The 230686-nt window shown below is 43.1% G+C and carries 221 protein-coding genes and 2 riboswitches (2 of these 223 only partly in view); of the genes, 185 read left to right on the forward strand and 36 right to left on the reverse strand.

The window, feature by feature from the left end; all coding sequences use genetic code 11:
- The 22 genes from BK120_RS02205 to BK120_RS02310 all read left to right on the forward strand — a co-directional run.
- Positions 1 to 360, forward strand: the final stretch of a protein-coding gene (locus tag BK120_RS02205) for a DEAD/DEAH box helicase (RefSeq protein ID WP_076266114.1). Its footprint begins 1887 nt before the window's first position; only the last 360 of its 2247 coding nucleotides appear in the window; its start codon lies beyond the left edge, outside the window; it ends in the stop codon at positions 358 to 360.
- Between the two features lie 2 nt (positions 361 to 362).
- Complete coding sequence (locus tag BK120_RS35840; RefSeq protein ID WP_256710760.1) at positions 363 to 488, forward strand: hypothetical protein; 126 nt, start codon at positions 363 to 365, stop codon at positions 486 to 488.
- Positions 485 to 1786, forward strand: a complete 1302-nt coding sequence (locus BK120_RS02210) for a ribonuclease H-like domain-containing protein (RefSeq protein WP_076265821.1) — start codon at positions 485 to 487, stop codon at positions 1784 to 1786. The genes BK120_RS35840 and BK120_RS02210 overlap by 4 nt, the downstream gene beginning before the upstream one ends.
- Positions 1787 to 1918: 132 nt before the next feature.
- Positions 1919 to 2734, forward strand: coding sequence for a TIGR01457 family HAD-type hydrolase (locus tag BK120_RS02215; protein ID WP_083681513.1), 816 nt, complete (start codon positions 1919 to 1921; stop codon positions 2732 to 2734).
- Between the two features lie 38 nt (positions 2735 to 2772).
- Positions 2773 to 3603 carry an Fpg/Nei family DNA glycosylase gene (locus BK120_RS02220; protein WP_076265822.1) on the forward strand — a complete coding sequence of 277 codons (831 nt, stop codon included), beginning with the start codon at positions 2773 to 2775 and terminating at the stop codon, positions 3601 to 3603.
- A gap of 28 nt (positions 3604 to 3631) precedes the next feature.
- Positions 3632 to 3964, forward strand: coding sequence for a cyclic-phosphate processing receiver domain-containing protein (locus BK120_RS02225; RefSeq protein WP_076265823.1), 333 nt, complete (start codon positions 3632 to 3634; stop codon positions 3962 to 3964).
- Between the two features lie 1849 nt (positions 3965 to 5813).
- Entirely contained in the window at positions 5814 to 6830 is a 1017-nt protein-coding gene (locus BK120_RS02235; protein ID WP_076265825.1) for an SAM-dependent methyltransferase, read from the forward strand.
- A 138-nt stretch (positions 6831 to 6968) separates the two neighbouring features.
- Positions 6969 to 8723, forward strand: a complete 1755-nt coding sequence (locus tag BK120_RS02240) for a sensor histidine kinase (protein WP_076265826.1) — start codon at positions 6969 to 6971, stop codon at positions 8721 to 8723.
- Entirely contained in the window at positions 8716 to 10272 is a 1557-nt protein-coding gene (locus BK120_RS02245; protein ID WP_076265827.1) for a response regulator transcription factor, read from the forward strand. Before BK120_RS02240 ends, BK120_RS02245 begins: the two co-directional genes overlap by 8 nt.
- Positions 10273 to 10388: 116 nt before the next feature.
- A complete protein-coding gene (locus BK120_RS02250) occupies positions 10389 to 11726 on the forward strand; it encodes an ABC transporter substrate-binding protein (protein ID WP_076265828.1) in 1338 nt (445 codons plus the stop codon).
- Positions 11727 to 11828: 102 nt separating this feature from the next.
- The gene (locus BK120_RS02255; protein WP_076265829.1) at positions 11829 to 12728 is read left to right on the forward strand and encodes a carbohydrate ABC transporter permease; all 900 of its coding nucleotides are present in this window, start codon (positions 11829 to 11831) and stop codon (positions 12726 to 12728) included.
- Positions 12729 to 12730: 2 nt separating this feature from the next.
- Positions 12731 to 13567, forward strand: coding sequence for a carbohydrate ABC transporter permease (locus BK120_RS02260; protein WP_076265830.1), 837 nt, complete (start codon positions 12731 to 12733; stop codon positions 13565 to 13567).
- A 35-nt stretch (positions 13568 to 13602) separates the two neighbouring features.
- Complete coding sequence (locus tag BK120_RS02265; RefSeq protein WP_076266116.1) at positions 13603 to 14634, forward strand: glycoside hydrolase family 88/105 protein; 1032 nt, start codon at positions 13603 to 13605, stop codon at positions 14632 to 14634.
- A gap of 147 nt (positions 14635 to 14781) precedes the next feature.
- Entirely contained in the window at positions 14782 to 16401 is a 1620-nt protein-coding gene (locus tag BK120_RS02270) for a serine/threonine protein kinase (protein ID WP_076265831.1), read from the forward strand.
- An 86-nt stretch (positions 16402 to 16487) separates the two neighbouring features.
- Positions 16488 to 18038 carry an ABC-F family ATP-binding cassette domain-containing protein gene (locus tag BK120_RS02275; protein WP_076265832.1) on the forward strand — a complete coding sequence of 517 codons (1551 nt, stop codon included), beginning with the start codon at positions 16488 to 16490 and terminating at the stop codon, positions 18036 to 18038.
- 203 nt (positions 18039 to 18241) lie between these two features.
- Complete coding sequence (locus BK120_RS02280) at positions 18242 to 18940, forward strand: response regulator transcription factor (RefSeq protein WP_076265833.1); 699 nt, start codon at positions 18242 to 18244, stop codon at positions 18938 to 18940.
- Positions 18937 to 20295 carry a HAMP domain-containing sensor histidine kinase gene (locus BK120_RS02285; RefSeq protein ID WP_076265834.1) on the forward strand — a complete coding sequence of 453 codons (1359 nt, stop codon included), beginning with the start codon at positions 18937 to 18939 and terminating at the stop codon, positions 20293 to 20295. Before BK120_RS02280 ends, BK120_RS02285 begins: the two co-directional genes overlap by 4 nt.
- A 23-nt stretch (positions 20296 to 20318) precedes the next feature.
- Positions 20319 to 21179, forward strand: coding sequence for a carbon-nitrogen hydrolase family protein (locus BK120_RS02290; protein WP_076265835.1), 861 nt, complete (start codon positions 20319 to 20321; stop codon positions 21177 to 21179).
- 37 nt (positions 21180 to 21216) lie between these two features.
- A complete protein-coding gene (locus BK120_RS02295; protein WP_076265836.1) occupies positions 21217 to 21876 on the forward strand; it encodes a GNAT family N-acetyltransferase in 660 nt (219 codons plus the stop codon).
- A gap of 14 nt (positions 21877 to 21890) precedes the next feature.
- A complete protein-coding gene (locus BK120_RS02300) occupies positions 21891 to 22565 on the forward strand; it encodes a GNAT family acetyltransferase (RefSeq protein WP_076265837.1) in 675 nt (224 codons plus the stop codon).
- Complete coding sequence (locus BK120_RS02305) at positions 22562 to 23338, forward strand: MBL fold metallo-hydrolase (RefSeq protein ID WP_076265838.1); 777 nt, start codon at positions 22562 to 22564, stop codon at positions 23336 to 23338. The genes BK120_RS02300 and BK120_RS02305 overlap by 4 nt, the downstream gene beginning before the upstream one ends.
- Before the next feature lie 447 nt (positions 23339 to 23785).
- A complete protein-coding gene (locus BK120_RS02310) occupies positions 23786 to 25759 on the forward strand; it encodes an endonuclease MutS2 (protein ID WP_076265839.1) in 1974 nt (657 codons plus the stop codon).
- A gap of 72 nt (positions 25760 to 25831) precedes the next feature.
- Here the strand turns inward: BK120_RS02310 and BK120_RS02315 are convergent, their stop codons facing one another.
- Positions 25832 to 26470, reverse strand: a complete 639-nt coding sequence (locus BK120_RS02315) for a thiamine diphosphokinase (protein WP_076265840.1) — start codon at positions 26468 to 26470, stop codon at positions 25832 to 25834.
- 223 nt (positions 26471 to 26693) lie between these two features.
- Between BK120_RS02315 and BK120_RS02320 the strand changes: the two genes are divergently transcribed.
- Together BK120_RS02320 and BK120_RS02325 are read left to right on the forward strand one after the other, a co-directional pair.
- Positions 26694 to 27335: a trimeric intracellular cation channel family protein gene (locus BK120_RS02320; protein ID WP_076265841.1), complete on the forward strand. Its 642-nt coding sequence runs from the start codon at positions 26694 to 26696 to the stop codon at positions 27333 to 27335.
- Positions 27332 to 27829 carry a low molecular weight protein-tyrosine-phosphatase gene (locus BK120_RS02325; RefSeq protein ID WP_076265842.1) on the forward strand — a complete coding sequence of 166 codons (498 nt, stop codon included), beginning with the start codon at positions 27332 to 27334 and terminating at the stop codon, positions 27827 to 27829. Before BK120_RS02320 ends, BK120_RS02325 begins: the two co-directional genes overlap by 4 nt.
- 62 nt (positions 27830 to 27891) lie before the next feature.
- Here the strand turns inward: BK120_RS02325 and BK120_RS02330 are convergent, their stop codons facing one another.
- A complete protein-coding gene (locus BK120_RS02330; RefSeq protein WP_076265843.1) occupies positions 27892 to 28629 on the reverse strand; it encodes an alpha/beta hydrolase in 738 nt (245 codons plus the stop codon).
- A 290-nt stretch (positions 28630 to 28919) separates the two neighbouring features.
- Here BK120_RS02330 and pdhA point away from each other — a divergent pair, with 290 nt between their 5' ends.
- The 10 genes from pdhA to BK120_RS02380 all read left to right on the forward strand — a co-directional run bounded on the left by pdhA (position 28920) and on the right by BK120_RS02380 (position 41508).
- Positions 28920 to 29987, forward strand: coding sequence for a pyruvate dehydrogenase (acetyl-transferring) E1 component subunit alpha (gene pdhA, locus BK120_RS02335; protein ID WP_076265844.1), 1068 nt, complete (start codon positions 28920 to 28922; stop codon positions 29985 to 29987).
- Between the two features lie 20 nt (positions 29988 to 30007).
- Positions 30008 to 30985 carry an alpha-ketoacid dehydrogenase subunit beta gene (locus tag BK120_RS02340; protein WP_076265845.1) on the forward strand — a complete coding sequence of 326 codons (978 nt, stop codon included), beginning with the start codon at positions 30008 to 30010 and terminating at the stop codon, positions 30983 to 30985.
- Positions 30986 to 30999: 14 nt separating this feature from the next.
- Positions 31000 to 32334 (forward strand): dihydrolipoamide acetyltransferase family protein, encoded by a 1335-nt coding sequence (locus BK120_RS02345; RefSeq protein WP_076265846.1) that lies wholly within the window; start codon positions 31000 to 31002, stop codon positions 32332 to 32334.
- A gap of 3 nt (positions 32335 to 32337) precedes the next feature.
- Positions 32338 to 33753: a dihydrolipoyl dehydrogenase gene (lpdA, locus tag BK120_RS02350; RefSeq protein WP_076265847.1), complete on the forward strand. Its 1416-nt coding sequence runs from the start codon at positions 32338 to 32340 to the stop codon at positions 33751 to 33753.
- A 112-nt stretch (positions 33754 to 33865) separates the two neighbouring features.
- Positions 33866 to 34351: an acyl-CoA thioesterase gene (locus BK120_RS02355; protein ID WP_076265848.1), complete on the forward strand. Its 486-nt coding sequence runs from the start codon at positions 33866 to 33868 to the stop codon at positions 34349 to 34351.
- 55 nt (positions 34352 to 34406) lie between these two features.
- Complete coding sequence (locus tag BK120_RS02360) at positions 34407 to 35363, forward strand: thymidylate synthase (protein ID WP_076265849.1); 957 nt, start codon at positions 34407 to 34409, stop codon at positions 35361 to 35363.
- 42 nt (positions 35364 to 35405) lie between these two features.
- Positions 35406 to 35897 (forward strand): dihydrofolate reductase, encoded by a 492-nt coding sequence (locus tag BK120_RS02365; RefSeq protein ID WP_076265850.1) that lies wholly within the window; start codon positions 35406 to 35408, stop codon positions 35895 to 35897.
- Between the two features lie 245 nt (positions 35898 to 36142).
- Positions 36143 to 37630, forward strand: coding sequence for a glutamate synthase subunit beta (locus tag BK120_RS02370; protein ID WP_076265851.1), 1488 nt, complete (start codon positions 36143 to 36145; stop codon positions 37628 to 37630).
- A gap of 256 nt (positions 37631 to 37886) precedes the next feature.
- A complete protein-coding gene (locus tag BK120_RS02375) occupies positions 37887 to 39047 on the forward strand; it encodes a glucosaminidase domain-containing protein (RefSeq protein WP_076265852.1) in 1161 nt (386 codons plus the stop codon).
- A gap of 202 nt (positions 39048 to 39249) precedes the next feature.
- Entirely contained in the window at positions 39250 to 41508 is a 2259-nt protein-coding gene (locus BK120_RS02380) for a type IA DNA topoisomerase (protein WP_076265853.1), read from the forward strand.
- A gap of 85 nt (positions 41509 to 41593) precedes the next feature.
- Here BK120_RS02380 and BK120_RS02385 read toward each other — a convergent pair whose 3' ends face one another.
- The gene (locus tag BK120_RS02385) at positions 41594 to 42328 is read right to left on the reverse strand and encodes an HAD family hydrolase (RefSeq protein ID WP_076265854.1); all 735 of its coding nucleotides are present in this window, start codon (positions 42326 to 42328) and stop codon (positions 41594 to 41596) included.
- Positions 42329 to 42473: 145 nt separating this feature from the next.
- Between BK120_RS02385 and BK120_RS35125 the strand changes: the two genes are divergently transcribed.
- Positions 42474 to 42611, forward strand: a complete 138-nt coding sequence (locus tag BK120_RS35125) for a hypothetical protein (protein WP_179089726.1) — start codon at positions 42474 to 42476, stop codon at positions 42609 to 42611.
- A 65-nt stretch (positions 42612 to 42676) separates the two neighbouring features.
- On the opposite strand, the gene BK120_RS02390 is transcribed toward BK120_RS35125, so the two are convergent.
- Positions 42677 to 42901 (reverse strand): hypothetical protein, encoded by a 225-nt coding sequence (locus tag BK120_RS02390; RefSeq protein ID WP_076265855.1) that lies wholly within the window; start codon positions 42899 to 42901, stop codon positions 42677 to 42679.
- A gap of 158 nt (positions 42902 to 43059) precedes the next feature.
- Between BK120_RS02390 and BK120_RS02395 the strand changes: the two genes are divergently transcribed.
- The 11 genes from BK120_RS02395 to BK120_RS02445 all read left to right on the forward strand — a co-directional run bounded on the left by BK120_RS02395 (position 43060) and on the right by BK120_RS02445 (position 53650).
- Complete coding sequence (locus BK120_RS02395) at positions 43060 to 43785, forward strand: phosphonate ABC transporter ATP-binding protein (protein WP_076265856.1); 726 nt, start codon at positions 43060 to 43062, stop codon at positions 43783 to 43785.
- Entirely contained in the window at positions 43782 to 44294 is a 513-nt protein-coding gene (locus BK120_RS02400) for a GNAT family N-acetyltransferase (protein ID WP_076265857.1), read from the forward strand. Before BK120_RS02395 ends, BK120_RS02400 begins: the two co-directional genes overlap by 4 nt.
- 15 nt (positions 44295 to 44309) lie before the next feature.
- Entirely contained in the window at positions 44310 to 44921 is a 612-nt protein-coding gene (locus tag BK120_RS02405) for a DUF3298 and DUF4163 domain-containing protein (protein WP_076265858.1), read from the forward strand.
- A 62-nt stretch (positions 44922 to 44983) separates the two neighbouring features.
- Positions 44984 to 45589, forward strand: a complete 606-nt coding sequence (locus BK120_RS35845) for a response regulator (protein ID WP_083681515.1) — start codon at positions 44984 to 44986, stop codon at positions 45587 to 45589.
- Positions 45590 to 45712: 123 nt separating this feature from the next.
- Entirely contained in the window at positions 45713 to 47326 is a 1614-nt protein-coding gene (locus BK120_RS02415; RefSeq protein ID WP_076265859.1) for an amino acid permease, read from the forward strand.
- Positions 47327 to 47594: 268 nt separating this feature from the next.
- Positions 47595 to 48266 carry an MOSC domain-containing protein gene (locus BK120_RS02420; RefSeq protein ID WP_076265860.1) on the forward strand — a complete coding sequence of 224 codons (672 nt, stop codon included), beginning with the start codon at positions 47595 to 47597 and terminating at the stop codon, positions 48264 to 48266.
- 15 nt (positions 48267 to 48281) lie between these two features.
- Positions 48282 to 49316, forward strand: coding sequence for a phosphotransferase (locus BK120_RS02425; RefSeq protein WP_076265861.1), 1035 nt, complete (start codon positions 48282 to 48284; stop codon positions 49314 to 49316).
- Positions 49261 to 50184: a polysaccharide deacetylase family protein gene (locus tag BK120_RS02430; RefSeq protein ID WP_076265862.1), complete on the forward strand. Its 924-nt coding sequence runs from the start codon at positions 49261 to 49263 to the stop codon at positions 50182 to 50184. Before BK120_RS02425 ends, BK120_RS02430 begins: the two co-directional genes overlap by 56 nt.
- Before the next feature lie 15 nt (positions 50185 to 50199).
- Entirely contained in the window at positions 50200 to 51159 is a 960-nt protein-coding gene (locus BK120_RS02435) for an AAA family ATPase (RefSeq protein WP_076265863.1), read from the forward strand.
- Between the two features lie 8 nt (positions 51160 to 51167).
- Entirely contained in the window at positions 51168 to 52310 is a 1143-nt protein-coding gene (locus tag BK120_RS02440; protein ID WP_076265864.1) for a DUF58 domain-containing protein, read from the forward strand.
- Positions 52307 to 53650 carry a DUF4129 domain-containing protein gene (locus tag BK120_RS02445; RefSeq protein WP_076265865.1) on the forward strand — a complete coding sequence of 448 codons (1344 nt, stop codon included), beginning with the start codon at positions 52307 to 52309 and terminating at the stop codon, positions 53648 to 53650. Before BK120_RS02440 ends, BK120_RS02445 begins: the two co-directional genes overlap by 4 nt.
- Positions 53651 to 53699: 49 nt before the next feature.
- On the opposite strand, the gene BK120_RS02450 is transcribed toward BK120_RS02445, so the two are convergent.
- Positions 53700 to 54674: a YpdA family putative bacillithiol disulfide reductase gene (locus BK120_RS02450; protein WP_076265866.1), complete on the reverse strand. Its 975-nt coding sequence runs from the start codon at positions 54672 to 54674 to the stop codon at positions 53700 to 53702.
- 207 nt (positions 54675 to 54881) lie between these two features.
- On the opposite strand from BK120_RS02450, the gene BK120_RS02455 reads away from it, so the two are divergent.
- The 3 genes from BK120_RS02455 to BK120_RS02465 all read left to right on the forward strand — a co-directional run bounded on the left by BK120_RS02455 (position 54882) and on the right by BK120_RS02465 (position 59306).
- Positions 54882 to 55424, forward strand: coding sequence for an ADP-heptose synthase (locus BK120_RS02455; protein ID WP_076265867.1), 543 nt, complete (start codon positions 54882 to 54884; stop codon positions 55422 to 55424).
- Between the two features lie 312 nt (positions 55425 to 55736).
- Positions 55737 to 57482 carry an ABC transporter ATP-binding protein gene (locus tag BK120_RS02460; protein ID WP_076265868.1) on the forward strand — a complete coding sequence of 582 codons (1746 nt, stop codon included), beginning with the start codon at positions 55737 to 55739 and terminating at the stop codon, positions 57480 to 57482.
- A gap of 15 nt (positions 57483 to 57497) precedes the next feature.
- Positions 57498 to 59306 carry an ABC transporter ATP-binding protein gene (locus BK120_RS02465; RefSeq protein WP_076265869.1) on the forward strand — a complete coding sequence of 603 codons (1809 nt, stop codon included), beginning with the start codon at positions 57498 to 57500 and terminating at the stop codon, positions 59304 to 59306.
- Positions 59307 to 59355: 49 nt separating this feature from the next.
- On the opposite strand, the gene xerS is transcribed toward BK120_RS02465, so the two are convergent.
- The gene (gene xerS / locus BK120_RS02470) at positions 59356 to 60450 is read right to left on the reverse strand and encodes a tyrosine recombinase XerS (protein WP_076265870.1); all 1095 of its coding nucleotides are present in this window, start codon (positions 60448 to 60450) and stop codon (positions 59356 to 59358) included.
- A 529-nt stretch (positions 60451 to 60979) separates the two neighbouring features.
- Here xerS and BK120_RS02475 point away from each other — a divergent pair.
- The 13 genes from BK120_RS02475 to BK120_RS02535 all read left to right on the forward strand — a co-directional run bounded on the left by BK120_RS02475 (position 60980) and on the right by BK120_RS02535 (position 71638).
- Positions 60980 to 61777, forward strand: a complete 798-nt coding sequence (locus tag BK120_RS02475) for a TerC family protein (RefSeq protein WP_076265871.1) — start codon at positions 60980 to 60982, stop codon at positions 61775 to 61777.
- Positions 61778 to 62085: 308 nt separating this feature from the next.
- Entirely contained in the window at positions 62086 to 62742 is a 657-nt protein-coding gene (sleB, locus tag BK120_RS02480) for a spore cortex-lytic enzyme (protein WP_076266118.1), read from the forward strand.
- Positions 62743 to 62894: 152 nt separating this feature from the next.
- Positions 62895 to 63614: a DsbA family oxidoreductase gene (locus BK120_RS02485; protein ID WP_076265872.1), complete on the forward strand. Its 720-nt coding sequence runs from the start codon at positions 62895 to 62897 to the stop codon at positions 63612 to 63614.
- Between the two features lie 24 nt (positions 63615 to 63638).
- On the forward strand, positions 63639 to 63836 hold the full coding sequence (locus tag BK120_RS02490; protein WP_076265873.1) for a hypothetical protein: 198 nt from the start codon (positions 63639 to 63641) through the stop codon (positions 63834 to 63836).
- A gap of 108 nt (positions 63837 to 63944) precedes the next feature.
- Positions 63945 to 65033, forward strand: a complete 1089-nt coding sequence (locus BK120_RS02495) for a lactonase family protein (protein ID WP_076265874.1) — start codon at positions 63945 to 63947, stop codon at positions 65031 to 65033.
- Positions 65034 to 65078: 45 nt separating this feature from the next.
- Positions 65079 to 65294, forward strand: coding sequence for a cold-inducible protein YdjO-related protein (locus BK120_RS02500; protein WP_076265875.1), 216 nt, complete (start codon positions 65079 to 65081; stop codon positions 65292 to 65294).
- A 129-nt stretch (positions 65295 to 65423) separates the two neighbouring features.
- On the forward strand, positions 65424 to 66740 hold the full coding sequence (locus BK120_RS02505; RefSeq protein ID WP_076265876.1) for a sensor histidine kinase: 1317 nt from the start codon (positions 65424 to 65426) through the stop codon (positions 66738 to 66740).
- Positions 66741 to 66761: 21 nt separating this feature from the next.
- A complete protein-coding gene (locus BK120_RS02510) occupies positions 66762 to 67400 on the forward strand; it encodes a response regulator transcription factor (RefSeq protein ID WP_076265877.1) in 639 nt (212 codons plus the stop codon).
- Between the two features lie 135 nt (positions 67401 to 67535).
- Positions 67536 to 67976: a thiol-disulfide oxidoreductase DCC family protein gene (locus tag BK120_RS02515; RefSeq protein ID WP_076265878.1), complete on the forward strand. Its 441-nt coding sequence runs from the start codon at positions 67536 to 67538 to the stop codon at positions 67974 to 67976.
- Complete coding sequence (locus BK120_RS02520) at positions 67977 to 68882, forward strand: DoxX-like family protein (RefSeq protein WP_076265879.1); 906 nt, start codon at positions 67977 to 67979, stop codon at positions 68880 to 68882.
- A gap of 27 nt (positions 68883 to 68909) precedes the next feature.
- Complete coding sequence (locus BK120_RS02525) at positions 68910 to 69587, forward strand: DUF4166 domain-containing protein (protein WP_076265880.1); 678 nt, start codon at positions 68910 to 68912, stop codon at positions 69585 to 69587.
- Between the two features lie 131 nt (positions 69588 to 69718).
- Positions 69719 to 70594, forward strand: coding sequence for a radical SAM/SPASM domain-containing protein (locus BK120_RS02530; protein ID WP_076265881.1), 876 nt, complete (start codon positions 69719 to 69721; stop codon positions 70592 to 70594).
- Between the two features lie 201 nt (positions 70595 to 70795).
- Positions 70796 to 71638 (forward strand): undecaprenyl-diphosphate phosphatase, encoded by an 843-nt coding sequence (locus tag BK120_RS02535; protein ID WP_076265882.1) that lies wholly within the window; start codon positions 70796 to 70798, stop codon positions 71636 to 71638.
- A 53-nt stretch (positions 71639 to 71691) separates the two neighbouring features.
- Here BK120_RS02535 and BK120_RS02540 read toward each other — a convergent pair whose 3' ends face one another.
- Both BK120_RS02540 and BK120_RS02545 read right to left on the reverse strand, forming a co-directional pair.
- Entirely contained in the window at positions 71692 to 72915 is a 1224-nt protein-coding gene (locus tag BK120_RS02540; protein WP_256710761.1) for a voltage-gated chloride channel family protein, read from the reverse strand.
- Between the two features lie 95 nt (positions 72916 to 73010).
- On the reverse strand, positions 73011 to 73364 hold the full coding sequence (locus tag BK120_RS02545; protein ID WP_076265883.1) for a DUF5658 family protein: 354 nt from the start codon (positions 73362 to 73364) through the stop codon (positions 73011 to 73013).
- A gap of 107 nt (positions 73365 to 73471) precedes the next feature.
- Here BK120_RS02545 and BK120_RS02550 point away from each other — a divergent pair, with 107 nt between their 5' ends.
- From BK120_RS02550 to BK120_RS02575, 6 genes are all read left to right on the forward strand, one after another.
- The gene (locus BK120_RS02550; RefSeq protein ID WP_076265884.1) at positions 73472 to 75040 is read left to right on the forward strand and encodes a glycosyltransferase; all 1569 of its coding nucleotides are present in this window, start codon (positions 73472 to 73474) and stop codon (positions 75038 to 75040) included.
- A gap of 139 nt (positions 75041 to 75179) precedes the next feature.
- Positions 75180 to 77123, forward strand: a complete 1944-nt coding sequence (locus tag BK120_RS02555) for an ATP-dependent DNA helicase (protein ID WP_076265885.1) — start codon at positions 75180 to 75182, stop codon at positions 77121 to 77123.
- Positions 77124 to 77380: 257 nt separating this feature from the next.
- Positions 77381 to 78850 carry a spore germination protein gene (locus BK120_RS02560; RefSeq protein ID WP_372238951.1) on the forward strand — a complete coding sequence of 490 codons (1470 nt, stop codon included), beginning with the start codon at positions 77381 to 77383 and terminating at the stop codon, positions 78848 to 78850.
- A gap of 19 nt (positions 78851 to 78869) precedes the next feature.
- Complete coding sequence (locus BK120_RS02565) at positions 78870 to 79964, forward strand: spore germination protein (protein WP_076265887.1); 1095 nt, start codon at positions 78870 to 78872, stop codon at positions 79962 to 79964.
- Positions 79961 to 81178: a Ger(x)C family spore germination protein gene (locus BK120_RS02570; RefSeq protein WP_144376665.1), complete on the forward strand. Its 1218-nt coding sequence runs from the start codon at positions 79961 to 79963 to the stop codon at positions 81176 to 81178. The genes BK120_RS02565 and BK120_RS02570 overlap by 4 nt, the downstream gene beginning before the upstream one ends.
- Before the next feature lie 165 nt (positions 81179 to 81343).
- Positions 81344 to 82279 carry a tyrosine-type recombinase/integrase gene (locus BK120_RS02575; protein WP_076265888.1) on the forward strand — a complete coding sequence of 312 codons (936 nt, stop codon included), beginning with the start codon at positions 81344 to 81346 and terminating at the stop codon, positions 82277 to 82279.
- A gap of 94 nt (positions 82280 to 82373) precedes the next feature.
- Here BK120_RS02575 and BK120_RS02580 read toward each other — a convergent pair whose 3' ends face one another.
- Both BK120_RS02580 and BK120_RS02585 read right to left on the reverse strand, forming a co-directional pair.
- Positions 82374 to 83174: a (2Fe-2S)-binding protein gene (locus tag BK120_RS02580; RefSeq protein WP_076265889.1), complete on the reverse strand. Its 801-nt coding sequence runs from the start codon at positions 83172 to 83174 to the stop codon at positions 82374 to 82376.
- 97 nt (positions 83175 to 83271) lie between these two features.
- Positions 83272 to 84114: a sugar phosphate isomerase/epimerase family protein gene (locus BK120_RS02585; protein ID WP_256710762.1), complete on the reverse strand. Its 843-nt coding sequence runs from the start codon at positions 84112 to 84114 to the stop codon at positions 83272 to 83274.
- A gap of 224 nt (positions 84115 to 84338) precedes the next feature.
- On the opposite strand from BK120_RS02585, the gene BK120_RS02590 reads away from it, so the two are divergent.
- The 4 genes from BK120_RS02590 to BK120_RS02605 all read left to right on the forward strand — a co-directional run bounded on the left by BK120_RS02590 (position 84339) and on the right by BK120_RS02605 (position 87223).
- Positions 84339 to 84908 (forward strand): class I SAM-dependent methyltransferase, encoded by a 570-nt coding sequence (locus tag BK120_RS02590; protein ID WP_076265890.1) that lies wholly within the window; start codon positions 84339 to 84341, stop codon positions 84906 to 84908.
- Between the two features lie 50 nt (positions 84909 to 84958).
- A complete protein-coding gene (locus tag BK120_RS02595) occupies positions 84959 to 85645 on the forward strand; it encodes a response regulator transcription factor (protein WP_076266122.1) in 687 nt (228 codons plus the stop codon).
- Complete coding sequence (locus BK120_RS02600; protein ID WP_083681523.1) at positions 85635 to 86711, forward strand: HAMP domain-containing sensor histidine kinase; 1077 nt, start codon at positions 85635 to 85637, stop codon at positions 86709 to 86711. The genes BK120_RS02595 and BK120_RS02600 overlap by 11 nt, the downstream gene beginning before the upstream one ends.
- An 83-nt stretch (positions 86712 to 86794) precedes the next feature.
- Positions 86795 to 87223, forward strand: a complete 429-nt coding sequence (locus BK120_RS02605) for a GNAT family N-acetyltransferase (RefSeq protein ID WP_076266124.1) — start codon at positions 86795 to 86797, stop codon at positions 87221 to 87223.
- A gap of 52 nt (positions 87224 to 87275) precedes the next feature.
- Here the strand turns inward: BK120_RS02605 and BK120_RS02610 are convergent, their stop codons facing one another.
- Complete coding sequence (locus BK120_RS02610) at positions 87276 to 88076, reverse strand: AraC family transcriptional regulator (RefSeq protein ID WP_076265891.1); 801 nt, start codon at positions 88074 to 88076, stop codon at positions 87276 to 87278.
- A gap of 184 nt (positions 88077 to 88260) precedes the next feature.
- On the opposite strand from BK120_RS02610, the gene BK120_RS02615 reads away from it, so the two are divergent.
- From BK120_RS02615 to BK120_RS02670, 12 genes are all read left to right on the forward strand, one after another.
- Positions 88261 to 89265: an aldo/keto reductase gene (locus tag BK120_RS02615; protein WP_076265892.1), complete on the forward strand. Its 1005-nt coding sequence runs from the start codon at positions 88261 to 88263 to the stop codon at positions 89263 to 89265.
- 130 nt (positions 89266 to 89395) lie between these two features.
- Complete coding sequence (locus tag BK120_RS02620; protein ID WP_076265893.1) at positions 89396 to 90835, forward strand: SWIM zinc finger family protein; 1440 nt, start codon at positions 89396 to 89398, stop codon at positions 90833 to 90835.
- Between the two features lie 21 nt (positions 90836 to 90856).
- Positions 90857 to 92665 (forward strand): hypothetical protein, encoded by a 1809-nt coding sequence (locus BK120_RS02625; RefSeq protein ID WP_076265894.1) that lies wholly within the window; start codon positions 90857 to 90859, stop codon positions 92663 to 92665.
- Entirely contained in the window at positions 92641 to 93732 is a 1092-nt protein-coding gene (locus tag BK120_RS02630) for an AAA family ATPase (protein ID WP_076265895.1), read from the forward strand. The genes BK120_RS02625 and BK120_RS02630 overlap by 25 nt, the downstream gene beginning before the upstream one ends.
- Positions 93729 to 96056, forward strand: coding sequence for a DUF5682 family protein (locus BK120_RS02635; protein WP_076265896.1), 2328 nt, complete (start codon positions 93729 to 93731; stop codon positions 96054 to 96056). The genes BK120_RS02630 and BK120_RS02635 overlap by 4 nt, the downstream gene beginning before the upstream one ends.
- A gap of 1 nt (position 96057) precedes the next feature.
- Positions 96058 to 97266, forward strand: coding sequence for a VWA domain-containing protein (locus tag BK120_RS02640; protein WP_076265897.1), 1209 nt, complete (start codon positions 96058 to 96060; stop codon positions 97264 to 97266).
- Positions 97267 to 97383: 117 nt separating this feature from the next.
- A complete protein-coding gene (locus BK120_RS02645; RefSeq protein ID WP_076265898.1) occupies positions 97384 to 98460 on the forward strand; it encodes a D-alanine--D-alanine ligase family protein in 1077 nt (358 codons plus the stop codon).
- A 5-nt stretch (positions 98461 to 98465) separates the two neighbouring features.
- Positions 98466 to 99638 (forward strand): alanine racemase, encoded by a 1173-nt coding sequence (gene alr / locus BK120_RS02650; RefSeq protein WP_076265899.1) that lies wholly within the window; start codon positions 98466 to 98468, stop codon positions 99636 to 99638.
- Positions 99590 to 100441: a D-alanyl-D-alanine carboxypeptidase family protein gene (locus tag BK120_RS02655; protein WP_256710763.1), complete on the forward strand. Its 852-nt coding sequence runs from the start codon at positions 99590 to 99592 to the stop codon at positions 100439 to 100441. The genes alr and BK120_RS02655 overlap by 49 nt, the downstream gene beginning before the upstream one ends.
- A complete protein-coding gene (locus BK120_RS02660; protein WP_076265900.1) occupies positions 100431 to 101456 on the forward strand; it encodes an acyltransferase family protein in 1026 nt (341 codons plus the stop codon). The genes BK120_RS02655 and BK120_RS02660 overlap by 11 nt, the downstream gene beginning before the upstream one ends.
- Positions 101457 to 101792: 336 nt before the next feature.
- The gene (locus BK120_RS34500; protein WP_083681527.1) at positions 101793 to 102146 is read left to right on the forward strand and encodes a zinc ribbon domain-containing protein; all 354 of its coding nucleotides are present in this window, start codon (positions 101793 to 101795) and stop codon (positions 102144 to 102146) included.
- A 90-nt stretch (positions 102147 to 102236) separates the two neighbouring features.
- A complete protein-coding gene (locus BK120_RS02670; protein ID WP_076265901.1) occupies positions 102237 to 102920 on the forward strand; it encodes a YjjG family noncanonical pyrimidine nucleotidase in 684 nt (227 codons plus the stop codon).
- Between the two features lie 34 nt (positions 102921 to 102954).
- Here BK120_RS02670 and BK120_RS02675 read toward each other — a convergent pair whose 3' ends face one another.
- On the reverse strand, positions 102955 to 103368 hold the full coding sequence (locus BK120_RS02675) for a hypothetical protein (protein WP_076265902.1): 414 nt from the start codon (positions 103366 to 103368) through the stop codon (positions 102955 to 102957).
- A 101-nt stretch (positions 103369 to 103469) separates the two neighbouring features.
- A complete protein-coding gene (locus BK120_RS02680; RefSeq protein ID WP_076265903.1) occupies positions 103470 to 104657 on the reverse strand; it encodes an ROK family protein in 1188 nt (395 codons plus the stop codon).
- Positions 104658 to 104939: 282 nt separating this feature from the next.
- Here BK120_RS02680 and BK120_RS02685 point away from each other — a divergent pair, with 282 nt between their 5' ends.
- Together BK120_RS02685 and BK120_RS02690 are read left to right on the forward strand one after the other, a co-directional pair.
- Positions 104940 to 105587: a GntR family transcriptional regulator gene (locus tag BK120_RS02685; RefSeq protein WP_076265904.1), complete on the forward strand. Its 648-nt coding sequence runs from the start codon at positions 104940 to 104942 to the stop codon at positions 105585 to 105587.
- 46 nt (positions 105588 to 105633) lie between these two features.
- Complete coding sequence (locus BK120_RS02690) at positions 105634 to 106803, forward strand: helix-turn-helix domain-containing protein (protein ID WP_076265905.1); 1170 nt, start codon at positions 105634 to 105636, stop codon at positions 106801 to 106803.
- Between the two features lie 96 nt (positions 106804 to 106899).
- Here BK120_RS02690 and BK120_RS02695 read toward each other — a convergent pair whose 3' ends face one another.
- Entirely contained in the window at positions 106900 to 107805 is a 906-nt protein-coding gene (locus tag BK120_RS02695) for an RraA family protein (protein WP_076265906.1), read from the reverse strand.
- Positions 107806 to 108036: 231 nt separating this feature from the next.
- On the opposite strand from BK120_RS02695, the gene BK120_RS02700 reads away from it, so the two are divergent.
- Genes BK120_RS02700 through BK120_RS02715 form a run of 4 tightly spaced genes read left to right on the forward strand, consistent with a single transcriptional unit; the run spans position 108037 to position 112230 of the window.
- Positions 108037 to 108990 carry a carbohydrate ABC transporter permease gene (locus BK120_RS02700; RefSeq protein ID WP_076265907.1) on the forward strand — a complete coding sequence of 318 codons (954 nt, stop codon included), beginning with the start codon at positions 108037 to 108039 and terminating at the stop codon, positions 108988 to 108990.
- The gene (locus BK120_RS02705) at positions 108987 to 109817 is read left to right on the forward strand and encodes a carbohydrate ABC transporter permease (RefSeq protein ID WP_076265908.1); all 831 of its coding nucleotides are present in this window, start codon (positions 108987 to 108989) and stop codon (positions 109815 to 109817) included. The genes BK120_RS02700 and BK120_RS02705 overlap by 4 nt, the downstream gene beginning before the upstream one ends.
- Positions 109818 to 109855: 38 nt before the next feature.
- Positions 109856 to 111202 carry an ABC transporter substrate-binding protein gene (locus BK120_RS02710; RefSeq protein WP_076265909.1) on the forward strand — a complete coding sequence of 449 codons (1347 nt, stop codon included), beginning with the start codon at positions 109856 to 109858 and terminating at the stop codon, positions 111200 to 111202.
- A 23-nt stretch (positions 111203 to 111225) separates the two neighbouring features.
- Positions 111226 to 112230 (forward strand): mannonate dehydratase, encoded by a 1005-nt coding sequence (locus BK120_RS02715; RefSeq protein ID WP_076265910.1) that lies wholly within the window; start codon positions 111226 to 111228, stop codon positions 112228 to 112230.
- Positions 112231 to 112406: 176 nt separating this feature from the next.
- Here the strand turns inward: BK120_RS02715 and BK120_RS02720 are convergent, their stop codons facing one another.
- From BK120_RS02720 to BK120_RS02730, 3 genes are all read right to left on the reverse strand, one after another.
- Positions 112407 to 113795 (reverse strand): mandelate racemase/muconate lactonizing enzyme family protein, encoded by a 1389-nt coding sequence (locus tag BK120_RS02720; RefSeq protein ID WP_076265911.1) that lies wholly within the window; start codon positions 113793 to 113795, stop codon positions 112407 to 112409.
- A gap of 63 nt (positions 113796 to 113858) precedes the next feature.
- Positions 113859 to 114644: an SDR family NAD(P)-dependent oxidoreductase gene (locus BK120_RS02725; protein ID WP_076265912.1), complete on the reverse strand. Its 786-nt coding sequence runs from the start codon at positions 114642 to 114644 to the stop codon at positions 113859 to 113861.
- Positions 114645 to 114665: 21 nt separating this feature from the next.
- Positions 114666 to 115445 (reverse strand): SDR family NAD(P)-dependent oxidoreductase, encoded by a 780-nt coding sequence (locus tag BK120_RS02730; RefSeq protein ID WP_076265913.1) that lies wholly within the window; start codon positions 115443 to 115445, stop codon positions 114666 to 114668.
- A gap of 188 nt (positions 115446 to 115633) precedes the next feature.
- Here BK120_RS02730 and BK120_RS02735 point away from each other — a divergent pair, with 188 nt between their 5' ends.
- Positions 115634 to 116143 (forward strand): hypothetical protein, encoded by a 510-nt coding sequence (locus tag BK120_RS02735; protein ID WP_076265914.1) that lies wholly within the window; start codon positions 115634 to 115636, stop codon positions 116141 to 116143.
- Positions 116144 to 116241: 98 nt separating this feature from the next.
- On the opposite strand, the gene BK120_RS02740 is transcribed toward BK120_RS02735, so the two are convergent.
- Positions 116242 to 116724 (reverse strand): PCYCGC motif-containing (lipo)protein, encoded by a 483-nt coding sequence (locus BK120_RS02740; protein WP_076266127.1) that lies wholly within the window; start codon positions 116722 to 116724, stop codon positions 116242 to 116244.
- Positions 116725 to 116937: 213 nt separating this feature from the next.
- On the opposite strand from BK120_RS02740, the gene BK120_RS02745 reads away from it, so the two are divergent.
- The 3 genes from BK120_RS02745 to BK120_RS02755 all read left to right on the forward strand — a co-directional run bounded on the left by BK120_RS02745 (position 116938) and on the right by BK120_RS02755 (position 119956).
- Entirely contained in the window at positions 116938 to 117945 is a 1008-nt protein-coding gene (locus BK120_RS02745) for an SDR family oxidoreductase (RefSeq protein WP_076265915.1), read from the forward strand.
- 319 nt (positions 117946 to 118264) lie between these two features.
- Positions 118265 to 119350: a glucosaminidase domain-containing protein gene (locus tag BK120_RS02750; protein WP_076265916.1), complete on the forward strand. Its 1086-nt coding sequence runs from the start codon at positions 118265 to 118267 to the stop codon at positions 119348 to 119350.
- 78 nt (positions 119351 to 119428) lie between these two features.
- Entirely contained in the window at positions 119429 to 119956 is a 528-nt protein-coding gene (locus BK120_RS02755) for a hypothetical protein (protein ID WP_076265917.1), read from the forward strand.
- 82 nt (positions 119957 to 120038) lie between these two features.
- Here BK120_RS02755 and BK120_RS35130 read toward each other — a convergent pair whose 3' ends face one another.
- Both BK120_RS35130 and trhO read right to left on the reverse strand, forming a co-directional pair.
- Positions 120039 to 120185, reverse strand: coding sequence for a hypothetical protein (locus BK120_RS35130; protein ID WP_179089728.1), 147 nt, complete (start codon positions 120183 to 120185; stop codon positions 120039 to 120041).
- Between the two features lie 99 nt (positions 120186 to 120284).
- Entirely contained in the window at positions 120285 to 121181 is an 897-nt protein-coding gene (gene trhO, locus BK120_RS02760) for an oxygen-dependent tRNA uridine(34) hydroxylase TrhO (RefSeq protein ID WP_076265918.1), read from the reverse strand.
- Positions 121182 to 121323: 142 nt separating this feature from the next.
- Between trhO and BK120_RS02765 the strand changes: the two genes are divergently transcribed.
- The 6 genes from BK120_RS02765 to BK120_RS34505 all read left to right on the forward strand — a co-directional run bounded on the left by BK120_RS02765 (position 121324) and on the right by BK120_RS34505 (position 129583).
- The gene (locus BK120_RS02765) at positions 121324 to 121845 is read left to right on the forward strand and encodes a fimbrial protein (protein WP_076265919.1); all 522 of its coding nucleotides are present in this window, start codon (positions 121324 to 121326) and stop codon (positions 121843 to 121845) included.
- Positions 121846 to 121895: 50 nt separating this feature from the next.
- Positions 121896 to 122474 carry a sigma-70 family RNA polymerase sigma factor gene (locus tag BK120_RS02770; RefSeq protein ID WP_076265920.1) on the forward strand — a complete coding sequence of 193 codons (579 nt, stop codon included), beginning with the start codon at positions 121896 to 121898 and terminating at the stop codon, positions 122472 to 122474.
- Positions 122464 to 123441 carry a hypothetical protein gene (locus tag BK120_RS02775; RefSeq protein ID WP_076265921.1) on the forward strand — a complete coding sequence of 326 codons (978 nt, stop codon included), beginning with the start codon at positions 122464 to 122466 and terminating at the stop codon, positions 123439 to 123441. The genes BK120_RS02770 and BK120_RS02775 overlap by 11 nt, the downstream gene beginning before the upstream one ends.
- 19 nt (positions 123442 to 123460) lie before the next feature.
- On the forward strand, positions 123461 to 124501 hold the full coding sequence (locus BK120_RS02780) for a hypothetical protein (RefSeq protein WP_076265922.1): 1041 nt from the start codon (positions 123461 to 123463) through the stop codon (positions 124499 to 124501).
- Positions 124498 to 125376, forward strand: coding sequence for a hypothetical protein (locus tag BK120_RS02785; protein WP_076265923.1), 879 nt, complete (start codon positions 124498 to 124500; stop codon positions 125374 to 125376). The genes BK120_RS02780 and BK120_RS02785 overlap by 4 nt, the downstream gene beginning before the upstream one ends.
- A gap of 232 nt (positions 125377 to 125608) precedes the next feature.
- A complete protein-coding gene (locus BK120_RS34505) occupies positions 125609 to 129583 on the forward strand; it encodes an S-layer homology domain-containing protein (protein ID WP_083681533.1) in 3975 nt (1324 codons plus the stop codon).
- A 69-nt stretch (positions 129584 to 129652) separates the two neighbouring features.
- Here the strand turns inward: BK120_RS34505 and BK120_RS02815 are convergent, their stop codons facing one another.
- On the reverse strand, positions 129653 to 129991 hold the full coding sequence (locus tag BK120_RS02815) for a winged helix-turn-helix transcriptional regulator (protein WP_076265924.1): 339 nt from the start codon (positions 129989 to 129991) through the stop codon (positions 129653 to 129655).
- A 162-nt stretch (positions 129992 to 130153) separates the two neighbouring features.
- Between BK120_RS02815 and BK120_RS02820 the strand changes: the two genes are divergently transcribed.
- Positions 130154 to 131179 (forward strand): NADH:flavin oxidoreductase/NADH oxidase, encoded by a 1026-nt coding sequence (locus tag BK120_RS02820; RefSeq protein WP_076265925.1) that lies wholly within the window; start codon positions 130154 to 130156, stop codon positions 131177 to 131179.
- A gap of 55 nt (positions 131180 to 131234) precedes the next feature.
- On the opposite strand, the gene BK120_RS02825 is transcribed toward BK120_RS02820, so the two are convergent.
- On the reverse strand, positions 131235 to 132113 hold the full coding sequence (locus BK120_RS02825; RefSeq protein ID WP_076265926.1) for a LysR family transcriptional regulator: 879 nt from the start codon (positions 132111 to 132113) through the stop codon (positions 131235 to 131237).
- 116 nt (positions 132114 to 132229) lie between these two features.
- Between BK120_RS02825 and aroC the strand changes: the two genes are divergently transcribed.
- The 3 genes from aroC to BK120_RS02840 are packed head-to-tail and all read left to right on the forward strand — an operon-like array spanning position 132230 to position 134949.
- The gene (aroC, locus tag BK120_RS02830) at positions 132230 to 133285 is read left to right on the forward strand and encodes a chorismate synthase (RefSeq protein WP_076265927.1); all 1056 of its coding nucleotides are present in this window, start codon (positions 132230 to 132232) and stop codon (positions 133283 to 133285) included.
- A 45-nt stretch (positions 133286 to 133330) separates the two neighbouring features.
- A complete protein-coding gene (locus tag BK120_RS02835) occupies positions 133331 to 134299 on the forward strand; it encodes a 2-hydroxyacid dehydrogenase (protein ID WP_076265928.1) in 969 nt (322 codons plus the stop codon).
- Between the two features lie 35 nt (positions 134300 to 134334).
- Positions 134335 to 134949, forward strand: a complete 615-nt coding sequence (locus BK120_RS02840) for an NAD(P)-dependent oxidoreductase (RefSeq protein WP_076265929.1) — start codon at positions 134335 to 134337, stop codon at positions 134947 to 134949.
- 71 nt (positions 134950 to 135020) lie between these two features.
- Here BK120_RS02840 and BK120_RS02845 read toward each other — a convergent pair whose 3' ends face one another.
- Positions 135021 to 137075, reverse strand: coding sequence for a molybdopterin-containing oxidoreductase family protein (locus BK120_RS02845; RefSeq protein ID WP_076265930.1), 2055 nt, complete (start codon positions 137073 to 137075; stop codon positions 135021 to 135023).
- A 177-nt stretch (positions 137076 to 137252) separates the two neighbouring features.
- A riboswitch (purine riboswitch) is annotated at positions 137253 to 137362 on the forward strand.
- 73 nt (positions 137363 to 137435) lie between these two features.
- Here BK120_RS02845 and BK120_RS02850 point away from each other — a divergent pair.
- Entirely contained in the window at positions 137436 to 138377 is a 942-nt protein-coding gene (locus BK120_RS02850; protein WP_076265931.1) for an EamA family transporter, read from the forward strand.
- 173 nt (positions 138378 to 138550) lie between these two features.
- A complete protein-coding gene (locus tag BK120_RS02855; RefSeq protein ID WP_076265932.1) occupies positions 138551 to 139447 on the forward strand; it encodes an NAD(P)/FAD-dependent oxidoreductase in 897 nt (298 codons plus the stop codon).
- Here the strand turns inward: BK120_RS02855 and BK120_RS02860 are convergent.
- Positions 139440 to 140024 (reverse strand): ATP-dependent Clp protease proteolytic subunit, encoded by a 585-nt coding sequence (locus BK120_RS02860; protein WP_076265933.1) that lies wholly within the window; start codon positions 140022 to 140024, stop codon positions 139440 to 139442. The genes BK120_RS02855 and BK120_RS02860 overlap by 8 nt on opposite strands.
- A 182-nt stretch (positions 140025 to 140206) precedes the next feature.
- On the opposite strand from BK120_RS02860, the gene BK120_RS02865 reads away from it, so the two are divergent.
- Positions 140207 to 140938: an RNA polymerase sigma factor gene (locus BK120_RS02865; RefSeq protein WP_076265934.1), complete on the forward strand. Its 732-nt coding sequence runs from the start codon at positions 140207 to 140209 to the stop codon at positions 140936 to 140938.
- A 123-nt stretch (positions 140939 to 141061) separates the two neighbouring features.
- A complete protein-coding gene (locus tag BK120_RS02870; protein WP_076266128.1) occupies positions 141062 to 141841 on the forward strand; it encodes a Cof-type HAD-IIB family hydrolase in 780 nt (259 codons plus the stop codon).
- Positions 141842 to 141920: 79 nt separating this feature from the next.
- On the opposite strand, the gene BK120_RS02875 is transcribed toward BK120_RS02870, so the two are convergent.
- Positions 141921 to 142430, reverse strand: coding sequence for a C40 family peptidase (locus BK120_RS02875; protein ID WP_076265935.1), 510 nt, complete (start codon positions 142428 to 142430; stop codon positions 141921 to 141923).
- A 612-nt stretch (positions 142431 to 143042) separates the two neighbouring features.
- Between BK120_RS02875 and BK120_RS02880 the strand changes: the two genes are divergently transcribed.
- From BK120_RS02880 to BK120_RS02895, 4 genes are all read left to right on the forward strand, one after another.
- Positions 143043 to 143309: a CD3324 family protein gene (locus BK120_RS02880; protein WP_054024760.1), complete on the forward strand. Its 267-nt coding sequence runs from the start codon at positions 143043 to 143045 to the stop codon at positions 143307 to 143309.
- Between the two features lie 200 nt (positions 143310 to 143509).
- Positions 143510 to 143875: a response regulator transcription factor gene (locus tag BK120_RS02885; protein ID WP_076265936.1), complete on the forward strand. Its 366-nt coding sequence runs from the start codon at positions 143510 to 143512 to the stop codon at positions 143873 to 143875.
- Positions 143868 to 146708: an ATP-binding protein gene (locus BK120_RS02890; protein ID WP_083681535.1), complete on the forward strand. Its 2841-nt coding sequence runs from the start codon at positions 143868 to 143870 to the stop codon at positions 146706 to 146708. The genes BK120_RS02885 and BK120_RS02890 overlap by 8 nt, the downstream gene beginning before the upstream one ends.
- 18 nt (positions 146709 to 146726) lie before the next feature.
- Positions 146727 to 148367, forward strand: a complete 1641-nt coding sequence (locus tag BK120_RS02895) for a GGDEF domain-containing response regulator (RefSeq protein WP_076265937.1) — start codon at positions 146727 to 146729, stop codon at positions 148365 to 148367.
- A 123-nt stretch (positions 148368 to 148490) separates the two neighbouring features.
- Here BK120_RS02895 and BK120_RS02900 read toward each other — a convergent pair whose 3' ends face one another.
- Entirely contained in the window at positions 148491 to 148781 is a 291-nt protein-coding gene (locus BK120_RS02900; RefSeq protein WP_076265938.1) for a hypothetical protein, read from the reverse strand.
- A gap of 198 nt (positions 148782 to 148979) precedes the next feature.
- Here BK120_RS02900 and rpiA point away from each other — a divergent pair, with 198 nt between their 5' ends.
- The 10 genes from rpiA (at position 148980) to BK120_RS02950 (ending at position 160024) form a co-directional block, all read left to right on the forward strand.
- Complete coding sequence (rpiA, locus tag BK120_RS02905; RefSeq protein ID WP_076265939.1) at positions 148980 to 149642, forward strand: ribose-5-phosphate isomerase RpiA; 663 nt, start codon at positions 148980 to 148982, stop codon at positions 149640 to 149642.
- An 82-nt stretch (positions 149643 to 149724) separates the two neighbouring features.
- Positions 149725 to 151296, forward strand: a complete 1572-nt coding sequence (locus BK120_RS02910; RefSeq protein ID WP_076265940.1) for an ABC-F family ATP-binding cassette domain-containing protein — start codon at positions 149725 to 149727, stop codon at positions 151294 to 151296.
- A gap of 203 nt (positions 151297 to 151499) precedes the next feature.
- Positions 151500 to 152639: an acyl-CoA dehydrogenase family protein gene (locus BK120_RS02915; protein WP_076265941.1), complete on the forward strand. Its 1140-nt coding sequence runs from the start codon at positions 151500 to 151502 to the stop codon at positions 152637 to 152639.
- Positions 152640 to 152652: 13 nt separating this feature from the next.
- Entirely contained in the window at positions 152653 to 153825 is a 1173-nt protein-coding gene (locus tag BK120_RS02920; protein WP_076265942.1) for an acetyl-CoA C-acetyltransferase, read from the forward strand.
- Positions 153826 to 153841: 16 nt separating this feature from the next.
- Entirely contained in the window at positions 153842 to 154705 is an 864-nt protein-coding gene (locus BK120_RS02925; protein ID WP_076266130.1) for a 3-hydroxybutyryl-CoA dehydrogenase, read from the forward strand.
- 23 nt (positions 154706 to 154728) lie between these two features.
- Positions 154729 to 155877 (forward strand): acyl-CoA dehydrogenase family protein, encoded by a 1149-nt coding sequence (locus tag BK120_RS02930; RefSeq protein WP_076265943.1) that lies wholly within the window; start codon positions 154729 to 154731, stop codon positions 155875 to 155877.
- Positions 155878 to 155899: 22 nt separating this feature from the next.
- Positions 155900 to 156799, forward strand: coding sequence for a methylisocitrate lyase (gene prpB / locus BK120_RS02935; RefSeq protein ID WP_076265944.1), 900 nt, complete (start codon positions 155900 to 155902; stop codon positions 156797 to 156799).
- Positions 156789 to 157907 (forward strand): bifunctional 2-methylcitrate synthase/citrate synthase, encoded by a 1119-nt coding sequence (gene prpC, locus BK120_RS02940; RefSeq protein ID WP_256710765.1) that lies wholly within the window; start codon positions 156789 to 156791, stop codon positions 157905 to 157907. Before prpB ends, prpC begins: the two co-directional genes overlap by 11 nt.
- A gap of 19 nt (positions 157908 to 157926) precedes the next feature.
- Positions 157927 to 159369, forward strand: a complete 1443-nt coding sequence (locus BK120_RS02945; RefSeq protein WP_076265946.1) for a bifunctional 2-methylcitrate dehydratase/aconitate hydratase — start codon at positions 157927 to 157929, stop codon at positions 159367 to 159369.
- 145 nt (positions 159370 to 159514) lie between these two features.
- Complete coding sequence (locus tag BK120_RS02950; RefSeq protein WP_076265947.1) at positions 159515 to 160024, forward strand: hypothetical protein; 510 nt, start codon at positions 159515 to 159517, stop codon at positions 160022 to 160024.
- A 124-nt stretch (positions 160025 to 160148) separates the two neighbouring features.
- On the opposite strand, the gene BK120_RS02955 is transcribed toward BK120_RS02950, so the two are convergent.
- Positions 160149 to 160973 carry an alpha/beta fold hydrolase gene (locus tag BK120_RS02955; RefSeq protein WP_076265948.1) on the reverse strand — a complete coding sequence of 275 codons (825 nt, stop codon included), beginning with the start codon at positions 160971 to 160973 and terminating at the stop codon, positions 160149 to 160151.
- Positions 160974 to 161072: 99 nt separating this feature from the next.
- Positions 161073 to 161975, reverse strand: a complete 903-nt coding sequence (locus BK120_RS02960) for a YihY/virulence factor BrkB family protein (protein WP_076265949.1) — start codon at positions 161973 to 161975, stop codon at positions 161073 to 161075.
- Positions 161976 to 162127: 152 nt separating this feature from the next.
- On the opposite strand from BK120_RS02960, the gene BK120_RS02965 reads away from it, so the two are divergent.
- On the forward strand, positions 162128 to 162535 hold the full coding sequence (locus BK120_RS02965; RefSeq protein WP_076265950.1) for a tellurite resistance TerB family protein: 408 nt from the start codon (positions 162128 to 162130) through the stop codon (positions 162533 to 162535).
- A gap of 86 nt (positions 162536 to 162621) precedes the next feature.
- Here the strand turns inward: BK120_RS02965 and modA are convergent, their stop codons facing one another.
- Positions 162622 to 163464, reverse strand: coding sequence for a molybdate ABC transporter substrate-binding protein (gene modA, locus BK120_RS02970; protein WP_076265951.1), 843 nt, complete (start codon positions 163462 to 163464; stop codon positions 162622 to 162624).
- Positions 163465 to 163622: 158 nt separating this feature from the next.
- Between modA and BK120_RS02975 the strand changes: the two genes are divergently transcribed.
- The 3 genes from BK120_RS02975 (at position 163623) to BK120_RS02985 (ending at position 166154) form a co-directional block, all read left to right on the forward strand.
- Positions 163623 to 164573, forward strand: a complete 951-nt coding sequence (locus tag BK120_RS02975) for a helix-turn-helix transcriptional regulator (RefSeq protein ID WP_076266131.1) — start codon at positions 163623 to 163625, stop codon at positions 164571 to 164573.
- A 54-nt stretch (positions 164574 to 164627) separates the two neighbouring features.
- Positions 164628 to 165440 (forward strand): GNAT family N-acetyltransferase, encoded by an 813-nt coding sequence (locus BK120_RS02980; RefSeq protein ID WP_083681537.1) that lies wholly within the window; start codon positions 164628 to 164630, stop codon positions 165438 to 165440.
- A gap of 72 nt (positions 165441 to 165512) precedes the next feature.
- A complete protein-coding gene (locus BK120_RS02985; protein ID WP_076265953.1) occupies positions 165513 to 166154 on the forward strand; it encodes a Bax inhibitor-1/YccA family protein in 642 nt (213 codons plus the stop codon).
- A 32-nt stretch (positions 166155 to 166186) separates the two neighbouring features.
- On the opposite strand, the gene BK120_RS02990 is transcribed toward BK120_RS02985, so the two are convergent.
- Positions 166187 to 166372 carry a hypothetical protein gene (locus tag BK120_RS02990; protein WP_076265954.1) on the reverse strand — a complete coding sequence of 62 codons (186 nt, stop codon included), beginning with the start codon at positions 166370 to 166372 and terminating at the stop codon, positions 166187 to 166189.
- A 147-nt stretch (positions 166373 to 166519) separates the two neighbouring features.
- On the opposite strand from BK120_RS02990, the gene BK120_RS35135 reads away from it, so the two are divergent.
- From BK120_RS35135 to BK120_RS03060, 15 genes are all read left to right on the forward strand, one after another.
- The gene (locus BK120_RS35135) at positions 166520 to 166678 is read left to right on the forward strand and encodes a hypothetical protein (RefSeq protein WP_179089729.1); all 159 of its coding nucleotides are present in this window, start codon (positions 166520 to 166522) and stop codon (positions 166676 to 166678) included.
- Between the two features lie 192 nt (positions 166679 to 166870).
- Positions 166871 to 167449 carry a sulfurtransferase TusA family protein gene (locus tag BK120_RS02995; RefSeq protein ID WP_076266132.1) on the forward strand — a complete coding sequence of 193 codons (579 nt, stop codon included), beginning with the start codon at positions 166871 to 166873 and terminating at the stop codon, positions 167447 to 167449.
- Positions 167450 to 167510: 61 nt separating this feature from the next.
- Complete coding sequence (locus tag BK120_RS03000) at positions 167511 to 168635, forward strand: MBL fold metallo-hydrolase (RefSeq protein WP_076266133.1); 1125 nt, start codon at positions 167511 to 167513, stop codon at positions 168633 to 168635.
- Between the two features lie 15 nt (positions 168636 to 168650).
- Complete coding sequence (locus BK120_RS03005) at positions 168651 to 168878, forward strand: sulfurtransferase TusA family protein (protein ID WP_076265955.1); 228 nt, start codon at positions 168651 to 168653, stop codon at positions 168876 to 168878.
- Positions 168879 to 168908: 30 nt separating this feature from the next.
- Positions 168909 to 169391 carry a DsrE/DsrF/DrsH-like family protein gene (locus tag BK120_RS03010; RefSeq protein ID WP_076265956.1) on the forward strand — a complete coding sequence of 161 codons (483 nt, stop codon included), beginning with the start codon at positions 168909 to 168911 and terminating at the stop codon, positions 169389 to 169391.
- 75 nt (positions 169392 to 169466) lie between these two features.
- Positions 169467 to 169733, forward strand: coding sequence for a metal-sensitive transcriptional regulator (locus BK120_RS03015; RefSeq protein ID WP_076265957.1), 267 nt, complete (start codon positions 169467 to 169469; stop codon positions 169731 to 169733).
- Between the two features lie 71 nt (positions 169734 to 169804).
- Positions 169805 to 170368, forward strand: coding sequence for a manganese efflux pump MntP (locus BK120_RS03020; protein WP_076265958.1), 564 nt, complete (start codon positions 169805 to 169807; stop codon positions 170366 to 170368).
- Between the two features lie 296 nt (positions 170369 to 170664).
- Complete coding sequence (locus tag BK120_RS03025; protein WP_076265959.1) at positions 170665 to 171456, forward strand: sulfite exporter TauE/SafE family protein; 792 nt, start codon at positions 170665 to 170667, stop codon at positions 171454 to 171456.
- Between the two features lie 41 nt (positions 171457 to 171497).
- Positions 171498 to 171857 carry a rhodanese-like domain-containing protein gene (locus BK120_RS03030; protein ID WP_076265960.1) on the forward strand — a complete coding sequence of 120 codons (360 nt, stop codon included), beginning with the start codon at positions 171498 to 171500 and terminating at the stop codon, positions 171855 to 171857.
- A gap of 143 nt (positions 171858 to 172000) precedes the next feature.
- Positions 172001 to 172531, forward strand: a complete 531-nt coding sequence (locus BK120_RS03035) for a DUF6886 family protein (RefSeq protein WP_076265961.1) — start codon at positions 172001 to 172003, stop codon at positions 172529 to 172531.
- Positions 172531 to 173079, forward strand: coding sequence for a GrpB family protein (locus tag BK120_RS03040; RefSeq protein ID WP_076266134.1), 549 nt, complete (start codon positions 172531 to 172533; stop codon positions 173077 to 173079). Before BK120_RS03035 ends, BK120_RS03040 begins: the two co-directional genes overlap by 1 nt.
- Positions 173080 to 173235: 156 nt before the next feature.
- Positions 173236 to 174378, forward strand: a complete 1143-nt coding sequence (locus BK120_RS03045; RefSeq protein WP_076265962.1) for a serine hydrolase domain-containing protein — start codon at positions 173236 to 173238, stop codon at positions 174376 to 174378.
- Between the two features lie 214 nt (positions 174379 to 174592).
- Positions 174593 to 175225, forward strand: coding sequence for a nitrite/sulfite reductase domain-containing protein (locus BK120_RS03050; RefSeq protein WP_076265963.1), 633 nt, complete (start codon positions 174593 to 174595; stop codon positions 175223 to 175225).
- Positions 175222 to 175914: a response regulator transcription factor gene (locus BK120_RS03055; protein ID WP_076265964.1), complete on the forward strand. Its 693-nt coding sequence runs from the start codon at positions 175222 to 175224 to the stop codon at positions 175912 to 175914. Before BK120_RS03050 ends, BK120_RS03055 begins: the two co-directional genes overlap by 4 nt.
- Entirely contained in the window at positions 175911 to 177029 is a 1119-nt protein-coding gene (locus tag BK120_RS03060; RefSeq protein ID WP_076265965.1) for a sensor histidine kinase, read from the forward strand. The genes BK120_RS03055 and BK120_RS03060 overlap by 4 nt, the downstream gene beginning before the upstream one ends.
- Positions 177030 to 177259: 230 nt before the next feature.
- Here BK120_RS03060 and BK120_RS03065 read toward each other — a convergent pair whose 3' ends face one another.
- Positions 177260 to 177451 (reverse strand): hypothetical protein, encoded by a 192-nt coding sequence (locus tag BK120_RS03065; protein WP_076265966.1) that lies wholly within the window; start codon positions 177449 to 177451, stop codon positions 177260 to 177262.
- Between the two features lie 190 nt (positions 177452 to 177641).
- Here BK120_RS03065 and BK120_RS03070 point away from each other — a divergent pair, with 190 nt between their 5' ends.
- From BK120_RS03070 to cdaS, 6 genes are all read left to right on the forward strand, one after another.
- The gene (locus BK120_RS03070; protein ID WP_076265967.1) at positions 177642 to 178418 is read left to right on the forward strand and encodes an IclR family transcriptional regulator; all 777 of its coding nucleotides are present in this window, start codon (positions 177642 to 177644) and stop codon (positions 178416 to 178418) included.
- Between the two features lie 160 nt (positions 178419 to 178578).
- Positions 178579 to 179004, forward strand: coding sequence for a DMT family transporter (locus BK120_RS03075; RefSeq protein ID WP_076265968.1), 426 nt, complete (start codon positions 178579 to 178581; stop codon positions 179002 to 179004).
- A 54-nt stretch (positions 179005 to 179058) separates the two neighbouring features.
- Positions 179059 to 179757 (forward strand): Crp/Fnr family transcriptional regulator, encoded by a 699-nt coding sequence (locus tag BK120_RS03080; protein WP_076265969.1) that lies wholly within the window; start codon positions 179059 to 179061, stop codon positions 179755 to 179757.
- A gap of 52 nt (positions 179758 to 179809) precedes the next feature.
- Positions 179810 to 180265, forward strand: coding sequence for a DMT family transporter (locus BK120_RS03085; RefSeq protein WP_076265970.1), 456 nt, complete (start codon positions 179810 to 179812; stop codon positions 180263 to 180265).
- Positions 180266 to 180359: 94 nt separating this feature from the next.
- Positions 180360 to 181493, forward strand: coding sequence for a WD40/YVTN/BNR-like repeat-containing protein (locus BK120_RS03090; protein ID WP_076265971.1), 1134 nt, complete (start codon positions 180360 to 180362; stop codon positions 181491 to 181493).
- 166 nt (positions 181494 to 181659) lie between these two features.
- On the forward strand, positions 181660 to 182289 hold the full coding sequence (gene cdaS, locus BK120_RS03095; protein ID WP_076265972.1) for a sporulation-specific diadenylate cyclase CdaS: 630 nt from the start codon (positions 181660 to 181662) through the stop codon (positions 182287 to 182289).
- 54 nt (positions 182290 to 182343) lie between these two features.
- Here cdaS and BK120_RS03100 read toward each other — a convergent pair whose 3' ends face one another.
- A complete protein-coding gene (locus BK120_RS03100) occupies positions 182344 to 182883 on the reverse strand; it encodes an NADPH-dependent FMN reductase (RefSeq protein ID WP_076265973.1) in 540 nt (179 codons plus the stop codon).
- A gap of 380 nt (positions 182884 to 183263) precedes the next feature.
- Here BK120_RS03100 and BK120_RS03105 point away from each other — a divergent pair, with 380 nt between their 5' ends.
- The 18 genes from BK120_RS03105 to BK120_RS03190 all read left to right on the forward strand — a co-directional run bounded on the left by BK120_RS03105 (position 183264) and on the right by BK120_RS03190 (position 202047).
- Positions 183264 to 183707: a MarR family winged helix-turn-helix transcriptional regulator gene (locus BK120_RS03105; protein WP_076265974.1), complete on the forward strand. Its 444-nt coding sequence runs from the start codon at positions 183264 to 183266 to the stop codon at positions 183705 to 183707.
- 51 nt (positions 183708 to 183758) lie between these two features.
- Complete coding sequence (locus BK120_RS03110; RefSeq protein ID WP_076265975.1) at positions 183759 to 184700, forward strand: ring-cleaving dioxygenase; 942 nt, start codon at positions 183759 to 183761, stop codon at positions 184698 to 184700.
- Positions 184701 to 184722: 22 nt separating this feature from the next.
- Positions 184723 to 185781 carry an LLM class flavin-dependent oxidoreductase gene (locus tag BK120_RS03115; protein WP_076265976.1) on the forward strand — a complete coding sequence of 353 codons (1059 nt, stop codon included), beginning with the start codon at positions 184723 to 184725 and terminating at the stop codon, positions 185779 to 185781.
- A 345-nt stretch (positions 185782 to 186126) separates the two neighbouring features.
- Entirely contained in the window at positions 186127 to 187092 is a 966-nt protein-coding gene (locus BK120_RS03120; RefSeq protein ID WP_076265977.1) for an ABC transporter ATP-binding protein, read from the forward strand.
- Positions 187089 to 188060: an ABC transporter ATP-binding protein gene (locus tag BK120_RS03125; RefSeq protein WP_076265978.1), complete on the forward strand. Its 972-nt coding sequence runs from the start codon at positions 187089 to 187091 to the stop codon at positions 188058 to 188060. The genes BK120_RS03120 and BK120_RS03125 overlap by 4 nt, the downstream gene beginning before the upstream one ends.
- A 29-nt stretch (positions 188061 to 188089) precedes the next feature.
- Positions 188090 to 189040, forward strand: a complete 951-nt coding sequence (locus BK120_RS03130) for an ABC transporter permease (protein WP_076265979.1) — start codon at positions 188090 to 188092, stop codon at positions 189038 to 189040.
- 16 nt (positions 189041 to 189056) lie between these two features.
- On the forward strand, positions 189057 to 189980 hold the full coding sequence (opp4C, locus tag BK120_RS03135; protein ID WP_076265980.1) for an oligopeptide ABC transporter permease: 924 nt from the start codon (positions 189057 to 189059) through the stop codon (positions 189978 to 189980).
- Between the two features lie 64 nt (positions 189981 to 190044).
- The gene (locus BK120_RS03140) at positions 190045 to 191709 is read left to right on the forward strand and encodes an ABC transporter substrate-binding protein (protein ID WP_076265981.1); all 1665 of its coding nucleotides are present in this window, start codon (positions 190045 to 190047) and stop codon (positions 191707 to 191709) included.
- 106 nt (positions 191710 to 191815) lie between these two features.
- The gene (locus tag BK120_RS03145) at positions 191816 to 191989 is read left to right on the forward strand and encodes a lysine biosynthesis protein LysW (protein ID WP_076265982.1); all 174 of its coding nucleotides are present in this window, start codon (positions 191816 to 191818) and stop codon (positions 191987 to 191989) included.
- 9 nt (positions 191990 to 191998) lie between these two features.
- The gene (locus BK120_RS03150; RefSeq protein ID WP_076265983.1) at positions 191999 to 192895 is read left to right on the forward strand and encodes a RimK family alpha-L-glutamate ligase; all 897 of its coding nucleotides are present in this window, start codon (positions 191999 to 192001) and stop codon (positions 192893 to 192895) included.
- 20 nt (positions 192896 to 192915) lie between these two features.
- Positions 192916 to 193578, forward strand: a complete 663-nt coding sequence (locus BK120_RS03155) for a degT/DnrJ/EryC1/StrS aminotransferase (protein WP_076265984.1) — start codon at positions 192916 to 192918, stop codon at positions 193576 to 193578.
- Positions 193575 to 194897: a DegT/DnrJ/EryC1/StrS aminotransferase family protein gene (locus tag BK120_RS03160; RefSeq protein ID WP_076265985.1), complete on the forward strand. Its 1323-nt coding sequence runs from the start codon at positions 193575 to 193577 to the stop codon at positions 194895 to 194897. Before BK120_RS03155 ends, BK120_RS03160 begins: the two co-directional genes overlap by 4 nt.
- Positions 194894 to 195946 (forward strand): N-acetyl-gamma-glutamyl-phosphate reductase, encoded by a 1053-nt coding sequence (gene argC / locus BK120_RS03165; RefSeq protein ID WP_076265986.1) that lies wholly within the window; start codon positions 194894 to 194896, stop codon positions 195944 to 195946. Before BK120_RS03160 ends, argC begins: the two co-directional genes overlap by 4 nt.
- Positions 195946 to 197793, forward strand: coding sequence for a M20/M25/M40 family metallo-hydrolase (locus BK120_RS03170; protein WP_076265987.1), 1848 nt, complete (start codon positions 195946 to 195948; stop codon positions 197791 to 197793). Before argC ends, BK120_RS03170 begins: the two co-directional genes overlap by 1 nt.
- The gene (locus BK120_RS03175) at positions 197794 to 198594 is read left to right on the forward strand and encodes a 1-deoxy-D-xylulose-5-phosphate synthase N-terminal domain-containing protein (RefSeq protein ID WP_076265988.1); all 801 of its coding nucleotides are present in this window, start codon (positions 197794 to 197796) and stop codon (positions 198592 to 198594) included.
- Complete coding sequence (locus BK120_RS03180; protein WP_076265989.1) at positions 198591 to 199529, forward strand: transketolase family protein; 939 nt, start codon at positions 198591 to 198593, stop codon at positions 199527 to 199529. Before BK120_RS03175 ends, BK120_RS03180 begins: the two co-directional genes overlap by 4 nt.
- The gene (locus BK120_RS03185; protein WP_076265990.1) at positions 199519 to 200733 is read left to right on the forward strand and encodes an MFS transporter; all 1215 of its coding nucleotides are present in this window, start codon (positions 199519 to 199521) and stop codon (positions 200731 to 200733) included. The genes BK120_RS03180 and BK120_RS03185 overlap by 11 nt, the downstream gene beginning before the upstream one ends.
- Before the next feature lie 51 nt (positions 200734 to 200784).
- Positions 200785 to 202047 (forward strand): ATP-grasp domain-containing protein, encoded by a 1263-nt coding sequence (locus BK120_RS03190; RefSeq protein WP_076265991.1) that lies wholly within the window; start codon positions 200785 to 200787, stop codon positions 202045 to 202047.
- A gap of 115 nt (positions 202048 to 202162) precedes the next feature.
- Here BK120_RS03190 and BK120_RS03195 read toward each other — a convergent pair whose 3' ends face one another.
- Together BK120_RS03195 and BK120_RS03200 are read right to left on the reverse strand one after the other, a co-directional pair.
- Complete coding sequence (locus BK120_RS03195; protein ID WP_076265992.1) at positions 202163 to 202477, reverse strand: DMT family transporter; 315 nt, start codon at positions 202475 to 202477, stop codon at positions 202163 to 202165.
- On the reverse strand, positions 202477 to 202818 hold the full coding sequence (locus BK120_RS03200; RefSeq protein WP_076265993.1) for a DMT family transporter: 342 nt from the start codon (positions 202816 to 202818) through the stop codon (positions 202477 to 202479). The genes BK120_RS03195 and BK120_RS03200 overlap by 1 nt, the downstream gene beginning before the upstream one ends.
- A 72-nt stretch (positions 202819 to 202890) precedes the next feature.
- Positions 202891 to 202988: riboswitch (guanidine-I (ykkC/yxkD leader) on the reverse strand.
- A gap of 166 nt (positions 202989 to 203154) precedes the next feature.
- On the opposite strand from BK120_RS03200, the gene BK120_RS03205 reads away from it, so the two are divergent.
- The 15 genes from BK120_RS03205 (at position 203155) to BK120_RS03275 (ending at position 223625) form a co-directional block, all read left to right on the forward strand.
- Positions 203155 to 204792, forward strand: a complete 1638-nt coding sequence (locus BK120_RS03205) for an ABC-three component system protein (protein WP_076265994.1) — start codon at positions 203155 to 203157, stop codon at positions 204790 to 204792.
- Between the two features lie 2 nt (positions 204793 to 204794).
- The gene (locus tag BK120_RS03210; RefSeq protein WP_076265995.1) at positions 204795 to 205373 is read left to right on the forward strand and encodes an ABC-three component system middle component 1; all 579 of its coding nucleotides are present in this window, start codon (positions 204795 to 204797) and stop codon (positions 205371 to 205373) included.
- Complete coding sequence (locus tag BK120_RS03215; RefSeq protein WP_076265996.1) at positions 205363 to 208209, forward strand: AAA family ATPase; 2847 nt, start codon at positions 205363 to 205365, stop codon at positions 208207 to 208209. The genes BK120_RS03210 and BK120_RS03215 overlap by 11 nt, the downstream gene beginning before the upstream one ends.
- A gap of 160 nt (positions 208210 to 208369) precedes the next feature.
- A complete protein-coding gene (locus BK120_RS03220) occupies positions 208370 to 208933 on the forward strand; it encodes a sigma-70 family RNA polymerase sigma factor (RefSeq protein WP_076265997.1) in 564 nt (187 codons plus the stop codon).
- On the forward strand, positions 208933 to 210048 hold the full coding sequence (locus BK120_RS03225; protein ID WP_076266135.1) for a DUF4179 domain-containing protein: 1116 nt from the start codon (positions 208933 to 208935) through the stop codon (positions 210046 to 210048). The genes BK120_RS03220 and BK120_RS03225 overlap by 1 nt, the downstream gene beginning before the upstream one ends.
- A 293-nt stretch (positions 210049 to 210341) precedes the next feature.
- Entirely contained in the window at positions 210342 to 211265 is a 924-nt protein-coding gene (gene murB / locus BK120_RS03230) for a UDP-N-acetylmuramate dehydrogenase (RefSeq protein ID WP_076266136.1), read from the forward strand.
- Positions 211266 to 211494: 229 nt separating this feature from the next.
- On the forward strand, positions 211495 to 212304 hold the full coding sequence (locus tag BK120_RS03235) for a transporter substrate-binding domain-containing protein (RefSeq protein ID WP_076265998.1): 810 nt from the start codon (positions 211495 to 211497) through the stop codon (positions 212302 to 212304).
- Positions 212305 to 212341: 37 nt separating this feature from the next.
- Positions 212342 to 212878 (forward strand): flavodoxin family protein, encoded by a 537-nt coding sequence (locus tag BK120_RS03240; RefSeq protein ID WP_076265999.1) that lies wholly within the window; start codon positions 212342 to 212344, stop codon positions 212876 to 212878.
- Between the two features lie 257 nt (positions 212879 to 213135).
- Positions 213136 to 213801 (forward strand): FusB/FusC family EF-G-binding protein, encoded by a 666-nt coding sequence (locus BK120_RS03245; RefSeq protein WP_076266000.1) that lies wholly within the window; start codon positions 213136 to 213138, stop codon positions 213799 to 213801.
- Positions 213802 to 214046: 245 nt separating this feature from the next.
- Positions 214047 to 214598, forward strand: coding sequence for a YdhK family protein (locus tag BK120_RS03250; protein ID WP_076266001.1), 552 nt, complete (start codon positions 214047 to 214049; stop codon positions 214596 to 214598).
- Between the two features lie 131 nt (positions 214599 to 214729).
- Positions 214730 to 216118, forward strand: coding sequence for a stalk domain-containing protein (locus BK120_RS03255; RefSeq protein WP_076266002.1), 1389 nt, complete (start codon positions 214730 to 214732; stop codon positions 216116 to 216118).
- Between the two features lie 357 nt (positions 216119 to 216475).
- Positions 216476 to 220348, forward strand: coding sequence for a discoidin domain-containing protein (locus BK120_RS03260; RefSeq protein WP_076266003.1), 3873 nt, complete (start codon positions 216476 to 216478; stop codon positions 220346 to 220348).
- Positions 220349 to 220695: 347 nt separating this feature from the next.
- Positions 220696 to 221502, forward strand: coding sequence for a phytanoyl-CoA dioxygenase family protein (locus BK120_RS03265; RefSeq protein ID WP_076266004.1), 807 nt, complete (start codon positions 220696 to 220698; stop codon positions 221500 to 221502).
- A 46-nt stretch (positions 221503 to 221548) separates the two neighbouring features.
- Positions 221549 to 222547 carry a Gfo/Idh/MocA family protein gene (locus BK120_RS03270; protein WP_076266005.1) on the forward strand — a complete coding sequence of 333 codons (999 nt, stop codon included), beginning with the start codon at positions 221549 to 221551 and terminating at the stop codon, positions 222545 to 222547.
- Positions 222548 to 222551: 4 nt separating this feature from the next.
- Positions 222552 to 223625 (forward strand): Gfo/Idh/MocA family protein, encoded by a 1074-nt coding sequence (locus BK120_RS03275; RefSeq protein WP_076266006.1) that lies wholly within the window; start codon positions 222552 to 222554, stop codon positions 223623 to 223625.
- Positions 223626 to 223741: 116 nt separating this feature from the next.
- On the opposite strand, the gene BK120_RS03280 is transcribed toward BK120_RS03275, so the two are convergent.
- A complete protein-coding gene (locus BK120_RS03280; RefSeq protein ID WP_076266137.1) occupies positions 223742 to 224179 on the reverse strand; it encodes a MarR family transcriptional regulator in 438 nt (145 codons plus the stop codon).
- 270 nt (positions 224180 to 224449) lie between these two features.
- Here BK120_RS03280 and uvrA point away from each other — a divergent pair, with 270 nt between their 5' ends.
- Both uvrA and BK120_RS03290 read left to right on the forward strand, forming a co-directional pair.
- Positions 224450 to 226945 carry an excinuclease ABC subunit UvrA gene (uvrA, locus tag BK120_RS03285; RefSeq protein WP_076266007.1) on the forward strand — a complete coding sequence of 832 codons (2496 nt, stop codon included), beginning with the start codon at positions 224450 to 224452 and terminating at the stop codon, positions 226943 to 226945.
- A 221-nt stretch (positions 226946 to 227166) separates the two neighbouring features.
- Positions 227167 to 227811 (forward strand): formylglycine-generating enzyme family protein, encoded by a 645-nt coding sequence (locus tag BK120_RS03290; protein ID WP_076266008.1) that lies wholly within the window; start codon positions 227167 to 227169, stop codon positions 227809 to 227811.
- Positions 227812 to 227870: 59 nt separating this feature from the next.
- On the opposite strand, the gene pdxR is transcribed toward BK120_RS03290, so the two are convergent.
- Complete coding sequence (pdxR, locus tag BK120_RS03295; protein WP_076266009.1) at positions 227871 to 229313, reverse strand: MocR-like pyridoxine biosynthesis transcription factor PdxR; 1443 nt, start codon at positions 229311 to 229313, stop codon at positions 227871 to 227873.
- Positions 229314 to 229571: 258 nt separating this feature from the next.
- Here pdxR and BK120_RS35850 point away from each other — a divergent pair, with 258 nt between their 5' ends.
- The 3 genes from BK120_RS35850 to BK120_RS03305 all read left to right on the forward strand — a co-directional run.
- On the forward strand, positions 229572 to 229706 hold the full coding sequence (locus BK120_RS35850; protein ID WP_256710766.1) for a hypothetical protein: 135 nt from the start codon (positions 229572 to 229574) through the stop codon (positions 229704 to 229706).
- A 191-nt stretch (positions 229707 to 229897) separates the two neighbouring features.
- Positions 229898 to 230344, forward strand: coding sequence for a MarR family winged helix-turn-helix transcriptional regulator (locus BK120_RS03300; RefSeq protein WP_076266010.1), 447 nt, complete (start codon positions 229898 to 229900; stop codon positions 230342 to 230344).
- Between the two features lie 63 nt (positions 230345 to 230407).
- Positions 230408 to 230686: the 5' end (the start) of an NAD(P)-binding domain-containing protein gene (locus tag BK120_RS03305; protein ID WP_083681541.1), read on the forward strand. Its footprint extends 1065 nt past the window's final position; the window shows 279 of its 1344 coding nt (coding positions 1-279); its start codon is at positions 230408 to 230410; its stop codon lies beyond the right edge, outside the window.

Genomic DNA, 230686 nt, shown 5'->3' on the forward strand with positions numbered 1-230686 from the left:
TTGAAAGAGGTAGACCCAGCGATTGAAACAAAAACACTAGAACAACTGCTTCTTGGAATAGCGAATGTGCTTAGGCATATTGTACCTATTCATGTGATGTGTGACCGAAATGATATTCATGTCGTTTCTCAAATCAGGGCCGAGCATACGCAGCTTCCTACGATTTTCATATATGATCATTACCCCGGGGGCATTGGACTAGCAGAGGACGTTTATAAACGGTTTGATGAAGTAAAAGAAGCGGCAATAAAATTAATCCGAAAATGTCCATGCGAAGATGGTTGTCCGTCTTGTATTGGCACTGAAATATATGGGATTCATGCAAAACAAACAAGCTTAGATCTGTTGAGGTCATTATGATTATGAAGGATTATATTAGCAATTACGAAATACAGCTCGCTCATCGCGCTCCGCTTGGACCGATTCATGAGATTGGTGTACGAAAGCAAACATGTTATCTTCTTAATGAAGCGGAGGGCAAACGATGAGCTTATTACGCGATAAAATGAATCGTTTGCGGGGAAACATTCGTGAGGAAGAGAACCAGCCAGCGGCGGTGGTTCCTGCCACTGAAGAGAAGATGGTACAACAGCCGGAAGATGATGAAGAATGGCTTTCACCCGTGTGGGAGACCTTCGATGTCAAGCTGGTTACGAATGAAATTGGAAGCTTTTTGCTCCGAAAAATCATTTATCCGTCAGATTATCGCCATGGTCATCATGCATTAGTAGAGCTGCAAGAGGCTGCACCTGCCTTATCAGCATTTCATCCTGATTCATTAACATCTGCGGAACAAATCATGTTTCTCGATTTGGAAACGACAGGTTTAGGCGTTGGAGCAGGGAACGTTCCTTTCATGGTTGGCATAGGCTATTTGTCAAAGGACCAATTTGTCATCGAGCAAGCGTTGATCAGGCATCCTGCTGAAGAGCGGGCAATGCTACATTATTTGATGGGGAAGCTGAACGATTATACTTTTTTGTCCACCTACAACGGAAAAACCTTCGATTGGCCGCTCGTTCAAAATCGTTTTATTATGAATGGACTTGGCCAAAAAATGTGGGAGCCTCAGCATCTTGATTTCTTGCATCCTGCAAGATCGATATGGCGTAATACGCTCGTTTCGTGTAAATTGAGCCATGTTGAAGAAGAGCGGCTCGGTATTCACCGGGAGGATGACGTTCCAGGATCACTCGCTCCTCAGCTTTATTTTCAATTTCTGGCGAATGGAGATCCAGCACCGCTTGAGGGCGTTTTTCGTCATAACGAAATAGATATGTTATCCCTAGCTTGTCTAGCGATTCGATTTGGTCATTTGTTAAACGGAACGATTAAGTTATATATTCCGTTGCCCGATGAGCCTGAGGAGATGGTGCGCACAGGTCTTTGGCTAGAGCGTATGGGTAAAATGGAGCTTCCTGATCATTTATTCGATTTATCCATGAAGGAAGAGAACTCAAAACCTTCTACACTAGTCATGCTTGCCGCGCGGGACAAGAAGGCTGGAAATTGGAATCGTGCTGTGTTATTGTGGCAGAAGGCTATTATTCATTCTTCTAATCATTTTGGATCTGCTGCCCATGAAGCAAGCATTGAGCTTGCCATGTATTATGAGCATAAGATCAAAGATTTTGAGTCAGCTTTAGGATATGCGAATGCAGCTTTTGAACGTGCACTGCATCAATCGCAGATCATTCGGCCTGATGCCAAAAAAAGAGCGGAGCTTGATGCTTTGCGTAATCGAATAGCTAGGCTGCGCCGCAAATCAACCAAACATGTTTATTAAGAAGCTACTTTTTAAAATAGGATAAAAGCGTAAACAGACAGCTGCAGCTCAACTATATAGCTTATCTTTCAACGGAAAACGTAAGCTTGACCACTATAGTGGCGACTGCCGTTTACCTTTGGGAGGAAAACAATGATGACAACTGGACTGCCTGCCATGCGCGGCTTATTAATTGATCTTGACGGAACGTTATATCATGGTACTCATCAAATTGCTGGTGCAGCTGAACTCATCACTTATTTGAGAGAGATTAAGCTTCCATATCGCTTTGTTACAAACAACTCCTCTTCTACACCCGATGAGGTAGCTGAAAGGCTAATGAAAATGGGTATTCCAGCTGCTGCTGAAGAGGTATGCACATCCGCGCAAGCGGCTTCTGAGCATATCGCTTCAATTAAGCCAGGTGCGTCTGTATTTGTCGTTGGTGAGGCTGGACTAAAACAGGCTGTGCAAGAAGCAGGCTTAATTCTTACAGAGGAACAACCGGATTTTGTTTTGCAAGGAATTGACCGTTCGTTTACTTACGAGCGATTAACGAGGGCCGTTCGGTATATTCACAGTGGGGCTGAATTTGTTATGACAAATCCTGATTTGCTGCTGCCATCCAGTGATGGACTCATTCCGGGAGCAGGCTCTATAGGAGCTATGTTGAAGGCAGCAGGCGGCAAAGAGCCTATACTCATAGGCAAACCATCATCCATTCTTATGAGCTATTCATTAAGATCGATTGGCTTAAGCGCTGATGAAACATGGGTAGTAGGCGACAATTTGGCAACAGACATCGCTTTTGGAGCAGCTGCTGGCTGCGGTACGATTCTAGTACTGACCGGGCTTACAACAGCGCAAAATATCGAGTATTATATGGAGCAGGCAGGGTGCAAACCCACTGTCATTTGCAATCATTTAGAAGAGCTTCGTTCTAATATATCTGATCATAGAGATTGTTAAGACTTATAACGAAGAAAATAGGAAGGAAGCGAGTTTTCATGCATGAATTGCCGGAACTGGAAAATTATCGGGCTTTATTGGCGGAGCAATTCGCTGGCGCCCAAATTACCGGTATCGAGATAACAAATGGTAAAGTTTTTCAAGCAAGTGAAGAACAAATTGAGCGTGACGTTGTTGGTAAAGTTGTATGGTTTGTTGAAAGAAGAGGTTTGCATTTAGTATTACACTTGGATAATGGAAAACGTCTATTGCTTCATTTGGGGCAAGGGGCTTATTTGTATAGAGGGAGCGAGACTGACAAACCTGATCGCAACGTTCAGATGAAACTGCATTTCGGTGAAGTCGTATTGTATGGAGTCGGTTTGCGTGCGGATGATTTGCAGCTGTTGACTGTGAAGGAAGTCGAAGGGAAACTTGGACGCCTAGGACCAGATGCATTGGACAAAAGAGTGACATTGGATCGTTTCATTGCACTATTTGCCAAAAAACGTGTTGCGATCAGAACCGCTCTTAGCGACCAAAACGTGATTTCTGGAATTGGTGCTGCGTATGCGGATGAGATTTGTTTTGCAGCAGCAATTCGCCCTGACACTAAAGTTCCGGTATTAGAAAACGAAGCATGGGAACGCCTATACGCAGCGATGCATAATGTACTGAAGGAAGCGATTTCACAAGGTGGAACGGGAGAGCATCCGTACTTTGAGGGAGATAGCTTAACTGGAAAACATCGGAATCACTTTCAAGTCTTCGAGCGTGAGGGTCAACCGTGTTCACGCTGTGGTGCTGAGATCGAGAAAATCGATGTATCTGGCCGCAAAGCGTATGCTTGTCCTGCTTGTCAACAAGATGAGGAATTAAGCGCGCTTTGAGTCTATCGGTTGAACGGGGGATTCATTTATGATTCATGTATATTTAGACGATTATCGCACTTGTCCAAAAGGTTTTGTATTGGCAAGCAACGCAGAAGAGTGCAAGCAGCTGATTGACCTTGAGGAAGTTGATATTTTATCGCTTGATTACGATCTAGGCTGGTCACAGCCGACTGGCTACGAAGTCGTGCGCCACATTGTTGAAACGGGTCGTTATCCAAGCCAAATATACTTACACACCTCAAGTGCCGCTGGTCGCATGCAAATGTACCATATGCTTTCAACGAATGCGCCGGCAGAGACCAAGCTGTTCAATGGTCCGATGCCGGAGGCTCTCATTAATAATATAGCTGGGCAATAATATGCACCCGGGCCCTTTAAGGGTTTTTACACCCAAACCCTCAAGGGCTTACTAGACCCAGACCCTTTAAGGGCTTCTTAAACCCAGACCCTTTAAGGGCTTCTTAAACCCAGACCCTTTAAGGGCTATTACACTCAAACCCTTAAGGTTTTTTTAAACCCAGACCCTTTAAGGGCTACTATACCCAAACCCTTAAAGTTTTTTTAAAGTGAAATCTTTGAGGATTTTTAAAACTCCCGACCCTAAAGGCTTTTCGAACCCACCCAAACCCTCCCTTCCAAGGGAGGGCCCCAAGGGTTGCACCCTCTGGACACCCGCAACTGGACTAACGTGGGAGCTTGACCGGCGCTTATGAGTTAGGGTAGAGCATCGAACGCTTTCGTCCCTCTGGGACACACTTTCACTAATGATGGGGAACCCGAAGGGGGCTCTGAGTACACCTTAACCCTACATTTTTAAGGAAGGGCTTCGACAGTTACGCTCTCTGGACACCTGAAAATGGATTAACGTGCGAGGTTGACCGGCGCTTATAAGTTAGGGTAGAACATCGAACGCTTTCGTCCCTTTGGGACTTGCTTTCACTAATGAGAGGTTACTCCAATTGTATTTCGTACACACCCTAACCCTCCCTTCCAAGGGAGGGCCCCAAGGGTTGCTCCCGATGAACACCTGCAATTGGACTAACGTAGGAGCTTGACCGACGCTCGCGAGTTTGGTTAGAGCATCGAACGCTTTTGTCCCTTTGGGACACGCTTTCACTAATGATGGGGAATCCCAAGGGTAGATGCGAACCCACCCAAACCCTACCATCCCAAGAAGGATCAAAGTTTGCACCCTCTGGATAGCAGCTGGACTAAAGTGGAAGTTTGACCAGAGCTGATTAGTTAGGTTAGAGTTTAGAACGCTTTTGTCCTTTTGGGACATGCTTTCACTGAGAGGCTTTCACCTTTTCTTATTTGATAGTCTCATTAGGTTGAATTATCAATTAGGATCTTGTGTGAGATAACCAGTTTTTATTTATTGATATAGATTTATAAATAATATCAACTACATATTGTTTAGCCAGTTACACATAAGACTAATTTTTAGACCTATTTGGAGTAATTCGATTGATTTGATGATAATAAGTATAGATTTTAGTTCTATTCTTGCTCAATTTTACAATAAGCAGTAATAAAATTTATTTTTGTCTGATTTAAGACTATATTCTAGTTTTATTTAGTCTTATTGAGCTCATTTAGTTGAAATAGGTCTAGTTTTTATATCTATTTCACTAACATTGTCCGTTAATCATTATTTATGGGCTAAAACAATGGTTCATATGGCTATACTCGAATAATAACTAGCAAAAATAATATTTGAGTTAATTACTCGAATAATTTCACGAAATGTGACATATTCGGTTATAATACAAACAAAGACTAAAAATATAAATTGAAGTAAAATGCTGTCGAATTAATTTCTAGGCATTTCTATGTTTTTTTATTATCTCTGATCTATGTAATTGTTTGTATTTACGAAGGCTTGAAGCTTTCACACATCAAGACACAATTAACATTCACACAAAACAAACAAACTTCCAGCGTGTCCCGTAGGGACGAAAGCGCTCCACAGTAAGCCAAGCATATCTGCATAGATTATCGCCAACGTTAGTCGAGTTGCGGGTGTCCAGAGGGTGCAACCCTTGGGGCCCTCCCTTGGAAGGGAGGGTTTGGGTGGGTTCGAAAAGCTTGTAGGGTTAGTGTAGTATTTGTTTAGGGCTCGGCGAAGCAAATTCCCTTTAAAGGGCTCAGGGTAGTAATCCCTCTAGGGATCTAGGGTAATATAACACGAAAGAGGTTTAACATACGTGAGTCAATGGATCGGAACAGCTAATCAAACTTATGCACCATATGCGATGGAGGAGCTTCGGAGGCTGATTGAGGGCGTTGCCTTCACACAGCTGGCAGCAGGCGAAGTATTTTTAATGACGAGCCCGCTAACAAGGGAAGAAACGCTGCAAGCTATTCATCAGCAGGAGCCGATCTTTTTGCGCCATGTGCAGCCGGTGGATCGGACGATTGAAATTACTGGAAATGCGAATGATTTAGAACAATTGTCTAGCATGGTTCGAAATGCTGTATTAACGTTGGAAAATAAACGGGTAGCCGTTCATATTAGACGTACGTCGAAATCGGAGTTTGTATATTCGGCTGCGGATACAAAAGCGGTGATAGATGCGGTACTTGAAGAGATTGACGCGGAACCAGTTGTACAGCAGCCAGACGTTATTATTGCGATCTATGCGGCGATCAATCAGCTTTATGTCGGTTTTGGTTCACCATCGGAGATGCTCTCGGATTGGCCGGGCGGCGCCGTTCGTTTCCAACGTGAAGAAGGACAAGTCTCGCGTGCCAAATTTAAGCTGCTTGAAGCAGAACGTGAATTCAACCTAAATTACGCACAGTTTCAAAATGCTCTTGATGTTGGCGCAGCGCCAGGCGGCTGGACATCCCTTTTACTTGAGCGCGGCCTGCGGGTTACAGCCATCGATCCTGCTGAATTGCATCCATCGCTAATGGCGTATCCTACGTTAACTTACTTAAAGCGCAATGCATCCGAAGTGAAATTTAATCCCGATTCATTCCAGCTTCTAGTCTGTGATATGAGCTGGAGTCCGATGATGATGTGCAAGCTCGTTCTCGATCTTGAGCCTGCACTAACGAAGGGTGCAACTGCCATCATTACAGTTAAGCTGATGCACCGGAAACCGCTTCAAACGATTCGAGATGTGATTTCAAGACTTTCGACAGAATTTAAGCTTCAAAAAGCTAAGCAGCTGTTCCATAATAGAGAAGAAATCACACTTTATTTGATCAAAAAATAACAGGAGTCGCCCCCCTTAATGAAAAGGAGGGCGCTCTTTTTTCAAATCCAGCAAACAATCCTAGCAAAGAAATGAGTATGTCTTCTAACCACTCAAAAACCGATAATAGCTGTAAATCTCTTGAAGGAGACTTGGCCGATGCAGAGCTTGAAAGCGCTTTATATGAATTTGCGTATCAAACACAAAATGTTTGTGTTGATATCAGTCATCATGCTGGTTGTTGCTATGCTTGCTATCATCATTCAGCAATACGCTTTTGATTTTTATGATCAGGAAATTTATAAGCAATCTTCCAAAGCGCTCAGTTTGTCGTCCCTCAGTATCGAGAATGAACTGAAAAAGATGGAGAAGCTTACCTTTATGCTTTCAACGGATTCTACGATCCAGCATTATTTGAGATCCATCAAGAGCGGACTGTCCGATTATGATAACTATGTTGTGCAATTAACGGTGAAGGAGCGAATGGTCAATATCGGCGGGCTTGATAAATACGTGCTTTCCGCCCAGCTGTATGACGTAAATGATAATGAATATGCGGTTGGTGCAAACTCAATAACGATTTACCAGGACCGTCTGGATGCGTTCAAAAATGCAACAGCAGTGAAAAAGGGAGGGAATACGTGGATTGCCCCCTACAGCAACGACAAGTCCTTAATTGCTGCGCGTGAAGTGCGTTCGTTTGAGCAGCTGAGCTTAGACTATCTTGGCACTTTAGCGCTTCGCATCGATATGAACAAACTGTTTAGAGATCTCGCTAAAGGCATGAACAGCAACGACGCGAAGCTGGTCATTATGAAAAACAATGAAGCGGTGTATCCTGAAGCATCCGCTTTTTCCATGGAGTCCTTATCTGCGCTGCCTGGCAATGAGGGCTACAAAGTTATACGTTATGAGGGGAAGCAATATTTTGTTACTTATATAGCGTCAACCTACACCGATTGGACTTATTATACGCTGATCCCATTTGATGACATCTTTGACCGTGTAGTAAAGGTCAAAAATACGATTATTATTATTTTTGCTATATTATTTATCGTCATTCTCCTCATTGCAGTTGGCTTCGCAAATGGTATTACTGAGCCTATTGAACGCTTGAATGCTAAAATGAAAAGGGTGCAGCTCGGCAATTTTGAATATATCGAAGAGCCGAATGAGAGAGCGCTTGCAATGGATGAAGCTGGTCAAATGCATCGAAACTTTCGAATAATGATTGAACGAATCAATGAGCTCATTCATGAAAATTACGTGAAGCAGCTTACGATTCGCGATACGGAATTTAAGGCGCTGCAAGCTCAAATTAATCCGCATTTTTTGTACAACACATTAGAGTCGATCAACTGGTCCGCCAAGCTAAGCAACCAAACACATATTTCTCAGATGGTTGAAGCGCTCGGCTCCTTGCTCAGAACGTCAATCAATTTGAAGGAGCCGCTCATCCCGCTTAGCAAGGAACTGGACATCATTAATCACTATGTCACGATTCAGAAATACCGTTTTGAAGAACGGCTTGATTTCCATATTGACGTCCCGGACAAGCTGCTTAACTGCAGTATTCCGAAGCTATCGCTTCAACCGCTCGTTGAGAATGCAATCAATTACGGCCTTGAACAAATGATTGACACCTGTAAAATACAAATACATGCCTATGTGGAAAATGAGCTGTGGTTTATTTCAGTGGAGGATAATGGGCCGGGAATGGAAGAAGAGTTTGTCACGAAGCTATTAAGCGGACAAGTGCAGACGAAAGGCTCCGGCTTAGGCTTAAAAAATATCGAAGATCGCATAAAGCTTCTGTATGGCGAAGCATATGGATTAATGGTAGAGAGCAAGCCAAACGGCGGTACCAAAGTGAAGCTCATGCTTCCTTATGAAATGAGGGATTCCCATGTATAAGGTTTTGTTGGTTGATGATGAACGAATCATCGTAGAAGGCATATCGCGTACCGTAAACTGGAATGCATATGAGGCAGAACTGGCAGGAACGGCGCGAAATGGACTTGAAGCTTTGGCCTTTATTGAGAGCCACATGCCGGATATCGTCATCTCAGATATCAAAATGCCGGGTATGAATGGACTGCAGCTGGTGGAAAAAGTGTACGAAAACTACCCGCATATCGTTTTTATTCTTCTTTCCGGCTTTAGTGAGTTTGATTATGCTCGCACGGCGATGCAATTTGGAGTAAAACACTATTTGCTTAAGCCTTGCAATGAAAATACGATTACGGATGCACTAACCGAGGTGATAACAGAGCTGAGGAAACAGCAAACGCAAGAGAGCTTCATGCTTCATATCCAAAAAGAGCTTTCAAAGGTGCTTCCTCACGCGAAGGAGCAATTTCTTAAGGAACTTGTTACGAATAAGACATATGGCCAGCGTGATTGGGATGACTATGGCAACCTGTTTCATATTACAGTAGACAATGAGAAGGTTCAGTTGATTTTGTTTCAAATAGAGGGTGTGTTTGAATTTGAGCATCTGTTTGCGGTCAAAAACATCGCTCAGGATGTTCTCGGAAAACCTACGGTACTCCTCAGTACGACGATAGGTAAACATGTTCTGCTGCTCATTAAAGAGATTAACGAAACAGACATTTTATTTGCACAATTGAATGAAATTAAGCAAACGTTTTCATCCTATTACAAATTGGACGCTACGGTGGCCGTCAGCAATCCAGGTCAAATTATCGATGCTCGTAAAATGTATCGCGATACGCTGGAATGCTTAAATTATCAATTTTATTTAGGCGAAGGTAGCATCATAACGCAGAAGGATGTCGAAAGAGGAGATGATAATGCGCTTAAGCCTTTCATCTATGATGAAGAGCCTCTTTGCATGCATGTCAAATCAGGAGACTGGGCGTTTGTTCAGCATGAGCTGCAAAACTATTTCGAAATGCTTGCCGACAGCCGGATGGACATGCATCTCTCGAAATCTTATGTCATACCGCTTTACATATCTGTCGTTAGACAAGGCAAACCTGAAGAAATCAATGAATATTTAACTAAGATTGCCGGATTTGATCAATTTACAACACTAAAAACGACGCAGCAATTCGTCACCGAATGCGCGAAGCAAATCTGCTTGAACAACTTTCATACCCACACCAATAAGCATTCCGCCATTATTCAGAAGATGATTCAAGTAATTGAAGCACATATTTCCAATCCTGATCTATCGCTCAACTGGGTAGCGAGTGAGATCTTATACATGAACGCAGATTATGTAGGCAAACTGTTTAAGAAGGAAATGGGAGAAAAATTCTCAAATTATGTTGTTCGGTTAAGGATGGAGCGAGCGATGGAAGAGATCGAGAAAACTGGTGATGTGAAGGTTTTTGAACTCGCTGAGAAATTTGGTTTTGGCGATAACCCGCAATATTTTAGTCAAGTTTTTAAAAAACATACAGGGTTCACGCCTTCCGAATACAAAAGGTCGCCATAATGGCGACCTCTGTTTTTTTAACAAAGAAAGCGGTTTTTTTAATTCCGACGATTCGACATTCACCCTATAATAAAGCTTGTAAACAACATTAAAGAGTCTGGAAGGGGCGTAACACAATGAAAGCACCAAAGAAAATGCTTTTGATGCTCATGGCTTTTGCACTAGTTCTCGTAAGCGCTTGCGGCGGAAACGCAAACAATGAAAAACCAACAAATGCGACCAACGCACCAAAATCAACAAACGAAGTGAAAGAAGAGCCAGCAGAAGCAAAGCCGGTCACTCTTCGTATCGCATGGTGGGGCGGCCAGCCGCGTCATGATTACACAATGAAAGTGATTGAGATGTACAAAGCGAAAAACCCGCATGTAACGATAGAAATGGAATATGCAAACTATGATGACTACTGGAAAAAGCTTGCTCCTCAAGCAGCTGCAAACGAGCTTCCTGATATCATCCAAATCGATACGCAAAACTATTCGCAATACGCTGGCAGAAAACAATTGGCTGATTTGACTCCATTTATCGGCAATCAAATTGACGTAAGTGACATTAGCCAAAACGCAATTGATGGCGGTAAATTAGGCGATGGACTATTCGGTATGAACCTTGGTGTAAATGCTCTTGGATTTAACTACGATCCAGCACTACTTAAAAAAGCAGGCATTGATTCCATTCCTGAAAACTACACTTGGGATGATTACGTAGCAATGGCTGCAAAAGCAAAAGCAGCAGGAATTTTCTTCGACAACGGTATGCGTCCAGAAGTGTTCTTCGGCTACTACCTACGTACACTTGATAAAACGTTGTTTAACGCAGAAGGCAACGGCCTAGGCTACGAGGATGATCAACTATTCACCGATTTCTTCGGAATGCTAGCTAAACTTGTTATCGATGGCGCAGTACCGTCACCAGACGTTCTAGCTCAAATCAAAGGCGCAGAAGACAGCCACCTTGTATTGAACCAAGGCATTGGCGTATGGCAATGGTCGAATCAATATGTTGGATTGCAGCAAGTGGCTAATCGTCCGCTAGCGATTGCTCCAATGGCTGGTCCAAATATGACTAAAGGGTTATTCCTTAAGCCAAGTATGTTCTTCTCCGTATCGGAAAATTCGAAAGTGAAAGAAGAAGCAGCTAAATTTATCAACTTCTTCGTAAATGATATCGAAGCTAACAAATTGATTTTAGGCGATCGCGGCGTACCAGTTTCCTCTAAAGTGAAAGAAGCGTTAAAAGCAGTTTCTACTGAAGCACAAATCCAAGTATACGATTATGTTGCTTGGGCAGAAGCGAACAGCTCACCAATGGATCCAGCTGATCCAATCGGTTCTGCAGAAGTATTCAAATCGCTCACAAGCCTTGCAGAGCAAATGAACTACAACAAAATTAAACCAGAAGACGCAGCTAAGAAGTTTAGAGACGAAGCAACCGCTATTCTTAAGAAAAACAAGTAATATTGTTTGAGTAGAAGCGATGGTTGGTCGTTAGATCGACCATCGTTTTTTCATAAATAAAGATGCTTTGGCACGTTAGACTTCGTATAGGAGTTGGATAAGATGAAATCGCTATCACTTAAAAACAACTTGGTTGGCTACACCTTTATTGGTCCATTCGTTATCGGATTTTTATTGTTCACCTTAGTACCCGCTGTCGCATCGTTATATTTCTCGGTTACCGATTATGATCTCTTATCGACACCATCCTTTATCGGATTAGAGAATTACCAGACGATGTTTTTTGATGACTCGAAGTTTTGGGCATCTCTGAAGGTTACTTTTTTATACGTTTTTATCGGTGTACCGCTTAGATTGGCCTTTGCTTTATTTATTGCAATGATATTGAATACAGCCTCGAAAGCAATCGGGTTATATCGGACCGTTTATTATCTTCCTTCGATTATTGGCGGTAGCGTTGCCGTGTCGATTATGTGGCGCAACCTTTACGGCGACGAAGGGGTTATAAACATTTTTCTGAATGCACTCGGTTTAGATAGCGTGAGATGGTTTGCTGAACCTGCAGCTGCGCTGTGGATGCTCATTACATTGTCCGTTTGGCAATTTGGATCGTCGATGCTTATTTTTCTAGCAGGTCTCAAAAATATACCGCCAGAATTGTACGAGGCTTCCAATGTGGATGGAGCGGGGCCAGTCGTTCGCTTCTTCAAAATTACTTTGCCAATGCTTAGCCCGATCATTTTGTTTAATACGATCATGCAAACGATCGGAGCATTTATGACTTTCGTTCCAGCTTACATTATTTCAAAAGGCGAGGGCGGTCCGTTAGACGGTACACTTCTATATTCCCTTTATTTGTTCCGTCAAGCATTCGTTTATTTCGATATGGGATTTGCTTCAGCGATGGCGTGGGTGATGCTCATTATTATCGCTATCCTAACAGGGATTTTGTTCTATACCTCTAAAAAATGGGTTCATTACGAGTCGAAAGGTGGCCATTAAACATGACATTCAAAAAGCTGAAGTGGCCGATCTACCACATATTTGTCGCAGCGCTCGCGCTAGTAATGGTTTACCCGGTGTTATGGCTGTTAATGAGTTCATTCAAACAAAGCAATCTCATCTTCGCAACGGCTGATTCACTTATACCACAGCCTTGGATTTGGGAAAATTATAAAATAGGCTGGGTCGGCATAGCAGGTCAGTCATTCGGCAATTTTATTATGAATTCTCTAGAAATCGTTGTTATTTCTACCATCGGAGCTGTATTATCATCTGCATTTATCGCTTTTGGATTTGCGAGACTTAATTTTGTGGGGAAAACGTTTTGGTTTGGAATCATGATGGTTACGCTCATGCTTCCTCATGATGTTGTACTCGTTCCGCAATATATTTTGTTTGCGAAGCTTCATTGGTTAAACTCAATTAAACCTATTGTTATCCCGCAATATTTCGGCATTCCGTTTTTTATCTTTTTACTCATTCAGTTCATAAGGACCATTCCGAATGAGCTTGACGAAGCGGCAACGATCGATGGCTGCGGGAAGTTCCGCTTGTTTTTCCGAATTATTTTGCCGCTTGTCGTTCCAGCTCTGGCTACCGCTTCAATTTTCTCGTTTTACTGGCGCTGGGAAGACTTGCTCGGACCGGTTTTATACTTGAATCGTCCAAGTTTGTATCCTGTGTCGATGGGTCTGAAAATGTTTCTGGACAGCGATACCGTCTCCAACTGGGGCGCAATGTTCGCGATGTCAATCGTCAGCCTCATACCGGTGCTTGCCATTTTCTTCGCATTCCAGAAGTATATTGTTGAAGGTATCAGCACCAGCGGTTTGAAATAGACATTCAAAATGAAATAGGGGAGAGGAAGATGGAAATGCCACAGCTTCAATTTGACGAAAATCATATTATGGAAGTTATAGATCGTGTTGTAGATCGCACATTCAGAATGGATTTTAGCTGGGATTGGCCAGGCGGTGTTGCTTTCTATGGGGTGGCTGAAGCGTACGAGGCAACAGGGAATGAACGCTATATTCAGCTTTTGCAGGAATGGATTGATGAGAAGCTGGAAGACGGCTTGCCGAAGCTATCAGTCAACGGAGTATCCATTGGTCATGCTCTAATCTCGCTGTACAAAGCAACTGACGAGCAAAAATATTTGGATGTCGCCATTCAAATGGCCGAATACTTAAAAAATGATGCGGTACGATTCGCAGATGGCATTTTCCAGCACACGGTCAATTCAGAAACATATAATTTTCCTGAGCAAGCGTGGGTGGATACGATGATGATGGCGGGTTATTTCCTCGTACGTATGGGACATTTGCTCGAACGAAACGACTATTTGGAAGATGGCCTGAAGCAATATCACGGTCATGAGCATTTTTTACAAGATCCCGTTACGAACCTCTACTATCATGGCTGGGACAATATCGCACAAAATCATATGTCCTCGATCTTCTGGGCACGCGGAAACTCTTGGGCTGCTCTAACAATGGCAAAGGCATTGCCGCATATCGCCGTTCAGCATCCTTCATTTATGATTATTGAAGGCTCAATGCGTGATCAGCTTAGTACATTAGTACGTATGCAGTCCGAAAATGGGCTATGGCACACGGTTCTAAACGATGATTGCTCCTATCATGAAACGTCGGGTTCAGCAGGAATTGCGACGGGATTATTCGCATTTGGTTCCTTATACAACAAATACATTCAGCGTTCGATAGAAGGCATTTTGAGCCAAATTACGGAGGACGGCGCAGTGCTTAATGTATCAGCCGGCACAGCAGTTATGAATGATTTGCAGGGCTATCGTGAAGTGGCTCACAAACGGGTGCAAGGCTGGGGGCAAGGACTTGTGCTTGCGTTTTTGGCGGAGCTGTTGAATTCCAAGAAACGTGTATTTTAATGAAATGCTGCTTGTTTCAAGTTTAATAACTATGTTAAAGTAGCACTAATAGATAGGAAATCAGGAAGGCATCTTGATGCGGTTTGTAACTTACAAACGGCGTCGGGATGCCTTTTTTTGTTCGTATTTTATGCTGGAGGGATCGATATGGAAGGTTCGGATGAGTTGTTTTCACCTTATGCAATAGGATCTGTGGTGGGTGATCGATACCGAATTGTTGGCATTCTTGGGCGAGGCGGCATGGGAGTTGTCTACGCCGCTGATGATATGAAGCTCGCAAATAAACGAAGAGCAATGAAAGTCATCGCACCGCTGCCAGGGGGCCTGAAATATGCGGAAGAAGCACAAATGATGATGAGGCTGGAGCATCCGCAGCTTCCATTAATGATCGACTACTTCCCTCCGCATGAGCTGCAATTCGAAGCACTGGTAATGGAATTAATTGAAGGTTGCACGATTGCAGATTTAATTCGTTCAAACGGAGCACAGCTAACCTTTACAAGCATAATCGATATCGGATTACAGCTATGCTCTGCGATTCGTTACTTGCATGAACATACGCCTCCAATTATTCATCGTGATTTGAAGCCCTCAAACGTGATGATTGACAAAAAAGGAAATGTAAAACTAATTGATTTTGGTATTTCACGCCAATATATTATCGGCAAGGATAAAGATACTACTCAGCTTGGAACGTATGGCTTCGCAGCGCCGGAGCAAGCAGGAGCAGGGCAAAGCGATGAGCGAACGGACATTTATGGACTCGGTGCGCTGCTGTATTTTATGGCTAGTGAGGGAAGTATTTATCATCAAAAAACGGGCTTGACAGCGGAGTCGGCTTTATTTGCTTCTTTGCAGCCAGACGTTCCGAAAGCCTTTAAGCTTGTGCTAAAACGTTTGCTTCAACCCGATCCCCAATATCGATATGCAACTATCGCTGAAGCGGAGAAAGCGCTGGAGGTTTTTGTAGAGCCTGATAGTGACAATAAGGTGTTCTGGAATCAACAAAGAAGCAAACCCCATACACGTTTAAATCAGAAGCTGATCGTCTTATTATCTTTATCCTCAGGCGCAGGGTCTACTTTTTTGACGTATGCACTTGCAGTCCTGCTCGGGAGGCAAGGCGCTTCTATAGCAGCAGTCGAATACGACGATACAAGACCTGAATGGCATGCATGGTTATCTGGACATAAAAGCATCAGTAATTATGAACAGTCCGGTCAGCTTATACAGGATAAACGTTATACCCACTATAAACATAATGATTTAGCAGTAAATTGGTTTTCATTTCATTCTGAACTTAGCTCAGATGATGCTAAATATGATGCTCTGTCTTTTGCACAAATGCTTCGGACTTCACCAACTATGTACCAGCTATTCGATTTCTCTGGCAGATGGAAGGAGTCTAATGCTTTATCCATGCTGAAGCAGTCGCATTTCGTATTTGTGATTGGTGATCCTGCTGTGGTTAAGTGGCAAGCGAGCGAATTAAAGTTGCTAATGGACTTGAAGCAAAAAATGAAAGCCACAGGCGGAAAATTATTTTATATCGCCAACAAGGATCTGAACTACCATGGTCGGAATGAGTGGCTTTCCTTATTTCCTGACAAGCCGTTAGCCATCGTGCCGCGACTTCCTGAAGAGACGCTGCTTTCTTTGCAATGGAAAGGGCTCTGGGCAACGGATGAATCGCGCTTAAATAAACGATTAAATCATGCGCTTTCGCCCATTTTACAGCTCCTTTATAAGGAAATGAACACAAAATGACCATTTTTGTGGTACAATGATACGGGCAAAACGACACATTTCACAAGCTATAACTATGGTTCATATATGAATGGAGATAAAGACAAATGAGTTTGTTAACAGTTGAGCAATTATCACATACGTTCGGAGATCGTGTGCTTTTTAAAAATGTAGCCTTCCGATTGTTGGATGGAGAGCATGTTGGCCTAGTCGGTGCGAATGGTACAGGCAAGTCAACACTGATGAATATTTTAACAGGCAAACTGTTGAAGGATGAAGGAAAGGTCGAATGGACACCGCGTGTTCGTTACGGCTACTTGGATCAACATACGAAGCTTGAAGCAGGTAAAACGATCCGTGATGTACTGAAGGATGCTTTTTTACCTTTGCTGCTATTGGAAGAAGAGCTAAATAACATTGCAGCTCAAATGGGCGATGCAGATTCAGATAAATTAGATGAGCTGCTTACACGTATGGGTGAGATTCAGGAAGAGCTGGAGATCGGCGATTTCTATTTAATTGATGTAAAAGTTGATGAGATGGCGAATGGACTAGGTCTGAATGCGATTGGACTTGATCGTGATGTTACTGCACTTAGCGGCGGTCAGCGAACAAAGGTACTGCTAGCGAAGCTGCTTCTTGAAAAACCAGGTGTTCTACTGCTCGATGAGCCTACGAACTATTTGGATGAAGAGCACATCAATTGGCTGACTAACTATTTGAAAAACTACCCGCATGCGTTTGTTCTTATTTCACATGAAACGAGCTTTATGAATCAAGTGGTCAACGTGATTTACCATCTTGAATTTACGAAGCTGACGCGCTATTCGGCCAATTATGATAAATTTCTTGAAATGGCTGACCTGAACAAGGCGCAGCACATCGATGCATACGAGAAACAAAAGGATTTTATTAAGAAGCAAGAGGATTTTATCCAGAAAAACAAAGCACGCGCTTCGACATCAGGACGTGCTAAAAGCCGCGAGAAGCAGCTTGATCGTATTGATCGAATTGATAAACCGGAAGAAGCGGCAAAACCAACGTTTATCTTTAAAGAGTCGAGAACGAGCGGCAAGACTGTATTTGAAGCAGAAGGCATGGTCATCGGCTACAATAAACCATTGCTGCCAAAAATGGACATGGTCATTGAACGTGGTGATAAGATTGCTATCGTAGGATGTAACGGCGTTGGTAAATCTACATTACTCAAAACCATTTTAGGCGTAATTCCAGCGCTTGACGGCAAAACCTATTTGGGCGATTATTTAAATCCTGCTTACTTTGAGCAAGAAGCAAAAGCTCCGACCATGACGCCGCTTGAGGATGTATGGGATGAGTTCTCCTTCATGACCCAATCAGAGGTTCGTGGTGCCCTTGCACGCTGTGGCTTGAAAAATGAACATATTACACGTTCGCTTAATCAGCTCAGCGGTGGCGAGCAAGCGAAGGTTCGTCTTTGCAAGCTTATGATGCGCGAGAGCAACTGGATTCTGTTCGATGAGCCGACGAACCATTTGGACGTTGTGGCTAAAGCGGAATTGAAGCGTGCTCTTAAGGCTTATAAAGGAACTGTTGTGCTTGTATCTCATGAACCGGAATTTTACGAGGATATGGCTACCAAAACATGGGATGTGGAAGCCTGGTCGATGCAAAACTAGGAGTGGTTTTTGCTTAATATCCTTTATCTTCGTGAAGATAAACACCCTCCGTGGCAATTGCCGGTCTACTCTTCTTGTAGATCGGCTTGCTTGCATTTGTGATAGGTCTTCATTATGATAAATTTAACCGTATTTATAGAAGAAGATATGGTTGATTAACGGCATTAATATTATTTACAACTGGAAGCAGGTGAACCTCTAGAATGAAAGAACGTATTCTAGTCGTCGAAGATGAAGCGGGTATTTCCCGAATTTTACAACTTGAGCTTGAGCATGAGGGTTATACCGTAGGAACTGCCGCTGATGGCAGAACCGGATATGAAATGGCTTCGACAGGTGAATGGGAGCTTGTATTGCTCGATGTCATGCTGCCTGAGATGAGCGGAATTGAAGTGCTGCGATTACTGCGACAAGCAGGAAATCCTGTACCTATTATATTGTTGACTGCACGCGACACCGTACCGGATAAAGTAAGCGGATTCGAGCATGGAGCAAATGATTATATTACTAAGCCGTTCGCAATGGAGGAGCTGCTGGCGCGAGTTCGCAATATTTTGCGCATATTCCAGCAGTATCCGAAAGAAGCGGAAGGATCCGACATGATCAAGGTTGGCGACTTAACGATTGAGCTGCGCACGCGTAAGGTTTATCGCAAAGATATTTTGATCGAGTTAACGCCGCGTGAGTTTGAGCTGCTTGTATACCTTGTGGAAAACAAAAATGATGAGAAATCGCGTGAAGATATTTTATCCGAAGTTTGGGGATATGATTTTATCGGTGAAACAAATTTAGTAGATGTTTATATCCGTTATTTGCGTCAGAAGTTGGACAAGGGTTATCGTCATAAGCTTATTCATACGGTTCGAGGAGTAGGTTATATGATAAAGGAGCCCGATGCATGACACTCCGCAAACGGTTTACGCTTTTCACCATTTTTTGGCTTATTTTTATTTTGATTCTATTTAATATTTTTGTGTATTTCTATGTGATCAAAATAACGACTGAAAGTGAAGAAGAGGTCATTGCGAATAAAGTGAATCTCATGCTTGAGAATCCCCGAATTCAGAGCGGCCGAGGATTAAACTATCCGGAGCTGCTCAATGAGTATTACAACGTAAACGAAATGATTCGCATCATTGCGCCTAATAACAGGGTTGTAAATATAACAGGAACGGATGAGCTGCTGCAGCAGCTGCCAGCGACCTTTGAGGTGCATCACCATACCGGGATGATCACGAAGGGCGGAGAACGAATTTTGTTCATGCGAGTTCCGCTATATGACGGCAATCGTGTCATTGCAATGCTTGAGATTAATCGAATACTAGATGAGTTGGACAATTATTTGCAGGTGCTGGTCGCAGCGTTAAGCGTCACGAGCGGCGGTGCCATTCTATTTGCCATATTCGGAACGTATTGGTTTACTTCAAGACTAACGGCGCCCATACAGCAAATGGTTAATACGATGCGAGAAATTGACCGAAGCGGGAAGCTTAGACAAATTGAGCTTAGCAACCGCGAGGAATCTGCTGAGCTCCTGCAGCTCGTTCGTGCATTTAATCAAATGATTGAACGACTTGACCGCACATTTGCTAAGCAGAAGCAATTCGTAGCAGATGCTTCTCATGAGCTCAAAACCCCTCTAACTGTTATCAGCAGCTATGCTGGTATGTTGAAGCGTTGGGGACGTGATGACGAGAGCTTGCGAAATGAAGCGATTGAAGCAATCGATAAAGAAGCAAATCGTCTACAAAACTTAACAAAATCCATGCTTATGCTCGCTGAGGCAGAGCAGGAGGATTGGCTGAAGCAGGAGCTGTTTGACGTTGTTCAAGTGGTTGATGAGCTAGCAACGATGCTGCAAACGACGTTCGGCAGACCGATTCGAGTGAAAGCGATGTCCAAGGCTGTTCGTATGGTTGGAGATAAAGACAAAATCAGGCAGCTTCTCGTCATTTTGCTCGATAACGCGATTAAATACTCGAAGGACCCGATCGATATTACGATTACACTCGTTAGACATATCGTGAAAATCGAGGTTAAGGATAAAGGAATGGGCATTCCAGAAAACGAAATTCCGCATCTATTCGAGCGCTTCTACCGTGTGGATGGAGCCAGAAGCCGCACAACAGGCGGAGTAGGTCTTGGCTTGTCCATCGCCAAACGAATCATTGATTTGCATGAAGGAAAGGTAGATGTGTTTAGTCTGCCGGATTTAGGCACGACGATTACTTTGCAGTTTAAACAGCGCAAACAATAACGATACGATTGGAGGATTAACGAATGAAGTTTCGTACGGCAGCCGTTCAGTATAAGCTTGCTGATATTAACTCGTTTGAGCAATTCGCAGAGCAAGTAACACATTATGTACGCAATGCCTCGGAATACGGGGCACAATTTATTTTGTTTCCTGAGTTTCTGACAACCCAATTGATGTCCATTGGAGATGAGCAGGGCGTTGCGCTTTCTATTGATCGACTTCCTGAATTCACGGAGGATTATCTTGCTCTCTTTCGCTCACTAGCTGCTGAATATGAGGTTTACATTGTTGGAGGCACCCACGTGATCAAACAAGCGGATGGAAGTTTGCGCAATGCTGCGCATCTCTTTCATCCCGATGGGAAAATTGACGTTCAGCATAAAATCCACATTACGCCACCAGAAGTAGAAGGCTGGAATATGTCAGCAGGTGAAGGTCTTGAGGTATTCGAGACCGCTTATGGTACCATCGCGATGCTTACTTGCTACGATATTGAATTTCCTGAAATCGTTCGAATGGCTCGCGCTAAAGGTGCAGATGTCATTTTCTGTCCATCGTGCACAGATGATCGTCATGGATTCTATCGCGTAAGATATTGCTGCCATGCTAGAGCAGTTGAGAATCAGGTATACATTGTAACGACGGGTACAGTAGGCTCTCTTCGTAAAGTTGATCTGATGCGTGCGAATTTTGGTCAAGCTGCTATTATTGCTCCAAACGATATTCCGTTCCCGCCAGCCGGTATATTAAGCGAAGGCATCATCAATGATGATATGCTCGTCGTGGCTGATCTTGACTTATCTTTGCTTGAGGAAGTCAGGCTGAAGGGTTCTGTTACGACGTGGCGTGACCGTCGCACCGATTTGTATACTGATTGGACTTGATTTTTATCTTGTTTAGCGAAGAAAGGGGGAGACAGTGATGCGTAAGGAGCTGTACTTGTTCATCGATGGAAAGCCGCAAAAAGCAATTATTCGCAATTATAAACCAGCAGATTTTGATGGATTGATTGAAGTTCAGCGGCTAAGCTTTCCCCCGCCTTACCCACAGGAGCTTTGGTGGAACAAAGAACAATTAACTGAACATGTGAACCGATTCCCTGAAGGTGCCTTATGCGCAGAGGTTGATGGAATGATTATTGGCTCCATGACCGGAGTAACCATCGATATGAATGATTATGGCCATGCACATAATTGGGAAACGATTTCTGACAGTGGTTATATTCGCAATCATGATATAAACGGAGACACTTTGTATGTAATAGACCTTTGTGTCATACCGGAGTTCCGAAAATCTGGCATTGGCAAATGGCTCATGCAATCGATGTATGAAACGGTTGTTCAGCTGGGTCTTATGAGATTGCTTGGGGGCGGGCGCATGCCCGGTTATGGGGCGCTAATACAAGAGATGACGCCAGAAGCTTATTTGGAAAAAGTGCTAACTGGAGAATACAAAGACCCTGTCATTACTTTTTTGCTTAGATGCGGACGGATGCCGATTGGGGTTGCTCATGACTACTTGGATGATGAGCAATCGGGTAACTGCGCTGCAATCATGGAGTGGCGTAATCCATTTAAATAAGGAGATGTACATATATGCTAACTTATCATCGAATCGTAAGCATTGAGGACAAATATTTTGAACCATTACATAAGCTTCTTCAATCGATTTTTCCGCCTGAGGAAGTTCTTGCTTATGAACTTTGGCGCGAGCCTCTTGAAGACCCAAGCATTCATGTATATGTTGCATTGCATGAGGGGGAAGTCGTTGGTTCAACTGAATATCGTTATTATCCAGAGCTGCGCGTTGCTATGACTGATTTTACGATTATCGGAAAACCATCACTTGGCATCGGTCGTTTTCTACTCCGCAATCGAGAACAAGATTTGCAGAAGCTAGCTGATCAGTCCGGTACTGTCTCGCTTGGCATGTTTGCTGAGGTATACGACCCTTATCGCGCAGGTGAGCATGCATTTGGCGGAGTTTCACCTATGAATCCGTTTGTGCGTCGCGAAGTGCTGTCACATATCGGCTATAAGCGAATCGCTTTTCCTTATGTGCATCCTTCTTGGGACCATGAAGGCCAAGCTGTTGCTGAACTGGACTTATGTTTCCTTCCGAAAAATGAAGAGCAAACAACGATTAATGCAGCTCTTATCGCCTCATTCTTAGAAGGCTATTATGCCGCGTTGCCAAACAAGCCGGAACAATGGCTTCAAATGATGGAACAAATCCGTGCATCGGAGTCGTTTGAGCTGCTGCCGCTATGACGAAGCTGATTTTTAGGGGAACTGGAGATTCCATGAGTGTGCCTCGCATTTATTGCGAATGCGAGGTTTGTGAGGAAGCACGGGAAACACAGGAAAACCGCCGTTATAGATCGTCGCTGCAGATGGAGGACCAAGAAGCTGGAACGGTGTGGATTGACTGTGGGTCGGACTTCGCAAAACAATTAGAGATGGCCTCACTGCGTGAGATCGACACACTGCTCATTACACATGCTCATTTTGACCATATCGGTGGATTGGTGGAGTGGGCAGACGCTTGTCGCTGGACGAAAAAAAGAGGTCAAGCTTACGCGCCCACTGAAGTCATTAAAGAAATATTAGATCGTTTTCCTTGGCTAAATCGGCAGATTGAGTTCCATTCATTTGACACTCCTATTATGCTCGGCAAATGGCGAGCGTATAGCTGGCGAGTCAATCACGGGAAAAACGGCTATGCCTACGCATTTCGCTTTGAACATTCAGAAACAAACTGCAAATGGGTTTATTGCTCTGATTCCATCGGCCTGACGGATGAGCAGCAGCAACATTTGGCTGATCTTGATTTGCTTGTGCTAGGAACAAGCTTTTACGAAGAGCCTTTCGCTTATGAAACTCGTTCTGTCTATGATGTGGTTGAAGCTATCGAGCTTATTCAGAAGTGGAAGCCTAAACAAACCTTTCTCACACATATGTCGCATGATATTGATCTTCGGAGAGATTATAAGCTGCCCGTTCACCTTCAATTTGCACGAACAGGCATGTCCATTTCTTTATAGCCATAAACAGTAAATTAAGACTTGCTTGACAAGCTGCTTGTCTTTTATGTACATTTATTAAGAATCCTATTTTGGATTATAACTTTTAACATGATGCTTAAAGGGGAAATTTTAATGTTTGCTGGTGTCCATAACTCATAAATTGGATAGAGTCAGATGAACGTTGGTCTTGCGACGATTCCCAGTGTGAAATCACTGAGATGCAAGGCTCTATTTCGTGATCTGACGCCAAGAGTTCTGGACATGAGGATTTCCGCCTGAAGCAATTCGACAGCGGCCCAATCACCGTGCTCTCGCAGCGCGGTTTTTTTATATCCATTTTCATGTTAACGATTTTGTTAGCGGTGGAAATGGTATTGGAGCATTTGTCGATCAAAGACAGGAATGGAACGCGCCCGCGTTCTGTTTCTGTCTTTTTTTTTACTCAAAATAGAGGAGGCCACACAGATGAATGAAGCATCTTGGCGAAGATTAGAATTTGATAAGGTAAAAGCAGGCGTAGTGAGCTACACGATATCACCCGCAGGACGATTGTTGGCTGAAAGGCTTGTACCAAGCACGAAGCAGCGGCAAGTTGAAGCATGGCTGCAGGAAACGTACGAGGCTGCTGAACTTCTCGGAAGCGGAGCAAGCATTCCATTATCCGCAATGGACGGAATTGATTCGTTTCTGTCGCTGCTCGGCAAAGGTAGAATTTATAATGAGCAGGAACTTGAGCAGTTGTCGGTATGGTTAACCTCTGTTGTGCAAATGAAAAAGTACATGTTCAGCAAACGTGAGATTGCGCCAACGATTTCCGCTTATGCGGAGTCTATGTACGATTGCCCCGTACTTAGGGACGAACTAAAACGTTGTATTCGTTACGGCCAGCTGACCGATCAAGCTAGCCCTGATCTTGCCTACATCCGCAGGCATATCTATGCAGCGGAGGACAAGATCCAGAAAAAAATGGAGAATGCGCTTCATAAATATCGTACTGCTCTACAAGAGCCGGTTATCAGCAAGCGACATGATCGATTTGTTATTGCAGTAAAGCGTGAGCATCGCAAGCAGGTGCCAGGGACAGTATGGGATGAATCCGCTAGTGGTCAGACCTTGTTCGTTGAGCCATTAGACGCATCAGAGCTTCAGGTGGAGCTGCAGCAATGGAAGGCGGATGAAGAGCGGGAGCGTACCGTTATATTATCCCGTTTGTCTGAATATACCGAGTCGTTCTCCTTTGAGCTATTTCGCAATGTAGAAGCCATGGCTTCATTTGACTTCATTACGGCAAGAGCGAAGCTCTCTAGGTCGTATAACGGCAAAAAAATCGAGTTATCCGATCAGCCAGTCGTTAGACTCGTCGGTGCACGCCATCCACTGCTAGGACAACATAGCGTACCGCTGCATGTGGAGCTCGGATACAAATGGAAACAGTTAATTATTACTGGACCGAATACAGGTGGCAAAACGGTAACCTTGAAAACCATTGGATTATTCGTATTGATGGTTCAATCTGGCCTGCTGGTCCCAGCTGAGCAGGGGAGTGAAATCGGCGTATTCCAGCACGTTATTGCCGATGTTGGAGATGGACAAAGTTTGGAGCAATCACTGAGTACATTTTCATCTCATATCACTGTTCTTAAGGATATGCTTCAAGCGGCTGGGCCTAGAGCACTGCTTCTGCTTGATGAATTGGCAGCGGGTACCGATCCATCAGAAGGAATAGCGCTCTCTATCGCACTATTAGAACAACTTTTGAAAAAAGGAGCATTAGCAGGGGCAACGACTCATTTTAATGAAATTAAAGCTTTTGCTGCACGCACCCCTGGATGTCAAAATGGGAAAATGGCATTCGATGCGGAAACGTTAAAGCCGCTTTATCGCTTAGAGATGGGGGAAGCAGGCGAGAGTCACGCATTCGCGATAGCAAGGCGCTTTGGTCTGCCGGAAGAAGTGATGCGGCGTGCAGAACATTTGCTCGTGCGGAAAGAAAATCAATTTCATGAAACACACACAAGTGAGCAATCAAGAAATGAAAAGGAAACTCAGAAAACGTCATCTTCAGCAGCATCAGATTTTATTAACAAAAATTTAAAAAAGGCTGATGAAACGAAAGCACAGAACCCGAAAGAAGCAAAAAAACCTTTTGAGAAAGGTGATGCAGTATGGATCTATCCTCTAAATAAAATGGGTGTAGTATATCGGCCTGCAGATGAAAGAGGAAATGTGATTGTCCAAATTCAAGGGCAAAAGCTTACATTCAATCATAAACGGTTGAAGCTGTATATCGCCAAAACGAAGCTTTACCCGGGTCAAAATGAGGAGTATGATCTCGATATTGTATTTGAATCAAAGGAGAATAGAAAAGCCCGCAAGCTGATGAATCGCAAGCATGTAGACGGCTTGGAAATTGTTACAAATGAGGATGAGCTTCTCTAAAGGATTAATCGCGCAAACATAAGACCCAACCGAAGGATTATTTACCTCGGTTGGGTCTTTTGTTGAAAATCATTAGTCACGACTTTGGATGACCAACAATAAGCCTTTTCTTATGGAGATGGTTCCATTAGATGATACAAGGACATTGCTAATCCCGAGTGACTGACCAATCGTTAGCTCGGCGTCAGTCAGCGGATATTGAAAACCATCAAGCGTTATTCCTTCTACTTTTAACGACAACGGAAGCAAAGAAACGTTAGGATATCCTTGCTGCTCGATGTTTAATTGATCGCTAATCAAAGAAATTTTATTATGGTCATCGATGATCGTCATTTTCACCTGTTGCTGGGAAGAAAGCGCGAGCAGGTGGACATTAGCAAGTGAATGATCAAATCTAGTGCCCAGCGCTCCGAGTAAAATGATTTCAGTAGGCTGCAAATCCAAGGCGAGACGTATGGCCATTTCCGTATCGGTGTAGTTTTTGTCGATGGGGTCACAAGCTATCGTTTGACCGCTATTTTCTCGAATTTCTAACAAATCTTCTTCTGATACGGAATCAAAGTCTCCGATCGAAATATCCGGACGTCGTCCGTTCTTAATGAGGAAGCGAGCACCACTGTCTGCTCCAATAAGCAGATCATCGGGCTTTATATGTGCAAGTGCCCAGGCGCCAAGCTGGCCGCCCGTGCATATGACGATGCGAGGATGCATGATGAATTTTCCTTTCTTTTTGGCGAAATCTAATGTAATTCACTCCAGTATAATGCCTTTTGTTCTATAAAAACTAGAGGAGTGGAATAACTGTATGGATAAACGAATGAATTTCACGAAATTTGTCGTTGCGTATCCACATCCTCCCAGCTAAAATGATGAATGAAAGTCAAGGTGCATTGATCGGTTCATGTACGGGAAGCGAGGAGCATTTGCTGTGAGTATGGACATTTTTGGTATTTTTAGCATTATCGGAACAATTGCCTTTGCAGTCAGCGGAGCGATTGTCGCTATGGAGGAAGAATACGATATACTAGGTGTGTTCGTGCTTGGACTTGTCACAGCATTTGGCGGCGGTGTCGTGCGTAATCTGTTGATAGGTATGCCAGTTACATCGCTTTGGAATCAAGGATACCTACTCAAAATAGCTATCATTGCCATGACGATTGCTTTTCTATTGCCTGTTGACTGGATTCAGCGCTGGCGACGGAGCGAGGCGTTTTTTGACGCGATTGGATTATCAGCCTTTGCTATTCAAGGAGCGCTGTATGCAACGCAAATGAAGCATCCGCTCAGTGCGGTTCTTGTTGCGGCCATGCTGACAGGGATTGGCGGCGGTATCATTCGCGATGTGCTAGCAGGCCGCAAGCCGCTTGTGCTAAAAGATGAAATTTATGCCGTATGGGCCATGCTTGCAGGTCTCGCGATTGGACTAGGTTGGATAAAATCAACCTTGGAGCTCTTGGTTTTATTCGTTATTATTATTAGCTTTCGCATGCTATCTGTCTATTTCAAGTGGAAGCTGCCAAGACGCACGTTACATATTCATACTTCTAATGAACAGCAGAAAAGAGGAATATCATGAAAGCTCGTATTTTATTTGTTTGTCTCGGAAACATATGCAGGTCCCCAATGGCTGAAGCTGTTATGCGCCATCAGGTAGAGCAAGCAAAATTGACAGATCAAATTATGGTTGATTCCGCAGGAACCGGTGACTGGCATTTGGGTCATCCGCCGCATGAGGGCACGAGGGATCAGCTGGATCAGCATCAAATTTCACATCAAGGTATGAAAGCTCGATTAGTTACGCCTGATGACTACAACACGTTTGATTATATCGTATGTATGGACACAAACAACTTACGAGATGTTCGCAAGCTGTTTTTTGGAGAAGGTAAAGCTACAGCAGAGGAATCCAAGCGATTGTTTACTTTTATGGAGCTGCTGCCTGCGAAAGGAATAGCCGATGTGCCTGATCCTTATTATGAAAACAATTTTCCGTTTGTTTATGAGTTAGTCGACAGCGGATGTAAGGAGCTTCTCAAACGGGTAAAAGCAGATTTGAAATTAAATGAATAAATTCATTAAAAAAAGCTGTCCAACAGTTCCGTAAGGAGCTTGCTGGACAGCTTTGCTTTTGATTATTCAACCTCAATAAAATAGGCGAGAGCTTTATCAAGCTCTTTTTGCCAGAAACCCCATTGATGCTTGCCGTCTTTTTCTTCATAGAAGACAGTAGCTTGATTGAGTTCGAGCAGCGCCTTGGCGTTGCGATTCAAAGCTACAAAATCAAATACGCCACGGTCCGTTTCATAAGCATCCTCTTGCAGGCCAACAATCATATAAATATTGAGCCAGCTAAGGTCTCCTGCTGCGGAAATAATATTTTGGGATACGCCATAAAAAGCACCTGATAAGGACATGACACGTGTAAAAAGCTGCGGGTAGGAGAGAGCTAGATGCAAGGAAACGGAACCGCCGAGCGAATCGCCTGCTAATAATCGATGCTCTGGGTCTTGTCTTACCGCATAACGCTCCTCAACAAACGGAATGAGCTCTTCCGCGAAAAATCGAATGTATGCCTCGTGTCGGTTGCCATCTGGTGTGTATTCCTCCGTGCGCTGCTTTTTGTCGACATCAACACCTACAATAATGAAGGGTTCAAGTCCCTCATCCAAAATCAATCGCGTCGCTGTTGTAGCAATTCGCCCAAAGTTGAAAAAATCTTCGCCATCCTGGCAATAGACGACCGGGTAGCTAAGCACCTCGTTATAACCTGGCGGCAAAAAGATACGTAAATTGCGGCTTTGTTCAGCCAAATATCGGCTTGGCACGGTTTCCTTTACTATTGTTCTCTTCAAATATCGCTCATCTGTCATTTCTTTCTCTCCTATCGGCTTAATTTATTGAATGGAAAACATCTGTTGTGGGTAAACAATAGAAAGACAATCAAAGGAATCACATCTATTTCTGTCTTGTTGTATTATGCTGTTATACTAATAAATAAAGTCTGTAGCATATACAATTTCTTAAAAGAATGATGAGAATCAGCGAAAAAACAACGGTTTTTGTGTTTTTTGCTTTGACCATTTTCATTAAACAGGTTTATAATAATTCTATAACAGAGGTAAACGATTTTCAAATATTTCGATTGAGGTGAGCGATAAAAATGAGCAAATTGCCATACGAAGTTCAAACGGAACCGGTAACTCCGCTATCTGTCTTGTCACTCGACGGGGAAGTTGTTAACCCGGACTTATTGCCGGCTTTGTCTGATGATCAATTAAAAGAAGTTATGTACCGCATGGTATTTACTCGTACATGGGATGAGCGTGCTGTTAATTTAGGTCGTCAAGGAAGACTTGGCTTTTACGCTCCAGTATCAGGTCAAGAAGCATCAATGATTGGCAGCGAATATGCGCTAAACAAAGATGATTTCATTTGCCCAGGATACCGTGATATGCCACAGCTTGTATGGCATGGTTTGCCATTATACCAAGCTTTCCTATATTCTCGCGGACACCAACAAGGTGGTCAAATTCCTGAGGATGTACATGTTCTAATGCCGCAAATCATAATTGGCGCACAAGTATTGCACGCAACTGGCGTAGCAATGGCATTTAAGAAAAAAAATGAAAAACGTGTAGCTATCACTTATACAGGCGACGGCGGTTCGTCAGAAGGCGACTTCTACGAAGGCATGAACTTCGCAGGCGCTTATAAGCTGCCTGTCATTTATGTTGTACAAAACAACGGCTATGCTATTACTACACCTTACTCCAAGCAAACAGGCGCTTTGTCTGTTGCACATAAAGCTGTTGCTGCCGGTATCAAAGGTGTTCAAGTGGATGGTATGGACGTACTTGCTGTTATCAAAGCTGTTCAAGAAGCAGCAGAGCGCGGCCGCAATGGCGAAGGTGCTACTTTGATTGAGCTTCTAACTTACCGTTTCCGTCCGCATTCCTTGGCGGATGATACGACTAAATACCGTACAAAAGATGAAGAAGCAGAATGGGCTTTAAAAGATCCGCTTGTTCGTTTCGGTAAATATCTAGAGAAAAAAGGCTTGTGGACTGAAGAAGACACAAACCGTGTGAAAGATGAAGCAAAAGCAACTGTAACTGAGCACATCAAAAAAGCTGAAGCAGTTGAAAAAATGACTGTAGCAGGCTTGATCGATAGCATGTTCGAAACAACACCGCAATACTTGGAAGAGCAAAAGGACGATTTTCAATAGAAGAGGAGGATCAGACGATCATGGCTCAAATGAATATGTTGGAAGCAATTCGCGATGCGATGCGCGTAGAACTTAAACGTGATTCGAACGTTGTCATCTTTGGTGAGGACGTAGGTAAAGTCGGCGGAGTATTCCGTGTGACAGAAGGTTTGCAGGATGAGTTTGGTGAAGAACGCGTATTTGATACGCCTCTTGCTGAGTCAGCTCTTGCAGGTATGGCAGTTGGTATGGGCTTGCAAGGCTTCCGTCCAATCGCTGAAATTCAATTCGTAGGTTTTATTTATGAAGCGCTTGACCAAATGTTTGTCCAAGCTGCTCGTATGCGTTACCGCTCTGGCGGTCGCTACAACTCACCAATCGTATTCCGTACACCTTTTGGCGGCGGCGTTAAAGCGGCTGAGCTGCATACGGATTCCCTAGAAGGTCTTGCTATTCAAACACCGGGTATAAAGGTAGTTATTCCTTCAAACCCTTATGATGCAAAAGGCTTGATGATTTCTGCAATCCGTGATAATGACCCTGTATTTTTCATGGAGCACTTGAACTTGTACCGTGCGTTCAAGGCTGAAGTTCCTGAAGGTGAATATACAGTTGAGATCGGCAAAGCAAATGTTGTTCGCGAAGGCAGCGACGTAACGATCATTTCTTATGGTCTTATGGTTCACACAGCTGTCAAAGCAGCAGAAGAACTAGAAAAAACAGGCGTGAGTGTAGAAGTTATCGATCTTCGCACACTGCTTCCGATTGATATCGATACAATCGTTGCATCAATTAAGAAAACAAACCGTGCTATTGTCGTTCAAGAAGCACAAAAAACTTCTGGGGCAGCAGCAGAAATCATTGCTCAAATCAATGAAAAAGCAATTCTGCACTTAGAAGCTCCAGTACTGCGTGTTGCTGGTCCGGATACTGTATATCCGTTTGCTCTAGTTGAGGATGCGTGGCTTCCTACGGTAGCTCGTATTTCTGCAGCGGTTAACAAAGTACTGAACTTTTAAAGGAGGTTAAAGCGGTGGCTAAATTCGAATATCGTTTCCCAGAGCTCGGCGAAGGTTTGCACGAAGGCGAAATCATTAAAGTGCATATCAAAGTCGGAGACACAGTTACAGATGATGACATTATTATGGAAGTTCAAAACGATAAAGCGATCGTCGAAGTGCCTTGCCCAGTAAATGGTAAAGTACTCGAAGTACTCGTAAAAGACGGACAAGTTTGCCACATTGGCGAGGTTGTTGCAATTATTGATGCAGAAGGCGAATTGCCAGAGCAAGCTGAACCAGCAGCAGCTGAAGCACCTAAAGCAGAAGCTCCTGCAGCGGCGGCAGCACCAGCAGTTGAGGCGCCTAAAGCTGAAGCTCCAGCAGCACAAGCAGCAGCTGCTCCTAAAGCAACTGGCGGTCTTGTACTAGCAACACCTAGCGTTCGTAAATTTGCACGCGAGCAAGGCGTAGACCTGACACAAGTAGGCGGAACTGGCAAAAACGGACGTATCACTCGTGATGATGTAACTGGTTTTGGCGGCGCTCCTGCTGCTGCGGCTACAGATGCATCTGCTCCTGCAGTTGAACAATCAAGCAACGCAGAAGTTGCAGCTAAAGGTGCTGGCGAAGCTAAACCTGCTGCAGTCTCGGCTGGAACACCGTACCGTCCGGAAGAGCGCGTACCATTCAAAGGTATTCGCAAAATCATTGCTAACGCAATGTCGAAATCGGTTTATACAGCTCCACACGTTACAATCATGGATGAAGTTGATGTAACGGAGCTCGTAGCACTTCGTGCTAAATATAAGCCTTATGCTGAGAAAAAAGGCTCCAAGCTTACGTACTTGCCTTTCATCGTGAAAGCTCTTGTGGCAGCATGCCGTGAGTTCCCGATCTTGAACGCAACGCTTGATGAAGCTAATCAAGAAATCGTTCTTCGCAAATTCTACAATATCGGTATCGCTACAGATACAGATAACGGCCTAATCGTGCCGGTTATTGAAGATGCAGATCGTAAAAACCTATTCAAAATTGCTGACTCGATCCGTGATCTAGCTGCTCGCGGCCGTGACGGCAAACTTGCTGCCAACGAGCTTAAAGGCAGCACAATCTCGATTTCCAACATTGGTTCCGCTGGCGGTATGTTCTTCACTCCAGTTATCAACTTCCCTGAAGTTGCAATTCTTGGAACAGGCAGAATTACTGAAAAAGCGATTGTTCGGGGTGGTGAAATCGTAGCTGCTCCTGTAATGGCTCTTTCACTTAGCTTCGATCACCGTCTTATCGACGGCGCTACAGCTCAAAACTTTATGAATTACATCAAAACACTTCTGGGTCAACCAGAACTGTTCATAATGGAGGTATAAGACATGGTTGTTGGTGATGCTTCCCTAGATATTGACACTCTAATTATTGGTGCGGGCCCAGGCGGTTATGTAGCAGCGATCCGTGCTGCTCAACTAGGTCAAAACGTACTCATCGTGGATAAAGAACATGTAGGCGGCGTATGCTTGAATGTGGGCTGTATTCCATCGAAAGCACTTATTTCCGCTTCACATCAATATGAATCAATCAGTCATGCTTCCGCATTCGGTATCGAAGTTGGAGAAGCTAAGGTTGACTTTACTAAAGTGCAAGAGTTCAAAAACGGCATCGTGAAAAAATTGACAGGCGGCGTTGCTTCTCTTCTGAAAGCAAACAAAGTCCAATATTTCCAAGGCGAAGTTATGTTTATTAACGAAAACGAAGCGCGTGTATTCAACGATCAAGAAGCGCCTCGCTACCGTTTCAAAAACTGCATTATCGCTACAGGATCACGTCCAATTGAACTAAAAGCTTTCCCTTTCACTGGCCGTATCGTATCTTCAACAGGCGCATTGTCCTTGCCAGAAATTCCGAAGAGCCTTGTCGTTATCGGCGGCGGTTATATCGGTATCGAGCTTGGTCAAATGTACTCCAAATTCGGCACAAAAGTTACAGTAATTGAAGGCTCCGACGCGATTTTGCCGGGCTTTGACAAAGATATGTCCAATATCGTTGCGAAGAAACTAAAAAGCACGAATGTGGATATCATTACTGGCGCACAAGCAAAAGGTGCTGAGCAAACAGATAAAGATGTTACTGTAACGTATACAGTTGGCGATAAAGAAGAGAAAGTAACTGCGGATTACCTGCTCGTAACGGTTGGACGTCGTCCAAATACGGATGGTGAGCTAGGTCTTGACCTTATTAACGTGAAGCTGTCCGATCGTGGACTAGTTGAAGTTGATGAGCAATGCCGCACTAACATTCCTCATATTTATGCGATTGGCGATATCATTGCTGGACCTGCGCTTGCGCACAAAGCAATGTACGAAGGCCGTATCGCAGCTGAAGCCATTTCGGGTCAATCCAGTGTTATTGACTACAAATGTGTACCAGCAGTTTGCTTCTCTGATCCAGAATGCGCAAGCGTTGGCTTCAGCGAGAAGGAAGCAAAAGACAAAGGCCATAATGTAAAAGTTGGCAAATTCCCGTTCGCAATCAATGGACGCGCGATGTCGCTTAATGCAAATGAAGGCTTTGTTAAACTCGTATCCGATGCAGACTCCGGTCTTGTACTTGGTGCGCAAATCATCGGTATTGAGGCTTCGAATATGATTGCTGAGCTTGCTTTGGCTATCGAAATGGGCGCAACGCTTGAGGATATCGCACTTACAATTCACGCGCATCCTACACTTGGTGAAATCGTGCTTGATGCAGCTGAAGTTGCACTTGGCCACCCGATCCACACTTTCATTAAATAAATCGCAATAATGCTATCGTTTTGCGACAACAGAGGTCACGCGGCTAACCAGCCGGCGGGGCCTCTTTGCGCTTCAAGAGCTTTAATCCAACAAATAGGAGGCGTACACGAGCATGGAACAATTAACGAAACCGGCTAGAGAATCACGAACAATTATGACGCAGCTGATCTTTCCTTTGGACACGAATCATTTTGATACGATGTTTGGCGGAAAGCTGATGGAGTATATGGATAAGGTTGCTGCGATCTCAGCCATGAGACATGCACGGATGCAAGCTGTAACCGCATCAACGGACAGTCTTGATTTTTTGGCGCCGATTCGGGTCGGAGAAGTTATTGAGGTTGAAGCCTTTGTTTCATGGACACATCGCAGCTCGATGGAAGTGTTCGTGTCCGTTCGTTCCGAAAATTTGTTCAGTGGTGAGCGCAAAACAACAGTTACTGCTTTTTTCACTTTTGTTGCTATTGATGATCATGGCAAACCTGCTATTGTTCCAACGGTCGTCCCAGAGACAGAAGAGGAGATAAAGCTGCATCTTTCCGCTCCTGAGAGGCATGCGCTGCGAAAGAAACGAAAACAGGACAGAAACCCTAGTTGATGATATAATTATTGTTATTTTTCTGATTTTTTTCATGATAGGGAGCAATGTCTAAATGAGCAAAAGCGAACAAACCTACCTGCAGTTGTTAAAATATGTTTTAGAGCATGGAACAAAAAAAGAGGATCGAACAGGTACAGGAACGATCTCTACTTTTGGCTATCAAATGCGTTTTGATCTTAGCGAAGGTTTTCCGATGCTTACAACTAAACGTGTGCCATTCAAATTAATTGCCAGTGAGTTGATTTGGTTTATTCAAGGAGATACGAACATTCGTTATCTGCTGCAGCATAATAATAATATTTGGAATGAATGGGCGTTCAAAAGATGGGTGGAGAGCGCATCCTACACGGGCCCTGACATGACGAATTTTGGTCTTCGGTCGCAAACGGATGCTGAATTCTCTAAAGTATATGACGAGCAAATGGACCTCTTTAAGCAGAACATCTTAACGGATGACCAGTTTGCCGCTGAATTCGGTGAGCTCGGCAACGTGTATGGCAAGCAGTGGAGAGAGTGGAAGACGACGCAAGGGGATGCGATTGATCAGCTTAAGGATGTCATTGCGACGATTAAGAAAAACCCGGATTCGAGAAGACTGATCGTCTCCGCTTGGAATCCAGAAGACGTTCCTAGCATGGCACTGCCTCCTTGCCACACCATGTTCCAATTCTATGTAACAAACGGCAAGCTTTCATGCCAGCTTTATCAGCGAAGCGCTGACATTTTCCTAGGCATACCATTTAACATCGCAAGTTATGCCTTATTGACCCACATGATTGCACACGAATGCGGACTTGAAGTGGGAGACTTCATTCATACGCTTGGAGATGCCCACATTTACACGAATCATTTGGAGCAAATCGAGCTTCAGCTCAGCAGAGAGTCAAGACCGCTCCCTCAGTTAAAATTAAACACAGACAAAAAATCAATCTTCGACTTTGCAGTTGAGGATTTATCGATTGAGGATTATAACCCGCATCCAACGATTAAAGCGCCGGTTGCTGTGTAAATTCATATTCTTTTTTAAAAATGAAGAAAGGAGTTAACCATTATGAATATTACTTTGATTGCCGCTATGGATCGCAATAGAACTATAGGAATAGGAAACAAGCTGCCATGGCGTTTGCCAGCAGAAATGGCTTTTTTCAAGAAGATGACGATTGGTAAAACAGTACTCATGGGCCGTAAGACGTTTGAATCCCTGCCTAAGCCATTGGTTGATCGTAAAAATGTCGTATTGACACGTCAAACGGATTTCCACCCTGAGGGCTGTGAAATCGTACATTCGATTAAAGAAGCGCTAGAATTATATACAGCTGAAGAGCTTGTTGTGATAGGCGGTGCTGATATTTACGAGCAGTTCTTGCCCTTCGCTAATAAAATTTTGCTTACAAAAGTGGAAGCAGATATTGAAGGCGGAGATGCATTTTTTCCTGCATTCTCTGATTCGCAGTGGAAGCTTGTGGAAAGCGAGAGCAGAGATAGTGATGAAAAAAACAAGTATGCTTTCACGTTTCAAACGTTTATTCGGTCGGAAGTATAGCTTTTTAAGGTAAAACCGAACGTTTGACGAACGATATGTCAGAAAGTGCAAATGATTGTACGCATAATCCATTACCTTCATAAGTACTTGAATGCTAGGATGTTGTAAAATAGTAAACGAGTGCTTTAGACAAAATATTCGTTTTCGCAGAAAGTTCGTTATTGAATATTTTAAGAATTCCCGATATAGTTTTAAAGAGAATCTAAGCAGTGTTAACGGGAAATATGGATGGAGGAAATGCGATCATGTCTACACCTACTGGTTTTATGGAATTTCAGCGCGAATTGCCGGCCGATCGCGACCCGCTAGAGCGTATCAAAGACTGGCAAGAGTTTCATAAGCATTTTTCGGATGAGCAGTTAAAAACACAAGGCGCTCGCTGCATGGACTGTGGTACACCATATTGCCACACTGGCATTGAACTGGCAGGTTCGGTTTCAGGCTGCCCAGTAAACAATCTCATTCCAGAATGGAATAATTTGATTTATCGCGGGTTATGGCGTGAAGCGCTAGACCGTCTGCATAAAACGAATAATTTCCCTGAATTCACAGGCCGCGTTTGTCCAGCACCGTGTGAGGGATCTTGTACGGTTGGTTTAATAGGTGATGCTGTAACGATCAAAACGATCGAACAAGCAATCATTGATCGCGGGTTTGAAGAGGGCTGGGTTGTTCCACAACCGCCAAAAGTCCGCACAGGCAAACGAATTGCCGTAGTAGGCTCTGGCCCTGCTGGAATGGCAACTGCTGCACAACTGAATAAAGCAGGACATACCGTAACCGTGTATGAGCGCGCAGATCGCATCGGCGGCTTGCTAACCTATGGTATTCCTACAATGAAGCTTGAGAAACATGTGGTTCAGCGCCGTGTTGATATTATGGCAGCAGAAGGCGTTGAGTTTGTAACGAATACAGAGATCGGCAAAGATATTACAGCTTCTGAGCTCGTTAATAACTTTGACGCAGTCGTTCTATGCGGAGGCTCGACAAGAGCTCGCGACGTTGAAATGGAAGGCCGCGATTTGAACGGTGTTCACATGGCAATGGATTACTTGAATGGCACAATTAAGAGCTATTTGGATTCGAATCTTGAAGATGGAAACTATATTTCCGCGAAAGACAAGGACGTTATCGTTATTGGCGGTGGAGATACTGGATCGGACTGCGTGGCTACTGCACTGCGTCACGGTTGTAAGTCGGTTACGCAATTCGGCACACATGCGAAAGCGCCGCTAGTGCGAGACAACGATAAAAATCCATGGCCGCAATTCCCGAATGTGTACACGCTGGATTATGCACATGAGGAAGCAAAAGCACTATTTGGCGAAGATCCTCGAGCGTTTTCTGTACTAACGAAGAAATTTGTTGGCGATGGCAATGGAAACCTTAAAGAGCTTCATACCGTTCAAATTGAACGTACGGTTGATGAGACTGGACGTAAAATATATAGTGAAATTCCAGGAACAGAAAAAGTATGGCCTGCAGATCTTGTATTTATTGCAGTAGGTTTTGAAGGCCCAGAAACAACGCTGATTGAGCAGCTTGGACTTGCACAAGACCGTCGTACAAACGTAAAAGCGACTTATGGCAAATACAACACAAATGTGGATAAAGTATTTGCTGCAGGCGACATGCGCCGTGGTCAAAGCTTAGTGGTTTGGGCGATTAATGAAGGTCGCGAGGCCGCTCGTGAAGTGGATAAATATTTGATGGGATCATCGATGCTTCCTTAAATATTGGACGTATGATAATAATTATGATGGATGAGAAGCGCCTTAGGGCGCTTTTCTTGCTGTGTATAGGGTCATTACTATCCCGAAAGATGAAGGCTGTTATTGTAAAATATCAATTTACGGTTAGCGAGAAGGAACAAATCACAGCTTTTATACTGCCGCCGCACATTCAAGAAGAAATTCAAAAACTAAGCTCACTGTCCTAAGGAAACTTGTGGTAAAATCGGATTGAGATGACGCGAAGGGGCGATTCGTCATGGCAGCCGATGAAGCATATGTTTTGTCACCAACAGACGTTCGAAATATTCGAAGTTATGTACAACACAAATACGCTGCGCTGCCTGGGGAAAAACGAGCAGAAATTGTAGCGGATGCGGTCAAACGCATAATACATAAGCAATTACCGAATTTCGAGACCAGCATTAAACGCTCCGTCACAGAAATGCTCATTAGAACAGCTGTTTTGGAGCGGCAAAGACCGGTTAGAGCGGAAGATATTTTTCAAGCCTGCTTAGAGCTAGATCGAACTTCGGCAGAAATATATGATCCGTTCCATGATTGGCTGGAGGAGCAGCTGCTCATAAGCTGCAAGAAGCCTCTCATGCAGCGTGTAATGGACGAACTTGTATTAAACGGGGAGCAATCGGGTGTAGCTTCAAATGAGGCTGATAATGGCCTTCTGACGCAGCTGAGAGGATTGCTTATTACTGAAGGTGCTGAATCGCGTAATATGACGCAAGCTTCAACTCAAGCAGAGGTCATTTCATTACCTGCAACGATATGGAGCAATACGTTAGCACGTAGGATTAGTACGAGAACTTATATATACAGCACATTAAGTCTTCTATTAATTGCAGCTACTTTATTGTATGGCTGGTCTTTAAATTTTCCGTCTGACAACAAGCTGCAGCCACCCGTTGTTATGAACCAAGTTCAACCTATTGTTGTTCCTGTAGACGGGCTGCCTATCGAGCTTCGTTATCAAGAAATTGATCAAGCTCGGTTGATCTCATTTTTAAAGACGAAATCATCCATACTAGCTGAGGAGCCTTATTTTGGAGCAATTATAACGGCAGCGCAAGCCTTCGATATTCATCCGGCCGTCTTATTCGCTATAACTGGACAAGAGCAAGGGTTTGTACCAAAAACGAATAAGCAGCATAAAGAGATTGCCAATAATCCTTTTAATGTTTTTCATAGCTGGCAGGATTTTAACACCAATATTAAGCAATCGGCAGAAATTGCGGCGCGAACCGTATTTAACTTAAGCAAGGATAGACCGGCAGAAGTAGATCCGTTTACATGGATTAATCGAAAGTATGCGGAAGACCCGAAGTGGTCGGACGGTGTTCGTTCGATTTTCGCCAAAATCATTGCCTATATGGAGAAGCCGGCTATTAACACCGACCTTCCGTGAACCCAATTGGGACAACTCTCCCACTTGGGTTTGCTTTTTTTTATGGAGAAATTTCAAACTTGATATGGGGAAAAACATTTCTTTTTTTCTCGGAAATCTGTAAAATGTTCTAGTGGCTGTACAGTGCGAAACGTTTATTGCTAATTGTGGAGAGCGATAGGCGTTAGACTTTCGAAAAGCTTAATGAAGGAGCGATAATCTTTTGAAGACACTAATCATTGCGGAAAAACCTGATATGGGACGAAATATAGCAGCCGCAATCGATCCTAAAGCAAAAAATCACCGTTCCTACATAGAAGGCGAGCATTATATTATTACGTGGGCGATCGGTCATTTAATCGGTCTTGCAGAGCCTGATGCCTATGATGATCGTTACAAAAAGTGGAATATTAATGATCTTCCCATCATACCGACACAGTTCAAGCTCGTACCGAACAAAAAAACAATCGATCAGCTTAAGGTTATCGGTGATCTGGCAAAACGCAGTAATTTACTTGTCAACTCTTGTGATGCCGGGCGAGAAGGGCAATATATTTTTTCCCTTATCCAGCGTCATCTTAAGTTAAACCAACCCGTTAAGCGGCTCTGGATTTCAGACCTTACACCAGAGACGATTCGAAAAGGGTTCGAGGAATTGAAAGAGGGCGCCGAATATGAGAATTTGACCCGCGCGGCAACAGCAAGAAGCGAGGCGGATTGGCTGATCGGCATGAACGGTTCACGTGCTTTTACAACGAAGCATAATGTGCTGCTATCGGTTGGCAGAGTTCAGACGCCAGTGCTTGCCCTTATATATGATCGGCAGAAGCAAATTGAAGCGTTCTCCTCTTTGAAATTTTTTGAACTGGAAGGACACTTCACACAGGATGAAATGACGTACCGCGGCATGTGGCAGGCCGAGAGAATGACAGATCAAGCAAAAGTTGAGGCCGTTGCGGCAAAGGTTAAAGGCAAGGCGGGACGAATTGCGTCTTATGAAGTTAAGGATACGAAGGAGTATCCGTTTAAGCTATACGATCTTACTCTTTTGCAGAGGGAAGCCAATGGCAAATATGCTTTTTCTGCGAAAAAAACGTTGGATACAGCACAGGCTTTGTACGAGAAGCATAAAGTTATTTCTTATCCGAGAACAAACTCAAATTACGTGACTGAGCAGAACATTCCTGAAATGCACAAAACGTTGAATGCACTTCAAGGTACCGCCTATGATGATCTCGTCAAAGGGGCTAATCGGAGCCTTGTACATAAGGGAAATAAATTTATTTGCAACCCAACTAAGGTTGAGGATCACCATGCCATTTTGCCAACGAATCGTAAAGCAAATGGACTTAGCCCTGATGAGCAAAAGCTGTATGATTTGATCGTGCGAAGGTTTTTGTCGCAATTTTATCCAGCTGCTGAATATAAGGTACACACCGTCTTGACTGAGGTAGAAAACGAAATGTTCAAAACGACGGTTAAGGAGCTTCTTAGCTTAGGATGGAAGGTCATCTATGCTGACCAGAAGAAGGAGAAGGCAAAACCTTCAGCCAAAAGCAAGGATAAGGAAGAAGCAGAGGACGAAGAAATTGAAGTAAATGAACCGTTCTCCATATCAGCAGATGCAGGGATTATCTGTTCGGATGCCATTGTGAAAGAGAAGGACACACAGCCTCCCAAGCATTACACGGAGGGTACACTGCTTAAAGCAATGGAGAGCGCAGGCAAACAAATTGAGGACGAGGATGTCCGAGATGCAATGAAAGATTCAGGATTAGGTACACCAGCTACGCGCGCAGCTACGATTGAGCGGCTGAAAAACGTTGGTTATGTGGAAATGCAGGGCAAAAAAATACAAGTTACACAAAAAGGACGAACGGCAATTGAGCTGATTCGTGGTGCTGGTATTGATTTGCTTACCTCTCCTGAGATGACGGGGTTGTGGGAGCGACGATTGAACGAGATATCCAGAGGAACAGCTTCGGATGGACAATTCATGGAAAATGTAAAAAAATTCGCGACGATGATCGTGGACAAGGTTCGCGTTCAATCACGAGCCGCCAAAACATCATTTGAGAGTGAAGCTCCTGCTTCCGGCAAGGGCTCTGGCGGGAAGTCAGGTACAGCGACTCGCACCCGTACAGCCTCAACTAAAACGGCTGGAGCGGCAAAAAAAGCGGCATCAGCTGCTTCTACTGTATCAGGCAGCCCGACTGTTATTGCCACTTGTCCAAGGCCAGGCTGCGGCGGTTCCATCTTTATGGGGCGCAAAGGCTATGGCTGTTCTCACTATAAGGAAGGTTGTAAATTCGTTATATGGAAAGAAAGCTTTGGCAGGAATTTGACGGATACCCAGGTGAAAGCTTTAGTCGAGAAGGGGAAGACGACTAAGCTGAAGCTTGAGCTTCCGGATGGTACGCCTGGAGAAGGAAAAATAGTGCTTAGAAATGTGGATACCGGAGAACTGGCAATCGAACAGTAGAGGCCATTTTTCTCACATAGAAAATACCCGAATTCGTCAGAAGCATCAAGGGACGAATTCGGGTTTATTTGTTTTTGTTATTCCATTATCGATTAACGTACCCATGAATTGCGCCTGGGACATCCTTTAGATGATCCAAGGTTAAAAAAGCACCTTTTGGTTCCACTTCAATCTGAATGATGTTATATTCCCATTCGGTTATCGCACGCATATGAATAGCGTGAATACCTGCTGTTAATGCAGGAACAACATCGGTTCGAATGGAATTGCCAACCATCCACGTACTGTTGCGATCGAAGACACCATTGGACAAAATGGTTTCTAATGCGTCGCTATTTTTGACACGGCGAATGTAGATGCGGGAATCGAAATAACGCTCCAAGTTTAATTTCTCAATCTTGCGTCGTTGAATAGGCATCTCGCCCCCCGTATAGAGATGAAGCTCATGGCCGGCCTCCGCTAGTGAGAACAAGGTTTGTTCCATATTTGGATACGGCTCGGTATCGTGCTCATATACGCTTAAGCCAAGCTTCCATAGAAAGTTTTCTTCGTTTGTTGATCTCTTGCGACCAGTCAAATGAGAGAAGTGAATGTAAGTATCAACAAACGATTGTGGGAAATGCTCGCTTTTAAATCCGAATACGGCTACGCCAGCAATATCGATCTCCATTTGCTTGTCTCGGATGGCTTGTATTGAAACGAGGGGAGAGCTGCCGAACCAAGTGGTCATTGCATCAATAAATTGATCAATGACCAAGTAAAAGTATTTATTGCAGTGAATTAATGTATCGTCGAGGTCAAACATAATTTGTTGCTTCATGTATACGATCTCCTTTGCAAAACTTGAAACTGTATGATCAATCTACCGCAAGTGGCAGGGTCGAGTCAATGTAGGGTGTAAGAGAGGAACTGCTTTTACATACATATTCAATCATATCGGCATAATGATAGTGGAGGTGATTGCAATGGCTATCAACAAAAACGGCAATGGAGAATCTCGTCAAAATCATTCTACCTTGCGTGGACAGTCAGGCAAGCTTAAAACCGATAAATTCGCGAAGCGGCCTGCGAGCTTAAACGGTATTAACAAACAGCTCCCTTAATGAAGCAAGTTTTTAAAAACACAGAAGGAGAGCTTGAATTGCTTCAGCTCTCCTTCTAATCCATGTTATGCATATTTAAGCTGTGAAGCTTTTAATTGATTCTTAATGAAAGCGATACGCCTGCGAACGTAGAAGTCCTTGCTGGCGCCCTTTAAATCTTTGGGAGTGATCACCTCCTCTGCAACATTATCGATGATAATAAGCCGTCCATCGGCGTAAAACTTAAAAGTTAAGTCGCGTCCAGGACGTTCATTCTCTACATATCGGAAATTTTCGCAGATGTTATTCATGGTGATCAGGCCTCCTTCAAAATGTTGAATTCGTCGATCATTAGAACGTTTGTTCTTGTTTTTATTATACCAAACATTTGTTCGTATGGAAACTGTTTTTTGTTTAACGTAAACTAGATTCATAGAAGCAGTTGCTGCAAACAGAAGGAGAGCGGAAAATGATCAAAGTAAAGAACTTATCCAGACGTATTCCAGGCGGGCCTAAGGTGCTCGATGATATTAGCTTTGAGGCTTATCCTGGTGACTTTATCGCCATTAAAGGTGATAGCGGAAGCGGGAAGTCCACACTTCTTCGGTGCCTAGCTTTGCAAGAAAAGTGGAGTGAAGGCTCCTATCAATTTGATGGCAAAGATATTTTCAAAGAAGGATTCAAAGGCAAGCTTAAAGTTCGCAGAGAGGTTGCTTATGTGGAAGAAAAACCTTTTCTATTCCCGAACAAGACGGGATTAAAAAATGTTATTATCGGTTCAATTTCACAAACGCCTGCTTGGCGGAGATGGACCGGGATGGTACGTAATGATGATTATATGGGTGCAATGGATATGATCGAAAAACGCGGCCTGCTTGATAAAGCACATCAGAAGGCGAGCACTCTAAGCGGGGGCGAACGGCAGCGTATGGCTATTGCAAGAGCACTCGTTCATGGCGCTAAAGTCATTGCAGCCGACGAGCCGGTTTCGGGTCTTGATCCCCATACAGCAGATCAAGTCCTAACTGATTTGAAAGCGCTATGCAAGGAGCAAGGCGTTATTGTGATCGCTGTTATGCATCAGGGGGACTGGGCGGAGCGATTTGCTGATCAAATTCTCGGCTTGAAAGACGGTAAACTTGTTCTTAACGTAAGCGGCAGAAGATTGACTGAACGCGAGAAGGCACTCCTGTGAATGAGATCGTACTACGTCTCATAACAGAAGATGAGCTTGACGCTGCTATTAAGCTAGAACAAAAATGCTATTCTCCTGAAGCTGCTGCTACCATGGCAGGGTTTCAATTTCGCTATAAGCATTATCGTTCATTTTTTTGGTCAGCTTGGCTCGGCGACCAATTAGTTGGAATAACAAACGGCATCCGTACTTCACAGACTGATTGCGGTGATGAGATGAAGGGGAATCAAGCTGATTTTTTTGAGGGGAACAACTTTTGTATCCTTACTATCGCAGTTGATGCGCATTATCGCGGGCATGGAATCGGCACGATGTTGCTGAGGAAGCTGATTGAACAATGTAGATCATCACGCATTGAAACCATAATACTGATGTGCGAGGAGCATCTGATTCCGTTCTACGAATCGGAGCAATTTGAGCGTAGAGGGGTATCCGCTTCTACGCATGGCGGAATCGTTTGGCATGAGATGAGACGTGTATTGCATACAATGGAGCATCTTACCGAATAGGAAGGTGTCTTTCATATGTCATTTCAACCGCCAGTCGTTATCCAAACGGCAAAAGCTGATTTTCCGAAAGCCGAGCTGTCATTGCCTTATGTGAGCGGAGGCAGAACCGAAGCTGCAGATAAAAAGATCAACCATACGATTCATCATACCGTGCAGCAGATGGTTCATAATCAAGGCTCGCTTGATGATCCGAGAGCGCAGATGCTAGGTTATTTTGAACAGAAAAATAATCAAAAGGATTATCTTAGTCTTTCCTTGTTCAATTATGCCTTTACTGGTGGAGCTCATGGCTTGACGCTTCAGCAATCGCTTACTTTTAAGCAATCGACAGGACAAACCTATACGCTGGCCCAGCTGTTTAAGCCTGGGTCGGATTATGTGGGACGGATAAGCGCTATCGTGAGCGCACAAATCTTGGCAAGAAAGATTGATACGCTGGAGCCTTTCAAATCCATAAGACCTGACCAGGACTATTACGTAGCGGACCGTTCACTTGTCGTCTATTTCCAGCTATATGAGCTGGCGGCTTATGTGTTTGGATTTCTGTATTTTCCAATATCCGTCTACGAACTGCAAGATATCATTAATGAAGATGGTCCACTTGGTCCGATGCTGGTTAATGACTAATTCTGAATGAAACCATTTTCTCTTAGCAGTTATTCAGCCTAAGAACATAAGGAGACGACGCATTGATATATTTTCTCATATTATTCGCAGCAGCATTAATTGTCGCGGTGTCGTTTGTCTTCTTTCACCAACGAAAAATGGAAAAGGAGCAGCAACGCTCCATCGAAAGGACGCCTGTTTTACCATCCGCGACAGTTACGTCAATATCTACGAATCGAATAGCAGATCAACCCCTTGCTGAGGCCGCTGCGAAAGCAACTATAAGCTCGATGCCTTATTCAGCAGATATGCTCTATAAGATTTTAGTTGTAGATGATCAACCCGCTATTCGAATGATGCTTGTTGAATTGTTTGCTGCGCAGGGAATCGATGTTTATGAAGCTGAAAGCGGCAGTATCGCCTTGGACATTTACGAGAAGCAGAAGCCGAATTGTGTACTGCTTGATTTGAAAATGCCCGAAATGGATGGGATAGAAATTTTGCGCGGGATAAGAATGCTGTCGCCAGAGGTGCCTGTCATTCTCATAACGGCATATGCAGATCCAGACATAATGGAAGAGGCGCTTGCGCTTGGCATTACACATTGTTTTACGAAGCCCTTTGATATCATAGAGCTCAAATCACTCGTTTATGGAATACTGGAGCAAAGTTCTAATCAAGCTAATTGAAAAAAATAGAAATCAATCGACTCGCATCTTGATGGATGCGGGTTTTTGTTATGCGCTTTAATCATTCTTCCTTTTGCATGTGACATCCAAACCACTCATACAGTTACGTAGGAGGGTGATTGGATGATTTTAATGCTAGCGGGATTATTATTATTTGCGATTGTCATTGCCGTGATTATTGCCATTGCGTTTAAAGCGCAACAGTCCATTTCATTATCTAAGCATCAGAATCTAATTGGTTATGGCTTGCAGGCGCAGTTGCTGCAGGACAAACATGATTTGCATCGTTATGGTTTAGCGCAGCAGCTTAGACGGCGGTTCGGCGGGTTATCGTCATTTGGTTTATCATTTAATGTGCTCGCTCTGATTGGAAGCTCAGCTTTTTTGTTTGGGCCAGCGATCGGAGAGGGGGGACCGTCGGTTATTGGATTTGGTTTGCCTATAATCGCTTTATTTGCACTTATTTTAAGTGCATCTCTCGCAGAACTCTCATCTGTGACACCGACTGCAGGCGGGATTTATCATACGGCATCCTCATTAGGCGGGCGCTCATGGGGAGTGCGAGCAGGCTGGCTTCAAGCAGCTGGACATTTAGCTATGCTTACGCTGCTAAACTGCGCATGTGCAGCTTTACTGGACGGTTTGATGTCCGCTCGAATTGGTTATCAAACCTCGGATTTCACTTTTTGGTGTGTCGTTGCAGTGCTGACTGCTTCCCAAGGTGCTGTGAACCACTTTGGAAACCGGATGTTAAGCAAGCTGCAAGCAGGCGGCGTTATACTGCAAGTATTTATTGCTTTATTCATTATTGCTGGGCTTGCTTGGCTTGCATGGCCAGGCAGCTATTCTCCTGTATTGATGTATCAATTTCAAAATGCAGAGTGGAATGGTACCGTGCAAGCGGGATCATTCGTCAGCGGTACGCTCCTTTTGTTAAAGCTATTTATTGGCATGGAGGGCTCAAGCCAAGGCTCGGAAGAAACAATTGATCCTCGTGTACGAGCACCTTGGTCGATTTTTTTATCTACTGCTTACACATTTGTTATTGGTTTTGTACTTATGAGCTTTATGCTTATATCCATTCCATTGTCTAACGGACCAAGCTGGTTGGGAACGTATCTACATACGGCAGCTGCTGGCTGGGGCGGCACCAGTATAATCATTATTTTTGTCATTCAATCATTATGGAGCAGCGGACTGCAGACGATGACAGTATGCTCGCGGATTGTATACAGCTTAGCGCGTGATGGCGCCATGCCGCTGAGCCAACGGTGGTCTAACGTGTCGGAGCGGCATCAGACGCCCATTCCTGCCGTCTGGTTGTGTGCGGTCATTTCACTAACTATTCTTCTCATTGCTTTTTTCAGCTATAGAGAAGATACAATCATTTTTCTTCTAACTGCAGCGATAATATGTTTAAATCTATCTTATGCCATACCGATTGCCTGGAAAATAAAACAGGGGAAGAACCATACACGGTTGCATGCATCACCGTGGCATTTGGGCAGCTGGAGTATTCCAATCCATGTGGTTTCTATAGCTTGGCTGCTCATAACAACGATATTGGCTGCTATATTCATCGATTATCGAGGCTCAATTGCAGCTTTTATCATCCTTACTTTAATCTTTTTCATGGAGCTAAGGTATCGGCAAAAACATGAGATGAGCCTGCAGAGCAGAGTTAATCGTTCGCGCAAGGAGCTTTATTTTATGGAAAGAAAGTTTCCTTTAAATTAATCTGTTGATCGATGCTGCGGGAAATAATGATATGCTCATTCAGGAAATAGTCGGACTATTTAAAAAACATTTCCCGGGGAAACGCAATAAGTAACAGAAAAGAGAGGTTTTCGACAGCCAGTGGCTAACGCAAGTAGAATGTGTCGAAAGCGTTGCGGGTAAAGGGAAAATCACAAAAATTATTGATATAGTCATCTCTCTTTGCCAACATCTCCCTAAGAAGATTATAATAGTCAAATGAGAGATCATTATAGGAGGAACGAAGAGAATGACACATCATATAGAAACAGCTAAACTTGTGTCACTAAATATAGGAATGCCGAAATCAATAACACATGGCAGCAAAGAAGTATTAACAGGAATCTATAAGCAGCCTTCACTAGCAACCCATGCTTTGAGCACTATAGGACTTGAGGGCGATGGACAAGGCGATACGATTCATCATGGTGGACCGGACAAAGCGGTATGCGTCTATTTCGAGCAACGATACGCCTATTGGCGTGAGAAATACGAGGAGCCATTTGATTACGGAGCCTTTGGTGAAAACTTTACCCTCTCGAGCTGGACAGAAGGAGATTTGTGCATCGGCGATATAATCCAGGCAGGTGATGTGATCCTCCAAGTAAGTCAGCCAAGACAGCCGTGCTATAAGCTGGGGCTGCGGCATAAGCTGCCGGAATTGCCGGGACATGTTCAGCGTGAAGGCTACACAGGTCTTTATTTCCGCGTACTCCAAGAGGGCCATATACAGGCAGGGATGACGTTTGAAATTAAATATAAACATCCGGCCCGTAAAACGGTTATGGAAGCTAACCGTGTCATGTACCGAGATAAAGATGACATAAAGGGAATAAGAGAGCTGCTTGATGTGAAAGAATTGGCTGCGAGCTGGCAAGAACAGCTGGGAGCTCGCTTGACAAGGTTGCAGCTTGATCAATAAGGAGGCTTGTCTGCTTTGACCGACACCATAGATTTTACAACGTATTTAGATGCATATGCGTTCGCCGAGCCTTGTCATATTGAGAGCCGGGAGAGCGGAATGAATAATACGACTCGAATCATTTCGTCGGGAAATAAAAAATTTGTCCTGCGCATTTACAATAACCATAAGGATATGGATATTGTAAGGCTTGAACATGAGGTACTGAACGACTTGAATAAACAGAAGCTAACCTTTAAGGTGCCGATTCCCGTTCAGAATAAACAAGGCGAAACGATTAGCGTTGCAACAGACGGCACCTTATCGTCATTATTTCAGTTTATTGATGGTGACCGACCGACGGTTTCAAACCCAGCGCATGTTTATGCGCTAGGCGTTACAGCTGCGAGGCTTTCTAGCGCTATGAGCGGAATAAACCCAAAAGGCTTACCGCTTTATAGCCCTTATTTTATGCTGGAGAATACATATGCCTTGATGGATGAGGACGCCTTTTTTGCAATGGCGGAGCTTTCCGTAGATCTTAAAGGTAGAAAATCAAGCTTCATGGCCTTGCATGAGGAGCGCCTGAAGCTAAAAGAGGATTGTAATCAACTGGTCGGGCTGCCGGAACAATGGATCCATGGTGATTTGGTATTTAATAATACGGTATGTCAAGGTGATGAAATCGTAGGCGTGCTGGATTTTGAATTCACGACTGTCGATGTTAGAGCGATGGAGCTTGCTGTCATTATTGTCGATATCATAAAACCAGATGACCTAAATATAAAAGAGAAGGTGAAGCTTTTATTGCAGGGATATCAGGATACGAATCCGTTAACTCTTCATGAAATTAAGATATTGCCGATATTAATGAAATTAAGATTGCTTGATGTAGCATTGCATTTTGCCATACGCTTAAGAGATAATTTAGATGATGAGGAAATACTTTGCGGCATTATCGATCAGTCAGCATTTGGCTGCCGCTGGATTAATGAACATTGGGAGGATGATTTTCATGAGTTTAGCCAAAGCACTCGGATACGGCGAGAACGAAAAACTGCTCATTATTAACGCAGATGACTATGGAGTATGCCATTCGGTAAATGTCGGCATTCAGCAGCTGCTGCTAGAACAAACGGTGAGCTCGGCGACGATTATGATGCCTTGCGGCTGGGCGAGGGAAGCAGCACTATGGAGTGCAAGGCATCCGCAAATCGATGTGGGTGTCCATTTCACATTTACTAGCGAATGGGATATGTACCGCTGGGGTCCAGTCAACCGCAAAGGAAGCACAAGTTCGCTTGTCACCCATGAAAATTATTTCCCGAAGGACAGTAAAACCTTTGAGCTGCAAGCTGATCCAGAGCAAGTAAAAGAAGAACTTATCGCACAAATTGAAATGGCTTTAGCTATGGGGATGAAACCATCGCATGCGGACAATCACATGGGAAGCTTGTATGGGTTAGCAACCGGCAGAAATTTCTTATCTATCGTTCTGGATGTATGCGCTTCCTATGGCCTGCCTTTCCGTTTGCCGCGTAATTTAAGGCAAAATATTGGTCAAGTGGCTTCTCCTGAGCTGGAAGAGCAAGCCAAACAGCTCGGAATGCTGGCGGATTCGAAGGGTGTTGTTATCCTTGATTATTTAATCGGCTTGCCGTTCCACTTGGAGGAGGGTGAAACATTTGATTCTCTAAAGGCAAGCATGCAGCAGGTACTTGAGGGTCTGCAACCAGGCGTTTCTGAAATTATTATACATCCGTCTCTTGTAACCGATGAGCTGAATGCTTTTCACATGCAGCCTCTAAAGCGGGGAATGGAGTTCGAATTATTCCGTGATGCTGAGATCAAGAATACGTTGCAAAAAGAAAACATCCGAATGATTCGCTGGAGTGAACTGCAAAAACTGCAGCGTGCTCGAACAGGCTTTACAACCTAACGAAGGAGTTGACTTATGTCTATTGAAGCGATAAAACAACTAGCCGAACAATTGAAATCTAATATTGGACGCGTCATCGTAGGCAAAGAGGAAGTTGTAGAACTAATGCTCATCGGGCTCCTTACATCAGGGCATGTGCTGCTTGAGGATGTGCCAGGAACAGGAAAGACCTTGCTCGCTAAATCTATGGCCAAATCATTGGCTTTATCTTTCCGGCGAATTCAATTTACACCCGATTTGCTTCCATCGGATCTAAGCGGCATTCATTTCTATAATCAAAAAATAAGCGAGTTTGAATTCAGAGCTGGTCCATTGTTTACTCATTTACTGTTAGCAGATGAGATTAATCGTGCGACGCCTCGTACCCAGTCGAGTTTGCTCGAATGTATGGAAGAGCGTCAAATCAGCATCGACGGTGAAACCAAATATTTGGAACGTCCATTTATGGTTATTGCTACACAAAATCCAGTGGAGCATCAAGGAACGTTTCCACTTCCGGAAGCCCAGCTCGATCGTTTTTTATTCAAAATTAAGATGGGTTATCCGACGACTGAAGAAGGTTTGCAGCTATTAAAACGGTTTAAAGATCATGATCCGCTTGCGGAGCTTGAGCCAGTTGCAGGAATAGATGTCATTCAGAAGGCACAGCAAGCCTATTCAGCGGTGAAAGTGAACGATGACATCCTCCAGTATTTGTTGCAAATCGTGGAGAATACACGAAGGCGTGAGGAGGTTTCTGTTGGTGTCAGTCCGCGAGGCAGTCAAGCGCTGCTCCGCGCTTCCCAGGTACATGCCATTTTGCGAGGACGTGATTTCGTTACGCCTGATGATATAAAGGCAATGGCGAAGCCGGTCTTGTCCCACCGACTAGCCATTCGCGGCATGCATCGTACGGCAAATCAGGCGGAATCCATTATTGATGACATTATTCGTTTGACGGCCGTGCCTGCTGAAGCAGGCGTAACGGCTCGTTAGGCAGCCTGATGATTTTATTTTGGTTTATATTAGCTGCAATCGTCATTTTGTCACTACAGGGCAAAATATTTCAAAAGCTCGTATTGCGCCGTATCCAATATGAACGGCGTTTTACGAGCAAAACATGCTATAGCGGCGAGCAGGTTGAGATGATAGAAGAGATGGCCAACGCCAAATGGCTGCCGGTGCCTTGGCTGCGCGTGGAATCACAGCTCTCCACTCATCTTCATTTTCAACAGCTTGATAATTTTTCTGTGAGCAGCGGGCAGCTTTATCAGAACCATAAGAGCTTCTTCAGTCTATCGCCGTATACAAAAATTACGCGCACACACCGCATCACTTGTGCAAAGCGAGGCTGGTACAAGCTTCAAACGGTCACGTTAACGGGCGGTGATCCGCTTGGTTTAACCCATTCGTCCGCTCAAATTGCACTTCAAGGGGAACTGCTTGTTTATCCAAAGCCTGCCGAGGTGCCCATTCATGAGCTGCCTTATCACAGCTGGCAGGGTGATCAATCGATTCGTCGCTGGATCATCAACGATCCATTCATTATTGCAGGCGTTCGTGATTATCAAGCTGGCGATACGTATAAGCAAATCAATTGGAAAGCTACTGCAAAAACAGGAAGCCTTCAAGTCCATCAGTATGATTTTACCGCGGACCGCAGACTGATGATTTATTTGAATGTGGACGATGTAGAGGGCATGTGGCGAAGCGTAACTGATTTATCGTTAATCGAGCTAGGCATTGAATGGGCAGCAGGGGCGGCTGAAGCTGTCATTCAGCAGGGCATGGAAGTTGGTTTTGCATCCAATATGCCTTTGACCGGCATGATGGAAAGCGTTCACATTGAACCTAGAGGCGGGCATGAGCATTTAATCGTTATTTTAGAGGAAATGGCGAAGCTCGATATTGAACGCACAGAGCTGTTTCATCATTTGTTGGAACGCGAAGCAAGAAGCGGCTTCAGTGAACGAGATGTGCTAATGATTACGGCTTATTGGAACGAAGAACTGGAAAAACAAGCTGAACAGCTTCGCTACAACGGCAATGCAGTCGCAGTTTGGATGCTGACAGATAAAGCTAAGCCCACGATTAGTGATGATGGACAAGCGATATCAGGTCGCGGCAGAGAAGAGGTGACCGCGTGAATGAGCCACAGAAGCGATCTTTTCCTTTAAACCCCTTAGGTCAAGGTTTTATTGAACTGCTCTTTTATTTGCCCGTATTTATAGCGATAGCTGTTTACTTGCTGCCTGCTAGAGCCTTGTGGCCATGGATAGCAACGATTCCTCTCTGTTACTGGGCGGCATCGCTAATCCTCGGAAAATATCCAAGATTACGATACGGCGTGAAGCTTCTTCTAGCTATCGCTATTGGGGCGTTGCATAGTGGTTTGTTCATTATCGCATGGGTAGGCAATGTGGATATCGTTCCTATGGTTGTATGCGGACTTGCTGCAGCTATAGCAGCGATGAAGGGCATGTCAGCGCAATTGCGCGGATGGTTCAACTCATTTCCCAACACACAGATGCTGATTGGTGTTCTCCTTTATGTAGCTGTGCAGCCGTTAAAAATAATTGCGTTAAAAAAACTGATGGAATACAACGGTGTTTTAAGCGTTTGCGGAATTGCTGCTGTCATTTTATTTTTCTTTTTTGCAAATGAGCGGCATTTGAACAGTGAAACCGTAGATTCAGGGAAAACGTCAGCTACTCTTGCTTTCAAACGCCAAAATCGTCTATTAATTATTGTAATCGTCAGCATCATTAGCATTCTTGCTCTTTTCCGCCAAATTCAGAAGATGATTGAGAGCTTCTTTCATTCGATCATTGAGCGAATAATGAATTGGCTAAACCGGTCAAGGGAGCAAACAACGGTCGAAGAACCGCCTATTGATTCTTCAACACCTGAGATGCCTTTGGAGGAAACGAAGCCGCCTTCTGATTGGATGCTGCTACTCGAGCAAATTGCGAAAATTATCGGCATCGTGTTAGTCATCATCATTATCTGTATTCTGTTCTATTTTATTGCTAGAAAGGTAATGCAATGGGTGAAGCTGCTTGCTGCTAAATTGCAGGAAAGAGGAGCAGATAGCCGCAATAACGGGGTTGGTTTTACAGACGAAGTTGAAAGCTTAATGACATTAACTAAATGGCGAGAGCAAATGGGCAATAAACTGAAGCAGCTGCTGCCAAAGAAGCGCTCCTTTGCTCAGGAATGGAATGAGCTGCGAACAAATACAGAAAAAATCAGGTTTTTATATGCTCGCTTATTGAGAAGCAGCGCCGAACAGGGGTATACGGTCAAAGAACATATGACTCCGCGCGAAACGTCAGAAGACCTGAATACATGGCAGGCTGGCAAGCTCGACAATATGCCTCGATTTATTGAGTTGTACGAAGAAGCAAGGTATGGCGATAAACAGCCAGATGACCAACAAATCAACGCTCTTAAAAACCAGTTCGAAAAAAAAGGGAATCAAGCTTAACAAGCTGATTCCCTTTTTTTGGTGTATGATTCAAAACATAACCATATAATCATTTGAGGCTTAAAATATGTTCGGCAATTTTATGGCCATGATACCGTCCTGATTCGATGAAAATTTCATTTGCTTCATGTCTGGAGGCTACGACACCTGCGAGATAAATGCCTGGAACATTCGTTTCCATCGTATCTTCGTTGAAGGTTGGATACCCTTCTTCCTCAATCGTAACGCCGCTTGTGTTAAGGAAGTTTCGATCGGGATGGAAGCCGGTCAATGCTAATACAAAATCATTTTCCAAACGGATCTCGCCTTCAGGTCCTAGGACAGTGATGTCATTGTTTTCGATAGAGGTTACAGTTGACTGAAACAGCATGCGAATAGAGCCTTTCGTTACTTTGCTCTGGAAGCCTGGCTTAACCCAAGGCTTAATGCTGGTGGAATAATCATTTCCGCGATAGACGACCGTTACCTCTGCACCGACCCGCTCTAGCTCTAATGCCGCATCGATTGCGGAGTTGCTGCCGCCAATAATCGCAACTTTCATGCCAACGTAGGGATGCGATTCCCGGAAGAAATGACTAACCTTATCGAGCAGCTCACCGGGAATGCCCAGCTCATTCGGATGATCAAAATAACCTGTAGCGATGATGACATACTTGCTTTGGTATGTGCGCTTCTCGCCAAAACGATCTTCTCCATGCAAAATAAACTGTCCATTCTCAGGCGTAATCTTATTTATCATTTCATAGGCTTGCACACGAACGTTTTTGCGCTGAGCGGCTGTTCTATAATAATTAAGTGCTTCCAGTCTAGAAGGCTTATCGTTAGCCGTTGTGAATGGTATATCGCCGATTTCAAGATTTTCTGGACTGCTGAAAAATTGCATATAAGTGGGATATTGCGAGATTGAATGTACAATGTTGCGTTTCTCTATCACAAGTGGCTGGAGACCAATCCGTTCGAGTTCAATCGCTGCTGCCAAGCCGCACGGACCGCCTCCAATGATGATGGCTTTTTCTTTTTGCATTCGTATTTCCCTCCTATACTATAACGAAGCTATATAAATTCTAATATAACGATCATTTTACTGCGAGGCGTACATATTGTGCAAATCTGGATTTATGGCTCTCGTGTACATGCAGTATATTATTGTATAATAATGTGTAACCATTCTTATTTGTATACCGATTCTATGAAACTAGCTTTATTTCACAAAATGATAGGAGGAGATCACATGCGGCGACGTTTTGTAATAGAGGCAGTACTGGTGGCAACGTATGGACATCTTCTTGTACCGAGTCGTCCAATTGATTTTGTCGTTCCTTATTCATCCATAGCTGAGCTGTATGAAATGAGAGACGGTGTTGAACCTGTCATGGATGATCCAGATGATGATGGGCATGTAAAAACCAAAATAAATGAACTTATTGCTTTTTTTGAGGATGCTCTTAATCGCAAAAAAATTGAAAAGGCCATGCAAGTGCCTTGGCGAGAAAGCTCTCCGCTCATTCTAAATGATACGATTCATTTTACGGTCGTGCATGCTGTCGATAATGCCCATTATGGCGAGATGTTCGATCCGATTGAAACGGAATTGCTGTTAACAGGGCTGAAGCTGCAAGTCCCATTGCTGTCGGATCAGTTTGAGTTCCAAGATAAGCTGATAGAAGCAGAGGTCCCTGTACAAATTTACGATATTGAGGATTTTGAGTTTGCGGTAGAGGAAGGCATCTCCTCAAGCGACTTTGATTTGCCGAATGAGTCGGACAGGTTTTAAATCTTTTTTTTGTAAAAACCTCTTGCGCAAAGGCAGAAACAGGTGTTAATATTTGGATGGGTTAGGAAAATATGATCAAATGGATACGAAAAGGGGGGCTCACGAATGTTTTTCAATCAGATTGGAATGAATGTCGAAGGCGCGCAGTTTAGCATGAATTTCCATCTTGTTGTTCAAACATGCCGATCGGGCTGCCTTCGTTCATTGGTGTCAACGCAGCTTTTTTGACCGTTGCACGCTATTATACGAAGATCTCAAGCCGATGATGGCTTGAGGTCTTTTTTTGTTTCCTATAGGGGAAGGGGCAATCCAATGAAAACGCTGTTACGTTTGATGATTTATGTAAGACCGAGTGCCAAATGGGTATTTACAGCGGTTATCATTATGATTTTTGCGACGATATTCGATTTGGTAGCTCCTTGGGTATTAGCCAAAATATTTGACGAAGGAATCGGAAAAAGCAATATGTCCGTCGTGATCGGATTAACACTTGCTTTAGCAGGCATTCAAGCTTTAAAGAGCTTAGGCATGTTTATACAAGGTTATTCCCAAGAGCTAGTCGGTCAAAATGTCGTATTTAAACTCCGGAAAGAGCTTTATGAGCATTTGCAGCGTTTATCATTTTCTTATTATGACCGTGCGCAGACGGGTCAGCTCATGTCCAGAATGACTGGGGATATTGATGCGGTAAAAAACTTTGTCGGGTTTGGAGCGATGAATCTATTTACTGGCATGCTGACATTTATCGGAACGACGATTTTCATGATGACGATGCAATGGAAAGTAACTTTAATCAGCTTAATTACAATTCCTTTTATTTTGCTCGTGTTATTTCGCTTTAACCACAAAGTAGGACCAGCTTGGTCCAATATTCGCGAACAAATGGGGCGTTTAACGACTACGCTTCAAGAAAATATTTCAGGCATTCGAGTTGTCAAATCATTTGCAACCGAGAATGTAGAACAACGAAAATTCGCTGAGCGAAATGAGCAAAATTTCGATACAAATATGGACCGGGCAAGGCTTGAGGCAAAAGCATTTCCGCTCATGGGCTTTTACGGAGGACTCACGTTTGTTTTGATGATCTGGATCGGTGCTATTTTTGTTGCTCGGGAAGAGATGTCGATTGGTACCTTCATGGCGTTTCAATGGTACACATGGGGCATTATTTGGCCGCTGAATATGCTAGGCTGGCAAATTAATATTTTCCAGCAAGCGATTAAAGCAGCTCCACGGGTATTTGAAGTACTGGACACACCGGTTGATATTCAAACCCCTGAACAAGCGATAAATACGGACGGAATGCACGGTAATGTCGTTTTTGATCGCGTAACATTCTTCTTCTCCGATCAGGATTTAGCGAAGGATAAGCCGATATTGGATGAGGTTTCTTTCCAAGTGAAGCAAGGTGAGGTGATCGGTGTACTCGGTGCCACGGGTTCAGGAAAAAGCAGTCTAATTGGCTTGCTTTCTCGTTATTATGATGTGTCCGGTGGCAGTGTACTCATTGATGGTGTAGATGTGCGGGAATATGAGCTTGATGGACTGCGGCGAAGCATAGGAATTGTACCGCAAGAGACCTTCTTGTTCTCAGCATCGATTAGAGATAATATCGCCTACGGTCATCCGGATGCAACGCAGGAGCAAATTGAGGAGGCAGCACGCAAATCGCAAATCCATTCCTTCATCGAAAGCATGCCGAATGGCTACGATACACGAATCGGTGAGCGGGGTGTCGGGCTCTCTGGCGGACAAAGACAACGCGTGGCGCTTGCTCGTGCGATTTTAATGGATCCGCCAATTCTAGTATTGGATGAAGCGACAGCGAGTGTAGATACAGCAACAGAATCAGCTATTCATGAAGCTTTATTAGAAGTCATGAAAGGTCGTACGACATTTATAATCGCGCAGCGGCTTTCCTCGATTCAGCATGCGGACCGTATTATTGTACTTGAAAATGGCCATGTGGCTGAAGAAGGCACACATAAAGAACTAAACGAAGGCAGTGGCTTTTTCCGTCAATTGTTCGATAGACAGAAGCAAATTGCACATCAATAGAAGAGAGGTGAAAACATGAGTCAAGTGGAGTGGGATATGGATTCTGATGTAGAAGAGAAGCCATTTAATGGGAAATACATGCGGCGTATGCTTCAATATCTTATCCCGTATCGCAAATTAATGACGTGGGTCATTATTATAGTGCTTATTAATATGTTATTAAGCTTATCCGAGCCAATTATTCTTGCATATATCATCGATAAAGGGATAAACCAAAAAGATTATTCGGTTATCCATGTATTAGGCGCTATTCTTCTGGGCGTTAAGCTAATAGGCTGGTTGTTTAGCTATATGCATACCAGATGGATTAATTTTACAGGTCAACGTATTTTGTTTGATCTTCGTCAGCAATTATTTAATCATTTGCAAACCTTGTCCTTTCGTTTTTTTGATGGACGTCCCGCTGGTAAAATTATGTCCAGAATTACGAATGATACAAATGCAATTGGCGAGCTAATCAACGGCGGTTTGATAACGATGGTGATGGAGGTTACGCATTTACTTGGCATCGTCATTATTTTGATCTGGATGGATTGGCAGCTTGCTTTGCTCTCATTTATTATGATGCCGCTGCTCTATTTCATCGTTGCAAAGCTCCGTCCAAAAATTGAAGGCTCATGGTCGCGTTCACGCTCAACGATGTCATCGATTAACGGTAATGTGAACGAAACGATACAGGGTATTCGTGTCATTCAAGCCTTCTCACGCCAGCGGACAAATAATGAGCGATTTGAAGGCATAAATACCCGCAACAAAGGCGCATTTATGCGAGCAATTACATTGGAATCGACTGTATATCCACTGGTTGAAATGATCGGAATGCTGGGCACCTGTATCGTAGTTTGGTTCGGAGCGACGAAGGTCATTGAAGGCGCGCTTACGCTTGGCTTCATTATGGCGTTCATTAATTATTTATGGCGCTTCTGGGGGCCGCTGAGCGCCTTATCCAAGGTGTATAGCCAGCTGTTGTCAGCTATGGCTTCTGCCGAGCGTATTTTTGAAGTGCTGGATACCGATCCAGAGGTAAAAAATAGCAAGCATGCTTTAGAACTGCCGCAGGTTCGCGGTGAGGTTGAGTTTGATAATGTTTCGTTTCGATATGAGGAAAATAAACCTGATGTGCTTCATAACGTTTCATTTCTCGTTAAGCCCGGGCAAAGAGTAGCTTTAGTCGGGCCAACCGGCGCTGGAAAAAGCACGATCGTTAATCTCTTGATGCGCTTCTACGATGCTACTGACGGTACCGTGCGAATCGACGGGATGGACATCAAGCAGGCAACGCTCGAATCTCTACGCAAGCAAATGGGAATCGTGCTTCAGGATTCATTTATTTTTGCGGGTACGGTAGAAGAGAACTTGCGTTATGGCAACGACCATGCAACAGAGGAAGAGCTGCTTAGAGCAGCCGAGAGCGTAAGGCTAGACCGCGTTGTAAGCAAATTGTCAGATGGGTATCAAACGCAGCTGGAGGAGCGAGGCTCAAAACTCTCGGTAGGCCAAAGGCAATTGCTCGCTTTCGGCCGTGTATTGCTATCAGATCCCGGCATACTCATATTAGACGAGGCTACTTCCAGCGTTGACATGGAAACAGAGCAGCATATTCAAGAGGCTTTGCACACGCTGCTAGCAGGAAGAACGGCGTTTATTATCGCGCACAGACTATCCACTATTAAGGATGCTGATCTTATTCTCGTCATCGAGAACGGAAGAGTAGCCGAGCAGGGGTCGCATTCGGAGCTGATGAAGAAAGGCGGCATCTACTCCAATCTTGTTCTAACACAGCTGTCTATGCAGGAATCTGTTATTTTGCAAACCAGTTCTTAATGGCATTAAATAAAAGAAGAGGGCAAGTCAGGCTAACGCAAAAAATGCGCTAGCTTGACTCGTCCTCTTTTTTTGTACGATCGATTGCTTGTGCCATCGTTTTATCCGTTAAATGCGCATAAATTTGCGTCGTTTCCGGCGAAGCATGCCCAAGCTGCTCTTGGGTTTTGTAGATGTCGTTTCGCAGATAGTAGTCCGTGGCGAAGCTATGTCTGAGCTTATGTACAGATAAGTACGGTTTTCCAAAGCGCTTGGCATATTTCAGGACCATTTCTTGAATGGCTCGCTTCGTCATGCGCGAACCCTCGTTTTTTCCATTAGCAACAGCCAGAAATAAAGCTTTTTCTCTTTTTGGCGCCTTGTAACGGAGTTCCCTGAGAGTCAAATAAGCTTGCAAATCCTCAACCGCCTCTTGGCGAAAATATACAGGAGTTTTAAACGTATCGTCATTTTTACCTTTGCGATATACATAGGAAAGCTTCTTCTTGAGATCGATATCATCGACGTTCAAATTGACGAGTTCAGATACACGCAAGCCTGAATGTAGAATAAAGCTAATGATACATGCATCTCTTATCATATTAAGCTCGTATGCGTAAAGTGCCTGCTTGTTTTTGGCAACATCCGTCCCATAATGCTGTTTAATATAAGCCATAAATTCGGAAATTTCCTCTTCTTGAAGGAGCTTTCCCTCAAGCTTTGCGGCTGTATCCTTCGGCTTATGAGTACGTTTAATCGTAACCTTTGCCATAACATTCCGTTTGAGCAGAGGATAAAACTCCTCATCCTCTGCAATTTGACTTAAATAATGAAATAACGAGCGGAGGGAGGAAAGCTTGCGAGAGATCGTCGTTTTACTGTTTCGCTCCACTTTATGAGTCGATAAATACATACGGAAGCCATCTATACTGTCCATATGCAGCTTTTCCAGTTCAAGCAAAGCTACGTCTCTAATAGTTGCAGCTTCAGAAAGACCTTCTGCCATTAACCAGTTAAGAAAGGTTTCATAGTCTCTCATATATTCGACAAGCGATGAAGGAGATAAATCCGGAAGTTTGTAATTAATAAATTTCTCAATATACCATGGCATCGTAGGAAGTTTTTTGTCGAGCTCTTCACGATCTTTTTGTTTAATAATATTGATGGCGAGTCACTCCTAAAATTAATGGTGCGAATAGTTAACGGCGTTTAATAAACATAATAATAATTATGTTAACAAAATGTAATAATAACCAGATGAATAGTTATATTGTAACAATTAGAGTAAGGGGGGACAACGTCATATAAGGGTAATAGGAAAAAAAAAGAATACTCTACTCAGAGACTTCTTCTCATTATGACCCTCATACGTTGATTATGGTGTTTGGATGTATAAGAATTTATATAATGGTCACTCTAAAAAAAACAAAATAATATCTCAATTATTTTATTTTTTATTTTTGAAACCCATTAATAAACAGCCCGTATACCTTTTTATAACTTCATCGTGCTTCATTCCAAAGGGGAGTAGCTGCTACAGTAAAGTCGTCATTACGAGAATCTAACGATCTCCGGCTTTATTGGCAACTTAACGTTGTTAGCGAGACCTTTGCCACTAGTCGGCAAAGGTCTATTTTTTGGGTGTAAGCACAAGTTAAATTTACTTATGCAGAGTCGAAAGGGAGGAATCTTGTATGGATTTTGGTTTGTTAATGGAATATGGATGGGTTCTGCTCATCCTCATTGCAATTGAAGGTTTGCTCGCAGCAGACAATGCACTTGTGCTGGCTATCATGGTCAAACATCTGCCGGAGAAAGAACGGAAGAAAGCATTGTTTTATGGCTTAGCAGGGGCATTTGTTTTCAGATTTGCTTCGTTATTCGCTATTTCCTTTCTGGTTGGAGTATGGCAAGTACAGGCAATTGGCGCGTTGTACTTATTATTCATTGCGCTAAACCATATTTTCCGAAAAGTCATTTTCAAGAAGCATGTCGATAATGCAACTGAAGACAAAAAAGAAACCAAAAAAGCGAGTGGCTTTTGGTTTACCGTATTGAAGGTAGAAGTTGCGGATATCGCATTTGCAGTAGATTCTATCTTGGCAGCTGTTGCGCTTGCAATGGCGCTGCCAACGACCAATTTGCCGAAAATAGGCGGAATGGATGGCGGTCACTTTGCAGTCATCTTTATCGGTGGTTTCATTGGTCTAATCATTATGCGTTTCGCTGCTTCAGCTTTCGTAAAGCTGCTAGAGCGCAAGCCTGGTCTTGAAGTTGCTGCATTCGTTATCGTAGGTTGGGTAGGCGTCAAGCTGGCTGTTGTCACATTGTCTCACCCTAAACTGGGGATCATTCCAGAATCATTCTCCCATTCAGCAGCTTGGAAAATTACCTTCTATGTTGTCCTTGTCCTGATCGCGGTTATAGGTTGGTTCCTATCGAGCGACAAAGAGGAATCCAATGACGGTAAGGTTGCAACAAATAACAACTAATCTATTTTCATTATAAATTAGAAAAAAACTGTTGAGGAAACTCAACAGTTTTTTTCTTTTTATTAGTTTTTAAATATTCCGAATTCCTCTATATCACGTCACAGTAAACCGTTAAGATTGCTTCATTATTTGATTCAGATTTTTGCGATGTTGTAAATTAGTAAATATATGCAATTCTGCAAATTCGGTTACAATTCCATTTTAACTGTGCTAAACTCAAACGAGTCTGTAGAAGAGTTGCCAATCTTCTTCCAAATTGCGGACAATTTGTATGTACGCTATAGAAAAAGGAGGTTCATTCTTAAATGATGAACACTAAATTCATACAACATAGTATGGCGCTTATTATTATATTTATGCTGGCATTTTCGGTTCCGCTCGAAGCTGCTCATGCTGCTCCGCCTGCTACATTAAAGGTAGGAAGCTCAGGACCTGATGTTCCAGATTTGCAATATCGGTTAAAAACGCTAGGTTATTTTAATAAAGACGTAACTGCTTATTTTGGCACAACAACATTAGAGTCACTCAAACGTTTTCAGAAGGATTTTGGTGTGGCTTCAGACGGCGTCGCAGGCGCACAGACCTGGAAAACACTTAAGAGTGTATCCGTGAATCAAGGTGAGCTTGATTTGCTGGCAAGAATTATTTATGCAGAAGCACGTGGCGAATCCTATAAAGGACAGGTTGCAGTTGGAGCTGTCGTTATGAATCGATTGGCATCGTCCAGTTTCCCAGATACAGTTAGAGGCGTTATTGAACAGCCGCGAGCATTTACTGCAGTTGATGATGGGCAATATAATCTTACTCCAAACAAACTTGCCTATCAAGCAGCACAGGAAGCTGTCAAAGGTTATGATCCAACAGGTGGAGCTCTTTATTATTTTAATCCAGAGACAGCTACATCAGAATGGATTTGGTCACGCAAGCAAACCGGAAAAATTGGACGTCATATATTTGCAGTATAAACAAAAGATTCTTATCGACAAGGTAACTTGCGATAAGAATCTTTTTGTATCTGTCAAATTGACCAGCGAGATGTTTTCAAAAAGTTATGCAAACATGTTACAATAAGAAAGATAGTATCATACTTTTTTTAAACATTCTGGAGGTGCCAACATTGAAAGTTGAAATTTGGTCGGATTATGTATGTCCGTTTTGTTATATAGGAAAAAGGAAGTTCGAGCTCGCACTTGCAAAATTTGCGCATAAAGACAAGATCGAAATCGTATTCCGCAGTTTTGAGCTAGATCCAAGTGCTGATCCTAATTCAAATATAAGCACATACAGCATGCTTGCAACGAAGTATGGAATGAGCGTAGAGAAAGCAAAGGAAACAACAGCTAACGTAGCAGAACAAGCTGCAGCTGTAGGGATCACATTCCATTTTGAAGGAACGGTTTCTACAAATACGTTTGACTCACATCGTCTCGTTCACTTTGCTGCTGAGCAGGGCAAGGAAAAGGAACTTTCCGAGAGATTGTTTAAAGCTTACTTTACAGATGCCGTAAATATCGGGAATCGCGAGCGACTTGTAGAAATCGCTGCTGAAGTTGGCCTTGACACTGCCGCAGCAGCTGCAATGCTTGAGTCTAACCAATTCGCTGACAATGTCCGTGGAGAAGAAGAGGAAGGCAGCAAGCTCGGCATACGAGGTGTTCCTTTTTATGTAGTTGATCGTAAATATGCTGTTTCCGGCGCACAATCGCCTGAGGTGTTTTTGGACACATTAAATAAAGCGTGGGAAGAAAAACATCCAACCTTTATTCAAGTGAATGAAGGGGACGCTGATGTTACATGTTCGGATGGTTATTGCGTTCCTGATTCATCAAAGTCTTAATAGCTTACGAAGGACGGACATTTCATGGAGGATGCAACTCTCGGAAGCAACTGTCAAATTGAGCGCATTGGTAAAATCATCGAGTTGTCTATCATGTCTGCTTTTATTTTGATAAATGAAAAACGTATCGAAGTGCCATTAACGAAAGTCGCTGAGGGTGTTAGCCTCGGCGACTTTGTTGTCTGGACAGGCAGCAGCTGGAATCGTAAAATGATTGTATAAAAAAACGTATTTGTCGGATTAGCTTTCACAACTTATAATAGATAACGGTATAAAAGTCAGAAGCTCGTTAAGAAGCGACGACATGCAAATACTTAGGGGGTTTTAAACGTGACAAATGAACAACAACGTCTGCTTGTGTTCGCAGGCTCTTATGCAGAAGCAGAGGAGAATGGCGTGTACGTGTATGCATTCGATGAGCAATCGGGTACATTAACGTTGACGGACGCGGTTGCTGATTTTAAAAATCCGACGTTTCTCAATGTAGATGCAGACCGCAAGCTATTGTATACGATCTCCGAAACCGTAAATCAATCAGGTATTAAGGTTGGAGAGGCTGCGGCATTTGCCATTGATACCAAGGAGGGCTCATTACGGCTCATAAACCGTAAAGAGACGGTCGCTTCGACGACCTGTCATATTCAGCGCGATGCGAATAGCCGATATTTGACGGTTACTAGCTATCATGGCGGCATGATTGGACTTTTCGGCATTACAGAAGAGGGCGCTATCGGTCAAGAGCTTGATGTGAAACAACATGTTGGAAGCAGTCAGCATCCAGAACGCCAGGATCGTCCGCATCCACATTCCTCATTCTACAGTCCTGACGGTCGATACCTGTTCGTTTCTGATTTGGGACTGGATCGAATCGTCACTTATCGCTTGGATGAAGCTGATCATAAGCTTATTCACCATGCCGAAATTTCTTTGCATCCAGGAGCAGGGCCGCGTCATCTGTCGTTCCATCCGAATGGTAAGTTCGTCTATGTTATTAATGAGGTGGATTCAACAATTACATCGTTTACATACGATCAAGAAACCGGCCAGTTAACGACATTAGCAACCGTTAGCACACTTCCTGCGGATTTTAAAGATGAAAACTCTTGTGCTGAAATTACAGTATCTTCAGACGGCAAATATGTATATGGCTCCAATCGTGGTCATGACAGCATTGTTGTTTTCGCAATCGATGAACGAACGGGTGCTTTGTCGCTTGTTCAGCACATCTCGGTTGAAGGCGGACATCCACGTCATTTTGCACTGACGCCAAACGGCAATTATTTACTTGCTGCAAACCGAGACACAAACAATATCGTTACATTCAAAGTTAATAAATCAAGTGGACAATTGGCCTTCACTGGGAATAGCGTATCGTTATCTAAGCCAGTTTGTGTAATCCCTGTTTATTTAACGATGTAAATAATTAATGACGTAAGCATAGAGAGAAAAGGGGAATACAGAAGCGTGGCTACTAGCGAAGAAGAAAAACCGAAATTAAAGGCGACCAAAATTTTCAAATGTAAAAATCCGGACTGCAAAGCATGGGTTAGAGATGAGTTTGCTGCGACAGAGCAAACTTGTCCGATCTGCAAAGGGCCAATGCTCAGAAGCATGAGGCATTTGCCAGCCGTTCAGAATAAGCCGAAACCTCAGCCACGTAAGCCGAAATCGGACTATTAAAATGTTTATTCAAAAAAATCCCAATCCTCTCATTAGAGCTGGATCGGGATTTTTTTATTGTTCAGCGGAATCGTTCGACTAAAAATATGGTAGGATAGACATACAAACAATGACAGGATGGTACCCTATATGCTGTTTTATTTTGTCGCATTATTTACGGCAGCCGTAATTGTCATCTTAAATAATCGCAGGAGCGAATCGAATCGCTGGGCTGCTTTATTTTTGTTCAGTGCTTCAATTGGCGGACTCTCAGAAGTCTTAATAGACATCGGGTTATTCATAATAACTGATCTCTTGCAATTTTTTAATTATACATTCACGCCTTATGCTGTTTTTGTATTCTGCCTACTCTATGCGTCTGTTCTAGACCATAACCGAATGAGAAAAAAACTGAAATTTTATCTTTCTATTCCGATTTTTTTGATGGCTTTGTTTGTTATGATTTCTTCTGATGTGCAATGGTTTTTTAATCTTTTGCTGCTATGGAGCGCGCCTTATTATTTAATTTCCTGTTATTTATTAGTCGCATCCTTTTGGAAAGAGCGTGATCCAAAGATAAAGCGAAGCCGCTTTATCACCACAATCATAATGGTTCCAACACTGCTTGCTGTTCTAATCTTCATATATGTGGCAAAGGTGATTACGCCAGACTTTGAATTTTTTAATTATATTTCAGTCTTTATGATTTATTCGTTGTCGGTCGCGCTGTTATGTACCTTCATGTATGGTGTTCTTGGTGTTAAACTCCGCTTTGAGCATGATCCAATGGAAAGTACGATGCGAGCAGTTAGCACTGGAACTACGATGCTTAATCATACGATAAAAAACGAAATAGGGAAAATAGCCATCAGTACGGAAAATTTAAGAAACCTGCTGCCTGAATCGAATGAGCAATCTATGCAGCAAATGCAGATCATAACGAATGCATCCAATCATATGCTTGAGATGATCAGCCGTATTCATAGTCAAATAAAGGACATTACACTTAAGGAGCAGCCGGTTCAACTCGATCAGCTCATCGAAAAAGTTCTTTTTCAGCATGAGGGTCTGATGCAAAATAAAGGTATTTCGTTAACCGCGAAGTATGAGCTGCGTCCTGTCATCCAATGTGATCCCATTCATATTAGCGAGGCATTTGGTAACCTGCTCATGAATGCAAGTGATGCAATGCCAAATGGAGGAGCAATTGAAGTAAGGCTTGCAGCGTATAAGAAGGGTGCGGAGCTTTCTGTGCAGGATAGTGGCATGGGCATCTCGGAGGAGAAGTTAAGCCAAGTGTTTGATCCCTTCTATAGCAGTGGGAAGAGTGGACGGAATTTCGGACTTGGCTTATCTTATGTTTATAATGTTATGCAAAAGAGCGGTGCAAAGGTCATTCTGACCAGCCAAGAAGGTGTAGGAACACGTGCAGCCTTAATATGGCCGCGAAAAAAGATTTTAAAATGAGTAGAGAAGGAGGGAGCAACCTTGAGTCATATCAAAGTGTTTATTGTTGAGGATGACACAGATTGGATTAAAGCGCTCACTACTTTTTTGAATAAAGAGTCTGATTTGCTTGTTGTAGGTACGGCAACTAATTCTACCGATGCGATAAATCTTGCACAAACGCTTACGTTTGATGTTGTACTAATGGATATTCAGCTGGAAGGCAGCAGACTTGACGGCATTCATACAGCTATTCTTATGCATGAGCATTCTCCCGCCAAGATTATCATGTTAACGTCATTAAATGATGAGCAGACGATGACTCAGGCCTTTACAGCCGGTGCTGTACAGTATTTGGAGAAGACACGCTTCCAGGAGCTGCCGCAAACGATTCGTAATGCCTATCATCATTCTGCTCCCATGGAGGCATTACTTAACGAACTGACTCGGCTAAAGCGCGAGGAGCAGCTTAAGGAATTAACTGGCGCAGAACGTGAAGTATTCGAGCTTATTGAAGCCGGATACACGCAATCGCAAATTGAGAAGAAGCTCTACAAGGCAGAGAGCACACTCAAAAATCAGGTCAATAAAATGCTCAAGAAGCTTGGCGTGCGCAGCAGCAAAGAAGCTGTGGAAAAAGTGAAGCGAAGAGGAATTTTCCAGCGGGATGAGAAGGAATAACCTATTTTACATAACTAGAAGGCAAAGGGGTACTACATAACGTAGTACCCCTTTGTTTGTCGTTCTATGAAAGATGGAACTGCCGTTACTATACAGCTTGCGTTTAAAATAAAAGGAGAGAGGGAGCGATTTAACATGGAAGCAATAACCTCACACAACGACGAAGCTGCTGTGCTGCTCATTGATGGAAAATGCATGTTATGTAATAAAATTACTCACTTTGTCGTGAAGAGAGATAAAAAGAAATATTTTCGATTTGCTGCGCTTCAGTCGCCTGTGGGTCAGCAGTTACTTAAGAATGGGAATTTACCAATAGATGATCTTGATACGTTTGTAATGGTGCAGTCAAACCAGTACTATACCAAATCCGAAGCGGCGCTTCGAGTATTTCGCAAGCTTGACGGCTGGTTGAGGTTGTTGTATTGGTTTCGCTTCGTACCGCTTGCTTGGAGAAACTATGTTTATCATATTATTGCGCGAAATCGCTATCGATGGTTTGAGAAACATGAAATGTGCATCATCCCGACACCAGAGTTATTAGAGAGATTTTTGGACGATGGAATAGGAGGAGCATGAATGAATAGAAAACCGATCTACGTCGAGCTCGAAATTCGTGCAACACAGGATGAGCTTTGGGCGCATACTCAAATCCCACAGCTGCATGAGCAATGGGATCTCCGATTCTCGAAAATTCAATATTTACCAAAAAATAGTGAATCCGACATCCAGAAATTCCAGTATGAAACGAGAATTGGTTTTGGTCTAAACATAAGAGGCACAGGAGAAACGAGCAGCACAATTTTCAAAGATGGAAATGAAAGAGTATCAACGCTAACTTTTGCTTCAGAGCAGCGAATGTCGCTTATACGAATCGGAGGCGGCTATTGGAAATACAAGGATCTTGGAGACAAACAGTCCTTTATAACATTATTTAATTATCAGACTCGTTTCGGTATTGCAGGACGAATTTTGGATCGCTTTTTATTCCGCCCCCTATTTGGCTGGGCTACCGCTTGGAGCTTCGATCGATTGCGAATATGGCTTGAGGAGCGCATTCCTCCTTCTGTTGTTGCAGAGAGAGCTTTGCTTCATTATTTGAGCGTCTGCTTCATCGTTCTGCTCTGGTGTTATGAAGGCTTTGTGCCTAAGCTATTGTTCCCAGAAACGGGAGAGTTGACGATGATGAGGCAGGTTGGTTGGTTTAAAGGAATGGAGCTGCAAATGGTTCAACTGATTGGTATTGGTGAAATGGGACTTGGTGTGCTAATCGCTTGTTTCCATAGGAGAAAATGGATTTATATCATTCACGTATTGGCACTTATTTCACTCACAATGCCAGCGCTTCTATTTTATTCAGAATTGCTGAAGTCGCCTTTTAATCCAATTACGCTTACGTTGCCAATGATTGGTTTAGGCTTAACAGCCTATTTAAGCAGACGTCACTTGCCGCAAGCGAGCCGCTGTAAAAGACAATTTAAATAATCAGATTAGAAAAAGGGGGAAATTACGATGCGTTCTATATATGAACAAGCGTTAGGAGCTGATTTTCAGAAGCTTCATCCTCGCATTCAGAAGCGTTTTGGCTTTTGCAGTCAAGATCGTACCGCGTCCATCGGTCATGGAGTCATGCAGCTTATATGGTACAACAAACTTGCTGCACTGCCATTGTTTATTGGTACGCTCCGCCACATCATGTTCCCCCAAGGCGGCGTAAACATCCCGTTTTCAATAGAAAACTATGCATATGTAGATGCATTCGGACGTGAAACAGTCACGTGGATTCGCAAATTCAAGTTTCCAAGGACGATCCGCCATTTTGACGCAACGATGGTGTATAGCGGAGAAAGAGAAGTTATCGTTGATTATTTAGGCAATAAGCAGCATTTAGCAGTCGATTTGGATGTTGCAGTTTCCACAAAGGGCGGAATTCGAATCATTTCGGGTGAGCAGCGTTTCTATGAAGGGTGGCTTCAATTTCGGTTTCCTCGTTTGTTTACTGGCAGAGCAGAAGTGAATGAGTGGTATGACGATGAGGAGCGCTGCTACAAAATATCAGTGGATGTTCGGAACCCTATCCTTGGCCAAATTTTCCGTTATGAAGGCTCTTTCCAAGCTTCATTCGTGAATAGCGGTCATGAGGCGATTCCGATTGGAATTCGGCCATTGCGTGAAGAGAAGAGGGAATAAACGGCTGCTGCTGTTTATTCCTTTTTGTCACTTTCGTGTTTGGCGTTGTATAATAGAAGCTAACACGATAAGCAGGTCCAAGCTAACGAGATTAATGCAGCTGGATCCATGGGAAACGGAGTACTAGACTAATGAAAAAATTTAAAAAGTTTTATATAGAGACGACAAGTATTTGCAACTTATCCTGCAGCTTCTGTCCGCCCACATTGCGAGCGAAAGGTTTCATTAAAGTGGAGGATTTCAAAAAAACACTAGATCAGATCAAGCCGCATACGGATTATATTTATTTTCATGTAAAAGGCGAGCCAATGCTGCATCCTAAGATGGACGAGCTGCTTGATATTAGTCATGAGAAGGGCTTCAAAGTAAATATTACTTCTAATGGTACGCTTATTACTAAAAACAAGGAGAAGCTTCTGAACAAGCCCGCCTTGCGTCAAATCAACTTCTCGCTGCACAGCTTTGACGGCCATGCCGGTTCTACAAATAAAGAAGGCTATCTTGCTGAAATCTTATCCTTCGTAAAGGAAGCAGTTGCAAGCAGCAATATTATTATTTCGTTTCGGCTATGGAACTTAGATATGGACAATGAAACGAATCAGCAGAAAAACAAAAACCGAGAACTCCTGGGCATGATTGAGAAGGCATTTAATCTCGATTATAAAATTGAAGAAAAATTCATACCCGGCTCAGGCGTCAAAATAGCGGAGCGCATTTACCTAAACCAAGATCCTGAGTTCAAATGGCCGGATTTAAAAGAGCCGGAGTATAACGGAAAAGGCTTCTGCCATGCCTTAAGGAATCAGGCAGGCATTCTCATCGACGGAACAGTCATTCCTTGCTGTTTGGACGGAGAGGGCGTCATTAATTTAGGAAACATTCATGATACTCATTTCTCGGAAATTATTGAGAATGAGCGATCAACTAATCTATATGATGGATTCTCAAGACGGGAAGCTGTCGAGGAGCTGTGTAGGAAATGCGGCTATCGCCAACGTTTTGGGTGATTACTAGGATTATGCTAGTAGGTCAACAAGGCGGTTTGTAATGACAAAATAACAATAGTACCGATTATTAATGATATAAGTTATGTGAATTATAGGTATTGCGTTGGAATTGTTGAGTGGGGTCGTTTTGTGTTATGATTTATTCCGTGCTGTTCTTTGTCGTCTTTCTATCAATCAGAGAGTTAGGAGATTCAACTACACATGGATTTTATTACGATTTTAAAAGCGATTATTTTAGGTATTGTTGAAGGATTAACGGAATTTGCACCTGTATCCTCGACAGGACATATGGTCATTGTTGACGATATGTGGCTTCAAACGGAACAGTACTTGACGAAGTACGTTGCGAACACATTCAAAATTGTTATTCAGCTCGGCTCCATTTTAGCAGTAGTCATTATTTTCCGAAATCGTTTTATTGACTTGCTGGGCTTGAACAGAGGCAGCAAGGACGCGGCACAAGCTTCTTCTCAACCGAAGAAAAAGCTAAAGCTAACACATGTTATCGTTGGTCTCATCCCAGCTGGTGTACTTGGTCTATTGTTTGACGATTACATTGATGAGCATTTATTCTCGATACGTACAGTGCTAATTGGTCTAGTTATCGGAGCTATACTTATGATTGTTGCCGATCGTTTTGGGCCAAAGAAACCTAAGATCGAGTCAGTTGACCAGATCACTTATAAGCAAGCCTTCTCCGTTGGGCTTATCCAATGTTTATCCCTCTGGCCAGGCTTCTCCCGTTCCGGTTCCACTATTTCCGGAGGGGTGCTGCTAGGCATGAGTCACCGCGCGGCTGCTGATTTCACTTTCATCATGGCTGTGCCGATCATGGCTGGTGCGAGCTTGTTGTCCTTGGCGAAAAACTGGGAATACTTCACGTTAGAGTCATTGCCGTTTTTTATCGCAGGTTTCATAAGCGCATTTGTTTTTGCACTTCTTTCGATTCGTTTCTTCTTGAAGCTTATTAACAAAATCAAGCTTGTACCTTTTGCGATATACCGCATCGTGCTTGCTGCTGTAATCTATATCGTTTATTTTTAACCAATAGAAAAAGCCTGTTTCCTTATGATAAGGAGCAGGCTTTTTTTTTCGATTTATGGGCGTAACTCCATTGGTTTTTGAGATTCATAGATGCCGATTCGACCTGAACATATAAATGCGATTAAGCAGCCGATAAACATATAAATAGCACCTTCAGCTCCAAATAATTCAATGCCCATGATGAAGCAAGCAATTGGCGTCTTGGCAGCACCGCTGAATACGGATATAAAACCAATGGCAGCGAGCAGGGGGACGGAGACATGGAGCAAACCTGCAAGTGCGCTTCCTAGCGTTGCACCGATGACAAAGAGTGGAGTCACCTCACCGCCTTGAAAGCCTGTCCCAAGCGTTATAGCAGTAAATAGTGTTTTCAATAAAAAAACAAACGGTGAAACCGCCTCTTGAAAGGACTGCTCTAGGAGCGGGAGGCCTAGTCCCAAATAATCACGTGTTCCGATCGCATAGACGAGAGCAATTATGAATAGTCCGCCCAAAAAGCTTTTGAGAACAGGACTTTTAAACCAGTTACTAAATAAACGTTTGAATCCTCGTATCAGCTGAGTGAATAATAATGCGGCTAGACCAAAAAGCACAGATGCAATGACAACTTTGACAATGAGCAGCCAGTCGAGCGGAGGGACATCGCCCATTGAATAGGAGATATGTTGAATTCCCCACGAAGTTGCAACCAAATGGCCAACATAACTCGAGATGAAGCAGGGGAGCAGCGCTTCATAACTGATGACGCCGATTGCAAGTACTTCTAGTCCAAAAATTGTCCCGGCCAGAGGTGTGCCAAAGACAGCCCCAAAGCCGCTGCTAATGCCGCACATCAAAATGATTTTGCGATCAAGAGAGCTTTGTTTAATAAGCTTACCAAACCATTCCGCTAAGCTGCCGCCCATTTGCACTGCAGTACCTTCACGACCAGCAGATCCGCCAAATAAATGGGTGATTAAAGTTCCAATCAGAACAAGTGGTGCCATTCTTAATGGGATGGAGCCATTACCGGTATGTATTTGCTCTATGATTAGGTTATTTCCTCTTCCTGCTTCTTTCCCAAACTTGAGATAAAGATAACTTACGAAGGTACCGCCGAGTGGCAGAAGCCACAATAACCACAAATGTTGTACACGCGTTTCGGTTACGAATTCAAGACTGGCTAGAAATAATGCGGATGCAGAACCAGAGAGGATGCCGATCACTCCAGCTATGAACAGCCATTTCAACATATATTTGGCAAGTGTGAGCGGTGCGAAATGCCTTACATCGATCATTCGTGTGAACTCCTTCATTGGCTCCCTGAGAGAAGGAATATGTTGTATTGTTTCTATTAGCTATTATACAACACTCCTAGAAGAGGTAAAGAAATTCATATCAGCGAATCAAGTGAAAACCAGCCGTCATGGACACCGTATGAAATCCAAACCAGGTGATAAATATTGACGAGAAAGTAGATCAATACCGTAATCAGAATACAAGGGTTGATCCAATACCGATTTTTCATTCGATAATAAATGAGAATAAGCAGCAGCGGGAGCACTAGCTTCATCCCGTAGTAGCTAACGATATTCCAGTCATAAAGTTTTTGTACGAGCGGGTTGAGCTCCTCGATTAATGATAGGCGCAAGCCTATATCTGTAAATAAAGCGTCGGCAAAACATAGAAACAGCAATCCGAACAGCAGCGGTTTTAAGTCCCATTCTTTGAGAGCAGTAATGGCCACTAAGCCTCCATTCTGAAAAAATGATCTGGGTTTTGCATAATAGATGCATATGCCTCATATGGATTATCATTCCTAAGGAATTTCTGTGGAATAAAGGAGGCCTAACGTTGAAGCGAATATTGATTGGAAGTCCCATTCGCCAAAGACCGACCATATTGCGTCACTTTTTAGCCTCGCTTGCGCGAATCGAAGCAAGCTCTTTTAAAGTAGATTATTTTTTTATTGACGACAATGATAACGAGCAGTCCTCGCAATTGCTGAGCGATTTTATATCGAAGCAAAAAGAGAACAATGAAAGTGAAACCATCTTAATAAGAGGCGATTCGATAACGCCATATACCAGGGATGAGTTTACTCATTACTGGAGCAATGATTTAATTGATAAAATCGCAAGCTGGAAGGATCATATGATCCAAACAGCGAGAGAGCAGCAATATGATGGACTATTCCTCATTGATTCGGATTTGCTGATTCACCCGGAAGCAATTGAATCTTTGATTTCTTCCGAGAAAGAGATCATTTCCACTATTTTTTGGACACAGTGGCAGCCTAATACGATGGAAATGCCGCAGGTTTGGCTGAAGGATACGTATTGGCCGTTTCAGTCAGATGGAACAGTAAAAGCCGGTGACGGTGCTGAAGCGGCTGTCATGTTTCTAATGAAGCTTAGAGTACCAGGAGTTTATCAGGTTGGCGGCCTTGGTGCATGCACGTATATCACTCGCTCAGCACTGGCGAAGCCGATATCATTTCGGACGATCTCGAATGTATCATTTTGGGGCGAAGATCGTCATTTCTGCATTCGAGCAGTTGCCCTTGGCATCGATTTGTACGTGGACACCAGATACCCAGCCTTTCATATCTACCGAGAATCAGATATTGAGCGCGCTATATTGTTTATGGAATCCACGCAGGACAAAGCATATACAAATTCGAATATGTTGCCAGCACAAGGACCTACAATCATTGTGCCCACAGCAGGTCCTAAGCTTACGTTATCTATGATCGTAAAAAATGAGGGAGATCGCTTTTTAAAGGAAGTGCTTGAGCATCATAGGGAATATATAGATCATGCGGTCATTATTGACGATGGAAGCACGGATCATACCGGGGAAATCGTTCATGAATGCCTTGCCGGCATTCCGTTGACCTATATTAAAAACGAAAGCTCGCAATTTCATAATGAAGTAAAGCTAAGAACGCAGCAATGGGAGGAAACGATCCGCATTCGGCCGCAGTGGATTCTGAATATGGATGCGGATGAATATTTTGAACAAAAATTTAAGGAAGTGCTGCCAGTGCTGCTAAACGATTCGGAAACCTTCACTTATTTGTTTCGATTATTTGATTTTTGGTCGGAAGATCATTATCGCGAAGATGCATACTGGAATGCCCATAGCGTGTACCGCCCATTTCTATTGAAATATGTAGAGGGATTTTCATATGTGTGGAAGCAAACTCCTCAGCACTGCGGGAGATTTCCTGAAAACATTTATTCACTTGCAAATAAGACGTCAAACCTGCGAGTAAAACATTTCGGCTGGGCGCGGGAGCAGGATCGTTTGCATAAATACGACCGGTACAAGAAGCTTGATCCTGATGCGATTTATGGCTGGAAGGAGCAATATGAATCCATTTTGGATGAGAAGCCGAATCTGGTGAAATGGATAGAGTAATAAAGCAAATAAATCATAACCTTTGACTAAGCATACACTCTAGTGATATATTTGAGTGTACGATTAGTGCAGGAGATTTCACAACCGGCTGTGTGTCCGCATACAGCCGGTTGTGCCTACTATATGGAGGCAAGCAACCTTGAATAAATATCCATTTGAGTTTGACCCGAAACAACCTTTTATACAGCAGGCTAGCGATTGGATCGCTGATGTTTTTTATGAGAAGCTGCCTGAAGCTGGTTTTGAAATTAGAGATGAACAAATTTATATGGCTTTTCAATTGGAACGTGCTTTTGCAGATAAACAAACGATATTTGCTGAAGCTGGAGTAGGAACGGGCAAAACACTCGTTTACTTGTTGTATGCGATTACGTATGCTCGGTACACAAGAAAACCAGCCATTATTGCTTGTGCCGATGAATCCTTAATTGAGCAGCTTGTAAAGCCTGAAGGCGATATTGCAAAGCTCGGAAAATATTTGGATCTAACGATTGATGCTAGGTTAGGCAAATCAGCAGATCAATATATTTGCTTGAAAAAGCTGGATAATGCGAGAGCTGGACAAGATGACGCGGAGCTCTATGACAATATATATCGTGAACTTCCAAGCTTCGTCCATAAGCAGGATTCTATGCAAAGCTTCCATCCATATGGAAATCGCAAGGACTATCCTAGCTTAAATGATGAGCAGTGGAACGAGCTGGGCTGGGATGTATTTCAGGACTGCTTAGTGTGTGACGTTAGACATCGTTGTGGTCAAACACTCTCACGCGACCATTATCGCAAATCTGCAGATGTCATTATTTGCTCGCATGATTTCTATATGGAGCATATATGGACATATGACGCAAGAAAACGTGAAGGCCAGCTTCCATTGCTGCCAGAGTACAGCTCTGTAGTATTTGATGAGGGCCATCTGCTTGAAACAGCCGCACAGCAAGCGCTGACTTACAAGCTGAATCATGCTGTTTTTGAAGGAATCGTCATAAGACTGCTGCAAGAAGAGATTCGTGAAACTCTTGCTGTAGCTGTTGAGGATGCGATTGCCCAAAGTGAATTTTTATTTAAAATGTTGAATAAGCACAGCCAGAAGGTTCCTGCTTCGGATCGCAAGGAAATCATATGGAGTGCGGAGCTTATTCGTGAAATTAATCGTTTGCAGGATACGCTATCGGTTATAGAAGAAGAGCTCGTATTCGAAAGCGGCTTATACACGATCGATACGTATCAGCTAAAAATCGTTGAAGAGCATTTGGAAATGATTCAATTTGCGCTTTCCTTATTCAAGCAAGCGGACAAACCAATTAGCTGGGTTTCGCAGGATAAAGAAGGAACGTCACTTGTCATCATGCCAAAAGTGGTGAAGGAAGTGTTGAAGGAGCAAGTTTTCTCTCGTAAAATGCCAATCGTATTTTCCTCAGCAACGCTTTCGGTTAACGGCTCATTTGATTATATGATGGACATATTGGGTATGGATAGCTCATTATCTTTCTCGGTTCCATCACCATATGACTATGAGCAGCAAATGACTGTGGAGATTCCAAAAGCTGAACAGTTTACGGCGCTTAACGATAAAGTAAATGAAACGTATCGCTTGCTTAAGCAGTCAGGCGGAAGATCGCTTATTTTGTTCCCATCGATGGAGCAGCTAGAGCAATTCAAGTCAGAATCGGACAAGCATGCGGATAGTGCGGCTTATACTTTCTTTTATGAGGGCACAAGCGAAATCAGCTATTTGATCGAACAATTTCAACAGGATGAAGCCAGCATTTTATGTGCGGTGACACTATGGGAAGGTTTAGATATTCCTGGTCCATCCCTTTCCCAGGTTATTGTGTGGGAACTTCCGTTTCCTCCAAATGATCCATTATTCGCAGCGAGACGGAATGACTCGGAATCACCGTTTGAACAAGTGGATATGCCGTATATGCTGCTTCGATTACGTCAGGGCATTGGACGTTTGATTAGAACACGTGAAGACAGCGGGAAAATCGTTATTTTTGGCCAAAAAATGAATGATAGCTATGTGCGTGAACAAGTGGAAGGTGTGCTTCCGAAAGGTGTAGCTTTAAGTTATTCCTAAAAAGAGAATAAGGTTCAAATAAGGAGAAGGGGAAACCCTTCTCTTTTTTTTATTCCTGCACTTTGAACGAACAGAAGTTTATAACCTACCCATTACGGCAAAAATAGGAATAATTCGACAAAAAACAACAAGGAGTGTATGTGCTATGGCTTTACACGATCAGATAAACATTCCTAATTGGACGGTATGCGTACAAGCTGTTGTCAGCCTCGTGATTCCTCTTCTTATCTCATCTATTTTTAAACGGTCTAGCCAAGCTGATGATGAGTAATTCGATGAGCGGAAATATTCAAGTGCGGCTGAAAGCCATTCATGAACAAATGGAGTTTCATTCCGATGTTTTGGTGCGTGAGTGCTCTATTGGGGATACGGGGATAAGCGCAGCTATCGTTTTTGTAAATGGATTAGCAGATTGCGATTTGATTGATCAGCATATTTTGAGAGCGTTAATGTCTGTTCAAGGAGAAGGCAAAACCGTCACAAAATCGTTTTTGACCAATCAAATATTAACCGTTAGTCAATTAAGTGAAGTCCATTCTTTAGAAGAAATGCTGCCAAAAGTGTTAATGGGAGCTACTGCCGTGCTCGTTGATGGCATTGATGAAATTATTATCATTGGCACTGCAAGGAGCAAATCCCGAAATATTGAGGAACCAATCTCTGAGGCATTAGTTAGAGGGCCTAGAGCAGGCTTTAATGAGAACTTATCCGACAATACTGCGATTCTAAGAAGACATGGTGAAAATGCCAGCCTATCATTCATGAGCATGCATGTTGGCACACGTGCAAAGAAGCAGCTCATCATTGCTTATATTAAAGATATTGCTGATCCTGAATTAGTTGAAAAGGTCAGGCGCAGGGTAAGCAAGATCGATATTGATAATTTACCCGAATCAGGGTATGTTGAGCAGCTGATTGAGGATAATTTTTTGAGTCCATTCCCACAGGTGCAGAGTACGGAAAGGCCCGATCGGGTCATTGGCGCATTAATGGAAGGCAGGGTTGCTATTTTACTTGACGGTACACCTTTTGCGCTGATTGCACCTGTTACATTTAGCATGCTTCTGCAATCACCGGAGGATTATTATGAGCGTTGGATGGTTGGCACATTGCTCCGAATGCTGCGTTTTCTTGCCGCTTTAATCGCATTATTGACACCAGCGATGTACATTTCTTTCATTTCGTTTCATCCAGGCCTAATACCAACTAAATTGGCTATTTCTATCGTTGGGGCTAGGGAAGGTGTGCCTTTCTCATCTCTTGTTGAAGCGCTCATTATGGAGGTAGCGATTGAAATATTGCGAGAGGCGGGGCTTCGACTGCCTAAACCAATTGGACCGGCCATGGGAATCGTAGGAGGTTTGATTATTGGTGAAGCGGCTGTTCGAGCTGGTATCGTGAGTCCGATTTTGGTTATTGTCGTTGCAGTTACTGCGATATCGTCGTTTGCAATACCACAATACAATGCTGGGATAGCGCTTAGAATGCTGCGTTTTGCTGCTATGTTCTGCGCTGCTGCATTTGGTATGTATGGCGTAATTTTATTTTCCTTACTGTTATGTGCACATATCGTCAAACTTAAGAGCTTTGGCGTGCCCTATGCGAGCCCTGCAGTTCCTTACCGAGTTAAAGATTGGAAAGACTTTATTGTTCGCATGCCGATATTTATGATGAAAAAACGACCTGAAATGCTGAAGCCGAAAGACAATACACGCACGAAGAATTGAATTTGGAAGAAGGCATTATATGAAACAGATGTCCAATGATCGTATAACAACCGTTCAAACTGCTGTGATCATTTCAAACTTTATGCTGGGTTCAGGAATTCTTACTTTGCCTAGAGCTTCTGTTGAAAAAGTAGGGACACCAGATGTATGGATATCTGTTCTGATCGGGGGAACGGTTGCCTTATTAGTAGGTGTGTTTATGGCTGCATTGGCAAAATTACATATCAATCAAACGGTGTACCAGTTTACTCAGAAGCTTCTCGGAAAATGGGTAGGAGGCATAATTGGCATAGCGTTTGTTATTTATTTTTTTATGACAGCTGCTTATCAGGTGCGTGTATTATCTGAAGTTACGGAATTTTTTCTGCTGGAAGGAACGCCTCCATGGGTCATTGTCATGGTTTTTATTTGGGTTAGCTTCTATTTGATGACCAGCGGCATTAATCCCATTGCGAGGTTATTTGAGGTCATTTTGCCGATAACTATCGTTATTTACGTATTAGTCATGTTAATGTCTTTACGGATATTCGAAATCGATCATTTGCGGCCTGTATTAGGGCAAGGCATAATGCCTCCTCTCAGGGGAGTCCAAACAACCTCACTGTCCTTTTTAGGCGTAGAAATTATATTGATTTTAACTGCATTTATGGATAATCCGAAAAAATCGGTAAAAGCCGTCGTCTATGGAACAGCGATTCCGTTCTTTATTTATTTGCTGACCGTAATTATTGTAGTAGGCGGGCTATCGATAGATGTAGTCATTACACGGACGTGGCCAACACTCGATCTTGTACGCAGCTTTGAGCTTTCTGGACTAATATTTGAAAGGTTTGAATCGTTTTTTCTTGTCATTTGGATTATGCAAATCTATTCTTCTTTTGTCATTACGTATTATGCTGCAGCCCTGGGATTGTCACAAGTATTCAAAGCAAAAATGATGAAATGCTTATATATATTGCTGCCCATTGTGTTTCTTGTTTCCACGCTTCCCAAAAATACGAGCGCTCTGTTTGTATATGGCAGCTTGCTAGGCAATACCGCTCTTTATTTGTTTGTCTCTATGACCATTATATTGTTTGGTTTGACGAAGTGGAAAAAAGGGAGTGTAAAATGATGATGATCCACAGCAACAGTCGGGGACGATTTTTACTAGCATGCCTATGTACGCTAACGCTGCTTGTCCAAACGGGTTGTTGGAGCAAGGATGAGATTGAGGATCTTGGGCTATATGTCGGTATAGCGCTTGATGTTGCCAGCAAAACGGAAATTGAGAAAAAAATGGATAAGCTGAGTACCTCTAATCGGAAAAAGGATCTGATCACCTATACGCTGCAAATTATAGATAAACAATCAGAGGGCAAAGACGGTGAATCTTCAGGTGTTGTAACAGCAAAACCTTATATAAATGTTTCGGAGACAGGAGATTCACTTTTTGAAATGGTCAGAGGATTTTCAGCTCGAATGGAGCGTCCTGTCATCGGTCATCATCTGAAGGTGATCGTAATAAATGAGATGTTGTCTCGAAAATACAGCATGAATAATCTCCTTAGCTTTATGTTGAGGGACAATAATATTCGGCCGAATAGCTTAATTGTCATGAGCAGCGGCATGGCTAGAGATGTATTTGAATCAAAGGGCAGTAACATTATACCTTCGTTCCGTGTAATTGAGATGATTGGTAATCGTTATCGTACATTGAAGATCATACCTCCGATGTCGCTTATTGCAGTAGAGGGGAAGATGCATGCAAAGTCCAGCTATTTACTTCAAAATATCGTAGCTGCTGATGGCGAGATTGAATTTTCAGGTGCAGCCGTTATTAAGGGGAAAACCCAAAAATTCAAAGGACTGTTATCGGAGGAAGAATTGTTAGGCATAATGTGGTTGACTGGCGAAGGCAAAGGCGGTTTAGTAAAAAGCTATGATCCTGAAACGAAGCAGGTTATTGCCTATGAGATCAAAACGCTTAAAAGTAAAATTATTTCGCAGGTCAAGAATGGAAAAATTAGTTTTCACGTAAATATACAATCGGATGGTCGACTTATTGAAGAGTGGTTAATTGACAACGAGCCTCTGGATCACAAATTTGTGACCAAGGCTGTACATTCATCAGAGAAGGAAGTAAGCCGACTCGTGAATAGAGCCCTGCATAAAATTCAAAAGGAATATAAGACAGACGTTATGGGGTTCGGTACTAAACTAAGCATATCGCATCCAAAAGTATGGCAAAAGGTTAAAGAGGATTGGGATGAAGAATTCAGTCGCATTCCGATTACGTATAGCATTAAACTGGCAATTACAGATACGGGAGCAAAACGTAAGCATTGATCGCTAATTTTATCGAAAAAACCATCATTTCTTCGTTTAAAAAACTGCGTGAAATACATATTTCACGCAGTTTGCTTTTATATCAACTTTTAAGCTATCATAATAGAGTAATGGTCACTTAAATAGAGCGTGAAAATAGGTTTTTTATGGAGGATTTGCTTGCGAATGGGACAACATGAGGTGACGGATAGCTACGGCTTGGAAATGGACTTATTTTCGATTTGGATGAAAAATAAAGGAATGACCAAGTCCACACATCAAGCCTACATAAATGATGTTCGTTTTTTTCTACAGACGATACATCCAACCGAAACAAAAAATATTACGAAAATGGATATTATGCGCTACATGGCCGTTTGCCGTGAGAAGGGGGCAGGGGATGAGGCGCGCAATCGCAAGCTTTCTTCTTTGCGTTCATTTTTTAAAGCGTTGATCGAGATGGAGCATTTGGAAGGCAATCCTGCTGCACTTATCGCAAAGTCCAAGCAGGAGAAAAATCGCATTCCGGTTTACTTGGAAGAAAATGAACTCGAAGCGCTTCTGCAAGCCATACAAGGGAAATATTATATTCGCAATGTCGCAATTGTATTATTAATGTCCTATGCTGGTCTTCGCGTCGGTGAGGTACACCGGATGAATGTACAGGATTTTAGGCTGGATGGATCGATTCATATTCTCGGGAAAGGGCGTAAATGGCGAGTTATCCCATTGCCTGATGCGCTTCAGCATGTATTGAATGAAGCGCTTGCTGAGCGCAAGGAATCCAGGCAGAGTAAGGAGCAGCCGTTTTTTGTATCGCAGTTTGGACGAAGATTATCTATACGAATGATACAGACCGTCGCTGATGAAACGATCAAGCTGCTAAAGGAGACGATGCCTGCGCTTGCGGATAAAAGGCTATCGAGCCATAAGCTGCGACATTCTTTTGCAACGATGCAAATTCGCAGCGGTACAGACATACGAACCTTGCAAGAGCTGCTTGGGCACGCGAGTATTGAAACAACACAAATTTATACGCATATTGATAATAAACAGCTTCGAAATGCGATGAACAACATTTCAAGCAAAATCCCAATGAAATTTCAGAATAAGGTTACATAAGAATAATTATGTAAACAAATATTGCAATTATAAAATAATGCAGCAAAAAAAGCTGATGTCAGGTACATGTAGGATCTGACATCAGCTTTTTATATTAGTGGACGCCAGCTGCAACCAGCTTGCGTCTTTCTTCACGTTCTTCTGGCAGCATACGAGGGCAGGTATAACATTTCACACCATCAACACGACAATCGTACATACAGCATGAAGAGCGAAGTACGATTTGTGGACCTCCAGGTGACCACGGATCATCGATATACCGAGGCTTGTGAACAAAAGGGTTACGTTTCCGATTAAATACCTCAGCAGGCAGACCGAGAATGACCTCAAGATCGCGCTGAACAACTGTCAACAGTGACTGATCATTCATATTATTTTTCAGAAAATCAATCACACCCTGCAGTTGTCCACCGACCTGGTTCCAGATCATGGCGGATTTCACATCAGCGCTTATGGCTACAGCTTCGACGATATCGTTAATCTCATCCTTAAAGCTAGTTCGGAAGGCATTCTCTAAAAACTGCTTTCTTTCTTGTTCTTCGGTTGGCACATCTGTCCAGCGAAGCTCATTAATTTTGAAGCCCAGATGAGCATGATCATCGTGTTTCTCAAGCTGATAAGTTAAATTATGTAGTGATAAATCCAAATAACGGTTGTATTGGGCAGCAAAAAATAGATTCGTTATGCACAGATTAAAGAAGGACATGCCTACAAAGGAAGCAGCTAGTTGCATTCCCGTTGCTTGCACCATTTCTCCGGCTTTTATAAGTGTTGCATGAGCAGTTTCTTTGTCGTAAAAGCTGGTCGCTGGCAGCTCTAGCAAGGGATGAGCTGCACCTTTCGGAGAAATGTGAAAATATGTTTCTACAAGTGTAAAGTCCATGTCATGTGCCATTTATTTGTGCCCCATTTCGGTTTCTCAAAATATACTTATAGAGTAGGTTTACTCGATAATGATTATCATTATTCCACTCTCTAAGTATAGGAGGGGGCTAGCGGACTGTCAATATTAATGGCTCTACAATTGCTTTAACTCGGTTAAGCCCTTCCCACATATCACCTGGACCATCGTATATAAGAACATAAGCACCCTTAAACCCAACCCGCTCAACCTCAGTAAGATAGGAGACTAGCTCGTCCTTATCAGGGACACCGGCATCATCATAGGTAGGCTTAACATGAACAGAGACGCTTAGCGGTGCCGTATCGCCGATTTCACTGATTTTGTCCGCGCTATGATAGTTACCGAAGTCGGTTATAAAGCCTACCGCTTTACCCGCATGCGCAAGCAGCTTAAGACTGCTTTCCGATGTCGACGTAAGCGCTTTGAAATTTTCAGTTATAACATGAACTTTTCTAGAAGCAGCATATTCAGCTAGCTCGGACAAGGAGGAAGCGGACAATTCAATGGCAGCAGCATCACTAGGTGAAGCTTCACCAGCAATGACACGAATTTGTTTCGCCCCGCATTGTGAAGCGACATCGATCCAATTCCGTATGAAACTAAGATCTGCTGTTCTTTTAGCCGCATCAACTGTTGTTATGTCACCATAGTCGAGCAGCAAGGTATCGAACTTAATCGCAGCATTTTCGAAAGAGAGGCGAAGCTGCTCAAGAAAAGCCGATTCTGTTGAAGGGAAATGAAAATGGCAAACTTCAAGCGCTTCATAACCTCTAGCAGCTGCTTCAGCTGGAAGGTCTAGCAAAGCCGTTAGCTGCGGTTGTTCTTGTACACGCGTTTGATGAGTATTCGTTTCGGTATCCCATACCGTCCAGTGAAGAGGTCCAAGATTGCGATGTAAGCTCCATGTGCTAATTGATAGATATGACACCATATATCCCGCCTTTACTATATTATTTAATCCTTAGGCTAGCATAGCACGCAGCAAGCCGAAAAAAAGCTTCACTTTTGGCATATTACTCCTCTAGTTGGTCATTTATGTGGGATATTGAAGTTAAGGAATGATTGCTCTTCAGAATAAATTCATAATTATCCTCGCTTTATCCGCACAATTTCTTGTTAGCATGAGGAAAAGAAGCGAGGGAGTGACCAACAATCATGGGAATAAAACAATCGTTAAAGGAAAAATGTTTGTTTCTGTATAAGTTTTTATATAAGCCTAGGGAAATCGGCAGTGTCATGCCGAGCTCCAAGTATTTGGCCCAAAAGATGGTCGAGAGTGTCCCATGGCATAAGGTACTAGCGGCAGCGGAGCTTGGTGCTGGCACGGGTGCGATAACAAAGCATATTCAGGAAGCAGCTCATCAACAAACGAAAGTTTTGCTTTTTGAGACAGATCCGTATATGTTAAAAACATTGGAAGAAAATTACCCAAATTATGCATGTTATGAGAACACGACAAACTTGCAAACAGCCTTACAGCAAGAAGGAATTGAGCAATTGGACTGTATCATTAGCGGCTTGCCTTTTTTCAATTTCCATCAGACACTGAGAGATATACTGATCACGCAAATAGTAAACTCCTTAAAGGATGATGGATGGTTTGTTGCCTTTCAGTATTCACAGCAAATGAAGAAGCAATTAAGTTTACATTTTCATATTGAAAAGATTATTTTTGTACCTATCAATGTTCCGCCTGCTTTCGTCTACGTTTGTAGAAAAAAATAGCCTTTATAAGCATGTCGCAATACTTCATTAAAGGAGGCAAACAAGTGAGCATGACGATTTTGGTTGTTGACGATGATCCGGAAATTCGTGATATACTTCACATTTATTTAAGGAATGAAGGATATCGTGTAGTGGAGGCGGTCGATGGACAGCATGCAGTAGAGGTTATCAACCGCGAACCCGTCCATTTGATTATTCTGGACGTTATGATGCCCAAATGGGATGGGATTAAAGCTTGCCTCAAAATTAGAGAGGAACACGATGTCCCCATTATTATGCTTTCTGCAAAGGGCGAAGATATCGATAAAATTACAGGCCTATCCACAGGGGCTGATGATTATGTTACAAAACCTTTTAATCCATTGGAGTTGCTGGCGCGAGTCAAAGCACAGCTGCGAAGGCAAAGCTTGACGGTTCAAGCGGCGAGTGCTTCAAACGAAATTACGATAGATGCGCTTATCATCAATAAGGATCAGCATTTGGTTACAGTAAAAGGCCAAGAAATAGCGCTAACACCTATCGAATTTGCAATATTGCTGCTGCTCGCATCGCACAGGGGACAGGTCTTCAATATTGATAAAATTTATCAGAACGTGTGGAAGGATCAATCCGCCTTTTATTCTGAAAATACGGTCATGGTTCATATCCGCAATATTCGAGAAAAAATAGAAGATAACCCAAGAGAACCGAGATATATAAAAACGGTATGGGGAGTGGGCTATAAGATTGAAAAATAATGTGAGCAGTATGCTAATGGGACTGCGCAGTATTCGTGGACTAATGCTGTGGGTGCCAGTCCTTAGCTTTTTCATCGCCGTGCTCTTTATTGTAGGAATGGATCATTTTACTCGAACACAGTTTGGGTTTATACTCAATAATTTCATATCGTTGCCTTTATTTTTCGGTATATTTATTTTTTTCTTCTTTGTTTTTACGCGTGGTGTGGTCAGTTATTTCAAAGAAATAACGTATGGGCTAATCAAAATAGCTGGTGGGGATTTGGAATACCGCGTTCCGTTAACAAGGCAGGATCAACTGGGTATCGTTGCTCAAAATATTAACCATATGGCTCAGCAGCTGCAAACGCAGCTAGAGCGAGAACGAATGCTCGAACAGTCGAAGATGGAGCTAATCACACATGTTTCGCATGATTTGCGGACTCCGCTTACGAGCATTATCGGATATTTAGATTTATTGAAATCACATGCCTTTCAAGATCCAAGTGAGCAAGAGCGATTTATAGACAATGCTTTCCACAAGACGCAGCAGCTTAAGAAATTGATCGATGATTTGTTTGAATATACACGACTGACTGGCGGAGATCACAACTTCATTAAGCAATCCGTAGATATCAACAAACTAGTAGAGCAGCTTATTATTGAATTTGAGCCTGTTGCTGCCGAGCAGGGAATCATTGTGGTGAAAAGCTTTTGTGCAAGACCGATATGTGTAGAGAGTGATACGCAGAAAATAGTCAGAGCTATTGACAATCTTTTAATCAATGCGCTCAAATATTCGATCAAACCGAGTGTGATGACGGTAAAAGCAACTGCCACGAACGATATATTTCGGTTAACCATTGAAAATGAAGGAGTACCGATTAATTCTCATGAGGAAGCGCAATTGTTTGATCGTTTTTTCAAGCGGGAGTCGAATGATATTCGCAGCTCTATGCCAGCTGGTACAGGTCTTGGACTTACCATTGCCAAACAAATAGTAGAGATGCATGGAGGAGAGATCGGCGTTGTTCATGACAACGGCCATTATATTTTTTGGATTGAAATGCCGATAAGTTTTGGCTAATTAGCAAATTAGCATTATAATAAAACATAGAGGCTGAATAGTCGCAGTTTTATAGAGATTTCTTTATGGAAGGAAAGAGAAAGATGGAAACAAAACGTGTAACGACAGATGAGCAAATGGAAGAAGCGTACCTGATTCGAAAAACAGTCTTCGTCAAAGAGCAAGGCGTTGCGGAGGAAGTAGAGCTTGATGAATACGATGCAATCGCTGATCATGTTCTTGTATATTACGAGAATGTACCTGTTGGAACAGGCAGAGTGCGGATCGTGGATGATATGGCAAAAATAGAGCGGATTTGCGTATTAGCTTCACACCGCATGCATAAACTCGGCAAAGCAATCATGGATGAGCTTGAGTTGATCGCGCGTGAAAAAGGGCTTAAGAAAGCGAAGCTGCATGGACAAGTTCAAGCAGCAGCTTTTTATGAGAAGCAAGGTTATGAGGTAGCATCCACCGTCTTTATGGAAGAGAATATTCCACATGTTAAGATGGTTAAAGATTTATCACATTAAATAATAATGATGAAGAGAGTCTGCTTATGCAGGCTCTCTTTTTTTAGAGAAATTAGACAATTTCTTTGCGATAATGACTGGGAGATATCCCTTTCACTTTTTTGAACATTTTCGAGAAGAGAAGAGGGTCGCTGTAGCCGACGGAGTGGGAAATATCAGATACCGAAAGCTGTTGATTGTTCATGAGATCACAAGCTTTATCCATTCGATAATGCAATAAGTAGGTTTGCGGCGATTGATTTACAACTTCCTTAAATAAGGCGGATAAGTATATGCGGTCTATACCAATGAGTCTGGCCAGCTCAGTAATGCTTACTTTGGTGTAGTAATTCATTTTGATATAATCGATCGCTTTGCGAACATAAACATCCTTTGCTTTAGGCAAATAACCGATTTGATTAGGGGCAGTTAGCATATCGATCCAATCCGAAATAAGGCGATAGAGCAGGCTATGAACGACAAGACCGCTGTTTTTCTCAAGTTCCCCTGCATCATTAAACTGTTCTAACCAAGGCTCAAACCAATTTGCTGGAGCATACGAGAATGAAGGTGCCGTTTTGCTTAAGTGGACCTGTTCAAGTAATCCGTCAACACATGTTCCTTGAAAAGCAATCCACGAATAGACCCACGGATCTTGAAGATCCGCCTTCATATGGCATATCGTATTTGGAAATACCATAAAGCCTTGTCCTTTTTTTAAGTCATATGTTTTTCCGTTAATCTGATAGGTGCCTTTGCCTTCATGAATAAATAAAATTTTGTAATGATCCTTAACGCCGGGTCCCCAGCTATATCCAGCTTCGCAGAACTGCTTCCCGTGATAATAATAGACCAGATCATAATGCTCGCACATTCGTTGTCACTTCCTTGATTGTAGGTCACTAACATATTACATTATGACATATATGACTTGCATGTGGACATTCCTTATTGCAGCAGCATTAAGCTATACTTTAAAAGCAATGACGTTAGCAAGTAATCATTATAGCATGTTTCAACCAAAGAAATCATTCTAAAAACAAAGGGGAATATGATAAATGCCTTATGCTGCTGATTCATCACGTTATTCCGATATGTTGTATAAACGCGCTGGCAAAAGTGGAATTAAGCTGCCTGCGATATCCCTTGGTCTATGGCAAAATTTTGGCGGCAATCAACCGCTTGAAAATTCACGTGCGATGTTGTTAAAAGCGTTCGATCTTGGCATTAATCATTTTGACCTTGCGAACAACTATGGACCGCCAGCCGGCTCTGCCGAAGAAACGTTCGGAGCTGTATATAAGAAGGATTTGGCTCCCTATCGCGATGAGCTTCTAATTTCTACAAAAGCGGGCTATTACATGTGGGAAGGTCCATACGGCGAATGGGGCTCACGCAAAAATTTGCTTTCCAGCTTGGATCGCAGCTTAACGAGAATGGGACTTGATTATGTCGATATATTTTATTCCCATCGTCCTGATCCAGAAACGCCGCTTGAGGAAACAATGGGCGCGTTAGATCATGCGGTAAGACAGGGCAAAGCCTTGTATGTTGGTTTATCCAACTACAGTGCGGAGCAGACAAGCGCTGCTGTGAAAATTTTGAAGCAGCTAGGGACGCCTTGCTTGATTCATCAGCCGAATTACTCCATGCTGAACCGTTGGATTGAAGATGGTTTGCAGGATGTACTTTCTGAGAATGGCATAGGCTCGATCGCTTATTGCCCGCTTGGAAGAGGACAGCTGACGAATAAATATGTCGATAAAATCGAAGCGGAATCGAGTGCAGCTTCCAGCACGATGAAACCAGAAGCGATCACGGCAGAGCGGGTTCAAAAATTCCGCAGCCTAGAGCAGCTAGCGGCAAGAAGAGGACAAACCTTATCCCAATTGGCACTGACTTGGGCACTGCGCGAAGGTGGAGTCACATCTGCTTTGATCGGTGTCAGCCGCGTAAGCCAGATTGAAGAGAATGTAAAGGCACTAGAGAGTGCTCCACTGACAGCTGAGGAACTAGTTGAAATCGATGCTATTATGCACAATATTGGAGATATTCCATGGTAATACCCAGCCCAGGCGCATACGCCTGGGTTTTTCTTTGTTTTAAACACTGTAAATGACCCCAAAAGCAGGAAATGATACGTGTTTTGTGGAAATAAACGAATGAAATCAAACCTAACGAGTGAGGGAAACTATGACCCATCTTACTGAAGCTTTCATCGATGCAATGGCGCCCAATGCGGGAGCAATCAAAAACGGCAACGATCTCGTACGCAAAAACAGCTTCCAGAAGTTATGCCGTACGGAAGACGGATTGTTGTTATTTGGGGAATGTAAGGGCAGCGGCAAAGAGCCCTACAGCTGCTCCGTTGACTTCGTAAAAGCCGAACAACCTGTATTTCGCTGCTCCTGTCCAAGCCGTCAATTTCCATGCAAACATATATTAGGACTTCTGTATGCATATGCTGGAGGAAAGGCTTTTTCAACGGAAGAGATACCTGCGGATATTGTAGATAAGCGCGAGAAAGCGGACAAGCGTGAAGAGAAAAAGAAGGAAGCTGCCGCGATTCCAGCGGGTACAGAGACTAAACGCAAGGTTAACAAAAACGCTCTCATCAAGAAACTCGCTTCACAGCTTGAGGGGGTCGAGCTCGTTCACAAGCTTGTGCAGCAAATCGTGCAAAGCGGTTTAGCTTCGTTGGATAAACGCTCTCTTCACATGTATGAGGAGCAAGCAAAACAGCTTGGCAATCACTACGTACCAGGGCTCCAAGCTGCATTTCGAGAGATATTGGTTTTAGTAGGCTCAAGTGATAATCCGGAGACGATTTACTCCGAGGTTTGTGAACAGCTTGCTGCTATGCATGCTTTAATAAAGCGCAGCAGGGATTATTTGACGGCGCGAATGGAAGATTCGAGCATTCCAATGGATATTTCAAGCCCTCTTGAAGAAAAAATTGGCCATGCATGGCAGTTATCTGAGCTGCGTGAGCATGGACTTCTCCGTGAAGCAGCTGAGCTTGTACAGCTTTCTTTCCGCTCCTATTCCGACGAAGCACGCGGTGAACATGTAGATGAAGGATTTTGGATGCAGCTTGAAGATGGAGAAATCGTTGTCACACGCAGCTATCGGCCTTTCCGAGCAGCCAAACATATGAAGGAAGAGGATAGCTGCTTTATGGTCGTCCAAACGAAGGAGTTATTCGCTTATCCAGGCGATTTGAATAAAAGGGTTCGCTGGGAAGAGATGACCATGCGTGAATCGATTCCAAGTGATCGTGTTGTTATTCGTTCTTATGCAGAGCGATCCTATTCAGCGGTAGTAAAAACGGTGAAAAACCAGCTCAAAAATCCATTAGCAGACCGCAACCCGGTCATGCTGCTTCATGCTGCTCAGGTGGCAAATTCGGAAGGCGGATATGTTCTAGTTGATGAGCAAGGAGCTAGGCTTCCACTTGATGCAATCTCCAAGCTAAATCATCCTACATTGCCATTACTCCGTAATTTAGATAAAGAGCTGCTTGCAAATGTGGCGGTACTCGTCATGTTCGAGGATCGTCTCGCAGAAGGAAGGTTGCTGGCACAGCCTTTGGCTCTAATTACCGAACAAGAAATGATCCGCTTATTCTATTAATGGTTGACGAAGGAGCAAAATATGAGTATTCCATTATTGCGAGATTTGTATGAAGATGTTCGCCGTTTAGTTATAGCAGGTGCGGGCATGGCGGCAGATGATGCGCGTTTGAAACGATCGCTCCCACAGCTGCAGCAATTTGGTGAAAAGGCACCCATTTTCAAACGAATTGCAGAAGAAGTGGATAGCGTTACGAGGGCTGAGCCAGAGAATGCGGCTGACAAGCTGCTGGATTTAACGGTATTGCTGCAAGCGGTCCTGCATACACAAAGCTCTATTGAAGCGCCTGGTGAGCTGCTACCCGTTGGAATAGAAGCAGCAAATAACCAAACAGTCACGACGGTCCCTTATCGAAAACTTAAGCCGCTCATTGATTCGCTGACGCTTCGCGGCCCCAACCGGCTCGAAGCCATTAAACAAGGGGTTGAGGCAGGACTGTTCCACGATGTAAGAACATTCGCACCAGCCGTCAACGCTTTGAGAGACAGCTATTCTGAAATTGCTGAATATGTCGCAGATCATGTCATCCCGCTTCTTGGCTCAGCTGCCTTGCCAATTCTGCATTCGGAATTCAATATGCAGGGAGGCAGCGGCGACGCGAGAATGCTCGTATGCCTTTATAAGCTGGCGAATGACGAGAAGGAACTATGGCCAACTCTGCTGGCAGCGCAGAAGGATGGAGGATTGCCGGTACGTATAGCTGCAATTTCACTTACGGCTGGTTTGCCTAGCTTCGAGGAACATTTGCTTGATCTGTCGCATGATCGAAAAAAAGAGATTCGCAGCGCAGCTTTAATGGCATTGTCCCGCTTCGATTCTACACAAGTCGTTGACCGTTTCATGGAATCACTAAAGAAAAAAGATACAGACATCGCCATTGCTCCCATTCAAGCGTGTGAGCTTCCTGCATTAACCGAGCAATTACTGGTTTATGGTTTAGAGCTGGCTCAACATGTCGTTTCAGCTAAACAAGATACAGGCTTCCAAGAAAAGTTCAGCAGCGTCATCTCTTGCTTTCAATCCAAAGCAGATGTTCAAACCGTTAGAGAATTTCTGATGCAAATGCTAGATAATGATCTCCTTTCTTTCAAAGAAATGGAACCGATGATGAGTCAAGCAGCTCAAATATTATTAGATTCCAAAAATGATGAGGCATTAGTGTTTCTTCATGAGCTTCGCAATCGCCGCTCCTATTTGATCGCGTATTCTTTCAAAGCCGCACGACAAGTATTAAGCGCTGCAGATGTTTTTGACAGGTATGAAGGCTATGTAGAAGAGAAAAAGAGTAAAGCTGCACGCGAGCTAATACTTGTCATTTATGAACTTACTCCTCATACGGTTGTGCAAGCCGCATTTACACAACATCAAAATCAATGGAGCTGGGATGCGAGATGGGCAGATCGCTTTATCACATTAAATGAGGAAGAGCTTGTATGCCGATTAGTGGAACGCCCTAATGAGAGGGCAATCCATTATTTAGTCGACAAAGCGAAAGTAGCGCCGCAACTGATGAAGCATCGATCAATTCATATTTTGTACACGTTATTCCGGCTCGGACATACTGATACGCCAGAGATGCTAATGTCATCACTGGAGCTTTCTACGCAAAAATCTTTTTATTATATGGACCGAGATTTGCAGCTATTAATTGCTATGCTTCCGGGGGAATTTGCGGATAGGCTTCAGCAAATCGCGGATAAGATGTCAAGCGAGTACTCTCGCGACCAATTAAAGCAGCTAGCCGAACACATTGCCGCTAAGCCAGTGGAGCTTGAATCGAAACCAGAAGGAGCGGGATTTCTAGCATGGATCAAAAACAAACTATCTTAAGGTTGCCTGCAGAGCAGTTATATGCACATGAACTCGAAGCACTGAAGAAACATGACACTGGGGAGAAACCGGCAGGCTGGCAGCTGTCACCGCGGGCTGTATTAACTTTTATTACAGGTGGCCGTGCTGGCAAGGTAGATATTACGCCAAAATACATTGGTCACACAAGACTTGTTGAAATTGCGATTGCGACACTGCTTACCGATCGAGCCTTATTGCTAATAGGTGAGCCGGGAACAGCAAAGTCATGGCTCTCGGAAAATTTAACGGCGGCCATTCATGGCGATTCATCTAAGGTCATTCAGGGAACGGCTGGTACCAGCGAAGAACAGGTACGATACTCATGGAATTATGCGATGCTTCTTGCTAATGGTCCGTCCGAGGAAGCTCTTGTCAAAAGCCCGATCTATCGTGCGATGGAGGCAGGTGGCATTTCACGATTTGAAGAAATATCACGCTGTGCTTCAGAGGTACAGGATGCTTTGATTTCCATTTTATCGGAGAAGACGATTTCTGTTCCTGAGCTAGGCAGAGACATTCCCGCTGCAAGAGGTTTCTCCATTATTGCAACCGCAAATACGCGTGACCGCGGGGTCAACGATATGTCCGCCGCTTTGAAGCGTCGTTTCAATATCGTTGTGCTGCCGGCACCGTCAGATTTGGATACGGAAATAGCCATTGTACGTAAACGGGTAAGCGAGATTGCTTCCAACTATCGGCTCGGTGAGGCTGTTCCTGAAGAGGAAGCTGTACGCAAGGTTGTAACCATTTTCCGCGAGCTGCGCAGCGGGATGACACTAGACGGCAAAGAGAAACTGAAGCAGCCAAGTGGTGCAATCTCAACTGCGGAAGCGATATCCTTGCTAATTAATAGTATGGCGCTGGCAAGCAGCTTCGGGGATGGGCAGGTTGCAGAGGAGGATCTCGCAGCCGGTCTGCTTGGAGCTGTCGTTAAGGATGAAGCAAAAGATGATGCGGTGTGGAAGGAATATTTGGAAAATGTGATGAAAAAACGGGGAGCCGAGTGGCGAGGGCTATATCGTGCTTGCCGTGAGCTGAGTTCGTGAGTACGGCTGCCGTATCCAATTACGGCGTTCATTTGTTCGGCGTACGGCATCTCTCACCGACCGGGGCATTTCATTTAAAAACTTTTCTCCAAGAAGTAAAGCCGCAGCTGGTACTCGTAGAAGGGCCATCAGATGCAACGGAGCTCATTAGTCAAATCACATTAAAGGGTGTAAAGCCGCCCATTGCCATATTAGCCTATACCGATCAATTGCCAATCCGTACGCTTGTTTTTCCGTTAGCAGAGTATTCCCCTGAGTATCAAGCATTCGTATGGGCAGCTAGAAATGGCGTTGAAGCCAGATTCATTGATTTGCCGTCTGAAGTATCGGTTAGCCTTCACTTGAAATTAAGTGCTGCTAGTGAAAAAGAAGATTATGCCGAAGGTGCCCGCTCGCATCGTGAACAAATCAATGACCGTTATGAGCAAGTGGCTATATCAGCAGGAGAATCCGATTACGAAACCTATTGGGAACGTTCGTTTGAACATAGCAGCGAGCCTAATACCTACCGCCATGCTATACATGCTTTTTCACGTGAGATGAGGCAGCTATCTGAGACGGATGAACGGATATATACACCGCTAGAGGCTGCACACAATGAAATTCGTGAAGCATACATGCGTGCACGAATTGCTGAGGCGTTAGAAGGAGGCATTCCAGCTGAGCGAATTGTAGTTGTTACCGGAGCGTATCATGTTTCAGCACTCAAAGCGGAATTGGATGGTATGACTGAGCAAGAAGCAGCAGCGTTGCCTAAGATTCAGACCAAGCTGACGCTTATGCCCTATTCGTATTATAAGTTATCCAGTCATTCAGGCTATGGAGCGGGTAACGCGGCTCCGTCCTATTTTGAGCTTGCTTGGCAATGCTTAGTCAGTGGTGACCTTGGAAAGTTGTCTTCCGCTTATCTAGCAACGATTGCAGGTTATATGCGGCAGAGCGGGAATTTCCGTTCCGCAGCTTCCGTTATCGAAGCAGTAAGACTTGCTGAATCACTGGCATCCCTGCACGGAGGAAGATTGCCGACGCTGCGTGATCTTCAAGATGCCGCCATTACTTGTCTTGGATATGGCGAGCTTTCGATTGTAGCAGACGCGCTTGCAAGAACGAATATTGGTACTGCTATTGGTGCTTTACCCGACGGAATTAGCCAAACTCCTATTCAAGAGGATCTGAATCGAAACTTGAAATCGTTGAAGCTGGAAAAATATAAAACGACGGTAGCAACTGACCTTGAGCTGGATCTTCGAGAGAACAGAATAGTGAAATCCGAGGATGCTGCTTTTCTTGATTTAAGAAGATCTTTTTTTCTTGAGCGTCTTCAGCTCCTAGCGATTAGCTTTGCTAAGAAACGCGCAGTCAGGCAGGACAGCGCAACATGGGCAGAACACTGGGTGCTCTGCTGGACGCCAGAAGCCGAGATTGAGATCGTTGAGTCCATTATGAAAGGGGAGACGATCGAACTTGCAACTGCTTTCTCCATTAAGGAGTCTTTAGCGCAGAGCACTAACCTATTAGACGCTGCATCGCTCGTTAAGGCGGCATGGCAATGCGGACTACCCGCATCTATGGAAGATGCGCGTCGCACACTGCAAGAGCTGGCTGTAGAAGCTGGTGACTATACTCAAATCGCAGGGACACTTCGTGAATTGTCTATTCTTGTACAATTTGGCGATGTTAGAAAAATGAATACGGATGTGTTAATACCTCTTCTTCAACAGCTTTTTTTAAGAGGTACGCTGCTCCTTGTTGATTCGTCGATTTGCAGTGACGATGCCGCGGCAAATATGGCTTCAGCGATCGTCGATATGCATGCTGTATCACAGCAGCACTTTGAGGTGGTGGATGACGAGCGATGGGTACAGCAACTAGAGGAGCTTGCTTATCGCGATGATCGGAATGCTAAACTGTCAGGTCTAGCATTCGCTTTGCTGCTTGAGCGCAACCTAATCGATTATGAACGGTTAGCACGAGAGGTGTCGAGACGATTATCCCCGGGGATACCTGCTGATATCGGAGCTGGCTGGTTTGAAGGCATGTCACTCCGCAATCGATATGTGCTGCTGTCTCGGAGGCAATTATGGGAACAGCTCGACCTTTATACAAGATCGCTTGATGATGATCAGTTCAGACGATCGCTTGTTTTTCTTAGAAGAGCTTTTTCATCCTTCGAAGCTAGAGAAAAAAACGCGATTGCGCAATTATTAGGTGATGTATGGGGGTTTGGATCCTTAGAGGCGGCCGATGTATTGCAGCGCCCACTGAGCAGTGAGGAGCAACAAAAAATAGATGAGCTCAATGAGTTCGACTTTGGAGACTTATAACATGAGCGATAATGAGCATTTCGAACAATTAAAGCGTTGGCGCCTCATTTTGGGGCATTCTGCAAACGACAAGCTGTCTGACATGGCGAATGGTCAGGAATTGCTCGATAGTGAACAGAGCTTGATGGACCAAGCACTTGCAGCCATTTATGATGAAACAACTGAGATTATGACGGACAAACCCAAAAACAGCGGTGGTCGATCAGCTAGTCTTGGCTCATCATCGCCCAAATTAACCAAATGGCTAGGTGACGTTCGCAGCTTCTTTCCATCTGATATTGTGTCGGTCATCCAAGCGGATGCCATTGAGCGGAAGGGCTTGACACAGCTGTTGTTCGAGCCGGAGACGCTTAGTCAGGTGAAGCCTGATATTCGAATGGTTGCGACACTCATTGCATTAAAAGGCCGTATCCCCGAGAAAACAAAAGAAACAGCAAGATTACTCGTTCGCGAGGTTGTCGATGAAATTTTAGCCCGCTTGGAGCATGAAATTCGGCGAGCCGTTACAGGCGCTTTGAACCGAAGAAAACATTCACCGCTGCCTTCGATGACAGGGCTGGATTGGAAAACGACAATCCGCAGAAATTTGAAGCATTATGATTTGGATAGCCAAAAGCTTATTCCAGAACGGTTTTATTTTTTTGAACGTGCTCGGCGCAGTAAGGAATGGACCGTTATTCTCGATATCGATCAGAGCGGTTCGATGGCGGATTCGGTCATTTATGCTTCTATTATTGGTTCTATTTTTGCGAGCTTGCCTGCCTTGGATACACATGTTGTCGCCTTCGATACTGAAGTTGCCGATTTAAGCGAGCAATGTGCCAATGATCCAGTCGATATGTTGTTTGGCATTCAACTCGGCGGCGGCACAGACATTAACAAATCTGTTCAATATTGCGAGCAGTTTATTAGCGACCCCAAGAAAACATTGTTTATTCTAATTTCAGATCTCTATGAAGGCGGCAACCAAGCATCACTTATCAGGCGGATGGAAAATATGCGGCAATCCGGCGTTAGCGTAATTTGCTTGTTGGCCTTGTCGGATAGCGGAGTTCCTTCTTATGACGCTGCGCTTGCTAAGAAGCTGTCCACATTTGGCATTCCATGCTTCGGCTGTACGCCGGACCGGCTTCCAGAGCTGATCGCAGGTGCGTTGCAAGGGCGAGATTTGCAGGAGCTTGCTAGCGCAATTGAGCCAGCGGGCAAATAAACCTTATAAACAGTTTATGGAATCTTAAGCTTTAATTAAACTTTACTTACAAGCCTCTTAACGATTGATTGTTATCTTTAGTAATAGATAACAAGTCGATTTTGGGAGGTTTTTTTTATGCAAACAAAACTTTATGTCCTATACGGCGGCAAATCCGTCGAGCATGAGGTTTCATTAAAAACAGCATACACTGTTATTCAATCCATAGATGATTCTAAATTTGAGGTATTCCCCATTTATATTACGCGAGAAGGACTATGGTGTACGCCTGACAAGTTAAATCAAGAAGGACTGCAAATATCCGATCTTATAGCTTTGCCCAAGCATAGGAGTGAAGCCGAGTCCATTGGACAAGTTTTAATGAATCAATTGGCATTGCCAGGAAAAAAAGTTGTCTTGCCGCTGCTGCATGGCTCATATGGAGAGGATGGAACCGTACAAGGGCTGCTGGAATTGCTTAATGTTCCTTATGTTGGGAATGGTGTATTATCCTCAGCGCTTACACTGGACAAAGCCATCTCAAAGCAGCTATTAGCGCAAGCTGGCATTCATCAGGTCGACTATCGTGTTTATCGATATGATCAATGGCTGGAAGATCATTCGAAGGTACTTCAAATGGCAGAGGAGACCATTGGTTATCCATGTTATGTGAAGCCTGCCTCACTTGGATCAAGCATTGGCATCAGCAGATGCCACGACAAACAAGAGCTGGTTGCTGGCATTACCGAAGCATTTAAGTATGACAACAAAATTGTGCTTGAGCGTGAAGTAATAGGCAGAGAGATTCAAGTGGCTGTTATGGGTAATGAGAAGCCGCTTGCCTCACTGCCAGGCGAATTCATCCATGATCATGTCTTCTTCGATTTCGAGTCCAAATACATGGATAAGCAGCTAAAAATGTCGATTCCAGCACATCTATCCGAAGAAATCACGTCGCAAATTAGGCAGCTAGCCATCAAATCTTACCATACTCATAACTGCTCGGGTCTTGCAAGGGTAGACTTTTTCTTAGATGGCAAGGGACAGTTGTATTTGAATGAAATCAATGCTCTGCCCGGCTTTACGAATTACAGCATGTATCCGGTCATGTGGGAGCGGACGAATGGAACTCGATATTCGGAGCTTGTCGAGAAATTAATTGATTATGCTATCATGCGTCATGCTGAAAAACAATCGATTCAGTACACGAGGTGATCGATATGCTTAGAGATACTTGGACTGACATTCATTTGAATCATATTCAAGACAATCTTATACAGATTCGCGAAACGCTGCCAAACCATGTCAAGCTGATGGCTGTTGTGAAAGCAAATGGCTACGGACATGGCGATCTTGAAGCTGCGTATATGGCTGAACAAGCAGGCGCTGATGTTCTAGCTGTTGCTTATTTAGAAGAGGCGCTTCGCCTTAGATCCTTTGGCATAAAGCTGCCAATCCTTATTTTGACACCAATCGACGCTGAATATGTACACTTAGCCATCGAGAATGATTTGATGTTAACCGTTACAAATGCCACATGGTTTAAGGAAATGAGGAAATACAAACCGTCTACATCTTCCAAGAAGCTTCTTATCCATGTGAAAGTGGATACGGGGCTCGGGAGAATTGGTATTCAATCAATAGAAGAGTGGGACAAGCTTGTGCCATGGCTAAAAGCGCCAGATATCGAAGTGGATGGATTTTACACTCATTTTGCGACCGCGGGCAAAGCAGATACGACATTTCTTGAGCTGCAAACGAGCCGCTTTATGGAGATGATGGAATGGAGCAAAAAGTCAGGTCTCCTTATTCGCCATTATCATTGTGCTGGAAGTGCAGCTGCGCTCCGATTTCCTAATCTTGCAATGGATATGGTACGCATAGGGGCGGCGATGTACGGCTTTTATCCAGAAAAGCTTGTGCAATCTGTGAGGCTCAAGCCTGTTATGAGCTTGCACAGCAAGCTCATACAAGTAAAGAAGCTGCACAAAGATGAGTACCTAGGATACGACAATTCCTATCAAGCAGAAGAAGAGCAATGGATTGGCACAGTTCCGATTGGGTATGCAGATGGCTGGTCACAAAGCATGCAAAATTCCGAGGTGCTGGTCAATGGACAACGGGCAAAAGTCGTCGGCAAAATATGTATGGATCAGCTCATGGTAAAGCTGCCAGGACCTTGTGCGGAAGGAACACAGGTGACTTTAATCGGACGACAGGGAGCAGAAGAGATCACATTTGCAGAGCTAGCCGCCCATATTGGGAGCGTAGCACAGGAAATATCAACGTCGCTAACAGCTAGAGTAACAAGGAAATACAAGGACGTAGAGGAGGCTTGGACGAATTGGGGCAACAAAACCAAATTGAAACCATTCAAGAAAGCGGTTATGTAAAGCATACAGCTGTTCAAGTTAGTCGTGCAGAAATGTATGAAGGTCATCTGGTACTAGTTAATCAAGCCAATCCTATAAAACAATCCATTTCACTCGACAAGCTGATCCCGCTTCATACTAATCCTGACATAAGATTGCTGGAGGAAGGTTTGTTACTAGAGAAAACATGCTTGCAGCATTTCAATATACTTCTAAATGAATCTCAAGCCATGAATGATATTATTGCAGTTAGCGCTTATCGCTCAAGAGAGGAGCAGGAGCAAATTTATGAAACCTCTCTAGCGGAAAATGGTGACGAGTATACCGCTTGTTATGTGGCTTTGCCAGGTCATAGCGAGCACCAAACGGGACTTGCCATCGATGTTGGGAAAATAGATGAGCATGTCGACTTTATTGCGCCATCTTTTCCAGATAGCGGCATCTACATGGCATTCAAGCAGCTTGCTGCAAAAAATGGCTTTATTCAGCGGTACAAAGCAGGAAAAGAGGCTATTACAAACATCTCTTGTGAGCCATGGCATTTTCGTTATGTCGGTTATCCTCATGCCGAAATTATGGAGCAGCATGATTTTTGCTTGGAGGAGTACATCGATTTTGTCCGAAAATTTACTTATGGCGGGAATTATCTCACCGTAGAAACGGATAGCATGCTCGTGCAGATTTATTATGTGCCGGCAGAGGATGGACCTTCCACGACTGTTCCCATCCTAAATGGTGATCTATATCGAATATCAGGAAATAATAGGGATGGTTTTATCGTTACGGCTTTTACTGGAAAAGGGCAAAGATCACATGGTCTCTAAACCCAATTATAGCGGGCTCGACTGGCTTAAATTTATAGCGGCCCTATTCGTTATTGCCAATCACACCAGTCCATTGCTCTCGTATAACGAATATTTTGACTTTCTATTCAGCGGAATCATCTCGCGATTAGCGGTGCCTATATTTTTTATGTCAACGGGCTTCTTTTTCTTCCGAAAGCTGACAGGAGATAAAGTTAAAGATCAGAAGGCGCTGTTCATGTATTTAAAGAAAATCGGAATCTTATATTTGATTGCTATCTTGCTGTACATTCCTTTGAATATGTACAAAGGTGATTTTTCTACTCATTTTACCTTTGGTTCCTGTATAAGAGACATTGTTTTTGACGGTACGTTTTATCATCTATGGTATCTGCCAGCACTAATCATTGGACTTGTTCTTACGTATTATTTGCATCAGAAAATGTCGCTTTCCATGCTGCTCGTTGTTGGTTTGTTGCTCTATATAGTAGGACTCTTCGGAGATAGTTATTATGGAATTACGGAAAACATTGCCGTTCTAAAACATTTCTATGAATGGCTGTTTCAATTTTTTGATTACACACGCAATGGTATATTCTATGCACCGATTTATCTCATATTAGGCATATGGGCAGCAAAACGTCCACAGCCTGCTAGAACGCCAATAAACTACGCGTGTTTGTTTCTGATTTCGTTAGCACTAATGATAGCCGAAGCTTCCTTTCTGAAAGCTCTACAATTTCCGCGGCACGACAGTATGTACGTATTTGCTTGGCCAGCAACCTACTTCTTGTTCCACTGGGCGTTATCCTGGAAAGGCCGGTCTGGAAAAGCATTTAGGGAGTGGAGAGTATGGATTTATATATTGCATCCTATTGCTATCGTTCTCGTTCGAGGAGCAGCTGAGTTCGTGAAGCTGGAAGCTTTATTCATCACAAATAGCCTTATTCATTTTGTCGCTGTATGTCTTGCATCTATCGTTATGGCAGCACTCGCCGTACAAATATCCGTCATAAAATTTAAGTTTCGACCATAGATATGGTAATGGGAGATGTTCGTTAAGCAAATGAACGAGAGGAGAAGCCGCAGCGAAGGAGCATTACATGCAGCTGGGAGGGATTGCAATGAGTAACGAACTGCTCATTCAACTACTCGTGCTTATCGTAATGATCATCGATATGGCTAACCGATCCAAAGATTCGTAACGTTAGAAGGCAAAACATCGAAAGTGGTGTTTTGTCTTTTTTTTGTGTTTGTATGAAAGGAGAGGAAAAGACAGCGCAGCAACGAATATGTTTACATGTTGAGAAAATAAGGATCGTTCCCTTAAGCTTACTTTTTGAGAAGGTAATAGATAGGAAGGAGCATCGCCATGATTGAATGTCCTTGGTGCGGCAGCAGCGTTATACTCGAGCATAATTGTTGTCCGGAATGTAAACAAGAGGTTCTTGACGAGCATTTAGATCCCTTTGTTGATGATCAAGAGAATGAGCTTGAAGAATCAGATCTCGAACTGAATGAGTATGATATAAACAACAGCATTGCGAATTCATTCACATGCACAAAATGTAATCATAATGAGTGCGATATTAATGAATTGGCTATGACAGGTGCGGGATTAAGCAAGCTTCTAAACATTCAATATCAACATTATTTATTTGTTTCTTGCATGCAATGCGGATTCGTTGAAATATATGACCCTACGATTTTAAGACGACGCAATTGATGCAATTTCAAATTCAGCTTTAATGGAAACATACAAAGAATTTAGGTTATGATCCATTCATGCTTAAAAGGTTAACAGGAGGATTTTCTAGTGAAATACGAAGTTATTTTGTTTGATGCGGACGATACCTTATTTGATTATTCTTTAGCAGAGGCACACGCCCTTAAAAGTGTTTTCTTGGAGTTTCAAGTTGACCTTTTACAATCACATATTGAACTTTATCGCTCAGTTAATCAGCAGCTGTGGAATGATTTTGAAAAGGGTGAGATTACTCTTGATTTTTTGCGGCATGAGCGATTTAGAAAACTGTTTGCAGAAGTTAAAGTCGAGCTAGATGCTGTGCATTTTAGCGAGCGCTACGTTCATTACTTGGGAGAGGGTTCCTTCTTAATCGAGGGCTCGGATGTTCTTATTCAGCAGGTTCTTCATAATGGGCATCGCATTGCAATCATCACAAATGGGATCAAACAGACACAGCATAGTCGAATTGGCAGGTCTGCTTTAGCTCATTCGTTCGAGCACATTATCGTTTCTGAGGACACTGGTTTTTCAAAGCCGCAAACCGGAATTTTTGATTTTGCATTCGAGAAGCTGAATCTGATCAATAAGTCAAATGTGCTTATGGTCGGTGATTCATTAACATCTGATATCCAGGGCGGCATCAATTATGGCATCGATACATGCTGGTATAATCCAAAGCGAAAGCCAAATCGTACAAGCATTAATCCAACGTATGAAATTCATCATTTAAACGAGCTGCTGCAACTACTTTAAAAAAGCTGTTATCATATAATGTTGGATCAATCATTCATTCGTAATGTTTCCCTGCATCGGGAAACTTTCCTTCTGGCGGCATCCAAGAGCTTTGGAAAATGTTTTTTTCATTAACTACTGAATAGGTATATGTCCAACCCTTTTCGTTTATAAAATTAACGTTTAAGTGATAAGGGTTATATTGTCTACCTACTTGTCGACTAATTTCCCATTCTTGATTAGGGTACCGTTCCTCCAAATATAGATTTAGCTGTTTTGTTTTATTTGAAACTTGATAATCAATCCAGTAGGGACGAATAACAAAAAGTAATAGCAAAAGTACAGTTAATGAACAAGACATACATAAACTCAGTTTTCTAACCTTCTTGGGTAAAAGTAATGCAATAACAAACATAATCATGACAAACCCAATCGAAGCTGCAATTTCAAATATGGTTATTGGATGCAAATAAATCCCCACCTCAAATTTTCATTTGTACGATGTTAGTTCTCCCGCCATAGCCTAAAAACAAGAACGATGCAGGCCAAAGCCAGCATCGTTTTTTGTTTCTAATTAAGCTCCCAATCCTGCAGCAGCATAATGGCTGCCCCTGCGGTAACGGCATCCTCAGTCAGCTGTCCTTGCGAAAATTTCGGTTCATATTGCGGTGAATAATAAATGTTGCTCCGCGCTACTTGAATGACCGTTTCATAAATCGTTTTATCGACATTGACGAGCGGGCCGCCTAAAATGACAGCCTCGGGATGCAAAATATTAATGAGATTGGCGATACCAATGCCGAGATAGGTAGCCGTTTGTAGAAATTGCTCCGTAATGAATGCATCTTTTTGCAAATACGCTTTCCGCAACGCGTCAAATTGAACTTCCTCTGGCGGAATACCCATTAACGTGCTTGATCGGCCAAGCTTCAGTTGAGAGCGTATTTTCTTCTCCAACGCGGGAATGGAAACAAGCGCTTCAAGCGCGCCATAATTTCCTTCGTCGCCAAGCCTTGGACCGTCAGTCTGAATGATCATTTGACCGAACGAGCCTTCCATATCTACTGCGCCTCTAACGATTTGTCCACCTGACATCATCGAGGTACGCAGACCAACTCCCGCATGAACATAAAGCATGTGTTCAACCTCTTCATTGCGCAGCGCCCAATGTTCGCCAATAATAGCTGTGTTCGCTCCATTATCGAGCAGGGCAGGCATACCAAGCCGTTGTTCTAACCAATCACAAATGGGAACATCAATCCAGCCTCGCGCAGGAAAATAACGGGGTTTTAGCATGACGCCATCTTCACGGCTCAAAGGGCCAACAGCGCCAATCCCAATCCCAATCACTTTGTTGCGATCAATGTGAAAGTCACTCATCATACGCTCAGCAATTTGAGTGATTTTGCCCACAAGCGTTTCTGGCGTCATTCTTTCATCCATCTTCCATCGTTCAAACGCTAGCGGTTTTAAATTCAAATCATATAAACCGATAGAGGAGGAGAAGCGGGAAATTTCTAGCCCAAACACAGCACGATGATCTGGATTGACGCGATACAATATAGGCTTTCGCCCGCCTGTAGAACGTCCCAGCTCTGAAGCAAGAATTAGACCATCCGTTAGCAGTTCCTCCAGCAATCGCGACAAGCTGGTGGATGTTATCGTTAGTCGCGCCATTAAAGCAGCTTTGGATACGAGTCCATCGCGAATGATGAGATCAAAAACTTGTTTTTTTATTGTAGGTACTTTTACATTCATATTTGAATCTCCATTTGTCCAAGTAATTATATCGGATATTAATCAATCTCTATTATATGCTCTAGGAATTTGCATGACTAGATAAAGTCTTAAAATATTTTATAAGTCATTTTAATCTTATGTACCATTCGTTTTGATCAGGTGCTTATTCACAACCAAGCCGCAGTATATTTGTCAGTTTTCGACAAAATAATCGGTTGTCATAGACGGGAATAAGTTCTATAATCTTGTTACAAAGCAGATTATCGATAATCGATAATCGGAAACGGAGAAGTGAATGTTATGTTTGAGAACATGTCAATTCCTTCGGTTAGCTCCATTAGCGATCAGGTTTACACAGCATTAAAGAAGGAAATCCTAGCAGGCGAGCTGCAGCCGGGAGCCAGGCTGTTAGTTCTTGAGATTGCAAAGAAATTCAATATCAGCCAAGCACCGGTTCGTGAAGCGCTGGAACGACTGAAATCAGCAGGGTTTAGTACAAGCATCCCCAACAAAGGCTCAATTGTTTCATACATAACCGACAAGGAAATAAAAGATATTTTCGAGCTGAGAGAGATCATAGAAGGTTTTGCGGTACGGCAATCTATGAAGCAGCTAAACGAAAATGATTTTAACTATTTAGAAGATCTGATTCGTCAAATGGATCTTGCTCATGAGCAAAACGATATTTTGAACATATTAGAGCTTGATATGGAGTTTCACGGCTTTTTTTATAGGCGCTGCGATAACCATATGATTCTCGATCTTTGGAATCGGATGCGAATCAAAGTGATGCGGTTCATGGCTATTTCCAATCGTCATTACTCCACAGAAGAGCTGGCGGATTGGCATCTTCGGCTCGTAGACGTTCTGCGCACTGGCGACGCTGCACTAGCAGAAGAAGCCTTTACTTTGCATATGCACTCTTACAAAATGATTCATCTCAATTAAAGTCATTCATTTCACAAGTCGACCTTACAAGAGGGGGAAATGGAGAATGTTAAGCGAGGGGTTATTATTTAAAGAAGATGTCATTCTTACGTGGATGAGGGAGCGTTTCTTGCGGAACCTGGTGTCTAATGCCCGTGCAATGAAGTCGGATTTAAAAGAAAGCTTATCCAGGCTTCAGCTTAATCCCTATTACACTTTTCCTGTTATGGCTTTGGTAGAACCGACGATCCCATTTGAAGATGAGCATGAAAAAATCATTTATTTGGAGCAAATTCGGGATTATATGCAAAAAAAAATGACCGAGGGCAGCGTCGTTTTTGTGGATGAGGAGGGCAGAATTGGCATGCTCTTCTCATGGGTATCGAAGGAATCTATCGAGAAGATGCAGACTATGCTTAAAGAGCAATTTCTTCATTCCTTTAATGTCGGGGTGGGCAAACCATGCAGTCAATTATATGATATTGTTCATTCCTATCGGCAGGCTGCGCGAGCGCTGCAGTATAAGTTTTATAGTGGCACGGGCAAAATCAATTATTTCAGCGAGCTGGGACGCTCGGAATCGCTGCAGACATACCCATCTGATAAGGAGAAGCAGCTTTTTGATGTTTACAAAGCGGCAGAGACGACAGCAGAGATTCAAGAAAGTGTACACTTTTTTTATACCGAGCTGCTTCATCATGGACCGATTGATACACAGAGCGTATATGATGTGACCGTTAGGCTTCTCGTCGGAATAGAAAAACGTGTATTATCAGAGACAGAGCATGTTAGCATGTATGAGCGGTTTGACGTAATGTCTATCGTGAAGCTTGCGACTTTGGATGAAATTAAACAGTATGTCATTCATTTTTTAATTGGACTGAAAGAGGTGTTCTCGTACAACCAGAAGGAGAGCCACCGCAGCATTATCAAAAAAACGATTCATCATATGGAGCAGGAATGCCAATATGTATCCTTGCAAAGTGTGGCACAGAAAGTGTATATGACGCCAACCTACTTAAGCCTGCTATTCAAAATGAATACAGGAAAAACGTTCATCGAGCATTTGACGGACATTCGGATGGATAAAGCGAAGGATATGCTAAAGAGCACCCATTACAAAAATTATGAGGTAGCAGAGAAGGTCGGCTACCAAGACCCGCGGTATTTCAGTCAAATCTTTAAGAAAAAGGTCGGGCTCTCGCCTAGTGAATACCGGGAAACGATTGGTAAATAAAAGCGTCTCATAGAAAAAGGACTCTAGCGGCGGCGCGACCCTGCTAGAGTCCTTTTTCTCATATTTAAACCACAATTGCTAGTTCGAACGAATTGCCTAGAGCCGAACATCGCTTTGCGGTCCGTTTCGATCCCTCATTTGTGCTTCCTCAAGCTCAGCATCCCAGTTTAGATGACGATATTCCTCGGCTGCGGCATCATTTTCGAACCAATTCAAGAAATCTGTCCAAAGCGCAACGTCCCATCCGGCATCAATTTGTGCTGTCGAATATACGCTGTCACGCAGTCTAACGAAACCAAACACATCACGTACTTGGGATTTTTCCGCTTGTACGACCGTCAGCTCAGCTAAGTGAGGCGGAATGAAAATAACGCCAGAAGGAGTGCCGAGTACTACATCACCAGGCATACATATAGCTTTGCCAATGCGTGTTGGAACGTTCATGCCTACCATTGTAACGTCCGCAATCGCAGTAGGATCGCTGCCGCGATAGTAGACATTGATATTATCGATTTCTACGATTTGCTGATTATCGCGAATGCCGCCCCAAATGACAGCACCGCCGCGCTTCGTGCGTGTGGAAATAGCTGTAGATAAATTCCCGCCTACATAAGTGCCAAGATGAACTTTATCAAACATATCCACTACCGCGACATCATCTTCCACTAGCGAATCAATAACCCATTGGTTGAAAAAGCCTTTTCGATTTTCTTGCTCATGTCCATAGTTAAGCAGCGTTTCATGCAGATCAGGTCGTTTAGGCACCATTACAGCTGTAACAGCGCGTCCAACCATTATTTTATTCGGGTGGACAATTTTGAAATCACCTTCGAACTGAAAGGCATAACCTCTGTTCCAGAGAGGGCCCCAAGCCTCCTCCAAAGTGATTTTGCGCATGCGCCTTAGAACATCTTCGGATACTTTAGGACGTCCATTCGGAAAGCGTTCACCCTCCCAAAACGGCGTAAGCTGGATCATATCTTCCGGATTGTCAAATTTCATCTGAGCACCTCTTTCGCAATAGTGTGTTTGAAGGCTGCTGTTATTTGCTTTCTAAGTCTATTGTTAGGGACATTCACATATTTGTCGATGCGACTTTCTTAAGGTATTTATGAGGCAATCTATGAATTTTTCACACTATATAAAATCAAACGATTTCATAATTTCTTCACCTTCATTCATGTAACCGCTTTCGTATAAAGTAAAGGAACATTATCTAGGAAAGGGGACGAGATGATTAGAGTGAAGACAGAAACTGTTTTACCCAAACAAAAGCAGATAAAAACAAAACGCAAACAACAAGGAGCTGCTCATTTAGCCGGATACATATTTATATCCCCTTGGCTAATCGGTTTTTTGCTGTTGACGCTTTGGCCCATTGCACAATCGTTTTATTTGTCCTTTACCGAATATTCTTTGCTGGAGGACCCAATATGGACCGGCACGGACAACTACACCAAAATATTTACTGGTGATTCCACTTTCACGAAATCGCTAAGCGTGACGTTTATGTTTGTATTATTCTCCGTACCATTAAAGCTGTTTTTCTCCCTTATGGTCGCATTGGCACTCAATAAAAACATTCGAGGCATGAATATTTATCGGACGGCAATTTATTTTCCATCCTTAATTGGAGGAAGCATTGCGGTAGCAGCGCTTTGGCGCAATATGTTCGGGATAGACGGTTATATCAATCAGGTGCTCGCTTGGTTTGGGATTGAGGGGGTAGGCTGGATATCCAATCCGGATACCTCGCTTGGCACATTGATTTTACTCAATACGTGGCAATTCGGATCAACCATGGTTATTTTTCTAGCTGGGCTTAAGCAAGTGCCGCAAGAACTTTATGAATCAGCCTCTGTAGACGGAGCCGGCAAGGTAAGGAAGTTTATAAGCATTACGCTGCCGATGCTCTCGCCGGTTATGTTCTTTAATCTCGTGCTGGGCATTATCGGATCGTTTCAAACGTTTACCTCAGCGTTCATTATCACAAAGGGCGGCCCTATTAATTCAACCTATATGTACGCCATGTTCCTGTACGAGAAAGCGTTCAAGCATTATCAGATGGGCTATGCGTCTGCACTTGCTTGGATATTGCTCACTATTGTAGCGCTTCTCACGCTAATTAACTTCGCAGCCTCGAAATATTGGGTGTTCTACGAATCAGATGGGGGGAAAACCAAATGAATTCGCTGCGTTCGAAGCTGACGAGCCATTTGTACCTATCCCTGTTCTCTATTCTGATGCTGTATCCCGTCATCTGGTGGGCAGGAGCCTCTTTAAAAAAGACAGAGGAGCTAAGCTTGCCGACGATCTGGCCGAAGACACCCATGTGGAGCAATTATTGGGATGGCTGGCACTTCTCATCGGAATATACATTTGCTCATTTTTTTGGCAATACACTGCTTATGGAGCTGGGCAATGTCATTGGCGGCGTTGCCACGGCTGCGATTGTAGCTTATGGCTTCGGAAGGCTAAACTTCAAGCTGCGCGGCTTCTGGTTTTCCATCTTACTGCTGACCATGATGCTTCCAGGGCAGGTAACTGTTGTCCCGCAGTACATTTTGTTCAATAAGCTAGGATTTGTGGACAGCTACGTACCGCTCGTGCTTCCGCATTTTTTCGGAGGCGGCGCATTTTTCATTTTCTTGCTTGTACAATTTATTCGCGGTATTCCGAAAGATTTGGATGAAGCCGCAACGATTGACGGAGCAAGCGTTTACGGAATCTTTTGGAGAGTGATCCTGCCACTGCTGAAGCCCGCACTTGTTACCGTAGCTATCTTCACCTTTATATGGAGCTGGGACGACTTTTTTGCACAAGTGCTTTATTTAAGCTCCGTTGATAAATTTACTGTTGGGCTGGCACTGCGCATGTTCATCGATCAATTCGACATTCAGTGGGGGCAATTGCTAGCCATGTCCTTGCTGTCGATCTTTCCTTCGGTTATCATCTTTTTCTTTGCACAAAAGCATTTTGTCGAAGGAATAGCTACTACAGGATTAAAAGGGTAAGTCATTTCATTTCACAAAGGAAAAGGGGATGTAAGACGATGAACAAAAACGGGTCAAGAAGCTTGGGGCTGTTGATGCTGGCATTACTGCTCGTATTGACTGCTTGCAGCGGAGGCGGAAGCAGCAATGGAGGGAAGCAAAACAATGAAGGAACGAAGAGCACAGCAAAGCCGGATGATGCTGGCGGCAAAGAAGCTGGTGCTAAAACAACACTCAGCATTATGTGGTGGGGGCCGGATGCCCGGCACGAGGCAACAAAAAAAGCGTTAGACATTTACTCCCAGCAAAACACGAACGTATCTTTTAAGCCGGAATTTATGGCATGGGATGCATTCTGGCAAAAGCTTCCGACACTTGCTGCTTCGAAGTCCATAACAGATGTACTGCAAATGGATGCTGCCTACATTCAAGAATATGTATCGCGCGGTCAGCTAGTGGATCTCTCTGATATTGACCTAAGCGGCATTGTTGATCCATCCGTTATTTCTAATTTGCAAATAGATGGAAAATTGTACGGTATTCCACTCAGTCAGAATGCGCAAGGCTTAGCCTACAACAAAGCGGAGCTGGAGCAATACGGGATCACGCTTCCGCATAAGGATTGGACCTATGATGAATTTTTCCAGTGGGCAAGAGACGCTCGGGCGAAGCTGCCTGATGGGAAATATCCGATAGGTGATACAACCACTTGGGATAGCTTCAACTATTACCAGACGTCGATGGGCAAACCGCCCGTTATGTCCGATGGCGGGAAAACATTTACGCTTGATAAGGATTTGTTTATGACCTTCTACCAAACGTATGAAGAGTTCCGCAAAGCGAAAATCGTACCTCCTGCAGAAAAAGCCGCTTCATTTCTGGAAAATGACCCGCAAGCAGATCCAATGGCATCTGGCGTCGTAATGACAAGAGGTGCAACAACCGGCTCTGTCAGCGCTTTAGAGCAGCTTATGCCAGGAAAGGTAGGCGTAGTCAATCTACCTGTTGGTCCTGCGGGTGGCGGCTGGGCGCAATCAACCATCTTCTTAAGCGTAAGCGCGAATTCCAAAAATAAAGATGAAGCGAAAAAATTTCTGAGATGGTTCGTTACCGATAAGGACGCAGGCAATGCGCTTGGTCTCACACGCGGCATTCCGATCAACCCTGACATTTATAAAGAGCTGGAGCCAACTCTTGAGACTAAAGATAAGCTCGGCAAAGAAATATATGACCTTTCACTAGACAAGGCTTTGCCGTTCTATCCGCCGGCAGCAGGCTTCTCCGAATGGGTTGATACGTATAAGAAGGAGATGGAGGCTGTAACCTTCGGCCAGCAATCGATTGAAGATGCCTACAAGAAAATAGACAAAATGGGCAAGGAATTGGCAGCAAAAGTGGCTGGTTAATAAACTATGGAGGTGGTATCTGGATGCAGCTAGCAGAGTTTTTCTCATCGCAGCCAGCAAGATTATGGCTTTTGGCAAAGCAGCTTGGCATTGAATACGCAGTTGGAGGGCTTCCATGGGAAGAAAAGCAGGAGAAACCATGGGATTTGATGCCGCTTATTCGCATGAAACAGAGGTATGCTGATGCTGGACTTACGCTTAACGTGATCGAATCCATGCCTCCAAGCAATGAGATTAAGCTTGGAACGGCAGGAAGAGACGCCGAGATCGAAGTGTTCCAGCAATTTATTACGAATATGGGGGCAGCCGGAATTCCTGTTCTTTGCTACAATTTTATGGCTCAGTTCAATTGGTTTCGAACATCGACCACCACACGGACGCGGGGCGGAGCACTAGTGTCCAGCTACGATCACAACCTCATAAAGGACGCGCCGCTTACCGAGGCTGGCCTTATTAGTGAAGATCAGCTTTGGGAAAATCTTCAATACTTCATGGAGCGAATCGTCCCTGTTGCAGAGAAAGCAAAAGTGAAGCTCGCGCTGCATCCCGATGATCCTCCGATCACGCCTATTAGAGGGATATCTCGTATTTTGACAAGTGCAGCAGCCCTGCAGCAAGCGATTGATTTAGTTCCAAGCGCCTATAATGGCATTACCTTATGCCAAGGAACACTCGCAACGGCTGGAGAACATATTCCGAGCGTCATCCGTCATTTTGCAAAGCAGGATAAAATGTTTTTCGTCCATTTCCGTGATGTGAAAGGAACGCCGGAAAAGTTTGAGGAAACGTTCCACGATGACGGGCAAACCAATATGCTCGAGGCCATGCATACGTATTATGAAGTAGGCTTTAACGGGCCAGCAAGGCCAGATCATGTGCCAACGATGGAAGGCGAGGATAATGCGAATCCCGGATATGAGCTGTTGGGACGCTTATACGGTATCGGTTATATCCGAGGTTTAATGGAGGCAGCTGCTGCTGCTCGATTAACAAATGAAGCTAAGACGAGTGTTAACATTTCGGGATAATCTCCATACGTTCATAAAGCAAGCACCTTCAACTCCACATATCGTGTGGAACTGGAGGTGCTTTTTATAATGCTCATATTTGCTCAAAGCGCGATCGTTACTTCAAAACATGAAAAACGGAACGCAATTATGCGTCCCGTATTTATCCTATCCGTCATAATGACTGTCGCAACGAATCAGCTCCAAAGCCGATCATTGGAATGGTAATGATTCCAATTGTCCGTATGCTCCCACAGCCCTGGGATTTTTGGATGCAGATGCTGTGCGAGTACCTCATCGTTCAAATCGTCAATGCCCAGACCAGGCGCATCTGTCATATGAATGAAGCCATTCTGAACGAGCTTGTTCGGAAGCTTGCTTCTAATGATAATATCATCCCACCATGGCACCTCACAGGAATGATACTCTAGCGCCATAAAGTTCTCTGTCGCTGCTGCTACATGTGCTGCTGCGAGACAGGCGATAGGGCTCTCAGCCATATGGATCGCCATGGCCACACCGTATTCCTGTGCCATATCACCAATTTTTTTCGTTTCCAAAATGCCGCCAGTCGTCAGAACGTCTGGATGAATGACCGACACTCCGCCAGCTTGAAGCAGCGGCCTGAAGTTTTCTTTCAAATAAATATCCTCACCTGTACATATCGGCGTTGCAACAGCTCGGGCGAGCTTCGCATACTGCTCGGTATACTGCCATGGAAGCATATCCTCCATCCAAGCCAAATTGAATTTATCGACGCGGCGTCCAAGCTTAATGCAATCTTCAAGACCAATATGTCCAAAGTGATCTACGGCAAGCGGAACCTCATAACCAATTACAGCGCGTACATCCGCCACATATTGCTCCAGCATATCAAGCCCTTTATCCGTTACATGAATCGCCGTGAAAGGATGGGGGATGTTGTGAATATCATAATGTTGATTTCGGATATCACGAATTTCTTCTTCGGTTAAGGTGTCTTGGTTAGCGCTGTAACGGTTTTTGGAAGCATTTCGCATTTCATCAATGAAGCCTATCGGAGCACTTAACGTACCAGGCTCATTAATAATTTGACCGATGCCAAGATCCATCTTTAGGAAAGTGAAGCCTTCCTCCATACGCTTCTGAAGCGCGAGCCCCATGGCGGTGCCGGTATCCTTGCCGACGACCTCGGTATCGCAGTACATTCGAATTTTGTCACGGAACTTGCCGCCGAGCATTTGATAGATCGGTACGCCATATGCTTTGCCAGCCAAATCCCATAAAGCGATTTCAAGCCCGCTCACACCACCGCCTTGACGAGCATGACCGCCAAACTGCTTAATTCGGCGAAACAGCTTATCGATATTGCATGGATTTTCGCCTAACAACCGGCCTTTCAGCATTTGCGCATAAACCTTATCAGCTCCGTCACGCACTTCACCAAATCCAATTAGGCCTTGATTCGTATACACTTTAATCAAGCTGCTATGAAACGGACCGCCTACAATATCGGTGAAGCGAATATCCGTAATCCGCAGTGCGGAAGGGCTTGCATGCTTGCTCACATGGGCTAACGTTTCTTCATAAGAAGGATTGTTGGACACGAAGGTCACTCCTTGTTTATAAGTTAGGTATTGAAAGGGGTTGCACACATTCATCTAGCTAAGCTAGAGCAGCATGCTGCCGCCATCGAGTCGAATGGCTGAACCGGTCATGAATTCACTTTCATCGGACGCAATGAAGCATACGAGCTGAGCTACGTCGAGTGGACGGCCAACACGGCCAAGCGGGAATTTATCATGTAATGAGCGAGTCGTTTTTTTATGCTTCGCGACATCCTCGGCGGACATGATTGGCTTCGATTCTCGGGCACTTTGCTTGCCGACATCAACGGCTCCTGGCTCAATCGTATTAACGGTAATTCCATACCTTGCAAGCTCAATTGCGCTTTCTCTGCCTAACATGCGAATACCGCCCTTGGTCATGGAATATACGGCATCGAAGTCGGTGGGGCGCTTGCTATGAACAGAAGACATATTAATGATGCGTCCAAAGTGCTTTTCCTTCATATAGGGAACGACGGCTTGTATGCATTGCCAGTAGCCTTTTAAATTAATGTTCATCATGCGATCGAAAGAAGATTCATCATGCTCAAAAAATCCATAATTCAGCTGCAAGGCCGCATTATTAACCAAAATGTCAATGCCGCCATAATGCCCTGCAGTGTTGGAGACCATCCGTTCAATTTCATCTTTTTGCGAAATATTCGCTTGCACAATCATCGAGCTGCCACCGAAATCATCAATCATCTGTTTGGTATGAAGCGCACCGACATCGCTCTGATTATAATGAATGGCAACCATAACCCCGCGCCGTGCAAGCTCGATTGCAACGCCTTTGCCAATTCCTGTTCCTGCGCCGGTAACTAAAGCGATTTTGCCAACGATACTCATTATTCACCTCCAGACCGGCGATTACGGTTTTTTCATTTTGAAATTCATATAATGAAGCAAAAAACCGCCATCCAGCCTTATATCTGCACCATTAATGAGTTTCGCCTCATCGGAAGAGAGAAAATTCACAAGCTCGGCGATATCTTCATTGCTGCACAAAACAGCATTAGGCACCTTATATTCGTAATCGTTGTACAAGGTGGATAGCTGACTGTGAAACAACTCATCATCGCCAGCAACAGAACCCACTTCAATGGTATTGACACTGATCCCATATCGTCCTAATACAAGTGCTGCTTCTTTGGACAGCATTTTGACCGCACCTTTTGCAATGCTGTAGGTAAACGCTGAACCAGTCGGCTTCTCGGCATGGATGGATGAAACATAAATGATTTTCCCAGCTTGCTTCATCATCATTTGATTGCCGACAGCCTGCGTACAAATAAATGCCGATTTGGCGTTTACTGCGATGCTTTGCTGAAAAAGCGCTTCATCACCATCTTCAATTGTGCTTGAAGAAATCTCATTGTTGTTGTGAACGAGAATATCAACCGTACCAAGCTGCTGCTTAGTGAATAGAAGCATATCCGTTACTTCAGCCGTTTTACAAAGGTCAATGGTGACTACCACCGCCTGCAAGCCTGCCTCCTGTACTAGCTTTAATTCTGACCCAATCGCAGATCCTCCTGAATGACTATTCAAAATAAAATGAGCTCCGCTTTCCTTTAAACGTCGAATGATCGCTTTCCCGCTGTCACTGTCTGAATCCGTAATAAATACAACCTTATTTGGCAATCGCATAGATCCCCTCCAAGGAACAGACATAAAATGATGTATATAGCCTTATTTTAGTTACTTTGGTTCAAGCATAGCGATGCTGTAAATTTATGATTTTGTTTGATTTCTTGCATAATCCGCCAATACTGCAACAACGCTATGATTGCATTCGTTATTAAGAGCGAATAGGAATCCAAATGGAAGGGAAAGCCATGCGCAAAATAAAAAAATTCATTTTCATCACGCTTCTAATGATTATTTTTGTTCCGTTTATTTTGAGCTACTCGAACTATCGAATGACTAGAGTCAATAACGATTATGAAGCCTTATTCACCGAGCAGCTTAAAGCAGCTGTACATAAGGGAACCACATTTGATATGAAGGAAGTCGCGCCATTTGATTGGGATAAAATGTTTGTTTTTGAAGCTTATCGCTCAAGAGAAGAGATGGAAAGAACAGTCGGACGAGAGTGGACCAATGAAGCCTCCTACGCCGGATATTGGATAGATAGAAAGATAAGCGGACAATATCCTTTGCTGGATGAGTCGGTACATAAACTGGTTTTTGTGAAAAAGGATAAAGTGGTGTTTGATACTACTCTGGACAGAGCAATAGCTGACTTCTCGGTTAGCAGCAGTATGATTGATCGCGAGAATTCCCGATATACCGTTACGAAAACAGATCAATCATTTGCTACGGTTTATAATGTTTTAGAAGAGTAGGTAGATTGATAGACTTGGGAGCTTCCGAAAAAAAATGACAGTCTAGAACGATTACTCCTGTTCTGGACTGTCATTTGTTTAAATCATTGATGAACAAACTAGGAAGCAGGGGGAAGCTTAGTCTTCGTTGGCTTGGCATAACCCTCTTTATACGTTTCGTCGATAATTTGGCGAATCCGATCTACTTCGATCCCTGAAGACTTCATCGCTGCGGTTGTTACAGCAATTTCAATGCATACGCCGCAGCGAGTGCCATGATCGTCCCAAACTACTGAGCCGTCTTCCTTTATTTCGGCGATAAAGCAATTGAGATTGCTTTGGTGTCCCGCGCTTTCGCCACACCCGCAGTAACAAGGGATATAGGGCAATACATCCGTAACCGTTGCAGCGGTTTGATAGGCGATACGCAGGTTGTCAGAGGCGCCATCTAGAAAAGCTGGTAAAATATCAAGCGATGCTGTCGTCTCTTGCAAATCGCCAGATGCTGTTTGATGATCACCATGATTTCCGCCATTTGCTTCATGTGCGTTCGTTGCTGATCCAGCTGAATTTGTTTGGCTGCTGCATGCGCTGAGCAGCATCGAAGAGAGCAGAACCGAATAGAGTGTGGTTTGGGCTAATCGTTTCAAATATAGCAGCTCCTTGTTTCTATTAATTGGTTTTATTATAGCATTTTCAAATATTAAAAGAGTAACGTATATGGTACTATTAATTGACGATTTAGATCGTTTAAGCCGTAAGCTCTCCCGTTTAATCGTAACAAATGCCAAGATACAAAAAAGGAGCGATTGTCGATGAAGGTATTGTTTATTGGTGGAACAGGATTAATAAGTGAAGCTGTTTCTAAGCTCGCGTTAGAACGCGGAGTTGAACTCTATCTTTTTAACAGAGGGAAACGAGACGAGTTTGTACCAGAAGGGGCAAAGGTCATCAAGGGTGATATACGCGACCCTGAGCAGGCTGCTGCTGCACTTGAAGGCTATCAGTTTGATGTGGTAGTCGATTGGATTGCCTTCACGCCGGAGCATGTCAGCACGGACATTGCGTTGTTCCGTGGACGCACGAATCAATACATATTTATAAGTTCAGCCTCTGCTTATCAGAAACCGCCTAAACACTATATCATCACAGAGGATGCGACACCGCTCGAAAATCAGTACTGGCAATACTCGCGTGACAAGATTGCATGTGAGCAGCTGCTGCTTGATGAACAGGCGTCATCAGGTTTTCCAGTTACTATCGTAAGACCCTCATTTACCTATGGCGATACGATGATACCCGCAGCCTTAAACAGCTGGCAGCATCCATGGTCTCTGATCGCAAGAATACGTGCGGGACAGCCAGTTATCGTGCATGGTGATGGCTCCTCTTTGTGGACGATGACACATAATACCGATTTTGCCAAAGGTTTTGTCGGCTTGCTTGGACGTGCTGAGGCGATCGGAGAGGCGTATCATATTACTTCAGACGAAGTCCTTACCTGGAATCAAATCTATGAAGCGATAGGTTCAGCCGCAGGCGTAGTGCCGAATCTTGTCCATATTTCTTCCGAGTTTCTTATTTCGCATGACCCTGATCTCGAGGGCGGCTTGCTTGGCGATAAATCTGTCACGAGCGTATTTGATAACCGCAAAATCAAAAGCTTAGTTCCCGATTTTTCAGCAGAACTTTCTTTTGAAGAAGGGATTAAACGGACGGTTGCTTGGTTTGAGGCTCACCCTGAGCGATGCACCGAAGATGATGCTTGGAACGAGCAAATGGATACGATTATCGCTGCTCATGCAGCCGGATTTAAAAAATAAAGCGTAAGCAAATGACGAAAATATAGATTTTAAGCTGTACATTTAGAGAAATAAAAAAAATTTTTTAGCGATTTTTATAAGTGCAAAAAAAGTGCTTATCCTCTAGGGATGAAGCGCTTTTTTTGTGTTTTAAACCTCGATCCCTAGATGCTAAAAAATTTCTCATAATTTACAAGAAGCATAAAAACTCGTCTTTTGATGGAATGAGCGACATATAATCTTCACAGACCGTCCACTTTTTCTTGATGCCTGCTTATTCTCGCCATCTAACTTATATCGTAACAGGTATACTTCATTAACTTAAGGGAGAGGTATAATCATGCGAAAAAAGTTGAATCAGCATTTATTTGTTTACTTGCTCATTTTATCGTTAGTCATTACTTTAGGCATGTACGTCCAACCTTTAAATAACGAACAGGATTCACAAGCTTTAGAAACGTCTGCAGCAGAACCATTTTCTTTAACTGACCTAACGCCGCTTGTTGTTGATAGCTTAGAGAACAATGAAAAAGTCATCGCTTCACCCACTCCAGCACCTATACCTGTAACATTCAACGAGATTAGTGCGGCTACAGTTAACGCATCTGATCAACCTCCAACCATCCCGCTTGAAACGACTCTTGAAGTTGAACAACCGCCAGCCATCGCTGAAAAACTAACGAATACATATGAGGTTACCGCGTATTACCTTAACATTCGAACAAAACCGAGCGCCGCTTCGGATATTATAAAGGTTGTAGAAAAGGGATCAAAGCTTGAAATTACAGAAGAAACAGACAATGGTTGGCTTAAGCTGCAAAATGGTGGATACGTACATGGCGGATATGCCAAAAAGGTGAAAAGTGAAGTTTCCGTGTTATCCCTTGCTGCTGATATTAATCGTCAGTCTGCCATTGCACTTAAAGCAAAAAGCCAGGAGCAACGCATAGATAAGATAGAAATTTTAGAAGAAGCAGTAGAGGAAGAACTTATGAAGCCAACATCTGCTGTAGAGTCTGATTCGGGCCTTACCATCGAGCATATTGAGAAAATATTCGAAGGAACAGCACTATCCGGGCATGATTTGGAACAAGCTATCCTTGAAGTGGAGGATGAATACGGCATAAATGCTTATTTTACAATAGCCGTGATGAAGCTGGAGAGTGGTAATGGCAAAAGCCGGCTAGCTAAGAGCAAAAATAACTTATTTGGCCTCAATGCGATAGACGGCGATAAATACAATAAAGCGTTCAGCTTTGAAACCAAAGGGGACAGCGTACGAAAGTTTGGACAGCTCTTATCCAAAAACTATGTGGGCAAGGGACTGACTACCATTGAGAAGGTTGCCCGAAAATATTGTCCTGCCAACTCCAAATGGTCAAGTTTAGTGAAAAATATAATGAAAAGTGATTACAGGAAGCTCTGACATGGCAATTTCCCACCAAGTATGTTATTTTAGGCTCCTAAGCATTTGACGACTTGGATAATAGGAGGCTGCAAATAAATGGTGGATAACGTGCAGAAAATGCCATTCGGCTATGAGCCGCCTGTAGATGAGCTGAAAGGAACGATTGTATACTATGATACATTTGAGCATACAACGGAACGAGAGCTTGATCTAGCCGCAGATTGGGTGAAGGCACGTTCCTTTCGCAAGCTTGTTCTCTATCCACTGCATGAGCTGAGCATCAAGAGGATGTCGAAAGAGAACGTCAGCCCATTCTATAAGCGGGAAGATCGTCTGCATGAATGGAAGCGGGATCGAGCGGAGACGAATATCGTTGTTGAACGTTTTGAAATCAAACGCAAGAAGTATACGCCAATCGATTTTGCTTTAAGACATTTGGCCGAAACCTATCCGAAACCGCTATTTGTACTCATGACGGCTGAAATGGCGAATATGTTCGCTTCGTTCTCATCATTCGAGGAATGGATCGTGAAAATCAGGCTTTTGTTGACGGAAGAGCCTGCACAGCTGCATCCACGGCTCTTACAATATCAGCATCGCTGGGAAGCAATTGTCACCAAATAAACCTTGGAATACATAAGAAAAGAGCTGTCCGCGAGTAAAACTCATGGGCAGCTCTTTTTTCTGTTGCAAAACGATTATTCGTCTAGCCGGTTGATGGGCTATTCGGAACATGGCCTTTTTGATTGATATTCTCTGCTCTGGCCGAAGCTGAATTATTTTCCGCTTCCTTGGAGCTGTCTTCAAACGCTTGATTTTTGCTTGGAATCGATTTGTTTTTGTTGTGAGCCATCCACAATAACCTCCACTAGCGTGATTGCCTAAAACTCCGAGGCTAGCTTAGGTTAACCATGTTCCAGCAAAATAACCAAAATCTATAGCTGCTTGCTCATTATTTTACGCTAACAACATGCTCTTCGCATGCTGTAGAGCAGAAGCCGTGCTTCGTTTCTTCACATTCCTTGCATACGATATGCTGCAAATGACAGGAGTCATCTGCACAATTGATATAGGTATCAGCAGGCTGCTCGCAGTGGTGGCATTTGCCTACAACAACCGCTTCATCTGTTTGATTAATGACAACGGATGTTCTCTCATCGAATACATAACATTTGCCGTCAAACAGTTTGCCTTGTACTTCCTCGTCCTTGCCGTAGGTTACAATACCGCCTTCAAGCTGATAGACGTCGTTAAAGCCTTCGCTTAGCATAACGCCTGTAAGCTTCTCGCAGCGAATGCCGCCTGTGCAATAGGTAATGATCGGCTTGTCTTTGAATTCCGCCATATTCTCGCGAAGCCATTCAGGAAACTCCTTGAATGTTTCAAGATCGGGTCTGATCGCGTTGCGGAAATGACCAAGATCGTATTCATAATCGCTTCTGCCATCTAGTACGATAACATCTTCTCTTTGCAAATACTCATGAAATTCTTTAGGTGATAGACGAGTGCCGCTTAATGTATTCGGATCTAAAGGCTTATCATAACGTAGCGTCACTAGCTCTTTCTTGTAACGTACAAAAATCTTCTTGAAAGCATGTTTATCGGTTTCGTCGATTTTGAAAACCATATCCGAAAATAAAGGATTCGCACGCATATGCGCCATATATTGTTCAGTTTGCTCGATGGTTCCTGAGAGCGTTCCGTTAATTCCTTCATCAGCAATTAAGATACGGCCTTTTACGTTTAATTCCTTGCAATATGCAAGATGTTCAGCAGCAAACTGCTCAGCATCCGGTACAGCTACAAATTTATAATACAATAAAACTCGAAAATGATTAGCTTCACTCATCGTAGTCTTTCCTTTCCGGTAAACAAATAAAAGCATTCTATATTATAGTTGACATTTTAAATAATTTCAACTTAAAACCTTTTTTGAACCTTTTTCATATACGAAACCAATGTATAGCGAAAGCAAATAGAGGAGGGGCTATATGAAAAAAGGGATAATAGTCATATTGATATGTTTGGTACTAGCTGCTTGTTCCACCGAACAGCCAAGCGTGCCACAGGATTTTCTAACTAATATCGAAAGTACGGATTTAAGCAAGGAGCATACTGGCGGGATATCGCCTGGGGATTCGGTTCAATTACTTACGGATAAACGTGGTCAGCCAAAAGGGAAATACGATATTAAAATGAAAAAAGCAGATGATTATGATGTGCCTGTTCAGTCATGGGAGTATTTTAACGCTACATATACGGTATCTGAAAGCAAGGTCGCGAGCTATAATCTGCTTTCAGATGAAGCTACCCATAAAGGGGCTAAACTGGGAAATTCTATACAATCTGTTAAGGACATGTATGGGGATGCCTATTATAATAGAGAACACGATGATTTAAAACTACTAGGTTATATCGATAAAGAGAAGGAATGGGTACTCGAGTTTATGGTAGATCAAGAAAAGGTAACCGGCATCATGATGAGTGAATTATCCCTTTTTGAAACGAAATAATAATTGGAATTGGCACATGAGTACTCGTGTGGCGTGAGGAGGTTTCCGTATTGAAGGATTCGGACATACAACCCTTGTTAGCTTTGCTTCTGGATGAAGATCCGGAAGCTTTCCGCTTGGTGTATGAGAAAACGGCAGATCATATCTATCGTACCGTCTATTATTTGGTCACGAACAAAAACGAAGTCAATGATATCGTTAGTGAGATTTACATCGCTATGCTCTCCGCTTTGCCTGCCTACGACTACAATAGACCATTTCGAGCCTGGCTTAACGGCTTAATCATTAATCAGGTTAATCATCACAATCGAAAAGGCTGGCGATTTTTACGTTTAATTAATCGCAATAAGCAATTGTATGGCGTACAGCCATGGAAGAGGCCAGATGAATTAGCGGTCGAAGAGGAAGAAAAACACCAAGTACTTCAGCTCGTAAACAGCTTGTCTGCCAAACATAAACAAATAATCGTACTTCGCTATTATCAGGATTGCTCCTTTGAGGAGATTGCCAGCACGCTCCAAATCCCACTAGGCACAGCCAAATCCAGACATCATGAGGCTTTGAAAAAACTGCGAAATCGAACCTCACATTCTCAATTTTTCAAGGAGGTGTTTAATCATGTCGATTGAACAAGAGCTAACACAAGCCTACAAACAATCCGCAACGAGAATCAAACGCCCTGAGGAGCTTGATGCTCGAATCGAACAGCTGTACCGAAAGCAGAGCTTCCAAAAGCAGACCAAGCTGCACGCCGTAAAAAAATCATGGACGCTCAGAATCATCGTAGCGGGACTGCTCCTTACTTCCATGGGTTTCTCTACACCCTATATTTTTCATTTTAAAGACGAGATTATTGATTACATGCTGCATAATGGTCAATTAGGAACGTATGATGCGATGTTGGCTCAGCAAATGCGCGAATCGCTCAAAGAGGTTAAACAAACACTTCCTACCGAGGGGAAGGCGATATTTTATTCGCAAAAATTAAAAAGTCTTCTGCCGAAAACAAGTTCTATACCTATCGCAATCATCACCAATCCATACGTGTGGAAGGTAGAAAAAGAATGGGAGATGCAATTGACGGAAGCAAATCCAGATCTTCAAATGCCTGATTCTTTAACAGAAACATTGACGTTTATTGGAGGTCAGAAGGATCAGCCGTTTGGCGGTTCATTATCCGCTGCAGACATGGAGTCGCTTCATGAGCTTGAGAAACGTGTGAAGAAAGAGAAACCGGAGGAGACCTGGCTGCCACTGCCCAGACCTGAAATAGAGAGCGTGGATCATCCTGTCTATACGACGACTTATGAGAACGAATCCACTGACATTATTCATATCACCATGGAGGTATTCACGGATAAGAGCAATGTGCAATTACGTTCAAATCTAAAGGCGCAAGAGCAAATCGTTATTGGTCAACAATCTGCTATTTATGCTCTAGCACAGCCGTTTCTGTACAGTGATACGGATCAGTATCAATCCGTCTTTTGGATGGATTCACTAGAGGATGAAACGATACTATACACGATTGGCAGTTCAGATCTAGACATGACCAAAGCAGAATTAACCAGCATAGCCGAGCAGTTTATTCATTGATAACTGGGGAGAGTGTTTCATGCAACCATACGCTATTTCTACGAAAAGCCACTTCGTAACGATGCTGCTTGGCACATGGCTAGTGCTCGGTATATTCATAGACGGTTATGCCCATAACCATGATGTAGTCGAAACGTTTTTCACCCCTTGGCATGCGATTTTGTATAGTGGGTTTCTTGCATGCGCAGCATGGATACTTGGAATGATTGTATATGTAAAAAAAAGAATGGGCTGCTCGTGGAAGCAAGCCATTCCTAATGGATATGAGCTTGGCTTGCTTGGCGTCATCATCTTTCTTGCAGGCGGCTTAGCTGATATGGCTTGGCATATTATTTTTGGAATTGAAGTGAATCTTGAAGCGCTGCTTAGTCCTTCTCATTTAGCCTTAATGCTCGGTGCCATTCTCATCTTATCAAGTCCGCTTCGAGCAGGCTGGAGGGAGCACAGTGGCGATCAGATAGGTTGGAGAAGCTTTTTCCCATACTTATTATCCTTAGCGTTATCAGCAGGTACTGTCAGTTTCTTTCTCATGTATGTGTGGATGTTTCGGTATAATTTGCCTGCGCCAAAAGTAGTTGCTTGGTATATGAACAATTCCAGCACTTTATTTGCGCACCGGATGGTAGATGATGCCGAGGTACGAGGATTAACGTTTATCTTACTAAATACGATCGTATTTATGTTTCCCATTTTATTTATGCTAAAGCGCTGGCAGCCTCCTTTTGGTGCGATTACTTTTGTATTCTTACTCATTAGCGCACTAATGGGTGTAATCGATGGTTTTACCCAAATACATAGTTTGATCGTCTCGTTTGCTGCAGGACTGTGCGGTGACTTATTGCTGCATTTAAGACGCTCTGATCTGAATCGCAGGCGAAGCAGCAGGCTGATTGCCACCATTACGCCTATTGTGCTTTGGGGTAGTTACTTTGGCTGGATGGCTGCGACGAGCGGTATTGGCTGGGAGCCCGAGCTGTGGGTAGGCTCAATCGTACAAGCTTCGCTGCTGTCGCTCGGCCTTAGCCTTTTAGCCCAATCGCCTGAGCGTGTAAGTCAATGAGCGTACGATTAAAGTCCATTGGACTGAATTTAATATGCTTGATTGTTATCCTGTTAGCTGCAACTGGCTGTGCTTCGGATACATTTACGAACCTTACGAACGTCGATATAGAACCGCCTAAGCGAGGATTGCTGGCAGCTCTTCAGAATGAACAAATGCCATTACCAGAAGCTTCAGGTTATCTTGTAAAAGTAAGCGAAATAAATGGCAATCCAGTAGAAGTAGGAGAAATGGAATTACAATTGGAAGTCACCACCGCGTATGGGCAGCCTGTAACGAAATTTACAGAAGATATGACCAAGCTTATGCATCTGATCGTCGTTAGTAAAGATTTATCATCGTTTCAGCATGTGCATCCCGATTATGTGAAAGACAATGTTTTTCGGACAAAGCTTAATTTACCATTTGCAGGCTCGTTTTATGTAACGACTGAATTCAAGCCTCATAAACAAAATGTTGTCATTAATAAGCAGTGGATACAGGTTGCTGGCGAGCCATTATCTAACAAAACAATAGTTCTTGACACCACATGGATAAAAAGTGTAAGCGGCTTAGAAGTTTCATTATCGGCAAGCCCCGGTATTGATGAAATAGAAGCGGGACAGATGGTTATGTTGCTATTCCGAATTATAGATAAAGAGACGGGAAAGCCGATTAAGGAGATAGAGCCATTTCTCGGCACTTCCGGCCATTGTGTTATTTTGAACAGCACAGTTGACCAATTCGTGCATGCACATGCAATGGAAGCGATGAGTGGTGGTGCAAACATCATGTTCCACACGGTATTTCCTGAGAAAGGCATTTACAAGTTATGGGGGCAATTTCAATTTAAAGGCGAGGTGCTGACGGTGCCATTTGTCATCACCGTTAAATAAGAGATGGTTGAAACAAATATAAATTGTTTATGTACTCCTGCCCCCGTTAAGGGGGTTTTTGCTATTTATAAGCCTTTATTCAATAACGACCACTGGACTAATCCATTCTTTTATTAGTAAATTGCTTAAGATTGCTGTCCATAATGTGGGATTTACCGCATTAGAGGGTTCGTACATTCCCCCTATACTTATAAATGTAAGGGTTTTCAAAAGTGAAGAAGGGGGAAAGGAAATGACATTCACGACTCGAAAATGGTTTTGTTTTGCGTTAGCATTTGCGATTTTGGCATCATCGGTATTTGTTTCAGCCCCAAGTGTGAAGGCAGCATCAGAAGGAGTGGGGGGAACGGGAGTGGGTCCAGCTATCATTTATTCGAATCAGCCTTCAGCGAAATATGCGGTTTCAACGAATTATAGCCTTAAGGCTAATGGAGTAGAAATTCCGGTGGTTAAGGGCTTCAACGACTACGATTATGCGAGCTTCTCGATGGGAGGCGGACCGGTAACCTATGAACTTACAATCTTGAATACGGATAAGGTGCATGAATATTCGATCAGTCCGAAGAAACTCGGTATTCAAGCTGACTCCGTGGTTGGCAGAACGATCACGTTTACGACGCAGAAGGATGAGTATTTGATCATCATGATGAACAACCGGACTACCCGATTGGTTATCGCGGCTGATCCGGCGGAGACGGATATTCCGAATGCCACCGGCGAGGGGATCTATAATGTGACTGCAGCGCCTTATCTGGTGACGACAACATGGGAGAAAACGGGAGTAGCAGCGAGAACAGCTGCCTTGCAGCAAGCCATTAATGATGCGAGCAGCTATGGAACTACGCAGGGGAATGGGAAGCAAGGCATCGTTTATGTTCCGCGCGGTACGTATTACATTGGAAATGTCGTGTTGAAGAGCAACACGGCGCTTTACATGCAACCTGGAGCAACATTTGTTGCTACGGGAAAGACGGCAGATTATACCGAGCATTGGTTTAAGGATTCGATGGGAAGGCCCGCCACATGGTGGATTTCTACAGCCTTTCATTCGACAAATATTAAAATTTACGGTCGCGGCACGATCGATGGCAACGGTCAAGCGCTGCATGATGATAAAAGTACGAACGGTAAAGGTATGATCAACAATCTAATCGTGCCTATTGCTACCTCAAATTTTAAGATGGATGGCATCATGGTTCGGGAATCGGCTGGCTGGGCGATCGTACCGACAAGATCCAATGATTTAGCGTTTACGAATTTGAAAATGTTCAACAGCTTGGGTATGGGCGAAAATGACGGCATCGACATTTGCGAATCACAAAACGTAGTCGTTAGAAATTCAATTGGCATCGCGCTGGATGATCCGTATTCCACCAAAGCATGGCGGGAGGATACGGATATCGCATCCGGGAAGGTACCATGGCCAGGAAGTCCAGAGCCGGTGCAAAACGTGCTCTTCGAGGATGCGATTTCTTGGACTCTATGTTATGGCTTCAAAATGGGTCAAGGCGTCATGCAGGACCAACAAAATATTACGTTCAAGGACGGTGTCGTGTATAGGGCAGCGGTTGGTTTTGCCATTCATCATAAATATGGATCGGGCAAGGTAAGCGGCATTACCTTCGAAAATATGGATGTAGAGGATATCAGCGGCAGCAATGAAGACAACAGCGCTTGGATGACAATGTTTACAGTAAACGGCGGCAATGCAGGTGTCGGACCGATCACAGGCGTAACCGTAAAAAACATTACAGTACGAGACATTGGCGAAGGCTTCTCCAAGCTGAAGGGCATGGAGGGAGCGGAGATTACAAATATTACGTTCGAAAACGTGTATATGCCGGGCAAAAGCGAGCCTGCAAAAAATCTCCATGAGATGAACTTTCTGAGCAAAGAGCATTATAGCGGTGTAACGATCAAGCCCGTGCAAAATCCGGAGCCTAGGACGCGGACGAATCTGGCGCTGAGGCAGCCCGCGTTCGGCTCATCGAATGACGGCGTCGAGGATACGTCGCGATATGTTAATGACGGTAATCTCGCGACCCGCTTTGGCTCCAAGCGAGGCATCGATCCGAGCTGGATTTATATTGATCTTGGGGAGAGCAAGACAATTGATCAAGTGAAGCTGTACTGGGAGAGTGCCTATGGCAAAAGCTATCAGATCCAAGTGGCCAACGATATAAGCAGCGAAGCAGGCTGGCAGACGGTGTACAGTACGACAACTGGGAAGGGCGGCATCGAGACGGTTTCGTTTGATGAAGTCAACGCCCGCTTTGTGCGGATGTACGGAACGGTAAGAGCGACAGTGTATGGTTATTCGCTATGGGAGCTTGAGGTATATGGACCCGAAGTGTTTGCGGACAGCATTACTTTGAATCATTCAGCATTTACGCTGTTGACTGGCAATACGGAGCAGCTCAGCGCAGCGCTTATGCCAGAGCAAACGACGAACAAAAATATAACGTGGACAACAAGCAACAGCAATGTTGCAACAGTAAGCCAGACTGGGCTTGTTACCGCCATTGGGATAGGGACGGCCAACATTACGGCGAAAACACAAAACGGCGATTTAAGTACATCGGCAGCTGTAACGGTGACGGAACCAACTGATCCAACTGAACCAGGGGAGTCGCTTTTGCCGCCAGTACTATATGAGGCAGTGGCGGGCAATGGGGAAACGAGCTTAAGCTGGAACGCCGTGGATCGTGCAGATGGCTACAAAATCTTTGTCAGCACGACGCCAGGCGTTTATTCGGAAGAGGCAGCAACCGTAACAGGCTCTGTATATAACTATCTAGCGAAAGGCTTGAGCAATGGTCAAACATATTATTTTGTAATAAAGGCTTACAATGGGGCAGGAGAAAGCTCAGCTTCTAATGAAATAAGCGCAGTTCCAATAGGTGAATCAGGACCTGTCTCGCCTATTAATCCTCCGCAGCCTGTGAAGCCTTCTAATGCAGAGTTTGCTGTGTTGATCAATGGCAAGGAAGAGCAGCTTGGAACCGCAGAAACTTCAACAATAAATGGACAATCGGTTACTCAGTTCAAGCTTGATTCTGTTAAACTGGCGAATAAGCTGGCCAGTGAGCAAGAGCATTCGGTCATTACGATACAGACACGAACACAGCCTGATCGTTTCCTAGCTGGGCTGACTGCGGAAATACTGGACAATCTTCAGCAGAAAAATGCGGTAATTATGCTGCAAACCGATGCAACAATCTATACGCTGCCTGCGCGGCATATTAATTTAAAAGCATTGATAGGGCAAATTAATCCTTCTGCAGAGCCGTCAGCCATAGAGATTAATATCGAAATCAGCAAGCCGGAAGCAGCGATTCAAAAGTTGCTAGACGAAGCTGCTATAATCGGCAAGTTTTCATTAGTTGATACGGCATTTAATTTTACGGTTACCGCCAATTATGGAGGAACCAATGTAAATATCGACAGCTTCGACGCTTATGTAGAAAGGGCGTTGATACTTCCTGACGATGTGGATCAAACTCAAATGACGACAGCTGTTGTCATTGACCCAGACGGATCAGTACGCCATGTACCTACCAAAATTGTTCATAAGAATGGCAACTATATAGCAGTAATTAGCAGTTTGACAAACAGCGTGTATGCGCTTGTCCATTATGATACCGTATTCGTGGATATAAAGGGTCACTGGTCAGCATCCGCCGTAAATGATCTAAGTGGAAGACTCATCGTAAAAGGTGTGGATAAAAATAAGTATCTGCCTAACCAGGAGGTTACGCGAGCCGAATTTGCGGCTTTGCTCGTTCGGGCGCTCGGCCTCAAACCTGTAAAAGCAGCGCAAATATTCACAGATGTGAATAGCTCGGCTTGGTATGCGGAGGCAGTCCAAACCGCATATGCTTATGGCCTGATTGAAGGATTCGAGGATGGGACATTCCGTCCAAGCATCAGCATGACACGTGAACAGGCAATGGCGATCACAGCCAAAGCAATGAAGGTTACAGGATTAAAGGACAAACTAGTGGATGCAGATACCGATACGCTGCTGCAAGGATTTACGGACAGAGCAATGTTTGCAGAGTGGGCTTTAAGCGGTATCGCGGATTGTTTGCAAAGTGGTCTTATTAATGGAAAAACAGATCATCAGCTGGCGCCAAAAGCAAACCTGACTCGAGCGGAAGTTGCAGCGCTCCTTCAACGGCTTTTACAAAAATCAGAATTGATTTAATTTTTCTAAATGAAAAAAGGATTGTCTCTTAAGCGAAGGCTGGAGACAATCCTTTTTGCTGTATGATCATTATAAAGTGAGTCCAAATCGCTTGAGCTCAATAAAGATGGGTTCCAATCGTTTACCTTTTTCAGTAATGGTGTATTCTACTCTTGGGGGGACCTCAGCATAAATGGTTCGACTAACGATGCCTTGGTCTTCAAGCTCCTTCAAGCGAAGGGAAAGTGTCTTCGGACTGATGCCTTCGAGTGATTTCAACAATTCACTAAAGCGCATCGTTTCTTCGACCAGCAGGTCACGAATAATGAGAAAGGTCCACTTCGTACCGATAATGTCTAGTACTTTACCTATAACGCAAGGAATACCATAAGTACCTCGCTCTAGAACGAGCTGTTCACGTTCATCCATCAGATCACCTCAACTAATTTAACTCCATTTCTTCAAGTATAGTACAAAAGTAACTTTAGGGAAACTATATGAAAAAAAGTTCACTACTTTCGCTTTTATACTAACTGTGGTAAAAATAGAGTAATAACTACCCACTCTAATTAACGAAGAGGTGCATAGATCATGACGTTTAAACATTTAGATACACCATTTGAACTCAAAAGTCTTAAGCTTAAAAATAGAATTGTAATGGCACCTATGTGTCAATACTCTGTAGACGCGAAGGACGGGATACCTAATGAATGGCATTATGTTCATTATGTTTCACGTGCGATAGGCGGTACGGGTCTTATCCTAATGGAGATGACCGATGTTGATCCAGATGGTCGCATTACAGATCATGATTTAGGGCTTTGGTCAGATGAGCATATTCCAGCTTTCAGACGCATTATTTCAGAAGTGCACAAACATGGTTCGAAAATAGGCATTCAAATCGCCCATGCTGGGCGTAAAGCAGAGGACGCTGATCAGCCCGTTGGTCCATCTGCCATCCCAGCAGGACCAAACTATAAAACACCTAAACCACTTTCTGTCGAAGAAATAAAAGTTATTGTGAATCAATTTAAAGAGGCAGCTAGAAGAGCAGTAGAAGCGGGTGTAGACACAATTGAAATACATGGTGCTCATGGTTATTTGGTGCATCAATTCCAGTCTCCTGGCATTAATACCCGTGAGGATGAGTACGGTCAGGATTTGGCTAAATTTGGGGTAGAGGTCGTTCAAGCGGTGAAAAGCGTTATGCCAGCAGACATGCCGCTCATCATGCGAATCTCTGCCATTGAATATATGGATGGTGGTTATGATTTGAACCATAGCATCGAGTTCAGCAAACGCTACAGAGATGCTGGAGTTGATGTGTTTCATGTATCCAGCGGCGGGGAAGGTCCAGTCGGAGTACGGCGCCCGGGCAACTATCCTGGATATCAGGTGCCTTTGGCACGTGCTCTGAAAGAAGCGCTGCAGGTACCTGTCATTGCCGTCGGCAAGCTGGAGGATCCACAGCTGGCTGAAGCGACGATTGCGAGTGAAGATGCAGATTTAGTAGCTGTTGCTCGCGGTATGCTTCGTGATCCTTATTGGGCATTACATGCAATTCAGGCTGTAAAAGGTGAGGCATTGCCAGCAAAGCAATATGAAAGGGCATACTGATCATAATCATGCCAATAATAAGAAGAGCCTCTTGGACGCCGAGAGGCTCTTCTTGTTATTCAAGCAATGCAATAAACCGGTTTGCGATGATGGGAAGAGAAGAATTGCGCCTAGTGGCAAAACCTACAGAACGCAATGGAATGGGTTCAATTGTCTGAAGTCGAAATAGTTTCTTATTCTCAAGCTCCTGATCGATAAAGGATTGTGTAACAAATGCTGCCCCATAGCCGCGAATAGCCATTTCAATCAGCATATCCATGCTGGACAGCTCCATATCCGCATCTGGCGTAATGCCTTGTGAAGCAAACCACTGCTCAATAAACAATCTTGTACTGCTCGCTTCAGAGAGCAGCAAGAGCGGTAATTGGGCTAAGGCTTGAGCCGAAAAGGGGATATCGACTAAATGACGATAAGCTTCTCCTACAACAAAGCAGTCCTGAATCTCCGTTAGATGTGAAACGACAAGTTCATGATCAGAGAGGGGCAGGTGAACAAGACCAATATCGATTTGACCATCTAACAATCGGTCCCGTATATCCGATGTTTTTCCTTGAGAAAGCCGAATGCGCACATCGGGATGCTCCGCATGAAACGTATCGAGCAGCGGCAGCAGCAAATGCTTGATTACAGGTCCGCTAGCCCCAATCCGCAGCTCGCCTGCCGTAAGGTTTTTGAGCGCTTGTAACTGGGTTTCACCTGCTTGCAGTATCGTAAACGATTTCTCTACATAAGCGAGAACCTCCAATCCTTCCGGGGTAAGCTTTACTCCTTTGGACAATCGATCAAACAGCTTCACTTCAAGCTGCGCTTCCAATTGCTTAATTGCATAGCTGACAGAAGGCTGTGTAATATGCAGCTCTTGTGCTGCTTTTGTCAAATTACCTAATTTGGCGGTATGGAGAAAAATGCGATACCATTCCATATTCATTAGCATGATATAGTTCCTCTCTATGACATGATTCAAAAATTCCGATTTCATTTATTTCATATTCGAAATTATAATAGACAAATAACGAATGCGTCAAAGCATTCAATCGGGAGGTAAACATAATGGCAGGAAGCACATATGGGGAAAGCTTTAAAATTACGACATTCGGAGAATCACACGGGGAAGCCGTTGGCGTCATTGTAGATGGCGTGACACCTGGGGTCGAGCTGGATGAGAAATATATTCAAACACAAATGGATCGAAGAAAGCCCGGTCAATCCTCTGTAACTACCCCGCGCAAAGAATATGATGTCATTCGTATTATGTCTGGCATGTTTGAAGGGAAAACTACGGGAACGCCACTTTTCATTATGCTGCATAATACAGATATGAAGCCTGAAGCCTATAATGATATACAAAATTCCTTTCGTCCAGGACATGCCGACTATACGTATTTGAAAAAATACGGCTTGCGTGATCACCGCGGAAGCGGGAGGGCCTCGGGAAGAGAAACTGCAGGCCGTGTTGCTGGCGGAGCGGTTGCCCGCAAGCTGTTAGAGAACCGAGGAATAAGTGTTGTTGCTTACACCAAGGAAATAGGCGGTATTAAATGCGAAACGTACGTCGAGGATGAGATTGAAAAAAATGCAGTAAGAGCATGTGACCCGGAAGCAGCGGTTCGTATGATCGAGAAAATCGAGCATTTAGCGGCTATTGGAGACAGCTGCGGCGGTATCGTGGAATGCAGAGTAAGAGGCGTTTTACCTGGGATTGGCGAGCCAGTATTTGATAAGCTGGACGCTGAGCTTGCGAAAGCAATGCTATCCATCGGGGCTGTTAAAGGCATTGAGTTTGGGGCTGGTTTTGCTGCTGCTGAGATGCTCGGTAGCGAGCATAATGATGCTATGAGCAAAAACGGGTTTTTAAGCAATAACGCAGGCGGAATTGTCGGCGGCATCAGCACGGGTGAAGAAATTGTTTTTCGTATAGCGGTTAAGCCCACTTCATCCATCTCTTTGCCGCAGCATACGATTGATATCCACGGTCAAGAGAAGATGATCGAGACCATTGGCAGACATGACCCGTGTATCTGTCCTCGTATTATTCCCGTTGTAGAAGCGATGGCATGTATCGTTATTGAAGATCTAATCAAGCGCCAAGCAGCAATGAATGGATAAACTGTGCTATGCTTATAAATGACAAATGCTGAGAGGAGATTGCTAATGAAACCAACTGTTTTCATTGATCGACAGATCCCCGCTGAAGTAGAGGCGTTTATAGCAGAGCACTGTATAATAGACAAATGGGAAGAGAAAACACCCATGACCCGTCAGCAGCTGCTTCTGAAGATGGCGAGTGCACATGGTTTATTAACGGCAGGAGCAAAAATTGATGCTGAATTAATTGACCATGCGCCGCATTTGAAAGTCGTAAGCAGCATAAGCGTTGGCTATAATCATTTTGATGTTGAAGCAATGCGTACAAGAGGGATAGTTGGAACGAACACGCCGCATGTCCTTAATGACACTGTAGCGGATCTTGCACTCGCACTCATTCTGGGAACAGCAAGGCGTGTTGCGGAGCTGGATCGATACGTTAAGGATGGCAAGTGGAAGACAGGCGATGGCGTCAAGCTGTTCGGTAAAGATGTCCACCACGCTAAGCTTGGCATTATTGGAATGGGGAGAATTGGTGAGGCGGTTGCCCGTCGCGCTAGGTTCGGGTTTGACATGGATGTCGTTTATTATAATCGCAGCCGCAAGCCAGAAGCGGAAGAGAAGCTAGGCGTTCGTTATTTTGAATTAAATGATCTGCTTGCCTATTCAGATTTTGTATTATTGCTTGCACCTCTGACACCAGAGACGGTTAAACTAATTGGTGCAAAAGAGTTTAAATTAATGAAGTCATCAGCGATTTTCATTAATATATCGAGAGGGCAAACGGTGGATGAGCAAGCTTTGATTGAAGCTCTCGAGCAGGGTACGATTTCAGCTGCTGGCCTTGATGTTTTCGAAAAAGAACCGATTGAAGCGGATCATCCTTTTCTGACGATGGCTAATGTATTAACCTTGCCTCATATCGGCTCTGCCACTTCGGATACAAGGTTTGATATGGCTATGCTAGCGGCTCAAAACCTAGTAAACGCGTTAACTGGACAAGTCCCTGCAAACATCGTTGACGAGCTGCTTTAACAGGATAAACGTTTTTAATAAGAGGGGTACATATCATGACAGCTTCAAAGTTATTACTTCTCGGAGCTACAGGCAAGACCGGTCAATTTATTGCGAGTTATCTTGAAGATAGGAACGTTCCATTCAAGCGATTTGTAAGACTGCCTGAGCAAATGATCGATGAGAGCTACCTCGGAGATGTACGTAATCAGCATGATGTTTTTGAAGCCATGCTTGATGCGAGCGGAGTCATTTGTGCGTTAAATACGGAAGGCAACGGAACGCTTGTCAGCGGCATCACAAATTTGATTGCCGCAATGCAGCATTACCGAGTGAAAAGAATCGTTACGATTGGTACAGCGGGCATCTTGCAGAGTGAACTGCAGCCAGAGCTGCTTAGATACCAGTCCAGTGAAAACAGACGTTTAAACCATGATGCGGCCAAAGAGCATGAGCAGGCTTATAGGGCACTCGCTAACACTTATTTGGACTGGACCATCGTCTGTCCCACGAGGCTCGTTCAAGAGGAGCTGCGAGGCGGTTATCGTGTGCGAAAGGAGATTCTGCCCTCTGGAGGTGCATCGATTTCTTTTGCAGATACGGCTGAATTCGCTGTTTCGGAATATTTTAACGGTGCTTATGTGCGAGAACGTGTTGGTATTAGCTACTGATTCATAGGCAAAAAGGTAAAAACACCTGAGCTCCTTCTTTACATAAGGACTCAGGTGTTTTTGGTTATCTATTATTGTGCTGCATCAGCTTTCAAAACTTCAACGCGATTTGAGAAAAATGTAGCACCGCCGCCCATATCTGCGAGCCGCTGCGGCGTCAGTATATTCACGGCTTGATGGCCTTTTTTCTTGTCTTCCCACCATAAGCCTTGCGTGACTAGTACGCCGGGCAGTACATCTTGACCAACGCGCAGCGTCATCTCCAGTTCACCGCGGTCATTGCGTATCTTTACACGTTCACCGTTAAGGAGCCCAAGTGCTTCTGCGTCATCCGCATGCATATGAAGGAGAGGCTCCTTCTCAAGCTTTTGCAGCTTTTCTTGGTTGGCGAAGGTCGAGTTAATGAAGCTGTGATTCGGGCCAGTCGTCAGCCAAAAAGGATACGTCTCCGGCTCTCTAAGCGGCGTATGATTGGGTATTGGAGGCAAGCCGTTCATAAGCATTTTCGCCGAATAGAGCTCGATTTTACCGGAAGGAGTCGGAATCATCGAGGTATAGGAAGGAAGCTCATTACCGCCAGCCTTCATCCACGTATTAGCTTGCAGCGCCTCAAAAGTAATGCCTTTAAGAAGCGGATTATTTTCGCTATCGAGCGCCTCGCTTATCATTTGCTGCTCAGAAATATCAAATAGATGAGGCTCAAAGTCAAGTTTAAGCGCAAGCTCCTTAAAGAGCGTAAAGTTTGATTTGCATTCACCCATCGGTTCCATAATCGGCTGGTGAAGCTGCAAATACAGATGCCAGTAGGAAGTGTATAAATCCAAATTTTCAAAATGAGAAGTTGCAGGCAATACAATGTCCGAATACTTGCAGGTGTCTGTTAAGAACAAATCATGTGTAACCGTAAATAAGTCCTCACGAGCCAATCCCTCGCGCACTCGGTTCTGGTCAGGCGCTACGACTGCTGGATTGCTGTTATAAACGAACAGCATCTTTACTGGAGGAGCGGCATCTAGAAGAGCATCACCGAGTTGATTCATGCTGATCGTGCGGACAGCCGGATCAGGCAATAAATCGGGGCGCTCAATTTTCTCACCATTGAGCCGCGAATACCAGCTGTTTCCTTTCATTGCACCGCCACCGCGAACATCCCATTGTCCAGTCAATGCAGGCAAGCATGAAATTGTTCGCACGATCATTCCGCCATTATCATGGTGCTGAAGTCCGTTGCCAATGCGGATAAAAGAGGGAGTGGTCGTTCCATACAGCCTGCTAAGCTCCTCGACCTCTGCTGCCGGTACGCCCGTAATAGCTTCCACTCGTTCAGGCGTATATTCAGCTGCTTGCTTCGCGAGATCCTCGTAACCGAGCGTGAACTGCTCGAGAAAAGCTTGATCAGTCAGCTCATCACGGATGATGACATGCATCATGCCGAGAGCGAGCGCTGCATCCGTTCCCGGACGCAAATGAATGAACTGATCCGCCCAAGTAGAGGTACGATTGCGATGCACATCAATATGAATAACCTTTGCTCCGTTTTTCCGTGCTTCCGTTGCCAACATCGTTTGGTGCATATTTGTTGATACGAGATTGCAGCCCCATATAAGAAACAGTTTCGTATGTATCGTTTCTTCGGGATCAATGCCTTTGGAAGCGCCCATCGTATAAGCATAACCTGTTGATCCAGCAGCGTTGCATATTGCGCGGTCCAATTGACTTGCGCCGAGTCGATGAAAGAACCGTCGATCCATTCCTTCAGCATTCAAAACACCCATATTGCCATAAAAACTATAAGGCAATATGGCACTCGCTCCATACTCGGAAATAATCCCTTTCATACGTGAGGTAATTTCCTCATAGGCTTCTTCCCAAGATATGCGTTCGAATGAATGCTCGCCTTTGGGACCTACACGGCGAAGAGGGTAGAGCAGTCTTTCAGGATGATACACGCGATCATTTATTTGTCTTACCTTATTGCAAATTGCTCCGCGGGTTACCGGGTGCTCTGCATCACCTGTTACTTTCGTTATTTTGCCTTCCTCGAAGGTGACGCTCAGACCACAAGTATCCGGGCAATCAAAAGGGCAAACCGATTTTACAGTACCATTTATTACTGATTTGCTCATATCTATCTCACTCCATATAACAGCCATATTCACGTCGTATTATCATAGCATAATCGCATGCAGCGTAGGGAGCAAGATGCAAAAAAGTGATGTGCAAATCGCCTGTTTTCCGAACTTCCAGTTTATTATCTATTGACAGCACTTTACTTGTCATGTAATATTCAATGTGCTTAAGACGTATTCCACAACTAAATAATTCGTATAACCTCACGGAGTTACAGCTTGAACAGGGTGAGGGTTTCTACGGGAAGCCTTACTTCCCAACTACGAATATGAGATCAATCATCATTGATCCTATATTCGCAGTTGGGATTTTTTTATGCGCAAATTTCCAAATTTTCATGAGGGGGATTCACACAGATGAAGTATATTTTTTCGGTTTTTCTAGGTGCTGCAAGCTATGGCATTTTGTCCACTATTGTTGTGCTTGCTTATGGCCGAGGCTATGAGCTTGGTGAAGTTGTAGGCAGTCAATTGTTAACAGGTTTTTTGCTCGCTTGGATACTCACTTTCATTATGAAATGGCGTGAGAAGCGCAGCCAGAGCTCAACTAATCAAAGTAAGGCTAATACATCTATTCACACGAGCAGCATGACATGGAAACAACGTTTCATTCTAATGGCTGCTGGAACTCCAACCGCTATTACAGGTTTATTGTATTACCAATCTCTTCGCTACATCCCCGCATCGCTTGCGATTATATTGCTCTTTCAGTTCACATGGATTGGTGTATTAATTCAAGCGGTAGGACAGCGGAAACGTCCAAACGGCATTATGTTTTTTACAATTGCTATCTTATTCGGCGGTACATTGCTTGCAGCAGGCATCATCGAGCAGGGCACAGGACAGTTCAATATAATGGGAGTTATACTCGGCCTGTTATCTGCAGTTAGTTATTCACTATTTATTCTCTTTAGCGGAAAAGCAGTTCCTTCTGTACATCCTGCTTATCGAAGCGCATGGATGATTACCGGGGGCATGGTACTTGTATTTATTTTATTCCCTCCAACCTTTTTGTTTAATGGACTCATTTTTGGAGATTTGATGCTTTACGGTTTCTTGCTTGGTATGTTCGGTGCGTTTATTCCACCCGTACTATTTGCAATCGGTGTGCCGCATGTCGGAGAAGGGATGGCAGGGATTTTGGGTGCGTCGGAACTTCCTGTCGCTGTTTTGCTTTCATCCTTCGTTCTGAATGAACATGTCAGCGCCTTGCAATGGGCTGGTGTCATCGTTGTACTCATAGGTATTGCGCTTCCAGAAGTCATCAAAATGAAGCGAAGAAGATTGAGCGTGCAATAATCACATATATGAAAAAGAAGCCAGCTGCCCTGAATTAGAGCAGCTGGCTTCTTTTGAAATAGAGACTATTCCTAGCCGTATCCTTATTCCTTCGTATAAGTGGAGAGCCAATTATAAATAATATATAATCAACTGATGTTGTGTACACTAATCCTATTACTGGGAGGCATTTGATGATCTATGATTGTGTAATTGTAGGCGGCGGCATTGCAGGATTACAGGCTGCCATACAATTAGGAAGATATCGTCATCACGTTGCTGTTATCGATTCCGGTAATGGAAGGTCTTCGGTATGCAGAAGCTATCATAATTTGATCGGTTTTCCTGATGGCATTAGCGGGGCGGAGCTTCGCCTTGCAGGGAGAAAGCAAGCAGAGCAGCTTGGAGTCACTTTCATACAAGCTGAAGTTGTACAGGCGGAAAGATTAAAAAAGGCTTTTCTTCTGAAAACTTCGGATATGAAAACTTATCATGGTAAGAAGCTGCTTATTGCGACAGGTGTGAAGGATCGGCTTCCGAATTTGGAAATGCTTATTCCATGTTTGGGAACGAGCGTTTACGTATGCCCAGACTGCGATGGATACGAAGTACGAGATCAGCCGACGATTGTACTCGGTGCTGGAAATGCTGGAGCGCAAATGGCACTAACACTTACGCATTGGACGGAGGAGCTCATTTATGTTAATCATGAGCTCACACCAATTAATGAAGAGTTACGCCTCAAGCTAGACCAAAAAAGAATCCCCTATATTGAACAGGCTATTCAAACCGTTCTGATTGAGCGCGAACAATTTATAGGGGTAATCCTTGCGGATGGATCATCTATTTATCGTCAACGCTGTTTTGTTGCATTTGGCGGTAATGAGGTTTGTTCCTCCATTGCCAAGCAGCTTGGAGTAGAGGTTATGGAGAACAATCATATCGTCGTTGACCCTCGTACAAAGCTTACAAGTGTCGAAGACATTTGGGCCGCTGGAGACGTAACTGCGCATTCTGAAATGTTGACCATAGCAATGGGTGATGGCAGCCAAGCGGCAATATGGATTCATAAGAGCTTATTATCTACATAGAGGTAATGACCTTGTCGATAATTCCATATTCCAATGCCTCTTCCGATGACATAAAATAATCACGATCCATATCCTTTTCGATTTTCTCTATAGGCTGTCCTGTTCTTTCGGCACTAATTCGATTTAATTTGGCGCGTATATTCAAAATCCGATTTGCACTTATCGCAATATCACTGGCTTGCCCTTGGACACCGCCATGTGGCTGATGAATCATAATCTCGCTATTAGGCAGCGCAGCACGATGACCTTTCTCGCCTGCAAGCAGAAGTATAGCTGCAAAAGAAGCAGCGAATCCCGTGCAGATAGTGTGTACTGGAGCTTTCACAAATTGCATCGTGTCAAGAATGGCGAATCCGGCAGATGTGGAGCCGCCAGGACTGTTAATGTACATAGAGATTTCTTTCTCAGAATCCTCCGCGGTAAGAAATAATAATTGAGCAACAATGCTGTTAGCGACTACATCATCTATTGCAGAGCCCAAAAAAATGATACGATCCTTCAGTAAGCGCGAATAAATATCGTAAGATCTTTCACCGCGGCTGGATTGCTCGACTACATAAGGTACATAATTACTCATCGTATTTTACCTCCAAATGGATGTTGTTTGATTTCGATTAGTAAACGAATAACAATTAAAAAAGGATACGGGAAAAATTTTTGAGAAAAGCGTATCTTTTTTCTCATCTCATTCGTTTACTTTAGTAAGGATGTTCTCCTTTTGACGAGATGGAGAGAGGTAAAAGCCGAGGAGGTATAATGATGAATGAACTGAAATCTTTACCCCATACAGTAGTAAAAAGCACAGAGGCTGACCTTGATCAGCTTCAAAAAACACTTGAGCGATATTGTTTGTTTCTAACAAAATCAAAATGGGATGCAGAGGATTTAGTGCAGGATACGTGGCTAAAAGGGCTGCGTGCAGCTGTTGATTCAAATCACAATAATCCGGAAGCTTTGTTGCTGCGCATCGCCAAAAATACATGGATTGATCAGCGAAGAAGAAAAAATCAATATCAACTTCTCATCCAGCAAGCGAAGCCATTGGATATAGCAGCTTATTCAAGCAGTCTTGACCAAGAAGAAGCGATGTACGCGCTCATGCAACATCTGTCACCTTTACAACGAACCGTGTTTCTTTTGCGCGATGTGCTTCATTTTTCAATCGAAGAAACCGCCGAGCGGCTAAATACGACGTCTGGTGCAATCAAGGCTGCCCATTACCGCGCGCGTGAAGCCTTGCAAGCGGTCAAGCGGGAACTGAAGGCAGAGGCTGTTATTTTACCTGATGATGAGTATTTGCGAAGCTTCTTAAGAGCAATGGCGGTTGCTTATCAGACGGGGGATGTTGCTCTTTTAGTAGAGCTTGCACAACGAGATATTTCTGAAGCGCCAATCCTTGTAGGTATCGCACAGAATAATAAACGCAAAGCCTCAAGAAATGGAGCACATGTGTTTGCTACTAACCCAGTGAATGTGCAAATGGCTGCATAAGCAATAACCAAATAAACCGATGCCAGCAGGCGTCGGTTTATTTGCTGTGTGCTGCTCCACGCAGAATTTTATGAAATAAGCTATAATAGAGGAATAGAATATGAAGGATTGAGGCAAACAATGATGACTCGCAAGCTTATTTTTTTTGATATTGACGGTACCTTGGTTGATCACGAGAAGAAAATACCGCCATCTACGCAGCAAGCGATTGAGCAATTGAAAGCGGCTGGCCATGAACTCGTTATTGCGACGGGAAGAGGGCCCTTTATGCTGAAGCCCATTAGCGAACAATTAAACATAGAATCCTATGTTAGCTTTAATGGCTCTTACGTGGTATACAATGGAGAAGTAGTGTATAGCCATTCGATTAATCCTGACCGACTTGCAGAGCTTACACAAATTACTCTAAATAATAATCATCCTTTAGTCTATATGACACCGGAAGGTATGCGCTGCAGCACACATGAAACCGCTTATTTAGAGGATGCCCACGAACCGTTAAAAAAGAAGCTGCCGCCTATGGAGCCAGATTATTATGTAGGAAAAGATATTTATCAGTGCCTGCTTTATTGCAAGCAAGAGGATGAGGGCTGCTACAAGGAAAATTTTTCTGAGCTCGGCTTCATTCGTTGGCATTTGTTTGGAAGTGACATTTTACCGCCTGGTGGCTCAAAGGCAAAAGGAATTCATGCTCTTGTTGAACGATCCGGTTTCGACCGTGAAAATATTTATGCATTTGGCGACGGTTTAAATGATCTGGAAATGATGCAATATGTCTATCACAGCGTTGCGATGGGCAATGCACCCGATGAGGTGAAGCAAGCCGCTCGTTATGTCACTAAGGATGTAACGGAGGATGGCATCATGTATGGCCTGCGCATGCTTGGTTTATTAAAAGAATAGCGCAGGCACGCCTCGCGGTTCGTCACAAGTGTAAAAAAAAAAGGCAGATCTCTTAGATAGAGATCTGCCTTATATCGTTCTATTTAATTACGCGTCTAGCAGTTACATAACGCTTGTCCCATGTGCTGCCTGAGAATTTGGAGATCGTAACGCCTACTCCAACTCTGTAAGTGTGAAGGAGTTTATCGTTACCGATATATATGCTTACGTGATTGATGATGCCATCACGATTCGTGTCAGAGAAAACAAGATCGCCTGCTTTAAGATTTTTTTTAGAAACATAAGTGCCAGATTTCGCTTGCTGCTTAGAAGACCTTGGCAGACTAATACCATTTTTCTTAAATACGTACTGCGTGAAAGACGAGCAGTCAAACGCGCTAGTAATCCCTGATTTTGCACCAAATTTATAAGGCACGCCCAAATACTTTTTTCCAGTTGCAGTGATGCTGTTTGCTTTGGACGTACTTGATACCGTTGCTGCGTTTGCTTCTTGAGGCGCTATGACAGGTACGCTGGCAATGGCAATAGATAAGCTGATTCCAATACCTGCGATAAGTCTACTAATCTTTTTGTTCTTTGTGTTATTCATGATGTTCCTCCTTGAAATTAGGTAGTCTGTGTGTTGAGCTAGAAATACCATAACATAGATTAAATGCCCACTAATTACCTATGAGGAAGCAAACCCTTGCTGCTGCTGAATAAAAACAACTTTATTAAAAAGTGATGATAAAATACTCACTTTTTCTCACTTGACAGCTGTCCATTTGGTAAAGTTCATTTATAAGTGTTTTTACTCTATCGCCAAGCTGGATACAGGATATATACTGATGAAGTCGGGCCGACGAATCTTGAGGAAAGGAGCTGATCGATTTGATTAACAACTTGGAGGTGATCTCCGTTTAACGGAGATCGCTCATTAGAAGGAGACCGCAAGGTCTCCTTTTTACTTTTAAAAATGTTCTAACCATTATTAATGGAATTATTGTTAAACATTTCTTGTCATCTGAAAATGCTTACAATATAATAAGAAAGTGCAACAAGAAAGAAGTTCAAGTGGAGGGAATAACATCCATGGCTTTTATTGCTTGCAACAAAAACTCAGCGTTACCAAAAATCGAAAGGAGGAAGCAAAAAATGTTGATTAACACTACTGCTGCAAACAATTCTAAAAAGATTAGCTTGTTCGAGGAGGACATTTATTGTGAACTACAAAAATGGGAGAGACGTGCTTCCCCCTAGTCTATTGCAAGAGCTGCAAAAATACATTCAAGGTGATTTGATCTATGTGCCTAAGCTTGCGGAGAAACGTGCGCATTGGGGTGAGGTAAGCGGCACACGGAAACTGCTTGCCGAACGAAACAAAGAAATTTACCTGTATTATTCGAATGGTTGGACTGTTGCTGATCTAGAGCGGAAATATCATTTATCGTGCGAAAGCATTCGTAAGATCATTGTTAAATCACGATAATGAAAACATATTGAAAAAAAGCAGATTGCCGCGAGCATCTGCTTTTTTTGTTGTCATTATTGAGTAAAAAGTAGGATTGACACAACTAAGACAAACCTTTAAGAGGGATTTTTTGTCGAACGTCGAAATGTTAATGGATGTATTTTTGACGATAGATGTCGAATGAACACTAGAACAAATGGCAGTGGAGGATTAAGAAAATGAAAACATTATTAATTGCAGAAGATGAGCCGGTTCTGCGCATGCTTATTATGGATACGCTCGAAGATGAAGGTTATGCGCTCGAAGAAGCGGCTGATGGGGAAGAAGCGTTACAAAAAATTGTGGACACTAACTTTGATTTAATTATTCTAGACTACATGATGCCAAAGATGACAGGTATTGAAGTCATAGAGAAAACAAGGCTGCTGGAGGATCGCAAGCATTCATGCATTCTTATGCTGTCAGCGAAGAGCCAGCAAGCCGAACAAGAGAAAGTGCTGCTCGCTGGCGCCGATGGCTTTATGTCTAAGCCCTTCAGTCCGCTTGAGCTAATCGATAAGGTAGAGGAGATGTTACGTGGGTAAGCTGCGTCTCTTCTATAAGAAAAGAATTACACGACAGTTCGTAGCGATGATGGTGCTTGCTTTATCGCTTATTCTTATCGGGGCTGTTGCCGTGCTGACAAGCTCGGTTATTATATTAAAAAATTATGAATCCGAAACCGTTCAAATGAGAGAGAAGCAAGAGCTTGTCGCGCAAATTGCCGATCATTCCAATGATATTATTTTGAGAGCACGCGGCTACTATGTCTATTTGACAGATTTCGAATATAAGCAGATTTTTTCTGAGAAGAAGCTTCTGGATCAATCTCTAGCAAAAATCAAAACCTATCCGATTAATGCAACGGAACAAGAAGTGATGAACAATATTGAGTCCTTTTTCGTCGATTACTTTGAAAACATTTTGCCTAAAGCGATTGAATTTTCAAAAGCTCAAAATTATGAAGCGCTTCGCGTCCTCGTATCCGCAGGTGAGGATAACCCTGTAAATAATTTAATTAGCTATTCGCGTGATTTTGAGAAACAAGTACAGCTGATTGCTGAGCAAAAAAACGATGAATTATTTCGCAGCTTGACGCTTCAAGCCGTTTTATTAATAGGCTACATCATTCTTATCTTAATAATATCTTCATTTATTACGAGAAAAGTGGCTAGAGATGTTGGCGTGCCGCTCATGAGACTGACGAACCACGCTCGTGAGTTCGCGAATGGTGAATATTCGGAGCCGGAGGATCTCACAAGAGAAGATGAGCTTGGAGAGTTGGCAAGAACCTTTAAGAAAATGATGACGCAAATCCAAAGTAAAGAAGAGGAGCTTTTAGCTCAAAACGAAGAACTTATTGCGCAGCAGGATGAGCTCCAGGCGCAGCAAGAGGAACTGCAGATCGCCGTAGGCGTAATGGAGAAAAATGAGAAATATTTGGAGAAGCGCAATCAGCTTGTGCAGTCCCTCTCTAATACCCTCGATAAACAAGAGCTGCTGCAAAGCATCATTTCTAATATTGTTGCTATCACCGATTCCGATAAAGGCTTAATTGTGATGATGAATAGAGAGCATGATTGCGCATCCGTAGGGATTTCCAATGCTTCAGCCAAACAGTTTATTGAACAGATGGAAGATGGCATCGTATTGCGTGCATCACAGACCAAACAAGCATACAGTATGACTCGTGAATGTTCACTTGGTGAACAGGGATATCACGATTCTGCTATGAAAGCTACCGATTTAATCTTGCCCATTTTGAATGCATCAGAAGAAATGGTTGCCTGCCTAGTCATTACGAAGGTCAATCGTACGATTACAAAGCAAGAGGAAGAAGAGATCGTTGGCATGATGACACAAGTATCATTAGCCTTCGATAAACTGCATTTGTACGAGCTGTCGGAAAAGCAGCGATTGATGACTGGAGATATACTGAACACGATTCAAGAAGGCATACAATTGCTGGATCTAGATGGCAGCACACTTCAAATTAATCACAAAATGGCTGAGATATTCGGATTTTTCAATGATGAAAAAGGGACAATCAATATGCCTTTTGAGCAATTCAAAGGTTTTGTCCAATCCTCTGTTGTTGAATCTGAACCGTTAATTCAATTTATGACTGGGCTTATCTCAAATCGACATTATAATGGCTTGCGCAGCATGAACTATGAAATTACAGAACCAGAAAGAAAATTCATTCAAATTTATTGCGAGCCCTTGTACCGCAATGGTCAACAATTCGGGTTATTGCTCGTTCACCGTGATATCACGAAGGAGTACGAGGTTGACCGGATGAAATCTGAGTTTGTAAGTACAGTTAGTCATGAGCTGCGAACGCCGCTTGCAAGTGTTCTTGGTTTCGCAGAACTGCTGCTTCACCGGGAACTGAAGCCGGAGCGCCAGCGGAAATATGTATCGACGATTTATCAAGAAGCAAGAAGATTAACGACGTTAATTAATGACTTTTTAGATTTGCAACGAATGGAATCAGGCAAACAAACGTATGAAATGAAAAGCACATCATTAACGCCATTAATTAAAGAAGCAATCGAATTGCAGCAAATGTCGGCTAGCATCCATCAAATAACGTGGCAAAATGATGCACAAGAAGCAATCGTAATTGCAGATAAAGATAAAATGCTCCAGGTATTCATTAATTTATTGAGCAACGCAATTAAATACTCGCCAAATGGCGGTCAGATCACTTTGTTTAGCAGCATTAACAAAGATATGATCGTCATTCGTTTAGAAGATGAGGGACTTGGCATACCAAAGGATGCACTGCCTAATCTCTTCAACAAGTTTTATCGTGTCGATAATTCAGATCGAAGAGAAATTGGCGGGACTGGCTTAGGCTTAGCAATCGTAAAAGAGATTGTTACAAGACATGAAGGTAAAATAGATGTATTTTCCGAGTTCGGACATGGAAGTACCTTTATCGTGACGCTTCCACTGGCTAAGCAGCAAGAACGAATACAAAACGATGAGTTGAAGGAAAATACTTCTTCTGAGACGTCCATTCAAGTGATGCTGATTGAAAACGACCTTAATTTGTCCACTTTACTCCGTGATGAATTGAGGTCTAGTGGATTTCATGTTCACCTGTTTACAGAAGGTGGGTTGGCGATTAAAGCAATTGAACAGCTCAAACCTGATATCGTGGTCATCGATTTGATGCTGGAATCAGGAATTACCGGCTGGGATATTATTAGCAAAATCAAGAAATCTGATGTATTGCTAAATACGCCAATCATCATTTCGAGCGCCTTTGAAGAAAAAGAAAAAGCTGCACAATGGGGAATTAATGAATTCCTTGTGAAACCCTATTTACCCGGCAGACTAAGTGCAGCAATCTCTCGTTTGCTGCGATAATTGGGGGAGCCCCTTTATATGAAGACGGAAAAATATAAACAACTGATTCAACAGCGAATTACACAGACGATCGATGATTGGTCCAATCAAACAGCAGTTGAGGAACAAGATATTCATCGATTTTTCCATAATCTTAAAGGAACAAGCGGTACGATTGGGCTGCATGAGGTTGAAAAGTTTTCGGAATTCAAAGAGCAATTGTTTTCTGAAAAAAGCAAAAAAACGTACATACGCGAGGAGTGGTCAGAGCATTTGCTGCCACTAACGGCCATGTTTCCTCAAGTACTGCAGCTGCTAGACGGACTCGACAATGCAAATGAAGATCAGGCCGATTCCCTTGATGATCATTCAAAGCATCACAATCGTGTACTTGTCATTGATGATGATGTTGAATTTGTAACCTATGTCAAAGAAGTTTTAGAGAAAAATGATTATCCCGTAAGCATTGCTCTGAATGCGGAGCGCGGTTTAAAACTGTTCTACGAATGGAAGCCTAATCTCATCCTTCTTGATATCGTGTTGCCCGATCGAAGCGGCATGTATGTCCTCAATCAAATCGTTGATAAGGCGAAGCAGCAGCATATTCCGATTATTATGGTCAGCGGGAATGTATCCGTCGAAAATCAAGTTAACGCCTATCGATCCGGAGCGATGGACTTTCTTGCCAAGCCGTTTGATGTTGAGCTGCTTAAGGCTCTCATCGACAATCGATTTGCGATGAAGATGGACTGGGAACGCTCGATCATTATTGATGAGTTAACAGGCGCTTACAATCGCAAGCATTTCAATCAAATGATGCGGCAGCATATCGACAGCTTTAAGCGCTCAAACGATATTTTCTCGCTCGTTATGATTGATTTGGATTACTTCAAACTTGTAAATGATACCTATGGTCATCTTCAAGGGGATGAGGTGCTTCAAGCCTTTGTGGCAACTACACAACATGCGATCAGGCCAAGAGACATTTTATGCCGATATGGCGGAGAAGAATTTGCTCTCATTTTACCGAATACGGATGCAGTTCAAGCGGCTTATCTTATGGAGCGTCTACGCATTAAATTTAATGCTATTAAATTTCAAACGAGTGATTCTAACTTCCAAGTCACATTTTCATCAGGAATTACGGAAATAACGGAACTTAATAGCCATTCTGCTACACTGGTAGATGAAGCGGATCAAGCTTTATACAGTGGGAAACGCGGAGGAAGAAACCAAACGGTTGTTTATTCCAAGGCGTTAAACCATTCCAAAAACGAATCGATATTAAACATCATTGTCGTTGATGATGATCCATTAATCCGAGAAATTATCATCAATCGGTTTTTTAACTGGAAACCTACGAATCATACGAAGGTAAAAGCAGAAGGTTATGCAGACGGTAGAACGTTCTTATCCTCCAACTGGTACAAAGAGAGTGAAAAGTTTATTATACTGCTCGATGGCTCTATGCCTGATTTGGACGGATTAGAGGTATTAAAGGAACTGCGCCTCAATTATCCTGAACAACAGCTGTTGATCGTCATGCTGACGGCCCGCAATAATACCTCTGATATCGTCAATGCACTCCAAATTGGTGCAGATGATTACGTCGTTAAGCCATTTCATATGCAGGAGCTTGTGCTGAGAATCGAACGATTGGCTAGTCGAATCGTTAACTAGATTAAGGAATAGCACAAAAAATCGCACTTCGATAAGAAGTGCGATTTTTTTTATAGGGCATCCTATGATTACAGACTTGCATTCCCTATTAGGGAATAGTATGTTTAGAAAAATTAAACCGAATCAGCGATGAACGGCTTCCGGCAATTCTACAACGGTTTGGGGATACTTATAATCGTTCTGATAACAGTTCGTGTCTGAATCATAAGTAGACTGTGAAAGCTTGTGAGAGATCGCAAATATGGGAAGTTTCGGGTTGACGTGCAGGGAAGAATCATAAAAAGAGCATCGTTCAAAATTAAAGTCCAGTGTAGTGATGATGATGACGCAGTTCGAAAAGGTACATCCGATAAAGCTAAACCCGTCAAAAGCAATCGTTTCATTCGTAAAATGTTCATTCGAAATTGTGTGCATAATCAGCGCTCCTATTCTGTGGTGGGACAACCTAATTGCTAGTCTATCAGATTCGTGATGTGATGTTTGTCGGTTGGTGCATGTGAAATTTAATAATTAACGACATAAATAGCGTTCATTTGAGATGACTCTCCATTAATATAGTGAGTACAATATTTTTTTACAAAATACGATTGATTAAGTGAAGGAGCTGTATAAATGGACTCAAAAAAATTAGCCGCCGAAAAAGCTGTCGAGTTTCTTAAGGACGGAATGGTCGTGGGATTAGGAACAGGATCAACCGCATATTGGGCGATTCAAAAAATCGGCCAAAAAGTAAAGGAAGGCCTATCAATTAAAGCAATCGCCACGTCGAGAGCTTCTGAAGAGCTTGCGATAGAGCTTGGCATTACGATGCTTCCATTCGCAGAGATTGAACAAATTGATGTGACAATTGACGGCGCAGATGAAGTAAATAACGAATGGAACTTAATCAAAGGCGGAGGAGGCGCGCTGCTCCGAGAGAAAATCGTAGCTGCCGCCAGTAAGCAGCTAATTATCATCGTAGATGAAAGCAAGCATGTCGCGCAATTGGGACGTTTCCCGCTCCCGGTAGAAATCGTTCCGTTTGGTTACGAAATGACAATTAGAAAACTGCGTAATCTTGGAGCTGAGACGACAGTTAGAACGAAAGACAATCAAATATTTGTAACGGATAATGGCAACTATATTGTAGATTGTCAGTTTGGTACCATTTCACAAGCAGAACAGCTGGAACGTACATTGAATCTCATACCTGGTGTCGTCGATAACGGATTGTTTATCGGCATGGCAACTAAGGTCATCGTAGGTTATGCCAATGGTACAGTGAAGCTGCTGTAAATGCTGTCTAATAGATGTATGCTGCACTTAGCTTGACACATCACCCGAAAGTGGTTTACAACCATATACAGAGGTGAACGACATGAGCGTCATTCGGTTGGAGAACGTAACGAAAAAGTATGAAGATACACTTATTTTTCGAGATATTTATTTTCGTATCAGCAAAGGGGAACGAATCGGTCTTATCGGCCGTAACGGCGCAGGAAAATCGACCGTATTTAAACTTATTTTAGGCAGAGAAGAGCCAACGGCAGGAAAGGTAGAGGTTGATCCGAAGGTCAAGGTGAGCTACTTCTCACAGTTCTCAGAGCTGAGCGGCAATCGTTCCGTCAAACAAGAGCTGGAGCTTTGTTATGCGCATATTTGGAGCATCGAACGCGAGCTTCAGGAAATCGGAGAAAAGCTTGGTATTACCGTTGATGCTGATGAAATGGATCAGCTGCTGAATCGTCAAGCAGATCTCTTCGAGCAGATGGAGCATCATAATGGCTGGAATGCTGCTGTAGAGATCGATACCGTACTCACTAAGCTTGGATTTGATGAGCAATCACGTCAACAACCAATCGATCAATTGTCAGGCGGCTGGCGCAATCGCGCCGCACTAGCCAAAATGTTAATTGAGCTGCCAGACGTCGTACTTCTTGATGAGCCGACGAACTTTCTAGACCTCGATGGTCTTGCTTGGCTGGAGCAATGGTTAAATCGCTTTAGCGGCACAATGATTTTGGTATCTCATGATCGGCAGTTTATTGACCGGGTAGTAACTCGTACGATTGAGATTGAAAATTATCATTTTCAAGAATACGAAGGCAATTATACCGATTATATTCGGAAGAAGAAGCTTCGCAAGAAAGAACTTGATCGGCAGTTCGAATGGGAAGAGGAGCTTCTGCTTATGGAAGCCGAGGAAATCGACAACCGTTCGAGCAGGAAATTTTCCAAAGATCGTCTGTCTCGGAAGCTGGCTGATATGAAAAAAAGAGTAGAGCCGCATCCTGTAAACGTTCTGATTACTGATATTTATGAAAATTTGCGTTTTCCAGACAACTTATGCACTGTCGATGCAATAAGCAAAAACTATGCTGAGCGTGTTATCTTTCAAGATGTCAGCTTTGACATCCAGAAGGAAGACCGGATTGCTATTATCGGTTCAAATGGCAGCGGAAAATCCACTTTAATTAAAGTGCTAACAGGGCAAGAACCGGCTGATTCAGGTTCCGTGCAGTTTAGCAAAGGCGTAAGCTACGCCTATTTCAATCGCATGTGGGACGAGCTCGATCAGAAGGATACGGTAAGCCATACAGTGAACATCTATGGCCTTGGACTTAATGCCCCTCGCAAAAAAGTGAATAAATTTCTTTCTATGCTGCAGTTCTCGGAAGCAGACCTTCAAAAAGTGATCGGAAGCTTATCCGGCGGTCAACAGGCTCGCGTGGCACTCGCAAAATGTTTGCTGTCCGGCGCCGAACTAATCATATTGGATGAGCCTACCAATCATCTGGATTTGACCAGCATACAGGTGATGGAGCAGGCGTTAATTCATTTCCCTGGAGCAGTCCTCACCGTAAGCCATGATCGTTTCTTCATTGATAAAATCGCTACAAAGCTGCTGACCTTCGAACCGGGTGGAATAATTACTCAACAAAGTGTATAGCTCACAGCAAAACTTAGTAAAAGCCAACCTAATGAGGTTGGCTTTTTTTTGTTTGTCCGAGCTCAAATGTTAAAGATAAGCTGCATATTTGGCGGGAGATCGAAGTCATTTTTCAGCGGTCTGTCTTCATATACTACGTTACGTGCGGATACCGTCGAACATTGTCCACTAACCATGCCTCGTATAAGAAGGAGTGGAGTGAGATGCAATTTTCTATATCCGATGAGCTGAAAATGACTCGCGCAGTGTTAAGGGAATTTGCAGAAAGCGAGGTTGCAACTAGAGCAGTCGAACGTGATGAGAAGGAGCAGTTTGATCGATCGTTATTTGACCAGCTGGCTAAGCTTGGCATAACAGGCATATCTATTGATGACTTAAATGGCGGTGCCGGCAGCGATTGGATGACTTTCATTATTGTAATAGAAGAACTGGCTCGTGTTTGCGCTTCTACAGCTGCTCAGCTTGCCGCCCATACGGTTTATGCTGCTATGCCGGTTTTCACTTTTGGCGGCGACGCATTAAAAGCTTTGTATCTTAAGGACCTCGCAAAAGGTGTAAAACTGGGTGGATGCGCTCTATCATTGACAGTAGTGGGGAACGAGGGATTGAGCAGCCGCATTTCAGCACGTCGACGAGGAGATCACTGGGAGCTAAGCGGCGAGCATACATGTGTCATTCATGGAGATATTGCGGATTATTGCATTGTTATTGCAAAGACGGAGTTAAAACGAAAAAAATCGCCATGTACAGCTTTTTTAATAGAAACGAGTACAGCTGGATGGCAAATTGGGCAGCGAGTACGAACGATGGGATTGCGTTCTTTCCACATTTCAAATGTGAAGCTGGATAAATGTGAGTTATTTGAGACAAACAAAATCGGAAAAGATGGTCAAGGATTTGAAATCATTTTGAATTCCATCGATATCGGGCATATGAGCGCAGCTGCGCAATCCATTGGCATTGCCCAAGGAGCTTTTGAGGCTGCAGCTGCCTATGCCAAGGAGCGAAAGCAATTTGGTCATTTAATTGGAAAGCAGCAAGGCATCTCTTTCAAGCTTGCAGATATGGCAACTCAGCTGGAAGCAGCAAGGCTTCTCGCTTATCAAGCGGCGTGGCGCAAGGATGAAGGCTTAAGCTTTGCAAAGGAAGCCGCCATCGCGCGTAAGTTCGCGGCAGAAATGTCTGTTGCCGTTGCGATTGAGGCTGTACAAATATTTGGCGGTTATGGCTATATGCAAGAATATCGGATGGAACGTTTTTTAAGGGATGCAAAATGTGTGGAAACGGGGCTTGGAACAGGCGGGATGGAAGTGGATTGCATCCATCGGATGCTGAATGAGTAGGAGGTATATCACCATGCGCCAGACCGTTATTATAGGAGGGAAACGAACAGCATTCGGAAAGCTCGGCGGCATGTTCAAAAATGAGAAAGCCGTTGATCTTGGCGCTGCCGTCATTAAAGGAGCCATGCAGCAATCGGGCGTACACGCAAGTCAAGCTGATGCCGTCATGATGGGAATGGTGCTTCAAGCAGGCTGCGGTCAAAATCCAGCTCGACAAGCTGCCATCCTTGCAGGGATCGATTGGAGCGTTCCAGCGGAAACGATTAACAAAGTTTGCGCTTCGGGCTTGCGAGCCATCTCTATGGCAGATCAGGTCATACGTGCTGGAGATGCAAACATAATAATAGCTGGCGGAATGGAGAGCATGAGTCAGGCGCCATTTGCTGTTCGAACGGCTAGATGGGGAAACAAGCTGGGAAATGCCGAACTGACGGATTTATTGATTCACGATGGTCTGCTTTGTCCTTTCGATGATGTACTGATGGCTGTTTATGGCAACAAAATTGCAACAGATTATAATATTAGCCGGACGGAACAAGATGAATGGGCATTAAGAAGTCATGACCGAGCGAGCTCTGCTGCTAATCTGCGATTATTTGAGGATGAAGTTGAGCCTTACTACACTTCTGCAAACGCTCTTTTGGCTATCGACGAAGGACCACGTTTTAATACGGATTTGTTGAAGCTTGCGCTGCTAAAACCGATTCATGGTCCGAGCGGTACGATTACGGCTGGAAATGCTCCGAGTGTGAATGACGGCGCCGCCGCTATGCTCCTCATGTCGGAGGAAGAAGCGATACGAGGCGGACACAAGCCGCTTGCCAAAATTATCGGACAAAGCACCATTGGAGCGAGTGCTCCTAATTTAGCTGCTGCGCCAGCGCTTGCAATCCAAAAGCTATTGCGGAAAACGGGCATTCCTTTAAAAAACATTGATTTATTTGAGGTGAACGAGGCGTTTGCCTCCGTCATCCTAAGCTGCGGGAAAATAGTAGGCTGGGATGAGGAGAAGGTCAATGTGAATGGTGGTGCGATCGCACTTGGACATCCAATCGGTGCAAGCGGCGCAAGAATTTTACTTACTTTAATATACGAACTTAAGCGCCGCGGCGGCGGTTTGGGCATTGCTGCCATCTGCAGCGGCGGAGCTCAGGGTGATGCCATGCTCATTCAGGTGGAGGGCTAAGGTAAAGGGGGTGCTCATAATGATCCAAACCGTTACAGTAATTGGAGCTGGACAAATGGGCAGCGGAATTGCACAGACGTTAGCGCAAAATGGGTTGCAGGTAACACTTTACGATATTGAGCAAGCAGCCGTGACAAAGGGTATTGCCACAATTAATTCTTCGCTGACTCGACTTGCTGCCAAAGGAAATATTAGCGAGGCTGATCGAACTCAGACCATAAAATCCATCATACCTTCGACAGACTTAATTTGCGCCAATCGCTCTGATCTAATAATTGAAGCTGCGCCAGAGAATATGACGATGAAAAAAGCGCTTTTTGAGAAGCTTGATCGTATTTGTCAACCAAATGCCATTTTGGCTACCAATACGTCCTCGTTATCGATTACAGAAATAGCTTCAGCAACAAAAAGAGCTTCGCGTGTAATCGGCATGCATTTCATGAACCCCGTACCTATTATGCCATTAGTCGAAATTATTAAAGGGCTTGAGACTTCGAGCAATACCTATGAAAAAATAAAAGCATTGACGCTCACAATCAAGAAAACGCCGATTGAGGTTCAAGATTTCCCCGGCTTTGTCTCCAATCGAATTCTGATGCCTATGATAAATGAAGCGATTTACACGGTGTATGAGGGGGTCGCTGAGCCGGAAGCTGTAGACCAAGTGATGAAGCTAGGCATGAATCATCCGATGGGTCCGCTTACGCTTGCCGACTTTATTGGACTCGATACTTGTTTAGCCATCATGGAGACGCTGCAAGCTGGATTCGGCGATTCAAAGTATAGACCATGCCCGCTGCTGCGCAAATATGTGCAGGCTGGCTGGCTAGGCAGGAAAGCTGGACGCGGCTTTTATGTGTACTCGAATGAGAAGGGATAGGTACATCCGAAGGGAGACGGCCGATGGAACTCGGGCTTTCAAAGGAACAGTTAGAGCTGCAACAAGCGGTACGGCATTTTGCAGAGACAGAAGTAGCCTGCGCTGTGCCATTCATGGAGCAATCCAATCAATTTCCCAGCCTTCTCATTGAAAAACTATCACAAGCAGGCTTTATGGGCATTCCAATTCCTAAGCAATGGGGAGGAGCAGGCTGCGATTTTATTTCCTATATTGCTGCGGTTAACGAAATATCAAAGATAAGTGCAGCGCTTGGCGTCATCTTGTCCGTTCATACTTCGGTTTGCACTTTGCCGATCCTGCATTATGGTACACAAGCTCAAATATCAAGCTATGTTCCCAAGCTTGCTTCGGGTGAGCGCTTAGGCGCATTCGCTTTGACAGAGCCTCACGCGGGTTCGGACGCTTCCTCTATTCGAACAACAGCAGTATTAGACGGAGAATATTATGTTTTGAACGGATCAAAGGTATTTATCACGAATGCCGGCGCGGCCAATGTTTATGTTGCATTTGCAGTGACTGATGCAAGCAAAGGGGCATACGGCATTACCGCTTTTATTATTGAAAGTGAAACAAAAGGGCTAACGATCGGAAGAAAAGAAAAAAAATTAGGTTTGCACGGATCGAATACTTGTGAGCTTATATTTGATCAATTAAGGATACCCGTTTCCCAGAGACTTGGCGAAGAAGGCAAAGGCTTTACCATAGCCAAAGGCTCCCTTGATGGCGGACGAATTGGAATCAGCGCCCAAGCGCTCGGAATTGCGCAAGCTGCGCTAAACATTCTAAATGAGCGCTTCCAACCGAAGGCTGCAATGTTGTTAAAGCCTGGTCAGATGGCAATGCATCAGCAAGTTAAACTCGCTGGCATAACTGCTAAAGTAGAGGCAGCGAGATTGCTCGTTTATCGCGCGGCGTATTTGCATCAAGAAGGTTTGCCTTGTACGAAGGAAGCATCCATGGCCAAAATGTTCGCATCTGATACAGCAGTTGCAGTGACTAGCCAGGCTATGCAAATGCTCGGATCAGACAGCTGCCTGCAAGGATCAACGATAGAACGTCTGTTCCGAGATGCGAAAGCCACTCAAATTTACGAGGGAACGAACGAAATTCACCGAATCGTAATTAGCGGCAAAATACTCAAATCATTATGATTTCTAAAAAGGCGGTGGCGAGATGGGTCGTACTCCCGGAACGCGATTTCGCGAGGCGCTTCAAGTCGAGAAGCCTTTGCAGATCGCAGGCGCTATAAATGCCTATTCGGCAATGATGGCGGAAAGAGCAGGGTTTCGAGCTTTGTATTTATCTGGTGCAGGTGTTGCTAATGCGTCGTTCGGTCTGCCTGATCTTGGGATTACAACGCTGCAGGATTGTCTTGAGGATGTAAGAAGAATAACGAGTGTTACAGAGCTGCCGCTGCTCGTAGATGTGGATACGGGCTTTGGAGGAGCTTTCCAAATTGCGCGAACGATTAAGCAGATGAACCGCGCGGGAGCCGCTGGCGTTCATATTGAAGATCAAATCATAGCTAAACGCTGCGGGCATCGTCCAAACAAAGCGATCGTAAGCAAGGAGGAAATGGTTGATCGGATTAAAGCAGCTGCAGACGCAAGAGAAGATGATCAGTTTGTCATTATGGCTCGCACGGATGCGCTTGCGGTAGAAGGTTTAGAAGCAGCGATTGAACGGGCATGCGCATGTGTGGAGGCCGGAGCAGATATGATTTTCCCTGAGGCGATTACAAGACTTGAGGATTATCAAGCCTTTGCTGATGCGGTGAAGGTTCCTATACTCGCAAACATTACGGAGTTCGGGCAAACACCGCTGTTTACGATAAAAGAGCTTGAGGATGCAGGCGTCAGCTTAGCTCTTTATCCGTTGTCCGCCTTTCGCGCAATGTCAGCAGCAGCTCTTCATGTCTATGAAACGATAAAACAAGAAGGAACACAGAAAAATGTCATAAATGTTATGCAGACTAGAGCGGAGCTTTATGATTTCCTCGATTATTTGAGCTATGAAGAGAAGCTGGATCAGCTTTATGGAGTCAAAGAGGAGGAGAACCGTCGTGACAACTAAAAAACAAGGCGGTCTCGCCGATGTTATAGCGGGACAGACTTCGATTTCGACAGTCGGAAAAGCAGGAAAGGGCTTAACCTATCGAGGTTATTCGATTGATGATCTCGCCCTTCATGGCAGCTTTGAAGAAACTGCTTTTTTATTGTTATATGGAGCACTGCCAAACGATGTCCAGTTAAAAGATTACACGAAGAAGCTTGCGTCACTTAGACAACTGCCAGCAGGTGTATTGAACATATTGGAGCAGCTGCCAAGCAGTACACACCCAATGGATGTGCTTCGAACGGGGGTTTCGGCGTTAGCTGCGTTCGAACCAGAAAATGAGGAGCGTGACGCTTACCACATCGCTGATAGATTAATAGCCTGCAGCGCCTCTATTTTATTGTATTGGTATCATTATCAGAAGAGTGGGAGAAGGATTGATACAGAGACAGATCAACAAAGTGTTGCTGGACATTTTCTGCAGCTGCTTCATGATCAACGCCCGAATGAGCTTCATGAGAAAGCTTTTGATGTTTCTCTTGTATTATATGCGGAGCATGAATTCAACGCTTCTACATTTGCAGCACGTGTTACTGCATCTACTTTATCAGATATGTATTCCGCCATTACGACTGGCATCGGCACACTCCGTGGACCTCTTCACGGCGGTGCCAACGAAGCCGCGATGGAGCTGATTGAACAATTCGGCAGCGTGAGCGAAGTCGAGATCGGGATTAGACAAATGCTGAAGGACAAAAAATTAATTATGGGCTTTGGACATCGTGTTTATTCTGTATCTGACCCACGATCGGATATTATTAAATACTGGTCAAATAAACTATCTGCAGGGGCTGAGAATTCAATCATTTATCCAATTTCCGAGTCTATAGAAAAAATAATGCTGCAAGAGAAAAAACTATTTGCTAATTTGGATTTTTACAGCGCCTCAGCCTATCGATTTATGGGCATTCCAACCTCACTTTTTACACCGATCTTCGTTATTTCACGTACCAGCGGCTGGGCTTCCCATATTATTGAACAACGTGCAAACAATCGAATCATTCGTCCTAATGCTGATTATATCGGCAGTGATTTACTGCCTTGGCTGCCTATCGAGCAACGGTGAAGAGGAGGATGCAAAACGAATGTCCACTTTAATGAGTAATGAGAGGCCAAAGCCGGATCATGTGTTGGTTGATATTGCACAATATGCTGCAAATTATACGATAACTAGCGAAGAAGCTTACAATACCGCTCGCTATTGTCTCATCGATACGCTTGGCTGCGGGTTGATGGCGCTTAGGTATCCCGAGTGCACGAAGCTGCTAGGCCCGGCCGTACCGGGAACTCTTGTTCCGAATGGAGCTCGTGTTCCTGGAACTTCGTTTCAGCTTGATCCGATCACTGCAGCATTTAACATTGGATGTATGAACCGCTGGCTCGATTACAATGATACTTGGCTTGCAGCGGAGTGGGGACATCCTTCAGATAATCTTGGAGCCATACTAGCTGCTGCGGACTATGAAAGCAGGAAAAACATAGCCGAGGGCAAACCGCCGTTTGTCATGAGAGATGTGCTAACGGCTATGATCAAGGCTCATGAAATTCAAGGAATTCTTGCACTTGAAAACAGTTTTAACCGCGTAGGGCTCGATCATGTTATTCTCGTGAAGGTTGCCTCAACTGCTGTAGTGACTGCGCTGCTAGGCGGGACGACAGATGAAATTATTGATGCTTTATCCAATGCATGGATTGATGGTCATCCGCTTCGTACTTATCGTCATTCGCCAAATACAGGTTCGAGAAAGTCATGGGCAGCCGGCGATGCCACAGCTCGCGCGCTTAAGCTTTCATTGATGGCGCTCAAAGGAGAGATGGGTTATCCCGCTGCACTAACTACACCGGAATGGGGATTTTATGATGTGCTGTTTAAAGGGAATTCCTTTTCCATTAAACGGGATTTTGAAGCTTATGTCATGGAAAACGTATTGTTTAAAATATCTTTCCCCGCTGAATTCCATGGCCAAACCGCGGTGGAGGCTGCTATCTTGCTGCACCCGAGTGTGAAGGACAGATGGCATGAAATTGATAAAATAATCATTTCTACACATAAGTCCGCACTGCGAATCATCGACAAAACAGGACCGCTCCATAATCCCGCGGATCGTGACCATTGCATTCAATATATGGTCGCGATTGGCCTGATTCATGGACATTTAACTGCCGAGCATTATGAGGATGATTTTGCGAGTGACAGTCGTATCGATGAGCTTCGCAAGAAAATGGTTACGACTGAAGATATTACTTACTCACATGATTATTTGGAAGCTAATAAACGCTCGATTGCCAATGCCATTCAAGTGTTTTTCCAAGACGGAACATCCACTGAGAAGATCGAGATTGCGTACCCAATCGGTCATCGGCGCAGACGTCAGGAAGCCATACCGCTTTTGCTTGCGAAGTTTGATGCCAGTTTGAAGAGTAGATTTCCATCCAAGCAAACACAAGCGATATTAGATCTTTGCCAAGACCAAAACGTATTAGAGAACACGCCCGTACAGCAGTTTATGGAACTATTTGTTATTTAGGTGAATGCCTGCGTACAGCGCAGGTTTTTCTTTTTAAAATCTATTTTTTTTGTAGCTTTTCTGTAACTTTCTGCACCCCCATTTCGTTATATTGTATAAGTAAGCCGAATAAGAATATATACCATATAGAAGGAGCGTCTGCGCTATGAAAAAATATGTATTGATCGCAACTGTTGCGATAGCTTGTCTCACGGCCTTTAGCTTTGCGCCGGCGGGAGGCCGTGAATATACACCGGTAGAACAAACACCGGATATGATAACTGGCTACGTTGCAATGACAAAAGGGGAAAATAATCATTTCACATTATCTATCGACCAAATCGATTGGTACGAGGGTGATGCAGCGACAAAAATTTTCCTTGAGCGTGAAAAGGATTCTGGGCTCGATGCCCCGCCAGATGGTTATTACATTGAGAATGATGATGAAACAATGCGTGACTTACCAATAGCCGATAACGCTGAGGTGCTTATGCAAATCTATAATCGAACGGGCAATATTAATGATGCAGATATTGTTTGGAATGAACCGATTTCAGTTAAAAAGTTTATTGAACTCATCAATACGGAAGACGACTTCGATATGAAGAGCTTTCCTTATCATATGACGATCAAGAACGGGGAAATCGTACGCATCGTCCAGCAATTCGTTCCTTAAATAACCTTTTACATTTATGAGAGAAAGCAACACAACAAGCGCGTGCCGATATTTAATCGGCACGCGCTTGTTATGTTTCACTTGATGCTTTTGGAATAACATTTCTTCATTCTGATTTATCCGGTTAATCTCTTCCAGCTTCATAGATACGATGAGCAAGCATCACAGGATGCGTCTTTGCAGTTGACATATGATCGCCATGACCTTGGATATATCGGAACAAGCCCAGTCGGTTGGACATATGCGGATGCCATCCATATTCGCTGTTGTACTGTGGAAGAACATTATCTTCCGTTAAGAAAATATAACTTTTCGGCATATTCAAACTATAAAATACTTTAAGATCGAGTTTTTCATAAAAAGGTTTTGCTGGTTCTGGACTTACCATACTGTACATTTTCTCCGCTAAGCCGAGGCTTGCCAAATTAACAAATGTTTCACGAAACAGCGAAAATGGCAGCATGATCGTATCATCCTTCGAGTTTTCCCTAAGCTGCTGGAAACTAGCTTTTACAGGGGCTGGAAACTCATCGGCGACCATTTCACCGTCGTTTAATACAAAAGCATCCAAAAACACGAGCCTCCTAATACGCTCTGGAATCAGCTCTGTAACCTTTTGGATAACTGAGCCTCCGAAGCTGTGACCCACAAGTATGATTTGCTGAAGATTTCTTGACGCAATAGAAGCAGCAACAGAATGACTTATCATTTCATGAGTGACGTTTTTATTAGGATCTGCACCATGCCCGGGATATTCAGGCGCGAACACGGTATGGCCCATACTGGTTAATTCATAACCGATGCCATTCCAAAAGCTCGCATCCGCCCAGGAGCCATGAACGAGAACAAAAGTGAGCGGCTGTTCGCTCTGCATCAATCTTACACTGGTTGCGAAAACATCCGAGTATGGATATGCGTAGTTAATCGTGTTTTGTTCAATTTGATACATGCAGCATTACTCCTCAAAATCAGATTGTTCAGCATATGCCTATAATCCATTTAAGGTTAATAATCGCCCAGTATCTGTACAAGGCTGTGAATTTCCCACTTATGTTATCGTTTTAATATCCTTATTCTGATTAAGCGGAATGCGAAAACGATGTCTAGCCGAGTTATTGGGTGGAATTTTGCTTTTTGCTGAAGCAAGCGTAGCATTGATTTCACCGCCAAGCATGATGAGGATAGAGCTAATGTAGAGCCAAATCAACAGGATGATTACTCCGCCAAGACTGCCGTATGTTTTCGAATAGTTCCCAAAATTGTTCATATAGAACTGAAAAACAAGCGAAGTCGCAATCCAACCAAACGTTGCAAATATAGCACCTGGCACAGCTTCTTTTAAGCTCAGCCTTCTGTTAGGAACAATCCAATAAAGCAAGGAAAAGGCGGCTGTCATTGCGGAAATTGGTATTACATACTTCAATACATTCCAGATCCATTCGAAACCATTCGGATAATCAAGCCACTTAAATAAGTATTCGCCAATAGCTTTACCGAAAATAAGCATAACCATGACCAAAACAATAACGACCACTAAAAAAATGGTTGATAGCAGCGAAATACCTCGTACCTTCCAAAACGGCCGCTTTTCCTCAACATCGTACGCTTTGTTCAATCCTTTCAAAATCGCATTAATACCGTTTGAAGCAGACCAAATGGTAGCAATCATACCGAATGACAGCAGTGTTCCGCTGCTGTTATCTACAACTTCAGCAAGAATTCCGCTAATTGTATCACTTGCTTCTGCAGGTAGAAGGCGAATAAACTCTGCGATCACGCTATCGCCAGACATTTCGATAAAGCTAAGCAAGCTGACCATAAATATAAGAAAGGGGAAAAACGATAAGATCAAATAATACGTCAGCTGTGCGCCAAGCGCAGGTACATCATCCTCACGAAAACGGCTGTATAAGCATTTTATAAATTGCATCGTGTTGAATTTTTCACTCATCAAGACCACCATCCTTTTGATATAAAACTAAACAAAATAGAAGGGTACAAAACATTTATTGAAATAGAAAAGATAAGCAGCAAGTAGGAAATAGTCAAATCATGTCGAATAAGAGTATGAGTAAATATTTTCGAATGAAGGGAGTGGACCTTATGTTTTTACATTTTCTACAAACCAAGGAGCAAAAAGAAGCATTTCTCGAATTAGCACATCTTGCAGCAAATGCTGATGGGTTCATTCACAAGAAAGAACAAGGATTTCTTCAATCGTATATGCAAGAGATGGATATGCAGCAAACCGTAATAAGCTTTTCATCCGAAAAGCAGTTAGCAGATATACTAGGAAATATTAATGATGATCATGTAAAAAAAATCTTTTTCGCAGAAATTCTGCTTCTCATATTCGCTGACGGCGACTACAATGACGATGAAAAAGAATTAACAAAGGATATGAAAGAGCTGCTTAATCTAGACGAAGAAACTTGCGAATCCATTAAAAATTGGGTTATTCGTATGGATCAGCTCAAAATTGAAGGACTTAAGCTTATTTTAAACCCCTAATAAAATAGCAGACATAAGTAAAAAACCTCCGTTCTTCCCAGTGGAAGAATAGAGGTTTTTTTAAGTACTGCTTTATTAAAAATGCATTATGGCTTCGAAAAACCGAATTTTTCAAATACAGCCATTGCCTCTGCCGTTTGAAGATAATCATAAAATTGCTTTGATTCTGGAAGGTGCTTTGTTGCTGTTACGATACCAATCGGATAGGTGATCGGCGTGTATGTTGCAGGATCAACAGTAAGTACAATATTGACTTTATCTGATGTTAAGGCGTCAGTCTTATAAACAAAACCCGCATCAGCGTTGCCTGTTTCAACATATTGGAGAACCTGACGGACATCCTTCGCTTGAACAACCTTCGTTTGCAAACTATCCCATAGCTTCGCTTGTTCCAAGGCTTCTTTCGTATAACTTCCAGCAGGTACGCTCTCTGGAATGCCAATTGCAATCGTTTTAACATCTGCGTTCAACAGATCATTAACCGTTGCAAGCTGCGTTTTTGACGTTTTTGAAGTGACGAGCACGAGACCATTGGATAGAAGGTTTGTTTGGCTGTCCTCAGCTATCAGCTTCGCATCTACTAGTGACTTCATGTTTTTGGAAGCAGCAGAGAGGAACAGATCTGCAGGAGCACCACTTTCAATCTGCTTCTGAAGAGCGCCTGAAGCGCCAAAGTTAAAATTCAGTTTCACATTAGGGTGAATTACTTTGAATTGTGTTTCAATTTCCTTTAACGCATCCGTTAAACTTGCAGCTGCTGAAATCGTTAAATCAACATTTTCAGCAGGGGCTTCCGTGCTAATTGCTGTTGCTTCTGCTTGATTGGTGGAGCTTGGTTGATTTGCTTGATTCGAACCACACGCCGTTACAACAACCATAATCATAACCAAACACAATAAAACATAGCTTTTTTTAAGTAAATTAATCATTTAATACCCTCTTTCGTTATGGTTAGATATAAATAGATATAATCCATTTTCCGATTATAAGGTGAAGGAAATAGATTTGTAAAGCGAATCACCACAGTATTTCCGTTGTTTATGCTACAATAATGATTACTGCAAACAATCCTTAAGAGGTGATCAACATATCTGAAAATATTTCCTATACGACAGAGGAAATCTCTAAGCTGCTCAAAATATCCAAATTAACCGTTTATGATCTCATTAAAAAAGGTGATTTGGCCTCATACCGAGTAGGCAAACAAATGAGAGTGGACGCTTCAGATTTAGAAGCCTATAAGCAGCGCTCAAAGGGGAACCAGCAAAGCTTGCGTGACGCTTTAATAGTTCAACCAGATGCTGCAAGCACAGCACGCCAGAGCCATGGGGCTCGCTCCATTGTCATCACAGGACAAGACATCAGCCTGGACATACTCGGAAGGCATATTGAGAAATATACACACACACTGCGTCCACTGCGGTCTAATGCCGGCAGTCTAGACAGTTTGATCTCCATGTACAATGGGCAATCCGATGTCGTAAGCACCCATCTGTTAGACGGCGACACGGGCGAATATAATATTCCGTACATACGCAAGCTGCTTGTCGGCTCCTCATATGTTGTTATTAATCTGCTATCTAGGAAAGCTGGGCTATTTGTCCAAAAGGGGAATCCGCAAAACCTAGAAGGATGGAGCGATCTTGCTCAACCAGACTTACGTATTATTAATCGAGAAAAAGGTTCCGGGGCTCGTGTATTGTTAGATGAACAGCTTCGATTACATCAAATTTCGGCACGCGAGCTTCTCGGCTATGAGGACGAACTGACAAATCATCTAGGCGTTGCAGCCAAAGTGGCGGGTGGCGAGGCAGATGTTGGCGTTGGGATAGAAAAAGCAGCAGCGATCGTAACTGGAGTGGACTTTATTCCTTTAGTTAGTGAACGTTATGATCTTGTCATTATGAAAAATTCGGGGAATAGCGATCTCATTAACTTGATTATCGAAATTCTGAAATCCGCTTCATTTCAACAGGAGCTTGCAGCTATTTCCGGCTATGACTTATCACAGACAGGAAATATTCTTTATGAATGTTAAAGCAGATTTCACCTTTCAGATGAATCCCATTATAATGCGCAAGGATGGATGGAGATGAAACTTCCCATTTTGAACGAAACGTTAATTAAACGAATACAGCAATCAGAAATGGAATATCTTACATCAAGAATTAGTTCCATAGGGGAGAGACCAGGCAATCCTGAAGGAGTCGAGATTAATCATTATGGCCAAGCTGCAGCTTACTATATAAAAACAATGCCTTGGGGCATTTTTAATTCAGTAAAAGGTTTGGGCGATGAGGACAGCGACAAGCTGGAGGAAATTATCAAGTTTTATGAAGCAAGAGACAGAAGCTTTCAGATCGATTTGGATCCTATACAATGCACTGCTGCTCTGTTCGGGAAATTGGCAGAGCTCGGTTTTCGACAAAATGGCTTTCATTCTGTTCTTTATGGTCTGCCAAGTGAAGATAAACCTGTTTTGCATCCTCATATCACGATTTCGGAAGTCGTTACAGAGGAGGCGTTCGATCATTATGCTGAAATCCACTGCCTAGGATCAGGCATGTCATTGTCCGATAAACACCACTTTGTTAATAACAATATTGGTTTACTGAATCGAAAAGGGTGGAAAATCTATCTCGCGTATTTAAATGACATACCTGCAGGTGTAGGTGTCATGCATATGAATGAGGATGGAATCGCATCATGTGCTCTAGCGGCTACTGCCCCTACATTTAGAAACCAAGGTCTGCAAACAGCACTATTAAATAGGCGTCTGCATGAAGCGCATCTTGCAGGCTGTGAGCTCGTCGTAGCACAGGCTAGCTTCGGATCAAGCAGCCAACATAATATGGAAAGAGCCGGATTACATATCGCATGGACGAGATCCATTATGAAAAAATAAAAATAACATTTTGTATTCATGCTTTTCATGCTATTATTGATCCATAAATATGGATGACAGGAGAAAAATAAGATGAGCTATACGCAGTCAAGCGGTTATGGTAAACCGATGCAAAAATTAATGCTAACCTTTTTCTTTGCCTTAATTGTTTCAGTAGGCGGCATGTACATAGGAACAATGCTTCCCAGCGCCGCACGAATCCCACTGTTTATTGTCGAGATTGGATTAATCATTGCCATCATGTTTTTGCGTAAATCAACAGCAATTGGCTACTCACTGATGTACGTGTTTATGATTGTATCTGGTGCAACCTTGCAGTTTTCTTTAAGCTATTATATCGCCTCCATGGGTACATCGGTCGTCATTCAAACCGTTGCCGTTGCTGTACTCGTTTATGCAGTCCTTGCAATCTACGCTACTTACTCCAAAGAGGATTTTCGCTTTCTCGGCGGGTTTTTGTTCGCATCATTAATTGGGCTCATCGTTATCGGTCTTATGCAATTTATTTTCCCTTTCGGAGGGATGATGGAGACCATTTATGCCGGCTTTGGATTACTCATTTTCATCGGTTATACACTTTATGACTTTAGCCGTATGTCCAAGGAAGGTTTTGAAGACAAAGATATTCCACTGATGATCGTTAATATTTATCTTGATTTGGTTAATATCATTTTGTTCGCCCTACGTTTTGTGAAATCCTTGCTGGATGATTAATCGTTCGTCCTAATTGCCAATAAGGTTAATCTTCATACTTGAGGATTAACCCCTTTTTTTTTACGTGTCAATAACCATCTTTTAATCATTGATTTATCGGGTGAAGCTGCTTTGATATCATAATCATAATCAATAAAATCCCCTCTACGAATTCGCTTATCCAAAGCTTGCTGCTGATCCCTCCATAAACTTTCTGCTACATAGTTATGAAACAACATAATCCATTCCTCCTCTTACCAATCAATGCTTATGCTTTCATTATGCGATCTGAGTCCGTTGGTAAAAAGAGTAGATCTTTCATTGTTTATTTCACCTTTTAATGTTCGTAGCGGTGCCCAGTATAGCTTTATCCTAGGAGGAAAGAGATGGAGTTTATAATCGTTTTACTGCTAACGATGATTGTTATTTTATTATTTGAAATAAACGGAAAGCTGCCAAAAAGAAATCTAAACAAAGATGAATTGAGGCGTGCTTTGAAGAGAGATCAGGAAAGAAGAAAAAGGGATAAAGAAAGAGATTACTAAAAGACCGCTGAATGGCGGTCTTTTTTATTGCGATGCCACGTTGACATCTACATTTAAAACATGTATATTTTTATCAACACCCTATACCTATAGGGGTATATGTATTGTGTTATTTTTTCACCTTTTTCGATACCCCCATGGGTATGTAATTCGAATGATTTATTAATAAACGCAAAGGAGGTTCAAGAAATGATGAATTACATTCAAGCAGACAAAACAATAGATTGCAAAGGCTTGGCTTGTCCTATGCCCATCATCAAGACGAAAAAAGCAATGAATGAGCTTCTTTCTGGACAAGTCATTGAAGTAGTTGCTACGGATAAAGGATCATTGGCAGACATCCAAGGGTGGAGCAGAAATGCGGGGCATCAATACTTGGGTACGCTTATGGATGGCGAGGTATTGAAGCATTACCTTAGAAAGTCCAATCCGAATGAAATAAAAGAAGAAATCAACTATTTGAAGACATCGAGTAACGGAGATCTGATGAAGAAGCTTATTTCAAATGAGAACATGATGATTTTAGATGTACGTGAGACTGCAGAGTATGTTTTTAACCACATTCCAGGAGCCAAATCAATTCCGTTAGGAGAGCTTGACATGCGGACGAGTGAACTCGATCCTGATCAGGAGCTTCATATCGTGTGCCGCACTGGCACCCGCAGCGATATCGCTTGCCAGCTATTAGCTGATAAAGGGTTCAAACTCGTGTACAATGTCTTGCCAGGTATGTCCGAATGGGAAGGACCACTAGAGAATGATGTACAGTAATACCACTCACTCATCATAGGAGGAGGAATACACCGTGAGTTCATCAAACCAGTTAAATGGAATGAGTGCCGGGCAGCTAGCAAAACTTATTTTAAGCAAAAAAGAAGACCTCTTCATCCTTGATGTACGTAGTGAAAGCGACTTTGCGAATTGGAAAATCGAAGGAAGTCGAATAGAGGTTCTCAATATTCCTTACTTTGAACTGCTAGAGGGAGTAGAGGAGATAATCGAACAAATTCCATTAGACAAAAGAGTGCTCGTTGTATGCGCCAAAGAAGGTTCTTCTATATTTGTTGGAGAGTTGCTCGTGGCAGCAGGCAGGTCTAATGTTTATTACTTGCAGGGCGGGATGAAGTCGTGGAGCGAGCATTTGGAGCCCGTAAAAATTGGCAATTTGCGCCAAGGCGGTACTATTTTTCAGTTTGTACGAATGGGTAAAGGCTGTTTGTCCTACATGATCGTATCAGACGGTGAAGCTGCTGTCATAGATGCCCCTAGAATGACGAATGTGTTGGAGCAATTTGCGAATGACAATGGGTATCGCATTATGCATACGATAGATACCCATCTTCATGCGGATCATATCTCGGGCGGCCGTAAGCTTGCAGAACAACAATCTGCAACGTACTGGCTTCCTCCAAAAGATGCAGCAGAAGTCACATTTGAATATGCGAAACTTGAGAACGGTCACGATATTGAGGTAGGCAATACCACATTAAAAATACAACCCATTTATTCACCTGGTCATACGATCGGCAGTACATCGTTTATAGTAGACGATCAGTATTTGCTGACTGGTGACATTTTATTTATTGAATCCATTGGACGACCAGATTTGGCTGGACTCGCTGAAGATTGGGTTGGTGATCTTCGTCGAACGTTATATAGTCGTTATCCGGAGTTGTCTCAGGATTTAATTGTACTTCCAGCACACTTCGGCAAGTTCTCGGAGCTTGGAGAAGATGGGCGGGTAGCCGCTGTTTTATCCGAAGTATATAAAAACAATACAGGCTTGCAAATATCGGATGAAGCTGCGTTTCGCAGCATGGTGACCAACAATCTGCCGCAGCATCCGAACGCTTACCAAGAAATACGCCAAACGAATATGGGTAAAATCACACCTAACGAAGAAGAGCAGCGCGAAATGGAAATCGGTCCAAATCGTTGTGCCGTTCACGATAATTAGAGGAGGAAATGAATAATGAAAGCTGATCTAATCGTTGATACCAAAGGGCTGGCTTGCCCGATGCCAATCGTAAAAGCAAAAAAAGCGCTGGATGGATTGAAGCCTGGACAATTTATGGAGGTATTATCAACCGATAAAGGTTCTTTAAATGATTTTACGGCTTGGGTTAGAAAAACAAACCATGAACTCGTGCAGCATACGGAAGAAAACGGCGTGTTCACATTTCTAGTGAAAAAAATTTAACTGAATTTTATTATGGAGAGGAGAACATATATGGAAGCTGTAACTGAAAAAACAACGATAGTCCTCTTCAGCGGGGAACTTGATAAAGCGATAGCTGCTTTTATTATTGCAAATGGAGCAGCTGCTTATGATCACGAGGTAACTATATTTTTCACCTTTTGGGGACTAAATGCTTTGCGCAAGGATGAAGCAATCCATACCAAAAAAGGGCTTCTTGAAAAAGCCTTTGGCTGGATGATGCCAAGAGGACCGCAAAAACTAGGCTTATCCAAAATGAATTTTGGCGGCATGGGACCTAAAATGATTAAACATGTTATGAAGAAGCATAATGCGTTATCACTGCCGCAGCTCATTGAACTTGCGCAGGAGCAAGGGGTTAAGCTTGTTGGGTGTACAATGACAATGGATCTTCTTGGTTTGCAGCGTGAAGAGCTAATCGATGACATTCAACTTGCCGGTGTAGCTGGTTACTTAGGCGACGCCACCGATGCAAAAGTGAACTTATTTATATAATCAATGAAATGATACTCTTTTTTGGTTTATAATATACCCATACATGTACACGTTAACGAATGGGAGGTTAAGAACATGGCATATGTTTATACCGATGAAATGAAAACACGTCTAAGAAGAATAGAGGGTCAGGTTCGAGGCGTATTGAGATTGATGGATGAACAGCAATCCTGCAAGGACGTAGTGAGCCAGCTGTCAGCAGTACGCAATGCAGCAGATAAAGCTATGGCCCAAATTGTTGCGGAAAACCTTCATCAATGTATTATTGAAGAACAGTCCGCTGGCGGCGATACGAATAAGCTGGTTAAAGAAGCAATTGAGCTGCTCGTGAAAAGTCGGTAAAAAAACACAAGCTTAATAACCTTCTCTAGCATACTCTACTTAGTAGAATGGATGGTAGAGGAGGTATAGTTATGCATATAATTTCAATCATTCTCATTGGACTTGCTTCTAATATTGATAATTTAGGAATTGGTGTATCCTTTGGCACACGATCAACAAAAATTCCAATTGTCTCAAACTTGTTTATTGCCATATTGGCCATGGCTGCAGCATATTTAGCAATAACAATGGGTCACCTTATATCTGGTTTTATGAGTCAACAGCATGCAGATTTAATTGGTGGTTCTGTCATCATACTTCTAGGTCTTTGGAGCATATTGCCTAAACAGAGGACAAGGGTTGCGACAAGTCCATTACGTGCGACAAGTGATTCGGAAAGATCTATTACTTGGCAGGAAACGATCTCATTAGGTTTTGCTCTATCATTAAATTGTATCGCTACAGGATTTGGAGCAGGTGTTAGTGGTGCGTCACCGATAATGACTGCAATTTCAGTTGGTATATTTTCACTAATAACCGTTGCTATCGGATTGCGGATTGGACATGAGATTGCTAGAACATGGTTAGGTAAATATTCTACGCTCATCGGCGGTATGATACTCATTGTAATAGGCCTTTTGGAGATTTTTTTGTAACTGACTGATAACAAAAAATAAGCGAACACGGTAGAGCGTGTTCGCTTATTCTAAGACGTCATATATAATTCTTACACCTAGGGAGCTGTAATTTTCTTCTTTGTAATGTCCATGCTCACAATACTTGGTACTGGACAAGCTTTCATTGATCGACAGCAAGGGTTCATTGCAGGTCGGGCATTTATCTTCAAATATTTTTTTGAAAATACTTTTCATTTTATAAATACCTCATTTCACATGAAGTTACTTGGTTTTAATTATACCTTACTTATTGTATTCCAACAAGGAGAGTTTTTATGGACATTATCCTTTACATCATCATGACGCTGCTCGGTTTTGTCGGTTCCTTTTTTTCGGGATTACTTGGCATAGGCGGGGCCATAATAAATTTTCCCCTTTTATTATATGTTCCATCCAGTCTTGGCTTAGCGCAGTTTACAGCAAAAGAAGTGGCATCCATCAGCATGTTTCAAGTTTTCTTCGCTTCGTTAGCTGGGATTATTGCTTTCCGTCAAAAAAGCAATCAAACAGCAGTCATTCACAAAGGTCTTGTTGTTTATATGGGCAGCAGTATATTAATGGGCAGTTTAATTGGCGGATTCGGCTCACGTTTTCTTAATGAAGATGCCATTAATATTATATACGGAACATTATCGGTTATTGCTGTTGTTTTAATGCTCGTTCCAAACCGGGGAAAACAACAATTAAATATAAATGAAATCACATTTAATAAGCTCATTGCGGTAACGTCAGCTTTCATTGTTGGCATCGTGTCAGGAGTTGTTGGAGCAGGTGGTGCTTTTATTCTAATCCCAATAATGTTGACGGTTTTAAAAATTCCGACAAGGACAACCATTGCCTCATCATTAGCGATCGTATTTGTATCGGCAATTGGCGGCGTAATCGGCAAGCTGTCCGCTGGATCCATTCCGATATGGCCAACTGTATTTGTTGTATTGGGCAGCTTGATTGGTGCACCAATTGGATCTAGAATCAGCTCTAAAATAAACGTGAAATATTTGCGATATGGGCTTGTTGTATTACTCATTTTCACAGCGATTAAAGTGTGGTCATCCATATTGCAATAGAATATGCGTACCTTAATTATACGGATGGGGGAGGTTAGGATATGTTGATTTTACTTGCTCTAACTGGTTTATTCGTGATGTGGTTCATTTATAGAAGATTCACACCCTTAAAAAATCTAACTTATGTCGACGAAAAAGCGCTAAATGAAAAAGGCATTATACCTGACAGCAGCAAAATACTCGATGTCCGCGATTCAACTGAGTATGAGAAATGTCATGTGGATGGTTCGATAAATATATCAATTGGTCGGCTCCCTTATTTGTGGAACAAAGAGCTTGCACCAAATGACTCCGTCTTAATTTTGTCTGACAGTTTCTATAAAAGTAAAAAAGCTGCGAAAATCCTTAAAAAACATGGTTTCAGCCAACTGTTTACTGTACGAAACCAACAATGTGCATAGATAACTTTTCAAGTGACTGATGAACCGCGGATATCGCGGTTTTTTTTGCGTACCCTCTAAACCAGATTATGGTACAATCTCCTCGTATGTTGAAAATAATGCTGTTCGTGCACAACTATTTCATATCAGAAAGCAGGGATCATTTGAGATTATTTCATGTGAGCGAAGAAAGTGATATTACACTTTTTGAACCTAGAATACCTTCTCGAGTGGATATGGATCAAAGCAAAGGGTTGGTATGGGCAATAAATGAACGGTGCTTGCCGAATTTCCTAACACCTCGCAATTGTCCTAGAGTAACTTATCATAGTCATGAAACGACCACAGATGAGCATAAAAAACTTTATTTAAGCTCAAATTCGTTGGACCATGTTGTTGCGATTGAGCATAAATGGTTTGAAATCATGAGGCAAACCACGTTGTATTTATATGAATTCGATACGACTGATTTCTATAGCGCAGATAAAAGTGCTGGTTACTATGTGAGCGAAAAAACACAGATTCCCATCAATAAAATAATTGTTCATGATTTGTTTGGAGAACTCATACGCAGAAATGTCGAGGTTCGCATGATCGATAATTTGTGGGATTTGAATGATAAAATTGCAACCACAAGCTTTAATTGGTCGATGTGCAGAATGGGTTTTGCCGCGCAGAGGAAGGAATCAGTATGATGAGTACAATAGTTGAGATTGAAAGCTATAATCCTCTTTGGGAGCACGAATTTTGTGAAATACGAACTACTATCGAAGCTGAAGTTGGGCAATTCATTAGGTCAGTTGAACATGTAGGAAGCACCTCTGTTAAAGGACTTGGTGCTAAGCCCACCTTGGATATAGATATCGTCATTGAAGATTATAGTATGCTGCCTCTGATCATCCAAGGGCTTGAGAAGATTGGTTATTTCCATCAACAAGAATGGAGTTTTGAAGGAAGAGAGGCCTTTGGCAGAAAAGATATGTCGGTTCCTTGGCATAAACAGCGTGAAAATTGGATGGAGCATCACTTGTATTTGTGCAATCGTGATAGCGAAGAATTAGCAAGACATTTGGCATTCCGCGATTATCTTAGGGAAAATCCCGAAGCGGTCATTGCGTATGAACAGCTAAAAAAGGAATTGGCATCGCACGCTCAGGATCGAACCGGTTATACAGCAGGTAAAACTGATTTTATAAATGAAATATTAAAAAAGGTAAAGCTCACGAAAACAAAGGATCTTTGATGAGAAAACATACGAATGGAAAGCTGCTCTAAACTTGATACAAACGAACAATCTTTTATAATTTTAAAGGCAGTCTTTGCATCCTTATGGACGAAATTAGAGCAGCTCGTGTAGTATAGATTCATTGTTCCTAATTAGTGGAAGGGGATCGAGACAATGAATGAATTGCTAAGCGAGTGGAAAATAACGGAGGGCCACTTGGATGTTGCGCCCGAAGAGGTTGGACTCAGCTCCCATCAATTGAATAAGCTGGATAATCACTTTCTGAATCTGATCGCACAGCAAAAAATTCAAGCAGCCAGTTTTCTCGTTGCACGAGAAGGAAAGATTGCCGCATGGAAATCAATGGGTCGACTTCATGGCTCAACAGACCAGGGTGAACTGCAGCCGAATTCCCTGCGTAAAATGTCATCCATAACGAAAGCATTCACAAGTGTTGCGATCATGAAGCTCATAGAGGACGGTAAGCTATATATCGACTTGCCTGTGGCCAGCATTTTGGCGGAATTCGATAATCCTGTACATAAAGATATCACCTTGTTCCACTTATTAACGCATACGTCTGGTATTTTGCCAGTCACCGGATATTATAATGAGCCCTATCCTCGAGAATGGTGGGGGGCTAGCGGCATGGATCATTGGATTCGAAAAGTGCTGCAAGGCCCGCTCGTTTGCCAACCTGGGGATGCCTATAATTATTCTACGGTGGGCTTCGCTCTGCTGGGCGAGATCATCTCAAGAGTATCTGGTAAGCAGTATGAGGATTACATTACGGAGAACATTATCGAACCACTCCAAATGACACGTACTTTTTTTGATGTGCCTGAGCATCTGCACTCTGAAGTATGCAGTGTAGATCGGATGGATATCGAAAGGTTAAGCAGAGAAAATGACGGTTCCCCTATGCCGCCTCGTTCGGATAGTGGACTTTATTCAACACTATTTGATATGTGGAAACTCGGACAAATGCTGTTGAATGGCGGAACCTTTGAAGGTCAACGTATCCTTGGCAGAAAGTCGGTAGATCTGTTGACTCGCCGACATCTGTTTAACGTTCCGGCTTATCATTGGGGAGGTAAAATCAAAGATAAAGGCCATGCTCTTGGTTTAGACCTTGCCATTCATCATCTTTCTTACGAATCTGTAGGCACTTACCAACTGGAGGGTTCAGGAAGAACCGGATTTTTTGTGGACCCGGTTGAGAAGCTCGTTGTTGTATTCATGGTGCCTTCCATTTACTCATGGATACCTGAATCGGTACTTGGCACAAAACAAATTATATGGTCAAGTTTGGTTTAGAATAAGCAAACAACTTGAATGCAGCCAATCGTAATATTTATATAGAGTGAGTCGACTATTCGGCTCGCTCTTTTTTTTGTGCAGACAATTAAACTGATGTAATGACATCATTAAGACTAGTCTAGATACTCAACCCAGGTATAGTAAAAACCCTTGACCTATATACCCTTAGGGGGTATATTATAATGGTTATGATGTAAAGGAGAGATGCCAAATGAATGATAAAATAAAAATCGCAGTCTCACCAGCCATTCAGGTTGGAGGCAGCCTGTTCACACCTCATCAACTGGTAACCATAGGATCACTAATGGACACAGAAGCAAATATAGAGATGACACCTTTTAAGCAGCTTTATGTGGAAATACCGTTAGATCAACAAAATGAAATAACCGAACAATTACGAGCAGTCGGCCTCGAGGTTAATCCTTCAGGCTTTACGACAAAAAGCTTGAATGCATGCAACTTTTGCAAAGGAGCCCAGGATGCCGGCTTAGATATTGCCATTAAATTAAACGAGACAATCGCGGGAATCGGAACACCAACGCCAATGAAAGTCGGTTATGCAGGTTGCGCATTAGGTACAAGTGAACCTTTATTAAAAGATATTGGGGTCGTAAAAATGCGGAATGTGTTTGACGTTTATGTCGGCGGCGAGCCCAAGGGAATAAAGCCTTCCTTTGCCCAGCTTTTACTTTCAGGGTTATCGGAAGAGAAGTTAATATCATCAATAATTAATCTCATTAACTATTATAAAGAACATGCTAAAGGAAAGGAAAAGTTCAGCAAATTTATTAATCGAATTTCACTAGACGAACTAAAAACTTTGAAATGGAATGAGCAACCATGAGTAAAATTTTAGTTGTAGAGGATGAAGATAAAATTAGAGAGGTTATAATCGCTTATCTAAACAAGGCTGGTTATCGTGCATGTGCAGCTAGTGATGGCCAGAGTGCAATGCATGAAATCGATAAGCAGCCCTTTGATTTAATCATTCTTGACTTGATGCTCCCTGACATTAATGGAGAGCTGCTGTGCAGAAAAATACGAGGAACTAATCCGGTGCCCATTATTATGCTTACGGCTAAAGCTTCTCTAAATCATCGCATCCAAGGTTTATCTGCTGGAGCTGACGATTATATCGTAAAACCATTTGATCCCCATGAATTGTTGGCTAGAGTTCGTTCCGTCCTGCGGCGTACCAATCATCATGAGCTTCTCGCTGATCGTTTGGAATACGGTAATGGAAGATTGAGCTTGGATAGCCAAGCTAAACAGGTTTACATCAATCAAGAACCCATAAATTTAACACCCAATGAATATAAACTGCTTGTTGTTATGGCTAGAAATGCTGAAAGAACATTTTCCCGCGAACAATTAATTGATATGGTGATGGGAATCGATTTTGAAGGGGATGCTCGTACCATTGATCAGCATGTCAAAAATTTACGGCAAAAAATAGAGGTGGATGCTAAAAATCCAATGTTCATTCAAACAGTTTTTGGGGCCGGCTATCGCTTTCATGGAGGAGGAAAATGAAAAAAACACTATCCTATCGGATTAGTATTATTCTTATCTTCTATACAACAGCCATCTTAATCATTGCTTCCATTGCTTTAGCTACAGCCACTCATCATCATTTCCAGCTTTATGGTGAAGAGATCGCGCAAGGCAGCCACGATAGGACAGAGTCGTTAAATTCACATTTAGAGCAAGCCATTCTTCAATCCATTGGACTGACAGTAGGTGGAGCACTCATTATTACGCTTATTATGAGCATTTACATCGCTAAAAAAATTTCCTCTCCTTTAGTTAAAATGAAGAACATAACACTCGTTATGGCAAGAGGAAAACGAGATGCTCGTCTTCCTTTAAAAGGCACTCCAAAAGATGAAGTCGATCAACTGGCTGCCTCTATCAATCATTTAGCTGAACAGCTTGATCAGCAAGAACAATTACGAGTGACGATGACCGAAAATATTGCTCATGAGCTGCGAACTCCCTTAACGACGTTAAATAGTTTTTTATCAGCGATTCAAGATGGAATTTGGGAAGCTACACCTGAACGCATTCAATCATGCAGAGAAGAAATTCACCGTTTAGTTCAAATGGTTAATGATTTGGAAGACCTGCAAACACTTACTTCTACAGCACAGCAGTTAACCTTAAAAGATGTTCCTCTAACAAAATCTATAGAACAAGTTATAGATCTGATGAAGCCCTCCTTTTCAGACAAAGGAATTATTTTGGAAAGAGGTTTCATCCCTGAAATGACTATCCATGCTGATGAATACCGAATCATTCAAATATGGACGAATTTATTATCGAATGCTCTAAAGTTTACTTCAAATGGTGGAAAGGTATCGGTATATGGTAAATTAGTTCAACAAGGTGTTCAAATAACCGTTAAGGATACTGGAATCGGAATACCAACTGAGCAGCTCGCGCATGTATTCGAACGTTTCTATCGTGTGGAAAAATCACGGAACCGGAAATCGGGAGGCGGGGGCTTAGGACTGGCTATTACGAAAACGCTTGTCGAACGTCATGGAGGACAAATTTGGGCAGAAAGTGATGAAGGGACTTTATTTCATGTGTATTTACCGAATACAGTAAAGAATAACAAAATAAAGAGTCTATTTGTAGATGAATGAATTGAACATGCTGCTATTGAAGTCAAACAATTCAAGCCAAGTCTTACTTCACAAGACAATAAAATGCAGAAGCTTTTACTAACCTGAGTGAGAACGTTTATAAATGAATAGCATAAAAAAACACGAACCGTTGATGCTTTTCCGATCGGAGGTACGTGTTATTTATTGAGATTAGGTGCTGCTTATTACGCTGATCATTCATCCATCAATTACACCATAATGAGCTTAATCTACAGTAGCTGAAAATGAGCAGGTTTCCTAGAGCAGCTAGCCAAAATACTACTGTGCAGCGCCAGCTCATACATTTTGTTGCCAAAGGCGATAATTCCACCTGTTAGAAACAGAATAAGGAATCCTGGATGCCGCCATAATTGAATAAAGGTTGGAGCAGCCGGCTCTGCAAATTGCTTTAAGAGCTTCATGATGTGATTTTTCTCCTCATTCTCGTACTGTTGCAAATGATTATACTTACGAAAAAGAGGAATAAAAAGAGAAGAAAACAAAACTATCATTTCGCCTTTTTCGATGTCATGCGAGTATCCGTTGCTAGAATCAACATGCTAAAATCATGTTAAGCAATATAACATCAATTCCTAATCGGAGGTGCAGCAAATGTCCGGGGTCATTTCAAAAGCTATTCACATACTGGATCTGCTTGTACCGCATGGCAGTGAGAAAGAAATGAGTGCGACAGAAATCAGCAGGGAACTCGGCATGCCTGTACAAAGCGCTCATCGGATTCTTCATTCCTTATCCGAACATGGATTTGTTGCACAAGATAAAAAATCAAAAAAATATAAATTAGGTCTTTCCATTATGAAATACGGTTTTTTGATGTGGGACAGCCTAATGTTCAGGTCACTGGCTAGACCCTTCATGGCCGAGCTATCGCAAAAAACGAAAGAAACGATTTATTTGGCTACAAGAGAGAACCAAGAAGGTGTCTACATTGATTCCATTGATTCGCCGCAAATGTTGAAAATATCCGAACCTATCGGACTTAGGCTGCCACTCTATATTGGAGCATCTAATCGCGCTATTCTTGCTCATCTGCCATCCACTAAGCAGGAAGCTATATTGCAAGGCGTGGATTGGACAACAGTACCCTCGCTAATTCCATTGTCCAAAGAAATGATTCAGGCAGACCTAGAGAACATACGCTCCAGAGGTTATGCCATCACATCAGGAGAAGCAACGGAGGGAACAACTGGCATCGGTGCTCCCATCTTTTCTTATGATAATACCGTTATTGGATCACTGAATGTAGCTGGTCCTGCGATACGGTTTACGCCAAGTAAAATCGAGAGCTACGGCCAGCAAGCAAAAAAATATGCGGATCTCATCTCCAAAGAACTGGGGTTCCGCAATAAGATACGTTGGAGCGAGTAGGAGGCTATCCAAAACGAATAAATTGAACGAACAGCGACGAACTGTTCGTTCTTTTTTATGCCAATGTGCTGCTTTTAAAACATTAGGACATATGTCCTTTCCTAAACCTTGAAATGTATCGTTTAATGATGGAAAGATTGATTTGGAGGAGAGAAATGATATGAAAGGGAGCATTTTCGCATTTTTAGGCGGGGTCTTAATTACACTGCAAGGTGTTGCTAATTCAAGAATTAGTCAAGATATCGGCACTTGGCAAACCGCAACGATTACCCAGTTCACCGGCTTCATAGCAGCCTTGATTATTCTGTTATTCGTCAGGGATAAACAGTGGTACGGTTTTAAACAAGTAAAACCCGTATATCTAATCGGCGGTTCCTTTGCAGCTATTATCATCTTCAGCAATGTCACTGCTATTCAACAAATTGGCGTTACACTTAGCATATCTGCCTTGCTGATTGCCCAGTTAAGCCTGGCTTTTATCGTCGATAGTCAAGGATGGTTCGGCGTTGCAAAGCAGAAGATGAGGCTGCCTCAATTCATCGGTATTGGGATGATGATAGCTGGGGTGGTCATATTGCGGTTATAATAGTTAAAATATACCAAGCCCTTGACCGTATTCCTCTGGAGGTGATTCGTACAGATGCAAGAAATTAAAGATCGCGAGCAGCTCCACCATTTTTTACAGGCGCATCAATTGGAAGCAACATTCGGGGAACAACTATTACCCCACTTGTCACTATTTTGCTTTGATCATGAGGAGCTTATTTGTTCCCAAGGTCAATCTTCAAAATATCTCTATTTCCTCGTCCAAGGAAAGATAAAGATCTACACAACCTCGAAAGATGGGAAAACACTTATTCTTACTTTCAAAACCTCCCTTGATGTCGTGGGGGATATTGAATATGTGCAAGACATTGACATTATCAACACGGTCGAAGCCGTGTCGACTGTATATATGATTGGGATTCATCATCAGTGGTTGAATAAATACGGCAAAGATCATTCACCGCTGCTGCAATTTTTATTGAAAATTATAGCTCGGAAATTTTTGAAAAATTCAAACGCATTAAGCTTCAATATTTTGCATCCTGTGGAGGTTCGATTGGCGAGCTATCTATTGTCCGTCTCCTATGATGATTCGGAATATCTAATGAAAGGACAGCGAAAAACTATCAGCTTGAAGGATACGGCTAACTTGATCGGAACGAGCTATAGACATCTCAATCGGGTTGTCCAGCAATTTTGTGCAAAGGGTTTAATTGAGCGAAAAAATGGAGGCATTCTTGTGAAAAACAAGGATGGACTACGCGCACTCGCCAGCCAAAATATTTATGAGTAAAACAATATCATGAGCTATTTCAAAACAATAAGCCAATGGGAGAGTAGAAAACATGATGATTGGACTTATATTTGCAGTTCTCACTGGTTGTTTGGTCAGTTTGCAAAATATATTCAATAGCAAAGTCAATGAACGAATAAATACATGGACAACTACTGCGTTAGTATTAGGCATGGGCTTCCTTGCCTCATTTGTTATCGGATTCCTATTCGAAGGCGAACAGTTATTTGCATTACAAAATATGAAGCCATGGTACTGGTTCAGCGGTCTAATCGGCGTAGGCGTTGTTACTTGTCTGGTACAAGGCATTAGACGGCTTGGTCCGACGTATGCCATCTCTATCGTTCTAACCGCACAGCTGGGAACTGCTTTATTGTGGGACTCGCAAGGGTGGCTAGGTATCGAAAAAGTAGCGTTCACAACGAATAAAGGGTTAGGTGTCCTTGTAATCGTCTGTGGCATCATTGTATTTAAAATAAGCGGTGCTCGTAAGAAAGCTACAGCATAACGATCAATACTCATTAAGATTCATTTTGATCAAATCAGGGTATTTTCTTCTATAAAGGCTCTAATACTAACTTAGCAGCAGGAGGAGGAAAAACATGATCAAAGCTAAACTTAAGTACAGTCTTGTAGCAGCAGCACTGATGATTGGCCTAACAGCAACTGCACCGTTAATGCAAGCAGCAGGCACAACCACAGCAAAGGATCTTTTCAGCGGTACACCAGCAGGGGATACGACATACCATTTCAGTGATATTCAATTTTTGAGCGGAACAACCGGACGCGCTGCTGGCAATGGATTTCTCATTGGAACTTCTGATGCCGGCTCAACATGGCAACCGATCTATAAGGGTACTTGGCAGTTTACACAGCTTGATTTCATTTCCAACACAACCGGATGGGCATTGGCGAAATCTTCTGCTTCCGGAACGAATGCCCTTATTCACACCAAGGATGGCGGAAAAACGTTCACCAAAATAGTAACCAGTCCGCTCGCGCTTGAACGTATTCATTTTGTGGATGCTTCAAATGGCTTCGGCTATACGAAGGCTTTTGCCTATAAAACATCAAATGGCGGGAAAACATGGACTAAAATCTCTACGCCTCCCAATAACCGCTATGCAGAATTTACAGATGTGAAGCATGGATGGTCACTTATCGTAGTACCTGGATTTGGCTATCGACTATCAAAAACAACAGATGGTGGTACACATTGGTCCACGAAACTAACGGTTAAATCTGAGGAGAGTATAGGCGGAAAGCTTTACACAAAGGGAAATCAAATATGGGCTCAATTTTACGGAGGGGTTGGGATGTCCCAGCAATCTTATTCCCTTTATGCCTCTGCAGATAATGGTTCAAGCTGGAGGAAAGTAATTAGCCAGGAAACAGCAGGCGGCGGACCAGCACCGGGCGGTGCTGCAGGACTTGTTAAGGAAGGACCGGCTGCGCCTGGCGGACACCCTAGCAATTTGGAGCTTGTTGATGGAGCTGCGATACTCGGAGGTTACTCTCCAGCCGCTGGAGTCATTGGCGTTGGTCGTTCGATTGATTCAGGAAAAACGTGGAATAATCTTACACCGATCGCTGGGGGAGAAAGCATTATTTCATTTACAAGCAAAGAGCTAGGCTGGATGGCCGATACAAGTCTAGCTAATGCTGCTGTGTACAGAACAACCGATGGCGGCAAAACATGGTCCAAAAAATTAAGCATTCCTGAAAACAATCAGTAAGCTGCAATCGCAGATATGCTGACAAGAACGATAAGAAGACTGGTTCCTATTATAGGGCCAGTCTTTTTGTTGCCAACAGCCATTATGTATAAAAAAAGAGGGGCTAAGCAAAATAAAGGAAGTATTGAGCTTTAATTTGCGGTAGTCACTTAAGTGGGGTGGACGTATGGATGATATAAAATGTGATTTCTCTCCAATGAAAGTTGAAGTGAAAAGCAAGCTTCTACATTTGCGTGAATCCCTTGAAGCTTTGATAAAGGATTTGGATCATGATGCTGGCAACTGCTTGTTAAATGAGTTCCATTCTATGAAAGAACAAGTTTTTGAGACGGAATCGATTGCAACAACCTTTTATTTAAAATGTTATCTTGCACCTTATACCGCTAAATATGACGAGCTGTCCCATGCAATATCCCATTTATCGAAACGGCGCCATGGGGCGCTTCTCGTCGTGCAAAGATCAGATGCAATCGATAGGTATATTACTCATGGCGTTTTGATTTCTGCCATGCTGACGCATTCGTTAATAGAATCTATTTTCACGCCTGGCGGTCCGCTCCATGACGGCGCAGTCTTAATCCAAAATGATAAAATTATATCTGCCGGCAATGTCCTGCCGTTAACGCAAAGAGACAGCGAGCAGAAGAAGCTTGGAACTAGACATCGTGCCGGTCTTGGTTTATCAGAATTAAGTGATGCGCTTGTTATCATCGTATCAGAAGAAACCGGACAAGCTTCCTTCAGCTTGGAAGGAAATTTATATCCCTTTTCACCGGGCAATGATCTGCTCCATTAAATGACACAAAGAAAAACCACCTCTTCATAAAGAGGTGGTAGTTGGTAGTGACGATTAACGCAATGTTTTCAATGCGCCGCTCCAAGCGAGTACTTGATCTAACATGCCGTTCAAATTAGTAAGATGAAGATCAGCTGGTTTGAAAACAGAACCGTTCTCAAAATCAGTGAAGAGTGACAATGCAGGATGTACACGAACGTCAGCTACAGACAATTCGCCCAAAATTCCACGTAAATGCTCAGCTGCTCGAGCACCGCCTACAGAACCGTAACTTACAATACCTGCTGCTTTATCGTTCCATGCGTCACGAGCATAATCAAGCGCATTTTTCAGTGATGCTGAAATACTGTGGTTGTATTCTTGTACAATAAATACGAATCCATCCAAGCTAGCAAGCTTCGTATTCCAAGCTGTTGCTTGCTCAGTAGCATCGCTTTCTCCCAAGAGCGGGAGCTTAAAATCCGCGATATCAACGATTTCATAATTAGCATCTCCGCGTTGATCAGCGATTTTCTTCACCCATTCACCAACTTGCGGGCTAAGACGACCTTGACGAGTACTTCCTAAAATAATACCGATATTTAATTTTGACACTGTTTTTTCCTCCTCAATAGTTGTTCTACCAAATCATTTGTCTAGAAAACCTTTTGCAGACACTGCCAAATCATGTTGTAAAGCTTTAGAACAAGAACCGTCCTTAGAATAACAAATAGTTAATGATCAGTATTTCTTAAACAAGGAAGGGTTATTCTTAACGAAAGATGGATAATAAAAATACGCCAACTTCCTTTACGTTGAGTATCTTTAATATGAGATAATAATAGCGAATATAAATTTCTTTGTCAAGTAACTATAATTAATTAAGTGCATTAATCTTTCCATTAATTGTAGCTTTTTAAACTTAAACATTCACACTTGCCATTTTATCAATTGAGTAGTAAAGTGATTGCATAGTCATTGAGAGGGGGAACGAAATGCAGAATAATACGTTAGGTTCGTTAATTTGGCTTCGGCTGATGCGTTTTACGAATCAGAGCAACCAGATGTCAAATGAATTTTTAAAACAATTTGATTTAACGACTGCTCAATTTGATGTACTCATGCAGATTCGTGTCTATCAGCCTCTAACCCAAATGGTTTTGGCCGAGAAAGTAACGGTTACGCAAGGCGGTATATCTCGCATGCTCGCACGACTTGAGAACGAAGGTTATATTGTGCGCAAACAAGACTGGAAAACCAAAACGATTAGTTTAACAGAAAAAGCCGAAGCCATATTGGATATCGCAATGCCGAGCCAGCTTGCTTTTCAAACTTCATTTTTTGAAGATGTATTAAATGAGGACGAACAAAAAACACTATACTCATTGATGACTCGCATCCATAAACATAGCCAAAAAAAGAAATTGCCGTCAGAGTAATTTTTTTGCAATATCAATTGACTAGTCAAGTTAAATAGAGGAGGAACAATTATGTATACCATCCCTGGACATCATCATATTTCGATGATTACAAAAAACGCAAAAATTAATAATCAATTTTATCAAGAAGTACTAGGACTGCGCAGAGTGAAGAAGACGGTTAATCAAGACGATCCATCCATGTATCATTTATTTTACGGTGATTTAACGGGCAGTGCGGGAACGGAGCTATCCTTCTTTGAAATGACAAATGCAGGAAGAACTGTACGCGGTACTAATGCAATTACGCAAATTGGTTTGCTCGTGCCTTCTTTAGAAAGTTTGGCCTATTGGAAAAAACGTTTTGAATTATTAAAGGTAGAGCACGGCGAAATCACAAAATATGCGGGGCGAGATGCGCTGCATTTTGAAGATACAGAAGGTTTGCGAATGGTTCTACTAAACAATAATGGTGAGGAAGTTCCTGAGAAATGGGCAGCATGGGAGGAATCAATCGCCTTGCAAAATCATCGCATTCTTGGCATGGGAACTGTCGAAATTACCGTTCGGTCTTTAGATCGTTTAGCCGCTACATTGACGAGCATGTTAGGTTATAGCGAAGTGTCACGTACGGATAATGAAGCCGTTTATCAATCTGTTGCCGGCCGTTCCTATGGAGAAATTTTGGTCAAACAAGCAGATGGTGCAATCGAGAAGCCTGGAAGAGGAAGCATTCATCATTTAGCTATCCGTGTTAAAAATGAAGAAGAGCTGCGTTATTGGGATGAGGTCGTTAAAAAACGCGGCTTCCACTCCTCAGGCATCGTGGATCGTTATTATTTTCAAAGCTTATATTTCCGAGAATCAAATGGCATTTTGTTTGAAATAGCGACGGATGGGCCTGGGTTTACGAAAGATTCATCCGTCGCAGAGCTAGGTAAAGCACTGGATTTACCGCCATTTTTAGAAGCTAGACGAGCGGATATTGAAGCAAAATTAGTACCGCTGAATTAAAACGCAAAAGGGGAGAGTACGCATGGAAAAATATCGAATCGATAAAAATAAAGGATTAGAATTCGGATTGTATTCCATCGGGGATCATTTGTCTAACCCGCATACGGGCACTATGATAAGTGCTGAACAGCGTATTCAAGAGCTCATCGATGCAAGCAAGCTGGCAGATGAGGCAGGAATAGATGTATTTGCTATAGGGGAAAGTCATCAAACATTTTTCACGACACAAGCCCATACCGTGATTTTAGGAGCAATCGCTCAGGCCACAAAAAACATTAAGATTGCCAGCTCAGCAACAGTGCTAAGTACATCTGATCCTGTTCGAGTATACGAAGATTTTGCAACGATCGATTTAATTTCCAAGGGACGTGCGGAAATTGTGGCAGGACGGGGCTCACGTGTCGGGGCGTATAGTTTGCTTGGCTATGATGTTCGGGATTATGAAGAACTATTTGAAGAGAAACTAGAGCTTCTAATGAAATTAAACAATGAAGAAACGATAACATGGGAAGGTCAGTTTAGACCAGCTCTTAAGCAAGCATCGATTTTGCCGCAGCCCAAAAATGGACATATGCCCATTTGGAGAGCAGTAGGCGGACCTCCTGCAAGTGCTATTAAAGCAGGAAATGCCGGAATACCGATGATGCTGACGACGCTTGGTGGTCCTGCAAGCAACTTTAAAATTTCGGTAGATGCTTATCGTGAAGCTGCACTTAGCAAAGGTTTTGATCCTGCAGTTCTACCTATAGCAACCACGAGTTTATTTTATATGGCGGAAACGACACAAGACGCTTTACGTGAGTACTATCCACATCTTAACGCTGGAATGCAAGCACTGCGTGGAGGCGGATATCCAAAACAGCAGTTTGCACAGTCGACCGATCATCGTGATGCTCTAATGGTGGGCAGTCCGCAGCAAATCATTGAAAAAATGCTTTACCAATATGAATTATATGGACATCAGCGTTTTATGGCTCAAATTGATTTTGGCGGTGTTCCGTTTGATAAAATTGCAAAAAATATAGAACTTATCGCTACTGAAATTATGCCCGCAATTAAGAAACACACCGCTAAAAACTAAATTGGAATCAAAATCAATTTCATCATTTAACTTATAAAAAGTGCCGCGACGATTTATTGCGGCACTTTTTTATGTTCCAGATCATCCTAATAACCCCGCTAAATAGCTAGTCATAACGAGCTTTCGTAGCTATTTATGTATGGATTGGAACAATTTTCTATTTATATATAGAATTATTCTATTATTCAAACTTTTCAAAATTCTGTATGCTAGGGTTAATCAAAGTTAACAAAACACATAGGAATTATATGGATTACTTGTAAAGTACGTATACCAAATGATAAAAAGTTGGTGAATGCAATAGGACAGCTATTAGAAGTTGATCGATTACAGGTGGCATTTCGGATGGATCAAGGAGAAGTGATCGCTGTAGATGATGTGAGCTTCACACTTGAACATGGGGAAACCATCGCTATTGTTGGTGAATCCGGTTGCGGAAAGAGTGTAACATCCCTTTCCATCATGGGATTGCTCGGAGCTAATGGTTCAGTTAATCAAGGAGAAATCAAGTTCAACGGCTCATCTCTAATCAACTGCTCACAAGCTCAGCTTCGTAAGCTTCGAGGCAGCGAAATCGCGATGATTTTTCAAGAACCGATGACCTCTCTAAATCCAGTATTCTCAATCGGAGAGCAGATTGAAGAAACGATTCGTCAGCATTTGAACCTGTCTCGAAAGGAAGCGAAGCGCTTAGCCGTAGATTTGTTAAGGAAAGTAGGGATTCCTAGAGCTGAAACGATTATAAAGGAATACCCTCACGCACTTTCAGGAGGCATGAGACAACGGGTAATGATTGCAATGGCGCTGGCATGCCAGCCCAAGCTGCTCATTGCCGATGAGCCAACGACTGCACTCGATGTTACGATTCAAGCACAAATCCTTGCACTGATGAAGCAGCTGCAAGCAGAAAGCGGTGCTGCTATCCTGCTAGTTACACATGATTTAGGAGTTGTAGCTGAAATGGCTGATACGGTGGTCGTCATGTATGCGGGGCAAGTCGTAGAATCAGCTGACGTTTTTACTCTCTTTCGAGCACCAAAGCATCCATATACACAAGGCTTAATGAAATCAACCCTCCGACTCGATCAAGTCAACAGGGAGCGGCTGCAGACAATTCCAGGTTCAGTTCCTTCTTTCCAGAAAATGCCTGCAGGATGCCGCTTTCACCCACGCTGTCCGCATACAATCGCACGATGCCAGCAAGAGCAGCCTGATCTTACGACGAATGGACAGGGACATCATGTCCGCTGCTGGCTGATGGATCCTCCAAACGTTTCAAATGATGAACATGCACAGGCGGTTAGCTTATGAGCCTCAACACATTATTGCAAATCGAACGGTTAAAAATGTATTACCCGATTCGTAGTGGGGTATTTTCAAATCAAGTCAGCCATATCAAGGCGGTTGATGATGTGAGCCTAACGATGTATGAAGGGGAAACCGTCGGTTTAGTTGGCGAATCGGGATGCGGCAAGTCGACGATTGGACGTTCAATCATTCGACTCGAGAATCCGCAAGCTGGGCGTATTTTATTTGAAAATCAAAACATAATATATTCCTCTCAGCGACAGTTAAAGCCGCTGCGGACACGAATGCAAATGATTTTTCAGGACCCTTATGCTTCCTTAAATCCAAGGCTTCGAATATACGATACGCTTGCTGAGCCATTAATTGTTCACAAGCTGGTGAAGCGCAATGAGGTGCAGCGTGAGGTTGATAACCTGCTTCAATTAGTTGGATTGCCGCGTTCGGTTGCCAATCGATATCCTCATGAATTTTCCGGGGGGCAGCGCCAGAGGATCGGAATCGCTAGAGCCATTTCATTCAAACCCAAATTGATCGTATGCGATGAGCCAGTATCAGCGCTTGATGTCTCCATCCAAGCTCAAATTTTAAATCTTTTGCAGGATTTGCAAAATGAGTTAAAGCTGACGTATTTATTTATCGCCCATGGCATTGGAGCAGTTAAACAGATCAGTACAAGAATCGCCGTCATGTACTTGGGAAAAATCGTAGAATTGGCCCCTACAGAGGAGCTATTCCGCAAGCCGAAGCACCCGTATACGCAGCTTCTATTAAATGCGTATCCTCCGCCGGACCCGACGCTTCGAACAAAGAAGAGTCTCATCATTCAAGGCGATGTGCCTAGTCCAGCGGAGCCTCCCACTGGTTGTCGTTTTCATACTCGTTGTCCTTATGTGCAAGAGCTGTGCCGAACAGCGGAACCGGTTATTACGGAAGAGCATCACTCTGTTGCATGCCATTATCCGCTTGCATAGCACAAAGGCTAGGAAAGGAGAAGGCATCGATGGGCCATTATATCGTTCGAAGGCTGCTGATTTCCATACCGGTATTTCTTGGAATCACATTGCTTAATTTTCTTATCATGAATATGGCTCCCGGGAATCCCGTGGATATGTTAATCAATCCTAATATCCCGAAAGAGCTGCTAGAGATTAAAAAAGAGCTGCTTGGTCTGAATGACCCATTGTATATACAGTATGTAAAATGGCTGGGCGGTTTTTTTAGAGGAGAACTAGGCTATTCATTTAGCAGCTTCGCCCCTGTATCACAGCTGATTGGCGCCCGAATCGGACCTACCTTGCTGCTGGCTGCAGCATCGATGCTGGTTGGGATATTGATTGCCGTACCCGTAGGGGTGATCAGTGCTGTCAAACAGAATTCAAAATTGGATTATTTCATGACAGGGTTATCCTTTCTAGGCACCTCGATTCCTCCCTTTTTCCTAGGCCTTGGATTTATCTATTTGGTTGGAATTAAGCTGAAGTGGCTTCCAACGGGGGGAATGTCAACGTTAGGAGGCTCTGGCAGCTTTGGAGATATCCTCATGCATATGATTCTTCCTGTCATGGTGCTTGGTATTACGATTGCAGGTAAAAAGGTTCGGTATGTTCGCGCCAGTATGCTCGATGTACTGCATCAGGATTATCTGCGCACAGCTCGAGCGAAAGGCCTTAGTGAATTTCTGGTTACAAATAAGCATGCGCTTCGCAATGCCTTAATCCCGATCATAACGATCATCGGTGCAGAAATTCCTTTGGTATTAGGCGGCAGCATTATTATTGAGCAAGTATTTCAATGGCCGGGTATCGGGCAATTAACGATGGAAGCCATTCTCTCACGCGACTATCCGACTTTAATGGGCATTAATTTGATTGCTGCCTGCGTTATACTCTTCACGAATTTGTTCACCGACATCGTTTATTCAATGGTTGATCCACGCATTAAATACAGCTGATTGGAGGGGATTGCAAATGTCCGTTAGTGAAATGCCATGGATGAGAAAAGATGCTTTTTCCTCAGATCAAAGCGATGAAGACGAACTGTCTATGGATGTAATGGAGAGTCAAGCCCAATTAGTGAGGCGTAAGTTTATCAAGCACAAGCTGGCGATATGGGGACTTGCAACTACCTTGCTGCTGATTAGTATCGCGCTTTTTGCTCCGTGGCTTGCACCAAGTCATCCTAATGAAATTACAGATGCGTTCTCAGCCCATCCCTCGCTTACACACTGGTTAGGCACCGATCAAGTAGGGCGGGATGTATTAAGCCGGTTGATTTTTGGAACTCGGGTATCCTTAATGATTGGTTTTTTTACAGTTGCTTTGTACGTAACCTTCGGAACATTCATTGGGCTAATCGCTGGTTACTATGGCAAATGGCTGGATATGGCACTTATGCGTTTGACTGATATTTTCTTAAGTTTTCCATACATTATGGTCGTATTGGTCATCGTGAGCGTGCTTGGTGCAAGTGCATCCACGATCATCCTTGTTCTCGCACTGTTCAAATGGCCAACGATAGCGATGCTTGTCAGGGGAAGCGTATTATCCATGAAACAAATGGATTTTGTCCGCGCCGGCGTTGCGCTTGGATACAACACCCCGCGAATACTAATAAAGCATATTTTGCCAAATGTAATGGGGCCAATCATTGTGAATGCAACGTTTGGCGTTGCCAGCACGATTCTTAGTGAAGCTGGACTTAGCTTTCTTGGGATGGGGGTCAAATCCCCTCAGGCGAGCCTTGGCAATATGCTGCACGATGCACAATCGCTAACGGTTTTAACTGAGCAGCAGTGGTTATGGGTACCTGCCGGCCTCGTTATTCTTATTACAGTGCTTGCGATTAACTTTGTAGGGGACGGTCTTCGTGATGCGTTTGATGCGAGGGCTTAAGTATATGAATCTGCTATTTAATTTTTTAAATAGATAAAGCAATAAAACAAAAGGAGAGAAACGAATGAAAACAAGGTTTCAAGTACCAGGATTCGTATTATTAACCATCTTAATGATTTTCCTATCGGCATGCAGTGAAACAAAGCAGGAAAAGGTCGAAGCAACAGCAGAACCAGCGAAGGAAGATGTTTCTGTTAAGGCAACAACCAACGATGCCAAAGCCAAAAAAACCTTATACATTGGTATTGTTAATGCTCCTGTTACATTAAATCAAATCAATACGCAAGGAAGCTCGGCGTCGCTTGCCCCTATTAATTTACTTAATGATTCTTTGCTCGATGTAACGGATACCGCACAATTTATACCGAAGCTGGCGGAATCTATCGAGACGCAGGATAAGCAAACTTACCGTATCAAGCTTAAAGCGAATGCCAAATGGAACGATGGCACCCCTTTTACAACGGCAGATGTGGCTTTCACCTTAAAGCTTGCCCTTCATGCCAAAGTAGAATCATCCTTCAAGTTGGATTTTATCGAAGGCTTAAATGACATTGGGAAACTGGATGAAGGGAAAACAGAGCTATCCGGATTGAAAATTATCGATCCAACGACCTTCGAGATCAAAACAAAAACACCAATCGATCCGCTTGTATTTAATGAACGTTTCGGTGTTAAGGTGAATTTCTTGCCCGAGCATATTCTGAAAGATGCCAATCCAGAGCAGCTTTCAACGAACGAATATTTCCAAAAACCATTAGTCACCATTGGTCCCTATAAGTTTGCGAATTATGAGCAGGGCCAATTTGTTGAGGTGACGAAAAATGAAAATTACTACCTCGATGTACCTAAGATTGACACGATATTCATAAAGGTGCTTCCCGCGGCAAATCTTGTAGCACAGCTGCAGACGGGAGAAATTCAAATGAATTCTTTACCGGTCGGGCTTGTACCGATTACGGATTATGATAAGGTCAAGGGCTTTGAGAATGTAAATGTAACCTCAGCTCCAGCCTCTGAGCCAGCAGAAATATTCTTCAATACAGAGAAGCTTCCAGATAAAAAAGTTCGTCAAGCGATCGCCTATGCGTTGAACCGTCCGCTCATCGTGGAGCAGTTGCTCAAAGGGCAGGCCGAAATTATTGATGGAGGCATCCCAAGCTCGCATCCTTATTTTAATAAAAACATTGCCAATTATGATTACAATCCTGAAAAAGCAAAAGAGCTTTTAAAAGAAGCGAATTGGGATCCCAAACGTACCATTACATTTATTATTCCAGTTGGGAATAAGGTTCGTGAGCAGGCTGCTGATATTCTCGTACAAAACTTAGAATCTGTTGGGATTAAAGTAGACGTTCAGAAATTCGATTTCCCGACGTTAATCGATAAAGTGGAGAAGGGCGAGCATGACATTACCATATTCACAAGAGATTACTATATCGAACCTAGCCTCTATTTTACAACCTATAAAAGTGATGATCCCGAAAGTGTGATTCGATTTAAGAATCCTTTAGTCGATGAGCTTATTAAAAAGGGAGAACAAGAAATTATAGAGGAAAAACGTCACGAGATTTATAACCAATTGCAAGAGGTACTGCATGATGAGGTTGCCACTTTAGCTGTTTATTCCGAGAAACGTTTGCAGGTCGTATCAAAAAACGTTCTCGTTGGTAAACCGCTTAATCTAGGTACGTTCAATAATGTAAACCAGTGGGATATAGAAACGAAATAGCAGCACACGTTTTTAAAAAGGCTGCATGTCATGAAGTTATTACTCGGTTTTACGGAATTTATTCCATTTATATATGTTTTCAAAACTTATAGGAGGTGCAAGGATAATGGCAGATTTGAATTGTCTTGTATGCAAGTCGGATATCGAGGTGGAAGAGAGTGTAACGACGGGTGAAATTTTGGAATGCGGTTCATGCGGTCAAGAACATGAAGTGCAGGTCGAATCCAATCTCGTAAGCATCGCTCTAGCTCCAGAAATAGAAGAAACTTGGGGAGAGTAGGAACCGAACATGGAGCAGAATCGTGCGATTTTATTATGTGTTACAAAGTTGCGGGAAGAAGAACAACGAATAATCGATCATCTTCGAGATTTAGGCGTACAAGTGCAGGTGAACTTGGATTCCATGGAATTACCATTAGGTGAGCCTGATGTCCATTCCTTCGGAATTGCTCTCATTCGTTGTCTCTCACAGAAAAACGCGTTGAATCGAGCCCATCTGCTTGAATTAGCCGGTCTTGAAACGTTGAATTCGGTCAAAGCAATTACTATTTGTACAAATAAAATACATCAAGCGATTGTGTTTCAAAAACATGGCATTCCCCAGCCCCAATATAAAGTAGCTTTTACACCTGAGAAGCTCTTCCAAGCTTTGCAGACATTTGGAGATTTATGTGTCATTAAGCCGGCAACCTCATCTTGGGGAAGGGGAATAGCTAGAATCACCGGCAAAGAATGCTTAGATGGCTGGATAGCTGCAAGGGAATCTGTAGACCCTGGGCATCAATCGTTCCCTGTATTAGTACAAGAATATGTGGAAAAAGGTGATTTTGATATCCGTGTTGTCATCGTAGGCAGCAAACCGATTGCTGCGTTCCGCCGGGTTTCGGCAGACAACTGGAAAACAAATACGCATTTAGGTGCAGAAATTGATCCTCTAGAAATTAATGATGAAATGGCCTCCATTTGCAAACAAATAATCGAGGTTTTGGGCGAAGGCATTTATGGTGCAGACTTGTTTTTTGATTACAAGCAGCAACGGTACGTCGTATGTGAAGTGAATCAAAACCCAGAATTCGCAAAGTCCTGGAAAATTCATGGTGTCGATGTGGCCTACCATATTGCACAATATGTAAAAGCTGCGATTGAACGAAAAAACAAGGCCAACTTAACTGTTATATCGCGGTAAATAGGGAGGTTAAATGGGAAATGGGAGAAACGTTAACGAAACCAGAAGCTGTCATCCAAAAAGAAAATTATTTTTCATTGTCATTTGTATTATCGAGAGTACTAAATTCAGGCGTCATTATGAGTATTGAAAAAAATGATCTTGAATTAAAAGGATTGGAGAAAGGGATAGCCAAGCTGACCAACAAGAAATATGTCTCTTTATTTAATAGTTACACCGGTGCGATTCACGGTGCGCTGTGGGGACAGAACTTAGGCTACCATACTTCTGCACGACTGGATCATCCGAGTGAGCAGGAAAAAAAGTTTATTCATTGGTTAGGAATCACACTCATTTCAGATCCACACGTAAAGCAGGCTTATGCGACCGTTGAGGTTAATTGGGAAAACCTTCATCAGTTGGATCAGATCATTTTTAAAGCCAGCGACCGCGCTCCCGTACTCGTTTTGGACTTTACGGGATTAGGTTTTGGACCGGTTGCTGCCATCGCTGCAAATGATGATAATATTTGGAAAAAAGCAGAGCGCTTGAAGATTTTTGGTGCCTTTGATTTACAAACGATGTGGACACAGGAAGATAGTGAACCTGACCTGCAGCCAGCCTTGCAGTTCAACTACAGGCTTAGCCCGCTCGTAGCAGCATGTGTGAAGTTAACACTCTTAAGGAGGAACCAATCATTATGAAGTCGGATTTTATTCGCAAGCCGTTAGCGCTGCCTTCGGATGATTGGGTTCAAGCACCTTTAGCCTTTCTGGGAGGACCATCTATTATTCCAGAGGATGTAAGGAAGACGAATTTCCCAATCATTACGAAGGAAGATGTCATTCAAATGCTTATCTCCATCCAGCAGGATGGAGAGCAAGTTGTCGATGAGTTCAAAGAAACGTACCGCAATTATGTAGGGGCGAATTATGCGATTGCTACAGCAAGCGGTACATCCAGCCTGCACCTCGCATTAGTTGGGGCAGGTGTACAGCCCGGAGATGAGGTGATCGTTCCTGCATTCACATTCATAGCAACCGCTCAAGCCGTTGTTGCAGCGAAGGCGATCCCTATTTTTGTGGACATTGACCCTATAACCTATTGCTTAGATCCACTAAAAGCAGAGCAAGCCATAACGAACAAAACAAAGGCAATCATGCCCGTGCATGTACATGGCCTGCCTGCTGATTTACCTGCATTGAGACGTCTGACTGACAAGTATTCGCTTCGCCTTGTAGAGGATGCCTCCCATGCGCATTCCGCATCAATCCATCAACAACTCGCCGGTTCGATTGGAGACAGTGCAGGGCAAAGCTTAATGGCCGATAAAAACTTTCCTGTAGGCGGGGAAGGAGGCATCGCTTTTTTCAAAGAAAAAGAGGATTATGAGCGCGCACTCGCGTTCCTTGATTCATCAGGCATTGATTACCGCATGTCTTGGATTGCAGCTGCTTTCGGTTTGAGCCAGCTTTCCCGACTCCCTTATTATGATGCCATTCGTGCACGGAATACAGCTTATCTAACGAAAGAGCTTTCAGAAACAAAACTGTTTAGCGGACCATTCGTACCGGATGGGTATAAGCACAGTTTTAATATGTATCGTGTTAAACTCTCACCCGAGCGACTTGGGCTTGAGGACTTGGAGGATTATCTTGTTAAAGATGCCGTTCAGCAGCTCATTAATTCTGAAGGCGTATTTGCTAGAGAGTGGCAAAATGTACCGATACCTGGTCATCTGCCATTCAAAAATCGAAAAGGCTTTGGAAATGGTTATCCGTTTACGTTATCGGACCGTCAAGATTTTGGTTACGATTTGAACCATTTCCCTGAAACATTGAAGATGCTTAGAAACAGCTTAACGATATGCAGAGAATTAAGAACGCCTATAGAATATGAGCGAATTCAAGCTTACGCCTTGGCTTTCAAAAAAATTGATGCGAACCCGCATATGATTCGTGAACTGGTAGAGCGAGGCAGCGATCTTATAGTGCTGTATGAAAGAGACGCTAGATTAGGATGAGTACAGCAGAACAACAAAAGAAACGAGTAGCCATTTTAGGCGGCAGCGGGTTCACTGGCGCTGAGTTATACAGGCTGCTCAATAAGCATCCTCATTTTGAAGTTCAGTTTGTGTCCTCCGAATCAAAGGCGGGATACCCGGTGGATAAGTTCTATATCGGTTCTATTCATAAAAAGAAGCTCAGCTCGCTAAAGTTCAACAAAATATCCGATTTAGAAGGTCATTACGATGCGATTTTCTCCTGTTTGCCTACAGGCTCCTTGCCTAAGATTATCCAGCATATTGCAGAGCATACAGACTATATCTTTAATCTAAGCGGGGATTATCGTATATCCGACCCCGATATATTACATCAACATTATCCAGAAACATTAAAACATGCATTTGAAGGCGGTTGGCACTACTATATTCCAGAGTTCAGCAAAATCAATCTCGAAGCAAAAGTAGTCAATCTTCCGGGCTGCATGGCAGTGGCGACGCTGTATACCCTTTATCCGCTTGTAGCGCATGGCTTAATTGAAGGCCGTGTAATCACTGATGCCAAGACGGGCTCCAGCGGCGGCGGAAAATCAACAACAGAGCATCATGCGGAGCGCTCCCATAACTTCAGAGCTTATAAAGTTCATGGTCATCGTCATCAGCCCGAAGTCGTGCATGCATTATCCTATCATTTGAATCAATTGGTAGATTTGCAGTTTTCGGTCTATAGTCTTGATCTTCCCCGAGGAATTATGGCAACCTCGTATTCCTTGCTAAAGGAGCACGTAACAGATGTAGATGTAAAAAAAGCATTCTACGGCACGTATTCATCCAAACCTTTTCTTCATTATTTTAACTCGGGAAATGGTTCACCTATGATCAAAACAGTAGCAGGAACAAATTATGCAGAAATCGGTGCTTATGTGGATGGACGATATTGTGTTTCCATCGCAACCATCGATAATTTAATTAAAGGAGCTGCGGGGCAAGCCATACAGGCAGCAAACAACTATTTTGGATACTCTGAGGAGGCGGGATTGACATTTGAATTTGAGGGAGCGTGGCCCTGATGAGCAGCGGCAGCTTATATGTAATCAAGCTCGGCAGCAGTACGATTGTAAACCATCCTCACATTTTTGAAGAAATTAGCCTTATCGTTAAGCGAGGAAATCAAGTGCTGCTTGTGGCAGGCGGTGCCGAAGCCATTAAGCAAAAATATGAATCCATTCCTCGTACGATGCCTTTTCTTACATTGCCGTCTGGGGATGAGGTACGGTACTGTTCACCCGAAGAGATGCCGATTATCCGTGCAGCCTATCATGAGATTATTTTGCCCACTATACATACACAGCTGAAGGACTACGGTCTTTCTGTCTACTCACAGCTTGGTGGAGATCAAGGTCTTGTCTATGGTGAGAAAGCGAAACCCCTTAAAGTGATTAAGGATCAAAAAACGATCATTGTCCGTGATTCGTTGTTCGGTCATTTCGTGGGCAGTCATGTGGCATTTCTGAAATTTGCTTTACAGGCCTTTGATGTTGTATGTGTTTCTCCTCCAATATTAGATCCAGAACTGGATGTGTACATAAACATCGATGCAGATGTGCTCGCTGCTCACTTAGCAGTGGACTTAGAAGCGCATCACCTGCGCTTTGTTACTGGAACTGCAGGCTTACTGGAGGATGTTGAAGATAAACATTCAACGATAGAAAGTGTCTATACGAATGATGAATTAAGCTTTGTAAAAGGGCGCATGAAGCAAAAAGTGCGCGCAGCCCAATTAGCAATCCAGCAGGGCATCTGTGATGTGAATATAACCGGTCCTCATACCTTGGAAGCACCCGGCAAAACGTGGTTTTGGAACATGGATCGGGAGCTCGGCGCATTCGATTTATTGAATAAAGTGGCGCGCATTCCTTCGGTCTCTCAAGATGAGCATGTGCTTGCACACTACTTATTAGAGACGATTAAGCAGCCTTCGGTTTCAGCGGAAATAGACCACGCAGGAAACATCGTTTTCCGCAAAGGGAATGGTCCCAATACACTGCTCTTATTAGGGCATATAGATACGGTTCCGCATGTTTGGCCTGTTCGATCCGACTCCAAAGGCATTACGGGCAGGGGAATCGTGGATGCTAAAGGCTGCTTTGTAAATTTCATTCATATGCTGCAAGAAGTTGAGGTGCCGGAGCAGGGATCTTTACTTGTAATTGGTGCAGTCGAAGAAGAAATATCATCATCAAAAGGAGCTCATTTCATTCGAGATCACTACAAGGCGGATGCGGTTATTATTGGGGAGCCGAGCGGAGTAGAGAGCTTAACCCTCGGTTATTACGGTCTCTTTAAGCTGGAAATTACCATTCATCGCGCGCAGGAGCATACCGCTGCCAAAGATAGCCAGAGTGTTATCGACGAATTGTACAGTGTTGTATCGGACATTCGTGTTCTCGTACGTGATATCGATCCACATTCCTTATCCTCATTAATTGATATCGAGCATCACAATGAACGAGGCTTTTTGACGGTAAAAGGGACGTTAAACTTTAGAATATCACCAGCGGCAGGCAACGATTATCAGAAAAAAATTGATTTGTCATTTGGTGAAAATGTGACTGTTGACATCTTGCGTGCAACACCAGGATTTTCGAACTCTCGCACAGGCTCCTTAGTCAAAGCTTTTGTTCGCAGTTTCGCTAAGCAGGAGAAATCCATTCACTATATCAAAAAACGTGGAACGAGCGACATGAATACGCTGGCCACAACTTGGGATTCCGTCCCTATGGTAGCTTATGGTCCCGGTGATTCCAGCTTGGATCATACGAATGATGAATATTTACATTATGGTGAGGTAGAGGAGACCAGAACGATTTTAAAAGAAGCTGTAAACGAATGGTTTCGGCTGAGATTGGAGGAATAAATGGAGCTGGCAATCGATATTCAAAGGGAAGAAATTTCTATGCTGGTTAATAAGGCGAAAGAAGCGAGGAAACTGATCATTGACATGGCTGCATCACCTACAGGATGCCATATCGGCGGAAGTCTTTCTGCGATTGACTTATTGATTGGTGCGTATTCGAAATATGTGGAAGATCCAAATACGCTCATCATTCTTAGCAAAGGGCATGCTGCAGCAGCATTATATGCCGCGCTCCATGTATACGGGATGATTAAGGATAACCCAGCGGATAGCTATGGGAAAGCAGGCTCTTTGTTCACAGGTCACCCTAATCATAAACTGTCAGGCATCCCCTTCGCTACAGGCAGTTTGGGACATGGCATTCCGTACGCAGCAGGCTGGGCACTGGCACAAAAGATGAAACAAACGAATGGACTAGGGATTGTGATCGGTGGAGATGGGGAGCTGCAGGAAGGATTATGCTGGGAAACCGCACAGATTGTCCAAGCCCAGTCGATCACTAATTTTGTATATATCGTCGATTGCAACGGAGGCCAAAACGATGGTTATGTGCATGACATATCACCGCTTCGCAATCTCCGGCAAAGATTTGAAGCGTTTGGCTTTGCTGTCAAGGAAATCAACGGCCATCATTTCGAAGAAATCCTTGCCGCAATTGAACCAGATCCAGATAGACCAGTAGCCGTCCTAGCCAATACGATAAAAGGAAAAGGTGTTGCTGCGATTGAAGGAAACCCAGAAGCGCATTATGTTAAAATCCCAGAGAAGCTCGCCCATAAATGGAAGGTGAGTTTATTATGACCAAGAAGTCAGGTAGAGATGCCTATAAAGATGAGCTGACTATGCTTGCTTCCAGCAACGAGCAAATTGTATGTATTGAAGCAGATCTAGGAGGCAAAAATCATCCTTTTGGACAGCAGCATCCCCAGCGTTTTTTTAATCTTGGCATTGCAGAATTAGCTGGAATTGATATGGCAGCCGGTCTTGCTGAAGCCGGCTATGTGCCATTCTTCTCAACCTTTGCTTCCTTTGCAGCATTGCGAGCAGCCGAAAGCATTAAGCTGACGATGGGGTATATGGGGAAAAACGTTAAGGTTGTAGCTGCTTATGGAGGGGTATCTGGCGGCTGGTTTGGAACGACACATCATGCCTTGGAGGACATCGCTGTCCTCCAAGCGTTTCAAAACATACGGATCGCTTGCCCTCATGGTGAGCAGGAAACACGAAGAGTGATACGTGAAGCAGCAGCATCAGAGGAGCCGTATTATATTCGACTTTCTAGAAATGATGCCTTTGACAGCCTGGATCGAGCAGAGGACGAGAGCTGCAGAAACTTAATTGTAGAAGGTGGAGCACGTACTGATCGATCCAAACTATGCTTAATTTCCGTGGGTGAACAAGCAACAGAACTTTGCAAGCAGATCATTCAAGAGGACGACACTCTCGTACATGCGCATTTATGTTACGTCGACATTCAAAGCTTGAAACCCTATATTCAACACTTAAGCGGTTTAGCTGACCAATTTCTGGTCGTTGAGGAGCATCGAGCAACCGGCAGTACGGCGTCCTATCTAGCCTTATTATTGCCTAAGCATCAAGTTCACTCACATCATTGCGGTGAGAAATGGCCGATCTACGGCGGTACGCATGCTGAGGTTCTAGACTATTTAGGATTTGGGTTTGAACCACTGCAACAACAAATCCAGAATATTCTAGGAGGTAAGGATGGTTTTTAGTGTACTAAAACAAAGAAACTTCCGCCATTATTCCTTCGCTGATATTATTTCCGGGTTCGGCGTAGGTATGAGTACGATTGGTGCGAACTGGTATCTCATGGATCAGACAAATTCGATTGCCGCTATTGGGTTCATGCTTTCCTTAAATGTCATTGCAGGTTTTCTCATCTCTGCATTCGTAGGCACCTTAATCGATAAATGGAATCGAAAAACGATTATCTTATGGGCCAATGGCATTCGGGCGATCGCCTTGTTAATCATAACAGGTGCTTTTGTATGGACGGGATTCCGAATTGAATATCTTTATGCCTTTGCCATTATTAACGGGATGGGCTGGACCGTATATATGACGGCTTCTCGAAGCCTGGTTCAAGAAATCCTATCGGAGAAGGACCTCATTAATGGAAACTCCTTAATTGAAATCAGCTTGCAAGTAGGGATGTTTATGGCTGGTGCACTTTCAGGAGTGTTGTACAAATTCGTTGGCTTTGAGATCATTCTTCTTCTAAATGCGATCGCCTTTATCGTGAGCAGCTTCTTCCTTAGTCGAATTCAATATACACCTATCCCTTTTGAAAATGATAAAGAGTCCTTCTTTGCAACGTTTAAGAATGGCCTAACGTATCTGGCTGAACGTCCATTTATTTTCTTGCTTGGTATTGTATCGATTATTCCACTCGTTTCTACGATGATATACAACGTCGTTCTACCTGGTTATGTAAGCAACACGGTGCAAGGTGATTCCGTTGTATTCGGTTTATCAGATATGTTTTATGGCATTGGGGGATTATTGTCTGGATTTATTGCAGCACCCTTGGCTAAGAAAATATCACAACATGGAACGATACTATTATTTTTTATGATATCCGTGCTGAGCCTGCTCGCTGTAGCGTTTAACCATTTGATTCTGCTTTTGTACCTTGGCAGCGTGTTGATCGGATTAACGAACTCTTCGTTACGTATTTTAATGACAACGACGCTGATGGAATCGGTATCCAAATCCTACATGGGTCGAGCGACTTCGGTCTGGATGGCGATTTCCTTGCTCTTGCAGATCTTGTCCGCCACAGGGCTTGGCCTTGTCATTGATCGCTTTTCTCCAGGCGCGGGTTTTATCTGTATGAGCGGCATAATGTTCATCGGATTTGTTGTGTACTTTGTGATGCATAGTAAAGCGACACAAAAAAGTACACTGGAAGCTTGAATTTTGCATTGCGAACCACTTATTTCATAACCATTAAAGGAGGATAAAGAGATGACAGCAATTAAAACGTTAGCTTTTGTTGAACCAAGTTTCTACGGCGTTAGTTTTGCGAGAGTCGCTTTTGAACAAGGACATAAAGTCATTTCCATTGTTTCTTCTACGGAAAATCCGCAAAAGTATGGATATGAAGGGATCTACCATGATTTGATTGTCGCAGATATTCGAGATGAAGAGTCACTCTATCAAGCGATTGTTAGCTCCCCCTATGCGAATCAACTGGATGCGTTAATTCCTGCTACGGATTACGCCTCTCACGTAACTGCGAAGGTAGCTGAGCGGATTGGACTTAGAGGAGTACCATACGAAGCAGCTTTAAAGTCGCGAAACAAAGATTTGGCTAGAGAAGCTTATGCTGAACATCAAGTTCCGAGTGCAAAATTCAAAAAAGTGAGAACTTACGAAGATGCATTAGCAGCTGCGGAAGAGATCGGATTTCCTATCGTATTAAAACCGACGAATTGCGCAAGCAGTCAAAATGTTTATTTCATAACTGATGAAAATGAACTGAAGCATGCTATTGATACGATCTTAGCGTTTAAAGTAACTTATATGGACTTTAAAGTCCGCGATGAGTATTTAATTGAAGAGTACTTGGATGGTCCAGAATTTAGTGTCGAATTATTCGTTAAAGAGGGTGAACCGATTTTCTCGGCCGTTACTGAAAAATTGACCTCACCGCTTCCTTATTTTGTTGAAATTCTTCATACATTACCTACTTCAGTGCATGTAGAGCATGAGGATCACATCATTCGTACGGCTGTTGATGCTTTGAGAGCTATTGGGATAGTGAATGGACCAAGTCACGTAGAAGTGAAGCTTACAAATACGGGTCCACGAATTATCGAGGTGAACGGCAGGCCAGGAGGCGACAACATTTCATCGGATTTATTAGTGCAAGCGTTCGGTGTTGATATATTTGAAGCGACCGTTAACTATTATTTAGACAAACCGATCAATATTCAGAAACGGTTTAACCGCGCAGCTTCAATTGCTTATGTGACCGCCGATCGAGAGGGTATTTTTGATGGAATTGAAGGCTTTGCCGATTTAGAACAACATATAAATGTTATCCGAGCACAGCTAACGGCAGTTGAAGGAGATTTGGTCTCAGAAGCAAAAAGCTCGGATGATCGATTGGGATACTTCATTACAGTTGGCAACACCCCTCAAGAAGCGAAAGAACTAGCCCTTGCCCTGAAAGAAACGTTAACGGTCGTGTATCAGCAGCAAACGACAGAGAGTGCAGCGGGGTAGACGTAACACATGATTTGTGTCTGAATAAGCAGGGAACAGGCTCTTAATGAGCCTGTTCCTTCTATAAATAGAATGAAGCTATAATTCCACGAATGATCATATCAAATGACAGCCTTTAAGAGACAAGCTTCAACCCTACGGCTGAACCTAATACCATTGCTATAAAAACAACCCTTTTCCAGTCTTTTGATTCTCCATATAAAAGCATTCCCAATATAGCTCCGCCTGACGCTCCAATCCCCGTCCAAATGGCGTACGTTGTTCCCATAGGCAGTGTTTTCATGGAATAAGCAAGAAATAGGAAGCTTGCTAAAAATCCGATCGTTAATAATACAACGGATTGCCAATTGCGATCCTTATGCAATTTATTTATCATCGCAACACCAAACATTTCAAACAATCCTGCAAATATAAGAGAAATCCAAGCCATTAGGATACAGCTCCTTTCTGATCTTTATCCTTCGTAACTAATTTCAAGCCCATGACTCCAACTAATAAAAGTAAAATCAACAACATCTTGGTCCATTTAAATGGTTCTCCAAAAAATATGATTTCGGAAAAAACAGTTCCTGCCGTACCCATTCCTACAAAAACAGCATATACCGTTCCGACGGGCAGTTTTTTGCCTGCAGCGATCATTAAATAGAAGCTGATAATAATAGAAATAACAGTTCCTGTCCACGTCCAGAAGTCATCCGCGTGTTTTAAGCCAATCACCCAAAAAACCTCGAAAAAAGCGGCAATAAATACTTTAATCCAATTCGAATTCACCAAAATACACCTCCAATTTTATTGTTGCCAAAAAACATAAAAAAAAAGCCCAAGAGTAAACTGTTTAACAGTTTCTCCCAGGCTTTTATCCTTCCGTGACACAGCATCGCTGTGAGTTTTCTCTCGGACCAGACCAACAGTTATGCTGCGGAACCCTAGAAAACATTTCATTTATTCAATTACCTTGTATTATACACATATCCGAATCAATTACAATACTCATAAAATGGAAAATAACAAAAAAAGATCTTCCAGAACATGTAGTACAACCCTTGGAAACCATATATGCTTGATATAAAATAATAGGAAAGCATTAGGAGAAAGGGGAAGCTGAACATGTCGATGCAGATCGAACTGAAACCGAGAAAACCGGGAAGCAATGGCAAGATGCTTGTCTTGCTGATTCATGGTTTGGGCGCTCCTGAAACGTGGGTAAAGCCAGGCAGGGACTGGGCAGAGCTCATCGCATCAGATCCGGACATCACGGATACGGATATTGGTATCGTTACATATGACACCTCTAAGCTCATCAGCAGCATTTTTGGAATCGAAGGAGAGTTTGACGTTTTAGGTCAAAAAATTAGTGTCAGTAAAAAAAGTCCTCTGTCCATAGACCAGCTTGCTATTCAATTAAAGGCTATTTTGGATGGGTATACCTATAGAAAATATGAGAAAATCGTTATCGTTGGCCACAGTATGGGAGGATTAATCGGTAAACGATTCCTACTCAACGAATATTTGCATCGCAAAAAAGGATTAGAACGGATCGGTGGCTTTATTAGCTATGCAACACCTTATAACGGCTCTAAATTCGCTGAATTTCACCATTTAATAAAGCGCTTTCAGAATCATAAGCAAATCGAACAGCTGCGTTCAAACAACGCTTTTTTGGATGATATGAACCGCAGCTTTTTTGATGCTCAAGGAGAACTTAAGAGCTTCTTCACGTCCATATACTGCTTCGGAGACAAGGATACCGTAGTCGAGGAGGGAAGTGCTGTTCCTACTATGGGACATTCAACCAAGTACGCGCTTGCCAGGTCGCTGCCCGGTGATCATGGCACCATTCTAGATCTGCTGCAAGGACATCTCTCAACAAACTACGATATTCTAAAAGGACTATTACTAGACGTACTAGGCACTTTTGATCCTCCACCGTTTGGTATCCATGATAACCGCCCAGAGCCTACAACTTCCTTAGACCAGTCGGACAAGCCAGCAGGATCTGCTAATGTATCTAAGATGCAGGCTCGCTTAAACGATCAATTTGAGATTCACCGACAAGCACTGGATACCATCTTCATACGACGTTTCAAAAATGATGACGAAATAAGAACAAAACTTATTGCTTCTATGAATGATGTTCTTCGCAAGCTGAAGGAGATGGAAGAAAGCAGATTGCAGCTGTTTTTGAAGCTGTACCAATTTGCAAACATTCGTCTTCCTGAAGGAGAAGCCGGTCTGCGCGAGCTATGGGAGCTGCTGGCACTCGTAAATTTGGTATATCCCGATTGGAACTTTATCGATCCTGAGGAATGGGTTCATTTGTCCAATCTTCAGCTGGATTCCGATCGCTGGGTGCGTATGCTCTACTCCCAGGCTAAAGAAACGATGCCTGAGGTCGTCATCGGATTTATGACTAAACTTTATACCAATTCTTTTCAATCTTATATGAAGTCCAGAGACCATTCGGACTTATTCCCATATCGCTTGCTGCTCGAGAATATTAATTCGGAATCACTCGCAAAAGGCAACCCAGAAAACCTATGCGAGCATTGCAACAATGGCCGTAAAGCTGACTTTTCCAAAATATTACTACAATTTGCTCAAGACATGAAGTTAACCATCTTCGAAGGCTTAGAATCCAATTGCTTATCCGGAACGGTCAGTATCAGTTGTTCCTCTTGCTTGCGTCAAGTTAGACATGAAGTGAGTTATGAAGAAATTTGCACGCGACTAAGGAGTGTGATTTGAAAATGGTGCAACAGATATTTGAATTTTTTGACCAACAATCTGACCTTGAGAAGCTAACAAATGTATCAATTAGGCACATAGATGCCCTTTACTTTTCTGCGAAGCAAATTTTTGCAGTCGTTTCCTATGATTCTCCATCATCACTCGAGAACCACTGGGAGCGAGCAGCTTATCAATTTGCTTACCGGGTACAGAATCAGCTGCCCGGCGAACTAGATGATTTGCGTTGGGACATGTATTTAGTCCTCTTTGTAGACGCGCAAGAGATAAGCAATGCTTTGAAAAAGCGCATCGAGTCAAACCGCTTTTTCTTTCGCAAGATTATCATCACGAGCTCTGATTTAAATCGTTTAGCTGAAAAACTGCCTTTAGACTTTCAAACTAAGCTGCCCGAGCACCAGCTCGAGCGCCTTTGGTTTCATGATCGGCATTTTCTCCAGCAATGGCAATCCTGTGTTCAACAATCGACGAATGAACGGTTAAGTAAAGCTTTGTTTCAAGCTGAAGACCAATCTGTGGACAAGCTATTATCATCTTTAAATATTCCAGTGTTAGCAGAGGTGCTCAGCCATGAGGATTAATGCAATCACAATAGAAGCATTCCGCGGGTTTAATGAGAAGCGAAGATTTGAATTTCCCAATACAAGCATTGTCATTTTACATGGCCCAAATGGTTACGGAAAAACCTCTTTTTTTGACGCGATCGAATGGGGATTAACCGGTAGTATTTATCGTTATGAGCAAGACCCCGAACGAAAATTATATCGATACATCGGGAATCATTTTGCCGGGGATAGAGCTCCAAAAGTAATCATCGAGCTAGGAAATTCAGACTTGCAAATCACAGTAACACGTACGGGAATCGCCAATACGAATGTAAGGACAGATAGCGGAGCCCATTTGCTTGAAGTTGAGATTAATGGTGAGAAGGTACCTGACAAGGAGGCAGAAGACGTTTTAAAAGAGAAGCTCGTCCACGCGGAATGGCTCGATAAAGTGGATTTAAACAAAAGCTTGTTTCTTACTCATCTTCTATGTCAAGAACGGATGAATGGCATTCTAAGAGGCATGAAGGAGAAGGATCGCTACAATTCGGTTTCCCGAATTTTCGGCACAGAGCAATTTGCGAGCTATGGAGAACTCGTACATAAAGCAAGGGTGGAGCTGGAAGAAAGAAAACTGGCATTTAGCCAAAAGCGTGGGCAGCTGATTGCAGAGGAAGATACGCTGGAGCACCGCATTCAAGGCATTAAGCTGGAAATCTCGGAATTCTCGCCTGCATCACGAAACAATCAATGGTCAACAGCACTTCATAACTATGAAGATATCTTTCAAAAAACAGCTGTTTCAGAAGATGAAGATCAGGTTATTTCATTGATCAAAGAAGCAGAGGAGCAAATAGAAGCTCTCGTTCAGGAACGAAATCTTTTGGAAAATGATACAATCAGACGGCTCGATCTAGCAAAAGATGCTATGACCTCATTACAGGAAAAGCTTCCGCTTCTAATGCAATGGGAACGAGAAAGTCGCCTTACTCAAACGCTAGATGAACACTTAAATACAATTCAAAAATTGCTCAGGCTCAATGAAGAAGCAGATAGTTTTTTGCAAAACGAACAGATCAAGCTCCAAAACGAACAGCTGAATGAGGATTTACAGCAGCAAACAACGGCAATTCAGCATAAAGCCGATCACTTATTTGAAGCGTTAAATGAAGTGAAAAAATTATGGCTTCAGGCAAACAACCGTAAAAAATTTGATGGGATGAGCGGTAACTTTGCCATGGCTTATCCACGCTTAGAGGAGACTCCTCGACTCGCACTCTATCATTCATTACGAGAGTTAGAGCTGCGGTGTCGTGAACAAACAGATTTGGAAAACGCTTTTTTGGAGGCTGATCGTTTACACAAGCAGCAGTTGGAATTTGTACAGCAGCTTGTGCTTCATGAAAAGAAACATAAAGCTTTTCTAAAGCATGTTCTACAGGTTGCTATTGAACAGCCAGAGCTAGATTGCTGCCCTGCCTGTGGAATAGAAGATGTTGATTCTTTACGCCTGCAAAACTATGTCAGCGCCCAGATGGATGCCATTCATCCCGATTTAGCTAGCGCAGAAAAGAAGAGCCTCGAGCTTGAATTACAACGACAAATCTATCATGACCAGCTGTTTGAAGCAAAAGCGAATGTTAAAGAAAGTCTAATCAATCTTCATGCCACCATGCAGGAATGGAGTGATCTGCATACCCAATTGCTCGATCAAGTGGCAGATTTACAAGCAAAGCACTACGATTTGCACAAAAAAATGCAGTTAATGGACAAGAGCTACAATGATTTCAAAGCATTGGCTGATGAGTTGGATATCCCTATTCAAACGTCAGCTCTGAAAGAGCAGTTACTGACTAAGCTGGATGAAGGTAATAAACAAGTAGATCATTTACGCAAGCAGCTTATTACGATTGCTACATCGTTCTCATCCCTGCCAAGGGAGAGCAAAGAGAGAGAACTTAAGCATCTACAAGATGATGTCGTTGTTTGGCTAGGTAAGCTAACGGCAGAAGGAATTATGGGTGCCAGTGCTCAAACAACGGATTGGAGCGCAGTTGCAGAACAGTTAGACGCAAAGGCTAGCTTGATTGAAGAGTCATTGCTCGAAAATACTCGTAAGCACGGAGCAGCAACACAATTATTAGATGCTTTCCGAGCAAACGCAGATCTCGCACTGCTCGAACAATTACAGCAACAAAAAACTGCCAAGCATAAGGTCATAGAACGAGTGGAAGAAGGTCTTCGAACCATCGAAGACCTGGTTGCCGCTCTAAAGGATGCCGAGCAGGCCGTGCCAGATGCCATTCGCGGCTTGAATGAACGAGTCATGGATCAAATGTTCGATACTATGCGTTCCATCTTTGTCAGAATCAACTCTCATCCCGTGTTCACCGAGATCGATTATGATACGGGGAAAAAATTCAACAGCAATCGCTTATTTCTCAAAGTGATGACGAGAGAAGATGCGGCCCTTGGTCACCAAGAAGCAAATCCCTCGTACATATTTAGCGCAGCCCAGGTGAATGCCACTGCGATTTCATTCTTTTTGGCCATGGCGCTTACGCAATCTTGGTCACCACTGTCCTTTGTCGCTATGGATGACCCTGTGCAAAGCATGGATGACTTGAATGTGGCTGCATTAATTGATCTTATACGTAATTTAGCTGATTCAAAATTGCAAAATCATAAACAATTTATTATCTCAACACATGATTCGACGTTCTATCAGGTCATGAGAAAGAAGTTCAGAATGCTGAATGTAGGCATTATTGAATATGATTCCTATTCAGAAGCAGGACCAACATTTGAGCAGCGAGTAGTAGAAGCTACGGATAAGAAGCCGATTGCCATATTTTCAAAAGCAGACTCATAAAAACTCAATCATAAAAAGTCGATTTCCTGTACGATTAAGGGATCGACTTTTTTATTATAAATGGCCTAAAAATATAATTAATCTAAACATGAGAATAAAAATTTCCAACTTCGTTGTATATAGTGTAAAAGCTTTTACAAAAAAATAAGGAGAATCGCTAATAAAGTCTAATGATAAAAATTTCATCCAACGATTAAAGCGACAAAAAGAAGATGCTTTAGAATATATCGTTGATACCTATTTGCCCTTAATAAAAGGGGTAACTTATAAAGTGCTGTCCCCGCTTGAGAACGAGGGAGTTATTGAAGAATGTATGAACGATATTTTGTTATCCATATGGAACAATTCGAATAAATTCCATGGCGATTCGACTGATTTCAGGAAATGGATTTGTGCTATAGCCAAGTTTAAGGCTATTGATTATTACAGAAAAAATAGTAAAAGAGTAGAATTCACCACTAATGAAATGGAATTGAGCTCCGAAAAATCGGCAGAAGAAGAGTTGATAATGCTGGAGGATAAAACGGAATTAATTCAATTAATCCATTTATTAGAGCCTGTGGATCGGGATATTTTTATAATGAAATTTTTTCTTGGATTAAAAACAGAGGATATTTCAGCGAAACTCGATTTAACGAAAGCGTCCATCGATAATCGCATTTATAGAGGGAAAAAGACACTTTATACCAAAGCGATGCAGCTGAATTGGAAAGGTAGTGTATGATGAAGGATATTTATGAATTATTAAACAATATAGATCTAGGCGACAAACAGTTTGTGGAAATGGAAGTCACTGAATTTGAAAAGACCAAAGTCAAGAAAGCATTAAAGCAATCATTAGCTCAAAATAAAAAAAAACAACGTTGGAAAAAGATTGCTGCTGCTGCAGTCATACTAATCGGTTTAACGGCTGCTACCTTTGGCATTACGTTCCCTGCTTATGCTAGCGAAATCCCCGTTATAAGAAATATATTCAGGTTATTGGATACGGGAAGGGTCGGATTTTATGATGACTATAAGAAATATTCCAGCGAAATTAACATGTCAACGGAGAGCAACGGCATAAAAATCACGATTGAAGATGCGATTTTTGATGGGAAATCGGTTACCTTAACCTATGCATTAGAAAGTAAACAAGACTTGGGTGACGAACCAAAGTTACATGGTTTATTATTTGCAAAAGGAGCAATCGGCGGCAGTCAAAGCTCTGAAATTACAAAAGTGGATGAAAATAGTTATGTAGGTTTAGTTCAAAGCAATATCAATTTTCGTAATCAAACGGAATTGGATCACGTAAATATAAACTGGACTATTGAAAATATAACAAATCAAAATAACGAAGAGAAAATACAAGGTAAATGGAGCTTTGCTCTTTCTTTAGACGCAACGGCGAATCAAACACAGATCATAAATCAAAGTATTGAAAACGAGGGAGTAAAAGTGAACATAGACAACATAACCTTTACCCCCATGAGCTTTATCGTTTATTACAATCAAGTGATTTCGGATGAGACAAGAAATGAATGGGATGCTGTAGATGTGGATATCGAAATTAAAGACGACTTAGGCAATCATTATGTAGGTAAAGGCAATGGAGGAGCAGGTGAGCGAGGCGGCTATAACATGAACTGGAGTAAAACTTTTGAAAAATTAGACCCTAATGCTACTAAGCTTATACTGACATCTCAGATAAACATGTATGAACACACTGCCGAAAATCATGGATCATTAGAAATAACGATAGATGAAGGTTCAAAAGAAATTGTAATGCCTAAAAAATCAGGAAGAGGTAGAGAACAAATTAAATTAGATGATATTGTCATTGAAATAAAGAAATAAATGATATGACATTAAGGCTTATGAGAGGACATGCAATGGTTGCTTCAGATTAAGCCATTAAAAAAGTGAGCAGGATCGTATCCTGCTCTTTTTTGTTGCATATTTAATAAGGAGAAACGATAATTTAATGATATGTGGGAAATAGGATTGATTACATTTATAAATAACAACATTTGATTAAAGGGTAATATTAATCGGAAAAATGTGCTATAATTTAAAGTTGAAATTTCAAAGCTTTAACAACAACAAGAAAAGGTGAAACGAATGATAATGAACGAATGGGAACAACTTTTATGAATAATGAATTGAACCTTTATAAACGTATATTAAATCAACTGCCCGACTTGAATATTAAGCTTGCTGAACCCGTTAAAAATCACGCATATACAAAATTAGGGGGGAATGCAGATGTATTCATTACTCCAAATAAATATGATGAAATAAGCACTGTATATAAAATTGCGAAAGAAGAGAATGTTCCAGTTACCCTCTTGGGACATGGCTCCAATCTTATCGTGAAGGATGGCGGCCTTCGCGGGATTACGATGCATTTAAAAAACTTGAATGAAGTTCGAACCGAAAATAGTACAATTATTGCGCAAGCTGGAGCTTCGATTATAGATGTGTCTAGGCAAGCATTAGAACAGCATCTGTCTGGACTTGAATTTGCATGCGGCATCCCAGGTACGGTCGGTGGTGCATTGTATATGAATGCAGGAGCCTATGGCGGACAAATTTCGGATGTATTAGTCAAAGCTTTAGTAATGAATAAAGCAGGCGAGCTTCTCACATTATCAAGTGAGGATCTGTCATTAAGTTATCGGAAGAGTAATATTTCTGCAAATAAATATGTTGTGCTCGAAGCTGTATTTAATCTTAAACAAGCTGAATATGCCGATATTAAACAAAAAATGGATGAGTTCACTTTTGCGCGAGAAAGTAAACAGCCATTGGAATATCCTTCATGCGGCAGTGTATTCAAACGCCCGCCTGGTTACTTTGCTGGAAAACTGATACAAGACAGCGGTTTGCAAGGGAAACGAATCGGAGGAGCAGAGGTATCCACGAAACATGCAGGTTTCATTGTAAATGTGGATCATGCTACATCTCAGGATTACATTGATTTGATCGAAGTTATTAAGACGACGGTAAAACAAAACTTTGGCATAGATTTAGAAACAGAAGTCATTGTCATTGGTGAAGATAGCCAAAACTAAACAATCGATTAAAGTTCATAGACCCTCCCCATTCAATTGGCGAGGGTCTTTGGATTTTTTACAAAATTTATATTTATATAGCATTTTTGGTTTCTTATATAAAATATATCTATTATGTAATCAATTGACCTCAAGCGGGTGTGGATGCTACAGTTATCTCAGCCTTTAATCCTCACTTAACCCGTAGGGATTATGAGTTTAATACACAACCAAATTGGAGGAAACGATTTTGAAAAAGTTTAATGCATTTGCGTTTGCCCTTGTTTTCTTATTTGTTATTACAGCATGCGCCAATAATGGCAGCAGCAATAAAGGAGAATCAGCCGCGGGGGTTAAAAAAGTTATTGTCGGCACTGGCAATGATTTCGAGCAAGTCGCTTTTCTCGATGATAACGGAAAGTTAACAGGTTACGACGTTGAGGTGATCAGAGAGATAGACAAACGTCTGAAAGAGTATGAATTTGAGTTTCAAACGATGGAATTCTCCAACATTTTATTGAGTCTAGAAACGAAAAAGATCGATATAGCCGCGCATCTATTCGAGAAAAATCCTGAGCGTGAACAAAAGTTTTATTTTAACGAAGAACCTTACGCTTATTGGCGGAACAAAATTATTATTGCAGCAGTAAACAATGAATCGATCAAGTCTTTAGATGATTTGAAAGGAAAAAAAGTGCTGATCGGCCCGACCAGCGCTCAAGCTCAAATCCTTGAAAATTACAATAAGGAGCATGATGGCGCAATAAAAATCGTGTACCAGCAAAACGATGCTAACGATGAAGTTCTTCAAATCACTAACGGACGGGTTGACGCAACAATAAGCGCAGACTTCCTTCTTCCGATTAAAGATCCGCAAGGCAAGCTCAAAGCAGTAGGAGATGCGCTTAATGAGGGGCATATCCAGTATGTACTCCGTAAAGACGACCCCGAGTCAAAGAAACTTGCCGACGCTGTGGATCAAACGATAAAAGAAATGAAAGCGGATGGAACCCTCGCAAAGCTTAGCACGGATTGGCTTGGTCAGGACTTTTCAAAATAAAGGCTTAACACTTTAAATGTGGAGGTGATTATTCACAATGGGAATTGCAGTGATTTATGGAAGCTCCCGCAAAAATGGAAACTCGGATCAACTAGCGAATTTATTAGTTGACGGATTTGAAGCAGATAAAATTCACTTATCTGACTATAATATCAAGCCTATTGTCGATTACCGGCATTCTGAGAAAGAGCCTTACCCAAATGATGATTACCATCATCTGATCGAACGCGTAAAGGCACAAGATGTATTGGTGTTCGCGATGCCTATCTACTGGTATGGCGCATCAGGCCTTACGAAGACATTCATTGACAGATGGTCTCAATCATTAAGAGAGAATAAGACCGAGTTTCTATCTAGTTTTGCGTCAAAAACAGCCTGGGTCATCGGTATAGGAGATGACGAGCCCCATCTGAAAGGAATTCCGCTTGTTCAGCAATTTCAATATATTTTCGACTATACGGGCACAAATTTTGCAGGTTACATCCTTGGGAGAGGCAACAAGCCTGGCGATATTTTGCAAGATACCATTGCTTTGGCCACTGTGGAGGAAATCCGGAAAAAGTGGCATACTTAATCAAAATGTAAATTTAGAGGAATTCACACGTTGTAACAACATCTGAATTCATTTTATAATGTAAAGAGGCAGGGAGGTGATAGGAATGGCAAATCAAATTGCCGGGAAAAGTAACTGCTCATGCAAAGCCTAATATTAGGGCGATACTTTGCGTGGGGCCGGACTGAAATATTTTCGCCCAATGGAGCTCATATCGTTTCTAATAAAAGCTTTGCACCTTATATTTTTTTTCATTAAAAATAAGGGGCTGAACAGCTATGAATAAACCATTTATTAGAAACCATCAATATAATTTGATTAAGAAACAAGCACATCTGCTTCAAACTGCGTGTAACACGGTATCCGATCCGAAAGTAGTTGAAGCGGTTAGGTATAGTACGCAAACAAAGATTTCCGAAGCATTCCCGGACGCAACTGATCTTCAAAAGCATGAGTTAGAGAAGCTTGCAACGTTAAATAGGACGGAAGAAATTCAATCCTATTTGCAATCGCTGCAGCCATTGATGTCGGAATTCACTCAAGTAACGGCAGCTCAAATAAAAAAGCTGTTCCCAAAAGTCAAAAAGCTAAAGGTACCCGATTTAGATGATATTGACTACCGTTATGTTACGTATATGGGTTGGACCGATATCGCATCTAATAAGCTGTTTCTTATTTACCGTCAAGACGGACAGCTTATCGGCATTGAAGGAAAGTTTACGCCAACAAATAAGAAAAGCAACTGTTTTTTGTGCAATAGACATGAAGAGGTTGCGTTATTCACGGCCATTACGAAATCAAGGCCTGCTAATGCTTCACCTGATTACTACAAGGCGATTGGAAATTATATGTGCGTTAACAGCAAAGCCTGCAACGCAAATATAACGGATGTCACCGTTTTAGAGAAATTCTTCAGCAACTTTATTGGAAAACATGAATCATAAAATGAAAAGAAGCATCAGAAATTCTGATGCTTCTTTTTTTGTTGTGATTTGCTTCTTCCAGTATCACTGATTGCAGTCTACACAAGTTCTTCAAAAGTGTTGGTTACAATGAGGATAAGGAATAGTGGATAGGAGGACAAAAGAACAAATTTGAAAAATAGAAATGAAAAAAGTTTCCAAAATACCCATTGGGGGTATAATGCAAATAACATACTGAACGAATAAACAGAGGAGTGTAATATAAAATGAAAAAACAATTGGTTTTACTTAGTGTTGCTGCGGTAATCGCTTTAAGTGGATGCGGTAAAAACGAAAATGCTGAGAACGCGATGACCAGCAATCAAGGTGAAGACCACTCGCAAATGAATCACTCCAATAGCAGTCAGCTTCCAAAAGGGTTAAAAGAAGCTACGAATCCAACCTACAAGGTGGGGAGTGAAGCGATTATAAAAGCAGACCACATGGCAGGAATGAATGGAGCTACAGCAACAATTGTGGGCGCCTATACGACTACTGCCTACGCCGTATCTTATACCCCAACAACAGGCGGCGAAAAAGTGACCAATCATAAGTGGGTTATTCAAGAAGAAATTAAAGATGCAGGCGACAAACCCTATGAGCCAGGTACAAAAGTAATCCTTCAAGCAGACCATATGGCGGGTATGAACGGCGCAACCGCAACAATTGATTCCGCAGAGCAAACGACGGTTTATATGTTTGATTACGTTCCAACCACTGGGGGACAAAAAATGAAAAACCATAAATGGGTAACGGAAAGCGAGCTTTCACCGAAGTGACCAACCGTTTCTGACCAAACGACGATTCTATCTCAATAGTAGAGAGAATCGTCTTTTTTTATACAGGAAAACGAAACTTTTTTACAAATAATGGCGTCTAATCCTTGTAAATAAAACAATGAGGTGATGGTTTGCAAGGATTAAAAACGCGTTTGCTTATTTTATTCATTGTAGGTGCTGTTTCATTATCTATGACACCAGCATCCGTAAATGCGGCGCAGTTACCTGTTCTAGATGGCATTATCAGCATTGATGGAAATCATGCATTGGATAAAAAAGGTGTGCTCTGGTCATGGAATGAAAAAACATTTGAAGCCGTTCCCGTCTTGGATCAAGTAAAGAAAATCTCGGAAAGCAATGCCGCCATAAGAACGGACGGCAGTGTGTGGACTTGGGGGAGAAAACCTGGAACGACGTCAGGCCTGTCTAATGTTCAACCCTCACAGGTGGAAGGTTTGGACAAAGTCAATGATATTTCAGGCAATTATGCATTAAAAGCAGATGGTACCGTATGGTCACTCGGTGGATTATGTGAATTTCAGATTCAAAATGATACATGCAGAGAAGGCAGTAGTAAGGAAGATCAGCTTCGACCCGGCCGTATTGGCGAGTTTGAGAATATTGCTGCAATTGAAGGAAACGGTTATTTTCCGATTGCACTTGCAAAAGATGGGACAGTGTGGATTTGGGGGTACGATAAATATGGCGATCCCTTTCTACCTATTCCAGTGCTTGATAAAAGCAGCATGAAAACAGACAATTCTAATGGTATCACTTCTATTTCTAATGGAACACTCGTAACTTCTTCTTGGAATGTTTATATTATGAATCGATATTCTCTTTATGGGCTGACCGAGCCTAGCTTCAATCTGGCCAAACTCGCGCCAAACGTTTCAGCTGTATCAGGCTTTGTCGATGGGATGGGAGATTTTCACGCCTTTTCATTTGTACTTACGAAGGATGGCAAAGTATCGTACTGGATTTGGCCTGTACAAGATAAGAAGCTGTATCCTGTGAAAGGACTAGATCAAGTCAAGATGGTCAGCGCAATTGGCGAAGGAGCAGGTACAGCTTTGCATAAGGATGGAACGGTTTCTTCTTGGGGCAAGTTGAGTCAGTATTACGGTGACGATAAATACAAATACAACTATAAGATCATACCTAAAAAAGTGGTTAAAGGCATCGGCATACGCTTAAATAATAAATACCACTTAATGGACGCACAAGCAGCTTTTATAAATGGATCCATTTTCGTGCCCGTAAGGGGACTTATTGAATCTCTCGGGGGTACGGTCAACTACTCAAATGACTTCGTAACGGTAAAATACGGTTCTCATTCAATCACAATGGAAGTGTGGAAGAACCAGGCAACGGTTGATGGCAATGTTGTAAAGTTAACCGCCCCTGTTCAAATCGTTAGAGGCAGTACGATGATTCCGCTGCGATTCGTTGCACAAGCACTGGGTGCAAATGTCGTATGGGATGGAAAAAATCAGGAAATACATTTGACATTAAAGTGAGCCGCAAATAAGTTTCAAAATAAGAAAATGAACATAACCAGTTTAAACACATCCCATGTGTTGAGCTGGTTTTTTGTTATAGAGGAAAGAAGCTTAGATTTGTCTTATTATCATTGAATCGCATACGATTTCCGTAATATTACATCTTATAGCTCGGTCAATTATGTCTTTATAATGTAAGGGTGTGACAACGAGAGGAGGGATGTCTATCATTCTATAATGAACTAGGAAAGTGAACGGAAGGCTATACGGAAATCGCATAAAAGTGAAACAATCTTTTTTGTAAACGCTGCCATTCGTACGTTTTCGGTAGATCGCACATTTTCTTGCACCCCCACATTATTGAGGAGGAATATAATGCGCAATAAGTATGTTGCATGGTCGCTCATCGTTACCATGCTATTCTCGACCTTGCTCCTATCTACTGGACCGTTTACTCCCGTTTCTGCTGCAGGTGGATCAAATCTGTCAATCGGCAAAGATGTTACAGCAAGCGGCCAATCTCAAACCTATAGTCCAAGCAATGTGAAAGACAGCAACCAAGGAACGTATTGGGAAAGTGCAAATAACGCATTTCCACAATGGATCCAAGTCGATCTCGGCTCCAATACTAGCATCGACCAGATCGTATTAAAGCTGCCTGCAGGGTGGGAAACTCGGACGCAATCGCTTGCGGTTCAAGGCAGTGTTAATGGAACAACGTTTACGAATATTGCACCTTCTACTGGTTATGTATTTAATCCGGCGGTTGCAAGCAATTCGGTCACAATTAACTTCGCTTCAACGAACACACGTTATGTTCGCTTGAATTTTACAGGCAATACGGGCTGGCCAGCGGCACAGTTATCCGAATTCGAAATTTATGGCACTGCGCTGACACCGTCACCTACTCCTACGTCAACGCCTACAGGCACCTATCAGGCTGAGTCTGCTGCATTGTCCGGCGGAGCGAGCGTAAATACGGATCATACCGGTTATGCCGGCACTGGATTTGTTGACGGCTACTTAGCACAAGGTGCAACAACAACGTTTACGGTCAATGCAGCCGCTGCAGGCAGCCGCAACGTGACACTCAAGTACGCCAATGCTAGCGGAAGCACAAAAACGATAAGCATCTACGTAAACGGAACAAAAATCCGCCAAACCTCACTTCCTAACCTTGCATACTGGGATACATGGGGAACAAAAGCAGAAGTTCTCACTTTAAATGCAGGCTCCAATACGATTGCTTATAAATACGATGCAGGTGATTCCGGCAATGTCAATCTTGACCAAATCACGGTTGATTCAACGATCATTACACCTACACCTTCTCCTACAGCAACGGCAACTCCTACTCCAACAGCGACACCAACAGCAACGCCAACTCCTACACCAACTGTGACACCAACTCCAACAGCAACGCCTACGACTCCTCCAGGTGGAAACATCGCAATTGGCAAAGCTATTAGCGCATCATCCAGCACACAAACGTTTATCGCAGCGAATGCAAACGATAATAACACCGCCACTTATTGGGAAGGCGGCAGCGCTTCGAGCACCTTAACTCTCGATCTTGGGGCGAATCATGACATTACATCCATCGTTCTGAAGCTGAATCCCTCTACAGAATGGGGCACTCGTACACAAACGATTCAAGTACTTGGCCATAACCAAAACACAACAACCTTCAGCAGCTTAGTGTCGGCGCAAGCTTATACGTTTAATCCAGCTTCGGGCAATACGGTAACGATTCCGATTACCTCGACGGTTAAACGTCTGCAGTTGAATATTACGACGAACTCCGGCGCACCTGGCGGTCAAATCGCTGAGTTTCAAGTATACGGAACGCCTGCTCCAAACCCTGATTTAACGATTACAGGCATGTCATGGGCACCTGTCTCACCAATAGAGACAAATGAAATTACACTGAACGCAACAGTTAAAAATATCGGCAACGCCAGTGCCCCGGCGACTACAGTCAACTTCTACCTTAACAACACGCTTGCAGGCTCTGCTCCAGCAGCCGCACTAGCTGCCGGTGCTTCAGTAACGGTACCATTTAATGTTGGTGCCAAAACCGCAGCCACCTACTCGGTAAGCTCGAAGGTAGATGAGAACAATGCAATTATTGAGCAAAATGATGCCAACAACAGCTATACGAATCCATCATCACTTATTGTCGCTCCTGTTGCCAGTTCCGATTTAATTGGAGCTGTATCCTGGACACCAAGTAATCCAGTTGCCAGCAATACAGTCGCTTTTAACGTTCTCCTTAACAATCAAGGAAACATTTCTTCAGCAAGCGGCACACATGGCGTAACCGTTATTCTTAAAAATTCTGCCGGCTCTACCATTCAGACCTATAACGGGTCATACAGCGGTACATTAGCAGCTGGCGCATCTGCAAATGTCAGTATTCCTGGGACATGGACAGCAGTAACAAGCAACTATACCGTAACCACGATTGTTGCTGTAGATGCAAATGAATTAGCAATTAAGCAAACAAATAACACGAGTTCAACAAGTCTAGTCGTATATTCTGCTCGAGGTGCTAGCATGCCTTACAACAGGTACGATACGCAGGATGCGACTCGAGGTGGAGGAGCAACTTTACAATCTGCACCGACATTCGATCAGGCGCTAATTGCATCCGAGGCATCTGGTCAGAGCTACGTGTCACTTCCAACGAATGGCTCATATCTTCAGTGGAACGTAAGGCAAGGGGAGGGCGGAGCAGGCGTTACGATGAGATTTACGATGCCTGACTCGTCTGATGGCATGGGACTCAGCGGATCACTTGATGTTTACGTCAATGGAGTCAAAGCCAAGACTATCCCGCTCACTTCCTACTACAACTGGCAGTATTTCGCGAGTGATCAACCAGCCGATACACCATCCGGAGGACGTCCGCTCTTCCGATTTGATGAGGTGCACTGGAAACTGGATACAGCCCTTCAACCTGGCGATACCATACGTATCCAAAAAAGCAATGCTGACAATCTCGAATATGGCGTAGACTTCCTTGAAATCGAGCAGGTTCCTGCTGCGATTGCACGCCCGGCCAACTCAGTTTCTGTAACAGATTTTGGCGCTGTTGCAAACGATGGCCTCGATGATCTTGCGGCCTTCGAAGCTGCTGTAACATCAGCGGTTTCTACAGGGAAAATCATGTATATACCGGAAGGAACCTTCCATCTCGGAAACATGTGGAAGGTCGGTTCTGTCAGTAACATGATTAATGATATTACGATCATGGGTGCAGGCATCTGGCATACGAACATCCAGTTTACGAACCCAAATGTAGCATCGGGCGGCATTTCATTCCGTGTCGAAGGCAAACTTGATTTTAGCAATATCTATATGAATTCCAAGCTGCGGTCGCGCTATCACGAGGGTGCTATTTACAAGGGCTTTATGGACAATTTCGGAAAAAATTCTAAGGTGCACAATGTATGGGTTGAGCACTTTGAATGCGGTTTTTGGGTAGGGGATTATGCACATACACCAGCAATTTATGCGGATGGGCTTGTGATTGAAAATAGCCGGATCCGAAATAATCTTGCTGACGGTGTCAACTTCGCCCAAGGAACGAGCAATTCGACTGTTCGCAACAGCAGCGTACGAAATAACGGTGATGATGGTCTTGCCGTATGGACGAGTAATGTGAATGGTGCCCGCGCGGGTGTCAACAATACCTTCTCGTTTAATACGATTGAGAATAACTGGCGTGCGGCTGCTATTGCATTTTTCGGCGGGGGTGGACATAAGGCTACTAACAACTTGATCATCGACACTGTCGGCGGATCTGGCATTCGAATGAACACTGTATTCCCAGGCTACCATTTCCAGAACAATACCGGCATTTTGTTCTCGGATACAACGATTATAAACAGCGGAACTAGTAAAGACCTCTACAATGGCGAACGCGGAGCTATCGATTTGGAGGCATCTAACGATTCCATCAAAAACGTGACGTTTACCAACATCGATATTATCAATACGCAGCGCAGTGCTATCCAGTTTGGATATGGCGGCGGCTTTGAAAATATCGTGTTCAACAATATCAATATTAATGGTACGGGACGTGATGGAATCCTTACATCGCGGTTCACATCACCGCATCCAGGTGCGGCAATTTACACCTATACGGGGAATGGCTCAGCAACGTTCAACAACTTGACGACTAGCAATATCGCTCATCCCAACACGAATTACATCCAGAATGGATTTGGTTTGATCATTCAGTAACAGATTGATCATTCAGTAAGATCGAGAGATGTCTGAGTGGGGGAGTTCTTCGGAACTCCTCCACTTTTTTTATGTTTATCAAAGATATAAAACGAAAATGGAGAATCTCAAAATACATATTAAATATATACGATTTTAGAAAATGAATGAGAAAAACGAACAATTATATGAGCAATTAGTTGATAACGCCGTTAATTAGATAACACAAAGCGTTTAGTTAACCAAAATGTTCATGATTTAAATAAAAATAATCGGAATAATCCAAGCATTCTATGCATTAAATGAATTACCGTTCATATTTTATATATAAAAGAAGCAATTCACTCCAGAAAGCAGGAGGTTATCGCATGAATGCCGAGCACAGTCAAGGACTTAATGCCATTTCGCAACCCGGTGAATTCACAGAGCTTGACCGTTTCATGTTCGAGTCGTGGGGTTATTTGATCATTCCTAATGTATTATCCGCTGACCAAGCACAGCAATGTTTGGAGGCATCTATTCGCCTGCATGAGAGAGAAGGTACAACCGGATGGGCTCAGGTTGGCCGAGGATTTGAAAGCGAACCCACGCTGGATCAGTTGATTGATCACCCTGCGGTGCTCCCAAAAGTGAGAGCATTATATGGCGATCGTTTTATTCTTCAATCCGCTTGGTGCACGAAGCAGCCGGCATTTGGAGGAGCAGGCGGCTGGCATCAGGATGGCTCAGGAGCTTACGATTTTAATCAACTAGCTTATCCGATTCCTCTGCTGCAGCTGCGCGCTTCCTATTTGCTCACTGACCAATCGCTACCTAGGATGGGCAACATGGAGATGATTCCAGGAAGCCATAGAGCCCAAGTTCCACTCCCGGCAGACATTCGCCGCGACAAAGGTGACTTGCCTGTAGGACATGTCATTTGTGCTCCTGCCGGATCTGTATTGCTCTTCCATAACGCGGTTTGGCATCGTACATATTTTCATGATGGAGATTACGACCGTTATACCGCACATTACATTTATAGTCCGCCTTGGGTTCGATTCTCCGATCGTTTTGCAAACAACAAGGACTATTTGGAGCGTACAACGCCTATGCGCCGTTATTTAGCAGGAGAATATGAGCGGCCAGACGCGCCATTTGGCGCCGGGTACCCCGCAACGGCTTTTAAAGATTAGCAATTCGCCGCTTAAGCAAATATTTGAATAATGGAGGGATTTTCGAATGTTAAATGTCGCGATGATTAGCAAATGGCATGTTCATGCTGATGGATATGCAAAACACCTGCAATCACTTGGAAACGTAAACATAACAGCAGTTTGGGATGAAATAACGGAGAGAGGGCGAACGTGGGCAGCAGAGCTCGGAGCTGATTTTGAATCTGATCTGGATACGCTGCTTCAAAGGGCAGATGTAGACGCTGTTGTCATCGATGCCCCTACCAGCATGCACGCAGAAGTCATGGTTGCAGCTGCCCAAGCTGGAAAACATATTTTCACAGAGAAATCAATGGCACTTACAGTAGCCGAATGCGACAAAATTACGGCTGCTGTACAAAAATCCGGCGTGAAGTTTTGTATATCTTTTCCCGCTCGAACAAGGCCTCACCATTTATTCGCTAAACAGCTTCTGGATGATGGGCTGCTTGGCGCCGTTACGCTGCTGCGTATCCGAAATGGTCACGATGGAGCATTAAACAATTGGCTGCCTGAATACTGGTACGATGAGAAACAGGCAGGCGGCGGAGCTATGATGGATCTTGGTTGCCATCCGATGTATTTGGCAAGCTGGCTGCTTGGTGAGCCAAGACGAATTACTTCCATGTTTAATTATTTTACAGGCCGGGCTGTTGAAGATAATGCACAATGTTCGATTGAGTTTGCTAACAACGCGGTTGCACTGCTGGAGACCAGTCTTGTTACATACTCAACGCCTTCTGCGTTTGAACTATATGGAACGGAAGGGACACTGATCATATCCGGGGAAGATGTTAAATTTGCGTCCAAACATACAGATTCACCGCTCCAAGGCTGGATTTCACCTCGTCAGCTTCCTAAGGAGCAGCCGCTTCCACTAACACAATGGGTAGATGGCATTCTGAACGACAAGCCGATGCCATTTGGACTCGAGGACGGAACAAAGCTGACGGAACTTCTTGAAACGGCATATATCGCTCATCGCGAGAGAAGAACGGTAGATTTTAAACGGCAAGGAGGAAATTAATGAGATGCGAACAGTAAAGGTAGGTATTATCGGATGCGGTATGATTGCAGGCGGCAAACATATGCCAAGCTTAGCCAAGGTGGGTAATGTAGAGATGGTCGCATTCTGCGATCTAATCGAAGAAAGAGCGCGCGAAGCTGCTGAGCAGTATGGAGTTCCCGGCGCGAAGATTTTTACCGATTATAAGCAGCTATTAGCCATGGAGGATATTGAAGTCATTCATGTATTGACGCCAAATATTTCGCATGCTGTCATTTCAATCGATGCCATGGAAGCAGGCAAACACGTTATGTGTGAGAAACCGATGGCAAAGACCAGTGCCGAAGCGAAAGCGATGTACGAAGCTCATGTTAGAACCGGTAAGAAGCTGACAGTTGGCTACCAGAACCGAAGCAAAGCTCAGTCGCTGCTGTTAAAAAAAATGATCGAGAATGATGAGCTTGGCGAGATCTATTATGCCAAAGCGGTTGCAACAAGGCGTAGAGGGGTTCCGACATGGGGAGTATTTCTGGATAAAGAGAAACAAGGCGGCGGACCTTTGATCGATATTGGTACCCATTCACTGGATCTCATCCTATGGCTGATGAACAATTATGAGCCTCACAGTGTAGTAGGCAGTGTGTTCCAGAAGCTGAAGGATACAGAAAATGCAGCTAATGAATGGGGATCATGGGACCCAGCGCAGTTTGAAGTAGAAGATTCCGCTTTTGGTTATGTAAAATTCAAAAATGGTGCTGTCGTTTCAATTGAAACCAGCTGGGCACTTAATATCGCCAAATCTGAAGGCTCGTATTTGTGCGGTACGAAGGGCGGTGCTGATTTTCACGAAGGTCTGCGCATTAACGGCGAGAGGGACGGCAGCTTATTTCTAAATGTCATCGACGTGAAAGCAACCGAGAGAGAGCAATTCCGTGGAGAAAACCTGACTGATTTCGAGTATGAAGCCAAGCAGTGGATCAGCAGTATTGTGAACGACACCGATCCGCTCGTTAAGCCTGAAGAGGCGATGGTGGTATCTGCTATTCTGGAAGCGGTATACTTATCAGCCGAAACCGGCAAAACGATCTACTTCGATTAAAGGCTGCTCATGTACACGAGTAATAGACGGATTATACTGTGAATTACAATAAAGGACGGTATCCTGAGGTCATTAGACTTCTGGATATCGTCCTTTTAAATTGGTATGTCATATATTTAAGATGAAGACTTAGTGCTTTTTGCAGAGCTGAGGTGATCAATTTGATCCTCAAGTACTTTGCCGGCTCTCTCTAGAAACAGTGTAATCAGTTCCAGCTCAGCATCTGTATAGGAGGAAGCCAGCTTCACCATCTCGTTGTGAAGGGGAATATACGTATTGCTGACATCTTCTTTCTGTTCATATAGCGGAACAATAATCACTTTGCGACGGTCATTGGGATCGTTTTGCCTACGTACGTAACCGAATTTTTCAAGGCGGTCAATTAATGCTGTCACACTTCCAGTAGCAAGCCCAGTTAATTTGGACAACTCACCGGCTGTGATCGGACCTTTTTCACGTAAAATATCCACAGATAAAAAATCATTATTATATAAGCCGAGAGCAGCAGCTACATTTTGTTGGTACAAAACGGTTCGGCTTCCTAGTCCGCGCATACGGGCGACGAATTGTTCTTGCTGATCGGTCGCTTGCACTTGTTGCTCGCTTGACAAAGGACAAACCTCCTTTTAAGATATGGTTATCTCAGATTTCGAGATACTTTGTTATAAAGATATTAGATGAAATGAATTTAATCAAGTTCATTCTATCGAATTCATTCGTAATTTGCAAAAACTTTAGTCATGATGGCTAAACAATTTTAACCCCTATTTGAGATCGGAATGCTACAAGACATAGAATAATTAATTATTATGAGGAGGATTTTTATGAAAGATACCATTTTTATTAAAGGTGCACGTGAAAACAACCTGAAAAATGTTTCCCTTTCAATTCCAAAGTACAAGCTGATCGTTCTTACAGGTCCATCAGGATCTGGAAAATCAACTTTGGCAATGGATACACTTCAAAGAGAATGCCAAAGGCAGTATTTGGACTCCATGGGCATGACTTCGGATTCAATAGGGAAGCCGAAGGTTGAGTCTATCGAAGGATTGTCACCGTCCATCAGCGTTGGACAGCATGTTACCAATCGAAATCCACGCTCAACAGTCGGAACAGTAACCGATATCTATACGTTTGTAAGGTTTATCTTCTCGCGACTAGGCGAGCGGATTTGCCCTTCTTGCAGCGGTCACATAGCTCCTTCATTTGAGCCCATAGGTGCAATCGCCGATGAAGATGAGGAAATGGATCGTCAAATGATAGGTTGTCCTCACTGCGGAGCAGCGCTTGAACAGCTAGGAATGTCACACTTTTCCTTCAATAAGCCAGAAGGAGCCTGTGGAGCTTGCAGTGGGCTTGGGCATGTGGCAAGCATTAATGAAGCAGCCGTTTTCAATTCGGAGCTCAGTCTGCGCGATGGAGGAGTGGCTTCTCTGAACGGGGTTCATCGCGATATTCAAATTCGTATTTTGATGGCGGCAGGAACGCATTACGGCTTTGCATTTGATCCGGATCAGCCTTTAAAGGATTTCGGAGAGGTACAGCGCGATTTGTTATATTATGGTGTCGAGAGTGAAGCCTTCAAGCGGCATTATCCAAATGTGAAGCCTGTCCAAGGTACAAAATTCGAAGGAGTCATCCCTGGTTTATGGCGGCGATACAAAGAAAAAGAAGGGGAAACAGGCACTTCGGAAAAAGAGGGAAGTTTTTTTCATGAACAGCTTTGCCCGGAATGCCTTGGCGCACGCCTTAAGAAAGAGGTTCGTCTTGTTCAAGTAGCCGGCTCAACCATCTCCGATGTATCGGAATGGTCGCTCAGTGATGTTTTTAAGTGGACAGAGGAATTACAAGAGACGCTCCCGTCTGAAGGTCATTATCTGCTCGAACCCATTCTGCATGATATGCCTACTAGGCTAAAACGAATCATTGATGTTGGCCTAGGCTATCTTTCCCTGAATCGGCAAACCGTTTCATTATCAGGCGGCGAAGCACAGCGGCTGCGGCTCGCATCGCTGCTCGGTTCTGGCCTCACCGGGGTACTTTATATTTTGGATGAACCGACCACAGGTCTTCATCCCCGTGATACATCCGGTCTCATACGAGTACTTCAGCAGCTTCGTGATTTAGGCAATACAGTACTCGTAATCGAGCACGATGTTGAAATGATGCGTGCTGCAGACCATATCATCGATATAGGTCCTGGCGCTGGGTTGCACGGAGGAACCGTCGTAGGCGAAGGCAGTCTGGAGGATTTAATGTCGAGTGAGCTTTCGGTTACAGGCGCTTATTTGAGAGAAGAGAATGGCTCAACTCCTCTACGCGTACGCAGAACAGGCAACGGTCAGTTTATTACAATCGAGCAGGCTAAACTCCGCAATGTTGAGATTCCGACTGTGTCAATCCCGCTTGGCTGTCTCGTTTCCGTTACAGGAGTATCTGGCTCCGGTAAATCTACGCTTGTGTTTGATATCCTTGCAGAAGGAAGTCAGAAGGAATTGGAGCGAATAGGGTGCAAGGAAATTACGGGCTTAGAGCATGTCGGAAATGTCGTTATATTTGACCAGACACCCATGGGAAGAGTGCAGCGCTCCAACGTAGCAACTTATACGGATGTGTTTACGCAGCTGCGCCAGTTGTTCGCTGGTTTACCTGAAGCTAAAAAAAGAAAACTGACAACCAAACATTTCTCATTTAACACCTCTGGTGGTCGTTGTGAGACATGTCAGGGGCTAGGTGTGCTTTCCGTTGATATGAACTTCCTGCCTGATCTGGAGGTAAAGTGTCCTGACTGCAAAGGAAAAAGATTTACGGATGAGGTTTTGCAGGTTCAGTATGAAGGATGCTCTATATCGGATTTGCTGAATATGTCTGTGCAGGAAAGCCTAGCTATTCTCAAAAAAGAAACTAAAATAACAGGTATAATCGAGATGCTTTGTGAAGTCGGACTAGGCTACTTGAAATGGGGGCAATCGGTCAAAACGTTATCTGGCGGCGAAGGACAGCGGATTAGGCTGGCAAAAGAGCTGAGCAAGCCTTCCAAAAACCATACGCTCTATCTGCTGGATGAACCGACGACAGGCCTCCATCCATCTGACATTAAGCAGCTCCATACTTTACTCAGCAAGCTGGTTGATACAGGCAATACGGTAATCGTTGTTGAGCATAGTCTGGAACTGATACGTGAATCCGATTGGGTTATCGATATCGGTCCAGAAGGGGGCGCAGCCGGCGGCAAATTAGTTGCAGAAGGCACTCCTGAGCGTGTAGCGGAAGTGGCAAAGTCGTATACGGGTATGTTTTTAAAAGAAATGTTGGCTTAAGAGCATTGATTATAGCTTGCCAATTTATCTTTGAATCAATACGTATTGCAGGTACTGTCATGCTGACAGTACTTTTTTTGTTAACTATTCTATAAGGAAACGAATCATCAATTACTGTTTTAATAAATAACTAATTTATGGTAAATTACAGTAGTAAAACATTAAAACCAAAGGAGGAGATCGCCGTTTCTAATGCTCTAAATAATCATAATGAATATCCAATGGTAAGCACTCCGGCTGGAGAAATTGAATTAAGAGATGACCGGACGAAGCGAATATGGAAGTCTGAAATTAAACCCTTTTATCTTTCACCTTATCCCGTAACGATGGAATTGTATTTAGCTGTAACCAAAAAATCTCCTCTTTCTTTGAGTAGTAATCAAAGACCAGTGGTCAATATCTCTTGGAATGAAGCCATCTATTTTTGTAATTTACTATCCCTGAATGCTGGATTAACGGAGTGTTATTCATTCAGTCAGGATGGAGATCATATTGAATGTGATTGGGAATCTGATGGCTATCGCCTTCCGACAGAGGCAGAGTGGCAATACGCGTGTAAAGCAGGAACAGCTGGCTACCAATACGGAGAGATTGATAAAATCGCTTGGTACAATGGAAATTCGGGAGACAGCATTCATGAAGTAGGTAAAAAAGAACCCAACGCATGGGGCTTATATGATATGTTAGGAAACGTTTGGGAATGGTGCTGGGATTTATATGATGAGCAGGTATATGGCTCATATCGCATTTTTCGAGGCGGCAGCTGGGCTGAAGAAGCGAGAGGCTGCGGAGCTACTTGTCGTCGTCGCAGTCATCCGTCATTTTGTATTGACGACCTTGGGTTTCGCCTTGCCAAATCATGTTAACGAGTTGATAATAACCGCGGAGGTATAGACCTCGGCGGTTATTTCTAATTACTATATAGCTATTTGCTATTCATAAGCTCACGCAGCGCATCTGCAAATTTGGAGATTCCTAAACCAATTTCAGCTTCTTTTGCTCGAGCAAAAGTAAATCTTACAAATCCAGAATCCGATCCGTACACACTTCCAGGAACAAAAACAATCCCTCGTTTAATGGACTCCTCCAGCAGCTTTCCATCGTGAACATCCGGAACTAGCTTACACCAAAGATGAAGTCCACCTTGTGGAGCAGTGAACGTAACCAATCCCGGAAGTTCCTTCTGCAATGCTTCAATAAGTAAATCTCGTTTATATTGGAGCTGCATTCGCAAGCGGTCTAGATGAGGTTCAAAGTAATTGGACTTCAAAAATTGTGCCGCTACCTGCTGCGGTATAACGCTAAGTCCAAAATCCATTTGCTGCCTTGCGTCAGCAAGTCTCTCCACAATGGAGTTAGGGGCAACCATCCAACCAATTCGCATGCCAGATGCAGCTATTTTGGAAAAAGAACCGATATAGAGGACAGACCCAATTGAATCCATTGATTTCAGCGGTGAAGGCGGTGAACCTTCATAGTCCGTTAAGCTAAACGGGTCATCCTCGACAATAGGCAGCGCCAACTCGCTTGCAACGTCAAGCAGCTGTTTGCGACGTTCAGCACCGAACACTGTACCTGTTGGGTTCTGATAGTTGGGGTTCATGAACACCATTTTGATCCGATGTTTTTTGTATAAGGCTCGAATGTCCTCTGGACATACCCCTTGACTGTCAACAGGAAGACGGAACAATCTAAGCCCCGCTGATTGAAACATAGGCAGAGAATAGCAGTAGGAAGGATCTTCAATCGCAACCGCGTCGCCAGGCGACAACAAACACTGGGTTATTAAATATAACGATTGCTGAGATCCCGATGTGATCAAAATCGATGATTCCGTTGTCTTAATACCCCGATGTTGATCAAGATAGGATACCAACGCTTGTCTAAGCGGAATATACCCTTGTGGATTATCATAACCCAAATATGAAGTGTATTTATTCTCGCTCATCAACGTTGTAATTTCATCATTAGGAGCCAAATCAGCCGACAGCTCGCCGCTAGCAAAATCGATGAGAGAGGGGTTTTGATTGAGCGCTTCACGAATTCTTCGCATAAAGGGCAAGTTAGGTAGAAAGCTGCCGCCTTCAGCGTACCGACTCCAATTTGGCGTATGCTTGGGAGTGGCTCCCCATTTTGTTTTGGATACACGCGTTCCACTGCCTGTCTGACTTTCAATAATCCCCATCGATCGAAGCTCGGCAAAAGCCAAAATGACAGTACTGCGGTTGACGCCCAGTTGTTCAGCCAGTTTTCTCTCAGATGGAAGCAAGCTGCCAGGAGGGAATTCACCGTAGGAAATCCGTCTTTCTAGATGATCGGTAATTTGTTTATATATAGGAATTTTACTTTTCCTCTCAAGTTCCCACATCAAGTTCACATCCCTTGCTTGTAAATAAAACATTATAGTCATGATTATCATACCACTGATTTTCAAACTGAAAGAGGCTGTTTTCAACCTAACTATGACAGTTAAATGAAAACCAATCGAATTGGATGGTAGTAATTCATCCGATTTGGATGGTTCGTTTTTTCGCTTTTTATTTTATGATAAACGTTAATTCACATTTCAATGAACTGCACGTATTCGAAATCAAAAATATACTGCTAACATATAGGGGGAAATCATATGCAAGTACCTATCGGCGTATGGATCGTATCTTTTATAATCGTAGCCATTCTTTCATGGATTACATTTTGGATCACGAACAAAGCGTATTCAAGACGTTGGGAAGATCATGATGACAGCAACCTAAATAATTAAACGAAAAAGTCTGAGTTAAAACAACAAATAGCACAGGAAGTGGAAATCAGTAACGACAAGAGCATTGTTGTTACTGGTTTTTTTGTGTTCATCTGCGTAATTTCTTAAGATAATAAATAAAAGGTCTAGATTCATTTATTACTTGCATTTTGCAAACAATTACGTTATAAATAAATCAAGAGGTGAAACAAGTGGAGAACACAAGAGAGATGTTTCAAATAATGACTCGCCGGTTTGGGCTTCTGGATAAAAATTGTTGCACAGCGGGTGGAGTGGATATCTCATTAATTCAAAGCCATATTATTTATGAGATCGATCGAAAACATAATCCATCGATTCAGCAGGTGGCGGATTCACTATCCATAGACATCACGACGTTTAGCCGCCAAGTTCAAAGTCTTGTGAAGTTAGGATTGGTGAAGAAAACACAACTTCCTGAAGACCGGAGAATCAATATTTTAACGTTAACGACGGAAGGCAAGTACATTTCAACAGTCATTGATGGTCAAATGAATAACTATTTAAAAGAGGTCTTTTCGCATATGTCTGAATTTGAACAAGACATGGTCATAAACTCGATAAAATTGCTTAACGACAGCATGGCAAAATCGAAAGTATGTTGTACAACACTGGGATAATTATTATCCCTTTAAAAATTATTAATACTTGCATTTTGCAAATAAAATAGAGGAGGAAATAAGATGATGAAAAGTATTCCTGTTAACCAAATTAACTGCTGTGAGGTACATGATAACGCAAAAATCAATTTGCCAATTGTAATTATAGGAGCTGGACCGATAGGTATTGCGGCAGCTGCACATTTAAGTTTAAAAGGAGAGTCATTTTTACTTTTAGAAGCTGGTTGCGATATCGGAGCAAATATTAAAAAATGGGAGCATGTAAGACTCTTTTCCCCATGGGAATATAACATCGATAAGGCAGCTAAACATTTGTTGCTTTTGACCGACTGGATCGCACCA

It is taken from the genome of Paenibacillus sp. FSL A5-0031, assembly GCF_001956295.1.
Lineage (GTDB): Bacteria > Bacillota > Bacilli > Paenibacillales > Paenibacillaceae > Pristimantibacillus.

Excerpts from the sequence above, each read along its gene's own strand:
- BK120_RS35840 (WP_256710760.1), top strand. The coding sequence starts at position 363 with ATGAAGGATTATATTAGCAATTACGAAATACAGCTCGCTCATCGCGCT.
- BK120_RS02210 (WP_076265821.1), top strand. The coding sequence starts at position 485 with ATGAGCTTATTACGCGATAAAATGAATCGTTTGCGGGGAAACATTCGT.
- BK120_RS02215 (WP_083681513.1), top strand. The coding sequence starts at position 1,919 with ATGATGACAACTGGACTGCCTGCCATGCGCGGCTTATTAATTGATCTT.
- BK120_RS02220 (WP_076265822.1), top strand. The coding sequence starts at position 2,773 with ATGCATGAATTGCCGGAACTGGAAAATTATCGGGCTTTATTGGCGGAG.
- BK120_RS02225 (WP_076265823.1), top strand. The coding sequence starts at position 3,632 with ATGATTCATGTATATTTAGACGATTATCGCACTTGTCCAAAAGGTTTT.
- BK120_RS02240 (WP_076265826.1), top strand. The coding sequence starts at position 6,969 with ATGCAGAGCTTGAAAGCGCTTTATATGAATTTGCGTATCAAACACAAA.
- BK120_RS02245 (WP_076265827.1), top strand. The coding sequence starts at position 8,716 with ATGTATAAGGTTTTGTTGGTTGATGATGAACGAATCATCGTAGAAGGC.
- BK120_RS02250 (WP_076265828.1), top strand. The coding sequence starts at position 10,389 with ATGAAAGCACCAAAGAAAATGCTTTTGATGCTCATGGCTTTTGCACTA.
- BK120_RS02255 (WP_076265829.1), top strand. The coding sequence starts at position 11,829 with ATGAAATCGCTATCACTTAAAAACAACTTGGTTGGCTACACCTTTATT.
- BK120_RS02260 (WP_076265830.1), top strand. The coding sequence starts at position 12,731 with ATGACATTCAAAAAGCTGAAGTGGCCGATCTACCACATATTTGTCGCA.
- BK120_RS02265 (WP_076266116.1), top strand. The coding sequence starts at position 13,603 with ATGCCACAGCTTCAATTTGACGAAAATCATATTATGGAAGTTATAGAT.
- BK120_RS02270 (WP_076265831.1), top strand. The coding sequence starts at position 14,782 with ATGGAAGGTTCGGATGAGTTGTTTTCACCTTATGCAATAGGATCTGTG.
- BK120_RS02275 (WP_076265832.1), top strand. The coding sequence starts at position 16,488 with ATGAGTTTGTTAACAGTTGAGCAATTATCACATACGTTCGGAGATCGT.
- BK120_RS02280 (WP_076265833.1), top strand. The coding sequence starts at position 18,242 with ATGAAAGAACGTATTCTAGTCGTCGAAGATGAAGCGGGTATTTCCCGA.
- BK120_RS02285 (WP_076265834.1), top strand. The coding sequence starts at position 18,937 with ATGACACTCCGCAAACGGTTTACGCTTTTCACCATTTTTTGGCTTATT.
- BK120_RS02290 (WP_076265835.1), top strand. The coding sequence starts at position 20,319 with ATGAAGTTTCGTACGGCAGCCGTTCAGTATAAGCTTGCTGATATTAAC.
- BK120_RS02295 (WP_076265836.1), top strand. The coding sequence starts at position 21,217 with ATGCGTAAGGAGCTGTACTTGTTCATCGATGGAAAGCCGCAAAAAGCA.
- BK120_RS02300 (WP_076265837.1), top strand. The coding sequence starts at position 21,891 with ATGCTAACTTATCATCGAATCGTAAGCATTGAGGACAAATATTTTGAA.
- BK120_RS02305 (WP_076265838.1), top strand. The coding sequence starts at position 22,562 with ATGACGAAGCTGATTTTTAGGGGAACTGGAGATTCCATGAGTGTGCCT.
- BK120_RS02310 (WP_076265839.1), top strand. The coding sequence starts at position 23,786 with ATGAATGAAGCATCTTGGCGAAGATTAGAATTTGATAAGGTAAAAGCA.
- BK120_RS02315 (WP_076265840.1), bottom strand. The coding sequence starts at position 26,470 with ATGCATCCTCGCATCGTCATATGCACGGGCGGCCAGCTTGGCGCCTGG.
- BK120_RS02320 (WP_076265841.1), top strand. The coding sequence starts at position 26,694 with ATGGACATTTTTGGTATTTTTAGCATTATCGGAACAATTGCCTTTGCA.
- BK120_RS02325 (WP_076265842.1), top strand. The coding sequence starts at position 27,332 with ATGAAAGCTCGTATTTTATTTGTTTGTCTCGGAAACATATGCAGGTCC.
- BK120_RS02330 (WP_076265843.1), bottom strand. The coding sequence starts at position 28,629 with ATGACAGATGAGCGATATTTGAAGAGAACAATAGTAAAGGAAACCGTG.
- pdhA (WP_076265844.1), top strand. The coding sequence starts at position 28,920 with ATGAGCAAATTGCCATACGAAGTTCAAACGGAACCGGTAACTCCGCTA.
- BK120_RS02340 (WP_076265845.1), top strand. The coding sequence starts at position 30,008 with ATGGCTCAAATGAATATGTTGGAAGCAATTCGCGATGCGATGCGCGTA.
- lpdA (WP_076265847.1), top strand. The coding sequence starts at position 32,338 with ATGGTTGTTGGTGATGCTTCCCTAGATATTGACACTCTAATTATTGGT.
- BK120_RS02355 (WP_076265848.1), top strand. The coding sequence starts at position 33,866 with ATGGAACAATTAACGAAACCGGCTAGAGAATCACGAACAATTATGACG.
- BK120_RS02360 (WP_076265849.1), top strand. The coding sequence starts at position 34,407 with ATGAGCAAAAGCGAACAAACCTACCTGCAGTTGTTAAAATATGTTTTA.
- BK120_RS02365 (WP_076265850.1), top strand. The coding sequence starts at position 35,406 with ATGAATATTACTTTGATTGCCGCTATGGATCGCAATAGAACTATAGGA.
- BK120_RS02370 (WP_076265851.1), top strand. The coding sequence starts at position 36,143 with ATGTCTACACCTACTGGTTTTATGGAATTTCAGCGCGAATTGCCGGCC.
- BK120_RS02375 (WP_076265852.1), top strand. The coding sequence starts at position 37,887 with ATGGCAGCCGATGAAGCATATGTTTTGTCACCAACAGACGTTCGAAAT.
- BK120_RS02385 (WP_076265854.1), bottom strand. The coding sequence starts at position 42,328 with ATGAAGCAACAAATTATGTTTGACCTCGACGATACATTAATTCACTGC.
- BK120_RS35125 (WP_179089726.1), top strand. The coding sequence starts at position 42,474 with ATGGCTATCAACAAAAACGGCAATGGAGAATCTCGTCAAAATCATTCT.
- BK120_RS02390 (WP_076265855.1), bottom strand. The coding sequence starts at position 42,901 with ATGAATAACATCTGCGAAAATTTCCGATATGTAGAGAATGAACGTCCT.
- BK120_RS02395 (WP_076265856.1), top strand. The coding sequence starts at position 43,060 with ATGATCAAAGTAAAGAACTTATCCAGACGTATTCCAGGCGGGCCTAAG.
- BK120_RS02405 (WP_076265858.1), top strand. The coding sequence starts at position 44,310 with ATGTCATTTCAACCGCCAGTCGTTATCCAAACGGCAAAAGCTGATTTT.
- BK120_RS02415 (WP_076265859.1), top strand. The coding sequence starts at position 45,713 with ATGATTTTAATGCTAGCGGGATTATTATTATTTGCGATTGTCATTGCC.
- BK120_RS02420 (WP_076265860.1), top strand. The coding sequence starts at position 47,595 with ATGACACATCATATAGAAACAGCTAAACTTGTGTCACTAAATATAGGA.
- BK120_RS02430 (WP_076265862.1), top strand. The coding sequence starts at position 49,261 with ATGAGTTTAGCCAAAGCACTCGGATACGGCGAGAACGAAAAACTGCTC.
- BK120_RS02435 (WP_076265863.1), top strand. The coding sequence starts at position 50,200 with ATGTCTATTGAAGCGATAAAACAACTAGCCGAACAATTGAAATCTAAT.
- BK120_RS02440 (WP_076265864.1), top strand. The coding sequence starts at position 51,168 with ATGATTTTATTTTGGTTTATATTAGCTGCAATCGTCATTTTGTCACTA.
- BK120_RS02450 (WP_076265866.1), bottom strand. The coding sequence starts at position 54,674 with ATGCAAAAAGAAAAAGCCATCATCATTGGAGGCGGTCCGTGCGGCTTG.
- BK120_RS02455 (WP_076265867.1), top strand. The coding sequence starts at position 54,882 with ATGCGGCGACGTTTTGTAATAGAGGCAGTACTGGTGGCAACGTATGGA.
- BK120_RS02460 (WP_076265868.1), top strand. The coding sequence starts at position 55,737 with ATGAAAACGCTGTTACGTTTGATGATTTATGTAAGACCGAGTGCCAAA.
- BK120_RS02465 (WP_076265869.1), top strand. The coding sequence starts at position 57,498 with ATGAGTCAAGTGGAGTGGGATATGGATTCTGATGTAGAAGAGAAGCCA.
- BK120_RS02475 (WP_076265871.1), top strand. The coding sequence starts at position 60,980 with ATGGATTTTGGTTTGTTAATGGAATATGGATGGGTTCTGCTCATCCTC.
- sleB (WP_076266118.1), top strand. The coding sequence starts at position 62,086 with ATGAACACTAAATTCATACAACATAGTATGGCGCTTATTATTATATTT.
- BK120_RS02490 (WP_076265873.1), top strand. The coding sequence starts at position 63,639 with ATGGAGGATGCAACTCTCGGAAGCAACTGTCAAATTGAGCGCATTGGT.
- BK120_RS02505 (WP_076265876.1), top strand. The coding sequence starts at position 65,424 with ATGCTGTTTTATTTTGTCGCATTATTTACGGCAGCCGTAATTGTCATC.
- BK120_RS02515 (WP_076265878.1), top strand. The coding sequence starts at position 67,536 with ATGGAAGCAATAACCTCACACAACGACGAAGCTGCTGTGCTGCTCATT.
- BK120_RS02520 (WP_076265879.1), top strand. The coding sequence starts at position 67,977 with ATGAATAGAAAACCGATCTACGTCGAGCTCGAAATTCGTGCAACACAG.
- BK120_RS02525 (WP_076265880.1), top strand. The coding sequence starts at position 68,910 with ATGCGTTCTATATATGAACAAGCGTTAGGAGCTGATTTTCAGAAGCTT.
- BK120_RS02530 (WP_076265881.1), top strand. The coding sequence starts at position 69,719 with ATGAAAAAATTTAAAAAGTTTTATATAGAGACGACAAGTATTTGCAAC.
- BK120_RS02535 (WP_076265882.1), top strand. The coding sequence starts at position 70,796 with ATGGATTTTATTACGATTTTAAAAGCGATTATTTTAGGTATTGTTGAA.
- BK120_RS02540 (WP_256710761.1), bottom strand. The coding sequence starts at position 72,915 with ATGATCGATGTAAGGCATTTCGCACCGCTCACACTTGCCAAATATATG.
- BK120_RS02565 (WP_076265887.1), top strand. The coding sequence starts at position 78,870 with ATGAAACAGATGTCCAATGATCGTATAACAACCGTTCAAACTGCTGTG.
- BK120_RS02570 (WP_144376665.1), top strand. The coding sequence starts at position 79,961 with ATGATGATGATCCACAGCAACAGTCGGGGACGATTTTTACTAGCATGC.
- BK120_RS02575 (WP_076265888.1), top strand. The coding sequence starts at position 81,344 with ATGGGACAACATGAGGTGACGGATAGCTACGGCTTGGAAATGGACTTA.
- BK120_RS02580 (WP_076265889.1), bottom strand. The coding sequence starts at position 83,174 with ATGGCACATGACATGGACTTTACACTTGTAGAAACATATTTTCACATT.
- BK120_RS02585 (WP_256710762.1), bottom strand. The coding sequence starts at position 84,114 with ATGGTGTCATATCTATCAATTAGCACATGGAGCTTACATCGCAATCTT.
- BK120_RS02590 (WP_076265890.1), top strand. The coding sequence starts at position 84,339 with ATGGGAATAAAACAATCGTTAAAGGAAAAATGTTTGTTTCTGTATAAG.
- BK120_RS02595 (WP_076266122.1), top strand. The coding sequence starts at position 84,959 with ATGACGATTTTGGTTGTTGACGATGATCCGGAAATTCGTGATATACTT.
- BK120_RS02605 (WP_076266124.1), top strand. The coding sequence starts at position 86,795 with ATGGAAACAAAACGTGTAACGACAGATGAGCAAATGGAAGAAGCGTAC.
- BK120_RS02610 (WP_076265891.1), bottom strand. The coding sequence starts at position 88,076 with ATGTGCGAGCATTATGATCTGGTCTATTATTATCACGGGAAGCAGTTC.
- BK120_RS02615 (WP_076265892.1), top strand. The coding sequence starts at position 88,261 with ATGCCTTATGCTGCTGATTCATCACGTTATTCCGATATGTTGTATAAA.
- BK120_RS02620 (WP_076265893.1), top strand. The coding sequence starts at position 89,396 with ATGACCCATCTTACTGAAGCTTTCATCGATGCAATGGCGCCCAATGCG.
- BK120_RS02625 (WP_076265894.1), top strand. The coding sequence starts at position 90,857 with ATGAGTATTCCATTATTGCGAGATTTGTATGAAGATGTTCGCCGTTTA.
- BK120_RS02630 (WP_076265895.1), top strand. The coding sequence starts at position 92,641 with ATGGATCAAAAACAAACTATCTTAAGGTTGCCTGCAGAGCAGTTATAT.
- BK120_RS02640 (WP_076265897.1), top strand. The coding sequence starts at position 96,058 with ATGAGCGATAATGAGCATTTCGAACAATTAAAGCGTTGGCGCCTCATT.
- BK120_RS02645 (WP_076265898.1), top strand. The coding sequence starts at position 97,384 with ATGCAAACAAAACTTTATGTCCTATACGGCGGCAAATCCGTCGAGCAT.
- alr (WP_076265899.1), top strand. The coding sequence starts at position 98,466 with ATGCTTAGAGATACTTGGACTGACATTCATTTGAATCATATTCAAGAC.
- BK120_RS02660 (WP_076265900.1), top strand. The coding sequence starts at position 100,431 with ATGGTCTCTAAACCCAATTATAGCGGGCTCGACTGGCTTAAATTTATA.
- BK120_RS34500 (WP_083681527.1), top strand. The coding sequence starts at position 101,793 with ATGATTGAATGTCCTTGGTGCGGCAGCAGCGTTATACTCGAGCATAAT.
- BK120_RS02680 (WP_076265903.1), bottom strand. The coding sequence starts at position 104,657 with ATGAATGTAAAAGTACCTACAATAAAAAAACAAGTTTTTGATCTCATC.
- BK120_RS02685 (WP_076265904.1), top strand. The coding sequence starts at position 104,940 with ATGTTTGAGAACATGTCAATTCCTTCGGTTAGCTCCATTAGCGATCAG.
- BK120_RS02690 (WP_076265905.1), top strand. The coding sequence starts at position 105,634 with ATGTTAAGCGAGGGGTTATTATTTAAAGAAGATGTCATTCTTACGTGG.
- BK120_RS02695 (WP_076265906.1), bottom strand. The coding sequence starts at position 107,805 with ATGAAATTTGACAATCCGGAAGATATGATCCAGCTTACGCCGTTTTGG.
- BK120_RS02700 (WP_076265907.1), top strand. The coding sequence starts at position 108,037 with ATGATTAGAGTGAAGACAGAAACTGTTTTACCCAAACAAAAGCAGATA.
- BK120_RS02705 (WP_076265908.1), top strand. The coding sequence starts at position 108,987 with ATGAATTCGCTGCGTTCGAAGCTGACGAGCCATTTGTACCTATCCCTG.
- BK120_RS02710 (WP_076265909.1), top strand. The coding sequence starts at position 109,856 with ATGAACAAAAACGGGTCAAGAAGCTTGGGGCTGTTGATGCTGGCATTA.
- BK120_RS02715 (WP_076265910.1), top strand. The coding sequence starts at position 111,226 with ATGCAGCTAGCAGAGTTTTTCTCATCGCAGCCAGCAAGATTATGGCTT.
- BK120_RS02725 (WP_076265912.1), bottom strand. The coding sequence starts at position 114,644 with ATGAGTATCGTTGGCAAAATCGCTTTAGTTACCGGCGCAGGAACAGGA.
- BK120_RS02730 (WP_076265913.1), bottom strand. The coding sequence starts at position 115,445 with ATGCGATTGCCAAATAAGGTTGTATTTATTACGGATTCAGACAGTGAC.
- BK120_RS02735 (WP_076265914.1), top strand. The coding sequence starts at position 115,634 with ATGCGCAAAATAAAAAAATTCATTTTCATCACGCTTCTAATGATTATT.
- BK120_RS02740 (WP_076266127.1), bottom strand. The coding sequence starts at position 116,724 with ATGCTGCTCAGCGCATGCAGCAGCCAAACAAATTCAGCTGGATCAGCA.
- BK120_RS02745 (WP_076265915.1), top strand. The coding sequence starts at position 116,938 with ATGAAGGTATTGTTTATTGGTGGAACAGGATTAATAAGTGAAGCTGTT.
- BK120_RS02750 (WP_076265916.1), top strand. The coding sequence starts at position 118,265 with ATGCGAAAAAAGTTGAATCAGCATTTATTTGTTTACTTGCTCATTTTA.
- BK120_RS02755 (WP_076265917.1), top strand. The coding sequence starts at position 119,429 with ATGGTGGATAACGTGCAGAAAATGCCATTCGGCTATGAGCCGCCTGTA.
- BK120_RS35130 (WP_179089728.1), bottom strand. The coding sequence starts at position 120,185 with ATGGCTCACAACAAAAACAAATCGATTCCAAGCAAAAATCAAGCGTTT.
- trhO (WP_076265918.1), bottom strand. The coding sequence starts at position 121,181 with ATGAGTGAAGCTAATCATTTTCGAGTTTTATTGTATTATAAATTTGTA.
- BK120_RS02765 (WP_076265919.1), top strand. The coding sequence starts at position 121,324 with ATGAAAAAAGGGATAATAGTCATATTGATATGTTTGGTACTAGCTGCT.
- BK120_RS02775 (WP_076265921.1), top strand. The coding sequence starts at position 122,464 with ATGTCGATTGAACAAGAGCTAACACAAGCCTACAAACAATCCGCAACG.
- BK120_RS02780 (WP_076265922.1), top strand. The coding sequence starts at position 123,461 with ATGCAACCATACGCTATTTCTACGAAAAGCCACTTCGTAACGATGCTG.
- BK120_RS02785 (WP_076265923.1), top strand. The coding sequence starts at position 124,498 with ATGAGCGTACGATTAAAGTCCATTGGACTGAATTTAATATGCTTGATT.
- BK120_RS34505 (WP_083681533.1), top strand. The coding sequence starts at position 125,609 with ATGACATTCACGACTCGAAAATGGTTTTGTTTTGCGTTAGCATTTGCG.
- BK120_RS02815 (WP_076265924.1), bottom strand. The coding sequence starts at position 129,991 with ATGGATGAACGTGAACAGCTCGTTCTAGAGCGAGGTACTTATGGTATT.
- BK120_RS02820 (WP_076265925.1), top strand. The coding sequence starts at position 130,154 with ATGACGTTTAAACATTTAGATACACCATTTGAACTCAAAAGTCTTAAG.
- BK120_RS02825 (WP_076265926.1), bottom strand. The coding sequence starts at position 132,113 with ATGCTAATGAATATGGAATGGTATCGCATTTTTCTCCATACCGCCAAA.
- aroC (WP_076265927.1), top strand. The coding sequence starts at position 132,230 with ATGGCAGGAAGCACATATGGGGAAAGCTTTAAAATTACGACATTCGGA.
- BK120_RS02835 (WP_076265928.1), top strand. The coding sequence starts at position 133,331 with ATGAAACCAACTGTTTTCATTGATCGACAGATCCCCGCTGAAGTAGAG.
- BK120_RS02840 (WP_076265929.1), top strand. The coding sequence starts at position 134,335 with ATGACAGCTTCAAAGTTATTACTTCTCGGAGCTACAGGCAAGACCGGT.
- BK120_RS02845 (WP_076265930.1), bottom strand. The coding sequence starts at position 137,075 with ATGAGCAAATCAGTAATAAATGGTACTGTAAAATCGGTTTGCCCTTTT.
- BK120_RS02850 (WP_076265931.1), top strand. The coding sequence starts at position 137,436 with ATGAAGTATATTTTTTCGGTTTTTCTAGGTGCTGCAAGCTATGGCATT.
- BK120_RS02855 (WP_076265932.1), top strand. The coding sequence starts at position 138,551 with ATGATCTATGATTGTGTAATTGTAGGCGGCGGCATTGCAGGATTACAG.
- BK120_RS02860 (WP_076265933.1), bottom strand. The coding sequence starts at position 140,024 with ATGAGTAATTATGTACCTTATGTAGTCGAGCAATCCAGCCGCGGTGAA.
- BK120_RS02865 (WP_076265934.1), top strand. The coding sequence starts at position 140,207 with ATGAATGAACTGAAATCTTTACCCCATACAGTAGTAAAAAGCACAGAG.
- BK120_RS02870 (WP_076266128.1), top strand. The coding sequence starts at position 141,062 with ATGACTCGCAAGCTTATTTTTTTTGATATTGACGGTACCTTGGTTGAT.
- BK120_RS02875 (WP_076265935.1), bottom strand. The coding sequence starts at position 142,430 with ATGAATAACACAAAGAACAAAAAGATTAGTAGACTTATCGCAGGTATT.
- BK120_RS02885 (WP_076265936.1), top strand. The coding sequence starts at position 143,510 with ATGAAAACATTATTAATTGCAGAAGATGAGCCGGTTCTGCGCATGCTT.
- BK120_RS02895 (WP_076265937.1), top strand. The coding sequence starts at position 146,727 with ATGAAGACGGAAAAATATAAACAACTGATTCAACAGCGAATTACACAG.
- BK120_RS02900 (WP_076265938.1), bottom strand. The coding sequence starts at position 148,781 with ATGCACACAATTTCGAATGAACATTTTACGAATGAAACGATTGCTTTT.
- rpiA (WP_076265939.1), top strand. The coding sequence starts at position 148,980 with ATGGACTCAAAAAAATTAGCCGCCGAAAAAGCTGTCGAGTTTCTTAAG.
- BK120_RS02910 (WP_076265940.1), top strand. The coding sequence starts at position 149,725 with ATGAGCGTCATTCGGTTGGAGAACGTAACGAAAAAGTATGAAGATACA.
- BK120_RS02915 (WP_076265941.1), top strand. The coding sequence starts at position 151,500 with ATGCAATTTTCTATATCCGATGAGCTGAAAATGACTCGCGCAGTGTTA.
- BK120_RS02920 (WP_076265942.1), top strand. The coding sequence starts at position 152,653 with ATGCGCCAGACCGTTATTATAGGAGGGAAACGAACAGCATTCGGAAAG.
- BK120_RS02930 (WP_076265943.1), top strand. The coding sequence starts at position 154,729 with ATGGAACTCGGGCTTTCAAAGGAACAGTTAGAGCTGCAACAAGCGGTA.
- prpB (WP_076265944.1), top strand. The coding sequence starts at position 155,900 with ATGGGTCGTACTCCCGGAACGCGATTTCGCGAGGCGCTTCAAGTCGAG.
- BK120_RS02945 (WP_076265946.1), top strand. The coding sequence starts at position 157,927 with ATGTCCACTTTAATGAGTAATGAGAGGCCAAAGCCGGATCATGTGTTG.
- BK120_RS02950 (WP_076265947.1), top strand. The coding sequence starts at position 159,515 with ATGAAAAAATATGTATTGATCGCAACTGTTGCGATAGCTTGTCTCACG.
- BK120_RS02955 (WP_076265948.1), bottom strand. The coding sequence starts at position 160,973 with ATGTATCAAATTGAACAAAACACGATTAACTACGCATATCCATACTCG.
- BK120_RS02960 (WP_076265949.1), bottom strand. The coding sequence starts at position 161,975 with ATGAGTGAAAAATTCAACACGATGCAATTTATAAAATGCTTATACAGC.
- BK120_RS02965 (WP_076265950.1), top strand. The coding sequence starts at position 162,128 with ATGTTTTTACATTTTCTACAAACCAAGGAGCAAAAAGAAGCATTTCTC.
- modA (WP_076265951.1), bottom strand. The coding sequence starts at position 163,464 with ATGATTAATTTACTTAAAAAAAGCTATGTTTTATTGTGTTTGGTTATG.
- BK120_RS02980 (WP_083681537.1), top strand. The coding sequence starts at position 164,628 with ATGAAACTTCCCATTTTGAACGAAACGTTAATTAAACGAATACAGCAA.
- BK120_RS02985 (WP_076265953.1), top strand. The coding sequence starts at position 165,513 with ATGAGCTATACGCAGTCAAGCGGTTATGGTAAACCGATGCAAAAATTA.
- BK120_RS02990 (WP_076265954.1), bottom strand. The coding sequence starts at position 166,372 with ATGTTGTTTCATAACTATGTAGCAGAAAGTTTATGGAGGGATCAGCAG.
- BK120_RS35135 (WP_179089729.1), top strand. The coding sequence starts at position 166,520 with ATGGAGTTTATAATCGTTTTACTGCTAACGATGATTGTTATTTTATTA.
- BK120_RS02995 (WP_076266132.1), top strand. The coding sequence starts at position 166,871 with ATGAATTACATTCAAGCAGACAAAACAATAGATTGCAAAGGCTTGGCT.
- BK120_RS03000 (WP_076266133.1), top strand. The coding sequence starts at position 167,511 with ATGAGTGCCGGGCAGCTAGCAAAACTTATTTTAAGCAAAAAAGAAGAC.
- BK120_RS03005 (WP_076265955.1), top strand. The coding sequence starts at position 168,651 with ATGAAAGCTGATCTAATCGTTGATACCAAAGGGCTGGCTTGCCCGATG.
- BK120_RS03010 (WP_076265956.1), top strand. The coding sequence starts at position 168,909 with ATGGAAGCTGTAACTGAAAAAACAACGATAGTCCTCTTCAGCGGGGAA.
- BK120_RS03015 (WP_076265957.1), top strand. The coding sequence starts at position 169,467 with ATGGCATATGTTTATACCGATGAAATGAAAACACGTCTAAGAAGAATA.
- BK120_RS03020 (WP_076265958.1), top strand. The coding sequence starts at position 169,805 with ATGCATATAATTTCAATCATTCTCATTGGACTTGCTTCTAATATTGAT.
- BK120_RS03025 (WP_076265959.1), top strand. The coding sequence starts at position 170,665 with ATGGACATTATCCTTTACATCATCATGACGCTGCTCGGTTTTGTCGGT.
- BK120_RS03030 (WP_076265960.1), top strand. The coding sequence starts at position 171,498 with ATGTTGATTTTACTTGCTCTAACTGGTTTATTCGTGATGTGGTTCATT.
- BK120_RS03040 (WP_076266134.1), top strand. The coding sequence starts at position 172,531 with ATGAGTACAATAGTTGAGATTGAAAGCTATAATCCTCTTTGGGAGCAC.
- BK120_RS03045 (WP_076265962.1), top strand. The coding sequence starts at position 173,236 with ATGAATGAATTGCTAAGCGAGTGGAAAATAACGGAGGGCCACTTGGAT.
- BK120_RS03050 (WP_076265963.1), top strand. The coding sequence starts at position 174,593 with ATGAATGATAAAATAAAAATCGCAGTCTCACCAGCCATTCAGGTTGGA.
- BK120_RS03055 (WP_076265964.1), top strand. The coding sequence starts at position 175,222 with ATGAGTAAAATTTTAGTTGTAGAGGATGAAGATAAAATTAGAGAGGTT.
- BK120_RS03060 (WP_076265965.1), top strand. The coding sequence starts at position 175,911 with ATGAAAAAAACACTATCCTATCGGATTAGTATTATTCTTATCTTCTAT.
- BK120_RS03065 (WP_076265966.1), bottom strand. The coding sequence starts at position 177,451 with ATGAAGCTCTTAAAGCAATTTGCAGAGCCGGCTGCTCCAACCTTTATT.
- BK120_RS03070 (WP_076265967.1), top strand. The coding sequence starts at position 177,642 with ATGTCCGGGGTCATTTCAAAAGCTATTCACATACTGGATCTGCTTGTA.
- BK120_RS03075 (WP_076265968.1), top strand. The coding sequence starts at position 178,579 with ATGAAAGGGAGCATTTTCGCATTTTTAGGCGGGGTCTTAATTACACTG.
- BK120_RS03080 (WP_076265969.1), top strand. The coding sequence starts at position 179,059 with ATGCAAGAAATTAAAGATCGCGAGCAGCTCCACCATTTTTTACAGGCG.
- BK120_RS03085 (WP_076265970.1), top strand. The coding sequence starts at position 179,810 with ATGATGATTGGACTTATATTTGCAGTTCTCACTGGTTGTTTGGTCAGT.
- BK120_RS03090 (WP_076265971.1), top strand. The coding sequence starts at position 180,360 with ATGATCAAAGCTAAACTTAAGTACAGTCTTGTAGCAGCAGCACTGATG.
- cdaS (WP_076265972.1), top strand. The coding sequence starts at position 181,660 with ATGGATGATATAAAATGTGATTTCTCTCCAATGAAAGTTGAAGTGAAA.
- BK120_RS03105 (WP_076265974.1), top strand. The coding sequence starts at position 183,264 with ATGCAGAATAATACGTTAGGTTCGTTAATTTGGCTTCGGCTGATGCGT.
- BK120_RS03110 (WP_076265975.1), top strand. The coding sequence starts at position 183,759 with ATGTATACCATCCCTGGACATCATCATATTTCGATGATTACAAAAAAC.
- BK120_RS03115 (WP_076265976.1), top strand. The coding sequence starts at position 184,723 with ATGGAAAAATATCGAATCGATAAAAATAAAGGATTAGAATTCGGATTG.
- BK120_RS03120 (WP_076265977.1), top strand. The coding sequence starts at position 186,127 with ATGGATCAAGGAGAAGTGATCGCTGTAGATGATGTGAGCTTCACACTT.
- BK120_RS03125 (WP_076265978.1), top strand. The coding sequence starts at position 187,089 with ATGAGCCTCAACACATTATTGCAAATCGAACGGTTAAAAATGTATTAC.
- BK120_RS03130 (WP_076265979.1), top strand. The coding sequence starts at position 188,090 with ATGGGCCATTATATCGTTCGAAGGCTGCTGATTTCCATACCGGTATTT.
- opp4C (WP_076265980.1), top strand. The coding sequence starts at position 189,057 with ATGTCCGTTAGTGAAATGCCATGGATGAGAAAAGATGCTTTTTCCTCA.
- BK120_RS03140 (WP_076265981.1), top strand. The coding sequence starts at position 190,045 with ATGAAAACAAGGTTTCAAGTACCAGGATTCGTATTATTAACCATCTTA.
- BK120_RS03145 (WP_076265982.1), top strand. The coding sequence starts at position 191,816 with ATGGCAGATTTGAATTGTCTTGTATGCAAGTCGGATATCGAGGTGGAA.
- BK120_RS03150 (WP_076265983.1), top strand. The coding sequence starts at position 191,999 with ATGGAGCAGAATCGTGCGATTTTATTATGTGTTACAAAGTTGCGGGAA.
- BK120_RS03155 (WP_076265984.1), top strand. The coding sequence starts at position 192,916 with ATGGGAGAAACGTTAACGAAACCAGAAGCTGTCATCCAAAAAGAAAAT.
- BK120_RS03160 (WP_076265985.1), top strand. The coding sequence starts at position 193,575 with ATGAAGTCGGATTTTATTCGCAAGCCGTTAGCGCTGCCTTCGGATGAT.
- argC (WP_076265986.1), top strand. The coding sequence starts at position 194,894 with ATGAGTACAGCAGAACAACAAAAGAAACGAGTAGCCATTTTAGGCGGC.
- BK120_RS03170 (WP_076265987.1), top strand. The coding sequence starts at position 195,946 with ATGAGCAGCGGCAGCTTATATGTAATCAAGCTCGGCAGCAGTACGATT.
- BK120_RS03175 (WP_076265988.1), top strand. The coding sequence starts at position 197,794 with ATGGAGCTGGCAATCGATATTCAAAGGGAAGAAATTTCTATGCTGGTT.
- BK120_RS03180 (WP_076265989.1), top strand. The coding sequence starts at position 198,591 with ATGACCAAGAAGTCAGGTAGAGATGCCTATAAAGATGAGCTGACTATG.
- BK120_RS03185 (WP_076265990.1), top strand. The coding sequence starts at position 199,519 with ATGGTTTTTAGTGTACTAAAACAAAGAAACTTCCGCCATTATTCCTTC.
- BK120_RS03190 (WP_076265991.1), top strand. The coding sequence starts at position 200,785 with ATGACAGCAATTAAAACGTTAGCTTTTGTTGAACCAAGTTTCTACGGC.
- BK120_RS03195 (WP_076265992.1), bottom strand. The coding sequence starts at position 202,477 with ATGGCTTGGATTTCTCTTATATTTGCAGGATTGTTTGAAATGTTTGGT.
- BK120_RS03205 (WP_076265994.1), top strand. The coding sequence starts at position 203,155 with ATGTCGATGCAGATCGAACTGAAACCGAGAAAACCGGGAAGCAATGGC.
- BK120_RS03210 (WP_076265995.1), top strand. The coding sequence starts at position 204,795 with ATGGTGCAACAGATATTTGAATTTTTTGACCAACAATCTGACCTTGAG.
- BK120_RS03215 (WP_076265996.1), top strand. The coding sequence starts at position 205,363 with ATGAGGATTAATGCAATCACAATAGAAGCATTCCGCGGGTTTAATGAG.
- BK120_RS03225 (WP_076266135.1), top strand. The coding sequence starts at position 208,933 with ATGAAGGATATTTATGAATTATTAAACAATATAGATCTAGGCGACAAA.
- murB (WP_076266136.1), top strand. The coding sequence starts at position 210,342 with ATGAATAATGAATTGAACCTTTATAAACGTATATTAAATCAACTGCCC.
- BK120_RS03240 (WP_076265999.1), top strand. The coding sequence starts at position 212,342 with ATGGGAATTGCAGTGATTTATGGAAGCTCCCGCAAAAATGGAAACTCG.
- BK120_RS03245 (WP_076266000.1), top strand. The coding sequence starts at position 213,136 with ATGAATAAACCATTTATTAGAAACCATCAATATAATTTGATTAAGAAA.
- BK120_RS03250 (WP_076266001.1), top strand. The coding sequence starts at position 214,047 with ATGAAAAAACAATTGGTTTTACTTAGTGTTGCTGCGGTAATCGCTTTA.
- BK120_RS03260 (WP_076266003.1), top strand. The coding sequence starts at position 216,476 with ATGCGCAATAAGTATGTTGCATGGTCGCTCATCGTTACCATGCTATTC.
- BK120_RS03265 (WP_076266004.1), top strand. The coding sequence starts at position 220,696 with ATGAATGCCGAGCACAGTCAAGGACTTAATGCCATTTCGCAACCCGGT.
- BK120_RS03270 (WP_076266005.1), top strand. The coding sequence starts at position 221,549 with ATGTTAAATGTCGCGATGATTAGCAAATGGCATGTTCATGCTGATGGA.
- BK120_RS03275 (WP_076266006.1), top strand. The coding sequence starts at position 222,552 with ATGCGAACAGTAAAGGTAGGTATTATCGGATGCGGTATGATTGCAGGC.
- BK120_RS03280 (WP_076266137.1), bottom strand. The coding sequence starts at position 224,179 with ATGCGCGGACTAGGAAGCCGAACCGTTTTGTACCAACAAAATGTAGCT.
- uvrA (WP_076266007.1), top strand. The coding sequence starts at position 224,450 with ATGAAAGATACCATTTTTATTAAAGGTGCACGTGAAAACAACCTGAAA.
- BK120_RS03290 (WP_076266008.1), top strand. The coding sequence starts at position 227,167 with ATGGTAAGCACTCCGGCTGGAGAAATTGAATTAAGAGATGACCGGACG.
- pdxR (WP_076266009.1), bottom strand. The coding sequence starts at position 229,313 with ATGTGGGAACTTGAGAGGAAAAGTAAAATTCCTATATATAAACAAATT.
- BK120_RS35850 (WP_256710766.1), top strand. The coding sequence starts at position 229,572 with ATGCAAGTACCTATCGGCGTATGGATCGTATCTTTTATAATCGTAGCC.